This is a genomic window from Micromonospora palomenae (genome assembly GCF_007829925.1).
Classification (GTDB): domain Bacteria; phylum Actinomycetota; class Actinomycetes; order Mycobacteriales; family Micromonosporaceae; genus Micromonospora; species Micromonospora purpureochromogenes.
Genome location: NZ_VIXA01000001.1, coordinates 57,199 through 287,884, shown reverse-complemented (window position 1 = coordinate 287,884; position 230,686 = coordinate 57,199). Strand labels below are relative to the sequence as shown.

Annotated in this window: 195 protein-coding genes, 1 tRNA gene and 8 pseudogenes (2 of these 204 running past the window's edge); 85 read left to right on the top strand and 119 right to left on the bottom strand. The window is 71.9% G+C overall.

Annotated elements, in window-relative coordinates; all coding sequences use genetic code 11:
* The 4 genes from FHX75_RS01265 to FHX75_RS01250 form a co-directional block, all read right to left on the bottom strand.
* Positions 1–825, bottom strand: the 5' portion of a protein-coding gene (locus FHX75_RS01265) for a hypothetical protein (protein ID WP_154936248.1). It extends 114 nt beyond the left edge of the window; only the first 825 of its 939 coding nucleotides appear in the window; it begins with the start codon at positions 823–825; its stop codon lies beyond the left edge, outside the window.
* The gene (locus FHX75_RS01260; RefSeq protein WP_154936247.1) at positions 822–1,313 is read right to left on the bottom strand and encodes a hypothetical protein; all 492 of its coding nucleotides are present in this window, start codon (positions 1,311–1,313) and stop codon (positions 822–824) included. Before FHX75_RS01260 ends, FHX75_RS01265 begins: the two co-directional genes overlap by 4 nt.
* A 3-nt stretch (positions 1,314–1,316) precedes the next feature.
* Positions 1,317–2,534: a macrolide family glycosyltransferase gene (locus FHX75_RS01255; protein ID WP_154936246.1), complete on the bottom strand. Its 1,218-nt coding sequence runs from the start codon at positions 2,532–2,534 to the stop codon at positions 1,317–1,319.
* A gap of 294 nt (positions 2,535–2,828) precedes the next feature.
* Positions 2,829–3,668 carry a helix-turn-helix transcriptional regulator gene (locus tag FHX75_RS01250; RefSeq protein ID WP_154936245.1) on the bottom strand — a complete coding sequence of 280 codons (840 nt, stop codon included), beginning with the start codon at positions 3,666–3,668 and terminating at the stop codon, positions 2,829–2,831.
* Positions 3,669–3,782: 114 nt separating this feature from the next.
* Between FHX75_RS01250 and FHX75_RS01245 the strand changes: the two genes are divergently transcribed.
* Positions 3,783–4,376 (top strand): NADPH-dependent FMN reductase, encoded by a 594-nt coding sequence (locus FHX75_RS01245; RefSeq protein WP_154936244.1) that lies wholly within the window; start codon positions 3,783–3,785, stop codon positions 4,374–4,376.
* A gap of 131 nt (positions 4,377–4,507) precedes the next feature.
* On the opposite strand, the gene katG is transcribed toward FHX75_RS01245, so the two are convergent.
* From katG to FHX75_RS31370, 11 genes and pseudogenes are all read right to left on the bottom strand, one after another.
* Entirely contained in the window at positions 4,508–6,784 is a 2,277-nt protein-coding gene (gene katG / locus FHX75_RS01240) for a catalase/peroxidase HPI (RefSeq protein ID WP_154936243.1), read from the bottom strand.
* A 23-nt stretch (positions 6,785–6,807) separates the two neighbouring features.
* Complete coding sequence (locus tag FHX75_RS01235; protein WP_154938660.1) at positions 6,808–7,236, bottom strand: Fur family transcriptional regulator; 429 nt, start codon at positions 7,234–7,236, stop codon at positions 6,808–6,810.
* Between the two features lie 50 nt (positions 7,237–7,286).
* Complete coding sequence (locus FHX75_RS31085) at positions 7,287–7,439, bottom strand: hypothetical protein (RefSeq protein ID WP_211364283.1); 153 nt, start codon at positions 7,437–7,439, stop codon at positions 7,287–7,289.
* A 77-nt stretch (positions 7,440–7,516) separates the two neighbouring features.
* Positions 7,517–8,206 (bottom strand): response regulator, encoded by a 690-nt coding sequence (locus FHX75_RS01225; RefSeq protein WP_154936242.1) that lies wholly within the window; start codon positions 8,204–8,206, stop codon positions 7,517–7,519.
* Positions 8,203–10,755 (bottom strand): sensor histidine kinase, encoded by a 2,553-nt coding sequence (locus FHX75_RS01220; protein ID WP_154936241.1) that lies wholly within the window; start codon positions 10,753–10,755, stop codon positions 8,203–8,205. Before FHX75_RS01220 ends, FHX75_RS01225 begins: the two co-directional genes overlap by 4 nt.
* 118 nt (positions 10,756–10,873) lie before the next feature.
* Positions 10,874–11,755, bottom strand: coding sequence for a potassium-transporting ATPase subunit C (locus FHX75_RS01215; protein ID WP_154936240.1), 882 nt, complete (start codon positions 11,753–11,755; stop codon positions 10,874–10,876).
* Entirely contained in the window at positions 11,755–13,944 is a 2,190-nt protein-coding gene (gene kdpB / locus FHX75_RS01210) for a potassium-transporting ATPase subunit KdpB (RefSeq protein WP_154936239.1), read from the bottom strand. Before kdpB ends, FHX75_RS01215 begins: the two co-directional genes overlap by 1 nt.
* Positions 13,945–13,964: 20 nt before the next feature.
* The gene (gene kdpA / locus FHX75_RS01205; RefSeq protein ID WP_154936238.1) at positions 13,965–15,620 is read right to left on the bottom strand and encodes a potassium-transporting ATPase subunit KdpA; all 1,656 of its coding nucleotides are present in this window, start codon (positions 15,618–15,620) and stop codon (positions 13,965–13,967) included.
* Positions 15,620–15,709 (bottom strand): K(+)-transporting ATPase subunit F, encoded by a 90-nt coding sequence (kdpF, locus tag FHX75_RS01200; RefSeq protein WP_154936237.1) that lies wholly within the window; start codon positions 15,707–15,709, stop codon positions 15,620–15,622. Before kdpF ends, kdpA begins: the two co-directional genes overlap by 1 nt.
* A gap of 472 nt (positions 15,710–16,181) precedes the next feature.
* Positions 16,182–16,310, bottom strand: a complete 129-nt coding sequence (locus FHX75_RS31895; protein ID WP_281290806.1) for a hypothetical protein — start codon at positions 16,308–16,310, stop codon at positions 16,182–16,184.
* Positions 16,311–16,370: 60 nt separating this feature from the next.
* Positions 16,371–16,706, bottom strand: a pseudogene (locus FHX75_RS31370) (zinc-binding dehydrogenase); the annotation flags it as partial.
* A gap of 204 nt (positions 16,707–16,910) precedes the next feature.
* Here FHX75_RS31370 and FHX75_RS01190 point away from each other — a divergent pair.
* Positions 16,911–17,972 (top strand): long-chain-fatty-acid--CoA ligase, encoded by a 1,062-nt coding sequence (locus FHX75_RS01190; protein ID WP_246157836.1) that lies wholly within the window; start codon positions 16,911–16,913, stop codon positions 17,970–17,972.
* 12 nt (positions 17,973–17,984) lie between these two features.
* Here FHX75_RS01190 and FHX75_RS01185 read toward each other — a convergent pair whose 3' ends face one another.
* Positions 17,985–19,871, bottom strand: coding sequence for a glycoside hydrolase family 15 protein (locus FHX75_RS01185; RefSeq protein WP_154936235.1), 1,887 nt, complete (start codon positions 19,869–19,871; stop codon positions 17,985–17,987).
* A gap of 210 nt (positions 19,872–20,081) precedes the next feature.
* On the opposite strand from FHX75_RS01185, the gene FHX75_RS31365 reads away from it, so the two are divergent.
* The 6 genes from FHX75_RS31365 to FHX75_RS01160 all read left to right on the top strand — a co-directional run bounded on the left by FHX75_RS31365 (position 20,082) and on the right by FHX75_RS01160 (position 26,356).
* Positions 20,082–20,333 (top strand): hypothetical protein, encoded by a 252-nt coding sequence (locus FHX75_RS31365; RefSeq protein WP_246157507.1) that lies wholly within the window; start codon positions 20,082–20,084, stop codon positions 20,331–20,333.
* Positions 20,334–20,335: 2 nt separating this feature from the next.
* A complete protein-coding gene (locus FHX75_RS01180) occupies positions 20,336–21,256 on the top strand; it encodes an AI-2E family transporter (RefSeq protein WP_246157505.1) in 921 nt (306 codons plus the stop codon).
* Positions 21,257–21,343: 87 nt separating this feature from the next.
* Positions 21,344–22,531, top strand: coding sequence for a low temperature requirement protein A (locus tag FHX75_RS01175; protein WP_154936234.1), 1,188 nt, complete (start codon positions 21,344–21,346; stop codon positions 22,529–22,531).
* A gap of 179 nt (positions 22,532–22,710) precedes the next feature.
* Positions 22,711–23,886, top strand: a complete 1,176-nt coding sequence (locus FHX75_RS01170; RefSeq protein ID WP_246157504.1) for an FUSC family protein — start codon at positions 22,711–22,713, stop codon at positions 23,884–23,886.
* Positions 23,887–23,939: 53 nt separating this feature from the next.
* Positions 23,940–25,124 (top strand): low temperature requirement protein A, encoded by a 1,185-nt coding sequence (locus FHX75_RS01165; RefSeq protein ID WP_154936233.1) that lies wholly within the window; start codon positions 23,940–23,942, stop codon positions 25,122–25,124.
* A 68-nt stretch (positions 25,125–25,192) separates the two neighbouring features.
* Complete coding sequence (locus FHX75_RS01160; protein WP_246157502.1) at positions 25,193–26,356, top strand: FUSC family protein; 1,164 nt, start codon at positions 25,193–25,195, stop codon at positions 26,354–26,356.
* Between the two features lie 40 nt (positions 26,357–26,396).
* On the opposite strand, the gene FHX75_RS01155 is transcribed toward FHX75_RS01160, so the two are convergent.
* Positions 26,397–27,044 carry a TetR/AcrR family transcriptional regulator gene (locus FHX75_RS01155; RefSeq protein ID WP_154936232.1) on the bottom strand — a complete coding sequence of 216 codons (648 nt, stop codon included), beginning with the start codon at positions 27,042–27,044 and terminating at the stop codon, positions 26,397–26,399.
* A gap of 143 nt (positions 27,045–27,187) precedes the next feature.
* On the opposite strand from FHX75_RS01155, the gene FHX75_RS01150 reads away from it, so the two are divergent.
* Genes FHX75_RS01150 through mhpA form a run of 5 tightly spaced genes read left to right on the top strand, consistent with a single transcriptional unit; the run spans position 27,188 to position 32,994 of the window.
* Positions 27,188–28,321: a VOC family protein gene (locus tag FHX75_RS01150; protein WP_154936231.1), complete on the top strand. Its 1,134-nt coding sequence runs from the start codon at positions 27,188–27,190 to the stop codon at positions 28,319–28,321.
* Positions 28,318–29,256 (top strand): fumarylacetoacetate hydrolase family protein, encoded by a 939-nt coding sequence (locus FHX75_RS01145; protein WP_154936230.1) that lies wholly within the window; start codon positions 28,318–28,320, stop codon positions 29,254–29,256. The genes FHX75_RS01150 and FHX75_RS01145 overlap by 4 nt, the downstream gene beginning before the upstream one ends.
* Positions 29,253–31,136 (top strand): acyl-CoA synthetase, encoded by a 1,884-nt coding sequence (locus FHX75_RS01140; protein WP_154936229.1) that lies wholly within the window; start codon positions 29,253–29,255, stop codon positions 31,134–31,136. Before FHX75_RS01145 ends, FHX75_RS01140 begins: the two co-directional genes overlap by 4 nt.
* Positions 31,133–31,489: a DoxX family protein gene (locus tag FHX75_RS01135; protein ID WP_154936228.1), complete on the top strand. Its 357-nt coding sequence runs from the start codon at positions 31,133–31,135 to the stop codon at positions 31,487–31,489. Before FHX75_RS01140 ends, FHX75_RS01135 begins: the two co-directional genes overlap by 4 nt.
* Complete coding sequence (gene mhpA / locus FHX75_RS01130; protein WP_154936227.1) at positions 31,486–32,994, top strand: bifunctional 3-(3-hydroxy-phenyl)propionate/3-hydroxycinnamic acid hydroxylase MhpA; 1,509 nt, start codon at positions 31,486–31,488, stop codon at positions 32,992–32,994. Before FHX75_RS01135 ends, mhpA begins: the two co-directional genes overlap by 4 nt.
* A 117-nt stretch (positions 32,995–33,111) precedes the next feature.
* On the opposite strand, the gene FHX75_RS01125 is transcribed toward mhpA, so the two are convergent.
* A complete protein-coding gene (locus FHX75_RS01125) occupies positions 33,112–33,906 on the bottom strand; it encodes a TioE family transcriptional regulator (protein ID WP_246157500.1) in 795 nt (264 codons plus the stop codon).
* Between FHX75_RS01125 and FHX75_RS01120 the strand changes: the two genes are divergently transcribed.
* From FHX75_RS01120 to FHX75_RS01110, 3 genes are all read left to right on the top strand, one after another.
* Entirely contained in the window at positions 33,893–35,095 is a 1,203-nt protein-coding gene (locus FHX75_RS01120) for an erythromycin esterase family protein (RefSeq protein WP_154936226.1), read from the top strand. The two genes, FHX75_RS01125 and FHX75_RS01120, sit on opposite strands and share 14 nt — an antisense overlap.
* A 120-nt stretch (positions 35,096–35,215) precedes the next feature.
* The gene (locus FHX75_RS01115) at positions 35,216–35,623 is read left to right on the top strand and encodes a YciI family protein (protein ID WP_154936225.1); all 408 of its coding nucleotides are present in this window, start codon (positions 35,216–35,218) and stop codon (positions 35,621–35,623) included.
* 8 nt (positions 35,624–35,631) lie between these two features.
* Positions 35,632–36,777 (top strand): RNA polymerase sigma factor, encoded by a 1,146-nt coding sequence (locus FHX75_RS01110; RefSeq protein ID WP_154938652.1) that lies wholly within the window; start codon positions 35,632–35,634, stop codon positions 36,775–36,777.
* An 85-nt stretch (positions 36,778–36,862) separates the two neighbouring features.
* On the opposite strand, the gene FHX75_RS01105 is transcribed toward FHX75_RS01110, so the two are convergent.
* Together FHX75_RS01105 and FHX75_RS32145 are read right to left on the bottom strand one after the other, a co-directional pair.
* Positions 36,863–38,473 (bottom strand): FAD-binding oxidoreductase, encoded by a 1,611-nt coding sequence (locus tag FHX75_RS01105; RefSeq protein ID WP_154936224.1) that lies wholly within the window; start codon positions 38,471–38,473, stop codon positions 36,863–36,865.
* Positions 38,419–38,966 (bottom strand): annotated as a pseudogene (locus FHX75_RS32145) (DUF4184 family protein). Before FHX75_RS32145 ends, FHX75_RS01105 begins: the two are co-directional and overlap by 55 nt.
* Positions 38,967–39,212: 246 nt before the next feature.
* Here FHX75_RS32145 and FHX75_RS01095 point away from each other — a divergent pair.
* Positions 39,213–39,740, top strand: a complete 528-nt coding sequence (locus tag FHX75_RS01095; protein ID WP_154936222.1) for a hypothetical protein — start codon at positions 39,213–39,215, stop codon at positions 39,738–39,740.
* Positions 39,741–39,957: 217 nt separating this feature from the next.
* On the opposite strand, the gene FHX75_RS01090 is transcribed toward FHX75_RS01095, so the two are convergent.
* Entirely contained in the window at positions 39,958–40,575 is a 618-nt protein-coding gene (locus FHX75_RS01090) for a TetR/AcrR family transcriptional regulator (protein WP_170285264.1), read from the bottom strand.
* Here FHX75_RS01090 and FHX75_RS01085 point away from each other — a divergent pair.
* Positions 40,537–41,844 carry a DmpA family aminopeptidase gene (locus FHX75_RS01085; protein WP_154936220.1) on the top strand — a complete coding sequence of 436 codons (1,308 nt, stop codon included), beginning with the start codon at positions 40,537–40,539 and terminating at the stop codon, positions 41,842–41,844. The genes FHX75_RS01090 and FHX75_RS01085 overlap by 39 nt on opposite strands.
* A gap of 30 nt (positions 41,845–41,874) precedes the next feature.
* Here FHX75_RS01085 and FHX75_RS01080 read toward each other — a convergent pair whose 3' ends face one another.
* From FHX75_RS01080 to FHX75_RS30515, 6 genes are all read right to left on the bottom strand, one after another.
* A complete protein-coding gene (locus FHX75_RS01080) occupies positions 41,875–42,390 on the bottom strand; it encodes an NlpC/P60 family protein (RefSeq protein ID WP_170285263.1) in 516 nt (171 codons plus the stop codon).
* A 329-nt stretch (positions 42,391–42,719) separates the two neighbouring features.
* On the bottom strand, positions 42,720–43,988 hold the full coding sequence (locus FHX75_RS01075) for an MFS transporter (RefSeq protein ID WP_154936218.1): 1,269 nt from the start codon (positions 43,986–43,988) through the stop codon (positions 42,720–42,722).
* The gene (locus FHX75_RS01070; protein ID WP_154936217.1) at positions 43,988–45,406 is read right to left on the bottom strand and encodes an FAD-dependent oxidoreductase; all 1,419 of its coding nucleotides are present in this window, start codon (positions 45,404–45,406) and stop codon (positions 43,988–43,990) included. Before FHX75_RS01070 ends, FHX75_RS01075 begins: the two co-directional genes overlap by 1 nt.
* 76 nt (positions 45,407–45,482) lie before the next feature.
* On the bottom strand, positions 45,483–45,980 hold the full coding sequence (locus tag FHX75_RS01065; RefSeq protein ID WP_154936216.1) for a GNAT family N-acetyltransferase: 498 nt from the start codon (positions 45,978–45,980) through the stop codon (positions 45,483–45,485).
* Positions 45,980–46,306 carry an ArsR/SmtB family transcription factor gene (locus FHX75_RS01060; protein ID WP_154936215.1) on the bottom strand — a complete coding sequence of 109 codons (327 nt, stop codon included), beginning with the start codon at positions 46,304–46,306 and terminating at the stop codon, positions 45,980–45,982. The genes FHX75_RS01065 and FHX75_RS01060 overlap by 1 nt, the downstream gene beginning before the upstream one ends.
* Positions 46,307–46,365: 59 nt before the next feature.
* A complete protein-coding gene (locus FHX75_RS30515; protein WP_170285262.1) occupies positions 46,366–46,503 on the bottom strand; it encodes a hypothetical protein in 138 nt (45 codons plus the stop codon).
* Between the two features lie 97 nt (positions 46,504–46,600).
* On the opposite strand from FHX75_RS30515, the gene FHX75_RS01055 reads away from it, so the two are divergent.
* A complete protein-coding gene (locus FHX75_RS01055) occupies positions 46,601–46,978 on the top strand; it encodes an ArsR/SmtB family transcription factor (RefSeq protein WP_154936214.1) in 378 nt (125 codons plus the stop codon).
* Here FHX75_RS01055 and FHX75_RS01050 read toward each other — a convergent pair.
* A complete protein-coding gene (locus tag FHX75_RS01050; protein WP_211364282.1) occupies positions 46,950–48,059 on the bottom strand; it encodes a flavin-containing monooxygenase in 1,110 nt (369 codons plus the stop codon). The two genes, FHX75_RS01055 and FHX75_RS01050, sit on opposite strands and share 29 nt — an antisense overlap.
* Positions 48,060–48,122: 63 nt before the next feature.
* Between FHX75_RS01050 and FHX75_RS01045 the strand changes: the two genes are divergently transcribed.
* From FHX75_RS01045 to FHX75_RS01010, 8 genes are all read left to right on the top strand, one after another.
* Complete coding sequence (locus FHX75_RS01045; RefSeq protein WP_154936213.1) at positions 48,123–48,452, top strand: ArsR/SmtB family transcription factor; 330 nt, start codon at positions 48,123–48,125, stop codon at positions 48,450–48,452.
* Positions 48,453–48,668: 216 nt separating this feature from the next.
* Entirely contained in the window at positions 48,669–49,370 is a 702-nt protein-coding gene (locus FHX75_RS01040) for an arsenate reductase/protein-tyrosine-phosphatase family protein (RefSeq protein WP_154936212.1), read from the top strand.
* Positions 49,363–50,025 carry an arsenate reductase ArsC gene (locus tag FHX75_RS31355; RefSeq protein WP_154936211.1) on the top strand — a complete coding sequence of 221 codons (663 nt, stop codon included), beginning with the start codon at positions 49,363–49,365 and terminating at the stop codon, positions 50,023–50,025. The genes FHX75_RS01040 and FHX75_RS31355 overlap by 8 nt, the downstream gene beginning before the upstream one ends.
* 59 nt (positions 50,026–50,084) lie before the next feature.
* Complete coding sequence (locus FHX75_RS01030; RefSeq protein WP_154936210.1) at positions 50,085–50,831, top strand: aquaporin; 747 nt, start codon at positions 50,085–50,087, stop codon at positions 50,829–50,831.
* Positions 50,828–51,013, top strand: a complete 186-nt coding sequence (locus tag FHX75_RS01025) for a hypothetical protein (RefSeq protein ID WP_154936209.1) — start codon at positions 50,828–50,830, stop codon at positions 51,011–51,013. The genes FHX75_RS01030 and FHX75_RS01025 overlap by 4 nt, the downstream gene beginning before the upstream one ends.
* A complete protein-coding gene (locus FHX75_RS01020) occupies positions 51,013–51,420 on the top strand; it encodes an arsenate reductase ArsC (RefSeq protein ID WP_154936208.1) in 408 nt (135 codons plus the stop codon). Before FHX75_RS01025 ends, FHX75_RS01020 begins: the two co-directional genes overlap by 1 nt.
* 254 nt (positions 51,421–51,674) lie before the next feature.
* Entirely contained in the window at positions 51,675–53,417 is a 1,743-nt protein-coding gene (locus tag FHX75_RS01015) for a peptidoglycan recognition protein family protein (protein WP_154936207.1), read from the top strand.
* A gap of 267 nt (positions 53,418–53,684) precedes the next feature.
* On the top strand, positions 53,685–54,371 hold the full coding sequence (locus FHX75_RS01010) for a DNA alkylation repair protein (protein ID WP_154936206.1): 687 nt from the start codon (positions 53,685–53,687) through the stop codon (positions 54,369–54,371).
* 12 nt (positions 54,372–54,383) lie between these two features.
* Here the strand turns inward: FHX75_RS01010 and FHX75_RS01005 are convergent, their stop codons facing one another.
* From FHX75_RS01005 to FHX75_RS31350, 4 genes and pseudogenes are all read right to left on the bottom strand, one after another.
* Positions 54,384–54,686: a hypothetical protein gene (locus FHX75_RS01005; protein WP_154936205.1), complete on the bottom strand. Its 303-nt coding sequence runs from the start codon at positions 54,684–54,686 to the stop codon at positions 54,384–54,386.
* Between the two features lie 125 nt (positions 54,687–54,811).
* Positions 54,812–56,014, bottom strand: a complete 1,203-nt coding sequence (locus FHX75_RS01000; RefSeq protein ID WP_154936204.1) for a S1 family peptidase — start codon at positions 56,012–56,014, stop codon at positions 54,812–54,814.
* Positions 56,015–56,624: 610 nt separating this feature from the next.
* A complete protein-coding gene (locus FHX75_RS00995; protein ID WP_246157496.1) occupies positions 56,625–57,884 on the bottom strand; it encodes an MFS transporter in 1,260 nt (419 codons plus the stop codon).
* Between the two features lie 667 nt (positions 57,885–58,551).
* Positions 58,552–59,100 (bottom strand): annotated as a pseudogene (locus FHX75_RS31350) (GNAT family N-acetyltransferase); the annotation flags it as partial.
* 47 nt (positions 59,101–59,147) lie between these two features.
* Here FHX75_RS31350 and FHX75_RS00985 point away from each other — a divergent pair.
* A complete protein-coding gene (locus FHX75_RS00985; RefSeq protein ID WP_154936202.1) occupies positions 59,148–59,735 on the top strand; it encodes a TetR/AcrR family transcriptional regulator in 588 nt (195 codons plus the stop codon).
* 87 nt (positions 59,736–59,822) lie between these two features.
* Here the strand turns inward: FHX75_RS00985 and FHX75_RS00980 are convergent, their stop codons facing one another.
* The 4 genes from FHX75_RS00980 to FHX75_RS00965 all read right to left on the bottom strand — a co-directional run bounded on the left by FHX75_RS00980 (position 59,823) and on the right by FHX75_RS00965 (position 63,225).
* Complete coding sequence (locus tag FHX75_RS00980; RefSeq protein ID WP_246157493.1) at positions 59,823–60,056, bottom strand: type 2 periplasmic-binding domain-containing protein; 234 nt, start codon at positions 60,054–60,056, stop codon at positions 59,823–59,825.
* A gap of 19 nt (positions 60,057–60,075) precedes the next feature.
* Positions 60,076–61,068: a DMT family transporter gene (locus tag FHX75_RS00975; protein WP_246157492.1), complete on the bottom strand. Its 993-nt coding sequence runs from the start codon at positions 61,066–61,068 to the stop codon at positions 60,076–60,078.
* Positions 61,069–61,448: 380 nt separating this feature from the next.
* On the bottom strand, positions 61,449–61,841 hold the full coding sequence (locus FHX75_RS00970; protein WP_246157489.1) for an ester cyclase: 393 nt from the start codon (positions 61,839–61,841) through the stop codon (positions 61,449–61,451).
* 283 nt (positions 61,842–62,124) lie between these two features.
* Positions 62,125–63,225, bottom strand: coding sequence for an FUSC family protein (locus FHX75_RS00965; RefSeq protein WP_154936199.1), 1,101 nt, complete (start codon positions 63,223–63,225; stop codon positions 62,125–62,127).
* A gap of 935 nt (positions 63,226–64,160) precedes the next feature.
* Between FHX75_RS00965 and FHX75_RS00960 the strand changes: the two genes are divergently transcribed.
* The gene (locus tag FHX75_RS00960) at positions 64,161–65,126 is read left to right on the top strand and encodes a golvesin C-terminal-like domain-containing protein (protein ID WP_154936198.1); all 966 of its coding nucleotides are present in this window, start codon (positions 64,161–64,163) and stop codon (positions 65,124–65,126) included.
* A gap of 79 nt (positions 65,127–65,205) precedes the next feature.
* Here FHX75_RS00960 and FHX75_RS00955 read toward each other — a convergent pair whose 3' ends face one another.
* Positions 65,206–65,421: a hypothetical protein gene (locus FHX75_RS00955; RefSeq protein ID WP_154936197.1), complete on the bottom strand. Its 216-nt coding sequence runs from the start codon at positions 65,419–65,421 to the stop codon at positions 65,206–65,208.
* Between the two features lie 1,151 nt (positions 65,422–66,572).
* Between FHX75_RS00955 and FHX75_RS00950 the strand changes: the two genes are divergently transcribed.
* Complete coding sequence (locus FHX75_RS00950) at positions 66,573–67,631, top strand: S8 family serine peptidase (RefSeq protein ID WP_154936196.1); 1,059 nt, start codon at positions 66,573–66,575, stop codon at positions 67,629–67,631.
* Between the two features lie 471 nt (positions 67,632–68,102).
* On the opposite strand, the gene FHX75_RS00945 is transcribed toward FHX75_RS00950, so the two are convergent.
* The 7 genes from FHX75_RS00945 to FHX75_RS00910 all read right to left on the bottom strand — a co-directional run bounded on the left by FHX75_RS00945 (position 68,103) and on the right by FHX75_RS00910 (position 75,131).
* Positions 68,103–69,908 (bottom strand): choline/carnitine O-acyltransferase, encoded by a 1,806-nt coding sequence (locus FHX75_RS00945; RefSeq protein ID WP_154936195.1) that lies wholly within the window; start codon positions 69,906–69,908, stop codon positions 68,103–68,105.
* A 22-nt stretch (positions 69,909–69,930) separates the two neighbouring features.
* Positions 69,931–70,782 (bottom strand): class I SAM-dependent methyltransferase, encoded by an 852-nt coding sequence (locus tag FHX75_RS00940; RefSeq protein ID WP_154936194.1) that lies wholly within the window; start codon positions 70,780–70,782, stop codon positions 69,931–69,933.
* 21 nt (positions 70,783–70,803) lie between these two features.
* Positions 70,804–71,646 (bottom strand): HalD/BesD family halogenase, encoded by an 843-nt coding sequence (locus FHX75_RS00935; RefSeq protein ID WP_154936193.1) that lies wholly within the window; start codon positions 71,644–71,646, stop codon positions 70,804–70,806.
* Positions 71,647–72,375: 729 nt separating this feature from the next.
* Positions 72,376–72,561 carry a hypothetical protein gene (locus FHX75_RS00925; protein ID WP_154936192.1) on the bottom strand — a complete coding sequence of 62 codons (186 nt, stop codon included), beginning with the start codon at positions 72,559–72,561 and terminating at the stop codon, positions 72,376–72,378.
* A 64-nt stretch (positions 72,562–72,625) separates the two neighbouring features.
* Positions 72,626–73,411, bottom strand: coding sequence for a SigB/SigF/SigG family RNA polymerase sigma factor (locus FHX75_RS00920; RefSeq protein ID WP_154936191.1), 786 nt, complete (start codon positions 73,409–73,411; stop codon positions 72,626–72,628).
* Between the two features lie 165 nt (positions 73,412–73,576).
* Positions 73,577–74,305 carry a GAF and ANTAR domain-containing protein gene (locus FHX75_RS00915; protein ID WP_154936190.1) on the bottom strand — a complete coding sequence of 243 codons (729 nt, stop codon included), beginning with the start codon at positions 74,303–74,305 and terminating at the stop codon, positions 73,577–73,579.
* A gap of 94 nt (positions 74,306–74,399) precedes the next feature.
* Entirely contained in the window at positions 74,400–75,131 is a 732-nt protein-coding gene (locus FHX75_RS00910; protein WP_154936189.1) for a GAF and ANTAR domain-containing protein, read from the bottom strand.
* 654 nt (positions 75,132–75,785) lie between these two features.
* On the opposite strand from FHX75_RS00910, the gene FHX75_RS00905 reads away from it, so the two are divergent.
* The 3 genes and pseudogenes from FHX75_RS00905 to FHX75_RS00895 all read left to right on the top strand — a co-directional run bounded on the left by FHX75_RS00905 (position 75,786) and on the right by FHX75_RS00895 (position 77,543).
* Positions 75,786–76,097: a lipopolysaccharide assembly protein LapA domain-containing protein gene (locus tag FHX75_RS00905; protein ID WP_211364281.1), complete on the top strand. Its 312-nt coding sequence runs from the start codon at positions 75,786–75,788 to the stop codon at positions 76,095–76,097.
* A 3-nt stretch (positions 76,098–76,100) separates the two neighbouring features.
* Entirely contained in the window at positions 76,101–76,649 is a 549-nt protein-coding gene (locus tag FHX75_RS00900) for a DUF5994 family protein (RefSeq protein WP_281290784.1), read from the top strand.
* 17 nt (positions 76,650–76,666) lie between these two features.
* Positions 76,667–77,543: pseudogene (locus FHX75_RS00895) on the top strand (SPFH domain-containing protein).
* Positions 77,544–77,575: 32 nt separating this feature from the next.
* Here FHX75_RS00895 and FHX75_RS00890 read toward each other — a convergent pair.
* Positions 77,576–77,965, bottom strand: coding sequence for a sigma-70 family RNA polymerase sigma factor (locus tag FHX75_RS00890; RefSeq protein WP_154936186.1), 390 nt, complete (start codon positions 77,963–77,965; stop codon positions 77,576–77,578).
* 1,069 nt (positions 77,966–79,034) lie between these two features.
* On the opposite strand from FHX75_RS00890, the gene FHX75_RS00885 reads away from it, so the two are divergent.
* Positions 79,035–79,484 carry an STAS domain-containing protein gene (locus tag FHX75_RS00885; protein WP_154936185.1) on the top strand — a complete coding sequence of 150 codons (450 nt, stop codon included), beginning with the start codon at positions 79,035–79,037 and terminating at the stop codon, positions 79,482–79,484.
* Positions 79,485–79,821: 337 nt separating this feature from the next.
* Here the strand turns inward: FHX75_RS00885 and FHX75_RS00880 are convergent, their stop codons facing one another.
* The gene (locus tag FHX75_RS00880) at positions 79,822–80,316 is read right to left on the bottom strand and encodes a nitroreductase/quinone reductase family protein (protein WP_154936184.1); all 495 of its coding nucleotides are present in this window, start codon (positions 80,314–80,316) and stop codon (positions 79,822–79,824) included.
* 99 nt (positions 80,317–80,415) lie between these two features.
* Here FHX75_RS00880 and FHX75_RS00875 point away from each other — a divergent pair, with 99 nt between their 5' ends.
* On the top strand, positions 80,416–80,904 hold the full coding sequence (locus FHX75_RS00875) for a hypothetical protein (protein ID WP_154936183.1): 489 nt from the start codon (positions 80,416–80,418) through the stop codon (positions 80,902–80,904).
* A 507-nt stretch (positions 80,905–81,411) separates the two neighbouring features.
* Here the strand turns inward: FHX75_RS00875 and FHX75_RS00865 are convergent.
* The 5 genes from FHX75_RS00865 to FHX75_RS00850 form a co-directional block, all read right to left on the bottom strand.
* Positions 81,412–81,735 (bottom strand): STAS domain-containing protein, encoded by a 324-nt coding sequence (locus FHX75_RS00865; protein WP_154936182.1) that lies wholly within the window; start codon positions 81,733–81,735, stop codon positions 81,412–81,414.
* A 93-nt stretch (positions 81,736–81,828) separates the two neighbouring features.
* The gene (locus FHX75_RS30510; protein ID WP_170285261.1) at positions 81,829–82,005 is read right to left on the bottom strand and encodes a hypothetical protein; all 177 of its coding nucleotides are present in this window, start codon (positions 82,003–82,005) and stop codon (positions 81,829–81,831) included.
* 415 nt (positions 82,006–82,420) lie between these two features.
* Positions 82,421–82,846, bottom strand: coding sequence for a hypothetical protein (locus FHX75_RS00860; protein WP_154936181.1), 426 nt, complete (start codon positions 82,844–82,846; stop codon positions 82,421–82,423).
* Between the two features lie 366 nt (positions 82,847–83,212).
* On the bottom strand, positions 83,213–85,678 hold the full coding sequence (locus tag FHX75_RS30505) for an alkaline phosphatase D family protein (protein ID WP_170285260.1): 2,466 nt from the start codon (positions 85,676–85,678) through the stop codon (positions 83,213–83,215).
* A 772-nt stretch (positions 85,679–86,450) separates the two neighbouring features.
* A complete protein-coding gene (locus FHX75_RS00850) occupies positions 86,451–87,782 on the bottom strand; it encodes a low temperature requirement protein A (RefSeq protein WP_154936180.1) in 1,332 nt (443 codons plus the stop codon).
* 78 nt (positions 87,783–87,860) lie between these two features.
* Between FHX75_RS00850 and FHX75_RS00845 the strand changes: the two genes are divergently transcribed.
* Positions 87,861–88,073 (top strand): hypothetical protein, encoded by a 213-nt coding sequence (locus FHX75_RS00845; protein ID WP_211364280.1) that lies wholly within the window; start codon positions 87,861–87,863, stop codon positions 88,071–88,073.
* Between the two features lie 465 nt (positions 88,074–88,538).
* Here the strand turns inward: FHX75_RS00845 and FHX75_RS00840 are convergent, their stop codons facing one another.
* Together FHX75_RS00840 and FHX75_RS00835 are read right to left on the bottom strand one after the other, a co-directional pair.
* Positions 88,539–88,784 (bottom strand): hypothetical protein, encoded by a 246-nt coding sequence (locus FHX75_RS00840; RefSeq protein ID WP_154936179.1) that lies wholly within the window; start codon positions 88,782–88,784, stop codon positions 88,539–88,541.
* Between the two features lie 503 nt (positions 88,785–89,287).
* On the bottom strand, positions 89,288–89,728 hold the full coding sequence (locus tag FHX75_RS00835; RefSeq protein ID WP_246157485.1) for a MerR family transcriptional regulator: 441 nt from the start codon (positions 89,726–89,728) through the stop codon (positions 89,288–89,290).
* Between the two features lie 134 nt (positions 89,729–89,862).
* On the opposite strand from FHX75_RS00835, the gene FHX75_RS00830 reads away from it, so the two are divergent.
* The 4 genes and pseudogenes from FHX75_RS00830 to FHX75_RS00815 all read left to right on the top strand — a co-directional run.
* Positions 89,863–90,912: an aldo/keto reductase gene (locus FHX75_RS00830; protein ID WP_154936177.1), complete on the top strand. Its 1,050-nt coding sequence runs from the start codon at positions 89,863–89,865 to the stop codon at positions 90,910–90,912.
* 603 nt (positions 90,913–91,515) lie between these two features.
* Positions 91,516–91,857 carry an ArsR/SmtB family transcription factor gene (locus FHX75_RS00825; RefSeq protein WP_154938646.1) on the top strand — a complete coding sequence of 114 codons (342 nt, stop codon included), beginning with the start codon at positions 91,516–91,518 and terminating at the stop codon, positions 91,855–91,857.
* 86 nt (positions 91,858–91,943) lie between these two features.
* Positions 91,944–92,303 carry a hypothetical protein gene (locus FHX75_RS00820; RefSeq protein ID WP_246157483.1) on the top strand — a complete coding sequence of 120 codons (360 nt, stop codon included), beginning with the start codon at positions 91,944–91,946 and terminating at the stop codon, positions 92,301–92,303.
* Positions 92,304–92,317: 14 nt separating this feature from the next.
* Positions 92,318–92,536, top strand: a pseudogene (locus FHX75_RS00815) (hypothetical protein); the annotation flags it as partial.
* A gap of 307 nt (positions 92,537–92,843) precedes the next feature.
* On the opposite strand, the gene FHX75_RS00810 reads toward FHX75_RS00815, so the two are convergent.
* Positions 92,844–93,275, bottom strand: coding sequence for a hypothetical protein (locus tag FHX75_RS00810; RefSeq protein ID WP_246157482.1), 432 nt, complete (start codon positions 93,273–93,275; stop codon positions 92,844–92,846).
* A gap of 41 nt (positions 93,276–93,316) precedes the next feature.
* On the opposite strand from FHX75_RS00810, the pseudogene FHX75_RS31890 reads away from it, so the two are divergent.
* Positions 93,317–93,538, top strand: a pseudogene (locus FHX75_RS31890) (tyrosine-type recombinase/integrase); the annotation flags it as partial.
* Positions 93,539–93,621: 83 nt separating this feature from the next.
* On the opposite strand, the gene FHX75_RS00800 reads toward FHX75_RS31890, so the two are convergent.
* Both FHX75_RS00800 and FHX75_RS00795 read right to left on the bottom strand, forming a co-directional pair.
* A complete protein-coding gene (locus tag FHX75_RS00800) occupies positions 93,622–94,512 on the bottom strand; it encodes a hypothetical protein (RefSeq protein WP_154936176.1) in 891 nt (296 codons plus the stop codon).
* Positions 94,505–95,002, bottom strand: coding sequence for a SigE family RNA polymerase sigma factor (locus FHX75_RS00795; protein ID WP_154936175.1), 498 nt, complete (start codon positions 95,000–95,002; stop codon positions 94,505–94,507). Before FHX75_RS00795 ends, FHX75_RS00800 begins: the two co-directional genes overlap by 8 nt.
* Positions 95,003–95,966: 964 nt before the next feature.
* Here FHX75_RS00795 and FHX75_RS00790 point away from each other — a divergent pair.
* From FHX75_RS00790 to FHX75_RS00775, 4 genes and pseudogenes are all read left to right on the top strand, one after another.
* On the top strand, positions 95,967–97,301 hold the full coding sequence (locus FHX75_RS00790; RefSeq protein ID WP_154936174.1) for an SWIM zinc finger family protein: 1,335 nt from the start codon (positions 95,967–95,969) through the stop codon (positions 97,299–97,301).
* Complete coding sequence (locus FHX75_RS00785; protein ID WP_154936173.1) at positions 97,298–99,835, top strand: DUF6493 family protein; 2,538 nt, start codon at positions 97,298–97,300, stop codon at positions 99,833–99,835. Before FHX75_RS00790 ends, FHX75_RS00785 begins: the two co-directional genes overlap by 4 nt.
* A 262-nt stretch (positions 99,836–100,097) precedes the next feature.
* Positions 100,098–100,267, top strand: a pseudogene (locus FHX75_RS00780) (cupin); the annotation flags it as partial.
* A gap of 76 nt (positions 100,268–100,343) precedes the next feature.
* Positions 100,344–102,179 carry a hypothetical protein gene (locus FHX75_RS00775; protein ID WP_154936172.1) on the top strand — a complete coding sequence of 612 codons (1,836 nt, stop codon included), beginning with the start codon at positions 100,344–100,346 and terminating at the stop codon, positions 102,177–102,179.
* A gap of 88 nt (positions 102,180–102,267) precedes the next feature.
* Here the strand turns inward: FHX75_RS00775 and FHX75_RS31885 are convergent, their stop codons facing one another.
* The 9 genes from FHX75_RS31885 to FHX75_RS00735 form a co-directional block, all read right to left on the bottom strand.
* Complete coding sequence (locus FHX75_RS31885) at positions 102,268–102,396, bottom strand: hypothetical protein (RefSeq protein WP_281290783.1); 129 nt, start codon at positions 102,394–102,396, stop codon at positions 102,268–102,270.
* Between the two features lie 146 nt (positions 102,397–102,542).
* Positions 102,543–103,007: a nuclear transport factor 2 family protein gene (locus FHX75_RS00770; RefSeq protein WP_154936171.1), complete on the bottom strand. Its 465-nt coding sequence runs from the start codon at positions 103,005–103,007 to the stop codon at positions 102,543–102,545.
* Between the two features lie 71 nt (positions 103,008–103,078).
* Positions 103,079–103,747, bottom strand: coding sequence for a 3-oxoacid CoA-transferase subunit B (locus FHX75_RS00765; RefSeq protein ID WP_154936170.1), 669 nt, complete (start codon positions 103,745–103,747; stop codon positions 103,079–103,081).
* Positions 103,744–104,442, bottom strand: coding sequence for a 3-oxoacid CoA-transferase subunit A (locus tag FHX75_RS00760; RefSeq protein WP_154936169.1), 699 nt, complete (start codon positions 104,440–104,442; stop codon positions 103,744–103,746). Before FHX75_RS00760 ends, FHX75_RS00765 begins: the two co-directional genes overlap by 4 nt.
* A 3-nt stretch (positions 104,443–104,445) precedes the next feature.
* The gene (locus FHX75_RS00755; protein WP_154936168.1) at positions 104,446–105,636 is read right to left on the bottom strand and encodes a thiolase family protein; all 1,191 of its coding nucleotides are present in this window, start codon (positions 105,634–105,636) and stop codon (positions 104,446–104,448) included.
* 3 nt (positions 105,637–105,639) lie between these two features.
* The gene (locus FHX75_RS00750) at positions 105,640–106,521 is read right to left on the bottom strand and encodes a dioxygenase family protein (RefSeq protein WP_246157479.1); all 882 of its coding nucleotides are present in this window, start codon (positions 106,519–106,521) and stop codon (positions 105,640–105,642) included.
* Positions 106,522–106,523: 2 nt separating this feature from the next.
* Complete coding sequence (locus tag FHX75_RS00745; protein ID WP_154936166.1) at positions 106,524–107,585, bottom strand: maleylacetate reductase; 1,062 nt, start codon at positions 107,583–107,585, stop codon at positions 106,524–106,526.
* Positions 107,582–109,330: an FAD-dependent oxidoreductase gene (locus tag FHX75_RS00740; RefSeq protein ID WP_425463462.1), complete on the bottom strand. Its 1,749-nt coding sequence runs from the start codon at positions 109,328–109,330 to the stop codon at positions 107,582–107,584. Before FHX75_RS00740 ends, FHX75_RS00745 begins: the two co-directional genes overlap by 4 nt.
* Positions 109,331–109,518: 188 nt before the next feature.
* Positions 109,519–110,481, bottom strand: a complete 963-nt coding sequence (locus FHX75_RS00735; RefSeq protein WP_170285259.1) for a helix-turn-helix domain-containing protein — start codon at positions 110,479–110,481, stop codon at positions 109,519–109,521.
* A 231-nt stretch (positions 110,482–110,712) separates the two neighbouring features.
* Between FHX75_RS00735 and FHX75_RS00730 the strand changes: the two genes are divergently transcribed.
* From FHX75_RS00730 to FHX75_RS00715, 3 genes are all read left to right on the top strand, one after another.
* Positions 110,713–112,170: an SDR family oxidoreductase gene (locus tag FHX75_RS00730; protein ID WP_154936163.1), complete on the top strand. Its 1,458-nt coding sequence runs from the start codon at positions 110,713–110,715 to the stop codon at positions 112,168–112,170.
* 473 nt (positions 112,171–112,643) lie between these two features.
* Positions 112,644–113,060, top strand: coding sequence for a hypothetical protein (locus FHX75_RS00725; protein ID WP_154936162.1), 417 nt, complete (start codon positions 112,644–112,646; stop codon positions 113,058–113,060).
* Between the two features lie 550 nt (positions 113,061–113,610).
* Positions 113,611–113,817: a hypothetical protein gene (locus tag FHX75_RS00715; RefSeq protein WP_154936161.1), complete on the top strand. Its 207-nt coding sequence runs from the start codon at positions 113,611–113,613 to the stop codon at positions 113,815–113,817.
* On the opposite strand, the gene FHX75_RS00710 is transcribed toward FHX75_RS00715, so the two are convergent.
* Positions 113,796–113,882: transfer RNA gene (locus tag FHX75_RS00710), tRNA-Leu, on the bottom strand. The two genes, FHX75_RS00715 and FHX75_RS00710, sit on opposite strands and share 22 nt — an antisense overlap.
* A 234-nt stretch (positions 113,883–114,116) precedes the next feature.
* On the opposite strand from FHX75_RS00710, the gene FHX75_RS32080 reads away from it, so the two are divergent.
* The 5 genes from FHX75_RS32080 (at position 114,117) to FHX75_RS00680 (ending at position 124,766) form a co-directional block, all read left to right on the top strand.
* Entirely contained in the window at positions 114,117–117,398 is a 3,282-nt protein-coding gene (locus FHX75_RS32080) for a fibronectin type III domain-containing protein (protein WP_342797576.1), read from the top strand.
* Between the two features lie 222 nt (positions 117,399–117,620).
* A complete protein-coding gene (locus tag FHX75_RS00695; RefSeq protein ID WP_154938641.1) occupies positions 117,621–120,182 on the top strand; it encodes a fibronectin type III domain-containing protein in 2,562 nt (853 codons plus the stop codon).
* Positions 120,183–120,215: 33 nt separating this feature from the next.
* Complete coding sequence (locus tag FHX75_RS00690; protein WP_154936160.1) at positions 120,216–121,214, top strand: AAA family ATPase; 999 nt, start codon at positions 120,216–120,218, stop codon at positions 121,212–121,214.
* A 13-nt stretch (positions 121,215–121,227) separates the two neighbouring features.
* The gene (locus FHX75_RS00685; protein ID WP_154936159.1) at positions 121,228–122,376 is read left to right on the top strand and encodes a DUF58 domain-containing protein; all 1,149 of its coding nucleotides are present in this window, start codon (positions 121,228–121,230) and stop codon (positions 122,374–122,376) included.
* A complete protein-coding gene (locus FHX75_RS00680; protein WP_425463461.1) occupies positions 122,352–124,766 on the top strand; it encodes a transglutaminase TgpA family protein in 2,415 nt (804 codons plus the stop codon). The genes FHX75_RS00685 and FHX75_RS00680 overlap by 25 nt, the downstream gene beginning before the upstream one ends.
* Before the next feature lie 162 nt (positions 124,767–124,928).
* Here the strand turns inward: FHX75_RS00680 and FHX75_RS00675 are convergent, their stop codons facing one another.
* Both FHX75_RS00675 and FHX75_RS00670 read right to left on the bottom strand, forming a co-directional pair.
* Entirely contained in the window at positions 124,929–125,720 is a 792-nt protein-coding gene (locus FHX75_RS00675; protein ID WP_154936158.1) for an SDR family oxidoreductase, read from the bottom strand.
* Positions 125,717–126,697, bottom strand: coding sequence for an LLM class F420-dependent oxidoreductase (locus FHX75_RS00670; protein ID WP_154938637.1), 981 nt, complete (start codon positions 126,695–126,697; stop codon positions 125,717–125,719). The genes FHX75_RS00675 and FHX75_RS00670 overlap by 4 nt, the downstream gene beginning before the upstream one ends.
* Positions 126,698–126,938: 241 nt before the next feature.
* Between FHX75_RS00670 and FHX75_RS00665 the strand changes: the two genes are divergently transcribed.
* Entirely contained in the window at positions 126,939–127,862 is a 924-nt protein-coding gene (locus FHX75_RS00665; protein WP_154936157.1) for a DUF1028 domain-containing protein, read from the top strand.
* A gap of 93 nt (positions 127,863–127,955) precedes the next feature.
* Here FHX75_RS00665 and FHX75_RS00660 read toward each other — a convergent pair whose 3' ends face one another.
* Complete coding sequence (locus FHX75_RS00660) at positions 127,956–128,627, bottom strand: maleylpyruvate isomerase N-terminal domain-containing protein (RefSeq protein ID WP_154936156.1); 672 nt, start codon at positions 128,625–128,627, stop codon at positions 127,956–127,958.
* Positions 128,628–128,732: 105 nt separating this feature from the next.
* Between FHX75_RS00660 and FHX75_RS00655 the strand changes: the two genes are divergently transcribed.
* Positions 128,733–129,185, top strand: a complete 453-nt coding sequence (locus tag FHX75_RS00655; protein WP_154936155.1) for a YbhB/YbcL family Raf kinase inhibitor-like protein — start codon at positions 128,733–128,735, stop codon at positions 129,183–129,185.
* Here FHX75_RS00655 and FHX75_RS00650 read toward each other — a convergent pair whose 3' ends face one another.
* A complete protein-coding gene (locus FHX75_RS00650) occupies positions 129,186–130,073 on the bottom strand; it encodes a phosphatase PAP2 family protein (protein ID WP_170285336.1) in 888 nt (295 codons plus the stop codon). It lies immediately after the preceding gene.
* Positions 130,074–130,156: 83 nt separating this feature from the next.
* Between FHX75_RS00650 and FHX75_RS00645 the strand changes: the two genes are divergently transcribed.
* Entirely contained in the window at positions 130,157–130,828 is a 672-nt protein-coding gene (locus FHX75_RS00645; RefSeq protein WP_154936153.1) for a DUF3159 domain-containing protein, read from the top strand.
* 302 nt (positions 130,829–131,130) lie between these two features.
* Here the strand turns inward: FHX75_RS00645 and FHX75_RS00640 are convergent, their stop codons facing one another.
* Positions 131,131–134,037, bottom strand: coding sequence for a glycoside hydrolase family 48 protein (locus FHX75_RS00640; RefSeq protein ID WP_154936152.1), 2,907 nt, complete (start codon positions 134,035–134,037; stop codon positions 131,131–131,133).
* A gap of 866 nt (positions 134,038–134,903) precedes the next feature.
* Between FHX75_RS00640 and FHX75_RS00635 the strand changes: the two genes are divergently transcribed.
* Positions 134,904–136,388 carry a GH1 family beta-glucosidase gene (locus FHX75_RS00635; RefSeq protein ID WP_154936151.1) on the top strand — a complete coding sequence of 495 codons (1,485 nt, stop codon included), beginning with the start codon at positions 134,904–134,906 and terminating at the stop codon, positions 136,386–136,388.
* 123 nt (positions 136,389–136,511) lie between these two features.
* Here FHX75_RS00635 and FHX75_RS00630 read toward each other — a convergent pair whose 3' ends face one another.
* The 3 genes from FHX75_RS00630 to FHX75_RS00620 all read right to left on the bottom strand — a co-directional run bounded on the left by FHX75_RS00630 (position 136,512) and on the right by FHX75_RS00620 (position 140,972).
* The gene (locus FHX75_RS00630; RefSeq protein ID WP_154936150.1) at positions 136,512–136,934 is read right to left on the bottom strand and encodes a roadblock/LC7 domain-containing protein; all 423 of its coding nucleotides are present in this window, start codon (positions 136,932–136,934) and stop codon (positions 136,512–136,514) included.
* A complete protein-coding gene (locus FHX75_RS00625; protein WP_246157477.1) occupies positions 136,931–139,474 on the bottom strand; it encodes a sensor histidine kinase in 2,544 nt (847 codons plus the stop codon). The genes FHX75_RS00630 and FHX75_RS00625 overlap by 4 nt, the downstream gene beginning before the upstream one ends.
* 97 nt (positions 139,475–139,571) lie before the next feature.
* A complete protein-coding gene (locus FHX75_RS00620; RefSeq protein ID WP_154936149.1) occupies positions 139,572–140,972 on the bottom strand; it encodes an FGGY family carbohydrate kinase in 1,401 nt (466 codons plus the stop codon).
* A 269-nt stretch (positions 140,973–141,241) separates the two neighbouring features.
* On the opposite strand from FHX75_RS00620, the gene FHX75_RS00615 reads away from it, so the two are divergent.
* A complete protein-coding gene (locus FHX75_RS00615) occupies positions 141,242–143,215 on the top strand; it encodes an anthranilate synthase family protein (RefSeq protein ID WP_154936148.1) in 1,974 nt (657 codons plus the stop codon).
* Positions 143,216–143,283: 68 nt separating this feature from the next.
* Here FHX75_RS00615 and wrbA read toward each other — a convergent pair whose 3' ends face one another.
* On the bottom strand, positions 143,284–143,904 hold the full coding sequence (wrbA, locus tag FHX75_RS00610; protein ID WP_154936147.1) for an NAD(P)H:quinone oxidoreductase: 621 nt from the start codon (positions 143,902–143,904) through the stop codon (positions 143,284–143,286).
* A 209-nt stretch (positions 143,905–144,113) separates the two neighbouring features.
* On the opposite strand from wrbA, the gene FHX75_RS00605 reads away from it, so the two are divergent.
* From FHX75_RS00605 to FHX75_RS00595, 3 genes are all read left to right on the top strand, one after another.
* The gene (locus FHX75_RS00605; protein ID WP_154936146.1) at positions 144,114–145,004 is read left to right on the top strand and encodes an LLM class flavin-dependent oxidoreductase; all 891 of its coding nucleotides are present in this window, start codon (positions 144,114–144,116) and stop codon (positions 145,002–145,004) included.
* A 110-nt stretch (positions 145,005–145,114) separates the two neighbouring features.
* Positions 145,115–145,618 carry a hypothetical protein gene (locus tag FHX75_RS00600; protein WP_154936145.1) on the top strand — a complete coding sequence of 168 codons (504 nt, stop codon included), beginning with the start codon at positions 145,115–145,117 and terminating at the stop codon, positions 145,616–145,618.
* 107 nt (positions 145,619–145,725) lie between these two features.
* Entirely contained in the window at positions 145,726–146,613 is an 888-nt protein-coding gene (locus tag FHX75_RS00595; RefSeq protein WP_154936144.1) for an alpha/beta fold hydrolase, read from the top strand.
* A gap of 213 nt (positions 146,614–146,826) precedes the next feature.
* On the opposite strand, the gene FHX75_RS00590 is transcribed toward FHX75_RS00595, so the two are convergent.
* Complete coding sequence (locus FHX75_RS00590) at positions 146,827–147,201, bottom strand: DUF4190 domain-containing protein (protein WP_154936143.1); 375 nt, start codon at positions 147,199–147,201, stop codon at positions 146,827–146,829.
* 174 nt (positions 147,202–147,375) lie between these two features.
* Between FHX75_RS00590 and FHX75_RS00585 the strand changes: the two genes are divergently transcribed.
* Both FHX75_RS00585 and FHX75_RS00580 read left to right on the top strand, forming a co-directional pair.
* The gene (locus FHX75_RS00585; protein ID WP_154936142.1) at positions 147,376–148,095 is read left to right on the top strand and encodes a YsnF/AvaK domain-containing protein; all 720 of its coding nucleotides are present in this window, start codon (positions 147,376–147,378) and stop codon (positions 148,093–148,095) included.
* A gap of 167 nt (positions 148,096–148,262) precedes the next feature.
* Positions 148,263–149,324: a winged helix DNA-binding domain-containing protein gene (locus tag FHX75_RS00580; protein WP_154936141.1), complete on the top strand. Its 1,062-nt coding sequence runs from the start codon at positions 148,263–148,265 to the stop codon at positions 149,322–149,324.
* A gap of 111 nt (positions 149,325–149,435) precedes the next feature.
* On the opposite strand, the gene FHX75_RS00575 is transcribed toward FHX75_RS00580, so the two are convergent.
* The 4 genes from FHX75_RS00575 to FHX75_RS00560 are packed head-to-tail and all read right to left on the bottom strand — an operon-like array spanning position 149,436 to position 153,835.
* Complete coding sequence (locus FHX75_RS00575) at positions 149,436–150,644, bottom strand: ABC transporter ATP-binding protein (RefSeq protein ID WP_154936140.1); 1,209 nt, start codon at positions 150,642–150,644, stop codon at positions 149,436–149,438.
* Between the two features lie 9 nt (positions 150,645–150,653).
* Entirely contained in the window at positions 150,654–151,487 is an 834-nt protein-coding gene (locus FHX75_RS00570; RefSeq protein WP_154936139.1) for a carbohydrate ABC transporter permease, read from the bottom strand.
* 1 nt (position 151,488) lies between these two features.
* Complete coding sequence (locus FHX75_RS00565; protein WP_154936138.1) at positions 151,489–152,484, bottom strand: carbohydrate ABC transporter permease; 996 nt, start codon at positions 152,482–152,484, stop codon at positions 151,489–151,491.
* A 58-nt stretch (positions 152,485–152,542) separates the two neighbouring features.
* Positions 152,543–153,835, bottom strand: a complete 1,293-nt coding sequence (locus FHX75_RS00560) for an ABC transporter substrate-binding protein (RefSeq protein WP_154936137.1) — start codon at positions 153,833–153,835, stop codon at positions 152,543–152,545.
* Between the two features lie 232 nt (positions 153,836–154,067).
* On the opposite strand from FHX75_RS00560, the gene FHX75_RS00555 reads away from it, so the two are divergent.
* The 4 genes from FHX75_RS00555 (at position 154,068) to FHX75_RS00540 (ending at position 156,487) form a co-directional block, all read left to right on the top strand.
* On the top strand, positions 154,068–154,646 hold the full coding sequence (locus tag FHX75_RS00555; RefSeq protein ID WP_154936136.1) for a mycothiol-dependent nitroreductase Rv2466c family protein: 579 nt from the start codon (positions 154,068–154,070) through the stop codon (positions 154,644–154,646).
* Between the two features lie 169 nt (positions 154,647–154,815).
* Complete coding sequence (locus FHX75_RS30500) at positions 154,816–155,520, top strand: VOC family protein (protein WP_170285258.1); 705 nt, start codon at positions 154,816–154,818, stop codon at positions 155,518–155,520.
* A gap of 212 nt (positions 155,521–155,732) precedes the next feature.
* The gene (locus tag FHX75_RS00545) at positions 155,733–156,164 is read left to right on the top strand and encodes a RusA family crossover junction endodeoxyribonuclease (protein WP_154936135.1); all 432 of its coding nucleotides are present in this window, start codon (positions 155,733–155,735) and stop codon (positions 156,162–156,164) included.
* 47 nt (positions 156,165–156,211) lie between these two features.
* Entirely contained in the window at positions 156,212–156,487 is a 276-nt protein-coding gene (locus FHX75_RS00540) for a hypothetical protein (protein ID WP_154936134.1), read from the top strand.
* Between the two features lie 123 nt (positions 156,488–156,610).
* Here the strand turns inward: FHX75_RS00540 and FHX75_RS00535 are convergent, their stop codons facing one another.
* Positions 156,611–158,491: an AfsR/SARP family transcriptional regulator gene (locus tag FHX75_RS00535; RefSeq protein WP_154936133.1), complete on the bottom strand. Its 1,881-nt coding sequence runs from the start codon at positions 158,489–158,491 to the stop codon at positions 156,611–156,613.
* A gap of 602 nt (positions 158,492–159,093) precedes the next feature.
* Between FHX75_RS00535 and FHX75_RS00530 the strand changes: the two genes are divergently transcribed.
* Positions 159,094–159,753, top strand: coding sequence for a hypothetical protein (locus FHX75_RS00530; RefSeq protein WP_154936132.1), 660 nt, complete (start codon positions 159,094–159,096; stop codon positions 159,751–159,753).
* A gap of 79 nt (positions 159,754–159,832) precedes the next feature.
* On the opposite strand, the gene FHX75_RS00525 is transcribed toward FHX75_RS00530, so the two are convergent.
* From FHX75_RS00525 to FHX75_RS00485, 9 genes are all read right to left on the bottom strand, one after another.
* Positions 159,833–160,468 (bottom strand): hypothetical protein, encoded by a 636-nt coding sequence (locus FHX75_RS00525; protein WP_154936131.1) that lies wholly within the window; start codon positions 160,466–160,468, stop codon positions 159,833–159,835.
* 66 nt (positions 160,469–160,534) lie between these two features.
* Positions 160,535–160,756 carry a hypothetical protein gene (locus FHX75_RS00520; RefSeq protein WP_154936130.1) on the bottom strand — a complete coding sequence of 74 codons (222 nt, stop codon included), beginning with the start codon at positions 160,754–160,756 and terminating at the stop codon, positions 160,535–160,537.
* Between the two features lie 571 nt (positions 160,757–161,327).
* A complete protein-coding gene (locus FHX75_RS00515; protein WP_154936129.1) occupies positions 161,328–161,702 on the bottom strand; it encodes a hypothetical protein in 375 nt (124 codons plus the stop codon).
* 69 nt (positions 161,703–161,771) lie between these two features.
* Positions 161,772–170,825 (bottom strand): golvesin C-terminal-like domain-containing protein, encoded by a 9,054-nt coding sequence (locus FHX75_RS00510; protein ID WP_170285257.1) that lies wholly within the window; start codon positions 170,823–170,825, stop codon positions 161,772–161,774.
* Positions 170,826–171,051: 226 nt separating this feature from the next.
* Positions 171,052–171,753, bottom strand: a complete 702-nt coding sequence (locus tag FHX75_RS00505; protein WP_154936127.1) for a L,D-transpeptidase family protein — start codon at positions 171,751–171,753, stop codon at positions 171,052–171,054.
* Positions 171,754–172,220: 467 nt separating this feature from the next.
* Positions 172,221–173,012 (bottom strand): DUF4184 family protein, encoded by a 792-nt coding sequence (locus FHX75_RS00500; RefSeq protein ID WP_154936126.1) that lies wholly within the window; start codon positions 173,010–173,012, stop codon positions 172,221–172,223.
* 28 nt (positions 173,013–173,040) lie between these two features.
* Positions 173,041–173,739 (bottom strand): HAD family hydrolase, encoded by a 699-nt coding sequence (locus FHX75_RS00495; protein WP_154936125.1) that lies wholly within the window; start codon positions 173,737–173,739, stop codon positions 173,041–173,043.
* Between the two features lie 108 nt (positions 173,740–173,847).
* A complete protein-coding gene (locus FHX75_RS00490; RefSeq protein ID WP_246157475.1) occupies positions 173,848–174,516 on the bottom strand; it encodes a TetR-like C-terminal domain-containing protein in 669 nt (222 codons plus the stop codon).
* A 46-nt stretch (positions 174,517–174,562) separates the two neighbouring features.
* Positions 174,563–177,271, bottom strand: a complete 2,709-nt coding sequence (locus FHX75_RS00485; RefSeq protein WP_154936124.1) for an MGH1-like glycoside hydrolase domain-containing protein — start codon at positions 177,269–177,271, stop codon at positions 174,563–174,565.
* Between the two features lie 45 nt (positions 177,272–177,316).
* Here FHX75_RS00485 and FHX75_RS00480 point away from each other — a divergent pair, with 45 nt between their 5' ends.
* The 6 genes from FHX75_RS00480 to FHX75_RS00455 all read left to right on the top strand — a co-directional run bounded on the left by FHX75_RS00480 (position 177,317) and on the right by FHX75_RS00455 (position 186,517).
* The gene (locus FHX75_RS00480; protein ID WP_154936123.1) at positions 177,317–179,257 is read left to right on the top strand and encodes an amylo-alpha-1,6-glucosidase; all 1,941 of its coding nucleotides are present in this window, start codon (positions 177,317–177,319) and stop codon (positions 179,255–179,257) included.
* Positions 179,258–179,399: 142 nt separating this feature from the next.
* The gene (locus FHX75_RS00475) at positions 179,400–180,731 is read left to right on the top strand and encodes a glycosyltransferase family 4 protein (RefSeq protein ID WP_154936122.1); all 1,332 of its coding nucleotides are present in this window, start codon (positions 179,400–179,402) and stop codon (positions 180,729–180,731) included.
* A 78-nt stretch (positions 180,732–180,809) separates the two neighbouring features.
* Positions 180,810–182,798 carry a serine/threonine-protein kinase gene (locus tag FHX75_RS00470; protein WP_425463460.1) on the top strand — a complete coding sequence of 663 codons (1,989 nt, stop codon included), beginning with the start codon at positions 180,810–180,812 and terminating at the stop codon, positions 182,796–182,798.
* Positions 182,799–182,886: 88 nt separating this feature from the next.
* Positions 182,887–184,683 (top strand): serine/threonine-protein kinase, encoded by a 1,797-nt coding sequence (locus FHX75_RS30495; RefSeq protein WP_246157473.1) that lies wholly within the window; start codon positions 182,887–182,889, stop codon positions 184,681–184,683.
* A 101-nt stretch (positions 184,684–184,784) separates the two neighbouring features.
* Complete coding sequence (locus FHX75_RS00460) at positions 184,785–185,594, top strand: metal-dependent hydrolase (protein ID WP_154936121.1); 810 nt, start codon at positions 184,785–184,787, stop codon at positions 185,592–185,594.
* Complete coding sequence (locus tag FHX75_RS00455) at positions 185,591–186,517, top strand: amidohydrolase family protein (protein WP_154936120.1); 927 nt, start codon at positions 185,591–185,593, stop codon at positions 186,515–186,517. Before FHX75_RS00460 ends, FHX75_RS00455 begins: the two co-directional genes overlap by 4 nt.
* A 212-nt stretch (positions 186,518–186,729) precedes the next feature.
* Here FHX75_RS00455 and FHX75_RS00450 read toward each other — a convergent pair whose 3' ends face one another.
* On the bottom strand, positions 186,730–187,323 hold the full coding sequence (locus tag FHX75_RS00450; protein ID WP_154936119.1) for a nucleotidyltransferase family protein: 594 nt from the start codon (positions 187,321–187,323) through the stop codon (positions 186,730–186,732).
* 133 nt (positions 187,324–187,456) lie between these two features.
* Positions 187,457–189,136, bottom strand: a complete 1,680-nt coding sequence (locus tag FHX75_RS00445) for a bifunctional 3'-5' exonuclease/DNA polymerase (RefSeq protein WP_425463459.1) — start codon at positions 189,134–189,136, stop codon at positions 187,457–187,459.
* 304 nt (positions 189,137–189,440) lie between these two features.
* Here FHX75_RS00445 and FHX75_RS00440 point away from each other — a divergent pair, with 304 nt between their 5' ends.
* Both FHX75_RS00440 and FHX75_RS00435 read left to right on the top strand, forming a co-directional pair.
* The gene (locus tag FHX75_RS00440) at positions 189,441–191,168 is read left to right on the top strand and encodes an ABC transporter ATP-binding protein (RefSeq protein ID WP_211364386.1); all 1,728 of its coding nucleotides are present in this window, start codon (positions 189,441–189,443) and stop codon (positions 191,166–191,168) included.
* Entirely contained in the window at positions 191,165–192,895 is a 1,731-nt protein-coding gene (locus tag FHX75_RS00435; RefSeq protein ID WP_154936116.1) for an ABC transporter ATP-binding protein, read from the top strand. The genes FHX75_RS00440 and FHX75_RS00435 overlap by 4 nt, the downstream gene beginning before the upstream one ends.
* A 108-nt stretch (positions 192,896–193,003) precedes the next feature.
* On the opposite strand, the gene FHX75_RS00430 is transcribed toward FHX75_RS00435, so the two are convergent.
* The 5 genes and pseudogenes from FHX75_RS00430 to FHX75_RS00410 form a co-directional block, all read right to left on the bottom strand.
* The gene (locus FHX75_RS00430; RefSeq protein WP_154936115.1) at positions 193,004–193,960 is read right to left on the bottom strand and encodes a carbohydrate ABC transporter permease; all 957 of its coding nucleotides are present in this window, start codon (positions 193,958–193,960) and stop codon (positions 193,004–193,006) included.
* Between the two features lie 13 nt (positions 193,961–193,973).
* Positions 193,974–194,915, bottom strand: coding sequence for a carbohydrate ABC transporter permease (locus FHX75_RS00425; RefSeq protein WP_154936114.1), 942 nt, complete (start codon positions 194,913–194,915; stop codon positions 193,974–193,976).
* Positions 194,916–194,937: 22 nt separating this feature from the next.
* Entirely contained in the window at positions 194,938–196,350 is a 1,413-nt protein-coding gene (gene ngcE, locus FHX75_RS00420; protein WP_154936113.1) for an N-acetylglucosamine/diacetylchitobiose ABC transporter substrate-binding protein, read from the bottom strand.
* Between the two features lie 24 nt (positions 196,351–196,374).
* Positions 196,375–197,124, bottom strand: a complete 750-nt coding sequence (locus FHX75_RS00415; protein WP_154936112.1) for a sugar isomerase domain-containing protein — start codon at positions 197,122–197,124, stop codon at positions 196,375–196,377.
* 176 nt (positions 197,125–197,300) lie between these two features.
* A pseudogene (locus FHX75_RS00410) lies at positions 197,301–198,233 on the bottom strand (MurR/RpiR family transcriptional regulator); the annotation flags it as partial.
* Positions 198,234–198,433: 200 nt separating this feature from the next.
* Here FHX75_RS00410 and FHX75_RS00405 point away from each other — a divergent pair.
* The gene (locus tag FHX75_RS00405; RefSeq protein WP_154936111.1) at positions 198,434–199,423 is read left to right on the top strand and encodes an N-acetylglucosamine kinase; all 990 of its coding nucleotides are present in this window, start codon (positions 198,434–198,436) and stop codon (positions 199,421–199,423) included.
* 93 nt (positions 199,424–199,516) lie between these two features.
* On the opposite strand, the gene FHX75_RS00400 is transcribed toward FHX75_RS00405, so the two are convergent.
* The 6 genes from FHX75_RS00400 to ngcE (FHX75_RS00375) all read right to left on the bottom strand — a co-directional run bounded on the left by FHX75_RS00400 (position 199,517) and on the right by ngcE (FHX75_RS00375) (position 204,036).
* Entirely contained in the window at positions 199,517–199,948 is a 432-nt protein-coding gene (locus FHX75_RS00400) for an SRPBCC family protein (protein WP_154936110.1), read from the bottom strand.
* Positions 199,941–200,261 (bottom strand): ArsR/SmtB family transcription factor, encoded by a 321-nt coding sequence (locus FHX75_RS00395; RefSeq protein WP_154936109.1) that lies wholly within the window; start codon positions 200,259–200,261, stop codon positions 199,941–199,943. Before FHX75_RS00395 ends, FHX75_RS00400 begins: the two co-directional genes overlap by 8 nt.
* Positions 200,254–200,628, bottom strand: a complete 375-nt coding sequence (locus FHX75_RS00390) for a VOC family protein (RefSeq protein WP_154936108.1) — start codon at positions 200,626–200,628, stop codon at positions 200,254–200,256. The genes FHX75_RS00395 and FHX75_RS00390 overlap by 8 nt, the downstream gene beginning before the upstream one ends.
* Before the next feature lie 124 nt (positions 200,629–200,752).
* Positions 200,753–201,652 carry a carbohydrate ABC transporter permease gene (locus FHX75_RS00385; protein ID WP_154936107.1) on the bottom strand — a complete coding sequence of 300 codons (900 nt, stop codon included), beginning with the start codon at positions 201,650–201,652 and terminating at the stop codon, positions 200,753–200,755.
* Complete coding sequence (locus FHX75_RS00380) at positions 201,649–202,557, bottom strand: carbohydrate ABC transporter permease (RefSeq protein WP_154936106.1); 909 nt, start codon at positions 202,555–202,557, stop codon at positions 201,649–201,651. The genes FHX75_RS00385 and FHX75_RS00380 overlap by 4 nt, the downstream gene beginning before the upstream one ends.
* A 63-nt stretch (positions 202,558–202,620) precedes the next feature.
* Positions 202,621–204,036 carry an N-acetylglucosamine/diacetylchitobiose ABC transporter substrate-binding protein gene (gene ngcE / locus FHX75_RS00375; protein ID WP_154936105.1) on the bottom strand — a complete coding sequence of 472 codons (1,416 nt, stop codon included), beginning with the start codon at positions 204,034–204,036 and terminating at the stop codon, positions 202,621–202,623.
* 192 nt (positions 204,037–204,228) lie between these two features.
* On the opposite strand from ngcE (FHX75_RS00375), the gene FHX75_RS00370 reads away from it, so the two are divergent.
* Positions 204,229–205,674, top strand: coding sequence for an acyltransferase family protein (locus tag FHX75_RS00370; protein ID WP_154936104.1), 1,446 nt, complete (start codon positions 204,229–204,231; stop codon positions 205,672–205,674).
* On the opposite strand, the gene FHX75_RS00365 is transcribed toward FHX75_RS00370, so the two are convergent.
* Positions 205,646–207,136: a CoA-acylating methylmalonate-semialdehyde dehydrogenase gene (locus FHX75_RS00365; RefSeq protein WP_154938631.1), complete on the bottom strand. Its 1,491-nt coding sequence runs from the start codon at positions 207,134–207,136 to the stop codon at positions 205,646–205,648. The two genes, FHX75_RS00370 and FHX75_RS00365, sit on opposite strands and share 29 nt — an antisense overlap.
* A gap of 14 nt (positions 207,137–207,150) precedes the next feature.
* Positions 207,151–208,458, bottom strand: coding sequence for an aspartate aminotransferase family protein (locus FHX75_RS00360; RefSeq protein WP_154936103.1), 1,308 nt, complete (start codon positions 208,456–208,458; stop codon positions 207,151–207,153).
* Positions 208,459–208,720: 262 nt separating this feature from the next.
* Between FHX75_RS00360 and FHX75_RS00355 the strand changes: the two genes are divergently transcribed.
* On the top strand, positions 208,721–209,614 hold the full coding sequence (locus tag FHX75_RS00355; RefSeq protein ID WP_154936102.1) for a glutamate cyclase domain-containing protein: 894 nt from the start codon (positions 208,721–208,723) through the stop codon (positions 209,612–209,614).
* 15 nt (positions 209,615–209,629) lie between these two features.
* Here FHX75_RS00355 and FHX75_RS00350 read toward each other — a convergent pair whose 3' ends face one another.
* Positions 209,630–210,523, bottom strand: a complete 894-nt coding sequence (locus FHX75_RS00350) for a hypothetical protein (RefSeq protein WP_154936101.1) — start codon at positions 210,521–210,523, stop codon at positions 209,630–209,632.
* Between the two features lie 37 nt (positions 210,524–210,560).
* On the bottom strand, positions 210,561–211,421 hold the full coding sequence (locus tag FHX75_RS00345) for a hypothetical protein (RefSeq protein ID WP_154936100.1): 861 nt from the start codon (positions 211,419–211,421) through the stop codon (positions 210,561–210,563).
* A gap of 99 nt (positions 211,422–211,520) precedes the next feature.
* Here FHX75_RS00345 and FHX75_RS00340 point away from each other — a divergent pair, with 99 nt between their 5' ends.
* Positions 211,521–212,489: a hypothetical protein gene (locus tag FHX75_RS00340; protein ID WP_246157471.1), complete on the top strand. Its 969-nt coding sequence runs from the start codon at positions 211,521–211,523 to the stop codon at positions 212,487–212,489.
* A 29-nt stretch (positions 212,490–212,518) separates the two neighbouring features.
* On the opposite strand, the gene FHX75_RS00335 is transcribed toward FHX75_RS00340, so the two are convergent.
* Positions 212,519–213,304, bottom strand: coding sequence for a poly-gamma-glutamate hydrolase family protein (locus FHX75_RS00335; protein ID WP_154936099.1), 786 nt, complete (start codon positions 213,302–213,304; stop codon positions 212,519–212,521).
* Positions 213,301–214,647: a UDP-N-acetylmuramoyl-L-alanine--D-glutamate ligase gene (gene murD / locus FHX75_RS00330; protein WP_154936098.1), complete on the bottom strand. Its 1,347-nt coding sequence runs from the start codon at positions 214,645–214,647 to the stop codon at positions 213,301–213,303. The genes FHX75_RS00335 and murD overlap by 4 nt, the downstream gene beginning before the upstream one ends.
* A 92-nt stretch (positions 214,648–214,739) precedes the next feature.
* Between murD and FHX75_RS00325 the strand changes: the two genes are divergently transcribed.
* The gene (locus FHX75_RS00325; protein WP_154936097.1) at positions 214,740–216,089 is read left to right on the top strand and encodes a MurL-like N-terminal domain-containing; all 1,350 of its coding nucleotides are present in this window, start codon (positions 214,740–214,742) and stop codon (positions 216,087–216,089) included.
* Positions 216,090–216,201: 112 nt separating this feature from the next.
* On the opposite strand, the gene FHX75_RS00320 is transcribed toward FHX75_RS00325, so the two are convergent.
* From FHX75_RS00320 to FHX75_RS00310, 3 genes are all read right to left on the bottom strand, one after another.
* Positions 216,202–217,938: a PucR family transcriptional regulator gene (locus FHX75_RS00320; RefSeq protein ID WP_170285256.1), complete on the bottom strand. Its 1,737-nt coding sequence runs from the start codon at positions 217,936–217,938 to the stop codon at positions 216,202–216,204.
* 51 nt (positions 217,939–217,989) lie between these two features.
* Positions 217,990–218,799 carry a TrmH family RNA methyltransferase gene (locus FHX75_RS00315; protein WP_154936095.1) on the bottom strand — a complete coding sequence of 270 codons (810 nt, stop codon included), beginning with the start codon at positions 218,797–218,799 and terminating at the stop codon, positions 217,990–217,992.
* A gap of 69 nt (positions 218,800–218,868) precedes the next feature.
* Positions 218,869–219,438, bottom strand: a complete 570-nt coding sequence (locus FHX75_RS00310; RefSeq protein WP_154936094.1) for a dihydrofolate reductase family protein — start codon at positions 219,436–219,438, stop codon at positions 218,869–218,871.
* A gap of 121 nt (positions 219,439–219,559) precedes the next feature.
* On the opposite strand from FHX75_RS00310, the gene FHX75_RS00305 reads away from it, so the two are divergent.
* Positions 219,560–220,192 carry a dTMP kinase gene (locus FHX75_RS00305; RefSeq protein ID WP_154936093.1) on the top strand — a complete coding sequence of 211 codons (633 nt, stop codon included), beginning with the start codon at positions 219,560–219,562 and terminating at the stop codon, positions 220,190–220,192.
* 10 nt (positions 220,193–220,202) lie between these two features.
* Positions 220,203–220,622 carry a GNAT family N-acetyltransferase gene (locus FHX75_RS00300; RefSeq protein WP_154936092.1) on the top strand — a complete coding sequence of 140 codons (420 nt, stop codon included), beginning with the start codon at positions 220,203–220,205 and terminating at the stop codon, positions 220,620–220,622.
* A 63-nt stretch (positions 220,623–220,685) separates the two neighbouring features.
* Here FHX75_RS00300 and FHX75_RS00295 read toward each other — a convergent pair whose 3' ends face one another.
* The 4 genes from FHX75_RS00295 to FHX75_RS00280 all read right to left on the bottom strand — a co-directional run bounded on the left by FHX75_RS00295 (position 220,686) and on the right by FHX75_RS00280 (position 225,658).
* Entirely contained in the window at positions 220,686–222,851 is a 2,166-nt protein-coding gene (locus FHX75_RS00295; RefSeq protein WP_154936091.1) for a transglycosylase domain-containing protein, read from the bottom strand.
* 277 nt (positions 222,852–223,128) lie between these two features.
* A complete protein-coding gene (locus tag FHX75_RS00290; RefSeq protein WP_154936090.1) occupies positions 223,129–223,920 on the bottom strand; it encodes a hypothetical protein in 792 nt (263 codons plus the stop codon).
* A 152-nt stretch (positions 223,921–224,072) separates the two neighbouring features.
* Positions 224,073–225,179 (bottom strand): SPFH domain-containing protein, encoded by a 1,107-nt coding sequence (locus tag FHX75_RS00285; protein WP_154936089.1) that lies wholly within the window; start codon positions 225,177–225,179, stop codon positions 224,073–224,075.
* Positions 225,180–225,184: 5 nt separating this feature from the next.
* Positions 225,185–225,658, bottom strand: a complete 474-nt coding sequence (locus tag FHX75_RS00280) for an NfeD family protein (RefSeq protein WP_154936088.1) — start codon at positions 225,656–225,658, stop codon at positions 225,185–225,187.
* 91 nt (positions 225,659–225,749) lie between these two features.
* On the opposite strand from FHX75_RS00280, the gene FHX75_RS00275 reads away from it, so the two are divergent.
* Positions 225,750–227,063 carry a serine hydrolase domain-containing protein gene (locus tag FHX75_RS00275; protein WP_154936087.1) on the top strand — a complete coding sequence of 438 codons (1,314 nt, stop codon included), beginning with the start codon at positions 225,750–225,752 and terminating at the stop codon, positions 227,061–227,063.
* Positions 227,064–227,441: 378 nt separating this feature from the next.
* Here the strand turns inward: FHX75_RS00275 and FHX75_RS00270 are convergent, their stop codons facing one another.
* On the bottom strand, positions 227,442–228,254 hold the full coding sequence (locus tag FHX75_RS00270; protein ID WP_154936086.1) for a DUF3097 domain-containing protein: 813 nt from the start codon (positions 228,252–228,254) through the stop codon (positions 227,442–227,444).
* A 237-nt stretch (positions 228,255–228,491) separates the two neighbouring features.
* Here FHX75_RS00270 and FHX75_RS00265 point away from each other — a divergent pair, with 237 nt between their 5' ends.
* Positions 228,492–229,286, top strand: coding sequence for a hypothetical protein (locus FHX75_RS00265; protein WP_154936085.1), 795 nt, complete (start codon positions 228,492–228,494; stop codon positions 229,284–229,286).
* 73 nt (positions 229,287–229,359) lie between these two features.
* On the opposite strand, the gene FHX75_RS00260 is transcribed toward FHX75_RS00265, so the two are convergent.
* On the bottom strand, positions 229,360–230,139 hold the full coding sequence (locus FHX75_RS00260) for an HAD-IIA family hydrolase (protein ID WP_154936084.1): 780 nt from the start codon (positions 230,137–230,139) through the stop codon (positions 229,360–229,362).
* Positions 230,140–230,173: 34 nt separating this feature from the next.
* Positions 230,174–230,686, bottom strand: the 3' portion of a protein-coding gene (locus FHX75_RS00255; RefSeq protein ID WP_154936083.1) for a ferrochelatase. The gene runs 519 nt beyond the window's last position; only the last 513 of its 1,032 coding nucleotides appear in the window; its start codon lies beyond the right edge, outside the window; it ends in the stop codon at positions 230,174–230,176.

The window sequence follows — 230,686 nt, the reverse complement described above, 5'->3', positions numbered from 1 at the left end:
GATGTAGCTGAGCGGACCGACGTGGGTGGCCGGGTCGAGCCAGTGCACCGTGATCTTCCCTTCCCGGTCAGCCCGGTTCCAACCGCTCCACCGGAACAGCCGCCACCGCTGCGGGAACATCCAGGTGCTGACTCGCTCGATCCGGTCGCCGGCACTGGTGAGCCGGTCGAGGTGCTGGGCGTGACTGATGTCGTTGGCCCCGTTGTGGAACCCGCCCAGAGTGATCAGCCAGAGCGGGGAGCGCAGCTGGGACCACAATTCGTCCACCGCGCCGGTGGCGACCTGGGCGCCGCCGCTGTAACTGAGCATCACCACGGGGATCCCGCTGTCACGCCGGTAACCGGCGAGCCGGAGCTGAGCGGCGATCTGCGAGCCGACGGCACGGTTGTACAGGGGACGGTACCGGCGGTCGGCGGCGACGAAGATCTGCATCACGTTGTGCAGGAACAGCAGCAGCCCGATGTGGCGACGCAGCCATACCCACACCGGCCGGTCGGCCAGCGGAAGGGCCAGCGGGGAGTAGGGCTGCACCTGGCCCAGCACCCTGAGCTCCGGTGCCCCGTCGATCAGGGACTTGACCAGTCGGCCGCCGTCGCGGGTGTCGTGGAAGCGGCGTTTCCCGATACCGTCCAGATAGACCAGGTATGCGTCCGGGGGGCGGTCCGGCTCCGCGCCCCGGGCGGGGGGCATGCCCTTGGGGCGTGCGATGGTGGGATCCCGCCAGCCTGCGGCATAGACCAGCACCTCGTAGCGGGCGAGCAGAGCTTCGGCGATAAGGACCGGTCCGATCGCGCCCAGCAGCAGCAGGAGCGCAAACTCGATCATGTGAGCGGCTCCGGTGCTCTTGGCCTGTTGAGCCGCACGACCAGGCGGCGGACGCCCTCGACCGCGACGCCAAGCCCGAATCCCGCGAGGGCTACGCAACCGGCGGCGTCCCACCAGCCGAGCCCGGCCGCTGTGGCGAGCGCAGTGGCGAGGCCGCTCCCCACTCCCACCATGAGGACCACGTGCAGCAGCGGCCCGAGCAGCGGGAACGCGAGGACTGCGGCAAGCAGCAGCGGGGCGGCCAGGGCTGGCGTCCAGACCAGCGCGGCCTCCTCGGACGGTGCGGTGGACAGCAGCAGCTCGGCGACGGTCCACGCGGACAGTGGCCAGAGCGCGAATACCGCGCCGTCGACCACGGCGCCGGCCAGCATCAACCCGATCACCCTGATGCGCGACACGCCAGACAGGCGTGCCACCACGGGCAGGAGCCGCCCGGCGGCCTCGGACAGCCCGGCGAACAGCAGCAGGATGGCGACGAGGGGGGACATCGCTCAGCCCTGCGGTGGCAGATCGGCAGAGCCCGGCTGAGTGACGGGGCCGGTCTGCTGCACATAGCGCTCGAGTTCGTCGGCGGCGCGCGAATAGCCGCCAGCCTCACGCTGGGCGACCTGCAGGGTGCTCGCGGCGGCCCGGAATCGGGGCTCGTCGAGCAGGCGCTGGGCGAGGACGCGCACGGCCTCCACGTTGACGTCCTCGGTGCGGATCGAGAGGCCGGCACCGAGCTCGACGATGCGGGCAGCCACCAACGGCTGGTCAGCGCCCTGCGGAACCACCAGCATCGGGACGCCGGCGTACAGGGCCTCGTTGACGCTGTTCACCCCGCCGTGGGTGAGGAACAGCGCTGCGCGGGCCAGCACCTTTAGCTGCGGTACGGAGCGGTGGGCGATCACGTTGGCCGGCAGCGGACCGAGCGCGGCGGGATCGGTTGATCCTGTGGAGATGATCACGGTGCCACCCAGCGGAGCGAGCGCGTCGGCAAGGCCGCGCAGCAGCCGCGGGTCGGCCTTGAACAGCGTGCCCAGGGAGGCGTACAGCACCGGGTCCCGCAGTCGATCGACCGGGAACGACGAGTCGGCTGGGCGGGCACCGATGCTCGGTCCGACGAACCGGTAGGACTGGTCGAAACTGTCACCCTCGGGGTGGACCGTCCGCGAGGTGTAGACCAGGTTGAGCGGCTGACGGATGTTCGCCAGGTCGATCAGGGGCACCGCACCCGTGTCGTACCGGCGGCGCAGCTCCCAGCGCGACCTCAGGTACCCCCCGGCGTGGCGGGGCCGGGCCGCCGCCGCGGCGAGCAACTCCCAGGAGCCGCGGGTGGGACTATGCAGGTGCCGGTTGAACGCGAACGTGGTGAACGACGACGCTGCCGGCACGTCGAGTTCCCGGGCGGCCACCGGCCCCCACGGGCAGAGGGAGTCGTGCACGACCAGATCGGGCCGGGCGCCGCGCAGATCGGTGAGGACGGCGGGCAGCACGCGTACGGCGGTGCGTGCAAGCTGCTCCATCAGCGTGACCGGCGTGCTGGCGAGGGGTTGGTCCTCCCCGGGGTAGCGGAGCACTCGCGCGCCGGTGGCCGCGATCTCCTCGGCGAAGGCGGGCGTCGTGTGGTAGGTGACGGAGTGGCCACGACGAACAAGCTCGGCCACGACCGGCAGCGTCGGGTTGATGTGCCCGTGCATGGCGATGTTGAGGAATGCGATTGCGCTCATCGGCCGACCCCGGACAAGGCAGGAGTCAGTGCCCGGCGCCATGTAACGATCATGATCCGCCCTTCTCGGTAACAGCGTAAACGCTGCCAGATGGCACAGGGCCGCAGAAAAGGTACTCGCCTTGTTTCGCGGGCAGGTTCGAGCGGGTCGAGTCGCACCACACCGCGATCGATCTTGAGGTCACGACGTTTCGGCAGCTCGCTCAACAGACCGGACATGCCGCCCGGATGCGCTCACCCTTCGCGGCAAGGGTCAGCCGTAGCGGGTAATGGGCGAAAGGGCCAATGCCATGAGCTAGACAACCGCGCGAAGGATACGGTCGGATTGGTGACGCAGCCGCTCCATGGCCCGCGCCGTCGCGTCATCGGCCGGCAGGAGAACGACCAGCTCCTGTGCGTCGTTTTTCGGCAACTCGAGCTTCTCTCGCTGCCACCGAAGTTCGTGCGCAATGGGGTGATTGACCCGAAGCGGGACGTGCGGTGGGGGCAGGTGGCGGTTGAGTCGTCGGGTGAACTCTTTTCCGGCCAGGGGGGCGAGCTCGGCCCTGAACCATTCGGAGGTCTCCGCAGACGGCCCGAGCCACAGTTCGAACGCTCGTTCGTCGGCCACCTGGTCCCAGTCCGGGAAGAAAATCCGGGCGTGCGGATTGGTGAACACGTAGCGCGTCAGGTTCGGCGTCCCGCTCTCGAGCAGCCCGATCCCACGCATCAGCAGCTCGAACTCACGCGTGTACGCGAGCACGTCTCCCAGACGGTTGGTGACGAACGCGATGCCGGGCTCAAGGAGTCGGAGGGTCTGCAACACGGTGGGCCGGACCTGGCGGTTGGGCGGCACCGGCCGCCCGCGCCCTGCGCACCCTCCGCCGGTGATCTTGGCGAGGTGGCGCAGGTGATTGCGTTCGGCGGCATCGAGGCTCAGTGCGTCCGCAAGAGCATGGATCACCGCAGGGGACGGGTTGCGGTCTCGTCCTTGCTCGATGCGGGTGAGGTACTCGACGCTGATCCTGGCACGCGTGGCGAGGTCTGAGCGTCGTAGCCCAGGGGACCGACGGCGGCCACGACCAGGCAGTCCGAACGATTCCGGCTGGATGGAGTCGCGCTTGGCGCGGATGAAGTCGCCCAGCGGCGTGCTCATGTTCGGGAGCCTAGCGCGGTCTCCCCAGCGCATCGAACCCCGCAGGGTGGCCCCACGAGGGCCAGCCTGCGCCCGGTCTGGTTGCCAGCGTCCGGACGATGGACCGTGGAGCCCATGAGCGAGAAGCACAAGTTGGTCATCATCATCGGGAGCGTTCGAGAGGGCCGGTTCGGGCCTGTCGTCGCCTCCTGGGTCGCCGACCAAGCGCGCGAGCACGGCGGGTTCGACATCGAGGTCGTCGATCTCGCCGACGCCGAGATCCCGCTGTCGTTGCCGGCAGCCTCACCGAAGTTCGCCGGCGACTCGTACCCGCGCCCCGAGGGAATGGCGTCCTTGACGTCCCACCTCAAGGACGCGGACGCATTCATCATGGTCACGCCGGAGTACAACCACAGCTACCCCGCGTCCCTGAAGGCCGCCATCGACTGGCATTTCACCCAGTGGACGGCCAAGCCGGTCGCTTTCGTCAGCTACGGGGGTGCAGCTGGCGGCCGCCACGCTGTCCTCCACCTGGAGAACGTGCTCACCGAACTGCACGCCGTGACAATTCGCGATGGTCTGGCCTTCCCGAACTACCGCACAGCGTGGGAAGACGGTCGGCCGCTGGACCCCCAGGCGCCCGGATATGCCAAAACCCTGCTGGACCAGCTCGCCTGGTGGACCGCCGCTCTCCGTGCGGCACGCAACTCGGTCCCGTACCCGGCCTGAAGGGATCACTCAAGGAGCAGGCCAGGCTCGCCCGGCCAGCTGTGCTACCCGACCCGGATAACCGAATCCCAGGCAGGCGAGCCCCGGTCGATCGCTCGTGGATCGACCGGGGCTCGTCGGCTGGCGCCGGGTCAGGCGAGGTCGAACCGGTCGAGTTCCATGACCTTGGTCCAGGCTGCGACGAAGTCGCCCACGAACTTGTCGCGCGCGTCCTGGCTGGCGTAGACCTCCGCGAGGGCCCGCAGCTGGGAGTTGGAGCCGAAGATGAGGTCCACCGCGGTGGCGGTCCACTTCACCTCATCGGTGGCCAGGTCCCGGATCTCGTACACGTGCTCGTCCGACTCCGACGCCTTCCACCGGGTCCCCGGGGAGAGCAGGTTGGCGAAGAAGTCGTTGGTGAGCACGCCGGGCCGGTCGGTGAGGACGCCGTGCCGCGTGCCGCCGACGTTGGCCCCGAGGGAGCGCAGGCCGCCGACGAGGACGGTCATCTCGGGCGCGGTCAGGTTGAGCAGGTAGGCACGGTCGACGAGCAGCACCTCCGGCTGGGTCTTCTCGCCCGGCCGCAGGTAGTTGCGGAACCCGTCGGCTCGCGGCTCGAGGACCCGGAAGGACTCGACGTCGGTCTGCTCCTGGCTGGCGTCGGTGCGGCCCGGGCGGAACGGCACGGTCACCTCGACGCCGGCGTCGCGCGCCGCCTTCTCCACCGCGGCCGAGCCGGCCAGCACGATCAGGTCGGCGAGGGAGATCTTGGCGCCGCCGGCGGAGTTGAACTCCCGCTGGATGCCCTCGAGGGTCTGCAGGACCGTCGCGAGCTGCTCGGGCTGGTTGACCTCCCAGCTGCGCTGCGGCTCGAGCCGGATCCGCGCGCCGTTGGCGCCGCCGCGCTTGTCGGTGGACCGGTAGCTGGCGGCGGAGGCCCAGGCGGTGGAGACCAGCTGGGCGGTCGTCAGGCCCGATTCCAGGACCTTCGCCTTGAGGGCGGCGACGTCGGCGTCACCCACGAGCTCGTGGTCGACGGCTGGCACCGGGTCCTGCCACAGCTGGGGTTCCGGGACCCACGGCCCGAGAAAGCGGCTGACCGGACCCATGTCCCGATGCAGCAGCTTGTACCAGGCCTTGGCGAACGCCAGCGCGAACTCGTCGGGGTTCTCCAGGAATCGGCGGGAGATCTTCTCGTACGTCGGGTCGAAGCGCAGCGCCAGGTCGGTCGTGAGCATCGTCGGCTTGTGCTTCTTCGACGGGTCGTGGGCGTCCGGGATGATCGCCTCGGCGTCCTTGGCGACCCACTGCTTCGCGCCGCCCGGGCTCCTGGTGAGCTCCCACTCGTGGCCGAAGAGGATCTCGAAGAACCGGTTGCTCCACTGCGTCGGGACGTCGGTCCACGTCACCTCGAGACCGCTGGTGATCGTGTCCCCGCCCTTGCCGCTGCCGTAGGTGCTCAGCCAGCCCAGGCCCTGCGCCTCCAGCGGGGCGGCCTCGGGCTCGGGGCCCACGTGGTCGTCGGCGATGCCGGCGCCGTGGGTCTTGCCGAAGGTGTGGCCGCCGGCGATGAGCGCGACGGTCTCCTCGTCGTTCATCGCCATCCGACCGAAGGTCTCGCGGATGAAGTAGGCCGCCGCCCGCGGGTCCGCGTTGCCGTTGGGGCCCTCGGGGTTGACGTAGATGAGTCCCATCTCGGTCGCGCCGACCTCGGGCGCCATCTCCGCCTCGCCGACGTAGCGCTCGTCACCCAGCCAGGTGTCCTCCGGACCCCAGAAGATCTCCTCGGGCTCCCAGACGTCCTCCCGGCCGAAGCCGAAGCCGAAGGTCTTGAAGCCCATCGACTCCAGGGCCACGTTGCCGGCGAGTACGAGCAGGTCGGCCCACGAGATCTTCTGGCCGTACTTCTGCTTGACGGGCCAGAGCAGCCGGCGGGCCTTGTCGAGGTTGGCGTTGTCCGGCCAGCTGTTGAGCGGGGCGAACCGCTGACCACCGTCGCCGGCGCCGCCGCGACCGTCGTGGATGCGGTAGGTGCCTGCGGCGTGCCAGCTCATCCGGATCATCAGGCCGCCGTAGTGGCCGAAGTCGGCCGGCCACCAGTCCTGTGAGGTGGTGAGGACCGTGGTGATGTCCTGCTTGAGAGCTTCGACGTCAAGCTTGGCGAACTCCTTGGCGTAGCTGAAGCTCTCCCCCAGCGGGTTGGCCTTGGACGAATGGGCATGCAGCACCGAGAGATCGAGCTGGTTGGGCCACCAGTCCCGGTTGGTGCGCGGACGACCACCGGTCTTCGGGGTCGGCGAGTCGATCGCCGGGTTCTCGCTCTCGCTGCCGTGCGCGGTCACGGAGTCGTGCGCGACCGGGCAGCCGGCCGCCTCCTTCTTGTCCACGCCCTGCGCGCTGGAGGGGGTGTAGTCCTGGGTGTCGCTCATCTACTTCCTTCCGAGCTGGCGGATCACTGGGAGGTGCGTTCGGTCGCACAGTCGGGGCAGATGCCCCAATACACAACCTCCGCCTCGTCGACCACGAAACCTTGGTCATCCGAGGCGGTGAGACAGGGAGCATCGCCGACCGCGCAGTCGACGTCGGCGATCGCACCGCACGAGCGGCACACGACGTGGTGGTGGTTGTCCCCCACCCGCGACTCGTACCGGGCGGTCGCACCGGCAGGCTGGATGCGTCGCACCAGGCCGGCGTCGGTGAGCGCGCGGAGCACGTCGTACACCGCCTGGTGGGAGACGGTGGGCTGATCCGCCCGTACCAGCGCGATCACCGTGTCGGTGTCGACGTGCGGATGGTCGCGCAGCGCTGCGAGCACCGCCAACCGGGGCCGGGTCACGCGCAACGAGACCGCCCGCAGCTGGGTCTCGAAGTCGGACGTCATGTGACGACCATAGTCCAGTTTTCTGGAACGAATCAAGTATTCGCCGGACTTCACCCGCACACTTTCGACGCAGACCTGGTCGAGCAGACCCGGGCGGCGCAATGCTGCGTCGGCAGGCCGATCGACACCGAACTCGCCACTCCCGCCTTCCGGCCGCGTTCGGCCCGATCGAGCCAACGGTCGTCGGCGGCGAGATCGCGCACGGACAGCACGTTGCCGCCGGACGGCGGCCGCCGCCAGCTTCCCTCTGAGCTTCAGGGCTAGCGCTCGGCGCGGGTCGTCAGGGGCGGTAGCGGTAACCCATGCCGGGTTCGGTGATGAGGTGGCGGGGGCGGGCGGGGTCGTCCTCGAGCTTGCGCCGCAGTTGGGCCATGTACTGGCGTAGGTAGTTGGTCTCCTGCTGGTACTCCGGGCCCCACACGTCGTGCAGCAGCTGGCGCTGGCTGATGAGCTTGCCCGGGTGGCGGAGCAGTTTTTCCAGCATTGCCCACTGGGTGGGGGTGAGCTTGACCTCGGCGCCGTCGTCGCGGGCGACGGTCCGGTCGGCGAGGTTGATCGTGTGGCGACCGACCCGTGGAGCGACCACGGAGGCGCCGTCGGTCGGCGTGGCGGAGAGGCGACGGGTCACCGCCCGGATGCGGGCGAGGAGCTCGTCGACGCCGAAGGGCTTGGTGACGTAGTCGTCGGCCCCGGCGTCCAGGGCGGCGACCTTGTCCTCGCTGCCCGCTCGGCCGGAGAGCACGATGATCGGCACGGCGGTCCAGCCACGCAGGCCGCGGATGACGTCGATGCCGTCGAGGTCGGGCAGCCCCAGGTCGAGCACCACCAGGTCCGGGGGGTGGGCGGCGGCGGCCTTGAGCGCCGCCGTGCCGGTCTCGGCGACCTGGACGTCGTAGCCGCGGGCGCGCAGGTTGATCCGCAGGGCCCGCAGGATCTGCGGTTCGTCGTCGACGACCAGGATGCGGGTCATTCCTGCGGTCCTTCCGTCGCGGTGTTGGTGGCGGCTGGCAGCCGCAGGACCATGGTGAGGCCGCCACCGGGCGTGGTCTCCGGGGTGATGCTGCCACCCATCGCCTCGGCCAGGCCGCGGGACAGGGCGAGGCCGAGCCCGACGCCGGTCTGGTTGTCCCGGTCGCCGAGGCGCTGGAACGGCAAGAAGACGTGCTCCCACTGGTCCTCGGGGATGCCGGGGCCGGTGTCGATGACCCGCAGCTCGACCTGACCGGCGTGGGCGCTGGCGGTGACGGTGGGCGGCTGCCCGGGCGGGCTGTGCCGCAGCGCGTTCGCGACGAGGTTGACCAGCACCCGCTCCAGCAGGCCCGGATCCGCGGTGGCGGCAGGCAGGTCGGCGGGGATGTCGGTGCTGACGTCGGCCGCCGCCGGGCCGAGTTCGTCCAGGGCACGGGGTACGGCGTCCTCCAGCCCGATCGCGGCGTGGGTGACGCCCAGCGCACCGGCCTGGAGGCGACTCATGTCGAGCAGGTTCGCCACCAGCCGGCCGAGCCGGTCGAGGGACTCGTCGGCGGTGGCCAGCAGTTCCTCCCGGTCGTCTGCGTCGAACTCGATGTCGGGGCTGCGCAGGCTGCTCACCGCGGCCTTCGCCGAGGCCAGGGGCGTACGCAGGTCGTGGCTGACCGCGGCGAGCAGCGCGGTGCGCATCCGGTCGGCCTCGGCGAGCGGGCGGGCGGTGGCGGCTTCCTCGGCGAGGCGCTCCTGCTTGAGGGCGACGGCGGCCTGGGCGGCGAAGGCCTCGACGATGCGCCGGTCGGCGGCCTCCAGCCGCCGGCCGCTGAGCACCACGGTGAGCCGGTCGTCCACCGGTACCGCGGTCTCCCCCGCGCTGGGACTGCACGCCGGCAGGTCACCGACGCTGGCCACCACCCGCCAGGCGCCCTCGTCGCGGGCGCGGTCGGGTCGTCCCTCGGCGTCGGTGGCCAGTTCCAGCACGCTGACCGCGCGCAGTCCGAAGGTCTCCCGGAGCCGGTCGAGCAGGGCGGGCAGCGGCCGTTCGCCGCGCAGCACGCCGCCGGCGACGGTGGCCAGGGTCTGCGCGTCGGCGGACGCGCGCGCGGCCTCCCGGGTCCGCCGCGCGGCGACGTCGACGACCCAGCTGACCGCGACGGCGACACCGACGAAGACGCCGAGGGCGAGGAGGTTGTCCGCCTCGGCGATGGTCAGCGTGTAGAAGGGCGGGGTGAAGAACCAGTTCAGCAGCAGGGAGCCGGCGAGCGCGGCGACCAGCGCGGGCCAGAGCCCGCCGACCAGCGCCACGCCGACGACGCCGGCGAGGAAGAGCAGGATGTCGTTGGTGAGGCTGAGGTCCGGCAGCGCCCGCAGCAGCAGGGTGAGCAGCGGCATGCCGAGCCCGGCCAGCGCGAAGCCGAGCAGCCGGCGTCGCCGGGACAGTGCCGCCGGTACCGCGGCGGCGCGCCGGCCCCGCCCGGCCTCCGGGTGGGTGACCAGGTGGACGTCGATCGGCCCGGACAGCGCGATGGTGGTCACCCCGACGCCGCGCGCGAACAGTTGCGCGAAGCGGCCGCGCCGGCTGGCGCCGAGCACGAGCTGGGTGGCGTTGACGCCGCGGGCGAAGTCGAGCAACGCGGCGGGGATGTCGGTGCCGAGGACCTGGTGGTAGGTGCCGCCGAGGCTTTCCACCAGCACCCGCTGCCGGGCGAGTTGGGCGGGGTCGGCGTCGGCCAGCCCGTCGCTGCGGGCGACGTGCACGGCGAGCAGGTCGGCGCCCTTGCTCCGAGCGGCGATCCGGGCGGCCCGGCGGACCAGCGTCTCGCCCTCCGGCCCGCCGGTGAGCGCGACCACCACCCGCTCGCGCGCCTCCCAGGTGGCGGAGATGCCCTGCTGGGCGCGGTACGCGTCGAGCTGGTCGTCGACCTTGTCGGCGAGCCAGAGCAGGGCCAGCTCGCGCAGGGCGGTGAGGTTGCCGACCCGGAAGTAGTTGCCCAGCGCCGCGTCGATCTTGTCGGGCCGGTAGATGTTGCCGTGGGCCATCCGGCGGCGCAGCGCCTCCGGCGTCATGTCGACCAGTTCCACCTGTTCGGCGGCGCGGACGATCTCGTCGGGGACGGTCTCCCGCTGGGTGGTGCCGGTTATCTGGGCGACGACGTCGTTGACCGATTCCAGGTGTTGGACGTTGACGGTGGAGAGGACGCTGATGCCGGCGTCGAGGAGCTCCTGGATGTCCTGCCAGCGCTTTTCGTGCCGGGAGCCGGGGACGTTGGTGTGGGCCAGTTCGTCGACCACGGCTACCTCGGGCCGGCGGGCCAGCACGGCGTCCAGGTCCATCTCGGTGAATCCGGTGCCGCGGTAGGTGATCTCACGCCGCGGCACGACCTCCAGGTCGCCGATCATCGCGTCGGTGTGCGCGCGGCCGTGGGTCTCGACCAGGCCGACCACCACGTCGGTGCCCCGTGCGGCGCGACGCTGGGCCTCCTCCAGCATCGCGTACGTCTTACCGACGCCGGGGGCGGCCCCCAGGTAGATCCGGAGTTCTCCTCGTGGCACGCAGAACATCCTTCCTGCTCGGGAGGCGCCACGACACCGACCTCGGTCGGTGTCGTGGCGTGGGGGCCGGCGGCACGGGCGAGGCCGGTCAGGTCCGACCTCGCCCGTGATGGGTGTCTCAGCGGGCCGGGAACTGCTGGTCGAGGGCGAGGTTGAGTTCCAGGACGTTGACGCCCGGCGCACCCATGAAGCCCAGCGACCGCCCGGTGGTGTGCTCATCGACCAGGCGGCGGACCGCCGCCGGGTCCGCGCCCCGCTCGCGCGCGACCCGGTTGACCTGCAACTTCGCGTACGCCGGGGAGATCTGCGGGTCGAGGCCGCTGGCGCTGGCGGTGACCGCGTCGGACGGCACCGCCGGGTCGGCGGGAGCGTCACCACGCATCGGGGTGATCACGCCGCCGGCCGCCACGTAGTCCTCGCCCGGCTTGGCCAGCTCGACCGGCACACCCTGGTACGAGGTCACGAACGGCGTGGCCGGGGCGGTCTGGTTGACGCTGACCACCCGGGTGATCCGGCCGGTCAGTCCGTCGGCGCGGAACACCGCGAGCACGGCGCCGACCCCGTCGGACGTGCAGTACGGTCGCCGCCCGTCGACGCCCTCGAGTTCCCCGACCGCCTTGCTGCGGGCGCAGACCTGGGTGAGCAGGCTCTGCGTGGAGTCGTCGGGGTTGGCGGCGATGGTGTCGACGACGCTTTCCGGGCCGAGGTTGCTGGCCGCGGTGGACGTCGGGTCGTAGCCGTCACCGGCGGCGGACGGCCGCGACTGGAAGTAGCGCGGGACGGGTTTGCCGTCGGCGTCGGTGAAGGACTGCCCGATCAGCGCGCTGCCGACGGTCTGCCCGTTCGCGGCGAGCAGCGAGCCGTCCGCCTTGTCGTGGAGGCCGGGCAGCCGGCCGACCGCGACCAGGGCGAGCGGGTACGCCAGCCCCAGCAGGACGGTGAAGACGAGCAGCGCGCGCAGGGCGGCGAGGTGTTGGGCGAGCCAGGTGGGTAGGCGCATCACGAGATCCCTGGGATGAACTGGATGAGCAGGTCGATGAGCTTGATGCCGACGAACGGCACGATGATGCCGCCGAGGCCGTAGACCAGCAGGTTGCGGCTGAGCAGCTTCGACGCGGCGGCGGGCCGGTAGCGGACACCGCGCAGGGCGAGCGGAATGAGCGCAATGATCACCAGGGCGTTGAAGATGACCGCGGAGAGGATCGCCGACTCGGGGCTGGCCAGCCGCATGACGTTCAGGGCGTCCAGGCTCGGGTACAGCCCCGCGAACATGGCCGGGATGATCGCGAAGTACTTGGCGATGTCGTTGGCGATGGAGAATGTCGTCAAGGCGCCCCGGGTGATCAGCAACTGCTTGCCGATCTCCACGATTTCGATCAGCTTGGTCGGGTCGGAGTCGAGGTCGACCATGTTGCCGGCCTCCTTGGCGGCCGATGTGCCGGTGTTCATCGCGACGCCGACGTCGGCCTGGGCCAGGGCGGGGGCGTCGTTGGTGCCGTCGCCGGTCATCGCGACCAGCCGGCCGCCCTCCTGCTCCTTACGGATCAGGGCGAGCTTGTCCTCCGGGGTGGCCTCGGCGAGGAAGTCGTCCACGCCGGCCTCGTCGGCGATCGCCTTCGCGGTACGCGGGTTGTCACCGGTGATCATCACGGTCCGGATGCCCATCCGGCGCATCTCGTCGAACCGCTCCCGCATGCCGGTCTTGACGACGTCCTTGAGATGGATGACGCCCAGGGTGCGCGCCGGCTCCCCGTCGAGGTGCTCGGCCACCACCAGCGGGGTACCGCCGATGCCGCTGATCTCGTCGACGAGTTGGCCGACCTGCTCGGTCGGGTGACCGCCGTTCTCGCGTACCCACTTCATCACCGCGGCGGCGGCGCCCTTGCGGATCCGGCGGACCCCGCCGGCGACGCTCTCCGCGCCGAGGTCCACGCCGCTCATCCGGGTCTGCGCGGTGAACGGCACGAAGGTGGCGTGCGGCATCACGCCGGGCTCGCGCTCCCGCAGCCCGAAGTCGTTCTTCGCGAGCACCACGACGGAGCGCCCCTCCGGGGTCTCGTCGGCGAGGCTGGACAACTGGGCGGCGTCGGCGACCTGCTCGGCGGTCACGCCCTCGACGGGCAGGAACTCGGTGGCCTGCCGGTTGCCCAGGGTGATCGTGCCGGTCTTGTCCAGCAGCAGGGTGTTGACGTCGCCGGCGGCCTCGACTGCGCGGCCGCTCATCGCCAGGACGTTGCGCTGGACCAGGCGGTCCATGCCGGCGATGCCGATGGCGGAGAGCAGCGCGCCGATCGTGGTGGGGATCAGGCAGACCAGCAGCGACACCAGGACGACGCCGGTGACGCCCGCGTCGGTGATCGCGCCGCTGTCCAGCGCGGCCGCCTGGTACCCCTTGGAGAAGATCGCCAGGGGCTGGAGGGTCACCACGGCCAGCAGGAAGATGATGGTGAGCGCGGCGAGCAGGATGTTCAGCGCGATCTCGTTCGGGGTCTTCTGCCGGTTGGCGCCCTCCACCAGGGCGATCATCCGGTCGATGAAGCTCTCCCCCGGCTTCTGGGTGATCTTGACGACGATCCGGTCGGAGAGCACCTTCGTACCGCCGGTGACCGCGCTGCGGTCGCCGCCGGACTCCCGGATCACCGGGGCGGACTCGCCGGTGATGGCGGACTCGTCCACGCTGGCGATGCCCTCGACCACGTCGCCGTCGCCCGGGATGATCCCGCCGGCCTCGACCAGGACGACGTCGCCCTGCTTGAGCGCGGGGGCCGGCACGGCCTCGTCGCGGTAGGTGTTCGCCGCCGCGCCGGGCGTCCAACCGATCAGCCGGGTGGCAATGGTGTCCCTCTTCGCCTGCCGCAGGGCGGCGGCCTGGGCCTTGCCCCGGCCCTCGGCCACCGCCTCGGCCAGGTTGGCGAAGAGCACGGTCAGCCAGAGCCAGACGGTGATCGCCCAGGCGAACACCGACGGTTCGGTCACCGCCAGGACGGTGGTGAACGCGGCGCCGATCTCGACGATCAGCATCACCGGGTTGCGCCACAGCGTGCGCGGGTCGAGCTTGCGCAGCGCGTCCGGCAGCGACCTGATGAGCTGCTCGGGGTCGAGCAGACCACCGCCCCGGTTGCCGTGGGTGGCCGGGGTGCCGGCGGTCGGCTGTTCTTCGGTCCCGGATGTCACTGGCGTGACGGACATGTCCTTGTTCCTCATGGTGGTCACAGCCCTTCGGCCAGCGGGCCGAGAGCGAGTGCGGGCAGGAAGGTCAGCGCGACGAGGATCAGCGTGACGCCGACGACCATCCCGACGAACAGCGGTCGGTGGGTCGGTAGGGTGCCCCCGGAGGCGGGGGTGGGTGCCTGGCGGGCGAGCGAGCCGGCCAGCGCGAGCACGAAGATGATCGGCAGGAACCGGCCCAGCAGCATGCACAACCCGAGCGCCGTGTTCCACCACGGAGTACTCACCGTGATGCCGGCGAAGGCGGAGCCGTTGTTGTTGCTTGCCGAGGTGAACGCGTAGAGCACCTCGGACAGGCCGTGCGGTCCGACGTTGAGCGCGGTCGAGTTGTTGCCGGTCGCGAACGCGGCCGCGGTGCCGACCAGCACCAGCGCCGGGGTGATCAGGAAGTACAGCGAGGCGAACTTGATCTCCCGCGATCCGATCTTCTTGCCCAGGTACTCCGGGGTCCGGCCGACCATCAGGCCGGCGATGAAGACCGTGATCACCGCGAGGATGAGCAGGCCGTAGAGGCCGGAACCGGTGCCGCCGGGCGCGACCTCGCCGAGCATCATGTTGACCATGGTCATCATGCCGCCGAGCGAGGTGAACGAGTCGTGGAACGAGTTCACCGCGCCGGTCGAGGTCAACGTGGTGGCGGCGGCGAAGGTCGCCGAGTTCGACACGTCGAACCGCACCTCCTTGCCCTCGAGCGCCGCACCGACCGCCTGCGGGACCGTGCCGTGCCCGGCGAGTTCGAAGACGTTGGTCAGGGCGATGCTGACGAACGCCAGAATCCCCATCACGGCCGCGATCGCGTAGCCCTGCCGGTTCTGCCCGACCATCCGGCCGAACACCCGGGGCAGGCTGAACGGGATCACCAGGAGCAGGAAGATCTCCAGCCAGTTGGTCCAGGTGGTCGGGTTCTCGAACGGGTGCGCGCTGTTGACGTTGTAGAAGCCGCCGCCGTTGGTACCGAGTTCCTTGATCGCCTCCTGGCTGGCGACCGGGCCGCCGGTGACGGTCTGGCCACCGCCGGTCAGGGTGGTCACGTCGGTGCCGCCCGAAAGGTTCTGCACCGCGCCACCGATCATCAGGGCCAGCGCGGCCAGCACCGCGATCGGCAGCAGGATCCGCAGGACGATCCGGGTCAGGTCGACCCAGAAGTTGCCCAGCTCGCCGGTGCGGCTGCGGGCGAAGCCGCGGACCAGGGCGACCGCGACCGCGATGCCGACGGCGGCGGAGACGAAGTTCTGCACCGCCAGGCCGGCCATCTGCACCAGGTGGCCCATCGTCGCCTCACCCGAGTACCACTGCCAGTTGGTGTTGGTCACGAACGACACCGCGGTGTTCCAGGCGCCGTGCGGCACCACCGGGTCGAAGCCGAGCGACAGCCAGAGGTGGTTCTGCAGGCGCTGGAACGCGTACAGGAACAGGATCGAGACGGCGGAGAAGGCCAGCACGCTGCGGGCGAAGACCCCCCAGGACTGCTCGGCAGCCGGGTTGACCCCGACCAGCCGGTAGATCCCACGCTCGACCCGCGATTCCCGGGTCCCAGAGACCACCCGGTACATGTAGTCGCCGAAGGGTTTGTAGACCGCGACGAGCGCCGCGATCAGGGAGAGGACGAAGATGACGCCGGCTGTTGTCGCGGTCATCAGAAGCGCTCCGGGAACAGCAGGGCGACCACCAGGAACACACCCAGGCCGATCGCCAGCACCAGGCCGACGACGTTGACGGCGCTCACAGCTTCTCCACCGCCCTCACCACCAGGGCGAGCGCTGCGAACAACGCCACCGTCACCAGCACGAACACCACGTCAGACACAGCTGACTCCTCATCGCGGATTCATTCGTCACGACCGCCTCCGGTCGCGCCGGGCAATCAAAACGCCACATCGCCCCGACGGACAGGGGCTATAACGCGACCGTGACGGGGAACCGCCGTTTCTTGACGCGCTTTTGACGCAGGCCCGTGATCGGGTGAAAACGGTCACCGCCCGCCAGCGGTCAGCGGCACGCCGTGACATCTCTTCGACGCCCTGGCGGCAGCCACCGGGACGCTTGCCCGTGGCCGACCGGGCTCACCCACCAACCCGAAACGGAAACGGTGCGCGCTGCAATGGATCTCAGCGCGCACCGTGGGCAACCGTTGGTGTCCGAGGGGCAGGTGGGGCGGGTCGGTTCAAGAGGCGAGAGCCTCACGACCCGCGGTAGATGTCAGGGCTTGAGGATCAGCCGGATCGGGGTGCCTTCCTTCTTCACCAGCCGTTCGACGCCCCGGGGTGCCTCGGACAGCGGGAGCACATCGCTGATCGACCCGGAGAGGTCGAGGCGGTGATGCCCCACCAGGGAGACAAGCTGCTCGACGTGCTCCGGAAGGCTGCCGTAGTGCCCACGGATCTGCTGCTTCAGGTAGCTGAACAGGGTGGTCCGGCGAATGGTCAGCGGTTGGGGTGCCAGTCCGACCAGGACCAGCCGGCCCTCGTTGGCGAGGACGGTCTGGGCCTGGCTCCAGACCGGCGGGGCGCCGGCCAGGTCGAAGGCGACGTCGAGGCCGCGCCCGCCGGTGATCCGGCGTACCTGGTCGTCGAAGTCGGCGGCGCGGGGTCGAGGGCGTGGTCGGCACCCAGGGCGAGGGCCCGGGCCAGGGCATCCGGGATCGGATCCACGGCGACGATCGGAGCGGCCCCGACGAGACGCAGCAACTGCACCGCGTGGGCGCCGAGACCGCCCAACCCCCACACGCCGACGGCCTGGGTGGGACGCACGTCGGCGGTGGCGACGATGGCACCCCAGGGGGTGGAGACCGCGTCGGGGATGATCGCGGCCTGCTCCAGGGGAAGGTCGTCGGGTACGCCGACGAGGGTGAAGTGCTCGGCGAGTCCGATCGAGGGCGCCGCCACGCTGGGATCCGCGCTCGCCGGCCGGGCCACCCGGTTCGAGACGGTGCTCACGGAGGCCACCGGCACCGCGGTGATCCTCTACACCAGCGGGACGACGGGACAGCCCAAGGGCGCCGAACTCAGCCACGCCAACATGGTGATGAACGCACTGACGTGCTGGCGCCTCTTCGGCGCCGTCGATGACGATGTCCACCTGGTGACGCTGCCGCTGTTCCACTCGTTCGGGCAGACCGTGCAGCTGAACGCGGGCCTGTACAGCGGCGCCACGCTGGTTCTCCTGCCGCGGTTCGATGCCGGCACGGCACTGGCGCTGATGGAGCGCGAGCGGGTCACCTTCTTCGCCGGGGTGCCGACGATGTACTGGGGCCTGCTCTCCGCCGGCCGGGAGAAGGTCGACGTCGCCGCGATCACGGCACACCTGCGCATGGCGGTCTCCGGGGGCGCCGCCCTTCCGGTGGAGATCCTGGAGCAGGTGGAGAAGCTGTACGGCGTTCGGATCCGGGAGGGCTACGGCCTCTCCGAGACCAGCCCCGTCGCCTCATTCAACCACCCCGGGCGGGAGGCGAAACCCGGTTCGATCGGGCAGCCGGTCTGGGGCGTACAGATGCGGCTCGTCGACGCCGACTGGAACGAGGCGCCTGAGGGCGAGGCGGGTGAGATCGCGATCCGCGGACACAACGTCATGAAGGGCTACCACGGCCGCCCCGAGGCAACCGCGGACGTGCTCCGGGACGGGTGGTTCCGCACCGGCGACCTCGCCCGCCGTGACGAGGACGGCTACTACTTCATCGTCGACCGGGCCAAGGACATGATCATCCGCGGCGGCTACAACGTGTATCCCCGGGAGCTGGAGGAGATCATGATGACCCACCAGGACGTGAGCCTGGTGGCCGTGGTCGGTGTGCCGCACCCGTCACACGGCGAGGAGGTCAAGGCCTTCGTGATCCGCCAACCGGGATCCCAGCTGACCGAGGACGAGCTGGTGGACTGGTGCAGGGAGCGAATGGCGACCTACAAGTACCCCCGCCTCGTCGAGTTCCGGGACGACCTGCCCATGACCTCCACGGGCAAGATCTTGAAGCGGAGGCTCCGCGACGAGGCGTAAACCGACAAGCCTTCACGAACGCGGTGAATCCCGCTCGACCAGGGTTTCGAACGGAGCGCGGCACGGTCCCGGTGCAGCGTCCATGAGGTGATCGAGGGTCATCGCGGCCTTGATCAGTCCGAGGTGGCTGAAGGCTTGGGGAAAGTTGCCGAGCTGGTCGCCGGCCGGGCCGATCTCCTCTGCGAAGAGACCGAGGTGGGTGCTGTAGGTGAGCATCTTCTCGAAGGTGATCAGCGCGTCGTTCAGCCGTCCCGAGCGGGCCAGGGCTTCGACGTACCAGAAGGTGCACATGTTGAAGGTGCCTTCGGCGCCGGGCAGGCCGTCGGGCGATGAGGTGGGGTTGTATCGGTAGACGAGGCTGTCCGAGACGAGTTCGGCGTCCATCGCCCGCAGTGTGGACTGCCACATCGGATCGTCGGGCGCGATGAACCCCACGCTCGGCATCATCAGCAGCGCCGCGTCCAGGACGTCGCTGTCGTAGTGCTGCACGAACGCCCGGCGTACGGGGTGGTAACCGCGGTTCATGATCTGGTGGTAGATCCGGCCGCGCTCGGTGCTCCAGCGGTCGATCTCGCCGGGTACCCCGTACCGCTGAGCGAGGCGGATGGCCCGGTCGACAGCCACCCAGGACATGAGGCGGCCGAAGGTGAAGTCCTGGCGACCGCCCCGGGTCTCCCAGATCCCTTCATCGGGTCTGTCCCAGTGCTCACAGAGCCAGTCGATGGACTTCACTGTGTTCAGCCACGCCTGATAGGAGCTGCGCAGTCCATACGAGTCGGCGAAGTGGATGGCGCTCAGCGCTTCGCCGTAGATATCAAGCTGGAGCTGCTCGGCAGCGGCGTTGCCGATCCGCACCGGGCGGGAGCGTCGATAGCCCTCAAGGTGATCGAGGAGTTCCTCGTCGAGGTCGGTCGAGCCGTCGACGCGGTACATGTGGTGCAGCGGCGTCATCCGGCCGGCCCCCTCGCAGATGCGATCGTTGAGCCACAGCAGGTATCGGCGCGCTTCCTCGGTGAAGCCGAGACCGAGCAGGGCGTAGACCGAAGCTGAGCCGTCGCGGATCCAGGCGTAGCGGTAGTCCCAGTTCCGCGTCCCGCCGATCTGCTCCGGCAGGCCCGCGGTCGGAGCGGCGATCAGGGCGCCGGTCGGCGCGTATGTGAGCAGTTTCAGCGTCAGGGCGGAGCGCTCCACCGCTTCCCGCCACCGTCCGCGATAGCAGGAGCCGCTGAGCCAGGTCCGCCAATAGTCCCGGGTCTGCTCGTACATGGCCCGTATTTCCTCAGGCCCGATGAGCCGGGGTGGCTCACCCGAGCCGGTTTCGACGAGGAACCCGCCGGTGGCACCCTCGCGAAAGGTGGCGAAGGCGCGCACCCCGTCGCCGTCGCGCTCGATCTCGATTTCGTCCGGGGGCTGGTCGGCGGGGCGGACCCGATGCACCGTCATACTGAGCGTCGGGCTGCGGAAAACGGTGCCGTCGGCAGACATCTCGATCTCGTGCCGGTCGCGCCCATAGTTGAATCGCGGCTGGCAATCGACCCGGAACCGGATGGTGCCCCGCACCACGTTGATGAGCCGAACGAGGCGATGACGATCGGTCGGCGTATCGCCGGCGACCGGCATGAAGTCGATGACCTCACCCACGCCGCCGGACGTCAGGAAACGAGTGATCAGGATCGGTGTCCCCGGCAGGTACAACTGCTCCCTTCTGACGTCCTCGGCGCCATCGGGTGCGATACGGAAATACCCGCCCCTCTTGTGGTCGAGCAGTCCGGCGAACAGGCTGGGCGAGTCGAACCGCGGCGCGCAGAACCAGTCAAGGGTGCCGTCGTCCGCGATCAGCGCCGCTGTCTGCAGGTCCCCGATCAGGCCATGTGACTCGATGATCGGATACGACTCCACTCACCGGCCTCCTGCCAGGACTCTTGCGACTGTTCTCACCGTAAGTGCTGGCCGGAGCTCAGCGGCGCACATTGGTCAGGACCAGCGCGAGGTCGGACGGCGGGCCGCGTTCGACGGCCTCCCGTCGAGCCCGTGCACCTGACGGCACGCACAGAGATCGAAACTGCTCCGATGGTGTTTTGTTCATGTCGCGGAGGGTAGCCGCGCCCGGTGAGCAACGCCGACGACCGGTCCACGGCCCGCCAGGCGCTGATTGTCATCGGTCTGGTCATCGCCACCCTGGTCGGGCTGGCGATGGTGTGGGAGACCCGGCGGGTGTTGATCTGGGTGGTGGTTGCCGCGTTCTTCGCGGTGGCCCTGAATCCCCTGGTGGACCGGGTGCAACGACGGATCGTCCGGCGTCGGGCGGCGGCCACGCTGTTGGTGTTCCTGGCCGCCTTCGTGGCTCTCGCCGCGTACTGATCGTGGTGCCCCTGCTGGACGAGCTGGCGCGGTTCGCGGACCGGGCGCCGGACCTGTTGCGCGAGGCGCGGGCCGGGCGCGGGCCGGTCGGTGAGCTGCTGGAGCGGTTCCACCTGCGGCAGTACGTCGAGGCCCACGCCGATCAGTTCCAGCGCTTCGGCGGCCAGTTCGGCCGGTCAACGGTCGGCCTGGTCCGTGGGACGGTTCAGGGCGTCGCCGGAGTGTTGACCGTGGTGGTGCTGGCGTACCTGATGGTGGTGCAGGGGCCGCGGATCACCGCCGGGACGCTGGCCCTGGCCGGCGGTGCCCGGGCCGAGCGGCTACGCCGCATCGGCCGGGCGTCGGCGCGCACCATCACCGGCTACCTGAGCGGAAACCTCCTGATCAGCCTCATCTGTGGCCTGGCGACCTTCGTGGTGCTCGCGCTCACCGGCGTGCCGTTCGCCGCCGTGATCGCCCTGTTGGTCGCCATCGCGGACCTGATCCCGCTGGTGGGGGCGACCCTCGGCGCCATCGTCGCGGGCGGCGCGGGCTTCCTGCACTCGCCCACCGCCGGGGTCGTCGTGCTGGTCTTCTTCGTGGTCTACCAGCAGGTCGAGAACCACCTGCTGCAACCGGTCATCATGTCCCGCGCCGTCCAGCTGAACCCCCTGACCGTGCTGGTCAGCGTGCTGCTCGCCGCGGAGCTGGGCGGCCTCCTGGGAGCCCTGCTGGCCATCCCGGCCGCAGGCATCGCGCAGATTCTGGTGCGTGAGTTCGTCCCCGCCAACCGGCGAGCCGGCTCCGTGCCGGCAGCGGCCGGCCCCGCGGACCGCGCGGGGGGCGGCGGACCGGATCAGCCGGCGGGCGACCACCCGAGGGACGGTGGGACGGCCGACAGCCGGCACTCCGGTGACCGGGACCGGCCACCGGCCGCCGACTGACCGGGCTGACCGGCGCGTGCCGCCAGCTCAGGCGAGCGCTCGGTCCACGTGCAAGCGCGGGGCAGAAACGGCAGAAACGGGCGACCGATGACGACCGGTAGGGCGGAGCAGCTGCTGCGAAATGCCGAGCAGGGGCGGTCGGCGTTCCTGGAACTGTTCTTCGACCTGGTGTTCGTCCTCGCGTTCTTCCGCCTCTCGCAGGAGCTGCTGGAGCATCTGAGTTGGACCGGCGCGTTCCAGACACTGGTGTTGCTGCTCCCCGTGCTGCATGTCTGGGCCTATACGGCGAGGTTCACCGACCTGTTCGACCCGCGGCACCCGCCGATACAGCTGCTGGTCATGTCGATGATGTTCGGCGTCCTCGTGATGGCGGCCGCGGCGCCTGAGGCCTTCGGCCGCAACGGCCTGGTGTTCGCAGGTGCCTACGTCGCCGTCCGGGTTGGTGTCCTCGCTGTCGGGGTGCTTCTGCTGCGTGACCACGAGGGACAGCGCAACGCCCTGCGGCTACTGTTCTGGGTCGGCGTGGCTGCGGTGCCATGGGTGACGGGTGCGTTCCTACCCGGTGGGGCACGTGGAGCGCTGTGGATGACGGCGGCGGCCGTGGAGTACGCGGGGATCGCACTCGGCTTCCGCACGCCGGGGCTGGGCCGCGCCGGTTCCCGTCGTCGAGCCGACATCGTGGTCGTCGAGGAGCACGTGGCCGAGCGGTACCAGCAGTTCTTCATCATCGCACTGGGTGGGCCGATCCTGGTGACCGGACTGGCGTTCGGAACCGGCGAGTTCACAGCCGACCGCAGCGCCGCGACCCTGGTCGCGTTCGCCACCACGGCACTGCTGTGGCGCATCTACATCCACCGCGCCGGAGCACTGCTGGCCGCCGCCATGGCGGCGGTCCCCGACCCGCGCCGGGTCGCTGTCCTGTCGATCTACTCCCACGTGATCATGGTCGCCGGCATGGTCGTTGTCGCCGTCGGCGACGAGCTTGTCATCACGCACCCGCTCGGTCACCCGGAACCGGCCTGGCTCCCCGTCATCCTCGGCGGACCCGCCCTGTTCCTCGTCGGACGGGCCATCTTCGAGTACGCGGTGTTCGGGCGCGTGTCGCTCCCCCGCGTCGTCGGCGCGCTCGCCCTCGTCGCCCTCATCCCGGCGATGCGGCCGCTGCCGCCGCTCACGGTAGCCACCGCCGCCGCACTCGTCCTGGCCGGCATCGCCGTGGCCGACGCGGCCCGCACTCGAAGACTCCCAGCCGAGCCGCCGTCACCACCCGGCTGAAACGAGCGGTTTCCTGGTGCTGCCGCAACGGCTCGGCCCGGGGTCGTGGATGGGGTCGCTGTCGGCTACCACCCGCCCGGCGTCGCCGAGCCCGTCGCCACGGGAGCGGATGCAGCCGAGTTGCTTCGACAGGAGAACGGGTCGCAGGTTTGCGCGGGCCCGGCGGGGTAACCCCCGCCATGGCCGCTGACCGGAGCCCCCTGCCCCGCCCCGAGGAGGTGGTCGAGCAGGCCAGAGAGTTGGCAACGCAGGCTGCCCGCCGCGGTGGTACGGCCGGCAGGCTGCGGCTGCGGCTGCGGCTGCGTCAAGTCGAGATCATCCTGGTCATCGCGGCCCAGTGCGGGCTGGCCGCCACCCTGGCCTGGGGGCTCGCTCACGAGGTGGCGGGGCGTCCCGCGCCGGTCTTCGCGCCCAGCGCGGCGGTCGGCACGATCGTCGCCGCACTCGGACAGCGCGCCCGGCGTACCGCCGAACTTATGCTCGGCGTCGGGCTGGGCCTGCTCATCAGCGACTTCCTACTCCGTTACGTCGGGTTCGGGGCCTGGCAGATCGGGGTGGTGGTAGCGCTGGCCATCGCCGTCGCCCTGCTGATGACCGGGCACAGCGGCGCGCTGGTCGCTCAGGCCGGCAGCACCGCCGTGCTGCTCGCCACGCTGTCACCGGTCCAGGGCAACCTCGAATGGGAGCGGATCGTCGAAGCCGCGTCGGGCGCGGTCGTCGGGCTGGCGGTGGTCGCGTTGCTGGTGCCCATCGACCCGATGCGCACTCTCCAGCGCGCCGCCGCACCGCTGACCGAGACACTCACATCGCAGCTTCGGGAGGTCGCGCACGCGCTGAGAGAGCGGGACGCGGACCGCGCGGTGCGGGCACTCGACCGGCTTCGCGGTATGGACGGCGACCTCAGCCGGCTGCACGAGGCCCTGGGTGGCGCCGAGGAGGTGACCATGATCTCGCCGGTCCGGTGGCAGCGGCGCCGCGATGTCGCGCGCTACCAGCACGGCATCCAGTACATGGATCGGGTGGCCCTCGAGTGCCGGGGGATAGCCCGCTGGGCGGCGACCTCGTTGCAGTACGACGAGCCGGTGCCGGAGGAACTCATCGCCGCCGTGGAGCGGCTCGCCGAGACGATCGAGGTGCTGCAGCGGGAGGCACGAAAAGCTGGGCCCGCGGAGCAGACCCGCAACGCGGTGCTGGACATCGCGCGGCTGGTCGGCCAGGCATGTCGAAAAGGCCTGAAGTCGTACGGGAGCGCCATGGTGGTCCAGCTCCGCACGGCGGCGAGTGACCTGCTCCGGGCGACCGGGTACGAGCCGGAGACGGGCAACCGGATGGTGCGCGAGGCCGTCAACCTCTAGGCCGCCGAGGCTCTCTCGGCCAGGGCGGGCAGCAACGGCAGAAGCGGGCGACGATGACGACAGGTAGAGCGGGCGTACTGCTGCGAAGACCCGAACAGGCGCGGCCGACATTCCTGGAACTCTTCTTCGACCTGGCGTTCGTCCTCGTGTTCTTTCAGCTCTCGCAGCACCTGCTCGAGCAGCTGACCTGGACTGGCACGCTCCAAACACTGGTGCTGCTGTTCGCCGTGATGCACCTCTGGTCCGCTACGACGAGGTTTCTGGACGCGTTCGATCCGCGACATCCGCTGGTACAACTGCTGATCATGCCGATCATCCTCGGCACCATCGTGCTGGCGGCCGCGGCGCCAGAGGCGTTCGGCCGCAACAGCCTGGTCTTCGCCGGTGTGTACGTCACCATCCGGCTTGTCGGCCTCGCCATGGCCGTCTTCTTTCTGCATGGCCACGAGGCGCAGGCCAGCGCGGTGCGGCTACTGTTCTGGGTCGGCGTGGCCGCGGTGCCCTGGATCGCGGGCGCACTCCTGCCCGTCCCCGCGCGTGCAGCGCTGTGGATGACGGCGACGGTCGGGGAGTACGTGGTGTTCGCCCTCGGCTTCCCCACGCCCTGGCTGGGCCGCCAGGGCAAGCGTCGACAGGAGATCGTGGTTTCCGAGGAGCACACGGCCGAGCGGTACCAGCAGTTCTTCATCATCGCGCTCGGCGAGCCGATTCTGGTGACCGGGCTGACGCTCGGAACCGGCCATTTCACGCCCGACCGCAGCGCCGCGACCCTGGTCGCGTTCGCCACCACGGCACTGCTGTGGCGCATCTACATCCACCGCGCCGGAGCACTGCTGGCCGCCGCCCTGACCGCGGTCCGCGACCCGCGCCGTGTCACTGTCCTGACCGCCTACTCCTACGTGATGATGGTCGCCGGCATCGTCGCCATCGCCGTCGGCGACGAACTCGTCATCCAGCATGCGCTCGGCCACACCGACCCGGCCTGGCTCCCCGTCATCCTCGGCGGACCCGCCCTGTTCCTCGTCGGACGGGCCATCTTCGAGTACGCGGTGTTCGGGCGCGTGTCGCTCCCCCGCGTCGTCGGCGCGCTCGCCCTCGTCGCCCTCATCCCGGCGATGCGGCCGCTGCCGCCGCTCACGGTAGCCACCGCCGCCGCACTCGTCCTGGCCGGCGTCGCCGTGGCCGACGCGGCCCGCACTCGAAGACTCCCAGCCGAGCCGCCGTCACCACCCCGTTAGACGATCGCTGGCGGGCAGCGGCAGGAAGGGCCGGAGGTTTGTGAGGGACGGGTCGGGTAACCCACGCCATGGCAGGTGACCGGCGAGTCGGGTCTCGCCCCAACGTCGCTGCCGGTCGCGCCAGGGAGCTGACGGCGGAGGCCCGGCGTCGCGGTGCCGAGGCAGGCCGGCTGAGGCTGCGGCTGTTCGGGATCATCCTGTTCGTCGCGGCGCAATGTGGGCTTGCGGCGACGTTGTCCTGGGGGCTGGCGCACGACGTCCTGGGTCGCCCCTCCCCGATCTTCGCGCCCAGCGCGGCCGTCGGCACGATCGTCGCCGCCCTCGGGCAGCGCGCCTTGCGTACCGCCGAGCTGATGCTCGGCGTGGGGCTGGGCCTGCTTGTCAGTGATCTTCTCATGCGTTCTCTCGGGTTCGGGCCCTGGCAGATCGGCCTGGTGGTGATGCTGGCCATCGCCGTCGCCCTGTTGATGACCGGGCGCAGCGGTGCGCTGGTCGCTCAGGCGGGCAGTACCGCTGTGCTGATCGCCACGCTCTCGCACGTGGAGCAGGGCCTCGAATGGGCGCGGATCGTCGACGCGGGAGTGGGCGGCGCCATCGGCCTGGCGGTGGTGGCGTTGCTGCTACCGATCAACCCGATGCGCATTCTCGACAGCGCCACCGCTCCGGTCGCCGCGACCCTCCACACGCAGCTTCGAGAGGTTGCCCACGCACTCGCCCGGCGTGACCCGGACCGAGCGATACGGGCGCTGGATCAGCTGAGCGGGATGGAACCCGATCTCGCCCGGATGCACGAGGCCCTGGGTGGCGCCGAGGAGGTGACGACCATTGCGCCGGCGCGCTGGCGACGCCGGGTCGATGTCGAGAACTACCGGCGCGGCATCCAGCACATCGATCGGGTGGTCCTCGGGTGCCGGGCGCTGGCCCGCTGGGCCGCGACCACGCTGCAGTACGACGAGCCGGTGCCGGAGGAACTCCCCGGCGCCGTGGACAGGTTCGCCGAGGCCATCCAGTTGCTGAGGCAGGAGGCGCGGGCGGGTGGGTCGTTCGACCAGACCCGCAACGCGGTGTTGGACGGGGCGTGCCTGGCCGGCCAGGCGTACCACAAGGGCGTCAAGCCCTTCTCGGATGCCGTCGTGATCCAGCTGCGCACCATGGCGAGTGACCTGCTGCGCGCGACCGGATACGAGCCGGAGACGGCCAACCGGATGGTGCGCGAGGCGGCCACCGCCTAGAGCCGGCCGGCGGCTCCGCTCGGGTGGATGGACATCGGTCCTACGGGCGGACACCGTCGAGCGCGGGTAACGGCCGCAGGCAGATCTCGTGCGCGTCGTCGGGCGGAAGGCCGAGCATGCGCAGCACGTCCTCGGTGACCTGGTCGGTGGCTGCGGCGTCGTCGCGCTCGGGGTGATCGTGCAGCAGTTGCCCGAGGACCAACGCGGCCCCGGCGATGATCACCGTCGCGAGTTCGGGGTCGCGTACGTCGAACCGCCCGGCACGGACGCCGTCTTCGATGTCGCGCCGGGCCCGCGGCGCGAGTCCCTTGTCGGAGCCAGCCAGGGCCAGGCCGTTGCTGAGCAGCACCTTGCTCAGCTCGGGACTCCGGCGGTGGAGACGTCCGGTCAGCCGGAAGCTCTGCGCGAAGACATGGGCCGGGTCGTCCAGGCCCACTGTCAGCTCGTCGAGCAGGGCGCCGTAGCGCTCGAGGGCGTCCTCCACCGCGGCCTGGTAGAGCTGCTCCCTGCTGTCGAAGTGGTTGTAGAACGACCCCATCCCCACGTCCGCGGCCTGGGTGAGCTCGAGGATCGGGACGTTCTGCTTGCCGGCCGCGATGAAGGTCTGGGCCGCGCGAACGAGCGCCGATCGGGTGTGCGCCTTCCGCCGTTCCAGGCGGTTGGGGGCATGCCTGGTCTGTTGCGCCATGCCTACTTGTCCACCTCTCCCAGGTCGGTCTGCGCCTACCTTAACCCCGCCGACCCTCAGACATGACGGAATCGTCATCAGCGCTTGACTGACGCTACACTCGTAAGTGACGATTTCGTCAGCGCCTTGGAAGGGAGCGGGACATGATCGAGCGGCACGACCCGCACACGGGTCTGCACAGCGAGCAGGGTGCACTGCCGGGCGAGCACCCGGGGAGGGCGCGCAACCCGCTCATCAAGGTGCACGACCTGGCCTGGCTGGAGTTCGAGAAGCCCGATCTTGAGCGGGCCGAGCTGTTCGCCCGAGCCTTCGGCTTCACGACGTCGTCGCGTACCGCCGAGGAGCTGCACCTGCGGGGCACGGACCCGGGTTCGCCCTGCGTGCTCATCCGCCGGGGCCCCCGGTCACGGTTCATCGGCCCCGCCTTCCGGGCTGCCGACCCGACGGACGTGCTGCGCCTCGCGGACGCGACCGGCACCAAAGTCGCCCCGCTGCCGGAGAGCCTCGGCGGGGTGACGGTGGATCTGGTCGACCCGAGCGGGGCGCGGGTCCGCGTGGTGACGGACACGCACGAACTTCCCGCGCTGCCCACCCAGGTGCCCCTGACGTTCAACGTCGGGCACGACGTGGCGCGGACGAACGCCACCCAGCGGCCCCCACGGGAGCCGGCCAAGGTGCAGCGGCTCGGTCACGTCGTGCTGCAGACGACCCGGTACCTGGAGACGCTCAACTGGTATCTCGAGCACCTGGGTCTGATCGTCAGCGACTTCCTCTACCACCAGGGGCAGCGCGAGCGCGGCCCGACCATGAGCTTCATCCGCTGCGACCGCGGCAGCACGCCCACCGACCATCACACGCTCGCGATGACCCTCGGCCCGGCCAACCGGTACGTGCACTCGGCCTACCAGGTCCCGGGCCTCGACTCGCTGGCCGCTGGTGGGGAGTACCTGCTCGACCGGGGCTACCAGCGGTCCTGGGGAATCGGCCGGCACATCCAGGGCAGCCAGATCTTCGACTACTGGCGCGACCCGGACGACTTCCTGGTCGAGCACTTCACCGACGGCGACCTGTTCGACTGCACGCTCGAGCCCGGCTGGGCCCCGATGAGCGCCTCGGGGCTCGCCCAGTGGGGTCCGCCCGCCACCAAGGACTTTCTCGGCATGAGACCCGGCCGGGAATCGCTTCGCGAGCTGCACGCGGTCATCGGCGCGCTGCGCGAGGACAACGAATTCGACCTCCACCGCCTCCGCGGCCTGATGAAAGCGTTCACCTCATGAGCACCTCCGTCCTGCGCACCGCCGACGCCTGGTGGGTGCTCACCCCCACCGGCGCCGCCAAGGTCCACACCAGCGCCACCACCACCGCCGAACTGCTGGCGGACCGGCCGGCCATCGACGCGGCCACGACGAGCACGGACACCGTCCCGGTCGACGACCTCGCCCTGGTCTCCCCGGTGACCGCGCCCTGCCGCGTCGTCGCCCAGATGACGAACTTCGTCTCGCACGTCAAGGACACCAACGGCAATCCCGACACCGTCCCCCTGACGTTCTTCCGAAAGACCTCGGGCTCGATCAGCGGCCCGTTCGCCGACGTGGTCCGCCCCGGCCACGTCACGTTGCTGGACTACGAGGTCGAGATCGGGCTCGTCTTCGGCCGCGAACTGCCCGTCGGCACCACCGTCACCGCGGACAACCTCGCCGAGTACGTCGCGGGCCTGGTGGTCACCAACGACGTTTCCGCCCGTGACCTCCAGCTCCCCAAGACCCAGTTCTACGAGGCCAAGTCCTACCCGACGTTCACCCCGGTCGGCCCCGCGCTGGTGCTGCTCGACGCCGACGAACTCAAGCGGTTCACCGACCTGCGGCTCAAGCTGTGGGTCAACGGCGAACCCCGGCAGAACATGCTCGCCACCGACATGATCTACACGCCGGTCCAGGCGCTGCAGACGCTGACCCGCTTCCAGCGGATCGACCCGGGTGACCTGCTGCTGACCGGGACGCCCGTCGGGACGGCCCTGAGCGCACCGCCGAAGCCGGTCATGTTCCTCGTCTCGCTGCTGCCGCCCGCCGTCAAGTGGAGGATGTTCTTCAAGGGCCAGGTCCAGAACCCCAAGTACCTCAAGGACGGCGACGTCGTCGAGGCCACCGTCGCCACCGACGACGGCGCGATCGACCTGGGCCGGCAGCGTACGGTCGTGAGGTACGCCGAATGACCGAGCCTCTGCTGTGGCCGGACTACGCCACGCCCACCGACCTTGCCGCGATCGAGGCCGTGCCGCTCGCGGCGCGTGGCCTGCCCGAATCGACGTACGGGCTGCTCGCCCGAGCAGCCACGCGCTGGCCGGACCGCACGGCGCTCACCGTCCTGCCGGACGCCGCCCGCTGGCGGGAGCCGCTGCGCCGTACCTTCGCCGAACTCCTGGCCGACGTCCACCGGGTCGCGAACCTGCTTCACGACCTGGGGGTGCGGCGGGGTGACGCGGTCGCCCTGATGTCGCCCAACTGCGCCGAGCTGATCACCGCGACGCTGGCCGCGCAGCTGGCGGGGATCGCGGCCCCTCTGGGCAGTGGACTGTCGCGGCCGCACCTCACCGAACTCCTCCGCCGCTCCGGCGCGCGCGTGCTGGTCACGGCCGGGCCCGACCTCGCGCCGGAGACGTGGGACACCGCGCAGGCGCTCGCCTGCGACGGCCTGCTCGACGCGATCCTGGTCCTCCGTTCCACCGGGGCGGCGGGCACCCCCGAGCCGCTGCCCCCCATCGACGGCGTTCGCATCGGCTACCTCGACCAGCTCGCCGCCGCCATGGAACCGTCCGCCTTCCACGGTGAGCCGCCCGGGCCGAGCGACCTGGCCGCGATGTTCCACACCGGCGGCACCACCGGCGCCCCGAAACTGGCCGCGCACACGCACGCCAACGAGGTCGCCGACGCGTGGATGCTGTCCGCCAGCAACCTGTTCGACGAACGGACCGTGGTCTTCGCGGCGCTTCCGCTGTTCCACGTGAACGCGCTCGTCGTCACGCTGCTGGCGCCCCTGTTCAAGGGGCAGGCCGTGGTGTGGGCCGGTCCGCTCGGCTACCGCGACCCCGCGCTGTACGGCGCATTCTGGAAGATTGTCGAGCACTACCGGATCGCCGCCATGAGCGCGGTGCCCACCGTGTACGCCACGCTGGCGCAGTGCCCGGTCGACGCCGACATCAGTAGCCTGCGGTTCCCGATGGTGGGCGCCTCACCGCTGCCCGCCGCGGTCCGGGACACCTTCCACGCCCACACCGGGACAGCCCTGATCGAGGGCTACGGGCTGACCGAGGCCACCTGCGCCAGCGCGCGCAGCTTCCCCGACGTGTCGCGGCCGGGCTCGGTCGGGCAGCGCCTGCCCTACCAGCGGGTGCGGGTGGTCAGCACGGACGGCACGTGGGAGGACGTACCCCCGGGTGGAACGGGCCTGCTGGCGATCAGCGGCCCGACCGTCTTCCCCGGCTACGTCACCGACCGCGACGAGAACGGCCCCGTCCTGGACGGCCTCGGCAAGCTCGTCGACGGCTGGCTCGACACCGGCGACCTCGCGCGCATCGACGAGGAGGGCTTCGTCTTCCTCGCCGGCCGGGCCAAGGACCTCATCATCCGCGGCGGGCACAACATCGACCCCGCCGTCATCGAGGACGCCCTGCTGGCCCACCCGCAGGTCACCGGGGTCAGCGCGGTCGGGCGTCCCGACGTCCACGCCGGCGAGGTACCCGTCGCCTACGTCACCCTCGCGCCCGGCGCCACGGTGACCGAGGACGACCTGCGCGACTGGGCGAGCGAACGGGTGCCCGACCGCACCGCCGCGCCCAGGACCGTGACGGTCCTCGACGAACTGCCCGTCACCGCCGTGGGCAAGCTCTACAAGCCCGCACTGCGCACGGACGCCATCCGTCGGGAAGTCCGCGCCGCGCTCGACAAGGTCCCGGAGGTCCACCACATCCGGGCCACGACCGAGGGTAGCTCCATCGTGGCTACCGTCACCGTTTCTCCATCCGCCGACCAGGCGGCCATCAAGGCCGTCCTGGGCCGTTATGCCATCGAATGGCGATTGGTTGTTGTGTCATGACGCTCGCTGCTGCCATCCTCGCGGTGCTGCTCGCCCTGATCTTCCTCACCCTCGGCACGGCCAAGATCCTCGCCCTGCCGCGCATGCGTGAGCTGGCCACCGAGGCCGGTTTCTCCGTCGCCGCCTATCGCCGGATCGGCGTACTCGAGGTCGCCGGGGCGGCCGGGCTGCTCATCGGCCTGGCCGAGCCGCTGATCGGCGCCCTCGCCGGCGCCGGGCTGCTGCTCCTGCTCGCCGGAGCCCTCGTCGCCCACCTGCGCAAGGGAGACGGCCCCCAGAAGTACGCCCCGGCCGTCGTCTGCGGACTCCTCGTCGCCGTCTACCTCGCCCTTCACCTCGTATCGGCCCGATGAGGACGGTTCCCGTGGTGGTCGTCGGCGCGGGCCCCACCGGGCTCACCGCCGCGACGCTGCTCGCTCAGTACGGCGTCGAGTGTCTGGTCCTTGAGCGCTGGGAGTCGATCTATCCCCAGCCCCGCGCCGTCGCCCTCGACGACGAGGTCCACCGCATCCTGGCGCGGCTCGGGCTCCGGGACGAGTTCGCCGCGATCTCCCGGCCGCATCGGGGTCTGCGCCTCCTCGACCGGAACATGCGGGTGCTGGCCGAATTCCGGCGGGACACGGGGCCCGACCGGCACGGCTATCCCCAGGGGAGCATGTTCGACCAACCGGATCTGGAGACGATTCTGCGCCGAAATCTCAAGCGGCACCGCACCGTCACGTTCCGCGGCAACGCCGAGGTCACCGCGCTGACCCAGGACGCCGGCGGGGTGCGGGTCGACGTCACCGACACCGCCACCGGAGAGCACGAGTCCGTCCGGGCGGCGTACGTCCTGGGGTGCGACGGTGCAAACAGCCTGTCCAGGGCCTCGATCGGCGCCGCCATGCAGGGTCTGGGCTTCACGCAACGCTGGCTGGTCATCGACGTGGTGACGGAGGCCGACCTCGGCCAGTGGGAGGGCGTGCACCAGCTCGCCGACCCGGCCCGCGCCGGCACCTACATGCGGGTCGGGAGGACCCGCTACCGCTGGGAGTTCCAGCTGACGCCCGGCGAGACCGCCGACGACTACCGCGACATGGCCCGGCTGCATCCGTTGATCTCGCGGTGGACCGGGGACATCCCCGTCGCGGAGCTGGAGATCATCCGCGTAGCCGAGTACACCTTCCGCGCGCAGGTCGCCGACCGGTGGCGCGACCGGCGGGTGTTCCTGCTCGGCGACGCCGCCCACCTCACCCCACCGTTCATCGGCCAAGGCATGTGTGCCGGGCTGCGCGACGCGATGAACCTGGCCTGGAAGCTCGCCGGCGTGCTCGACGGGGCCCTGGCCGAGAGCGTGCTCGACACGTACGAGATCGAACGCAAGCACCACGCCCGCGCGATGATCAAACTGGCGAAGTTCATCGGTACGGCAATGACGGCCGGCGGCGAGTTCGGCAACGTCATCCGTCGCGCCGTGGCGCCGCGGCTGCACCTCGTGCCGGGCCTCACGGGCCTGGCCACGGACAGCCGGACACCCCCGCTTCACCGCTCCGACCTCGTGATGCGACCACGGCTTCGCCGCGGCCTCGCGGGCCGGCTGTGCCCGAACGCGATCATCGACGGCCAACGACGTTTCGACGACCTGGCCGCTGGCCGGTTCGCGATCGTGACGTCCATCGAGCCGTCCGCCGCGCAACGCGCCGACATCGAACGGCGCGGAGCCGTTCTGATCGTTGCCCACCCGGGCAGCGAACTGCATCGATGGTTGGGGACAGGCGCTGCTCGCGCAGCCGTCGTCCGCCCCGACGGCGCCGTCCTCCATGCCGGCCGCCGGCTGCTTCCCCAGACGCTCGATGCGGTCCGCCCGGGTGGCGGGTGACCGAGGCCGCATCGCTGTTGCTGCCAGGGTCGGCCGCGAGCGGTCCCGCACTGCTCGGACGGCAGTCCGCCACGATCACTGAGACACCCCGGAGCTTCGCGGCCAGCAGGCCGCTCGTCATCCGGGCGGAGCAGGGCGGTGGTCGAGGTAGGCGTCCAATGCGGCGGCGCCGGCGAGCATGGCGCGGCTCCTGGCCGAGAGGCGGGCGCGCCAGTCGCGCAGCATCGACTCCAGCGGTGCGACGCCTCCGGCGGTGCGGACCTGGGCGATCAGCGGGGCGATCTGCTGCAGCAGGTAGCCACCCCGTCTGAGTTGGTGGGCCAGCAGGGCGTCGCGGACGTCCGCCTCGCTGTAGACCCGGTAGCCCGTCCGTGGGTCGCGGCGCGGCTGGACCAGGCCGGCGCGTTCCCATTTGCGTAGGGTGGCCGGTCGGATGCCGAGCCGCCGCGACAGCGGGCCGACGAACGTGTCACCGCGCTCCCGCGGTACAGGATCGAGGTCGCGAAGCGCGGCTTCGACTGCCTGGAGGGTGCGGCGGTCGTCGAGCAGCTGGGCGTGGCTCTCGTCGATGAGCCGGAGCGCGTCCTCGGGCGCGTCCCGGTTGACCGCCTGCATGATCGACGTGGCCGTCTGCTGGCCGTGTCCGGGTACGAGCGCGAGAAACGTGCGGAGGGCCTGCGCGTGCAGCGGCGTGTACGTGCGGTATCCGTGCAGGGTGCGTTCGGCGCCCGGAAGAATGCCGGCCGCCTCGTAGTTCCTGATCGCCTGGGTGGACAGGCCGTGCCCGCGCGCGAGGTCGACCGGCCTGAGCCGTCCACCGTCTTGAAGGTTTCGCCCCACTGTCCTGTCAACATCGCGGAGAAGTTTCAACCGAAGGTTCAACGATAGCGTTGAGGGCATGATTGCTGGCACCGAGGACACCGCCCATGCTGTCGAGGCCGCGACCGTCATGCGGCTGCTCCCGACCCGGCCGCGGCTGCTCGCCCTGGGCGAGCCCACCCACGGCGAGGACGTTCTGCTCGAGGTGCGGAACGAGATCTTCCGGCAGCTCGTCGAGCAGGAGGGCTACCGGACGATCGCCATCGAGAGCGACTGCGTGATGGGCCTGGTCGTGGACGACTACGTCACCTCGGGCACCGGCATCCTCGACGAGGTCATGGAGCGCGGCTTCAGCCACGAGTGGGGCGCCTTCGCGGCCAACCGCGAGCTGGTGCGCTGGATGCGCGCGTACAACGACGGCCGGCCCGGGTCAGAGCAGCTGCGCTTTGCCGGTTTCGACGGCCCGCTGGAGATCACCGGTGCCGCGAGCCCTCGGCAGGCCCTCACCGCACTCCACGGCTACCTCACCGCCTGGGTCGACGCCGACCTGCTTCCCTGCACCGCGGAAACGCTCGACCGCCTGCTCGGCGCTGACGACCGGTGGACCAATCCCGCCGCGATGATGGACCCGGCTGAGTCCGTGGGGCAGACGCCCGACGCCAAACAGTTGCGGCTGCTCGCCGATGATCTGGTGGCCCTGCTCGACGCGCAGACGCCACACCTGATCGCGGCGTCCGCACGGGAGGACTGGCACCGGGCACGCCTGTACGGCCGTACCGCTACCGGGCTGCTGCGCTACCACTTCTGGATGGCCGACACGTCACCCAGCCGCGTGGCGCGGCTGCTCGGCGTGCGGGACTCCATAATGGCCGCCAACCTGCTCGCCATCGCCGAACGAGGGCCGGCGCTGGTGAACGCCCACAACGGCCACCTCCAGCGGCACAAGAGCACGATGCGGATGGGCGACCTGCCGCTGGAATGGTGGAGCGCCGGCGCGATCGTCAGCGCCCACCTGGGCGAGGGATACGCCTTCCTCGCCACAGCCCTCGGCACGATCCGCCACCAGGGGGTGGACGCCCCGCCTCCGGACACCATCGAGGGGCTGCTGTACGCGCTCCCGGAGGAGCGTTACATCGTCAACGCCCGCCGACTGGCCACTGCCCTCGCCAACGTGACGCCTGCTGCCCGGGTGTCCCCCTGGTTCGGTTACTCCCCGCTTGATCCGGCCCACGTGGACAGCATCGACGGGATCGTGTTCGTCAAGGATTCCCGGCGGAGCTAGTCGGCCAGGCTCATCCACGAAAGCAAAAATTTCTGACGGCCATGTCGAGAACTGGTGGCTGGCTCCGTCCCAGCGGTGAAGGTGACCAAGATGGGTCGCAACCAGCAGAGGAGAAACACGATGGCGAAGTACTTGCTGCTCAAGCACTACCGCGGCGCTCCGACTCCGGTCAACGACGTGCCCATGGACCAGTGGACGCCGGAGGAGATCTCGGCGCACATGCAGTACATGCACGACTTCGCGGCCCGACTCGAGGGGACCGGCGAGTTCGTCGACGGTCAGGCTCTCGCCCCCGAGGGGACGTTCGTCCGGTACGACGGCGAGGGGCGCCCGCCGGTCACCGACGGCCCGTTCGCCGAGACCAAGGACCTCATCGCCGGCTGGATGGTGATCGACGTCGACAGCTACGAGCGCGCCGTCGAGCTGGCCGGGGAGCTGTCGGCCGCCCCTGGGGCGGGCGGGAAGCCGATCCACGAGTGGCTCGAGGTGCGCCCGTTCCTCACCGCGCCGCCCACCATCACGGAGTGACCGCTCAGATGAACGAGGCCCTGCTCCGGAGCCTCACGCCGAGCGTGCTCGGGATCCTCGTCCGCCGCGGAGCCGACTTCGCGGCGGCCGAGGACGCCGTGCAGGACGCGCTGGTCGAGGCGGTCCGCGTCTGGCCGGCCGACCCGCCGGCGGACCCGAAGGGCTGGCTGGTCACCGTGGCCTGGCGCCGGTTCCTCGACGCGACCCGCGCGGACGCCGCCCGCCGCCGGCGTGAGGACCTGGTCGACGAGGAGCCGGCACCCGGGCCCGTGCCCGCGGTGGACGACACGCTCCAGCTCTACTTCCTGTGCGCCCACCCGTCGCTGACGCCGTCGTCCGCGGTCGCGCTCACGCTGCGCGCCGTCGGCGGGCTGACCACCCGCCAGATCGCCCACGCCTACCTGGTACCCGAGGCGACCATGGCGCAGCGCATCAGCCGGGCCAAGCGCACCGTCTCCGGAGTGCGGTTCGACCAGCCCGGCGACGTCGCCACCGTGCTGCGCGTCCTCTACCTGGTCTTCAACGAGGGCTACTCCGGCGACGTCGACCTCGCCGCCGAAGCCATCCGACTCACCCGGCAACTCGCGGCCGCGATCGACCACCCCGAGGTGGCGGGGCTGCTCGCCCTCATGCTGCTCCACCACGCCCGGCGCGCCACCCGGACCGCGCCCGACGGCAGCCTCGTGCCGCTCGCCGAGCAGGACCGCGGCCGCTGGGACACCACGTCGATCGCCGAGGGCGTCCAGATCCTCCAGGCGGCCCTCGCCCGCGACCGGCTGGGCGAGTTCCAGGCCCAGGCCGCCATCGCGGCACTTCACGCTGACGCGCCCACCGCCGCGGAGACCGACTGGGTGCAGATCGTCGAGTGGTACGACGAGCTCGCGCGCCTGACCGACAGCCCCGTCGTCCGGCTCAACCGGGCAGTGGCCGTCGGCGAGGCCGACGGACCACGCGCCGGGCTGGCGGCGCTCGCGGCGCTGAACGACTCACTACCCCGCCACGCGGCGGTGGCGGCGTACCTCCACGAGCGCGACGGCGACCTGGCGACGGCGGCACGGCTCTACGCCGAGGCGGCCCACAAGGCCCCCAACCTCGCCGAACGCGACCACCTGACGCGCCAGGCCGCCCGGCTCAACGCCCGCCGGCGTCGCTGACGGGCTGCGTCACGGGACGCTTGCCTCCCCCGCACCCCGCCACCGAAGGTTTGCCGGGAGGTCAGGCGCGCGGAGCCGGCCCACGTCAGCCGGCGGGATCGACGAGGACGCCGGGGTTGAGGATCCAGGACGGGTCGAGCGCGCTCTTGGCGGCGCGCATGGCGAGCGCGACCGGGTCCGGACGCTGCTGGTCGTACCAGGGTCGGTGGTCGCGGCCGACGGCGTGGTGGTGGGTGATCGTGCCGCCGGCGGCGAGCAGCGCGTCGGAGACGGCATGCTTGATCTGGTCCCACTGGTCGACGGTGGCGCCCCAGCGGCCGGTGGCGTACACGCCGAAGTAGGGGGCGGGGCCGTCCGGGTAGACATGGGTGAAGCGGCAGGTGACCACACCGGTCGCGTTGACGGCGCGGAGCGCGTCGCCGGCCGCGTCGAGCACGGCGGCGCGTAAGGCGGGGAATCGGTCCCAGGTGCAGGCGGTCTCGAACGTCTCCACGATCATCGACCGGGCGGCGAGTGCGTCGCGCTGGTACGGCATCCGCAGGAACGCTGACCGCCAGGCGTCGGCGGCGGTCCGCTGCCGTGGGCCGGACGAGTCGTCGCCGCGGGGCGGCTCCGGCAGGGTTCCGCCATGGTCGCGGCACAGCTCGACGGCGCGGTCCAGCCACGGTGTGACCGGATGGTCGGCGGACTCGAATCCGAGGACGAGCACGCCGCCGGTGGTGGCGGCACCGGCGTTGAGGAGCGCCTCGGCGGGGTCGAGCAGCCGGCAGTTGCTCGGGTGCAGCGCGGACTGGGCGATGGCCCGGGTGGCTTCGACCGCCAGGTCGTAGTCGGTGAAGTGCACCGAGGCGCCCGCCCGCCAGCGCGGCCGGTCCTGCAGCCGCACCCATGCCTCGGTGATGACGCCGAGCACGCCCTCCGAGCCGAGGAACAGCCGGTCCGGGGATGGCCCGGCGCCCGAGCCGGGCAGCCGGCGCGACTGGCTAATGCCCGCCGGGGTCACCACCCGCATCGACTCCACCAGGTCGTCGATATGGGTCAGGACGGTGGCGTAGTGACCGCCGGCACGGGTGGCCAACCAGCCGCCCAGGGTGGAGAACTCGAACGACTGCGGAAAGTGCCGCAGCGTGAGGTCGTGCCGCCGGAGCTGGTCCTCCAGCGCCGGGCCGAACACGCCGGCCTGGATGCGGGCCGCCCGGCTGGTCGGGTCCACCTCCAGCACTCGGTCGAGGCGCCCGAGGTCGAGACTGACCGCCGCGGGATACGCGTCGTCCAGCCGCGGCTCCACGCCGCCCACCACTGACGAGCCGCCGCCGTAGGGGATCACCGCGATGTCCCGCCCCGCGCACCAGTCCAGCACGTCGACGACGTCCTGCTCGGTCGCCGGCCGGACCACCAGGTCCGGCGGGTCGTGAACCTCCCCGTGCAGGTTGCGGACGACGTCCCGGAACGCCTTGCCGTGGGTGTGCGCCGCCCGGTCGGCCGGGTCCGTCGAGCACAGCCGGACGAGCGACATCGGCGGATCGACCCGCGGCGGGCGCAGGTCGAGTTCGGCCACCGGCGGCGCGACGTGCTCGGTCAGGTCGGCGTCGGGCAGCAGGGTCCGCACCCGGTCGGCCAACGCGGTGGCCTCCGCGCCGGTCACTGCGTCCTCGACGTGCCCCCAGCCCCACCACGAACGGTGTTTCCCGGCCATGCCGCCTCCCCGCCGTCCACCATCGCCAGGTCTACTCGCCGGTAACGTACTCGACGGCCGGCACCCCGTCGATGCCGTCGTGGTTGGCGTGGACTGCCTGCACCGCTCCTCGAGCGGCTGCGGTCAGCGCGGCGCCGGGTGGTCGCGAGCCAGCCGATGTGCGCGGCGCCCCACATCCCGTCGTGCGTGAACGAGTCCCACAGCATGTGGGTGGCCGCGCCGACCACCGGCGAGACGACCAGCATCGCCGCACGGCCAGCCGGCCGATGAGGCAGACGCGCGGGCGGGCGTAGGCGCTCGCGTAGCCTGCCCGGCGAGATGGCGGTCAGGAAGCGGGCCAGCAGCCCATGCCACAGGCCATCGCCGCCAGACCCAGCACCACGTCGACGCCAAGGACGCCGGCGAGCGAGTGGGTCAGCGTCGCCTCCACCGGCAACGGCAGGTAGTAGGGCAGGTCGGGAACCATGCTCCCGATCACCAGGGCCGACGGCACCAGCCACGCTGACCGCGTCAGCGGCAGCACGGCCGCGACGTGACTACCGGTGAACGGCACCTCGTCTCCCTCGCTCGGATGGATCCTAGCCTGAGTTCACCCCAATTTTGATCTTGGGCACATTCTCGATGGTGTCACTGGATTCCACGGCTGGCTGCGGATCTGCAAGGAGAACGGATCTGGCACGAAGACGCCTTCGCCGTGAGCGAGCTACGAGAGCAGGATGCGCTGTTCTACCCTCGGCGGATGCCCCAGCAGACCGTTGCCCGAATCGCCGTGGTCGGCACGGTGCTGGTCGGTGTTCTGGTGCTGTGTGGCCTCGCCATCCAGCACCTGGGCGAGCCGATCGAGAGCCCGGGCGCGCGGGCGATCGAGTGCACGGATGCCGATCATCGGTTGGCCGAGCAGCTGGCACGAGACCGGGTGCTGACCTCTCCTCCATCCGGCACCACCCTCGACCGTATCGATCAGGCCCCCTGCGGGGATGGTAGCGACGATTGGGGGCGCGTTTCGGCGGACCTCAGCTTGCCGCCAAACACCTCGATGGACCCAGTCATCGACCACTACCGCACCTTGCTGGCGGCCGGTGATTGGCGGATCGTGCCGGGTCCGGAACCGGCAGATCAGTTGTGCGCGGACCGGGCGACGAGCGGGCAAGACGTCCGTCTACTTCTGGTGTTCGGGCGATTTCCTCCAGGCCCACAAACGTACGGCAAGATTGAGATTGAGATCAGTTTTGTGCCAGGCGGGGAGGATCTTCGCTGCTACAGCTGAGGGTTGCCCCAGCTAGGGATCCGGGGCGGCTGGGGCCATCTGCGGGCCGGTAACCGTAGCCCGCAGCGGGCGCGAGCGGGCGCGAGAAGCAACCCGGCGAGCGGCCGGTCTTAGGCGTTTCGGGCATCACGACCAGTTGAGCGCGCGCACACGTCTTGGCGGGGACGGCGCCCCACACCGTGAGCGCCTGTGCTCACGGCACCAGGCGCTCGTCGAGTTACGTGGGGCGGACCGACGGCGCGAGTTGGGTGTTGGTCGCATAGCTGGCATAGCCGATGAGGTACTGGCGCGCCTGGTCACGGGTGACCGTGGTGCCGGCGATGATGTGATAGCCGTAGGCGTCCTGGAGGGCGACGAGGTTTCGGGCCGCCTCCGCCGCGGGCAGCGCGAGCGTGAACTGGCCGTCGCGGCTGCCCTCGGTGAGGATTTGTTCGTAGAGCTGCACCTGCCGGTCGTACAGGGTGCGACGCAGACCGGCGTCGCTGGGTCGCCGGCGCGCCTGGGGTGAGAATTCGTAGAGCAGACAGCACAGCTCATCGTCCGGACCGCTCGGCAGGCCGGTGTCGATTGCAGCCAGCAGTTTCGCCGCGGGGTCCTGCGCCAGTGCGGCGGCCTGCGCCCGTTGGCGGTGGAAACGGTCGACGGCCTCCTCGTAAACCTGCTGGAAGAGGCCGTCGAGCTGCCGGTAGTAGTAGGTCACGGTGCCTGGGGACGTTCCGGCGGCCTCGGCGATGTCGCGGATGCGGACGTTGGCCAGGCCGTGGGTGATGATGGCGCGTCGCGCCGCTGCCGCCAGATGTGCACGCTGCTGGTCCTGCAGCTTCGGGCGGGCCATGGCTCCCCCAGCCTTCATCGAGCGGTCCATGGACGAGCGTCACGCTACCAAGAAGACACCGGGCGGTGTAGGCGACCAGTATTGTTCGTCGTCGCGTACGGAGAATCCCTTGCGACGGAGGTGCCGGTGTCGGAAGACCACCAACGGAGCCGGTCGGTGAAGCCGGGCGCTCGCGAGCTCGGGCTCCCGCTGCCCGGTGTGCCCGGAACGAACAACGCCATCACCGATGTGCCGGGTGTGGAGGTCGGTGCGGTCACTCTGGTCGAGGGCACCGGAGCGCTCACGGTGGGCGTCGGTCCGGTCCGCACCGGCGTGACGGTGATCCTGCCTCGGGGCCGAGCGGGGGTCGGGTCGGCGTGCGCGGCAGGAACGTCGGTGCTCAACGGCAACGGGGAGATGACCGGAGCGGCATTCATCGAGGAAGCGGGCCTGCTGGACCTTCCCGTGGTGCTGACCAACTCACATGCGGTCGGCGCCGGGCACCGCGGTGTCATCGACTGGGTGGTCGCCAACGTCCCGCGGCGGGCCGATCGGTGGATGTTGCCGGTGGTGGCCGAGACTTACGACGGCTATCTCAACGACATCAATGGCGAGCATGTGCGGGCGGCTACGGTCGTGCGAGCGATCGAGGAGGCGGCTGGCGGGCCGGTGGCGCAGGGTTCGGTCGGCGGGGGTACCGGAATGTGCTGCTACGGCTTCAAGGGTGGCACCGGAACGGCCTCGCGGCTGGTCACCCTGGCGGACACGAGCTACACGGTCGGCGTACTGGTGCAGGCCAACTTCGGTGCCCGAGAGGAACTGGTCGTAGTCGGGGTACCGGTGGGCCGGGCGCTGCCGGGCGAGGACCCCCGCGCCGGCGCGTCGGTGCCGGCCGGCGCGGGATCGGTCATCGCCGTGGTGGCGACCGACGCACCACTGCTTCCCGGCCAGTGCAAGGCGCTGTCACGGCGAGTGCCGCTCGGCTTGGCCCGCACCGGCACCAGCGGGTCGCACTTCTCCGGCGACCTCTTCCTCACCTTCTCCACCGGGAACGAAGGTGGGCTGGGCGCGGACTATCCGCAGCCCGGGACGGAACGCCTGGACACACTCACCTACGTGCCCTGGGGGTTCATCGACCGGTTCTTCGACGCGGTGGTGCAGGCCGTCGAGGAGGCGGTGCTCAACGCGTTGTTCGTCAACGACGAGATGAGCGGCCGTGACGGTCACCGGATGCCCGCCCTGCCGGTCGAACAGGTGCTGGACCTGGTGCGGGCCGGCCGGCGACCGTAGTCGATTGCCGGCCCGCACTTCAAGGTTCTGTCAGTAGCCGTTGGGCGTGAGGACGTCGACGAAGATCGGGTCGGGTTCGGTGCCGCCGAGGGTGATGGAGTCGTACTTCACGTAGCCGTAGTAGGCGTTGGCGTCGATGGCCTGGTTGTTGCCGACGTAGACGCCGGTGTGGTCGAGGTCGCCGCCGTAGCGGATGCCGTCGTTGGGGTCGGTGTCCCAGAAGATCAGGTCGCCAGGTCGGGGGGCGGTCGTGCGGCGACCCTGGTTGATCTGTCCCTGTAGCCAGTAGTTGAGCTGCAGGCCACGACCGGTGGCGGCGTAGGTGCCGTCCCAGATGGCATGCCGGTTGAGGCACTCGCAGTCCACCGCTGCCTTTCCGCACGTCCATCCGTAGGCCAGGCGGTAGGGGGTCCCGAGGTACGCCTTTGCTGCGTTGACCACGCTCGCGCGCACTCCCGCCGCCTGTGCCGCGCCTGCGGCGAGGAATGTTGATCCTGCCGTCGCCAGGGTCGCGGTCACGCCCACCGCCACGACGCGACGGGCCAACCGCCTCATGCTCGCACTCATAGCCGTGCCTCTTCCTGTCGCCGAGCACGAACACCGCCGTGCTGGGCGGTAGTTAATCGTCTCGAACAGCAAAGAATAGATGAGTGTAACTGTCAAGGGGATGAGGCCAGGATGGACAGTCGTCGCGCCCGGCTGGCTGGCGAGCCACTACGGCGGCGTGCTACCGCGCTTGTCCTGCCAAGAAGGGTCCCTATTGTGCTCCGAAAGTTGGGATCCTGGCCCCGCCCTGGCCGCGTGCTACTACCCCGACCGCGTCGACTGGGGTGAGGGTCGGGTCGACCCACCCCGAGTGGGTCACACATCCAGCCTCAGGTGTGAGCAGTGGAGGGTTGTGGCGCAGGAATCTTCGCTCGGGTGGTGATGCCGACGGCGGCGAGTACGCAGCTGATGGCGACGGCGGTGAGCAGCGGTAGGTATCCGCCGGCGGTGTGCAGGAGGATCGCGGCCGCGAGGGGCGCGGTGGCTTTGGCGATGGTGACGGGGGCGGCGAGTCGTCCGGCGATGGTGGCGTAGGCGGTGGTGCCGTAGCGGTCGGCGAGCAGGGCGGGGGTGGCGAGGCTGGTGATGCCGAAGCCGAGTCCGAAGCCGACGACGGTGATGACGGCGCCGGCGCGGGTGCCGGCGAGCAGCGGTATCGCGAGGACAGCGCCGGCCTGGGTGGCGAAGACGGCGGCCACGATGGTGGTGATGGGCAGCCGTCGGCGGGCGCCGGTGAGGATGAGTCTGCCGGTGACCGACAGGACGCCGAGCAGGCCGGTGGCGGTGGCGGCGAAGGTGGCGGGGTGGCCGCGGCTGGTCAGGTAGCCGACGAGGTGAACGGTCATGGTGCTTGTCGCCGCACCCTGGGCGATGAAGGTACCGGCCAGGATCCAGAACCTGGCATCGCGCATCGCGGCCTTGATGATCGCACGCCGCTGGGCGGGATCCGGTGGTGTCGGCCCGGCAAGGGCCGTCGTCACCGACGACGGGCGCCGGCGGATGGTGAGCGCGTGCAGGGGCACGGTGATCACGCCGTGGATGACGGCGAGGACGAGCAGCGCACCGCGCCAGCCGAGGTGTTCGGCCAGCAGGCCGGTCAGCGGCATGAAGATGGTGCTGGCGAACCCGGCCACGATCGTGACAGCCAACAGGGCGGTGGCGCGTCGGTCCGGGGTGAACCAGGAAACGATGACGGCGAAGGCGGGCTCGTAGAGCACCATCGCGCCGGTGATCCCGATGCCGATCATGACGGCGTAGAGCTGGGCGATGGTGTGAACCTGCGACCAGGCCACGAGCAGGGCGGTGGCGGTGATCGAACCGGCGGTCATGAGCGCGCGTCCGCCGTGGTGGTCGAGCCACCGTCCCACCGGGATGGCCATGACCGCGCCAGCGAGGACCGAGGCGGTCAGCGCGCCGGTCACGGCGGTGGTGGACACGTCGAGGGCGACGGCCATCGGGCGCAGCAGGACGGCGTAGGCGTAGTAGAGGGTGCCGTAGCCGACGGTGGACGTGATGGCGAGGGCGGCGACGATTCGCCAGCCGTGGGCGTGGTGCCCGCCGACCGTGGGGTCGGCGGGCACCGTCGTGGTGGTGGGCATCAGCTGCCGCAGCAGCCACCGGTCTGGCCGCCTGCGGGGGCAGCGTCGAGGGTGACCAGGTTCAGCGGCGCGGACAGCAGGCCACCGGTGATGCCGGTGGCGAGCCCGCGCGCTGCCGGTTCGCCGGTCGGGGTCGGCCCGCAGCAGCTGTCGCCGGTTGCGGAGTCGGCAGGGTTGCTGTTGCAGACGCCGGTTTCGGGCAGGTCGAGCTGGACGTCGCGGGCGGCCTCCCAGTCGCCGGCGAGGGCGGCGACGACGGAGCGGATCTGCTCGTAGCCGGTGGCCATGAGGAACGTCGGCGCGCGGCCGTAGCTCTTCATACCCACTGCGTAGTAGCCGACCTCCGGGTGGGACAGCTCGTCAACGCCGTGCGGGGGGACGGTGCCGCAGGAGTGCTCGTTGGGGTCGATCAGCGGGGCGAGGGCCCGGGTGGCGTCCATGACGGGGTCGAGGTCCAGGCGCAGCTCGGAGGCGATCGAGTGGTCCGGGCGGAAGCCGGTGGCCGCGACGATGCGGTCCACGGTGATCGACTCCTCGCCGCCGTCGGCGTGGCGCACGAGCACCTCCACCCGGCCGTCGGTCGGGGTGAGGGTGTGCACGGAGAAGCCGGTGAGCAGCCGGATCCGGCCGGCGTCGACGTGCGCGCGCAGTCGGGAGCCGAGCGCGCCGCGCGCCGGAAGGGCGTCGGCGTCTCCGCCGCCGTAGGTGCGCGCCGGGGAGGCGGTCCGGATCGCCCAGGTCACCTGCGTGCCCGCCTCGCCGGCGGCCAGTTCCGCCAGGGACAGCAGGGTGTTGGCCGCCGAGTGGCCGGCGCCCACGACCAGGGTGTGCCGGCCGGCGAACCGGTCCCGGTCGGTGTCGAGCACGTCCGGCAGCGCGTGCTCCAGGAACGCGGCGACGGTGGCCTCGCCGCGGGCGGGCAGGCCGGAGGCGCCGAGAACGTTGGGGGTGCCCCAGGTGCCGGAGGCGTCGATCACCGCCCGGGCCAGGACCTCGTCACCGTCGGCGAGGCGGATCAGGAACGGCGTGTGCTCGCGGCCGGCGGTGCGCAGCCGGTCCAGGCCGAGGCGGCTGATCGCCTCTACCCGCGCGCCGTAGCGCAGGTGTGGCTTGAGCTGCGGCAGTTCGGCCAGGGGCTGGAGGTAGTCGGCGGCGAGTTCCGCGCCGGTGGGCAGTGCCTCGAGGTCGGGGGCGACCCAGCCGGCGTCGTCCAGGAGGCGGCGGGCAGCGGGGTCAATGTTGTATCGCCACGGGGAGAACACCCGCACGTGTCCCCATTGCCGTACGGCGGCGCCGGCGTAGTCGCCGGCTTCCAGGACGGTGAAGGCGATGCCGCGTTCGTGCAGGTTCGCGGCGGCGGCCAGCCCCACCGGGCCGGCGCCGATGACCACAACGGGAAGGTTGTCCAGGGCCCTCATCGGGTGACTCCTCTGTGTAGAGATCTGTCGAATCAAATAGGTGGACGGCGGCCCGCGCCCTCCGGGCCGGTGCCGGTCAGGTGATGGCGGGACTACGGCGCTCCAGCAGGACGACGTCCCGCCAGCGGCCGTGGTGCCGCCCGACCCGCTCACGCACGCCGATGACGCGGAACCCGGCGCGCTCGTGCACGGCGAGGCTGGCGGTGTTCTCCGGGAAGACACCGGACTGGATCGTCCAGATGCCGGCGGCCTCGGTGGAAGCGATCAGGGTCTGCAGCAGCAGCCGGGCGACGCCCCGGCCCTGCGCGGCCGGGGCCACGTAGACGGAGTGCTCCACCACCCCTGCGTAGACCGCCCGATTCGAGGTCGCCGAGACCGCAATCCAGCCGAGCAGGACGTCGCCGCCGTCGACGGCCACGAAGCGGTGCTCGGGCAGCTTCGCGACGTCGAACGCCGCCCAGGTCGGCGCGGTGGTCTCGAAGCTGGCGTTGCCGGCGTCGAGTCCGGCCTGGTAGATCGCCAGGACCCGGTCGGCGTCACCGGCGCCCATGGCACGGACGGTGATGTCGACCATCAGCACATTCCGTTCGGACTGGGGGCGGGCCGGCCCATGACGACATCGGCGGCGGAGGGAAAGCAGCCGACACACGCGTCGTTGATCCGGTAGTGGCGGGCCGTTCCGGCCGGCTCCACCAGCACGAACCGCACCTCGGTGAGGATCTTGAGGTGCTGTGAGACGGTGGACTGTGCCAACCCGACCGCCGCGACGATCTCCCCCACGCTCATCGGCCGGGCATGGCGGGCCAGGTACTCCACGATCTGCACCCGGGTCGGGTCCGCCAGGGCCCGGAACCACGACGCATACGTCTGCGCCGTCGTCCGATCCAGCAGCTCGTCCACCGCCAACCCCTTAATCGTTTATCGCCGATAGGCGATAAAGCGTAACAGCTCCTCGTCGGCTACCGCTGGCACATGGCCGCAAATGCGGCGGTGCGGGCGGCGTCGTAGCGGCGCTGAGCTCGCTGCTCGGTGGTGGTGACCTCGGCGCAGGAGTCGCAGAACCGCACGCCAGCCGCCGGAGACTTCGGCCTGCGCATGAATCCGAACATGGCGTTCCCCTTCCCCAGACGTCTGTCTTGACATCCGTCGAAGTAGAGACTTGCACGTTGATTAGATAGATGTCAACCTAGGAGCATGTCGAAGCAAGCGGCGCCTCTCACCCTCGTCGACCTGACCGCCGACACCCCCTGCTGCCCTCCCCTGGCGGAGCGGCGCGTACCGGCCGAGACCGCCGCGGTGCTTGCGCCCGCGTTCAAAGCCCTCGGCGACCCGGTACGGCTGCGGCTGATGTCGATGATCGCTTCAGCCGAGGGCGGGGAGGCCTGCGTCTGCGACCTCACCCCCGCCTTTGATCTCACCGGCCCGACGATCTCGCATCACCTCAAGACGCTGCGCGAAGCAGGGCTGGTCGACGCCGAGCGTCGGGGCACCTGGGTGTACTACCGGGCCCGGCCGGCCATCCTGCGCCAGCTCGCCGCGCTGCTCACCGTCGAACCGGCAGCCGCTCGGTAAGCCACCGCCGGCGCGGCGTTGCGCCGGACACACGCTCGGCCAAGGCGGCGACGACGCAAGCGGCGTCGCGGCCGACCCCGCGCAGGGTGTTCGACGAGAACGAGCGCTGGAACTCCAACCCCAGGTAGACCAGCCCGGGGTGGGTGGTGGAGACGCCGGCCACCTGCCGCGGCATCCCGCGCTCCAAGGTCCCGAGCGGGGCGAGATAGTCGAGATTCGGGCGGTAGCCGGTAGCGAAGATCACCGCGTCAACCACCTCAGAGCTGCCGTCGGCCCAGACGACCCCGTCAGGAGTGAAGGCGGTGAACATCTCCCGGCGGGCCAAAAGTCCGGAGGCGATGGCCTCGCGGTAGACGCCGGTGTCGAGCAGCGCAGCGTGGCGGACGAGGCGAGTCAGCACCGCCCGTGGGAGCCGGTCCGTGCCGGTGACGTGGAGCCAGTGGTGCAGGTCCCGTCCGCGGATGCGCTGGGGCACGAACTGGATCGGCGCCCTGGTGGCCAGCGTGACGTTCGCGTGCGACGCCAGTTCGTGGGCGACCTGGACGGCCGAGTTGCCGGCGCCGACGACGATGACCCGCTTGCCGGCGTACGGCTCGGGCCGGCGGTAGTGCGCGACGTGGCGCACCTGGCCGGCGTAGTTCTCCCGACCGGGAAGTAGCGGAAGATGCGGGTTGCCGAAGGAGCCACTGGCGGCGATGACACCCGCCGCAGGGATCTCGTCACCGGTGTCCGTGCTAACCATGTACCCGGTGCCTGGGCGCGGGTGCACGGCGGTGACGCGGACGCTGGTGCGGATGTTGGCATCCAGGCTGCCGGCGTAGCGGCGCAGGTAAGCGACAACCTCGTCGCGGGTGGGGTGGCGGTCGGGGTCGGCACCGCCGAACGCCATGCCGGGCAGCGCACTGTATCGGGCCGGGGAGAACAGAGTGAGGCTGTCGTAGTAGTCGGGCCAGGACCCGACCGTGTCGACGCCCGCGTGCAGAACGACGGGGCGCAGGCCAACGGAGAGCGCGGCGCGGGCGGCGGCGAGGCCCGACTGGCCGCCGCCGACGATGATCACGGGTTCGGACGAGGTGGTCACCACACCATCATATTGTCATTTTGTTGAATGACAATATGACGATGCTGCGGAAAGGTGGGAAGCATGGATGAGCCAGAGCCGGCCGCGGTCGCGCCCAGCGCCGGACTGCCCGGGCTGGCGCTGGACACGCAGGAGTTTCTCAAGGCGTTGGGCAGCCCGACGCGACAGCGGATCATGTTGCTGTTCGCGGGAGGTGCCGAGCTGTCGGTCGGGGAAGTGGCCGAACGCGCGGGGATCAGTCAGGCCACGGCGTCACAACAGCTGACCCTGCTGCGCCGCGGGCGCATGGTGACGTCGCGGCGCGACGGGAAGACCGTGTACTACCGGGCCGACCGCGACGGGGCGGTCGCGGCGTTGGCCGAACTGCAGTCGTACCTCAAGACCTGCTGCTGACCGCGGCCCTTTGGGCAGAGCCGGCAACGCAGCCCCCTGCCCACCAACTGGGCGCCTTTTTGGGCGAGTTGGGCGCGCACGAGCTGGCCGACCGGTTTCAGGAGTGGCCCTCACCCGACTGCTCCTTCCGCCCGGCCGGGCGCGCTGTGGGCAACCACCTGGCCGCTGGCTTCTTCCGCTTGACGTTCATCCAGTTACTCAGTAATCATTGAGTCAATGGCTACTGAGCTTGTCTCTCTGCAGGGGCGCGCCCGGATTCACGCCGCGCTCGGCGACCCGGCGCGGCTGGCGATCGTGGACGCGCTCACCCTGGGTGACGCTTCCCCTGGCGAGATCGCCTCGGACCTGGGGATGCCGACGAATCTGGTGGCCCATCACGTCAAGGTCCTCACCGAGGCCGGCCTGGTGGTCCGCGGCCGGTCGGAGGGAGACCGTCGTCGTACCTACCTGCGGTTGCGACCGGCGGCCCTGGCGACACTGACCCCGGCGCCGCTGGCCGGGGTCGGTCGGGTGGTGTTCGTCTGCACCCGCAACTCCGCCCGCTCGCAGCTCGCCGCCGCCATCTGGTCCGACCGCGCCCACACCTCGGCGGCGTCCGCGGGGACGAAGCCCGCAGACCGGGTTCATCCTCGTGCTGTGGCTGTGGCTCAACGACACGGGCTGGAGCTGAACCCGACCGGCACCTCTCACGTCGCGGACATCGTGCGCGATGACGACCTCGTCATCGCCGTTTGCGACAACGCCCACGAGGAACTCACCGGACCGGTCCGGCCTCGGCTGCACTGGTCAGTGCCCGACCCGGTCCGGCTGGACACCGATGCCGCGTTCGAGGCGGCGTTCGCCGACCTGGCCGCACGCGTCGACCGGGTCGCCCCCGTCGTCACCCCCGCCATGAGTTCGGGAGATCGCCATGACTGACACCAGCGCGTATTTGCGCGAGGACCTCTCCGTCGACCAGCAGCTCGCCCTGCGCACCGCCGCCACCCGCCTCGCGGCCGAGTTCGACGGCACCTACGGCACTGAGACGGTGCAACGGTTCCTGCACGCCAGCTACGACCAGTTCGCCACCGTTGGCAGCGTCCCCAACTACCTGCCGCTGCTCGCCGAGCGCTTCGCCCGCCAGCGCCTGCAGGCCCTGGCCCGCGTCGAGGGGCACCACCGTGACGGCCGGCCCGTCGCCCTGTTCCTGTGCACCCACAACGCCGGCCGCTCCCAGATGGCGCTGGGCTTTTTCACCCACCTCGCCGGCGAGCAGGCGGTGGCCTGGTCCGGTGGCAGCGAACCCGGCATCGAGGTCAACCCCGCAGCGGTCGCGGCGATGACCGAACGCGGCATCGACATCTCCGAGGAGTTCCCCAAGCCCTGGACCGACGAGGTCGTCCGCGCCGCGGACGTGGTCGTCACCATGGGCTGCGGCGACGCGTGTCCGGTCTTCCCCGGCACCCGCTACGAGAACTGGGACCTTGACGACCCTGCTGGCCTGAGCCTTGCCGAGGTCCGGCCGATCCGCGACGAGATCGAACGCCGCGTCCGCCGGCTCCTCGACGAGCTGCACGTCCCCGTCAGCCGATAACCCTCATTCCCGGCCGAAAAGCGGCTCGGGACCTCACTGCAACGGGAGAGTACACACTGATGACCATCGCACTTTGGCGGCGCCTGCTGGCAGAGTTCACCGGCACCGCCCTGCTGGTCACCGCCGTGGTCGGCTCCGGCATCATGGCCACCACGCTCTCCCCCGGCGACGTCGGCCTCCAACTGCTGGAGAACTCGATCGCCACCGCCTTCGCCCTCGGCGCGCTGATCCTGATCTTCGGACCGGTTTCCGGGGCCCACTTCAACCCGGTCGTCTCCGCCGCCGACTGGTTCCTCGGCCGCCGCGCCGGCACCGGACTGACCGGCCGGGACCTCGGCGGATACGTCGCCGCCCAGGTCGCCGGAGCGATCGGCGGGTCGATCCTGGCGAACCTGATGTTCGACCTGGCCGCCGTCGACTTCTCCGCCAAGGACCGCACCGCCGGGCACCTCTGGCTCGGCGAGGTCGTCGCCACCACCGGCCTGATCCTGCTGATCTTCGCCCTGGCCCGCTCCGGGCGCGCCCCCGTCGCCCCCGCCGCGGTCGGCGCCTACATCGGCGCCGCGTACTGGTTCACCTCGTCGACCTCGTTCGCCAACCCGGCGGTCACGATCGGGCGCGCCTTCACCGACACCTTCGCCGGCATCGCCCCCGCGTCCGTGCCCGGCTTCATCATCGCCCAGATCGTCGGCCTCGCCGTGGGCATCGGTCTCCTGGCCGCGCTCTACCCCGACGCCGGGCAGGCCGCAGACCAGGTGGTCGTGCCTACCGACGAGCGCGACCGGGCGCTCGACCACCGCCCATGAGCACCAACCCGGCGCACGGTGGCGCGGACAACTCGTATCGCGCCCTGGTCAATCCGCCGCGTCCGGCCGGCCGTTACCGGCTGCCCGACCGCAACAACGACCCTGACCGGTCCCCGCCCACAGCCCACTCGGAGGCGCCGGTGAACCGGCCCTGCGACCCGTACTGCAAGGAAGGCTCCTGATGTCCGACAAGCCCAGCGTCCTGTTCGTGTGCGTGCACAACGCCGGCCGCTCCCAGATGGCCGCCGGCTGGCTGCGCCACCTCGGCGGCGACACCGTCGAGGTTCGCTCCGCCGGCTCCGCTCCCGCCGAGACGGTCAACCCCGCCGCCGTGCAGGCCATGCTGGAGGTCGGCATCGACATCACCGACCAGACCCCCAAGCTCCTCGAGTACGCCACGGCCGAATCCTCGGACGTCATCGTGACCATGGGCTGCGGCGACGCCTGCCCGATCTTCCCCGGCAAGCGGTACGAGGACTGGAAGCTCGAGGACCCGGCCGGCAAGGGCATCGAGGCCGTGCGCCCCATCCGCGACGAGATCCGCAGCCGGGTGGAGCAGCTGCTCACCGAGCTGCGCCGCACCGCCTGATCCCATCCCCCTCGCCGCCCGCCGACCGCGTCGGCGGGCGGCTGCACAGTGAGCAGAAGCCTCTCGTGTCCGACCGTACAGCTTGATCATCATCGGCTCCGGATACACCGCCTGACAGTCCAAAGTGAAGCGAATCCAGGGCAGCCTGACGGGCGAGGAGATGGTTTGCGGTTGCATCGCCAGCTTGAGCGAGTAACGCTCCGGACATTACCGGCGCTGAGCCCTCCGGTAGATCATTACGGAGGGACTCAGCTGTGAGATTAACGGGGATCCGCTGGAGCCGCCGGACGGCCGGCGTCGGGGCCGCGCTGGTGGCCACCGCCGTGGCCGGAACGGCCGGCCTGGTCGCGGTCGGCCTCGACGAGCACGGGGCCGAGTGGGCAGCCGCGGACGGGCCGGTCACCACGGCGCTGCACACCGTGGATTTCCCGGCCGCCGACGACCGGGAGGTGGCCATCCCGCAGCGGAAGACCGACCGCTTCGCCATGGTCGGGGTGACCTGGGCGAACCCGAAGGTCGATTTCGAGGGCAGCATCTCCGTCCGGACCCGGGCGATCGGCGGCGGCTGGTCGGGCTGGCTGCCGCTGGATCTGGACAACCACTTCGGACCGGAACCGGGTGCCGAGGCGACCTCCGGAAAGGCGCGCGGCGGCACGGACCCGCTGTGGGTCGGTCCCTCCGACGCAGTCGAGGTGCGCGCCAGAACCGCTGGCGGCAACGGCAGCAAGGGGCTGCCCGCCGGGCTGCGCCTGGAGCTTGTCGACCCGGGCCAGCCGAAGCGCCGCAAGGCCACCGCAGCCGGCGCCGCGCAGATCCGTCCCGAACGCCTCCAGCCGGTCGCCGCGGTGCAGGCACTCGAACCCACCTCCACCGACCCGGCACCGACCGACACCACGACGACCGAGCCGGCGCCGACCGACACCACGACAACCGCGCCCGCGCCCACCGACACCGCCACCACGACGGCGCCGGCCGAAACCACCGCCCCAGCGCCGGCCGACACCACCGCGCCCGCGCCGACCACCACCTCCGCGCCGGCGCCCACCACCAGCTCACCCACCGTGTCGCCCAGCCCTAGCACGCCCCCGAACCCGATCCCCGCGCCGAAGGTGGTCACCCGCGCGGGGTGGAAGGCCGACGAGTCGATCGTGCTGGACCCACCGTCGTACGGGACCACGGTCAATGCGTTCTTCGTGCACCACACCGCCGGCACCAGCACCTACAGCTGCACCGACTCGGCCGCCATCGTCCGCAGCATCGAGGTCTACCACGTCAAGAGCAACGGCTGGAACGACATCGGCTACAACTTCCTGGTCGACAAGTGCGGCGTGGTCTTCGAGGGCCGCAAGGGCGGCATCGACAAGCCGGTGACCGGGGCGCACACCTACGGCTTCAACACGAACACCGCCGCGATCGCCGTGCTCGGGACGTACATCACCTCCGGCGCGCCCACCGTCGTCCAGGACGCCGTCGCGCACGTCGCGGCATACAAGCTCGGCCAGTACGGCAACGACCCGTACGGCAAGGTGTCCCTGGTGTCCGCGGTCAACGGCAAGTACGACCTCGGTGAGTCCGTGGTGATGAACCGCATCTCCGGTCACCGCGACGCGGTGGCGACGGAGTGCCCGGGTGACTCGCTCTACGCCCAGCTGAGCGGAATCCGGACCAGGGCGGCCAAGGTTTCCGGGCTGGCACTCGCCGGCCTCACCGGTCGCAAGTCCGGCACCACCTACCACACCCGGGGCACGGTTACCGCCTCCTGGTCGGTGGGCACGGCGAGTTACCTCATCAACAGCTTCGAGGTGCTGGTGGACGGGAAGCTGGTGCTCACCACGGCGGGCACCGCCCGCTCCGCCACGGTCACGGTCACGCCCGGCGCACACACGTTGCAGATCCGTGCCGTGCACCGCCTGGGGTGGGCCGACACCACCACCGCACAGTCCGTCATCGGCGACGCCGCCCAGCCGACCATTGGGACGCAAAGGAAGACTCGCTGACCGACGCGTGGGCGACGGTGGCGACGACTCGGCACCGGTACGCCGGCTCAGGCACGCGCGTCGGGCGCGAGAGGTGAGGTGGCCAACTCCCCAAGATCAGGGGGCCGCCCGACACCGCCCCGCTCGCTCCCAGGTGGCGCCAGAGAACTACTGCGAATTGGTGACGACGAGGGATTTCGGGTCGGTGGCTGTCGCCGAACCGGCATGTACGACAGAGGCCGACTTCCGTCGTAGGCTGCATCTCGCACGTGATGGACGGGAGGTCCAGTGGCCGAGACGACGCCGACCGAGGCGATGGTGGCCGAGGTGATGGCCGAGCTGGCCGCGCTCGAGGACCCGAAGATACGCGAGGTGAACGAGAGACACGGTGACGATCACGGTGTGAACCTCAGCAAGCTGCGCGCGGTCGCGAAGCGGCTGAAGACGCAGCAGGAACTCGCGTGCCAGCTCTGGAAGACAGGTGACACCGCGGCGAGACTGCTGGCGACCCTGATCTGCCGCCCAAAGGCGTTCGAGCGTGCCGAGTTGGACGCCATGTTGCGCGAGGCGCGCACACCCAAGGTGCACGACTGGCTCGTGAACTACGTGGTGAAGAAGAACCCGCACGCCGAAGAGCTGCGCCTGGCCTGGTCCGCCGATCCGGATCCAGTGGTCGCGAGTGCCGGCTGGGCGCTGACCACCGAACGCGTGGCGAAGAAGCCCGAGGGCCTCGACCTCGCAGGGCTGCTCGACGTCATCGAAGCGGAGATGAAAGACGCCCCGGATCGCCTGCAGTGGGCGATGAACCACTGCCTGGCTCAGATCGGGATCGAGCACGCCGAGCACCGCGCCCGCGCACTCGAGATCGGTGAGCGCCTGGAGGTGCTCAAGGACTACCCGACTCCCCCGGGCTGCACGTCCCCGTTCGCGCCCATCTGGATCACCGAGATGGTGCGCCGACAGCACGACAAGTAGGAAGGTTCGCGCTCACACTCGTGCCGCTACTTCGGTAACTGCGGGCGCTGTCAGCTCGCCCATGCCGTCGGGATGCAGACCAGTGACCTCGCCCAGGTCGCCTCCCTCGCCGACGTCGCACGCACCGTCGACGAGATGCTCGCCGACCTCGAAGCGCACCCAACCGGCAGTGGGACCGCAACCGTCACGGTCGACCCGCCGCAGGGCCGGGCCCGGTTCCGCTGCCGACGCGCCATCCGTGCTGCCGGCGCGCTGCACCCGGTGGGACGGATCGCGCAGGCGAATGCGCTCGCCGCATTCGCGGCCTTCCTGCATGGGACGACTCCCAACGGTGGAGGCGCTCGGGGCGTCAGCGGCGTGGGCCGGCCCGTACGGACCGGCCCACACTACTTCGATCACTGATTGGCGCCGACCCGTTGTGGCTGGGCGCCGGATACGCGTCAGCCCTGGATGAGCGAGGCGCCGTGGTAGGTGAGCGACCCGATCTGCGCGTCACCCACCGGCCGCAGCAGCGGGGCGTACCAGACGGTGCTGGAGCCGTTGGCGACGACGCCGGGGCAGACCGCCGTGCCGGTCACCCCGGCGGAGACGGTGCCGCGAGCGTCGACCCGCCCATCGGAGCGGTACGAGTACACCGGCCCGCCGCTGTCGCCCGGGGCGGCGGCGCAGGCCCCGGCGGTGACGTGGTTGGCCTGCGTCACGGGCCCGATCACGTAGCCGACGTTGATGAACTGGTTGACGACGCTGACCCGGATGCTGCAGTGCTCACCGCTCGAGGCGCCGCCGGTGCAGACGTAGTTGCCGACGTAGTCCGATACCGCCCCGCCGACCCCGATGCTGGTGGCAGCGTTGTACGGTCCGGTGTAGATCCGGCCGCCGGCCGCGACCCTGATCATCAGGGTGTCCCGCGGGTTGTTGTCGTTGATGATCGGCCCCATGGTGTTGGTGGGGCCACCACCGTCGTACGCGACCTGACCGTTCGACCCGCAGTGCCCGGCGCTGAGGATCTGGCGGGCGTCGTTCCAGTACACCCCGAAGCCGGTGCTGCATCCACCACTGGCGTAGTACCGCGCGCCACCCCAGTACGGGGCGAAGTCGTTCTGGCGATTCAGCAGCGTCGGACGCGATGCGGTGCTCAGGCTGAGCGGCAGCCGCGCGGTACGCAGGACGTCCTGCTTACCCGCCGCCGGCGCCTTGCCGGTGACGGTCACCGCGAGCCCGCTGCCGTCGACCTTGGCCGACACCGAGACAGCACGCGGGTCCGCGGCGAGCCGCTGCGCCTCGGCGACCATCTCGCGCTGGTGGAACCGGGCCGGCTTGAACTTGACCGGTACGGCGAGCCGCTTGGCCAGGTCACGGACGGATCCGGGCACCTGCCCCTTCCAGTAGACGGTGAGCTTGCGGTCTTCCGGCGCGGCGACCACGCCGGCGAAGCCGTCGCCGCGGGCGGCCATGATCTCGTCGGCGGCCGAGTTGAGCCGCTCCTGCACGGAGAACAGCTCACGCCAGCTGGAGAACCCGCCCGGCACGGCCTCGGCCGGCTGGGCCGACGGGGTGACCGGCTTGCCGTCGGCCACTGCCGGGGTTCCGATCGCGCCGGTGGCGACGATCGCGGCGGCCAACGCGAAGATGGTACGGCGCATGACCGTGCCCCCGCGTCCGCCCGATCTCATTCGACTCATGGGGATTTACCTCCTGAAGTGAGAGCCGCCGGGGCAACAATTCCCCGGTCGGATTCAAATTCTGGAGCGATGAATCCCATTCACAAGGCTCCTGCCACCAAGCAGACTCAGCCATTTACCCGAGCGGACCGCCGTGCGAACATTGTCGATTCCGCAGACTCACCAAATGCAAATCCGCACTATTTTCAGGAAATCATCTCGCACCCGGTCGGGCAAGCCACCTGGCCGTCGGCCACCGCAGCTGACCAGGGAAGAGACGTTCATCCGACGGAACCGCCGCCCCCCATGCGAGCATGACTCCGCAAGGCTGAAAACCCCTCGAGTAAGCGTCGAACGACGCACGATTCCTTGCCTCTTCGAGTCGGGCCCCAGATTTCCATCGGCTTTTCGGAGCCGGCGCTCCAACTCTTGCAACGCCGCCTCGATCGACCCCCGGCACCATGTCAAATGCCCGACATTCCGCCACGCCCGCCAACGACGGAAAGAAAGGTTTGATGCTTGAGTTCGTTCGATCCTGCGCACTGCGGGTCAGGCCGGCGACAACCCGCAACTGATGGCCCTGCTGGACGCGTCAACGAGCCTGGACCTGGCCGGCCCGCAAACGCCCGGACGGCTCAGCGCCGTCCGGCACGGCGAAGCGGATCACGAGTGGACCACGGCGTCCCAGCGCCCACACGGTGAGCGCGAAGCAGCAGAGCGCCATTCCCGTGATCGTGACCGCTGTCCAGCCGCCCGCGGACCAGAGCGTGGTCGCGGCGGCGGAGCCGATAGCAGCGCCGATGAAGTTGCCGGTGGCTAGCGCCGTGTTGAGCCGGCTGCGGGCCTCGTGGGAGAGGGCGAACAGCCGCGCCCGGTTGAGGAGGGCCTGCGTCTGGAGGGCAACATCGATCATGACGATCACGATGATGATAAGTACGACGGACCGGCCGGCGAACGCCGCGACGACGAAGGCGCCGAGGGCCAGTACCCAGGCCGCGCCGGTGGCCGGAAGCGACCAACCGCGGTCGTGCAGACGACCGCCGTGCAGGCCGGAAAGGACACCAGCGAGGCCAGCCAACCCGAACAACCCGATCACCGCTACCGGGTACCGGAACGGTGGGCCGCTGAGCAGGAACGTCAGCGCCGTCCAGAACAGCGAGAACGCGGCGAACCCCGTGGCGGCCAGGATCAGCGTCCATCGGGCCGCCCGCTCGCGCATGACCACCGCGCCGACCGAGGCGATGAGCTGCGGGTATGGCATGCGCGTCCGCGGTGCCAGCGGTGGAATCGCGCGGTAGAGCAGGACCGCGAGCAGGACGGCGGCGACCGCGGCGAGGGCGAAGGTCGTACGCCACCCGGCGGCGCCGGCGACGAACCCGCTGATCGTGCGGGAGGCCAAGATACCGGTGAGGGTCCCGGACCCGACGGCGCCGACGATCCGACCGCGGTGGGCGTCGCCGGCCAGGTCCCCGGCGAGCGGTGTGAGGACCTGCCCGGAAATCGTCGTCACGCCGAGCACGCCCAGTGCGAGGAGGAGTACGCCGATCGACGGCGCCAGCGCGCACAGCAGCAGTGCGGCGGCCGAGGTCAGCAGCATCACCGGGACGAACCGGCGGCGGTCCAGGACGTCGCCGAGCGGCACGAGCAGCAGCACGCCGACGGCGTACCCGACCTGCGTCGCGGTGACGAGCCAGCCGGCCGTCGCGGTCGCGGCGCGTAGATCGCCTGCGATGAAGCTGAGCAGCGGCTGCGCCCAGTACAGGTTGGCGATGGCCGCTCCCGCCGCCAACGCGAACAGGAACGTCAGCCGGCGGCTCATCTCCGACGGCGGTGCCATGCGGGGTGCTGCCACCCTGCCACGCTAAGGCGCGGGATCAACGCGTGGAGCCCAGCGAGGGCCTGAGCGTGGCAGGGCCGCATCCGCCGGGATGTCCAGATCTCTCCCGGCACCCTTCAGGCGTGCCCGGACAGGTCGACACGGCGTGTGATGGCGGGGCGGATGGTCCGGCGCTGAAGGAGGTCGTCGTGGCCGCGCTCGGGCCGGCTCAAGCACTTGTCGTGGCGGGCCTGAGGGTGGGCTCGTCGTCCCAGGCCAGCGAGCTCATTTTCCAGCCCGATAGGGTCTTGACGAACTGGGTCGTCTTCATGCCCCGGCCCTCGAACCACTCACCGTTGAGGTAGCCGGACTTGCGGTACTCGCTGAACCGGTGGGCGATCGAGCCGTAGATCTCGGTGGTCTCCGACGTCTCCCACTCCCGGAACTCGGTCAGCGTCCCGTCGGTGAGGATCTTCTCCCGCGGTTCGACGAACTGGCGCAGATCGTAGATGACGGGGGTCCCGCCAACGTTCGTGATGATCATCCCTTCGGGGACGAACACCTCGTAGATCGCCTCGACGTTCGGCCTGGTGCCGCCAGGGTTGGCGAAGGCGCCCAGGAAGGTGGCCATCAGGCCTTCGATTTCGGCCTTCAGGTCAGAGGACTCGATGCTCCTGGGAGTGAGAGGGTCCGGTCGGCCGGCGCGGCGGCCCCGCCACTCGTCGGCCAGCACGGACCAGATGTCGAGGTCGATCCGTCCGCCCGCGTCGTGCCGGAAGACCTGACGTAGTGTTCCGTCGCGGCTCATTCCCAGCCGCTGCGCGACCGCGATGCTGCGCTCGTTGCGCGGGTTGGTGCGCCACTCGACGCGGACGATGCCGCGTTCGTCGACGGCCCAGTCGATGATCTGCTGTGTTGCGCGGGTGATCAGCCCGCGGCCCTGCGCGCCGGGCTCCAGCCAGCAGCCCGCTTCACAGACGCCGAGCGCCGCATCGAAGGAGACGAACATGACGCCGCCGACCAGCACGCCGTCCAGCCAGATGCCCCAGATGCCGCCGCCATCCTGAGCCCGCTTGTCCGCGAAACGCTGCAGGACCTGGCGAGCCTCGCCGAGGTCGCGTGCGACGAACGAGGGCGACACCCACGGCACGATGTGCTCGCGCGCCCGGTCCATGTGGGCGAGGAACTCCTCGGCCTGCCACGGATCCAGCGGGCGCAGCACGGCCGAGTCGGTGAGGGGCAGCGCGAACATCACAACCTCCGTACGTAACAAACGTTTGGCATGTAAGCTAGCAGACCATGAGCCCCGCACGCACCGACCATGACTCCCGCCGCCAGGACGTCTCCGAGGCGGTCTGGCAGGTCCTGGCCGAGCACGGCTTCGGCGGCCTCACCATGCGCGCCGTAGCGGCGGCCCTCGGGTCCTCGACCGGACTGGTCACCCATTACTTCGCCGGCAAGCGCGAACTCATCGCCCACGCCCTGGACATCCTCGAGGCACGCACCGCGCAGCGCCCACGCCAAGCCGCTCCCGCACCCGGACTGGCGGCGCTGCGCACGCAGATGCTCAACATCCTCCCGCTGACCCCCGACGCAGCGGCGATGAACCGGATCTGGGTCGGCTCCTGGGACGTCGCCCTGTCCGAGCCAGACCTGTTCGCCGCCCAGAGCCTCCGCTACGAACGCATCCGCGCAGGCCTGCGCGCCTGCATCGAGGACGCTCAACGGCTGGGCGAACTGCCCGACGGCGACTCAGCCCAGCTCGCGACGACGGTACTCTCGTTCACCCACGGGCTGGTGGTTCAGGCGCTGTTCGACCCCGAGCGGCTACCAGCCGCGACGCAGACCCAACTCGTCGACGACTTCCTCGCAGCGCTCACCCGCTGAACCTCGACGATTCACTGCCCCCGCAACCTGGTCCACTGTGGTCCGCGGACGGGACGCGGGGCCGACGCGCGCCGCATCCGCGTGCCGCTATGTCTTCTCCACACCTGAAGACACGGCCGGGGTCACCGCCCGCCCGGCGGCCATGAGCGCGGTCACCGTGACCGCGACGGCCGGCGAGGCTCCGGTCCGGTAGGCGCGGTGCATCGCCGAGAGGTGCCGGCCGCCAAGCGCGGACAGGCTGGTGGCCGCGACACCGGCAGGCAGGCCGCCGGCGAGCGCGAGCGCCGGTACGAACGCCGCCCCGAGGCCCGCCGTGACCATCTCGCCGAGGCGGGCAAGCTCAGCAAGGTCGAAGCCATGGCGAACCCCGGGGGCCCGGGCAGGCATTCTTGGTAATCCCAACCCGGGCCCCGACGGCTAGCGATGCGAGTGACGGGTGTGGAGCAGGATGGCCGTGGCGAGCAGCCCGGCGCCGATGAAACCGGGCGGGGCTGAGACGGTCGCCGAGGATCCAGGTCGCCAGGACCGTTCCGACGAGTGGTTCCAGCAACGCCATCAGCGCTGCGGTACCAGCCGAGGTGGTACGCAGCCCTCGGAAGTACAGGGTGTACGCCACAGCGGTGGGCGCGGTGCCCAGGAAGAGCAGTAGCCCGACGGAGGCCCAGCCCGGGGTGAAGCTCATGCCTGATGTCTCGGCGGTGAGCGGGGCGAGCGTGGCTGCGCCGATGGTGAAGCCGAACCCGGTCGCGGCGAGGTCGTCGAGGCCGGGAACGGGTCGGGCGCTGACGAAGGTCATGGTGGCGAAGCCGCCTGCCGAGAGCAGCGCCAGTGCGGCTCCGGCCAGCACGCCCGAGGTGCTGTGACCGCTGGACGGTGCGCCGACGAGCAGGGCCAGGCCGGTGACGGCCAGCGCCACTGTCGCGAGGATCGGCAGGCTGATCCGGCGCCGCCCGGTGATCCATTCGGCGATCAGGACCAGGACGGGTGATGCGCCGATGGTGAGCAGGGTGGCGACGCTGACCGTGTTGAGTGATACCGCGGCGAAGAAGCAGGCCTGGAAGACGGCGGCGAGGATGCCGAGCACGGTGATCCGGATCCAGGCGTGCCGGCCGCGCGGCAGCGGCCGTCGGGTCAGCACTAGCGGGACGACGATGAGGGTGCCACCGATGGCAAGCCGGTACGCGGCTACTGCCAGCGGTGACAACCCCGTTTCGAGGGCGAGCAGGCTGCCGGAGGGACCACCGGTGCCCCACAGCACGCCTGCGGATATGAGCAACCACAGGCCGGTGGTGAAGCGTCGAGCGGCGGTCACCGGGTGTTCGGAGACAAGCATGAAGGAATCGCTCCTGCGACGAGAAGGAATGAGGTCGCGGAGCGGGACGTGCCGGACTCAACGATGCGTGAACCGCGCGTTCAGCCCGCACAACGGCTGGACGCGATGAGCAGGGCCGCCCCGCTCAGGAGCGCGGCGGCGCGATGATGTCGAAGGTCCAGCGCATGATCCGATCCTATTGGCCACCCGGCAGCGGCGCCATCTCGTATCGGGCGGTGCCCAGCCTCGCAGCGGCGTCCGACTCGGGATGGACGTGGTACGCCAGCCACCTCGCAGAGCACCCGCAGTGCCGCCCCGATGCAGTTCGGGTAACAGCCTGGCGCACGCTCAGCTCGCCGGTCGACGCCGAGGCGGCGAAGGGGGGTGACCGAGCGGTGCGTTCAGGTCGCCAACTGTGCGTGCAGGCCCCAGCGGTCGATCTGGATCCAGTATTCGCAGATCAGCCCGTCGACGACCCGGTACACGGCGCTGGTCACCTGGACGACCGGTCGCCCGGTGGGCGCGATGCCATTGACCTGCCCGATGTGGTGGCCATGCTGGGTCCAGCGGGCGTACACCTTGTCCCCGGACCCGAACAGCTCGTCCACCCGCAGGTCGAACGTTCCGTAAGCGTCGATCATCTCCTGCACGTGCTCCGCGTACTGCTGTGGGGTTCGGTTCACGACCGCGGGGTCCTCGGCCTGAACCTGATGCGCGGTCACCACAGGCGCCATCAGATGACCAGCCCGGCTGGGATCGGCGCCCGAGCGGACGACACGCAGGAACTCGCTCACCACGGCGACAGGATCATGAGCCACCTCGACAGGTTCCCCGTCCCCGCTGGTCCATGTCCCCGTGGGACGTCAAAATGCGAGGCCGTTCACACTCCGCACGGCGCGCGTAACATCAACTCCGGATCGTGCTCGCTGGGGCGACGGCCTTGCGTGGCATGTCGGGGCCATCATTGACGGCGGAGGAGTTGGTTCAGCAGGAGTAGGCGCGCTGCTCCGCAGCTGCGAGGACTGTGGGATCAATTCCCGCTGACCACAGCTCCCCTGCCGGCCATGCGAGCGGCCTCTACTCATTCGAGCGTCCACCGGGCCGGACAGATTCTTTGCCGTCTTGGACTGCTGTCCGTACTTCTTGATTCGCCGGTGTCGGCTCGCAGCCGGTAGCTCGGAGCAAGTTGCTCGCGATGGCGCGTAGTTGGGCCACCACGGCGTCTCCGAAGTCGTCCACTCCCAGGGCTCGGGCTCGGCCAGCCTGGTGCGCGGCGTCGCGTATCTTCTGGCGGGTTCTCTCGGGCGGGCGCCCGGCACGGTGCTCACGGCGCAGCAGCTCGACCGCGTCGGCGAGGTGGCCGACGCCGACGGACAGGTCGGGAGGGATCGACTCGTTGTACTCCAGCGCCATCGCTGACTGGCGGGCCAGCCCCCGGCTGTGTTCGATGACTCGTTCCAGGTGAACGGTCCCGTGCGCGAAGCGTTCCACGTCCTGGCGGCGCCACCAGCGAGCGGGCGCCAGGCTGACCACCTCTTCGGCGCCGCTGAGCGCTTGGTGCATCCGATCGAGGTCAGGTCCCATGCCGCGTAGCGTTTCCAGCGCTCGGACCGCCCGCTGCTGATCGCGTGTTGCCAGCGCTGCGGAAACCTCCCTCAGCTGACCGGCGAGGCATCGGAAGACCGGGGCTGCATCGCGGTCGAGGATCCGCATCGGGTTTATCGGTAGCAGCAACGCGACCACCAGAAGGCCGACGATGCCGCCGACCATCGCGTCGACGATCCGCGGCCATTCAAGGTCCTGCTGGGCCGGAGACAGGGTCGCGAGTAGCACCGCCGTACCACCGGCCTGCCCCACGGCTGCCCCACTGCGCCCGAACAGCACGAGCGTGGCCAGAATGGCGCAACCGACGACGAACCCAGTCTGCCAGAACCCGGTGCCCAGAAACATCAGCAGGAAGTCAGTGGTGGCGATACCCAGTCCGACTCCAATGAGCAGTTCGACGGTGCGGTGGGCACGCTGGCCGAGCGCGGCGACGATCGTACCCACCGCGGCGGAAGGCGCGAAGACCGGCGAAGGGTTGCCCAGCACATCGTGCCCGATCAACCAGGCCAGAGCGGCGGCGAGTCCAGCCTGCACCGAGATCACCAGGGCGACTTCAAACTGATGCAGCCGCAACCGGCCCGCCTGGCCACCTCGACCTCGAATCCGAGCCGCAGTGCCCTTCACACGCTCAGCACCACGATCTGCCCGCGGCCGGTCAATGCCTGACCGGGGATCATCAGGACTCACTGAACACTCGTACTCCGCACAGGCCGTTGGCCCCAGCTTGCGACCGTTGTCTCACCGCCGACGCGGCCTGACGGGCCTTCCATCGCGGCGCCGGTGGGCGAGAAGGTCTCGCACCACAGGGATCCGCCGAGGAGGGTTCCGTCGGCGCTGAGCAGGTTGCCGAGGGTGCAAGACGCCGCGGGCCCGGCGGCCCGAGCAGCATCATCCGCAACCGCCTCATAGAAGCCCAAAGACCGACCACGCCTCCGATCAGGAGAGCGCCACGCAGCGTCCACCGAGCCAGCCGGCCTGGACACCGAAACAACAGGCACCTCCGATGGAACGCCTTCGTTCACCCCCAAGCCTGTGATTGTCCCCGGAGTGACCGTCCAGGCACCCTCCGACACACCGCGGAGTCGACGTCACCGCCCAGCGCAACCCAGGTGCCGAGGCGACGGGCCGCCGTCGGCGGACACGGCGTCGGCGATCCCGACCGGCACGTTCGGCGGCTGCCGGCCCTGCGGCACCGGGCGGCGGAACTGCCAGCTGGGGTCTGACCCCGATGCCAAATTCTTTCAGCCGCAACGTGGACAGTGAAGGGTATCGACATAGATGGTTGTAACGATATAGCCTGCCCGTCATCGCGATCCTCAGTCGGCCCCCCTCTGCCACACCTCAAGGAGCGCCATGGCAACAGCACGATCAATCCGTCTGCGGCGTCGAGGCGTGCTCGGCATTCCAGCACTGCTGACCGCCTCCGCCCTGACCGCCGCCGTCCGACCGGCCCCGGCGGACGCCGCACCCAAGGTCGAATGCCTCGCCGATCTGCTCGGACGGCCCTGATGGCGACCATCCCCTGGCTGGTGGACGTCCTGCGGGCCGCTGGCGTTCAGGTCGTCGTCGAAGGCGACTGGCTCAACCGAATGCGTCCCGGCTCCTTCGACCCCATCGGCGTCCTGTGGCACCACACCGCGGCAACCTCCAGCGCCAGCAACCCGCACCCGGCACTCAACATCTGCATCAACGGCCGCTCCGACCTGCCCGGGCCGCTCTGCCAGGCCCTCGTCGACTACCACGGGGTCTTCCACGTCATCTCGGCCGGCCGATGCAACCATGCCGGCACCAGCGGCGGCAGCGGGCCGATCCCCGCCGGCGACGGAAACACCCTGATGATCGGTTGGGAGATCGACTACAACGGGGTGAACCAGGAGATGACCGCCGCGCAGTACAACGCGTCGATCGCCGCCACCGCCGCCGTGCTCACCCGGCTCGGCAGGGACGCCAGCTACGCCCGGGGCCACCGGGAGACGAGCACCACCGGCAAGATCGACCCGTCCTTCATCGACCTGAACGTGATGCGGGCCGACGTCGCCGCGAAGATGGCCGGCGGCGGGACGGCATGGAGTTCGGTGGTGGACAACGCCACCGCGGGCCGGTTCACTGCCAGCGCCAACTGGGGTGTCTCCACGTTCTCCGGGCAGCGCTACGGGGCGGACTACCGCTACGCGGACCCCGTCGCCGCCAGCGACGCCGCCTGGTACAAGTTCAACGTCCCGGCGGCAGGCAACTACCGCGTCGACGCCTGGTGGCCGGCCAACTCCGGCTACAACGGCGCGGCCCCGTACATCGTCGCCACCACCACCGGCAACCGGACGGTCTACGTGGACCAGCGGGCAACCGGTGGGCAGTGGCGCTCCCTGGGCACGTTCGCGCTCCCGGCGGGCGATGCCAACCGGGTGGCCGTGAGCCGGTGGAGTTCGGCCAGCGGCCTGATCATCGCCGACGCCGTACGACTAACCCGGATCTGACCCGGCGAGCCCCTGGCTCCACCGCAGGTCGAAAGGGGGCCAGGCCACCCTGGCCGGGCCCCCTTTTCCGATAGGCCCTTCAGGTGCTGCCACCCTTGCTAAGCGCGTCGAGAAGCACCAGCGGACTGGAGTAGGACCCGCCGTCGACCGGAGGTGCGGCAGCGGTAGTCGGCGCGCTGCTGGCTGCCGCGCTCGACGATGACGCGGCGGACTCCGGGTCCTTGTCGCTGGAGCAGCCGGCCAGCACAGCGGTGGCCAGGAGCAAGACGGCGGCGAGGTGGTGGGTGCGAACCATGCCGGGCACCGTACCGGTCACGGGCAGTCAGGCCCGTCGGACGTCGGGTTGCTGACGACGCGGCGTGTAGATGTGACAGGGCGGGCTGCGGTCGACAGGAACGCGCGCCGCCAGCCGCGGCGGGTTCGACGACACCGGCCGCACGCCCACGGCAGCAGCCAGCGCCGGCCGCAGAAGCAGCACTTCACCTTGGTCACCCCCTCGCACCGCAACTACCAGCAGCAACGAGCGAGCCGCGCCAACCGTCCTGGTCGGCGGGCTCCTCGGCTATTCCCGGCTACCATCCCGGCCGTCCACGATGCCCACGTCCGGCTCGGTCGCCTTTCGCGCCGCGCACCACAGGCCGTTCAGCTCATGCGGATCCAACACCCGGTCAGCCCGGAACCGCGTCATCGCCTCCTACGCCGCTCGGATTGGCGGCCGGATGATTGGCGGCCTCGACGTGTCACGCCGTGCTGCGACGCGGCCGCCGCCGTGCTGGAGGTCCGAGGCGCCCGCCGGCCCCGCACCGCCGCGTACCTGCGGCAGTCCCTCTACCCCTGCGGCCACCACGACCTCGTCTGACTTGGAGCAGCCCGGCCGACATATCGGTGGGCTGGCCGGCGGCATCTTCCAGGAGTGCGTTCGGCCGCAGCACCGGGCCGATCCCGTTGCCGGCGGTGACCACCAGGCCCAGCACCGGCGCGGTGACCGCCACAGGCAACCTCCAGGCCCCGGCGCCTGGTCGGGCCAGCGCCAGCCCGACTGCCGAGACGACAAGTCAAGGCGAGTCCCGTTGCCACGATCCGCTGCCCGGACGAAACGTCGAGCGGTGCCATCAGGTACACCGAGACGGCGATCCACAGGGGCAGGAACAGGCACAGGAAGCATCGGAGCGTGCGGGCCACCCGGACCGTGTCGCGGGCGGCCGCCGCAACCGACAGGGCTCGCAGGCGGAACGCATCTGCGGGTCGGCGAAGACGCGCTGCCAGCCAGACTCTGGATCCGCCGCCAGCGCGCCTGCCGGGCGCGCGCGTCGTGCAGCACCTCGAACCAGCGGCCTGTCCGGCTGACGATCCCCGGTTCCGGCGACCTCCACGAGGCGCGTTGTTGCGTCTCGCACGTGATCAACGATTCATAGATGAAGCGTTGTCGCATCCCGAGGAGAGCCCATGTCGATCATCCGGTTACTCGCCAGCACCGCGGTGGCCGCCGCCCTGGTGGCGGTCGCCGCTACGTCCGCTCAGGCGGCTGCCAACGACCCGTTGTACGACAAGCAATGGGGCCTGCGGCAGATCCACGCCGAACAGGCTTGGGCAACCAGCACGGGAGCCGGGGTGGTGATCGCGGTTGTGGACACCGGCGTCGACCTCAGCCACCCGGACCTGGCGCCCAAGCTCGTGCCCGGGGCGACTTTCATCGATTGCGGCTCGGCCTCCTGCGGCAACGGCGACTGGCGGGGCCCCAACGGCAGGCCCGACGCCGGTGACGAGCACGGCACCCACGTTGCGGGCATCGCGGCGGCGGCCACCGGCAACGGCGTCGGCGTCGCGGGGGCCGCCCCCGACGCGAAAATCATGCCGATCAAGGTGCTGGAGGCGGGCAGTGGCAGCTTCGCCGACATCGCCGCGGGCATCCGCTACGCCGCCGATAACGGTGCCCAGGTCGTCAACCTGAGCCTCGGGGCACTGCCGGGCTCCCAGGCCCTCACCCTCACCGGCGTTGAGTCCGCCGCGACCGAGGCGATCGCGTACGCGCAGGCGAAGGGTGTCGCCGTCATCGCCGCCGCCGGCAACGAGACGGCACCGCTCTGCGGCACTCCAGCGTGGGAATCCGGTGCCCTCTGCGTCGCCGCCACCGACCGGAACGAGGTGAAGGCGTGGTACTCCAACCTGGGCGTGAAAGCTGACCTGAAGGCGGTCGCCGCCCCCGGCGGCGCTGGCCTTGTCAACTGCGACGACGACGTGTGGTCCAGCGTCCCGGTAGGCGCCGGCTCAGCCGGCTGCGGACAGAGCAGTTACGACGCCTACGCCGGCACGTCGATGGCCACGCCCTACGTATCGGGAGTCGCGGCCCTGCTGTTCGCCCAACAGCGCAGCCTTGAAAATGTGTACTCGACGCTGATGGGCACGGCCCGCACCCCGGTCCTCGGACTTCGCGGTATCTACACGCCGATGTACGGCTGGGGCATCGTCGACGCCCAGGCCGCCGTGGCCGCACCCCGCACCTGACGCCGACCGGTACGTCCGGACTGAGGCTCTGCCGTAACAGCACCCCGACCACCGACGCCTGTTCCTTCGGAGGTCGGGGTGCGCGACCTCCTCTTCTGGGAAGCCGTGGCCCGGCGGCCCGCTCGACCTGTCGGAAGACAGCCCGCGGGACGGTTTCGACGACGAGGACCAGGGTGTGCCCCATCCCCCGGGTGCCCGATTCTCTACCGGGAACCCCAGGCGCTCCCAACCTGCTCCCACGGCCCGGCGGTCAACTGGGCACGCTCACGGCGTGTGGCGCATCCTCAAGCAGCCGACTTCGTCCTCGACCGCCAGCCAGCCGCGCACCGCCGAGTGCCGGCCGAAGACGCGCGGGCCGATCTGTCGTGGGCTCGCCGCCGAAACCTGGGACGCGCTGCGGGACCGGGTCCGCCGCCACTCGACCACCAGATCGCGGAGATCGAGCGGCCGGCGGCGGACCCGTGACCCGGGCTACCGCTCGTCGAGCAGGTCGCGCAGTTCACGCAACGCTTCGCGGAGCCGGTCGGCAAACGCGTACATCATGCCGGCGACCGGGCGCGGGGTGCTGAGGTACAGGTTGAACCGGTCCGGCAGCAGCACGTACGCGATCCCGATGCAGCGACTGCTGGTGGCCCCGAACCCGAAGTAACGGATGCTGGTCGACGGCGCCGAGCTGGTGCTCAGGTAGTCGTCGCGCATCTTGAGCCACCCCGGCGTCTCGTACAGCCGGGACGACTCGGGCACGCCGAGCGCCGCCCCACGCCGCTTTTGGATCAGCTGCAGCTCCCACAGGTGCTGCTCCGGTGCCGCACCGGCCTGGCACTGCTTCGCCCGTTCGACATGCTTGTCGGCCGCGGCCCGGAACGCCGCGCGCCGCTCGTCGGGTGACGCGGCGGAGTCGTCCATCGTGGACACAAACCGCAGCACCTCGGGCGTGACGACGCGCATCGCCTCGGTCCGCCCCCGCCGGTACTGGCGGGTGGCGATCGACTCGTACGTGGCGCCGATGAAGCCCTTGGCCCGCTTGTGCGCGAGCTGGTATGCCACCTGCACGAACGCGTCCGGCGACATCCGCAGCCGCTTGACCTCGTCCACCCCGAACTCGTCGAAGGACAGGGCGACGGTGGCGGTGTCCGCGCCGTATTGGGCGAACGACCGTGCCGCGGCAGCGATGTCGGCCCGCAGCGCGTCGTCGAGCACGAACGTGACCGGCTCGATCGCCGGCACCCCCTGCGCCGCCGCACCCGACTGCGCGGCGTGCTCCTCGGGCGACGCGGCCAGCATCGTGTCGACGAAGCTGAGGATGGTGGTGCCGTCCAGCCCGCAGTGCTCGACGTTGATGCCGGCCGTGCCGTCGGCGAACACGATGAGCGACACCGCCTTGTCGAACCACCGGTTGCCGCTGTCGCCGTGCAGCAACTGGTCGCAGGCCGCCAGGTCGTCGGCCGGCGTCAGGTCCTCCAGGCACACGCAGAACAGCGCCGTCTCGATGGTGTCCAGCGCCGCGGCGTTACCGGGATCCAGTGCCGCCAGCCGGTCCCTGGCCGCCGCCCACTCGGCCCGGGCCATCGTGGTGAGATGACCGGCCGCGGTGGCCGTCGCTGCCCGCGCGGCACCGGCCTTCTGCACCTCACGCAGGCCGGCCGCCAGGTCGTCGAGGGAGTACGGGCGCCCGTCCGGACCGACCACGTCCATTCGGAAGGCGTTGCCGCGCTGAAACACCACGATGTGCCGCGCCGTCGACGGGCCTGGCATCTCGTCGCTGTACGGCGCTCGGACGGTGTCCTGCACCGGCCCCGGGATGCGGGTGGTCGAGAACAGGAACTTGTTCTGCTCCATCGACAACGGCTGCCCGCGCGTCACGATCGGCGGGATGCGCTCGTCGTCGAGCTGGGTCTTGTAGTTCACGGCGGCGGCGATGAGCCTCGCCGCGCGCTCCACCTGCGGCTCGGCGAGACCGCGCAACGGCGTGTCGCGGAACAGGAAGATGAAGTTGGCGTTCAACGCGATCCGGTCCCGGCGACCGAGATAGCGCGCCGGCCAGAACGTGTCCAACCAGCTGTGCGTGGCCGGATCCGCGTTGTACCGCACCAGATCGGCGTGCAGCTTCGGCCCCGGACCGTCGGCCCGCCCGAACTCCTGCACCGCGGCCTCGGTGTCGGCGAACTCTTCCTCCGTCAGCAGCGGCGCAGACCACTCGAGGAACCGGGCGCAGGTGTCCTCCAGCGCGGGCAACGGCACCCGCGGCAGCGTGTCCTCGTTTTCGAACGTCTTCACTCGGTCTCCTGGAATTCGCTGCTCATCGGGCGGCCTTCTGGGCCAGTGACTGGTCAACGTCAAAGGTCAAGGGGTCGGGAGTGCCGATGGGCCGGGAAACGTAGAGCTGAGCGTACAACCAGCCGTCGGTCTCCAGACCCTCCGGATCAACGCCGGCGGCGGACATCGTCTCCAGCACCTGCCGCTGTTCCCGGTCGGACGCGAAACGGCGCTGCCGGAACGTCCGGTCCACCCGCACCGTGTCGTAACCGAGGGCCGCGAGGCTGTCGGCGATCGGTTCGAACGGGAACATCCGCAGCGCGAAATGCGCCATCCACGGCAGCCGGTCCCGGCGGGAGCCGACCACGCGCACGAGCGTCCGGCCGGTGACGTAGCCGAGGCATCCGGTGGAGATCACGATGTCGGCACCGGCGAACAGGGCGCGCTGCCGCGCCGTGGGTTCGCGCGCCTCCAGGTCGGCCTGCACGGCGTCGTCGAGGAACCCGGCCGCCGATGCGTACCCCAGCGCCGGCCGGGACACGTCCAGCCCCACGAACCGGGCCGGGGACCGGTGCGCCCGGACCAGCTCACGATCGCGCTCGAGCAGTGCTTGCCGGGTGCACTCGGCGCCGGCGTAGCGGTCGTACAGGTCGTCCATGGTGGCGTCGCAGCGCAGCAGCGCCGCGTTGACGCCGTAGGAGCAGCCGACGTCGACGACGGTCGGGACGGCCACCTGCCGCGATTGGCGGTACTGCCCGATGATTTGCTGGAAATAGGGCTTGGCGAGTTGGGGAATGTAATAGTCGAGCTCACGCAGGGTGGTGAAATAGGCGCGGGGATCGGGTTGCGTGTAGATGCCGTCGAGGGAAACTTTTCCGGTCCGGTCGAAACGCACGGGGGCGGCTCCTCGCGATTGCTAATCCAGCAACTGGTCGACTCGCACGGCATTGCGCTCGGCGTCGCGGTGCGCGGGCAGGACCCGGCCGAACAGCTGCCGCGTACGGGCGACGCTGCCCATCACGCCGGGGCGTTCGGAGTAGGCGAAGATCGCCGAGTGCCGGGCGGTGGCGCCGCGCACCGCGCTCACCCGGTGCAGCGCGTAACGGCCCTTGAACAGCTGGAGGTCACCGGGGCGCAGGGTCAGGGCCCGCACCGGCGAGCGGTCGGCGCCGGTGAGCACCGAACGGACGGCGCCGAAGTTCTCCGCGCCCGCCGATCGGATGTTCGGGCAGTACTCGAAGACGCCACCCTCCTCCGGCTCCTGGGTCAGCATGCTGACGGTGAACTCGTTGGTGTCGAAGTGCCACGGGTGCTCCATGCCGGGCTGCACGACGTTGAGCACCAGGCCGGACAGCGGGTCGGCGAGCTCGTGCAGCTCCGGGAGTTCGAAGCAGGCGGCGACGAAGCGCACGAACGACGGGTCGGTGTAGAGCCGGTGGATGACACTGTCGGTGGGGATCCGGTCGCGCGGGACGAACGCGTTGCCGCGCCGCATGACGATGCGGCCCGGGTGCTCGGCCGGCAGGTCGTCGTCGAACGCGATGTTGTAGACGTTGGTCTCCTCAACGTCGTAGTACGCCAGCGGGGCGACCCCGGCGCCTTCCCGCCGCAGCGCCTCCCAGCTGCTCGGCAGAATGAACTCCGGCAGCACGCTGCACCCGAGTTCGCGCAGTTCGGTGCGCGTTCGGGAAACGACGCGTTCCCATGCGTCGCTTCCCGGGTCGGCCAGTGGATAGCGCGCGATGTCCACAATATTCATTCGGACGGATCCCTTCTTCAATGGCGGCGACCTGAAGAAATGCGAAATCCTAACAAGATTCACCGGCGTCTACCCCATGTTGGTTACATTGTTCACAGCGCCGCGGCCGGAGCGCGGCCCGCTGGACCAGCCCAACTACTGGTAGTCCGCCCGGGGTGCCGCCTCGGGACCGGCCGACGGTCATGGCACGTCCCGTCGTGCGGCCGAGGCGCTACGGGCGGCGTCCGAACAGGCCCGGAACGTCGTGCTGAGCCCGCACCGGTACCAGCCATCGAAATCATCGTCGAAGACAGCCGGGCGCCCTCGTACACGGTGATCGCCCACCAGGACGGCAACAAGGCGTGCGTGTGCAAGACGCTGCCTGCGGCGCAAAAGCGGTGACCCGTTAGCGCCGATTCTCGCGTCATGTGTCGCACCAGCTGTCTACGCGGTGTCCGCTCATCGGCACGACCGGACGTCGAGTCCCGCGTCCGCTGCTCACCGCGCGGCGGTCGGCGGCAGATCCGCGCATCTGGTCTTGGCAGCGCACGGTCGGCTCCGGGGTCGCTAGGCCGTCGGGGCGCTGGCCTGATGTGGGTGGTGCGCGCTGCAGTGGATTTCAGCGCGCACCGTGGCGTAATGGTTCGTGTCCGAGGGCGACACGAACCATTGCCCCACCGCTGGCCCTGACCGGGATCCTGCGGCTCCGACAGTTGGCCGATCCGGCCTGGGCATGAGCCGCCGCAGGGGTCAACGGTCACCGAGCACGACGGTGAGCAGCAGCGGCAGGAGCAGGGCGGCCACCAGCAGGAACACTCTCAGCCGGAAGGCGCGCAGTGCGACGCCCCGCTTCACCCACACGCCGAGCCGGGCGGGCGCGGAGCTCCCTGCGAGGATCGTGGAGGGATCGGTCGTAACGACGGGGCCAGCAGCCATGGCGTTCCTCTCTGGATCATTGAGCGCCTGACCCCTGTCTGGGTGTCGCCGGAAGGGCGGCCGGTCAGCCGAGCCGGGTCCTGAGTCGGGTCAGGGACTGCTTCAGCAGCCTGGAGACATGCATCTGCGACAGTCCGACCTCGTTGGCGATCCGCTTCTGGGTCAGGTGGTCGTGGAACCGCATCGTGAGGATCCGACGCTCACGCAGGGGAAGGGCAGCGAGGAGTGGCCGAAGCGCGAGGCGCTCGTCCACCTGGGCGAAACCGGGATCGACGGCCCCGATGAGCGCGAGGGTCTCGAAGTCGTCGGTGCGGTGGTGTGGCGCGTCGAGAGACACCAGCCGGTAGGCCTGCCCTGCGAGGACGGCGGCCAGGATCTCGTCGACGCCCACCTCGAGCTGGTCGGCGAGTTCGGCGGCACTAGGGTGGTGGCCCTGCCGCTGCGTCAATTCTTCCGTGACGGCGCGCATCCTGTTGTTCAGTTCCTGGACCTGGCGGGGTACCCGCATGTCCCATGTCGTATCACGGAAGTGGCGGCGGAGGGCGCCGAGGATGGTCGGGACCGCGTAGCCGGAGAAGGGCAGACCTCGCTCGACGTCGAACCCGTCGACGGCCTTGACCAGGGCCAGCGCGGCGACCTGCGCCAGGTCGTCGTACGGCTCCCCGCGTCCGACGTATCGGCGGGCCAGTCGGCCGGCCATCGGCAGGTCGTTCTCGATGATCCGGGCCCGGAGCCTCGCGCGAGCGGGATCGTCGCGGTCCAGGGCCGCGAGTCGACGCAACAACTGTTCGCGGGTTCCCGGTGCCTGAAGCAGCCGAGTACGGGAAACGGTCGGGAGGGGAATGACCATTGTTGAAGCCCCTTATGGGCTGGTGGCGGCGAGATCGACGGCCACCGGGGACCCGGGCGACAGCCTCACCGTACGCCCGATCGTCCGGGCGGGCACCGCGAAATCCGTACCGTGGGACTGGACCACCGCACGGGGCGCCCGACCGGCGATGTGCTGAGCCGGCACTCAGCCAGGTCGCCCGGCAGGCGGTTCGGGCGGGAGCAGCTCGGACCCGTCGACGATCGCCTGGGCCAGATCGGACAGTCGCCGGTTGTGACTGCGGGCGCCGCTGCGCAGCAGCGCGAAGGCCTCTCCCACGTCCACCTGGAGGCGCTCGGCGAGGACACCCTTGGCCTGCTCGATCAGGACACGGCTGTTGAGCGCGGTCTGCAGCTGTTCGGTGAGGATGTCGCGGCGGTGGATGGCGCGTTGCTGAAGCAGGCCGATGGTGGCCACATCGGCCAGTGCCTGGCCGATCCGGAGCCTGCCTTCGTCAAGTGCGCCCGGCTGGCTGTCGAAGAGGTTCAGCGCGCCGATCACCTCGGAGCGCAGGCGCATGGGCAGGGCGTGTACCGCTGCGAACCCGACCTCGGCCGCGGCGACGGTGAACCGGGGCCACCGACCGGTGGCGGACAGGTCGACCACCGACACGGGTCGGCCGGTGCGGAAGCAGTCCACGCAGGGCCCCTGGTCGGTCTGCAGCTGAAACAGCTCCAGCAGCCTCGTGCGTTCCGAGGACGCGGCCACCACCTGCAGGGTGCCCTGCTGGTCGGTCAGCAGCAGTCCGGCCGCCGAGACACCGAGCAGCTGGACACATCGTTCGGTTAGCACGTGCAGGAACTCAAGCACGTCGAAATCGTCGACGAGTGTGTCGGCCATTTCCACGAACACGTCGGACAACTGGATCTCAGCCATGTCACTCACCCTCGTCCTACGATGGTCCCGCCGGCTCCTTGACGGCCCCGGGTCGTGGTCCCTGCCCCGCCTCACGACGGCCACAGCGCGGGCTTCAGCCCGCCCTGCCAACCGGTGTGTCGTCCGTGGGATCGAAACGCAGCCGGCGGGCGACCACGTCGCCTGCCACATCCCGGAGGCGTCGGTCGTGGGAGTAGGCGAAGGCACGTAACCGAATGAGGGCCACCGCTGCGGTTACCCCCAACTGGACCGTGACCATACCGGTGGCCTGGTGCACCTCGGGATGCTGCGAGCCGACCTGCTCCGGCCGACCCTCGTCCGGGGCCGACCGGTCGCGCTCCCCGCCGTCCAGCAGCACCGCGCAGGCCGTGTCGGCCAAGGCCAGCGCGTCGGCCAACTGTTCGCCGTCGAGGCCGCCGGAGCGCGCGCGGTAGAGGTCGAGCACGCCGAGGCGGATCCCGCCGACCTGCAGCGGCAGGGCGAACACCGCATGGACCCCGGCGAGCACCGCCGCCGGGGCGAACGCCGGCCAGCGGGCCCGACATTGGGGGGCTGCCAGATCGGCGATCAGATCCGGGCCGCCGGTGATCGCGTCCACGCACGGACCCTCACCGAGGGTCAGGGTCAGCTCCTCCAGGTCCGAGGCGGTGCGGTCGCTGGCGTACAGCACCTCGCGTGGGGTGGCGCGCAGCGTCACGGCGACGGCGGCGGCGTCCACGCCGGTGGCCGACACCGACACAGCGCAGACATGGTCAACCCCGACCGTCCCGCCCTGGGCGACGTTGGCGATCAGTGCCCACAGCCGGATCCTACGTTCGGAGTTCATCGGCCGGCCCTGACGGGGACGGCCACGCCCCGGCGACGCCAGCCGGGCGGGCGCCCCGCGTCCACCGGGACGCCGCTCGGAAACGGCGAGGCGTACGGCTCGTCAGATCGTCCACGATTGGCTCCGACCCGTCGTCCTGCGCGGACATTCGTCTTGTGGCCAACCGGCAACCCGGGCGACGGCTCACACGCTACTCCTGGATTGCGCCCTCTGCGCGATGTGGCACCCGCCAGCGCCGAGCCCCGACGGCGACTGCCGGCACGGTCGCCGATGGGCATCCGGAAGCGTACGATGACAGGTGTCGCTCGGGACCCCGGTGGCTGACAGTTCGCCGCCGACGGACGCACCCCACTGATCGAGGTCCCCGTGCTGGCCGCCCGACGCACCAGACCACCTGGTCACCTCGTACGCCCCGACGGTCGCCGGTTTCGTCGCACCGATGCCTCCGGACCGGACGCTGCGTCACCCACCCGCCAGCGCCCATGCCTGCGCTGGCTCCCACCGCATTCAGGCATATCAGCTGCTCCTCGGAGGGTGGCGGTTCGTGATGACCGCACCGCAGCACAATCCTCACCCGGCCCCCCGGCCACCAGCCGTGACAACGCCTCCCCTCCATGGCCCACGCCCGGCCGCCCAACGGTGAAGCGTTCGCGGATGGGCGGCCTGTGGGTCGCCGCCGTGCTGTTCGCGTTCGTGCTCCTGCTGCTCCTGATCTTCGTACTGCAGAACGGCCAGCGCGCCGAGGTGTCGTTCCTCGGTGCGCACGGCCACCTGCCCGTCGGAGTGGCCCTGCTGCTGGCTGCTGTCTTCGGCATCCTGCTCGTCGCCCTCCCCGGCACCGCCCGCATCGTGCAGCTCCGGATGCTGCAGCGCCGTCCCGGCGCCCGGTCCGACCCTGGTCCGCACTCCCGGACGGCGACCGGCACCGGTCGCGCCACGCCGCGCACCTACCGCGAGGACAGGTGAGCCATGCCCACCACTGTGATCCCTCCGCCGCCCGCCCAACCTCGGCTGTCCCTCGCTCCCGTCAAAGGCCGGACGGTCGTGGACGGTGCGTGGTGGCCGCGCTCCTGGAACCTGGCGGCGGAACTCCCCGGTCTCGTCCTCGCCCTGTCTGAACGGTATGGCCGGATCCGGCACATCATGCTCAACATCCACACCTGGGACAGCCGGTTCCGTCGACTGACCGTCCGGTCGGACGTGGTCCGAATCGGCTGGTTCGACACCCTGGATCCCGCCCTGCTGGTAGCCACCACCGGCCGCGACGACCAACTCGACCTGCTCGTCGTCCCACCCGACACGGCACCTGCGACAGCCGAGCGGGCCATGGCCGCCGCCGCCGACCCGGCCAACCTCAGGCGCACACCCGACATCCTCACCGCCGAACCGACCGCGCGGGGCGCGACCACGACGACCGGCTCCGACGTGTACGCGGTGTGGGACAACGAGGGCGGCAGCCCCGCGTCGGGCGGAACCCGCCTGGGCCACACCCCGTCTCCCACCGGAGTGCCCGCATGAACGCTCTACAGACAGCCATGGTGATCGCGATCCTGGCGATCGGCATCGTCGGCCTCATCACCGTCGCCCGCGCGGTGCGCGTCGAGCAGCAGTAAGAACGCGGGGTAGTCTTCCGCTTCGGCCGGGTGCAGGAGAGCAGCCGCACCCCGGGCCTGACCCTCATCGTCCCCCGGCGTCGACCGGCTGGTGAAGGTCAACCTGCAGATCACCACCCTCAGCGATCCCGCCCAGGACGGCATCACCCGCGACAACGTCTCCGTTCGCGTCGACGCGGTCGTCTACTTCCGCGTCGTCGACCCCGTCAAGGCCCTGGTGAACGTGCAGAACTATCGCTACGCCGTCTCCCAGGTCGCCCAGACCTCGCTGCGCGCGGTGATCGGCCACGCCGACTTCGACGAACTGCTCTCCGACCGGGACAAGCTCAACTCCGAACTCACCAACATCATCGACACACCGACCGAAGGACCGTGGGGTGTGAAGGTCGAACGGGTCGAGGTCAAGGACGTCGCCCTGCCCGAATCCATGAAACGGTCCATGTGCAGCCAGGCAGAGGCCGAACGCGAACGCCGCGCCCGGGTCATTGCCGCGGACGGCGGATACCAGGCCACCACCACACTCGCCCAGGCCGCCGCCACCATGGCCGCCGACCCCGCCGCCCTGCAGCTACGACTGCTGCACACAGTCGTGGAGGTCGCCGCCGAGAGGAACAGCACCCTCGTCATGCCCTTCCCCGTCGAACTACTGCGCTTCCTGGACCGAGTCACGCCCGCGGTGAGCGCGCCGGCACCGGCCGTCGCCAACCGCACCCGGGTCTCGGAAACCGCGCCGATGCCAGATGTTCGGCGCGTGACCAGCGAGCCCGAACCCGGGGCCGCGCCGATGCCGGTGAGCTGACCGCGGATGACGCCGGCCCGGCGACCCGCTGGTCATCCGGCCGGCCGCTCCGATTTCAGCATCACGGCGAGTTCGCGGCCCAGGAGATCGTCATAGCCGGTCGGGAGGCAGGACGCCGGACCATTGATCTCGCGGAGCCGGTCCGCCGCGCGGCGGGCGGCGATCGCGGTCACCCAGGCGATGCCGTCGAGTTGGCAGGAGTCGGGCCTGGGCGCGAGCCGCCACACCTCGACGAACACCGCCCGGGTCACCGCCACGGCGAGCGCCGGGCTGCCGAGGCTCTCACAGACCTGAGCGAAGACGACACGGACGAGAAGACGGTAGAAGCGGCGGAAGGCGGCCTGGTCCCGGTCGGCGATCCGTTGGACGAGATCGTTGACGGACTCCGGGCCCGGTACGACGTAGCTGGACGGGACAGGCATCCGATGCTCCTGGTGGTGTGCCTGCGATCAGGGCACCACCAGGGACCAGGGCGGCTACTGCGCTTCTCACCCTACGCCACCCGACACGTCACCGGGCGTGTCGCGCGTCCACTGTTCATCATCGGCATCCCGGCGGGCGAGCGGAGGTCGTCCTCTCCCGGAGCTGACCGGCAGCCCAGCCGGCGGTCCAACGGCCCCGTCCGTGACAGCCCTCGTGGGCCGTCACGGACGGTGTCTATCAAGGCCGGTACCTCCGGCCAGGTCGGAACGCCCCGGGTTACCGCGCCGCGCCCTTAAGCACGGTGCGACCCCGTTCGCCGTAGCCGGCGCCGACGAGAACCTCGAAGCCGCTGGGGACGGGGCGCTCCTGGAGGTGAAGTCGCGACGCCGGCGGGTCAGGTCATGGCCGGCCGCAGCGAACGCCATCCCGAGCAGCGCATGTTGGGCGAGGCCCAGGGCGCGGCTCGGACGGATGTCAGCGGGAGCCGGGCAGGCAGTTCACCCGACCGGCCGATGTGGTCATTCGCAGCCTGACCTTGCACTCCCGGGTTGATGCCGGGCGACGTCCGGCACCAGCGGTGCCAGCCCGGCACTCGGCGCGGAGGTGCGTACTTCGTTGTTGTGGTCCTTGGCGATGTAGGCCATCGCGCTCACATTCCTCTGATGCTCATCGAGCAGTCCCCCGACGCACACGGCCGTGGGTGAGTCGCATGGTCGGGCCGACGAACCGGTGCCACCACCGGTCGGTCGACCGCGCGATGGCGGGGCGACAGCGCTGGCATCTGGTCGGCTCGTGGGCGGACCGACGGTGTGTGCGGTCAGCCACCGGGGGCCCGAGCGACGCCCTCACGCATCGGCGCGTGGCGCCGAGCCGGGTTGGCGGAAACCATGCGGCTCCCAGCAGGACCTTTTGCGAGTAGTCTTCGGGGTAGCTGCGTCGTACCGATTCACGCAGCTCGTCGAGCCTGCAACGCCCCGCTGCATTCGGGTTGTTGCCTCCCCGGCCCCGGGCCCAGCCCCCGCCCGCTCACCAAGCAATCCCTGTAAGCAGTTGGGCCGGAGGAACACAATGTCCACCAAGTTTTCGCCCGTGACTGCGTTGGCGCAGCTACGCATCGCCACGACCTGCCCGTCGCCGACCACGGCCCGGGTCGCCGTGGTCGGAGAGGTCGACCTGGCAACCGCAACAGCCCTACGCGACAGGCTGCTCAGCGTGTTGCATGATCACACTCCCGCTGTACTCGACGTCGACCTCGCCGGGGTTACGTTCCTGGACTGCGCCGGACTCCGCGCGCTCGTCGCCGGGCGCAACGCCGCCGTCCAAGCCGGACGCCAGATCCGGGTCACCCACCCGCAACCCATCGTCCGCCGGGTATTGGAAGTGACCGGGCTGCTCGGCGTCCTCACCGCCCCGATCGACCAGCCGGAGCCCCTGCCCACAAAATCCGAATACCCGTCGCGGACTGGACCCACGCCCGCGACCGTCACGGAACCGCCCGGCGTGATGGTTGCCGCCTGACGGAAGCCGGAAGTGGACGTCGCCGACCTGATCGCCGCCGCCCTGCGACCGGGAGTGGTCGCTCGCCCAGGCGATGGACTCGGCTGTCTCGGCGGGCCGCTAGTCGCGGGCGCGCCAGCCGGCGCAACTGTGATGCGAGCCGCGCCACTTTCACCGCGCCAGGACAGCCAGCGCCGTTCTTTGCGGAGCTACGCAAAATGCCCAGCAGCCACACCTTCACCTTCGAGGACTGACCCGCCGCGAAGATCCGCCGCCCCCGTAACCAGGGCCCCGGACGACCGGCGGAAGCGGTGATCGAATCGGGTTCCCGCTATGACGGGCACCGGTCGCTGGCCGATCAGCTACCTGGCACCGGGTCCGTCGCGCCGGGTCTGGGCTCCAGGACCACCACCGCGGTCTCGGACGTCCGCAGCGCGGCGAAGGCGTCCAGGTTCGTGTCGATCTCCCGCCAGCGGGCCCACAGCCGCAACCGCTCGTCGCCTGTCGCGGCGTGAGCACGCACCAGCCGCCGCCCGTCGACCAGATCGACCGTCGCGTCCGGATGCGTCTGCAGGTTGAGCCACCAGGCGGGCTCACCCTCACCCCACCCGTTCATCGCCAGCGAGACCAGGTTCGGCCCATCTTCGAAGTAGCCGATGATGACGCTGCGCTGCCGGCCGGTGTGGCGCCCGGTCGTAGTCAGCCGCAACGCGCCCCAACCGTTGGTGCGCGGTCGCCACAGTCCGAACCGGCCACGAAAGGTCCGGTACAGGCCTCGGTGCACCGACCAGGCGAGACGAATGAACCAGCGCGGCGGAAGCCGCGGTGCTCTCGGCCGGTGCTCGACCGACATGGCGACCTCCCACGTCTAGCTGGCTGTGGTCACACAACAGGACGCTAGCCGCAGCCGGGGGGCGGCCGGGAGAGCCGAACGGGCAGGCACAATGGCCGAATGCCTGCCGACGACGCCCAGCTCTGGCAGTTGCTGCACTCCCTCGACGACCTCGACCACCTCGAGTTCCCCGCGAACTACGACCACCGCCGAGCCAGGGCACGCTTCGACCAACTGGCTCAGCGACTCGATCACGACTTCAACTGCCGGACCGACGTCGACCGGCACGTGGAAGACGCGAGCTTCCACGGCCGCATCAACATCCCCGCCGCAGCCACCACCACCGGCCACCCGCTCGTCATCGTCATCAGCAACTTCGGCGACCTGGCCGTGCTCGCCGTCGACAACCCCGGAGTCTGGAACGACGAGGACGCCGCCCAACTGCTGCACACAGACGACGCCACCCGAATCCACCGGGCCCTCAACGACCTGGACTACACCCTCATCCCCGAAGAACCCCTCTGGCAGCGCTACGACGGCGCCTGGGATCCCGACACCTTCGCACCCGGCGACGCCACATGGTGGGTCCGCTACTTCGACTACCTTTGACCCGGACCGAGAAGACAGATCCACATGATCGTCCAGCCGACCCAACATCTGACACCGATCCGCTACCCATCAAGTGGAGCCCGACAGTGCCGGCAGCCGGGTGTCCGGTCCCGAGACCTGCGCGACAGGTCCGTAGCAGGACCTGCGTGACCACCTTTGCCGGTGGAGCTACCAGCCAAATTGGCTGCAAGATCGCGACGCAATCCTCGCCGCGCACGACCGCCGCTTGGCTGCCCTAGCCGGTCAGACCCTGCGTCAGGTCTGGCTGGTGTGGGACCTCGACGGTGACGAGTGGTTCCTCGACTGTCCAGTGCTGCTCGCCTTCGACGACGACCAGGTCGAGTCGACCACCAGAAGACCGACGACCTCTCTATCACGTTCAACAGCATCGACCGATGAGTTGCGCCAGCACGGCGAGGCCGTCCATATCCGCGGTGAACACTGGAGCGAACGCCCGCCACCCTTACCGGCACGTGCCGGCGTCGTCGAGGCTACTGGTGCTGGAAGTCAGGTGATATGCCGCAAGCGGTGCCGGGGTACGCCGGCGGCTGCCAGCAGGTCCGCGAGGGACGCGGAGGAGTGATCGAGGAAGACGGCGACTTGGTGGTCGTCGCCGAGGTGGCAGGCGGCCGCAAGAGTGCCGAGGTTGATCGGGTCGAGGTCCTGAACATCGGCGAGGTCCATGACCAGGCGCAGAGGCCGCGTGTGCCGGATGGCCTGGACCAGTGTGCGGCGCAGCCCGACGGCGTCCGCGGCGTCGAGGACGCCGTAGGGGTGGATGACGAGGGTGCCGTCGGGTCGGGTGTTGATGTCGACCGTGGTGGCGGTCATCGCGTTACCTTCCGTTACCCCGTGTTCTCCAGGTCGTCAGATTAGGGTCCGCGCAGCGGAAGGGTCGAGGGTTCGCGGAGAAAGTTCACCTGGTCACCGCCAGGTCACGACCGCCGCGATGAGTGTGATCACCGCGGTGATCAGGCAGAGCAGCAGCCCCGTCGCGGTCAGCCGTCGATTGAGCACAGGGTTGCGAGCAACCGGCTGATTCATGGCAAGCCATGTCGTGCCGCCGAGCAGGGCGAGTGCGGCCACCACAAGAGAGATCATGCTCGAACCTGACTGGTCGGTGCTGTCGAATCCAGTCTTCGCCCGGGCGCTGGTCCCGGCTGGCGCCTGCTGCTGAACACCGGACGACGAGGTCCTGAACATTCCTCCGCGCTCTGTTGGCGGAGGTCATGCCGGACAAGTACGTCACGCCCGGCCGCTGAGAGGGCCCCTGCTCCCGTCAGCCTACTTCCTCAATGTACGGCGTGGACGACGGTTGGGCGACGGCCGCGCTCAAAAGAGCCGAGTCGTCGGCGAACTGGCCGAAATCACCGGCAGTCGCCTGGTACCCCAGGAATCAGCGATACAGCTTGCCGGGACAATGCTCGGCAGAGCATCCGATCATGCTCCCTTCGGTGACCATCGGTTCGCCACCTGCCAGGGGCACCCCCACGTACCAGGCCCAGCAGTTGGAGTCTCACGCCTTACGCAGTTCACGAGCCTTGTAGTCGGCCTCAGTGCCGAAAACCTTGCAGAAGGCCGCCTTTTGCTCCCGCAGGAAGATCTTGACGCACTCGCGGCCGACGCGCTCTAGCGTCTTCAGGTCGTCGCTGCCGGCGACCAACTCGACGTTCGCTTGCCCGCCCTTGTTCTGCTTGTTGACCTCGTTGCTGCGCACCATCGACTCGCTGAAGTGCAGCTCAGTCGGAGCAGTCGTGGGTTGAGCTAGACGAGTTGCCAGCACGCTCACCGACGGCTTCACCCCGTCAACGGTGGGAGGCGTGCGCCCGGGAGGCGAGCCCGAGCCATGCCCGGGCTGTTCACCGCACGCACTGGCCCCAAGCAGCGCCAACATCGGCACCATGAACGCAGCAAGCAGCAACCGGAGAGAGGGATGTCGCATGAGCCGTATGCTGCCGCGATCACGGACCATCGAATAGCAGGCGGCCATGGCGGACCTGGTCGCCGCAACGCGCCGTTTCGACCAGCGGCACAGCCTCAGGCTCGACACCGCGGCCCCGCACAACGGCATATGTCCGCGCGAGGTTTGTGACGAAGCCGCCGCGACATTGGGTTCGCGCGCGCCCCGACTTCGCGGGCCGGCCCTTTCGGGCCACCGTTCGAGACGGTTTGCGATCACGGGCTCGGTCCGGACGCAAGCGGTCCCGCAGGTAGGCCTCACCGACTACGGACAGGTGGTAGAGGCATTCAATGGCGGCGCCGACGAGCACGGGCGGGCAGCTCTCCGCTGCCCGCCCACGTCGAACCCTCAGAGTCGGTCGAGCACCGCGAACGGGTCAGCGCCCTCGCCGCAGTCGACGGCCGCGATGCGGCGCCGCAGCGTGAATGTCTCGCCCGGTGCGAGGGTCACCTGCCGCTGGCTCATCACCCAGTTGTAGGCGGCGTACGCGACGAAGCCCGTGTCCTCGTAGAGCAGTCCGTAGGTCTGCCGGTCCGAGCCGGTCATCCCGACCCAGGGCGCGGTGGGCGGGTAGTCGGCCGGGGTGCCATTGGTGATGGTTCCGTGCCCCGGGACGCCGCTGCGTTGGCCGGCGCCGTCGTGGTCGAGCGCGTCGCCGGTCCAGAAGGTGCGCGGCGCCGTGCCGAGGTTGGTGAAGGTGCTTTCCGCCGTCACCCATGGCTCGTTCGGCCGGATGGTGTAGGTCGTGACGACCCGCAGATCGGGCACGGCGGTGCTGGCGCCCGTGGCTCGTACGGTCGCCGCCGAGCCGCCGGCGGAGAGCACCTCCACGGCGGTGGACCGGACGGTGCGCTGCTGCCAGGCGTTGCCGCCGCGGGGCTGCGTCACCGAGGCGTACGGCAGGTTGATCCAGTCGAGCTGGTCGAGGTGTCCGACCGCAGCCAGGTCCAGTGGCTTGCCGACGGTGACTCCGGACAGTTGCGGGTCGTCGGTCCCGGCCGAGACGGCCAGCGCCATCAGGTCGTTGCCGAGCACCAGGTCGGCCGTGCCGGCTTGGGACTGGGGTCCGGGGATCGTCCGACCGGCGCCGGCCCTGGTCGCGGCCCGGTGCAGCGGCAGGTCGAGCTTTGTCGGCGCGCCTTCGACGACCGTCACGGGATGGCTGACCGGCTCGTAGCCGACCCCGTTCACGGCGACGGTGTACCTGCCCGGCGGGGCGAAGGCGAGCACCTCGCCCGACGGGTCCGTGGTGCTCGCCATCGGCTGGATGCCGTCGGTAGCGGTGACCGTCACCTGCACGTTGGGCAGGGCCGCGCCCGTGGCTGCGTCGGTGACCCGGGCGATGATGCCGTCGCCGGCGTCGATCCGGTGCGCTCCCGGTGCGCCGTCGAGCACCTCGAACGCGGCGATGGTGTAGGCCGGCGAGGCGGCGTCTCGGGCGTTCAACACGATGCGCAGGTCGGTCCGCCAGCGCTGCTCGGTGACGTCGCAGATCACGTAACCGCGATAGCTGCCGTTGTAGAACTTGACGTGCGGGTTGGCCGCGAGGCCGGCCCGGACGTCGGCGTCCCACCCGGCGCCGGAGGAGATCGACGTGCCGACGAACTCGGTGGCGACCGTTTTGGAGCCCGGGTCGGTGAAGTCGGTCTTCAGGTCGTTGACCCAGTGGGTGTGCCAGTCCCCGCTGAGGACGATGGGATTCGAGACCTGCTGCGTGGCGATGAAGTCGAGGATGCGGGACCGCGCGGGCGGGTACCCGTCCCACTGGTCCAGGTTGACGATCTGCCCGGGCCCGAGGTCGTAGTCGAAGGCGGCCATGATGGTCTGCTGGGCGACGACGTTCCAGCGTGCCTTCGACCGGCTCAGCCCGTCGAGCAGCCACCGCTCCTGCTCTGGGCCGGTCATGGTGCGGGTCGGATCGAAGACCTCGCCGGTCGGTTCCTTACGCCCGTCCCCCAGCGCCTGGTCGCTGCGGTACTGCCGGGTGTCGAGCACGCTGAACTGGGCCAGCCGGCCGAAGTTGACCCGGCGGTACATGAGCATGTCAGGCCCGGTAGGGCGCTGCTCGGGGCGGAGCGGCAGGTGCTCGTAGTAGGCCTGGTAGCCGTTGGCGCGCCGCTCCAGGAAGGGCCGGCCGTCGGCCGGGCCGGGCGGAATGGAGCCCGCGTAGTTGTTCTGCACCTCGTGGTCGTCCCAGGTCAGGACGAACGGGAACCGGGCGTGGGCGGCGCGCAGGTCCGGGGAGGTCTTGTATAGCGCGTGCAGCCGGCGGAACTCCGTGAGGCTGCCGTTGGTGGTCTCGTAGATGTAGTCGCCAAGGTGGACGACGAAGTCGAGGTCCTGTGCGGCCAGGTCCCGGTAGGCCGGGTAGGGACCGCCGACCCAGGACTGGCAGGAGACGAAGGCGAACCGCATGTGGTCGGCCTTGGCGCCGGGCGGCGGCATGGTCCGGGTACGCCCGGTGCGGCTGTACACCTCGTCGGCGCGGAAGCGGTACCAGTACCAACGGTCGGGGGCCAGGTCGCCCACGACCACGTGCACGGTGTGCGCCGACCCCGGGGCCGCCGTCACCTCACCCGACTGCACCACGTGACGGAACTGCGGGTCGCGGGCCACCTCCCAGGCGACCTGAACGGGATCCGTCGGCATCCCGCCGTCGACCGCGTTCAGCGGATCCGGCGCCAGCCGCGTCCACAGCACGACGCTCTCGTGGTTCGGCTCGCCGGACGCGACGCCGAGAGCGAACGGCGCCGGGTCCAGTTCGTCCGCGTACGCCGCAGGAAGCTCCGCGACCAGTTGGCTCACGGCAACCATGCCGGCCGTACCGCCCGCGAGGGCCAGAAACCGTCGTCGGCTGATGGAGGATGCGTCCGCCACTGCCACACCTGCCTTGATCGAGACGAAGTAGTCCCGACAGCGTCGACAGTCCGACCGCCCGACTCCTGAAGATCATGTGAAGGTCAGCGGTCCGGCGAGTGAGAATCCGGCTCAGGTAGCAAGAGCAGACGAGGCGCAGGTTGAGGGCCCTCCGCAAGCCTGCACGCTGATGTCTCACGGAAGCTTTTGGGCAAAAGTGACGCGTGGCGGAGCATGGATGGACTGACCCATCTCGTATGTGCCCTGGCTGGGAATTCGACGCGAGGGCACAGCATTGACCGGCTCTACCTCCGGATCAGCGGTCCTGCCCGTCAGAGGGGTTGGGGACTGGTTTGAGGGTGCGGAACATCCCCCACCTGTCCTGTGCATGGGGCCAGGGAGGGGTTCCGCCCGCCGCCGGGCCCGAGGTTGGGGCCGACGCGAGCCGGGCGCCTCGGGTGTCGCGCCGTTCTGGTGCGCTGACATCTCACCGATACCCGCCACACCCGAAGGGGAGAACGCGCTCCCACCGAGGGCCTGTCGCGGCTCGATGACGCGCCCTGCCTCCCGCGCCCGGCCCGTGCTGCCGCACTCGTACTCAACAATCAAGCAACACCTGAGCCCAGTTCCCTACCAGGAACCCCACCAGACCTAGGCTCAAGCGACATGCATTTGCTGGGACGGATCCGTCAACCATGCGGTGGGACTCGGCACGGCGGAACATGGCCCCTCAGCGGGGTTTCTCGTCTGGGGTTCCTTCGTGCCAGCGGGCCCGCCAGTCGGCTTCGTGCTTCTCGTAGGTGGTTTTCTCCTCGAAGACGGCCTTGAGCAGGGCTCGGCGGGCGTCGGCCATGACTGCCACCTCGGTTGCCACCAACCCGATGCAGATGGCCGTCAGCAGGCTGAGCGCCGCCAGTGCGGGGAGGTGTGTGGCGAGGGGGATGGCGACCGCGAGTACGAGCACGGTGCCGACGCGGGTCCAGGAGAGCGTGCCGAGGGTGCGCAGTTGGAACAGCATGCCGCCGCAGAGGTAGCAGATCACTCCGCCGAACAGCAGCGGCACCCCCGGGCCGTGCGTCGGCTCGGTGAGGTTGATCGAGCGGTCCGCGATCTGCCGCACCATCTCCTCTGCTCCGAGGGCGAACAGGATGATCCCACCGATCATGACGAGCTGGGCGTATGCGTAGGCGTCCCGCGCCATGGCGACCCGGGAGCGTCCCTGCGCCGCGTGCTGCGCGATCCGGGCGGCCGGAGCGATCATGTCGAAGTGCGTCCACCACAAAGCGGCGGTGAAGAAGATGCCGAGCACCGCGGCGGTGACGCCCCGCCAGGTGACCGGCTCACCGAGGAGGTTGCCGCCGATACCGACGGAGATGATCGACTCGCCCAGGGCAATGATGAGGATGAAGTCGTACCGTTCGGTCCAGTGCTCGGCGGAGGTCAACACCCAGCCCCACGCGTTGGCAACCAGCCCGGCGCCGTACTGCAACAGGACGACGGCGATCCAGAGTCCGTCGCGCACCATGTCGGCCCGTCCCCGGTCGTCGATCAGCGGCGGGATCAGCGCGGCACCCAGCAGCAGGAGGGTGCTCATCGCCAGTTCGGGTGAGTACTTCAGCAACAGGCGACGCTCGCCGGGTTTCTCCCCGGCGACGTGCCAGTACAGCAGCAGGTGCACGCCGCGGAGCACCAGGTAGCTCACCGCGAGCACCACCGGCCCGACAGCCCACTGCACCGGGTTTCCAAACGCCTGCGGGAGGGACAGCGCGAAGCAGAAGAGTGCGGCCATCCCGACGACCATCAGCGCCGGGACGAATCCCACGCCGAGCCGGACCCGGGTCGCGACCACCGTGTGCACCACCCAGCACCACCAGAGCACGGCGAGGACCAGCATGCCGTGCAGCAGGCTGTGGCCGGTGATGTTCGCTGCGGTGGCCCGGGTGATGATGAAGAACGAGAAGACGAAGACCAGGTCGAAGAAGATCTCGAACCGGTCCACGCGGGTGCCGGGGGCCACCGCGACGGCCGGCCCCAGCCGCTCCACCCACCGCCTGCCGGCCACCGACCGAGTGTCGCAGCGCGCAAGCCCTGTCCGGGCGTGATTGGGCGTCAGCCTGCGAGGCGGACACGGTCGGTCCTCGTGCTGCGCATGGTCGCCGCGCACGCCGACCTGCGGAACATCCCCGGCGGCGACATCGACGACGCCGTCCGCCGCAGCGCACAGCTGGACCACTACTGCGCGGAAATCGGTCGTGACCCCGCCCTGAGCGCCCGAATCATCGTCCTGCAGGTGTCCCAGAAGCAGCCCACGCAGGACGCGATCGGGAAGGCGATCGACGCCAGCCACTCGTAGGCGCAGCCGTCGACGAGCGGCTGGCAGTAGGCGTCCACGGCACGGCGCAGCGCGGTGATCCGCTTGTTGCAGGTGGCGGTGTGGGCGGCACGGATATGCCAAGGTCGATGTGGAGGCGGTAGGTGTGGTGCGGGTGGGTGAGGTAGGTGCTGGGTCTGTCGACCGTTCCGTTCTGACGTGTCTACCTCCAGACAGTTGGCCAGTCCCGGGTATTGCCGACGGTCTGGCGTCAGGTAGGAGGTCGTTCAGGATGGCTTCTGCGGCGTACCTGAAGCTCCTCCCGGGCCAGCTAATCACCCCCTCTGCATACCGCCCATACCTCGCTATCGACCAAGACTCCATGGACTAGGTGAACTACCTGGACGCATCCATGCCGCGACCCGACCAGGAACGGGTTGAATTGACGTGTGCGAGTACGGGAGTCGTGTCAGGCGACTGCCCGACGAGGAGATCCGCCATTGCCAGTCAGCCATCACCGCTGTCACGGGTGCTCGGTCGGTGGCCCGTGCTTCGGATTGCCGACTCTATGCGTAGCAGCAGGCCGCCCACTATGAGTACCGAGCCGATGAAGAATCCGACTTCGTAACCGGGCGTTTGGTAGTTGACCATGATCACGATGGCCCCTGCGGCTGCTGCCAGGCCGCCCAAGAAGCCGGTCAGGGCACCGGGTCTTGTCGACCAGTGGGGCTCGGGATTCCGTTCGGTGTTCATCGCGGCAGTTTAGGCAGGCGGTGATCATGAGGCGGTACGGCGGAGCGGGTTGGTACAGCCATCCGTACAGCCATGCCGACCGATAGGCATGGGTGAGAGCCGGCGGCAGCCAACAGGTCAAACAGGTCATCCGCAGTAGCCGACGCCCGCGGACAGCCGCCTTGATCTTCGCAGGGCAGGGGTGCAACCGCTGCGCGCCATTTAGAGGCGGCGTTCACCCAGCGGCCGGCAGCTCATACCCCGTAGGATCCACGGCATCTCACGCCGGTCCCCAGCCTTCCGTCCTCCTTCTGCGGACTGGATGCGACCGCTCGCCCCCTGATCCATCGCTCGTCAAGGCTGTTCATGACGGTCCATCCCCGGCCTGCCATGGCTGGTTCTGCGGCGTCTCTGTCCGTATCTCCTCGTCCGAAGCTGTTGCTGTCAACGTTTGCTGTGTCACAGCACCGTGAGGAATTACGAGGTTCAAATTGTCTGCTCCAACGACCGAGGCACATCGGGGTCTAGGGGCTGACCGATTTTATCGGCGTCTTCTCTTTGTCTGCCGAAGGGGATGGGGCGTGACATTGGTGGTCCGCGGGGGCGTCCTGGTCGAGGAGGTCTTCATACACTCCGACCTTGAACCTGATCAGGTCCAGGCACTCGGTGAGCCTGCCGATCTGGGTGGTGACGTGCCCTTGGTGCTCGCGCAGGAGCGTGAGTCGTTCTTCCTCGTTTCCGGCTCCTTGTCTGACGAGGTCGGCGTATCGGCGGAGCGCGGGCAGGGGCATGCCTGAGGCGCGGAGAATGATGCAGACGGTCAGCCAGTCCACGTCACCCTGGCTGTAGACGCGACGCCCGCCAGGTCCACGCCGCACGGGGTTGACGAAGAGGCCCTCGTGCTCATAGAAGCGCAGCGCGTGAACGCTCAAGCCGGTGCGTTCGGCGACCTGTCCGATGCTCAAGCTTGTTGTGACTCCAGCCATACCGGTCAGGTTAGCGGGTTGACCTAGAGCCGACTCTAGATCCTAGGGTGCCACGCGTGATCGACGCTTCTGTCGCTCTGTGTGCTCGGTTGAACTGGTAAGGGAGCATCACCATGCGCTATCGCACCCTCGGCGGAACCGGTATCGAGGTCAGTGTCCACTGCCTCGGGACCATGATGTTCCAGGCTGTCGGCAACCCCGACCACGACGATTGCGTCCGTATCATCCATGCGGCCCTCGACCAGGGGATCAACCTCGTCGACACCGCCGACATGTACGGACAGGGGGAGTCCGAGGAAATCGTGGGAAAGGCATTGCGAGGGCGCCGTGACGATGTCGTACTCGCCACCAAGGTGCATTTCAGAATGGGCGAGGGTCGCAACCGCGGTGGCAACTCGCGGCGTTGGATCCTCAAGGCGGTCGAGGACAGCCTCAGGCGCCTGGACACCGACTGGATCGACCTCTACCAGATTCACCGCCCCGACCCCGCGACCGACATCGAGGAGACCCTCTCGGTGCTCAGCGACCTCGTACAGCAGGGAAAGATCCGCGCCTTCGGCTGCTCGACGTTCCCGGCCGAGGAGATCGTCGAGGCGCATCACGTCTCCGAGCGGCGCGGCCTCGGACGCTTCCGCACAGAGCAGCCGCCGTATTCGATCCTGGCCCGCGGGATCGAGGCCTCACTCCTGCCCGTCTGCCAGCGCTACGGGATGGGAGTCCTGGTCTGGAGCCCACTGGCCTTCGGGTTCCTCACCGGCAAGTACCGCAAGAACCAGCCCGTCGACCTGTCAACCGGCCGTCCCACAATCCGGCCGGCGCAATTCGACCCCACGATCGCGGAGACCGCCGCCAAGCTCGACATCGTCGAACAGCTCGTCGAACTCGCGGAAAGCATCGGCTGCACCCTTCCCCAGCTCGCCGTAGCGTTCACCGTGGCCCACCCCGCCGTCACCTCGGCGATCATCGGGCCGCGGACCATGCCGCAGCTGGAGGACCTCCTCAAGGGCGCTTCACTCACCCTGGACGATGCGACACTCGACCGGATCGACGAGATCGTGCCGCCCGGGACCAACATCTACAACCCCAACGCCCCCTTGCCCCCGCGGTCACTGACCGACCCCGCAGTGCGTCGCCGCCCAGTCGCCGAACGCGCCGCCGCCTAATCCGGGTGGCACGTGGATCTCCTCGTCGGGCAGTTGCCAGACCGTCCAGGCTTCCGGGGACGGGGACAAAGTGGAGCGCCCTACGTCCGAACGACCTTGGCCCCGTCCCCGGAAGGCTGGTAGCCCTTGTGGTGCCCGGCGAGGTGATCCGCTCCCGGCTGATCTCTGAGGGTCGGGGTTCGGGGCGGAGCCGCGAGGTCCTCAGGGTCCAGGTTCAGCGTGGCCGGCCGGGGCCGATGCCGGCCGGGCCTCTGCTGGCCGCTGTTGACCGCTACATCGGGCACGGATCGGGGCACGGACCTGTGGCTGAGGCTTCCCCCTGCGGCCCGCCCGGTCCCGAAGATCCGAACATCCGCGCGGGCGTCACGACAGCGTTGGGTAGCCGAAGATCCGCCGTAGCTTTCGTCCGCCGATCATCACCCCGAGCGGCCCAAGATCCCGACACGCTGGGCCGACGCAGACCCTCGCCCGACGGGGCGGACACGGCCGGGACGAGTTAACACTGCTCCCTACCCGCGAACGGACCATGACCGGGTCCTGGTTCCACCGGCCTATTGATGGTGTTGGTGGAACGATGGAGACGTGGGAGCTGCGAAAACCGCTATGCCTGTTACCTCGCCTCTTGCTGGCGAGCCGATCAAGCGTGCCGATGCCGAGCGGCTCGCGGGAGTGCTGAAGGCATTCGCCGACCCGGCCCGGCTGCGACTGCTCAGTCTGATCCAGTCCGCTCCGGAGGGCGAGGCGTCCGTCAGTGACCTCACCGCGCCGCTTGGTCTCTCCCAGCCGACCGTGAGTCATCACCTTCGGATCCTCACCGAGGCCGGCCTGCTCGAGCGCGAGAAGCGGGGCGTCTGGGCGTACTACCGCCTGGTGCCGTCCGCGATCGCGGCGATCGCCGACCTGTTGACGCCGCCGCGCAAGCGGGCGACGAGGAAGGCCCGCTGAGCGGCACTGCCGAAGGCCGGCGCCGGTGCAGGGTTCCCAGCCGTCGGTCGGCAGACTCCGAAGTCGTCGAGGTGGTGGCGACCGCAGTGGGTCTGCTTGAGCGTGAAGTGCTGGTGGGTGCGGAAGGCGGCGCCAGCCGCCACACCGCCCTCGCTGGCCAGACAGCGCCAATCGAACGCTTGCACGAGGCGGTGGTGCGGGAAGTGGCGGGGCGCTGGTGGAACGGCATCTGGGGACGGCTGGGCCGCCGGAACGTGTGGCTGACCCGCGAGGTCCGGTGGAAGGTCATCGCCCGCGCCGGCGACGCGGAGACGGGTCGGGTATTGCGGTGGGAGTTCGACACCGAACCCGAAGCTCTCGCCATGATTCAGCGCCTCCTGGCCGCCGACGGCGGCGGGAGTTGGCGCAAGCAAGACGGTGACGCCGCCTCGTCCCCGCCCCAGTGACGGCTCCAGGGCCGCGCCGGCAGCGCAGCCCGAGAGACGGCGGCCGCCGGCCGGAGCGGTGCGGTCAGGGCCAGCCAACGCCCGCGTCCGCCGCGCTGAAATGTGTCTACCTCGCAGTGATGAGCCTCGACCCCACCGGGCAGGGCCGCCGGCGGTGGACCATGCGCTGGAAACCCGCCCTCAACGCCTTCGACATCGCCTTCGAAGGACGCCTGTCCGCAGGCCGAAAGTAGTCGTCAACAACCCGAGTTACACCGTTCGTTTGACAGACCCGCCCCCGTCAGCACATCACCCGTCGCCACGCGGTGAAGCAGCGGCTGATCGACGTGCTCGAGGACGACGCCAAAAACGTCGGATGAAAACGCGGCGAGATTGGCGCAGGCGATCCAGCGCCACGCGTTTGGGCGCAGGCTGCCAGGCTGCTTTCGGAGCCGGTTCAAGACTTGTGCATGCCCTGCGGGGGTCACTGGTAGGCCCTGATGCGCAGCGCCGGCTGTGAAGGCCGGGTCGGCCTACCCCGAGGTGGTCACAGATTTGGCCTCAGATTTCAGCAGTGAAGGGTTGTGGCGCAGGGATCTTCGCTCGGGTGGTCATGCCGACGGTGGCGAGTGCGCAGCAGATGGCGACGGCGGTGAGCAGCGGTATGTAACCGCCGGCGGTGTGCAGGAGAATCGCGGCCGCGAGGGGCGCGGTGGCTTTGGCGATGGTGACGGGGGCGGCGAGTCCTCCGGCGATGGTGGCGTAGGCGGTGGTGCCGTAGCGGTCGGCGAGCAGGGCGGGGGTGGCGAGGCTGGTGATGCCGAAGCCGAGTCCGAAGCCGACGACGGTGATGACAGCGCCGGTGCGGGTGCCGGCGAGCAGCGGTATCGCGAGGACAGCGCCGGCCTGGGCGGCGAAGACAGCGGCCACGATGGTGGTGATGGGCAGCCGTCGGCGGACGCCGGTGAGGATGAGCCTGCCGGTGACCGTCATCATCTCCGGGATGGTGAAGGGCTCTCCTAAACTTCGCCGGCGAGCGGATCGGCCGCCACGAGGTGGCCAGCTTCATCCGCCGGCTGGCCAAGGCGGCCGGCCTGCCCGGCTGGAAGCAGATCAGCCCGCACTCCTGCCGGCAGGCCTGGAACACCATCGCCCGGAAGAAGGGCGCCGACCTCGAGGACCGGCAGCGCGCCATGGGCCACGCCGACCCGCGCACCGCCCAGCGGTACGACCGGGACAAGGACTCCCTGGACCGTCCTGGTGGCCGCCGCGACCTCCGGCAGCCGGCCGCAGCGCACCCCGCCCGCCCCGAGCTGTCGCCACGCGCGTCCGCCGTCGGCTACCCCGCCGCGAGCCGGCCTGCCGCCGCCGTGGCGACCATCCGGGCGTACGGCTCGTCCCGGTCGGGCGAGAACATCACGGTGCCGACCAGGTCGCCGACCCGGACCACCGCGACGAGCGTCACGATCGGATCGGCTGCAAGCGTCTCACCCTCGTAGTTCCACTGCTCCTCGCGGACGAGCAGCGCCTCGTCCCCAGCGAAGCCGGTGCCCACGACGGTGAACCTGCGGGGCGCCGGACTTCCGGGCGCGGTCGACGGTGTCGCCGTGCCGGCGCAGGTCGCCAGCACGTGACGTACGTCGTCGAGCGCCCGCGGGCCCCACCCGCCCGCATACCGGTGCAGGTGTTCGTAGACGTACCCGGCCGACCCGGTGGCGTACCCGGTGAAGTCGAGGTCCGCCTGCCGGCGCAGCGACGGGTAGTCGGAGCTGCCGTAGGCCGCGCACAGGTCGGCCCAGCGCCACGTGTCGCCGGAGAACGGCTCGCTGGGCAGCTGCTTCCGCCACGCACCCGGCCCGAGATCCGCTGGCCGGAGCATGAGGGTGCTCAGGTCCGCCGTGCCGGGGTCGGGCCTGCCGCTGCCGTTCGGGCTCGGCGGAGCGCTCGTTGCCGGGGTCGTCGGGCTCGGCGCCACGCTCGGCGACCCGGTGCCACTCGGCGCCACGGTCGTCCGGCTGGCGCCGGGGGTTGGCGAGCCGTCGCCCGGCCCGAGGTTCGCAGCCCAACCGACCCCCGCCCCCGCCACGGCGACGACGGCCAGGCCGGCTACGACCGCCTGGCGCTGCGAGCGCTGCCGTCCGCGACGGCGGACCGCCTCGGGGAACGCGAACGGCGCCGGCGGCTGCTGCCCCCGCAGCGGCGCGAACGTGCTCTCGAATCCGTCAGACATTGTGCGCCTCCGAAGGTGTCACCTCGAGCAGGTTGGCGAGCGCTCGCCGGCCGCGGGACAGGCGGGCCTTCACGGTGCCCTCGGGCACGCCGGTCTCCCGCGCCACGTCGGCCACCGGCAGGCCGACCAGGTGGTGCAGCACCAGTGCGGTCCGCTGAGCGGGCGGCAACTGGGCGAGCGCGCCGACCAGCGCGACGCTGTCCGGGTTGGGGCCGGGCACGTCCTGCGGCGGGCCGGCCCGACGGTAGGCATTCAGCGCCGAACGGGCCCGCCGCCAGCGACTCACCGCGACGCGGCGGGCGACCGTCCGTACCCAGGCCTCCGGATCGGCGTACTCGCCGACCGTCGACCACCGTTGCCAGGCCCGGGCGTACGCCTCGTGCACCACGTCCTGCGCCTCGGCGGCGTTGCCCGTGAGGGCGTACAGGCAGTCGTAGAGCCGCTGCCTGCTACCTCGGTAGAACGCGTCAAAGCTCTCCTCGCCTGACATGCGTCCCCTCCCTCCCCGCCTGGTCGTACCCCTAGTCACGCCGCACCCCCGCCGGCGGTTGCCTGCCGGGCGGTGGTTTCGCTCCGGAGCTGGGGCCGGGGGGTACGCAGTGTTCCGGAAGCGCGGACACGGAGCTCATCCGGGGGTGACGCGTCGATGGGCCGCGGCCGCGCGGTAACCGCCACGACCGCGTGGTGATCGAGATTGATCTGTCACGCAGGTCCTGAGATCCGGCAAGCCGGCAGCCGGCCTGCCAGCCGGACTCACCGGCCGCAAGGGCGCCCGGTTCGACGCGATCCGCGCGCTCGCCAGCGACCACGGCGGCTTCCGCCCGCTCGCCACCGCGGCCTTCCCCGGCATCGGCGTCGGCGTCGGCGTCCTGTGGCTGGACAAGCCGCCAGCCGGCGACGACCGGCCGACCTGCTCATGCGTCGCTACACCGGCGACGAGACGCCGGTGCGCGTCGAGCAGCCACAGACCAGCCTGGGCGCCGCCCGCACCATGCCGGTGCACCTGCGCTACGACCCTTGGTGCCGGGCAGACCGGACACTGCGGTTCGCAGGACGGTGCATGCAGTGCCCCCGCCTGGTCTGGGGTTTCGTCGACGGCGACAACGACCCGCGGGGCGTCCTCGGACTGCACACCTACTGCTGGCCGCACTACCCGGAAGCCACGACTTGGAGGGCGCTCCGGCCGTCCTGTGTGCCGAATGCGGCAACGACGGGGATCTGGTCGACAAGGCGCTCACCGTCGCCCGCCGGGCGTGGATCAACCCGGCCGAGGATTCCGACGTCGACGACGAGCTGGTCGACCAATTGCGCGGCAATCCGGAAGGGGTGTCGTGCGCGACCGGGAGGCCAAGGCGGTCCAACTCGACCTGCTCGACCTCATCCCCACCTGACGGCAGTCCACCAACAGTCAAGCGGGCCCGCATTGTCGGGGGTCGGTCGTAAGTTCTGCAGCCGTGAGCGCCCTTCAGACTTACCGCTACCTCCAGCCGTCCACGCTGCACCGGGGTGACCTGGCGCTGCAGACCAGCGGCGGGCCCGCGACCAACCCGCGGTTCTTCTCCGGTTTCCTGACGACTCCGCAGGCGGCGGCCGCCGGGCTGCTGGCGGTCGCCGAAGTCGCCCGGACCCGGTATCACCAGCCGGTCAGCCCGGCGAGCCTCGATCCCGTGGTCACCGGCAGCCGGGACCGGATGCGCTTCGAGTCGTTCTCCGGCTGCTGCGGGGTGTACGCGCGGCTGGACGTCGTGCCGGCCGGGTTCGACGGCGACATCGTCGAGCACGGCACCACCAACGTCGACGTGAACGCGCCGCTGCGGGAGGCGCTGGCCCGGGTGGGCGGCATCGACCCGCTGCACCTGTCGGTGGGGCCGGACGACCTGACCGTGTCCACCCTCGACGGTCCGGTGGTGGAGAAGAAGGTGCCGCTGCCCGGGCGTTGGCTGCGGGGGTTCGCCGAGGTCCATCTGATCGCTGCGGCCATGGAACCGCGGGCGGAGATCCCGGCGGCGGAGGCGGCCGCCTTCCTGCGCCGGCTGCCCGCGGGCAACGACCGGTCGGTGCTCTGGGTGGTGCCGGCCGGGCGCTCGCTGCGGCTGACCTCGCGCCCGGTGCCCGGCGCGGTGTGCCTGGCCGGCGCCGGACGGCTCGCCACGCTGCGTGGGCTGCTCCGGTACGCGAAGACCCTGCGGGTGTACGGGCCACCGGCGGCGGCCGGGTCGCCGCCGCTGCCGAGCGTGTGGGAGCTCGACACCGGCGCGCTGCGGCTGTCGCTGACCCTGTCGCCGGAGCCCTACCGGGGTTTCTCCGGCGAGGGCGGCGCGCTGACCGCGCTCGCCACGGACGACGTCACCGACGACGCCGCGCTGGTCGCCGCGCTGCTGTCCTGGGACCCGACGATCGATGTCCACGCGCTGGCCGCCTCGGCGGGGATCTCGGCGGACCGGGTCCGGGCCGCGCTGGCCCAGCTGGGCACCGCCGGCCGGGTCGGCTTCGACGTGGCCGAGGCGGGCTACTTCCACCGGGTGCTGCCGTACGACGCCGGCCGGGCCGAGCGGGACAATCCCCGGCTGGTCGGGGCGCGGGCGCTGGTCGAGGCGGGTGCGGTCACGCTCGACGGCGAGGCGGCGACCGTACGCCATGGCGACGAGGTCTACCGGGTCCGCCGCCGGACGGACGGCTCGTACACCTGCTCCTGCCCCTGGTGGGCGCGGCACCGCGGTCAGCGCGGGCCCTGCAAGCACGCGCTCGCCACGACGATGGTGGGCGCTCCGGTGGAGGTCGGGGCGTGACCGATCCGTTCGAGTTCCTGGTCCGGGGCGACATCAGCGCGGCCGTCGACGCGGTCACCGGCCTCGACGACCAGGGGCGGCGGTCGTTCGCCGACGGGCTGGTGGCCCACGTGCGCCGACGGCGCGACAACTGGTGGTGGAACAACGAGGCGACGGCCCTGGCGGTGGCCGCGGTCGGGTGCCTGCCCACCGCCGCCACGGCGGCCGAGCTGCTCGGCCGGCGGAACGTGTCGCTGCGGGCCGCCGACGCCGGGCTGGTGGTCCAGGTCGCGCGGACGCGCGGGGTGCCCTGGCTGGCCGAGCTGGCATACCGGCTGGCGGACCGGCTCCGCCGGGACGACCCGATGGACGGCTGGGGATTCGTCGCCGAGCTGCTCACCGCCGAGAAGGCGGCGACACCCACCGGTGACCAGTTCGTGGAGGGGTGGCTCGCCCTGATGGCGTGGCCGCCGGAGTGGCAGCGACCGGTCCCGCTGGTGGACCGGCTCCGGGCGGACGTGTTCCTCGACGCCCTGGTGCCGCGCCTGTTCGAGGTGGACGGCGCCGGGACGCGGATGTCCTTCGACGAGTTCATGACCGACGAGAAGCTCGCCCTGCCGCGCGCGCTGGCGCGACTGGCCGGCGAGGGCCGCCTGGACCGGACGATGCTGCTCGACGGCTGCGTGAGCCGGCTGTTGCGCGGCGACCGGCCGGCCGCGTTGCGCGCGTTCGTCACCCTGCACGCCCTGCTGGAGCCCACCGCCAGCGAGGTCGACCGGCATCGCGGAGACTACCTGCGCCTGCTCGCCGACGCCCCCGGGTCCGTGGCGTCGATGGCGCAGAAGACGCTTCGGGCTCTTGACGGCGTGGAGGTCGAGGGGCTGCTCGACGCGTCGCGGGCCGTCCTCGTCCGGCCCGACAAGGCGGTGGTCCGCGCCCAGCTCGGCTGGCTGGACCAGCTCGCCCGCCGGCACCCCGACCGGGCGACCGAGATCGCCGAGGTCATCGCGACAGCGGTCGACCACCCGGCGGCGGACGTCCGCGACCGGGCCGGCACGCTGGCCGCCCGGCACGGGCACGTGGTCGCCCCGCGGGTCGTGGTCGGTGCGGTGGGCGACGACCTGCCGCCACCGGCCGGCCCGCTGCCCGCGCCCCCGGCCATCACCGACCCGGACGAGCTGGCGGAGGAGGCCGCCTCCCTGCTCGGCGGCCCCACGACGGCGTCCGGTCTGGAACGGGTCCTCGACGCAGTGGTCCGGCTCGCCGGTGGCGACCGGGCCCGGCTGAAAGACGCCCTGCTTCCGGTGCTGCGGCGGCACCGCGCCGGCGCGGAGGAGCACCCGTGGGATCCGTGCTGCCTGTGCGGTCTCCTCGGCGGGGTGCTGCACGCGGCGGCCGACCCGGTCGAGGGGGGCGTACGGCGGGGACGGTGGGCCGCGATGCTGGCGGCGTTGCGGCGCCGCACGCCGGGCGGACCGTCCCTCGATCCACGGGTACCCCCGCCGCACCGGCTGCTGCGCGCCCGGCTGGCCGAGATCGGTGACCGCGTCGGCCCGCCCCAGCACCCCGGTCTGCTCGCGGCCCCGACCACGGCAAACGGCGCCATCGACCCGGAGGTGCTGTACGAGCGCCTGACCCGGCTCGGCGAGCGCGGCGCGTGGGAGATGGACCTGACGCAGGCCCTGCTGCGGCTGCCCGCACGGGTCGACGAGCCCCTCGCGGCCAGGGCTGCGGCGCTCGGCACGCCCGCCGGTAACCGGCTCGCCGGATGGCTGCGTGCCGGCGGCCTGCCGACCCCGGACCAGCGGGTGGTCACGCTGCCGCGTAGCGAGCACCGACAGGGCTACTACTGGGGGTACGAGCACCTGCCCCGGCAGCGGACGCACGTGCTGGTCAGCCCGCCGGAGGGCGTCGACGACCCGTTCGGCCTGCTCACCGTGCCGGCCGGATCCGTGGACAGCTACGTCGGCGGCGCGGCCCTGCTCTGGCCGGCCGTGCTGCCCGGCTACCGGGGACTGGTCGCGGCGTACGCGCTGCCCGACATCGCCAGCGGCGCCGACCAGGACCTGTCCGGCGGCGCCGCGATCCTGCCGCTGCTCGCCGAGTGCGGCGGCGACGGCGGTCCCGCCGTCGACCTCGCCCTCGCGTACGGCCTGGGTGCCCGGCACGAGTCCGACCGGGTCGCCGCCGTTGACGCCCTGCTGATGCTGGCCGCCGCCGGCGACCTGGACGCTCCCGCGGTCGGGGCCCACCTAGGCGCCCTCGCCGCCGTCGGTGACCTCACGCTGACCCGCACCCTGCAGCCGCTGCGTGACGCGGCAGCCGCCGGTGCCCCGCTCAGCACCTGGCGCCTGCTCGCCGCCGCGTTGCCCGCGCTGCTCGCGGCGCCGAAGGCCCCGCGCGGCACCCCGGACCTGTTGACCCTGGCGGCGGAGACGGCGGGCGCGGCCGGCGCCCGGATCGACGTGCCCGGGCTGGCCGAGGTCGCCGCGCGCGGCGGGTCGAGCCGGCTGGTCACCGAGGCGCGGCGCCTGGCCGCCGCGCTCGACCAGTGACCGGGATGCTGGTGGCGAGGCGTGGATGAAAGCCGGCTCACGACCTCCGGCCCTGTCCGGCGGGATCTCCGCGGCGCGGTGCTGCCGCTGTTCCTTCAAGAACAAGCAGGAGGACTGCGTGAAGGTCGTGCTGAGGCCGTAGCGGCGGCGGGCGGGACGGGGCGGAGTGCGGCCGGCGACCCCGCCCCTACCCGTGGCTCGGGACCGCCGGCGACGCCGCGCCAGCGCTGGGGACGAGGCCGGCCGTCAGGTCGGCGACGTGCTGGTGGTGGCGATCCGGGGCGCGAAGAACGTGGTGCAGACCGTGGACGGCACCGTCGACGCCGACGAGCCGACCGGCGGCGTCGTCTACCGTGACCCGAAAACCGTCCACATGCTCACCAATGTGGGCGCCACCACGTACATCGCGCGCGCCTGGTCGAACTGAAATAACCGCTGGCACGGCGGTCGGACGTGGAATCCGGCATTCCGGTGGAAACGGGCGCATCAGGTGCGTAACGTGCCGGACATGGTCTTTCGCACTTGGCGTAACCTGTTGCTCACAGCGCTCGGGATGGGCGTGCTCGCCGGTGCCGGTCAGCTCGGCATCGCGTTCGGCTTCGGCATGGTCCAGCTCACCGGCGCCTCCACCGGCGCCACCGTCAACCAGTGGCCTGCCCAGCTCGTCTGGGTGGGCTGGTTCGCGGCACACGCCGCCGTAGCCGGCACCGTCGTCACCGCACGCCTGGCCCGCCGGTACGGGGTGCTGGGGAGCACGGGCAGATTGGTGGCCGTCGCCGCCGCCGCCGCGCTGGGCGCCACCGTCGTCGCGCCGCTCTGGGTCCGGCCGGCCCAGGCCGCCGAGCGCTTCTCTGTGGACCCGATCTGGGCCGTCGGCATCTGCGCGACCCTCGGCGCGCTGGTCGGCGCGGGTGCCGCGATCGCCGTAGTGGTGAAGCCGCCGCTGGGCTGGAACATGGCGGCGGTGGGCGGCGTGGTCTGGCTGCTGGCGCTCGTCTCGGTCGTCCCGTCGCTCGCCACCGCCGGGCCGTTGCCCGCCGTACGGCTCGGTGTGCTGGAGCCGGCCGGGCTCGACGCCGACATGGCACACCGGCCGGCGTTCCTGATTCTGCCGGCGGTGGCCCTGCTCATCGGCGCGGCGACCGGCGGGCTGGCCCGCTGGCGCGGGCATCCGCCGCTGGTCAACGGCGCGACCGGCACGGCCGGCACGGTGCTGGTCGCGTTCGCCTACCTGACCGCCGGTCCCGGCGACGCCGTCGACCGGTACCAGATCACGCCGTACTACGGCGCGCTGCTCGCCGTCGCCGCCGGTGTGCTCGGTTCGGCCGCCGCCGCGTTGTTCCGCTGGCCGCTCCTGCCGCGCACCGCCGAAGCGCGGGTCGTCGAGCCGACCGACATCCTCGGTCCGCTGTCCGCCGGCCCCGCCGTGCCGCAGGCCATGACGCCGGCCGCTGGTGGTACGACCGACGAGCCGGAGCCCGTCGACCTGGCCGGCACGGGGCCGGTCGCCAGCGCGACCGCAGCGAAGCTCCCGACCGCAGCCGAACCGCTGGGCTTCGGTGCGCCGGCTGGCGACCGGGACGCCAGCGCCGTACCGGCCGACTCCGCGACGCGGACCGCCGCACCGGCCGTTACCGCCGTACCCGCCGACCTCGCCACACCGGCCGACCTCGACGACACCCCGGAGACATCGGAACCGGCCCCCGCGACGGCGGCCCACCTTCCCGCGGGACCCGGCGGGGACGGCTCCGGGACGGCGGAGGCGGAGGCCGACAACACCGAACCCGCCGCCATGCCGCCCGACGGGGCACTCGTCGCCCCGGGAACCCGCCGGATGTACCAGCCGCCGAAGACCGACCGGACGCGGATTCAGGCGACCTGGCCGGTCGTTCCGGCGCGGCGGGTGCCGCCCTCGACCGAGCCCGCTCCGGGCGCCGAGGCGACCCACTCGGCCGGCACGCAAGAGAGGCCCGAACCGGCGCTCCCGCCTCGGCACCGGCCGCCCCTGCCCGACCTGAACCGGGCCGCGAACTGGGACGCCCTCGCGACCGCCCAGCGCGCCGGGCCCCCGCCCACGACCGACGCCGCGCCGGCCGCCCCGGCATCCGTCGTCGAGGCGGGACGGGCCAGCGGGCGGGCCAGCGGCCGGCTGGGCCTGTTCCGGCGCAACAAGTCCCGGGCCGACGGGAACGGCGCGGGCACCCCGGCGGACGGCGAGCCGCTGCCGAGTCAGGACGCGGAGTTCGTCGACTGGGTGACCCAGCTGGGCAAGCCGGTGGCGGACAGCGAGCCGGACAGGCCCCAGCTCGGGCCTATGCCGTTGGGCTCCGTTCGGTCCCGTTGAGTGCAGTTCAAGGCCGTTCAGCGCGCCCGACTGCTCCCAAGCCGCTCCCCCGATCGCGGCCGCACATGGCCCCACACGGTTGGCCGGGTCAGTCTGCCTGACGCGGGGCCTGCGGCACGAAGCGCGCGATCCGACACTTGGTACGGACGGTGCGAACGCCCTCGGGCACCCCGCGGTTGGTCACCGCGATGATGATCGGCAAGACCTTGAAACTCACTAGCGGGATTCGAGCCTCAGCCCGCACACCCCATAACGAGCTGCACCGCAAGAAGGAGGTCGAGCAGTCCCCGGACCCATCACCGTGTGTCGAGCGTGAGGCGCCGAATCGCAAACCGCCGTTAGCTCGCGCCGGGCCGGCTCGGGTTACCCGCGCTGCAACCAGGGGTAGCGAGCGGTGTCCTGCCCGGCGTAGTCGGGATCGAGGTAGATGAAGACGCGCTGGATCTTCCAGTCGCGGATCTCGAACACGTCGCACCAGCGTCCGGCCCCCCACTCGGGAAGCCCTGCCCGCCACGGTCCGTCCCGGTGCTCGCCGTGGCTGGTGCCCTCGCAGACCACGGTGTCGGTTCCCGAGAAGATCCAGTTGAAGTGGGAGTAGTGGTGCTCGATCTGCTTGATCATGCCACCCACCTCGCCGAACAGTCGGCCGATCTGTTCCTTTCCGGTGGCCAGCCCCCACTTCGGGAAGTACACCTGGGCGTCATCGGCAAACAGGTCCAGGATGCTGCCCCCGGTGGAGGTCACACCACCGTTGTCGAAGGCTTTCAGGTATTCCAAGACGACCGACTTGCGCTGTTCATCGGTCATGGTCTGGGTGTTCAAAGCCATGGTCGACTCCTTCTCGATCCGATGGTTTCAGGCCTGTGCAGCGTTGTCCGAGGCTGCGTGTCAGGTGCGGGTCATCGGACTCCCTGGCGGGTCCGGTCCAGCAGCGGCACCTCGAGAAGACGCATCAGCTCGTCGAACGTGCAGTCGAACAGTTCCCGTACTGCCACGCCCTCGTCCTCGATGAGGAACACCGCGAGGTCGGTGTAGACGCGGCTGACGCATCCCACACCGGTCAGTGGGTAGGTGCACTCCGGCACCAGCTTCGGGGCTCCGTCCCGCGACAGCAGATCCATCATCACGAACGTCTCCCTGGCCCCGATGGCGAGGTCCATCGCGCCGCCGACGGCCGGGATGTCGTCGGGCCGGCCGGTGTGCCAGTTCGCGAGATCACCGCGGGCCGACACCTGATAGGCGCCGAGCACGCAGACGTCCAGGTGGCCGCCGCGCATCATGGCGAAGGAGTCGGCGTGGTGGAAGTACGAGGCGCCCGGCAGTTCGGTCACGGGGACCTTGCCGGCGTTGATGAGGTCGAGGTCGACCGCATCCCCCTGCGCCTCGGGCCCCATGCCCAGCATGCCGTTCTCCGTGTGCAGCACGACGCCGCTGGCCGGGGAGAGGTGGTTGCTGATCCGGGTCGGTAGCCCGATGCCGAGGTTCACGAAGGCTCCGTGCGGGATGTCGCGCGCGACCCGGGCGGCAAGTTCGTCCTTGCCGAGCCCGCGCCGGCTCACCCCGCTCACTGACCCGCTCCGACCGGCTCGGGCACCGGCACGGGTGCCGGCACACGGACGATGCGGTCGACGTAGATGCCCGGCGTGACGATGACCTCCGGGTCGAGCGCACCGACCGGCACCACCTCCTCGACCTGCACGACCGTCGTCGTCGCGGCCGCCGCCATGATCGGCCCGAAGTTGCGGGCGGTCTTGCGGTAGACCAGGTTGCCGAGCTCGTCGGCCCGGTGCGCCTTCACCAGGGCGTAGTCCGCTCGCAGCGGGTACTCCAGCACGTAGTGCCTCCCGTCGATCTCACGGACCTCCTTGCCCTCGGCCAGAGAGGTCCCGTAGCCGGTGGGGGTGTAGAAGGCTCCGATGCCGGCGCTGGCGGCGCGAATGCGCTCGGCGAGGTTGCCCTGTGGAACGAGCTCCAGCTCGATCTCACCGGCCCGGTACTTCTCGTCGAAGTGCCAGGAGTCCCGCTGACGGGGGAAGGAGCACACGATCTTGCGGACGCGACCCGCACGGATCAGCGCCGCCAGGCCCACGTCCCCGTTGCCGGCGTTGTTGTTCACCACAGTGAGATTCGTGGCGCCGCACGCGATGAGCGCCTCGATGAGCTCGACCGGCTGACCGGCGGTGCCGAATCCGCCGATCATCACCGTGGCGCCGTCGGGGATCCCCGCGACCGCCGCGGTCGGGTTGTCCAGGATGCCGGCCACGGCTCAGGCGTCCAGGTTCTCGAGAACCATGGCGAGCGCCTGCCCGACCCCGATGCAGATCGCGGCGACCCCCCACCGCTCGCCCGAAGCCCGCAGCGAGTGGGCGAGCGTGCCGAGCACGCGGGTCCCGGAGGCGCCCAACGGGTGACCGATGGCGATGGCGCCGCCGTGCGCGTTGACGATGTCGGGGTCGACGCCCCAGGCGTTGATGCACGCCACGGTCTGGGCGGCGAACGCCTCGTTCAGCTCGACCGCGCCCACCTCACCCCAGCCGATGCCGGCCCGCTTGAGCGCCAGGTTGGCGGCCTCCACCGGCGCGAACCCGAAGTACTGCGGGTCGTTCGCGGCAGCCCCGCGACCGGCGATGCGCGCCAGCGGGCACCGACCGACGATCTCTTCGGCGGACGGGCTGCCCAGCAGCACCGCGGACGCGCCGTCGTTGAGCGGCGAGGAGTTCCCGGCGGTCACCGTGCCGTCCTGCTTGCGGAACACCGGCCTGAGCGCGGCGAGCTTCGCCAGGCTGGTGTCGGACCGGATGGACTCGTCGCGGGCGAGTTCCACCCCGGGCACGCCGACGACGAGGTCGTCGTAGAACCCCGCCTCCCAGGCCCGCGCAGCAGCCTGGTGCGAGCGCAGCGCGATGACGTCCTGCGCCTCGCGGCCGACCTGCTCACGGATCGCGAGCAGCTCGGTGGCCTCGCCGAGAGAGACCGTCCACTCCGGATTCATCCGCGGGTTCACCAGGCGCCAGCCCAGCGTGGTGGAGACCAGCGTCGCATCCCCGGCCGGGTACGCCTTCTCCGGCTTGGGCAGCACCCAGGGCGCCCGGCTCATCGACTCCACACCGCCGACCAGCACCACGTCCGCCTCGTCGAGGGCGATCTGCCGGGAGGCGACGATGGCCGCGTCCAGGCTGGAGCCGCACAGCCGGTTCACCGTGGTGGCCGGTACCGACGTCGGCAGGCCGGCCAGCAGGCCGGCCATCCGGGCGACGTTGCGGTTGTCCTCCCCGGCGCCGTTGGCGTTGCCGAGCACGATCTCGTCGACGCGGTCCGGTTCCAGCGCGGGCGCGCGCTCGACCAACGTCCGCAGCACGTGCGCTGCCAGGTCGTCCGGCCGTACACCGGCCAACGCGCCGCTGTACCTCCCGAAGGGGGTGCGTACGGCGTCGTACAGATACACGTCGGTGGGCATGGGTCAGGCCTCCTCGTGAGCCGCGGGCGCCAGGACGATGTCGAACCGCACGCGTGACCACGCCCGGTCGCCCAGGTCGCGGCCGTCGGGGGTGGGGGAACCGGCCGGCTTCGGCTCGAATTCCTTGACCAGCGAGTCCCGTACTCCGAAAACGCTGTCGCGGTCCAGCAGCTCATCCCCGCGGACGAAGATGTGCGTCACCAGGGTCCGGTATCCCTCCCCCTGGATCATGAAATGCAGGTGCGAGGCCCGCATCGGGGACCGGCCGGTGGCGGCCAGCAGCCGGCCGACCGGGCCGTCGTGCGGGATCGGGTACGGCGTCGGCGTGACCCCCCAGAAGCGGTAGTTCCCGTCCGAGTCGCTGTACACGTGGCCACGGGCGGCGACCCGGTCGTCGCCGTACTGGACGTCGTAGAAGCCGTCCTCGTCGGCCTCCCAGACCTCGATCCGCGCATGCGGCACCAGCTTGCCGTCCGTATCGGTGACCGTGCCCTCGACCCAGCACGGCTGCCCGGACGCTCCGGCCGCGATGTCACCGCCGAGCTCGATCTCCGGTGAGCCGTCGACGAAGAACGGGCCGAACACCGTCGCCTCGGTGGCGTTGCGGTACGCCTCGTTGTTGACGGTGATGGTCTGCATCGAGGCGCCCAGGACGTCGGAGAGCAGGATGAACTCCTGACGCCGGTCGTCGGTGATGTGCCCGGCGGCGGTGAGGAACTCGATGGCCTGCTGCCACTCCTGCTCGGTCAGCCGCACCTCGCGCAGGAAGGCGTGCAGGTGCCGGGTGAGCGCCTGCATCAGCTCCCTGAGCCGCGGGTCCGGCGTGTCGTCGAACGACGCGACCACGCGTTCGACGAGCTGTGACTCGCGGTCTTGCTGCTCCATGTTCATCGTGGCTCCCCTCCGTCCCAGGCTCGGCGTAGCAAATCCTCAAGGTTCTCGCGGGTGACCGGCGTCGGATTGTTCGGCGGCACGGCCGCCAGGACCGCGTCGACGGCAGCCGGGATGTCGGTCTCGCGCAGCCCGTAGTCCCGCAGGGCTCGCGGTGCCGCCACCTGCTCCCGCAGGCGCTGCAACCCGTCCACGGCGGACGTCTCGCCGAAGGCCGCCGCCATCCGCTGCTCGCTGTCGGGGACCGACGGTGCGTTGAGCGCGAGGACGTACGGCAGCACCACGGCGTGGGTCTGCGCGTGCGGGAGGTTGTACATCCCGCCGAGCACGTGGCAGATCTTGTGGTGCAGTCCGGAGCCGGCCGAGGCGAACGCCACGGCGGCCAGGTAGGCCCCGTACAGGGTCTGCTCGCGCCCCGCGATGCCCTGCGGATCGCGCACGACCTCGGGGAGTCCCTGGCGAAGGGCGCGAATGCCCTCCAACGCGAGCGCCTGGTCGATCGGGTCGACCCGCGGCGCCCACATCGAATCGACGCAGTGGGCCAGTGCGTTCAGTCCGGAGGCCACGCTCAGCGGCACCGGCAGGGACAGCATCAGGCTGGCGTCGTAGACGACGGACCGCGGCAGGACGCGGGCGTCGACCCCGGTGGTCTTGCGGCCGTCCTCGGTCAACCCCCAGACGTTGGTGGCCTCGGAGCCGGCGTACGTGGTCGGAACGGCGACGATGGGCAGCCCGGTGGTCAGCGCCACCGCCTTGGCCAGGCCGGTGGTGGAGCCGCCACCGATGCTGACGACGACGTCGACGTCGTGCTTCTCGGCGGCCGTGCGGGCCCGGTCGGCAACGTCGGTGGGCACGTGCATCGCCACCTCGGTATGGCGCACTGCGGCCGGCAGGGCGGCCACCAACGGGTCGGCCAGCGCGCTGTCGGCCTCCGCGGCGATCACCATCGGGCGGACGGCGCCGAGCCGGGCCACCTCGTCGGCGACGTGACCCGCCGCTTCGTACGACGCGAAAACCACCCGCTGCGGCAGCGTCTCATGCCTGAAGCTGACTCTCACGCCGCATCACCCCGGCCGAGGATCGCCGACATCGCCTCGCGCAGCGCCCGCTCCGGATCGGCGGGCAACCGCATCGACCGCCAGCCGATGTGCTTGTCCGGGCGCACCAGCAGCACGCCGTCCTCCTCGACCTCCCGCAACCGCGCCCAGTCGTAGTACAGGTCGGTCACCTCACGCCCGGGGCCGATCACAACGGCCTCCAGCGGCACGCCGAGCTCCTGGCCGACCTTCTCGGCGGCCGCCACCCACGGCTCCCCCGCGATGCCGGTCAACAACGTGAACCGTGTCATCGGCGCCAGATCGAGCGTGGACACCTTGTGCCGGGCATCGCCCACCCAGGCGTGCGGCAGCCGGGATCCCGGGACGGTGGACGGCTCGTAGTACAGCTCCGGGTCCCGGCGCGGTTCCGGCCGGCGGGTGCCGTCGGAGACCGCCGCGTCGGACTCGTAGAACTGCCCCAGCTCGACACCGTGGGCGTTGAACTCGTAATGCTTCAGCTCCATGGCCGACATCAGCGCGGCCCGCTTGGCCGCCCCCTCGGGGGTGTTGGCCTTGCGCTCCTCGATGCGCGCGGCCATCTCGGCCTCGTCGGAGGCGTCGAGCAGGCCCAGCGCCTCGAAGAACTGGACGAACTCGCGGCTCGACTTGTTCGCGCGCTGAACGATCTGCCTGGCCACCGGAGCCCGTTCCACCGAGTAGGTCTCCAGCAGCGAAGGCGCGGCCTGCCCACGGAGGACGGCGGCCATCTTCCAGGCGAGGTTGTAGGAGTCCTGGATCGAGGTGTTCGACCCCAGTCCGTTGCTCGGCGGGTGGCGGTGGACCGCGTCCCCGACACAGAACACCCGACCGGACTGCAGATGCGTCGCGTACATCTCGTTGTTGCCCCACAACGACGTGCCGGTGATCTCCACCTCGATGTCCGGCAGCCCCAGCAGGTTACGCACGATCTGGATGGCGGCGGCCTCGTCGACGACCGGTGGGGGTTGGCTGATGTCGTAGCCCCACACGACGAGCCACTCGTTCCATGGCCGCACCATCCGCACCAGCCCGGCCCCGATTCCGCCGACGTTCGAACCGGGCTGGATCACCCAGTAGAGGACCGACGGCCGGTGCCCGCAGTGCGCCGAGATGTCGGCCTTGAAGGTGATGTTCATCGAGCCCGCGATGTCCATCGCACCCTCCATCGGAAGGTCGAGGTCGGCGGCGACCTTGGACCGGGCGCCGTCGGCACCGATGAGGTACTTGGCCCGGATCGTGTACTCCTCGCCGGTGAGGCGGTCCCGAACCTGGACGTAGACGCCATCGGCGTCCTGCCGGTGCCCCAGGTACTCGGTGGAGAACCGGGCCTGGGTACCCCGCACCACGGCGTTGCGCAGCAGGATCGGCTCCAGGTAGGTCTGGGGAATGTCGACCGGCAGGCACGGTGACGCGAGCTGGTAGTCGGCCCGCCGGGCGGGATGGGTACCCCAGGTGAGGATCCGTCCGATCTCCTCCCCGGCGATCGAGGTGCAGAAGACAGTGTCGCCCATCAGCTCGTGCGGAGTGGCGTCGGCGAGCACCTGGTCCTCGATGCCCAGGTCCCGGAAGACCTCCATCGCGCGCTGGTTCGTGATGTGCGCCCGCGGCGTGTTGGCCGTCCAGCGGTGCTTCGTGATCATGATGTTCGGAATTCCGAGGGTGGACAGGAACAAAGCCGCGCCCGCTCCCGCCGGGCCTGAGCCGATGACGACGACGTCGGTCGTCACCATCGATCCCTGAGGTAGCGGCGTCTCGGCCATCCCGTCGCTGAACACTGCCATCAGATCCCCCACTCCACTGCTCGGCGTGTGGTCCTGGCCACTCGCTCGACAAGTGTGCGGCGGTGCTCCGCAGCCGCAGCAAGGGATGAGGCCGTAACACGGCGGAAAGACGAAGCTGTGGCGGAATTCGAGAACTAACCGAGCCGGCCCGCCCGGGCCTGGCGACGCAGGTCGGTGGCGCGCATGCCGAAACGCGCCCGGAACGCCTGCGAGAAGTGGGTGGCCGACCCGAAGCCACAGCGGGCCGCAACCTCACCGACCGGCGTCTGCGGCGAGGACGCGAGCAGCGCACGTGCGCGTTCCAGCCGCCGCGCCAGTACGAACTGCGGCACAGTGGTGCCGGTGGCGGCGAACGCCCGGGACAGGTGGCGTTCGCTGATGCCGATGCCGGCCGCGACCCGGGCAGCAGTCAGGCCGCTGTCGGTCAGGTGATCCTCGATGAAGGTACGGGCGTTGGCCAGATGCACCGTGCCGAGGTTGATCGGACGGCTGCCGGCCATGCCGGCCAGCAGGTGGAGCGCGATCCGTTCGTCGAGGGGCTCGCCCCCCTCGGGACGCAGGGCACGGTCGATCAGCCTCGCGAACGTCCGTGCCGGCACATCACCTCCGGCGAAATCGCGCACCAGCGGGGTACTGAGCGAGCCGAGGCCGGTCAACTCCCGGAACAGCGGGCGCGGCACCTTGATCGCGAGCTCTTCCAAGCCCCGCGAGAAGCCGCGCATGAACGGACGATCGGCATCGCAGATCAGGGCCTGTCCCGGCCGAAGGGTGAACACCCCGTCGTCGTGGTAGAAGAACGCCTCCCCCACGAGGGTCAGGTAGACCGCGACCGCGTCCGCCGGATGCTTGCGGATCACTTCGGCCGGACGTTCGACCACGTGCGCGTTGCTGCGGACGCGGGCCAGGTGCATCTGCTCGAGCTGCAGGTTGAGCTCGGTCCCGTCGAACGCGGCCGGGCCCAGCGTGTGACACCGCAGGCCGATCAGTGCCTGCGCGTTGTGGTCCTCCCACAACGCGATCCTCTGAGCCTCGGGGAGCCCCGCTGTGCTGAAGCTCACCGGGCGCCGGGCCGTCGCCGAACCCGCCGTCACGGTCACCCCCAACTGTGTGCGGGTTCGAATACTACTGCCACCGCCGTGTGACGGACGACACACGATGTACGGCCAACCCGGTGATCGGTTCACCGCTCTGCTGCCCGCCGCCGGATCTTGGCGCAGGTTGTGCCCAGCCGCTGATCCGGCGAAGGCCGTGCGGTGCGTACAGTTCCGGGTCGGACTTGGGGTGGCCCGGGAAATCCGGCGCAGGGAACGGGATGAGACAGCGGCGGCATGACGGCGGACAACATTACTGAAAACAGTCAACCCGGCATTGACCGCGGCCGACTGGAGACCTGTCTCAGCGTCTTCGAGGCGTTGGAGGACCTGCCTCCCGATCACCCCGACGTGGTGCGGGTGCAACGGGCCACCGCGAAGCTCTACAAGGTGATCAAGCAGCGGCGACGCGAGGAACGGCGGAATGCCATCGCGGCGGCGGACCGCGCGGTGACGGCGGCCACCGCCACCGGTGCCCCTGGCCGGATCGACGACGAGACCCAGGGCATCCCGCTCGCCTCCCCCACCGTCGGTACCACAGCCGGCTTCCTGCACAATCCGCGCGGCTGCTACGTCTGCAAGCAGCGCTACCGCGAGGTGGACGCCTTCTATCATCAGCTCTGCCCGCCCTGCGCCGCACTCAATCGGGAGCGCCGGAACGCCCGCACCGACCTGACCGGCCGGCGCGCGCTGCTCACCGGCGGCCGGGCCAAGATCGGCATGTACATCGCGCTGCGGCTGCTGCGCGACGGCGCGCACACCACGGTGACCACGCGGTTTCCACACGACGCGGTCCGCCGATTCGCCGCGATGCCCGACAGCTCGGACTGGCTGCACCGCCTGCGGATCGTCGGGATCGACCTGCGCGACCCCGCCCAGGTGATCGCCCTCGCTGACTCGGTCAGTGACCAGGGACCACTCGACATCCTGATCAATAACGCGGCGCAGACCGTCCGCCGCACTCCCGGGGCGTACGCGCAGCTCGTCGCCGCGGAGGCGGCGGCCCTGCCGGACGGCCCGCTGCCGGAGATGATCACGTTCGCCAAACCGGCCGGCCGGAGCGACCCGGCGGGCAGCCTGACCGCCCCGCCGCAGCCGGCGATCACCCCGCAAGCGCTCACCGCGCTGGCGCTGACCAGCGGCTCCGCCTCGCCGGAACGGATCGCGGCAGCCACCGCCATCGACGCCGGCGGTCTGGTGCCGGACCTCGACCCCGTCAACAGCTGGGTGCAGCGGGTGCACGAGGTGGACCCGGTCGAACTGCTCGAAGTGCAGCTGTGCAACGTGACCGCGCCGTTCGTGCTGGTCAGCCGGCTGCGACCGGCGATGGCCGCAGCGACCGCCCGCCGCAAGTACGTAGTGAACGTGTCAGCGATGGAGGGCCAGTTCGCCCGCGGCTACAAGGGGCCGGGGCACCCGCACACCAACATGGCCAAGGCCGCGCTGAACATGCTGACCCGCACCAGCGCCCAGGAGATGCTGGCCGACGGCATCCTCATGACCAGCGTCGACACCGGCTGGATCACCGACGAGCGACCCCACCCGACGAAGACGCGGCTGGCGGACGCCGGCTTCCACGCCCCGCTGGACCTGGTCGACGGCGCGGCCCGGGTCTACGACCCGATCGTCCGCGGCGAACAGGGCGAAGACCTGTACGGCTGCTTCCTGAAGGACTACGCGCCCTGCGCCTGGTGATCGGCGCGCCCACCCCGCAGTCGGCCACCCGGACTCAGGCCGGCATCGTCAGCACCGTCGCCCCGTCCACCATCGGTCCAAGCTGCGGTGGCTGCCGCGATGGCGTCATTCTTCGCCCTGGAACGAGCCCTCGGGCGAGTTGGCGATGGTGGGGCCGAAGCGCACGTACGACGGGTGGTAGGGGCTGCTGCCCCCCGGCGACCACACCGGCAGCGGCGAGCGCGGTGACCGCCGTACCCGGGGACAGCCCGGCCAGTTCGCAGCAGACCAGGCCAGCGGACAGGTCGGCGCTCAGCCGGGTGACGCATGGGTGGGTCTCTGAGGTGGAGCCGATCGGCGCGCCGCGACGATCGCGGCTGCGGTGACGCACCCGGAGGCGACGGTAAGCGGCTTGCGGTGAGGATGGGTGTCGTGACCGTCGTTCATGGCCTTGCCTTCGATGCACCCGCGCCCTCAGGGCCATCGGGGCGCTCGTGACCGGACCGATCCCCTCCGCGGGCGATCCCACCCTGATCGACTACGACCCTCACACCGGCGAGTGGCTGGCTACCCGTGCGGCGGGCTTCGTCCTCGCTCCGCTGTGGGAAGGGCCGGACCTCACTGGCCTGCGGGACCCGGAGTGGACCGAGCAGCTGGAAGCCGGCGACCGACACCTGGCCACCTTGGCCGCGACGTTGGACGAACAGTGGGGCCGGCACCGCGTCCTCACCATCGACCACCTCATCCGGAATCCGCAGGCCGACCGTCCGCCGGTCTACGAAGCCCTGCTTCGTCAGGACCTCTACGGCGACCTGCACGTCAGCGGTCACTCGTACACCGTGGCCGTGTGCTCGGTCAACGCGGCCGGGGAAGGACTGCCCGCAGGCGGTCAGTCCGTCACCGTCGGCTAGTGCCTCGTCTTTGAACGTTGATCGTGTAATCCGCCGGTTCTGAGGACTCATCCGGCAGGCTGTCTCTCATCGTTGACGGTGGGAGGTGGTCGCCGGTGGGTAGACGCCCGGAGGTGTTCGTCCGGCAGGTGTCGATGGCCGAGGGTCAGCGGTTGCAGCGGATTACCCGGACCGCGAAGGACCCGGTGAAGCTGCGCCGGGCGATCGTGTTGCTGATGTCCGCCCAGGGACAGCCGGCCCGGACATCGCTCACCTGCTCAAGACCAGCTAGGACTACGTCCGGGACGTGGTCCACGCCCTCAGCGAACGGGGGTTCGACGCACTCGACCCAGAATGGAGCGGGGCGCCCCGAAACGGATCGATGAGCAGACCCCCATGTGCGTCATCGCCCGGGGCGATCCCCGCTTCCTCGGCAAACCGTTCTCCTGCTGGTCACTGTCGAAGCTGCGCGACTACCTGATCGAGGCTGGCTACGTCACGACGATCAGCGTTGAGACCGTCCGACGGATCCTGCACGAGCGCGGGTGTCCTGGCATGCCACCCGCGCTGGATGAGCCGAGCAGAAATCACGACCCTGGTGAACCCGCTCGGCGACATCACCGCCGTGCTCCGCGACGCCGACCCCGCCGATAAGGCCGAGGTCTACCGGCAACTCGGACTCCGGCTCACCTACCGGCCTGAAACGCAAACGGTGCGCGCTGAAGTGGATCTCAGCGCACACCGTCGGATATTTATTGGTGTCCGAGGGGGGACTTGAACCCCCACGCCCTATACGGGCACTAGCACCTCAAGCTAGCGCGTCTGCCATTCCGCCACCCGGACTTACTCGTCCAGCCTACCCTGTCGGCGTCGCCGGCTCTCCCGCCGGTCAGCCGCCCCTGGTGGGCCGCACGGGGCATTACTGTACACGGCCGAGATGGATCATGCACATCGCCGCCGGCACGGTGCAATGTCGCGACATCTGCCCAGGTCAGGGGGCATGGGGCGGGCAGCACCGGCGGGGCGTGCCGTCGTGCGGGTAGCGTCCGGGCACCGTCTACCGGCAGCATGGCTCACGTGTCACAACCCTCCCCCCTCGTCGCTGCCCAGCAGCGGGCGCTCGCCCTCCGTTCCGCCGGTGATCTGCCCGCCGCCCGCCGGCTGCTGGCCGACACGATGGCCTCGGTCCGGCCCGCGTACGGCGAGGATCACCCGGAGGTGCTGGGCACCGCCCACCTGCTGGCGCGGATGCACCGCGAGGCCGACGACCCGACCGCCGCCCGCCGGGTGCTGGAGGAGGCGTACGCGGCGGGCGAGCGCCGGTGGACCGGCACCGAGCCGCTGATGCTGGCCATCTCCTTCGATCTGGGGTCGGTGGCCGAGGAGCTCGGCAACCGGCACGAGGCCCGCCGCAACTACACCCGGGTGGCCACCGCCGGGCCCGCCGTGCTCGGTGAGCACCACCCCGCGGTACGGGCGGCCCGGCAGTACCTCGGCGCTGCGGCACCGGCGACGACCCCGCCCCCGTCCCGGCCGGCCCCGCAGCCCGGGCCGGCTCCGCAGCCCGGACCGGTTCCGCTCCGGCACTCCGGGCCGCCCGCCGTTCGGCAGCCCGGACCGCCGAGCACCGCGCCGAGCACGGGCGGCCCGTTCTCCGCGCCCACGACCGGCATGCCGCAGCAGAGACCGGTCGTACCGCCGGTGCGGCAGCAACCCACGGCGCCGGTGCCCGCCCAGCGGCCCGCGCCGCCGGCGCCGCCCCTCGCTCAACAGGTCTCCGCACCACCGCAGGCCCCGCCCGTACGGCAGGTGCCGCCCGCGCCGGCACCACCCGCGCCACCGCCGCCCGTCGCGGCCTCGCAGCTTCCGCCCGCGCCACACCGGCAGATCTCCGTGCCGCCGGCACCCCAGGCGCCGGTCCCCCGGTCGGCCCCGCCCGCGCCACACCCGCCCGCCCGACCGACCCCGCCGCCGCCCATGGTCCCCGCGCCCACCCCGCCCCGACCCGGGCCACCCGCGCACGTCGACGCCGCCTCCCCCACCACGTCACCGTGGGCACCGCCGCACCTGCGGGCACCGACCGTGCCCCCGACCACGTCGCACCAGGCGACCGCGCCGGCGGATGCGCGGTCCGGAACCGACGCCACGTCGACCCTGCCGCCGGCGCCCGGGCCTGCCGCCGCGACGCCGCCGGCTCCGCGCCCGGCGCCGTCCCAGGCGGCAGTGCCACCGCCCCCCGTCCCCCCACGAGCACAGGTACCGCCCGGCCCGGTGACCACGCCCACGGTCGTCCCACCGGCGCCTCAGGTGCCGAGCCGGAATCCGACCCTCCCAGCGCCGCCGGCCGACGCGGCGCCGGCGCCACTTCCGCCTCCGCCGGACCACCGGCCGACCACGGGTACGCCGGTGACCACCGGAGGCACCATGCCGAGTCCGGTGACCACCGCAGGTACGCCGAGTCCGGTGACCACCGGCGTCACCGTGCCGGGTCCGGTCACCACCGGAGCCACCGCGCCGCATGCTTCGCCGGTCACGCCGCCCGAGAGATCGACCGAGCCGCCCGCCGCGGAGGTCCCGCGGCCGGCGGTCCCGAAGGCGCACGGCTGGGACCGGCCGACCATCCAGGTCCAGCAGATAGATCCGCTCCTGCGCGAGGAGGCACAGCGCCAGGCGGCGACGCCGCGGGCGACGGCCCGACCGACGAGCGCCCCGGTCAGCACGCCACCCGTCAGCGCACCACCGCTCAGCGCACCACCGGTCAGCGCACCACCGGTCAGCGCACCACCGGTCAGCGCAGGCCCGGGCACTACCGGCCCGGTCAGCGCGCCGCCGAACGCCGGGGCATCCCAGCCCGTCAGCGCGCCGCCGGTGAGCGCACCACCGGTGCCCCCGCCGCCCACGACCGCCCGACCGGTACCCGCACCGCCGGTCGTCAACGCACCACCGGCCACCGCGCACCCGGCCACCGCGCACCCGGTCAGTGCTCCCCCAGCCACCGCGCATCAGGTCAGCGCTCCCCCGGTCCCCGTGCGGCCGGTCAGCGCGGCTCCCATCCCGCCGGTCAGCACGCCACCGTTCAACGCCACCCCACCGGTCAGCGCGCCACCCGCACCGCCGATCAGCGCGCCACCGGTCACGCCGCCGCCTACACCGCCGGTCACGCCGGCACCCGCGCCGCCGATCAGCGCGCCGCCGGTCCCGGCACCCGCGCACCTGATCAGCGCCCCGCAACCGCCGCACCGTTCGGTCGCCCCGCCGACCCACCCCGTCAACGCGGCCCCCGCGCCCAGCACGCCGGTGAGCCACCCGCCGACGCCGCACCATGCGGTCACCCCGCCGGCCCACCACCTCAGCGCGCCCCCCGTGACCAGCGCCCCGCCCGCACCCGCCTACCCGGTCAGCACGCCGCCGGCACCAAGCCACCCCGTCAGCACCTCGCCGGCGACCGCCTACCCGGTCAGCACCCCGCCGGCACCGAATCAACCCGTCAGCATCCCGCCGGGACCCAGCTACCCCGTCAGCACCCCGCCGGCCCACCAGGCGCACCGGCCGCCGACGCCGCCCGTGGCCAGCACGCCGCCGGCACCCCAGCACCCGGTGAGCGCCACCCCGGTGAGCACACCGCCGGTCAGCGCGCCACCATGGGGGCTGACCGCGCCCCCGTGGAGCAGCGTCGCGCCGCCGCAGCCGCTGACCACCGCCCCGGTCCGCGACGAGCCGGCCGAGGATGACGACGCCACCGCCCAGGCGGACATCGACGGGCCGTTGGAACTCGTCGACGAGCCGCTGGTCGCGTACGACATGCCGCCGCGGGTGGCGAAGGAGACCGACGCCCCAATCGAGCAGCCGCGCCAGGAAACGGCGTATCCGCCGGTATACCAGCCGCCGCCGGCGTACCCGGTCGAGGCGCCGCCGGAGCGGCGCGGGCGGGGTCGCGTGGTGCTGGCCGTCGTGGCGGGCGTCGTGGTGCTGGGGGCCGCGGGGGTGGTCGGCGCGGTGGCGCTGGACCGCGGCGAGCCGGGGGTGCCGCCGGCGCCGACCGGGGGCACGCCGGGGGCGGCGAAGGCGACCGGCGCGCCGCCCACCGGCCTGAAGCTGCGCGACGACGGGACGAGCGTCACGATCACCTGGTCCGACCCGGCCGGTGGCGGCGTGCCGTTCATGGTCGCCGGCGGGCGCGCCGGCAAGGCGCTCGGCGTGATGGCCACCATCGACCCGGGACAGACGACCTACACCGTGAACGGGCTCAGCTCCACGGTGGACTATTGCTTCACGGTGCTGGCGGTGTACTCCACGGACGCCTTCGCCACGTCGGGACAGGTCTGCACGGACCGGGAGCGGCGGACGCCGGCGGGCTGACCGACCGTCCACGGCGCACACGCTGGGTGTCCACAGGGGGACCCAGCGGGTTCCCCGGTGCCGGCGCGGCCCATATGATGTCCCACGGCTCAGGGCAGGGTCGCCGGGGACACGGCGCGCCACCTGGACAGCCAGACGGGGAGGCAGCCAGACGTGGCCACCATCGACGACTCGGGGCGGAGCACCGTGACCGACACCGCCGCACCGCCACGCCGCTCCCGGATGCGCGGCGGGCTGGTCACCATCGGCACGGTGGGCGCGCTGCTGGCGGCGATGGGGCTGACGGTGCTCGGGCTGGGCGCCGCCGACAACGCGGTGGCCAACTACGACGCGAGCAGCTGGTTGTGGAGCGCGGCGCGCAGCGAGATGGCCCGGGTCAACGGCGTCACCGCGCGGGTCGACACCCGGATGGAGATCCCCGGCGCGCGGCGGCACCCGATGCAGGTCACCCAGACCGACCGGCTGCTCATCCTGCGCGACCTGAACACCGGTCAGGTCAGCTCGCTGGACCTGGCCACCCTCCAGATCACCGCGACCACCCGGACCACCCCCGGCCTCGGGGTCAACGTCGTGCTGCACGAGGACGCGGCGTTCGTCGTCGACGCCGTGCAGGGCATCGTCCGGCAGCTGGACCCGCGCTCGCTCACCCCGGTGGGCGAGCCGGTGCGCTACCCGCCGGGCATCACCGGCGGCGCGTTCGACGGCAAGGGCCGGCTCTGGATCGCGATCCCCAGTGAGGGCACCGTCTCGGCGGTCACCGCGGCGGAGCTGCCCTCCGCCCCGGCCGATGGCGGCGGCCTCAGCCCGAAGCAGGTCGAGACGTACACGGTGGCCGAGCCGAGCCACGAGCTGGTGGTGTCCACGCTGGACGACGGGGTGGCGGTGCTGGACCGCACCTCGGCGTCGCTGGTCACCGTCCGCGCCGGCGAGACGGTCCGCACCCCGCTGGCCATGTCGTCCGCGGGCACGCTGCCGGCCCGGACCAGCGGCCCGGCCGTGCCGGTCACGGTCGGCGGCGAGCGGCGGGTGCACGTCGTGGCCGACGGCAGCGAGGTACGCCAGTTCACCGTGCCGGGCAGCGGTGACCGGCTCAACGCGGCGGTGGCCTGGGCCGGCCGGTTCTACTGCGCCGACGAGGCCAGCGGGACGGTCTACGCCTTCGACGGCGCCGGCAAGCTGGTCGACACCATCCGGGGCAAGGGGATGACCGGCCCGCTGGAGCTGGACGTGCGGGAGAACCACCTGTTCATCAACGCGCCCGACTCGTCGACCGCGCGGGTGGTCGACGACAAGCACCAGGTGCGCGAGGTCAACAAGTACGCCAACGACGTGCTCGGCGGCGATCCGCCGCCGGTCCCCCCGCCGCCGCCTCCGCCGAAGAAGCCGAAGGTGGGCAAGCCGAGCGCGCCGCGCAGCGTCACCGCGTCCGCCGGCAACGCGCGGGCCCGGGTGAGCTGGAAGCCGGCGGCCGCGAACGGCGCCGAGATCACCAGGTACGTGGTGGAGGGCGGCGGCCAGAAGCACGAGGTGGGCGCCAACCAGCGGGCGGTGGAGATCACCGGCCTGACCAACGGCGAGTCGTACACGTTCGCGGTACACGCGGTGAACGCCAAGGGCGCCGGCCCGGCCCGGCGGAGCAACCCGGTCACGCCGACGGCGGCGGTGCCGGACCCGCCGGCCGGCGTGACCGCCGAGGCCCGGCCGGACGGCACGGTGCTGGTGAAGTGGCCGGCCGCGAACGGGCAGGGCAACACCATCGCGAAGTACGCCGTGACCGCGACCTCGGCCGGCACGAACGCCCCGGCCGGGGAGTCGGCGAAGACGGAGCTGGTGGTGCCGGCCGGTGAGCTGGAGTACGGCACCCAGTACGCCTTCACCGTGGTGGCCGTCAACGACAAGGGCGCCGGCTCGGCGGCCTCGCCGGTGAGCAACACGGTGGTGCCGTTCGCCCCGCCGGGGCAGCCGGTGGAGCTGCGGGCGACCACGGTCGCCGACCAGCGGGGCACCGTCGCCGTGCAGTGGTCGCCGGCGCTCGACAACGGCCGCCCGGTGACGAAGTACCTGGTCGACGTCGGGGGCAAGGTCAGCGAGGTGACCGACACGCAGACGACGGTGCGTGGGCTGGACGACGGGCAGAGCGTGACGGTGAAGGTGAAGGCGGTCAACGAGGCCGGTCCCGGCCCGGAGGCCAGCACCACCGCGCGGACGGTCGCGCCGCCCCGGGTGACGGTGACCGGATCGTCGGCGACCGCCACCGCGGCGACCGTCACCTTCACCGTCGACGCGGGCGGCGGGCAGGCCACCTGCTCGCTGAGCACCGCCGGTGAGGCGGCGAGGGCCGGCCCCTGTTCCAGCATCACGATGCCCGGCCTGACGCCGGGGACCGCGTACACGTTCACGGTCACGGCGAGCAACGCCGCCGGCAAGGGCACGGCGAGCCGCGCGCAGACCACCGACCCGCTGTACGGCGTCGCCACCTGCAACAACGGCGCGTCCGGGCCGGAGGCGAGCTACTGCGACAACGACGTGGCCGGCCGCAACGGCAACGAGGTCTTCTCCGTGCCTCGGCAGGACAACAACAGGCAGGTCGGTTGGGCCAAGCCCGGCACCCGACTCAAGGCGTACTGCAAGAAGTCGGGCGAAGAGGTCTACGCCTACATCTACAACGACAACAAGCGCAGCACCTGGTGGGTGCAGGTCGAGTACTCCGGGCGCAACTACATCCCGTGGGCCTGGCTCAACCTGGAGGGCGGCGACAACATCAACGTCCTGCCCACCTGCTGACGCCGCACCAGCCAGTCGAGGAGCACCACCACCGTGAACAGCCCCCAGGAACCGCTCACCCACCCGGAGGTGCAGGGCTTCGCCGCCCTCGCCGCCCGGCTGGCGGAGAACGTCAACGCGGTCGTGCTGGGCAAACCGCAGGTGGTACGGCTGGCGCTGACCGCGCTGTTCGCGCAGGGGCACGTCCTCCTGGAGGACGTGCCCGGCGTGGGCAAGACGACCTTGGCCCGGGCGATCGCCGCGACGGTCAAGGGTGAGTGGCGCCGCATCCAGTTCACCCCGGACCTGCTCCCCTCGGACGTCTCCGGGGTGACCATCTTCAACCAGGCCACCCGGGGCTTCGAGTTCCACCCCGGGCCGGTCTTCGCCAACATCGTCATCGCCGACGAGATCAACCGGGCCTCGCCGAAGACCCAGTCGGCGCTGCTCGAGGTGATGGAGGAGCGCACCGTCACCGTGGACGGCGTCCGGCATCCGGTGCCACAGCCCTTCCTGGTGGTGGCCACGCAGAACCCGGTCGAGATGGACGGCACCTACCGGCTGCCGGAGGCGCAGCTGGACCGCTTCCTGGTGAAGCTGTCGGTGGGCTACCCGGACGAGGCGGTCGAGGTGGAGGTGCTGCGCGGCGCGACGGTCCGCTCCCCCGACTCGCTCAGCGCGGTCACCGACACCGCCACCGTCGGGGAGATGGTCCGGATGGCCCGCCGGGTGCACATCGCCGAGCCGCTCTACGCGTACGCGGTCCGGCTGGCCGCCGCGACCCGCAGCCATCCCCAGGTACGGGTCGGGGTCAGCCCCCGGGGCGTGATCGCGTTGACCCGCGCGGCGTGCGCGTACGCGCTGATCGACGGCCGGGGCTGGATCATGCCGGAGGACCTGAAGACCCTCGCCGAGCCGGTCTTCGCGCACCGGCTGCTGCTCACCCCGGACGCGCAGGTGCGCGGGGTGACCCCCGCCGAGGTGCTGCGCCAGGCGATCGCGTCGGTGCCGGTGCCGCTGCCGTCGGGCCAGCCGGCCCCGGCACACGGCTGACGGCCGTACGCCGATGGGGATCACCGCCCGGGGCGTCGGGCTGCTCGTCGCCGCCGTGCTGCTGCTCGGCGTCGGCTTCCGCTTCGCGTACCCGGAGTTGGCGCTGCTCGGCGCGGCGGCCGCGGTGGCGGTCGGCTACGCCGTGGCGACCGCGGCCTGGCGGCCCCGCCTGGCGGTCGCCCGCAGCGCCGACCCGGACCGGGTGGCCCGGGGCGAGCCGGCCCACATGACGGTCACGGTGCGCAACGCCGGGCGGCTGTTGGCGGCGAACCTGCTGGCCGAGGACCGGTGCGGCGCGGCGACGGTGCCCGTGCCGGTGCTGCGGCTGCGTCCCGGGCGGGACACCACCGTCCGGTACGAGGTGCCGACCCGACGCCGCGGCGTGGTGCCGGTCGGCCCGCTGCGGGTGACCCGGCGCGACCCGCTGGGGCTGGTGGCGCTCTCCCGCCCGTACGGGGGAACGGTGCCGGTCTGGGTGCACCCGCGGATCCACCCGCTGACCGCGGTGCCCACCGGCGCGGGGCGCAGCCTCGACGGCCGGTCGGACAGCGTGCCGCACGGGTCGATCACCTTCGACTCGCTGCGTGAGTACGTGGTCGGCGACGAGCTGCGCCGGGTGCACTGGCGCACCAGCGCCCGGGTCGGCGAGCTGATGGTGCGGGAGAACGTGGACACCAGCCTGCCCCGGATCGTGGTGCTGCTGGACAACCGGGCCGGCGCCCACCCGCAGCGGGTGGACGGGGTGGCCGAGTCCTTCGAAGCCGCCTGTGAGGCGGCCGCCTCGGTGGTCACCGCCGCCGTCCGGGAGGACCTGCCGGTGGCGCTGCTGCTGGTGGCGCCCGGGGAGGACCGGGCCGGCGAGCCGCCGCTGGACCGGCTCGCCGCGGTGGAGCTGACCGACGGCGACGCCGACACGTTGCGCACCTCGGCGAGCCGGCTGCGGCAGGACCGGGCCGGCGACACGCTGGTCTTCCTCACCGGGCCGGGCGGCCGGGGTGACCTGGGGCAGCTCGGCGCGCTGCGCGGGGCGTACCCGTCGGTGGTGGTGGCGGTCTTCGGCGCGGACGGGCCGACGCCGGCCGCCGCGGCGGGCCTGGTGGTGCTGGACGTGGCCGACGGCGCCGGGTTCGCCGCCGAGTGGGACGGGGTCCGCCGGTGGTGACGACGCAGGCGCGCCCGGCCGCACCCGGTCCGGCGACGCCGCCGGGCGACGGTCGGGGCGCGACGGTGCGGCGGGGGCTGCGCGCGGTGCCGGTGCCGGTGGCGCTGGTCGTGCTGACCGCGCTGGCCGGGGTGGTGCTCGGTCGGGTGTACGCGGACGACCTGCTGACCCGGCTGATGCTCGGCGCGGCGGTCGGCTCGGTGCTGGTCAGCGTGGCCGCCCGGCGGCTGCCGTCCTGGCTGGTGGCGCCGGTGTCGGTGGCCGCGATGGCCGGCTGGACGGCGTTCTCGCTGCACCTGGCCGCCCGGCACGCCGACCTGCCGGGCGGCTTCGGGCCGATCGTCGCCGACGCGGCCCGCAACGGCATCCCCCGGCTGCTCACCGCGATGATCCCGGTCGAGCCGGCCCCGGACACCGTGCTGGTGCCGCTGGTGGCGGCCTGGCTGGCCGGGCTGACCGGCGCGGAGGTGGCGCTGCGCGCCGGCCGGACCCTGCTCGGCTTCCTGCCGCCGACGCTGCTCTACGCCGGCGCGCTCTACGTGGTGGGACCGAACGCGGACCCGGCGACCTGGCCGTCGGTGGCCTTCGCCGGCGCGGTCGCGGTGGGGCTGGCCGGGTCCGACCGGCGGGGCGCGCCGGGGGCGGCCGATCCGACCGCCGGGCTGGCCCCGTCGGTCCGGGCGGCCGTGCGGACCCGGCTGGTGGCGGGCACCGCGCTCGGCCTGGCGGTGGTGGTGGGCCTGGCCGCCCTGCTCGGGCCGCTGCTGGCCGCCCGGGTCGACGACCGGCCGGTGGACCCGCGCCGGTACGTGGAGCCGCCACGGGTGGAGTCGCTGGACGAGAACCCGCTGATCCGGATCTCCGGCTGGGCGCTCAACCCGGAGCAGAAGCTGCTGGACGTGACCACGCGGGCGCCGGCGGGGACCGAGAGCCGGATCCGGCTGGCGGTGCTCAGCGACTACGACGGGGTGACCTGGCGGGTCGGCGCGACCTACCGCAACGCGGGGCGGATCCTGCCCGCCACGGCATCCCACGCCGGGCCGGTGGAGGCCGTCCGACAGGAGATCACCGTGGCCGACCTGACCGGACGGCTGCTGCCGGCGGTGGCCACCCCGCGCGAGGTCACCGGGGCGCGGGTGGCGTACGACCCGGCGACCGGGACGCTGATCCGCCCGGAGGGGCTGAGCCCGGGACTGCGCTACACGGTCACCTCGGCGCGGGAGCGGCCGGACACGAACCTGCTCGCCACCGCCGACGTGCCGGCCGGGGCGGAGGTGGCGCGGGTGCTGCGGGTCGCCGACGGGACACCGGAGCCGCTGCGCAAGCTCGCCGGCCAGCTCGCCGAGGACAACGGCGCCCCGTACGCGCGGGCCGCCGCGATCGAGCAGTTCCTCGCCGAGCACTACCGGGTGGTGGCGGACGCGCCGAGCGGGCACGCGTACCCGAATTTGAACTTCTTCCTCTTCGGACCGCGCGGTGGCGGCGGGCAGCGCGGCACGTCGGAGCAGTTCGCGGCGGCGTTCGCGGTGCTGGGCCGGCTCACCGGCCTGCCGACCCGGGTGGTGGTCGGTTTCGAGTCGCGCGGCGACGGTCCGGTCCGGGCCGCCGACGCGTTCGCCTGGCCGGAGGTGCTCTTCTCCGGCGTCGGCTGGGTGCCGTTCGACCCGCTGCCGCGGCCGGACACCGAGCCCCGCCCGGTGGAGGAGGACTTCCGGCCGACGCCGGACGACCCGCCCCCGTCGGAGGTGCCCGAGCCGACCGTGGAGCCGACCGCGACCCCGCCGGCGGTGGCCGCAGCCGACCGTCCCGGCGGTGATCGGGGTCTGCCGACGCCGGTGCTGGTCGCCGTGGCGGTCGCCGGCCTGCTGCTGCTGGTCGGGGCGGGGCTGGCCACGCTGGCCGGGATGCGCCGGGCGCAGGCGCGGGCCCGCCGCGAACGGGGTGACCCCGGTGAGCGGATCGCCGGCGCCTGGCGGGAGGTCACCGACGCGCTGCGCCTGGCGGGCCGGCCGGTCGGCGGCGACCTGGCCGCCACGGAGGTGGCCCGGCACGCCCGACGAACCCTGGCCGACGCCCGCGCCACCACGACCGCCGACCGGACCGCTCCCCCGACCGCCGGCCCGCCTGCTCCCCCGACTGGCGAGACCGACCACGCCGGGTACGGCCTGGCCGTCGCCACCGCACCGGCCATGGTGGACGGCCCTGACGTGGACGAGCTGGCCGTCCTGCTCAACCAGGTCGCCTTCGCCCCCGGTAGCGCCACCCCGGCCCACGCCGACCGGGCGTCGGCACTCGCCGAGCAGTACGTGGCGGCCCTGCGCGCCGCCCGCCCCGGCTGGCGCCGCCTGCTCTGGTCGGTCCACCCCGGCCCCCTCCGCTGGCACCCCTGACCCCCGGCACCCCAGCCGCGCGCCCGGGCACGGCCAGCGCGGCCTCCGTCCACGGTGATCAAGAGGTTTGCGTCGGGAGACCGGCCCGCCGAGACGCAAACTTCTTGATCACCGGGCCGGGCCGGGCCGGCGGGAGGGGGGCGGGAGCGCGGGAGGGAGGGGTCAGGCGCGGAGGCGGCGGACGAGTTTGCGGAGGCCGGCCTGCCAGCCGTCGGGGTCCTGGGCGCGGCGCAGGGCGTACGCGGCGACCTCGGGGTGCGGCAGGATCAGGAAGCGCTCCTCGGCCAGCCCGGCGATGGCCGCGTCAGCCACCTGATCGGGGGTGAGCACCGCGCCGGAGGCCGCGATCACCCGGGCGCCGAGGTGGCCGGCGGCCAGCCCGTCGGCGAGCATCGGCGTGTCCACCCCCTGCGGGCAGAGCGCGCTGACCCGGACGCCCTGGTCGCGGTAGGTGATCGCCAGCCACTCGGCGAAGCCGACCGCCGCGTGCTTGGTGGCGGTGTACGGGGCGTCGCCCACCGCGGTCAGCACCCCGGCCGCCGAGCAGGTGTGCAGCAGGTAGCCCTCACCCCGGGCCAGCATCGCCGGCAGCACCGCGCGGGCGGCGTACACGTGGGACAGCACGTTGACCCGCCAGGACCGGTCCCACTCCGCGTCGGCCGCCTCCACGCCCCCGCCGGTGGCCACGCCCGCGTTGGCGCAGAACAGGTCGATCCGGCCGTACCGCCGCTCGGTGTCGGCGACCAGCTCGCGGACCTGGTCCTCGTCGGTGACGTCCACGGCGACGGCCCGGGCGATCGGGCCGACGCTCTCGGCCACCGCGCCGGTGGCGGTGGCGTCCAGGTCGGCCAGCACCAGCGCCGCCGCGCCCTCGGCGGCGAACCGGCGCGCCAGCGCCGAGCCAATGCCGCCGGCCGCTCCGGTGATCACCGCCACCCGGTCGGTCAGGTTCACGCCCGCTCCTCCCCCGCCGGCCCGAGCCGGGCGATCAGGTCGCCCAGCGCGGCGGCGCCGCCGGACGTCAGCTCCGGGGTGGGCAGCAGCGCGAGCACCGGCACGTCCACCCCCGCCTTGGCGTAGCGGCGCACCTCGGCGCGGCACCGCTCGGGCGAGCCGTGCAGCACCAACGCGTCGACCACCTCGTCGGGCACGGCCGAGCCGGCGCCGCGCCGGTCCCCGGCGGCCCAGGCCGTCCACATCGGGCCGAGCGCGCTCTCCCGGCCCAGCCAGCGGTGGAACTCGGCGTACGCCGGCACGGTCAGGTAGCTGGTGATCAGCCGCCGGCCGAGGGTGCGGGCGTAGCCGGCGTCCTCGGTGGGGCAGACGAAGATCCGGGCGACCACCTCGAAGCCGGGGCCGCGTCCGCCCAGCTCGGCGAGGGCCTTGGACACGTCGTCGGCGGCGAGCCAGTTGAGGATCACCCCGTCGGCCTCCGCGGCGGCCAGCCGGAGCATCCCGGGGCGCAGCGCGGCCAGCAGCACCGGCGGCGGCACCGCCGGTGGGCGTTCGAGGGTGAACCGGCGGACGGCGAAGGTGCCGAACGCCCCGTCCACCGTCTCCCCGCGCAGCGCCGCCTGGAGGAAGCGCAGCACGTCCCGGGTACGCCGGAACGGCTCGGTGAACGGAATCGCGTTCCAGTCGTCGACCAGCACCGGCGAGGAGGCGCCGATGCCCAGCGCGAAACGCCCCGGGGCGGCCTCGGCGAGCGCGGCGGCGCTCATCGCCAGCAGCCCGGGCCCCCGGGTGAAGACCGGGGCGATCGCGGTGCCGAGGCGCAGCCGCGGCTGCCAGGCGGCGGCGAGGGCGAGCGGGGTGAACGCGTCGGCGCCGTTGACCTCCGACGACCAGACGTCGGTGAACCCGGCCCGGTCGAGGGCCGCGTAGACCGCGGCGTGGTCGGCGAGCGGGACGCCGCCCAACGGCACCGTCATGCCCCATCGGTTCGTCATCCGGTCGATCGTGCCCGCTCGCCCGCCCGCGGACAAGGGTCACCGATCGCCGGTCGCCGCCCGACGCGTCCCGACCGCCGGCAGGGACGGACGACGATGTCCGCACGAGACGTCGGCCGGCCGGGCCAGCGCCGGTCGGTGGCGTCGGTCACCCCGGTCGCGGCCGACCGCCGCCCGCCCTCGGGGGCTCCCGGGTGCCCCACGGCGGCGCTAACCTTCACCGGTGACCTTCTCCCTCGTCGCCCGGTCCGCCGACGGCCGCCTGCACGGCGTCGCCGTGGCCAGCAGGTTCCTCGCCGCCGGCGCCCTGGTGCCGGCGGCCGAGGCGGAGGTGGGCGCGGTGGCCAGCCAGGCCCACGCCAACCTCTCCTACCGGCCGAACGGGCTGGCGCTGCTGCGCGCGGGCGTCCCCGCCGCCGACGTGATCGCCCAACTGGTCGCCGCCGATCCGGGCCGGGACGACCGGCAGCTCGGTGTGGTGGGCGCCACCGGCCCCGGCGCCACCTGGACCGGCCCGCGCTGCGGCGGCTGGGCCGGTGGCCTGGCCGGCGACGACTGGGCGGCCCAGGGCAACATCCTGGCCGGCCCGCAGATCGTCGAGGCGGTGCGCGACGGCTGGCTGGCCGGCGAGGCGCTGCCGTTCCCGCAGCGCCTGCTCGCCGCCCTGCGCGCCGGTGAGCAGGCCGGGGGCGACCGGCGCGGTCGCCAGAGCGCGGCCCTCCTGGTGGTCCAGCGCGGCGGTGGGTACGCGGGCACCGGCGACAACCTGGTGGACCTGCGGGTGGACGACCACCCCGACCCGGTCGGGGAGCTGCACCGGCTGCTCGACATCCACACCATGCTCTTCGGCAAGCCCGACCCGGCCACCCTGCTGGAACTGACCGGCCCGCTCGCCGACGAGGTGGCCGGTCTGCTGGCCGCCGCCGGTTACCCCGCCGGCGGCGCCGGGCTGACGGCCGCCGTCCACCCGGCGGGCGCCGCGGCGCCCGCGACGGTGGCCGGGCCCGCGCTGGAGGAGGCGCTCGCTTCCTGGGCGGGCTGGGAGAACCTCGAGGAACGGCTGGTGCCGGGGCACATCGACCCGATCGTCCTGGCGCATCTGCGCCGCACGGTCGCCGCGGTCCCCGCGCCCCGGACCGGCGACTGACCCGGGCTCCGGCGACCCGCCCCTGCCCAGCACGGCGGGCGCGAGCGGGGCCGGCGACCCGGACGGCCGGCACCCGGCGCCGGGCCGGGCACGTCAGCCCGCGAAGGAGAGCCAGCGAAATTCCGCCGTCGCGATCTCGGCGCGCTCGGCCTCGGTGAGCGGCAGCCGGCCGGTGGTCTTGCGGATCAGGGTGAGCGGGTCCCAGCCCAGCCGCGCCGGGACGGGCCGCCCGCCGGTGAGCAGGTCGGCGACCACCCGCGCGGCGGTCGGGGTCAGCCACGGCCGCCGGTCCAGCGCCCGGGCCAGGTCGAGGCCGTGCACGCCGACCTCCACCACCCGGGTGACCAGGAAATCGGACAGGGTCATCGCGTCGCCGTGCCGGGTGCGGACCACCCGGTCGGCGGGCTGCGCCGCGACGGCGGAGTCGGTGCCCCGCCAGGCGGCGGTGAAGGCCTCGGCCGTCGCCGCCGCGTCGGCCGGTCGCCGGGCCGCCCGGCGGGCGCTGTCGACCCGCGCCGCGTCGACCTCCGGGGTGAACTTCGCCGCGCCGAAGTAGCCGGCGGCGTCCACCTCCGCCCGGGGCGGGGCCGGCGCGGCGAGCATGTCGACCAGGCGGCCGGCGCCGGTGCTGACGTGGGCGACGAGGTCGCGGACGGCCCAGGGTGGGCAGGGGGTCGGGCGGTCCAGGTCCGCCTCGGACAGGGTGCGCAGCACTCCGTCGAGCCGGGCGCACTCGTCCCGGAACGCCGTCCGTACCGTCTCCACCGGGCCGGTCCTCCCCCGCCGTCGTCGTGCTCGTACCCTGCCACGTCGGTTTCGGCCGGCCGGTCGCGGGTACGCGCCGGGCCGACGAGAGGGGGCGGGCGACAGATGGCCGGCATCATGCTGCGCAGCACCGCGTTCAACGACCACGACCAGTTGCCGGGGCGGTTCTCGCGAGACGGAGGGAACGCCTCACCGCCGTTGGAGTGGTCCGACGTGCCGGAGTCCGCGACCGAGCTGCTGCTGCTGGTCGAGGACCCGGACGCCGGGCGGAGCCCGTTCCTGCACTGGCTGGTCACCGGGATCTCCCCGACCTCCAGCGGGGTCGGGGAGGGCATGGTCCCCGAGGGCGGCCAGGAGTGGCCCAACGGCTTCGGCACCACCGGGTGGGGTGGACCGCACCCGCCGAAGGGCGACGAGGCGCACCGCTACTTCTTCCGGCTGTACGCCCTGGAACGCCCGGTCGACCTGGCCGACGCCCCGCAGGCCGCCGACGTGCACGCGGCACTGGCCGGCCGGGAACTGGCCAGCGGCACCATGGTCGGGACGTACCGGCGCTGATCAGCCCTTGTAGCGGGGCACCAGGCGGTGCATCGGGAGCAGCACCAGCGCGGCCACCACCGCCATCGTGCCGGCGATGCCGGCGGCGCTGCCCGCGTACCCGATGAAGAGCGGACGGCGGCTCAGCTCGTCGACCGGCACCTGCTGCTGGTCGAGCAGCCAGGACAGGGCCAGGCCGCTGGCGACGACGGCCGCCAGGCCGCCCAGCCCGAGCAGGGCCGCGGCGACCCGGTGCGCGTCCTCGGCGGAGACCTGCGCCTGCTCCCGTTGGAAGACCAGCAGGAGCAGCCCGGCCAGCGCCGCCCAGACGCCGACCACGAGGAACGCCGCCACGGCGTCGCTGGGCCGGTGCCAGCCGGCGGAGAGGGTGGCCACGCCGGCGATGGCGGCGTACGCGACGCCGAGGAACGCCCCGAGCGGGCGCACCTTGGGCGGCAGCACCAGGACCAGCGCCAGCGCCACCGAGGCGGCGATGGTGGCGTGCCCGCTGGGCAGGCTGTTGCCGGCGGCGTCCCGCTCCGGGTCGATGCCCAGCGCCGGCCGGTCGAGGACGTACTTGAGCAGTTGCGTGCTGACGTTCGCGCCCGCGATCAGCAGGGTGGCCGCGACGGCGAGCGCCTTGCGGCCACGGATCAGCGCGATGAAGCCGATCACGGCCGTGGCGGCGAGCAGCGACACCACCGACATCGCGTTGAGGATTTTGTTGACCGGCCCGTCGATGCGGTCCTGGCCGATCTGATTGCCGGTCAACGCGACCGTGTCCAGCCACTGGCCGGTCCCGGTGTGCACGGCGAAGCGCCACAGCACCACGAGAGCGGCCGCCTGGGCCAGAGCCAGTACGACCAACCAGACTGCGGTCCAACCCCTTGCCGTCGCGCGCACCCGCACACCGTAACGGCCCGCCCGGCAGGTCGCTCGGCGGGACACCGGTGCGTCCCGGCTAGGTTGGGGCCGGACCACGGGAGGTGACGGTGGGCGGTACGGCGGAACGGGAGCCGGCGGTCGCGGAGCGGCCGGAGTCGCTGGCGGACCTGCTCGGCGGGCGGCGCGGCGCGGTCGACGCGACCCTGCCACCGGTGGCGTTCACCCTCGGCTGGCTGCTGACCGGGCGGTCCATCGCCGGCGGGGTGGCGGCGGCCGTGCTGGCCGGCACGGCGGTGGCCGGGTGGCGGCTGCGCCGGGGCGACCGGCCGAGGTCGGTGCTGGTCGGGCTGCTCGCCGTCTGCGTCGCCGCGTTGATCGCGCTCTACACCGGACGAGCGGCCGACTTCTTCCTGGTGCAGCTCTTCTCCAACGCGGCCAGCGCGCTGGTCTGGGTGGTCAGCATCGTGGTGCGCTGGCCGCTGCTGGGGGTGGTGGTCGGGGTGGCGCTGCGGCAGCGGGGCCGGTGGCGGCGGGACCGGGCGCTGCTGCGGGCGTACTCGCGGGGCAGCTGGGTCTGGGCGGCGACGTACGCGTTGCGGGTGGCGGTGTTCCTGCCGTTGTACCTCGGCGGTCAGGTGGTCGCGCTGACGGTGGCCCGGGCGGCGCTGACCTGGCCGCTGGTGGCGGCGGCGCTGACGGTGAGCTGGGTGCTGATCCGGCGGTCGCTGCCGGCCGGCCATCCGGGGCTGCGGCACCCGGTCACCCCGGACGGAAGCTGAACCGGGGGGAAAATTAAGGGAGAGGCCGCCACGGGGGGAGCGGCCTCTCCGAGAAACACGGTACTCCGTCGCGCGGCGTCGTGTGATCCCACGACGCCCTCTTTTTTCGCGGCATTTCCCCGACGCACGCCGCGGGCGGGCGGTGGGGTGGGTCGCCCGATCCGCTGCGTCGACCGGATGGTCGACCCACCCCCGGCCCGACCGTGGGAGTCGGGCCGCCCGCCGACCGGGCGGTCCGCTCCCCCGGGCCCGGTCGGCCCCCGGGTGGGTGGCGCCGCGCCACCCACCCGGGAGGGGTCACCTCACCCGTTCGGGAACAGGTTGCCGTAGTCGGCGTACGCCATGGCGACGTCGGCCTGGGCCCAGAACCGGTGGTAGTTGAAGGTCGGCTCGGCGCCACCGTTGAGGTAGGCCTGCACCTTCGGCCAGTCGGGGTCGTTCTTGTAGAACGACCGGATGTCCAGGAAGCTCTTGCCGGCGGCGATGGCGTCGCCGTTGGGCATCTTCCCGGTCCAGCCGGACGGGACGTAGAGGCCCTGTCCGTCGGCGGCGGTGTAGACGTCGTCGAAGCGCCGGTAGTCGCCGCGCTTCTCGGTGGTGGAGACGCCCTTGGCGTCGCTGGCCGCGTGGAGGGCGTCGAGCAGCGCCTTGGCGGTGTTCTTGGCCGACACGTTGCCCGACTTCGCCGCGTACGCGATCAGGGTGCGGGCGTAGGCGGCGGCGACGCCGACGTCCTGGCCCTTCACCGTCACCTCGACGTGCAGGTTGGTGTTCGCCTGCGGGTTGGCCGGGTCCCAGTTGTTGGGCTGGCCGGTCCACTTCATGTCCGACGGGATCGACCAGTTGGTGCCCACCGTGGTGTTGGCGATGGCCCACGGCACCCACTTGTCCAGCAGCGCCTTGGCCTTGGCGTTGCCGGTCTGCAGGTACAGCTCGGCGATCCGCTGCATCGACCAGGCCTGCATGCCGAACCACTGGTTGGACGGCGGGTCGTTGTAGACCGGGTCGACGTCGTAGTACATGCCGTAGAAGGTGGCGGTGCCGGCCGGCGGCTGGGCGTAGCTGCCGTCCCAGCTGTTGGTCGCGCCACCGGCGATACCGCCCTCGGCGGACTGGAGCCAGGTGTAGAACTCCAGCTGCCGATCGAAGCTCTTCTGCCAGTCGGCGACCGCGGTCGGCGACTTGGGCTTCAGCTCCGGCACGTTGGTCAGCGCCCAGGCCGCGAACGGGTTCTGGTAGCCGAAGTGGTTGTGGCTGGAGCCGATCCGCCAGGACCAGTTCTGGCTGGGGTCGTACGCGCCACCCCAGGCGTAGTACCAGGACATCAGGAAGTGCGCCGAGTCCCGGCCGCTGCCGGCCGGGCAGGTGCTGGCGCCGACGCAGTTGCCGATCTTCTTGAAGTACTTGTCGAACATGGCGTAGCGCAGGTAGTCACCCATCTTGGCGGCCTTCGCCACGGTGGCCGCCACGTCGGCCTCCCTGCCCTGGGCCTTGGCCCAGGTCAGCGCCCAGTACGCGGCCTGCACGGCGCGGGCGTCGGCATCCGGGGCGTTGGTGTACTTCCACTGCTTCGCGGGGGCGCTGCCCTCCTTGACGAACAGGTCGAGGTAGCCGTACTGGCCGCCGTGGGCGAAGGTGTCGCAGGAGGGCTGTGGCACGGTCTCCCACACCGACTCCTGGGTGCCCCGCTGGAAGGTGTTGATGTACGCCGGCCGGGTGGTGCCGTCACCGCAGCGGCCGAAGCCGTAGGTGTTGTCGACGTCCAGCAGCCAGTGCATGCCGTAGATGTCACCGGTGCCGTAGGTGCTCTGCAGTTCCGAGCGGAGCGGGTCCTGGCCGACCGGGACGGAGGGCTGCAACTGCGACGGGTACTGGCTGGGCAGGTTGTACTCGGCGGCGTACTGGGCGGTGCCCGCCGCGCCGGCCGTCGGCTGGTCCGAATGATTCGGAATTATATATTTCTCCATCACCGTCCAGGCGTTGTTGAACGGGGCCCAGTTCTGGGTGACCCGGCCGTACTGCGCCTCCAGCCAGAGCCAGAAGCTGAACGCCTCCGAGGTGGTCTCGTGGCCGTGGTCGGGCGCCTCGACGATCAGCGTCTCCACCGAGTGGTACGGCACGCCCTCCGGGCTGAAGTACCCCGAGTTCTTGATCTTGCCGTACTGGTCGAGGAACCGCTTGATGTAGGCGTTGTCCCCGCCCGGGGTGTCGTTGTCGATCTCCGTGACGGCGATCGCCAGCGGCGCGAAGCCGGTGGCCGAGGCCGTGACGGTGGCGGTCCCGCCCAGGGTGTCCGCGTCCTCGGCCGCGGCGACGGTGGCCGTCACCCCGGTGTTCCAGTTGGCCGGGGTGAGCGTGACGGTCGCCGGGGTGACGGTGACGTCGGTGTCGCCGGTGCGGGTGAGGGTCACCGGCACGTTGGCGCTGGGCGCGGCGCTGAGCTTCAGGTTGACCGTGCCGGTGCCGCCCTCGGTCACGCTGACCGCCGACGGGGTGGCCACCAGCACCGGACCGGAGGCGGGGTTGACGGTGAACGCCTTCTCCGCCACCGCGACGCCGTTGGCGTTGTCGTACGCCTTGGCCTGCACGGTGTAGCTGCCGGCCGGCAGGTCCTCCAGCGTGTAGCCGTACGGGGCGGTGGTGTCGGTGTTGACCAGCAGGCCGTTGCGGTAGAACTCGACCTTGGCGATCGTCCCGTCCGGGTCGCTGGCGGTGGCGGTGAGCGGCACGTCGGCCGGTGCCTCGAACGGCCCGGTCGGCAGCCCCAGCGACACCGTCGGCGGCTGGTTGGCCGGGGTGCCGTTGCAGGCGACCCCGTTGAGGGTGAAAGCGGTGGGCTTCGGGTTGCTGCCGGAGTACGCGCCGTTGAACCCGATGGTGGTCGACGCGCCGGTGCCGAGGCTGCCGTTCCACGACTCGTTGGTCGCGGTGACCTCGCTGCCGGTCTGGCTCCACTTCGCCGACCAGCCCTGGGTGACGCGCTGGGAGCTGTTCGGGAAGGAGAACTTGAGCGTCCAGCCGGTGAGCGCGTCGCCCAGGTTCTTGACGGTGACGTTGGCGGTGAAACCGGTGTTCCAGTCGTTGGTCGCGTAGACCACGTCGCAGGCGGGGGCGGCCTGCGCGGCGCCGGCCGGCAGGGTCACCCCGCCGATGGCCAGCGCGGTGGCGGCGAACATCGCCGTCCGGCGGCGTCTTGCCCAGAGTCTCATGTGCGCGGTGTCTCCTCGGAGGAGGGCCGGAGCCTGACGGGGCCGCCGGCGAGGCGCCTCCACGCGAGCAGGGAACGCGGGGGGACGGAGGCGCCCGGGAAGGTGGTCGGTGCGGAACTGCGCCGGTCTGCCGCCCCTGGGGCGGCGGCGGCGGTTCCTCGGGGTGCCGTCCGGAGATCCGGATGCCCTCGGCGACCCACGCTCACGCGAGCTGGCTCCGCTGCGTCGATTCGACAGTCTGCCATGGAAGCGCTCCCACGACAACACCGCAGGGAGAGCACCGATCGATGTTTCGATCTCGTTTTGGGGCTTTCACAAACCCGTGACGGGCGTTACAGTCGCTGCATCGCCGATGGGAGCGCTTCCATCGACGGAGATGCAATTGTTTCGACGACCGTGGTCGCCCGGCCGCGGTGCAAGCCAAGAGGCTGACGACGGGCCAGCCCGGACACCGTCGCCAGCCGACACCCGCCAGTGACGGAGGGAGGTGGAACCAGAGCCACTCGCGTGGCCCGGCTCCCGCGCGACACGCACGGCGGACGCCAATTCGACTCGTGCGTGTGTGCACCAAGGTGGGGACGGGGGTTGCCCTCCCCCGTCCCCACACTAAACCCCCGTAGTCGACGGGAAAAGAGGCCGACGGGACAGGCGCGTACGCCGCCCGGCCGGCCTCGCTCGCTATCTGCGCCCCGCCCGGCGCGTCGGACGACCGACGGCGCCCGTCACATCTCACTTCCCCCATCCCGGCCGCCTCCGCGCGGCCCTCTAGGCTGGCGGTCCGCCCCCGAGGCGGCCGGAACGCCGCATGCCGGTGCTGGGAGCGCTCCCGGCCGTCGGGGTGGCCCGCACCCTGAGGAGAAACACCGATGTCGATACTCACCCGACGGCGACTGCTGCACCGCGCCGCGCTCTCCGCCACCGCCAGCGCCGGGCTCTCCCCGGTCGCCGCCGCCGTGGCCGGCGCGGCCGCCGCCGTGACGGTCGGCTGCGACACCCCGCCGGACGGGGACCCGACCGCCACTCCCGGCGCGGGCACCCTGCGCTTCCCACGCGACTTCGGCTGGGGCGCGGCCACCTCGGCCTACCAGATCGAGGGCGCCGCCAAGGAGGACGGGCGCGGCGAGTCGATCTGGGACACCTTCAGCCGTACCCCGGGGCGGACCCGCAACGGCGACACCGGCGACGTGGCCGCGGACCACTACCACCGCTGGTCCGAGGACCTGGACCTGATGCGCGACCTCGGCCTGCACAGCTACCGGTTCTCCGTCTCCTGGCCCCGCATCCAGGCCGACGGCACCGGCCGACCGAACCAGCGCGGCCTCGACTTCTACCGCCGGCTCGTCGACGGCCTGCACGAGCGCGGCGTCGCGCCCATGGTCACCCTCTTCCACTGGGACCTGCCCCAGTCGTTGCAGGACGCCGGCGGCTGGGAGAACCGGGACACCGCGTACCGCTTCGCCGACTACGCCGACGCCGTGTTCCGGGGCCTGGGCGACCAGGTGCCGGTGTGGCTGACCGTCAACGAGCCGAAGACCGTGGTGCAGAACGGCTACCTCTGGGGCCACCACGCCCCGGGCCGGCAGGATCCGGACGCCGCGTACCTGGTCGCCCACCACCTCCAGCTCGCGCACGGGCTGGCGGTGCGCGCCCTGCGCGCCACCGGCTCCACCGCACGGATCGGGCCGGCGTTCAACCTGCACCCCTGCTACCCGGCCGACGACACCCCGGCCGCGGCGGCCGCGACCCGGCTCTACGACGGGTACGAGAACCGGCTGTACCTGGACTCCGTCCTCACCGGCGCGTACCCGGCCGACGTGCTGGCCGACCTCGGCGAGGACAGCCGGCTGGTCCGGGGCATCGCCGACGGCGACCTGGAGATCATCTCCAGCCCGGTCGACCTGCTGGCCGTGCAGTACTACACGCCGATCTACGTCACCGCGGACGGCGGCACCGTGCGGCGGTGGGCCACCTCCGAGGCGGAGTGGCAGCAGATCTACCCCGAGGGGATGTACGACATCCTGACCCGGGTCACCCGTGACTACGGCCCCGTCCCGATCACCGTCACCGAGAACGGCCTGCCCTGCCCGGACGTCGTGGGCGCCGACGGCACCGTCGACGACGCCGGCCGGATCGCCTTCCTGCGGGACCACTTCGCCGCCGCACACCGCGCGATCGCCGCCGGCGTGCCGCTGGAGAGCTACCACGTCTGGTCGCTGCTGGACAACTTCGAGTGGGCCGAGGGCTACGACCAGCGCTGGGGACTGGTCTACGTGGACTACGCCACCCAGCGCCGCATCCCCAAGCGCAGCGCCCACTGGTACCGGCAGGTGATCAGCGACAACGGCCTCTGAGCGACCTGCCGGCCGGGACCGGCGCACCGGACCGCGTGGGGGCGGTCCGGTGGTCCGACCCGCCGGGGCGGGCGGGCCCGGCCGAGCGGGACCGGCCCGCCGGTACGGCGGGGCCGGTCGTCGTCAGCGGGGCAGCGCCTGCTGCAACTCGGCGCGCAGCGCCGGGGTGAGCATCTCGCCGGCCTGCTTGGCCAGCCGGGCCATCTCGTAGCCCACCACGCCGATGTCGGCGTCCGACGCGGCCAGCGTGGCGAGGATCGAGCCGTCGCGGATCTGCATCACCAGGAAGTAGCCGCGACCCATCTCGACGACCGTCTGCTTGACGATGTCGCCGTCGAACATCTGGGCCGCCCCCGCGGTGATGCTCATCAGGCCGGAGGTCACCGCGGCGAGCTTGTCGGCGTGGTCGCGGGGCAGGTGCGCCGAGATCGCGACCAGCAGCCCGTCGGAGGAGACCACCACGGCGTGGGCCACCCCCGGCACCCGCTCCGCGAACGCGTTGACCAGCCAGCTAAGGTCCCGCGCCTCCTGGCTCAACGTCGTCACTGTCGTCCCCCTTCGCTGTGCCCACCCGACGGCGGCAAGATTATCTCCCGGGTCTCCTCGGCCTCGGCCCGGCGGACCCCGCTGTACAGCCGCGACAGCATCCCCCCGACCGCCTCCGGGTCCGGGTCGTCCCGTGCGGCGGCAACCTCCGGACGGGCCGGCTCGGTGACCGCGGAGAGCTGAGCCATCGGCACCCGCACCGGCAGGCCCCGTTCGTTGGTGCCCCCGATGACTGGCGTCGCGGGCGGCGCGGGCGTCACATCACCGGCCGGCACGGCGGCGGACGGCGCGGGCCCCTGGCGGGACCACCAGCCGCCGCCGGCCGCCGGGGCGCCCGCGGCCGGCGACAGCACGTCCTCGGCGCGGACCGGCACCGGCCGCCCCTGGACGGGCACCACCGGAGCCGGGTCGGGACGACGGCCGGCCACCGGCAGCTCCGTCGGCGCCGGCGCACCGGCCGGGCGTCGCGGCCCGCCGGGGCGGGTGGCGCCGGCGACCGCCGTGGTCAGCATCCGGGGTGAGACCGGCCCGTCCAGCTCCGCCGGGGGCGCGGCGGCCAGCAGCGCGGCGGGCAGGTCGATCCGGGCGAGCAGGCCCTGGGCGCCGCCGCTGAGGCGTACCCGGATGCCGTGCCGGGCGGCGAGGTGGCTGACCACGAACAGACCCATCCGCTCCGAGGCGGCCACGTCGGCGGCCGGCGGGGAGGCCAGCACGGTGTTGGCCTGTTCCAGCGCCGCCGGGCTCATCCCCAGCCCCTGGTCGACGATCTCCACCACCGCGCCGTGGCCCTCGGCCCGGGCGCCCACCCGGACCACGGTGTCGGGCCGGGAGAAGGCGGTGGCGTTCTCCAGCAGCTCGGCCAGCAGGTGCACCAGTTCACCGACGGCGTGCCCGACCACGTACAGGTCGGCCACCGACTCGCGGCGGACCCGCTGGTACTGCTCGATCTCGGCGCTGGCGGCCAGCAGCACCGCCCCGAGACCGACCGGGCGGTTCCACCGCCGGGTGGACTCCGTGCCGGCCAGCACCAGCAGGCTCTCGTCGTTACGGCGCATCCGGGCGGCCAGGTGGTCCAGCTTGAACAGGTTCTCCAGCTGGTCCGGGTCGGCCTCCTCCCGTTCCAGGTCGTCGAGCAGCTCCAGCTGCCGCTCCACCAGCACCTGGCTGCGTCGGGCCAGGTTGACGAACATCGCGTTGACGGTGCGCCGCGTCTCCGCCTGCTCCACCGCGACGCTGACCGCGCTGCGGTGCACCGCGACGAACGCCTCGGCCAGCTCGCCGATCTCGTCGGAGGAACGGACGACCGGGGGCGGCACGTCGATGGTGGGTACGCCGCCCTGCACCGAGCGGAGCCGGTCCAGCGCGTCCGGCAGTTCGACCTGGGCGATCCGCAGGGCCTGCCCGCGCAGGCGCTGCATGGAGTTGGCGATGGACCGGCCGATGAGCAGAGCGAGCAGCACGGCCAGCCCGAGCACCACCACGATGCCGCCGACCACCAGCAGGGTGGTGCGCAGCCGGTCGCCGCTGACCGTGTCGGCCCGGGTCACCGCGTCGTCCAGCACCCGCGCCTCCAGCTGGCGCAGCAGCTCCTGGCGCTGCTCGCTGGCGGCCCACCACTGCGGCGCGGGCAGCACCTCCGCGCGGGCGCCGCCGGTGGGCAGGCTCTTCTCCTCCAGCTTCATCGCCGCGACGAACGCCGGGTCGACCGAGGTCCGGTCGTAGAGCCGGACCTGATCGTTGGTGGCGGCGACCCGGAACGCGCCGAGCGCGGCCAGCTGCTGCGCCCGCAGGTCGGTGAGGGTCACCTGGTCGTCCAGGTCGTAGCGGCCGGCCCGGGCGGCGGCGTAGAGCTGCCCGCGGATCCGCGACGACAGCTCCTTGACCCGGGCGAGCTGCACGTACCGCAGCACGGCGTCGGTGAGCACGGGCTGCTGCTCCCCCGGCGAGGGCTCCGCCAGCAGGTTGAGCAGCGCCTCGATGGCCCGGTGGTAGTTGCTCAGGATGGTGTCGCTGTTGAGCACCGCCGGCGGCACCGCGGCCCGGATGTAGACCACCTGGTCGTACGCCTCCAGCGCCTCGCCGTACGCCACCCGCCAGGACGCGTCGGCGTCGGCCAGCGGCTGCGCGGCCCCGCGCAGCTCGCTGACGGCCTGGTCGGTGGCCGCCTGCAACGGCCGCAGCGCGCTGACCGCCGCGTCCCGGTCGGCCTCGCTCCCGGCCCGCCGCAGCTCGGCCAGCTCCCCCGCGGAGCGGTCCCGCTCCTGCTGGAGCCGGTCGACCACGGTGGTGATCTGCCGGCCGATGCCGACCTGCCGGGCGAAGTCGCTCAGCGCGGTGGTCTGCCCGACCAGCGCCGCGGTCTGCACGCCGGCCAGCACCAGGAAGGCCACGGACGGGATGACCAGCACGGTGGCGAGCTTGGTGCGCATCCGCCAGTCGCGCAGCCGGAACGGCGAGCGCCGCCGGTGGGGTACGACCCGGACGGTCCCCCGGCTCCGACCACCCTGCTCGCCCTGCCTCGGGTCGGGACCTGCGCCCACACCTGCCTCCTCGGTCCCCCGCCTCCCCCGCGTCAGGGAGCGGGGTCCATCCAACCAGGCCCGCGAGCTGTGTCAACGGGCTGTGCCACCGCTCCGGTCAGGAAGCGGCGCCGGAGCGCTCCGGAGCGCGTCCCTCGTCGGGCGGGTCGGTCATCGCCAGCCGCCCCGCCTCGGCCACCCGGCCCAGCGCCACCAGCGCCGCGCCGATCGCCCCGATCTCCGGCTCGGCACGGTGCCGCACCGGGCGGGGCGCCAGCGCCGTGGCGAACGCCGAGCGCCACCAGGCGGAGGCCGCCATCGCTCCCCCACCCAGCACCACCTCCATCGGCGTCTCGACGGTGGACTCCAGCACGGCCAGATCGTCGGCGACCATCCGGCACAGGCCGGCCATCAGTCCGGCCAGGATCTCCACCCCGGTGGTGGCGAAGCTGAGCCCGCGCAGCTCGCCGGCGCCGGCCGGAGCGAAGCCGGGTGGCCGGTCGCCGCCGAGGCGGGGGTCGGCCGTCACCGCGCCGCCGTCCGGCGGCACCCGGGCCAGCGCGGCCGCCAGCTCCGGGCCCTCGGGCAGCCGCAGCTCCCGCTTGGCCCAGGTGTACAGGTTGCCACCGCTGGAGTAGGCCGCCCCGGTCACCACGTACTCGTGGTCCACCCGGTAGCGCCAGAGTTCCTCGGGCAGCGGCGGCAGCGGCTCACCGGCCGGCAGCCGGTGCAGCAGCCGGACCGCCGCGGAGGTGCCCACGGTCACCGCCGCGCGCCGCCCGTCCACGCAACCGGACCCCACGTTGGAGGCGGCCCCGTCACCGACCGGGACGGCCCAGGCCACGCCGGCCAGCTGGGGCCACCGACGGGCGTGCTCCGCGCGCAGTCGCCCGTTCCACCCCGTCGGCGCCAGCTCGGGCAGCTCGCCCGGGCGGACCCCGGCCAGCTCGCAGGCCTCGGCGTCCCAGGTCAGCGTGCGCAGGTCGAGCAGTCCCGTGCCGGAGGCCATGGAGACCGACATCGGCGCGGTGTCGAGCAGCTGGCCGAGGACGTACTCGGCCAGGCCGGCGAACCGGGCGATCCGGCTGCCGCACCGCGCCCGGAGCCAGGGCAGCCGGAGCGGCCAGTAGCCGCGGTGCCACCACCCGCCGGTCCGTTCGTGGTAGGCGTTCGGATCGGCCGGGCCGGCGTTGCCGGGGGCCGGCACGGGGCGGGTGTCCAGCCAGGTCAGGACCGGCCCGAGCGGCGCACCCGCGGGGTCGAGCGGCACCACCGAGTGCCACTGCGCCGAGACCGCGACCAGGTGCACGTCGCGCAGGTGCCCGGCGGCGGCGAGCTCGTCCAGGCACTCGACCAGGCAGGCCAGGTACTGCGCGGGGTCGAGGGTGCCCGAGCCGCGGTCGCCGATGCTCACGTGCACCTTGCGTCGCGCCAGCGCACCCGGCCGCGGATCCGCGTCGGCGTCGAGCACGAGCCCGCGTACCGAGGAGGTGCCGAGGTCGAGAGCGAGAATGTTCATCGCCGGTCACGGTACCCGCCGACCGGCCCGGCAAAGCCTCGATCGCTCGCGGGCGCGCGACGCGTACCTCGGACGGCTTCCGCGCCCGGCGGGGGCCGCGTAGGGTGGTCGACATGCTCGCGCACCTGTCCTGCTGGTGGCCCGCCGACCCGGCGGCCACCTTCCGCGCGTAGCTTTCCACGCGGCCGCCCGACGAGGCGGCCGCCGGTCTCTCCCCGGCTCCCGGGCCGCCCCGACGGGCGGCGCCGACGGCCCGGAGGAGACACCGAATGAACCGCCCGCACGATCTGCTCGCCGCCCTCGCGCACGACGCCGACCCCGGCCCGTTCGCGCTCGTCCGTCGCGAGGGCGCCGCGCACCTCGACCTCTTCACAGGTACGGTCCGCACCGCCGACCGGCTCGCCGACCTGCCGCTGCCGGACGGGGCGGCCGGCCCGCGCACGCTGGCCCTGGTGCCGTACCGGCAGATCGCCGAGCGGGGCTTCCAGTGCGTCGACGACGGCACCCCGCTGGAGTACCTGGAGATAGCCGGGCACACGCGGATCGCCCTGGCCGACGCGCTCGCCGCGCTCCCGCAGGCCCCGGTGGTCACCACGGGCGCCGCGTTCGACGTCGCCGACGAGGAGTACGCCGGCACCGTCGAGCGGGTGCTGGCCGAGGAGATCGGCCGCGGCGAGGGCGCCAACTTCGTCATCCACCGCACCCTGCGGGCGACGGTGCAGGGATCGCCGCTGCGGGCCGGGCTGGCGGCGCTGCGCCGGCTGCTGCTCGGCGAGCGGGGCGCGTACTGGACGTTCCTGGTGCACACCGGGCACCGGATCCTGGTCGGCGCGAGCCCGGAGCGGCACGTCAGCGTTGACGACGGGCTGGTGATGATGAACCCGATCAGCGGCACCTTCCGGCACGCCGGGGCGACCCCGGACCGCGCCGCCCTGCTGCGCTTCCTCCGCGACCCCAAGGAGGTCGAGGAGCTGTACATGGTGCTCGACGAGGAGCTGAAGATGATGGCCACGGTCGCCGAGCACGGCGGCCAGGTGGTCGGGCCGTACCTGAAGGAGATGGCGCACCTCGCGCACACCGAGTACCTGCTCGCCGGGCGCGGCTCGAAGGACGTCCGGGAGGTGCTGCGGGAGACGATGTTCGCCCCGACGGTCACCGGCAGTCCGATGGAGAACGCCTGCCGGGTGATCGCTCGGCACGAGCGCTCCGGGCGGCGCTACTACTCCGGCGTGCTGGCCCTGCTCGGGCGCGACGGCGAGGGCCGGCAGACGCTGGACGCGCCGATCCTGATCCGGACGGCGGAGATCTCCCCCGCCGGTGAGCTGCGGGTGCCGGTCGGGGCGACCCTGGTGCGACACTCCACCGCCGCGGGCGAGGTCGCCGAGACGCACGCCAAGGCGGCCGGAGTGCTCGCCGCGTTGGGGCTGGCTCCGCAGGCGCCGGCCGCCGACCCCGCCCGGCCGGCACGCTACGGCCGTTCCGGCTCGGCGCGTCTGGCGCCGCGCCGCGACCCGGAACAGCCGCTCGCCGAGGACCCCGAGGTGCGGGCGCTGCTCGCCGCGCGGAACACGTCGCTGGCCCGGTTCTGGCTCGAGCAGCGGGTGCCCGGGGCGACCACGCTGGCGGGGCTGGCCGGTCGGCGGGCGCTGATCGTGGACGGCGAGGACACCTTCACCGGGATGCTCACCCACCAGCTCGGCGCCCTGGGTCTCGCCGTGGACGTCCGGCCGTGGCAACGGGCCGCCCCGCTCGACGGGTACGACCTGGTGGTGGTGGGGCCCGGGCCGGGCGACCCGGGCGCGGTCACCGAGCCGAAGATGGCGGCGCTGCGGGCGCTGCTGGCCGACCGGCTCGCCGCCGGCCTGCCCACGCTGGCGGTCTGCCTCGGCCACCAGCTGCTCGCCGGCCTGCTGGGGTTGCCGCTGCACCGGCGGGAGGCGCCGTACCAGGGACTGCAGCGGGACGTCCCGTTCTTCGGCACGTCGCGGCGGGTGGGCTTCTACTCCACCTTCACCGCCCTGGCCGACCGCGACCGGCTCGGCACCCGGTACGGGCCGGTGGAGCTGTCCCGTGACCCGGCCGACGGGGCGGTGCACGCGCTGCGCGGCCCCGGTTTCGCCGGGGTGCAGTTCCACCCGGAGTCGGTGCTCAGCCGGGACGGGCTGGCCGTCCTGGCGGACCTGCTCGGGCACCTGCTGGCTCGTCCGGCGCTGACCGCGCATGGACCGGCCGATCACGGGTAGGGGTTGCGGCGACCGGTGGTCCGGACGGGCCGAGAGCCCCCGCCCGGATCGCCGGTCGCCGGAGTGGGTCAGCCGGCGGCCAGGCCGCGCTTGACCGCGGCGCCGAGGCGTACCGCCCGCTTGGCGGTCAGGGCGGTGGCGCCCAACGCCAGCTGGTCCGGAGCGGTCTCCCCGTTGTTGCTGGTGTGCGAGGCGCCGTACGGGTTGCCCGCGGCGAACTGGCTCGGCTCGGTGTAGCCGGGGGTCACCACGAGGCCGCCCCAGTGGTAGAAGATCGTGAACAGCGACAGCAGGGTGGACTCCTGCCCGCCGTGCGAGGTCGCGGTGGAGGTGAAGGCGCTGTAGACCTTGTCCACCAGGGCGCCCTGCGACCAGAGCGGGCCGGTGGTGTCGATGAACTGCTTGAGCTGGGCGGCAATCATCCCGTAGCGGGTGGGCGAGCCGAAAATGATCACGTCGGCCCAGGACAGGTCGTCGAGCTGGGCCTCGGGGACGTCCTGCGTCTCCAGGTGGTGGGCCTGCCAGCCCGAGTTGGAGCGGATCGCCTCGGCGGGCGCCAGCTCGCGTACCTTGCGCAGGCGCACATCGGCGCCAGCCTCGCCGGCGGCCTCGCAAGCCGCCTGCGCCATCTGGTAGGTGATGCCGGTCGCGCTGTAGTAGACCACCGCTACCTTGACCTGGCCGTCCATCGGCACGTCCCTCCTCGGTTCGAATCAGCTCCCGCGACTACCCGTCAGGTGCCGGGTCAAACGAGCGACCGCGCGGAGCCTGCCCTGGTCGAGGCCGGCATCCCGCACCCGGATCGGTGGACTGCCCGCGGCCGTGACGGGAAGGAGAGGCGGATGAGCATCGGAGCGCGGCGGCCCTCGTGCCCGCCCTACGCAGGGGCTGACCGGCGATGAGCGACTACGGTCACCCGCTGCTCTTCGGATCGTTCACCACCCCGGCGAGCGACGACCCGGCGGGCACCGTCGCCCTGGCCGTGCTGGCCGAGCAGGTCGGGCTGGACCTGGTCACCTTCCAGGACCACCCCTACCAGCCGAAGCTGCTCGACACCTGGACGCTGCTGAGCTACGTCGCCGCGCGGACCAGCACGGTGGGCCTGTCGGCGAACGTGACGAACCTTCCGCTGCGCCCGCCGGCGGTCCTCGCGCGCAGCGTGGCGAGCCTCGACCTGCTCAGCGGCGGCCGGGTCCGGCTGGGCCTGGGGGCGGGCGCGTTCTGGGACGCCATCGAGGCGATGGGTGGCCGCCGGCTCACCCCCGCGCAGGGGGTGCGGGCCTTGGAGGAGGCCATCGACGTCATCCGCCAACTGTGGGACGCCGGCGCGCGCGGCGGCGCGCGGGTCGACGGCGAGTTCCACCGGGTGCACGGCGCCAAGCGCGGCCCGGCCCCCGCCCACCCGGTGCCGATCTGGCTGGGCGCCTACAAGCCCCGGATGCTCGCGCTCACCGGCCGGCGGGCCGACGGTTGGCTCCCGTCGCTGGGCTACCTGCAACCCGGCGACCTGGCCACCGGCAACCGGATCATCGACGACGCCGCCCAGCAGGCCGGCCGGTCGCCCCGGGACGTCCGGCGGCTGCTCAACATCACCGGACGGTTCGGCGCGGTCGGTCGCGGCCCGCTGGACGGACCCGCGGAGCAGTGGGCCGAGGAAATGGCGGACCTGGCCCTCAGCGAGGGCGTCAGCGTCTTCATCCTCGGCAGCGACGATGCCGACGACCTACGCCGATTCGCCGCCGAGGTGGCGCCCGCCGCCCGCGAGCTGGTCGCCGCCGACCGGCGCTGAACCCGCACGGCATTTGGCATCTAGTCAAGACTGTCTATGTCTGGTAGAAATCCTTCAAGGTCGGCCTCCTCCTTCGCAAAATTCCCACCACGCACGGGAACGGGAGAGCCATGACGTCCCACCGATCAACCCTGCGCCGCCGCCTGCTCACCCTGCTGGTCGCCACCGCCGCCACGATCGGCGCCGCGCTCGGGCTGGCCAGCCCGGCATTCGCCATCAGCCACTCCAGCGCCACCTCGCAACTACGCGCCGCCGGCATCTCCTGGACATCCAGCGGCAACTGCAGCGACCGCTACGTCTCGACCTGCACCTCGTTCGACGGCGTCCGCCAGGCCACCATCGACGGGATCATCACCTTCAAGCGCGCCAGCGGCTGCGCCGTCACCATCACCGCCGGCACCGAGGTCGGGCACGCCAGCGGCACCTACAGCCACTGGAACGGCTACAAGCTCGACATCGCCCTGAGCACCTGCATCCAGAACTACATCACGTCCCACTACACGTACGTCGGCTACATCTCCGGCTTCGGCTACCAGTACCGGGCGGCCTCCGGCAACCTCTACACCAAGGAGGGCAGCCACTGGGACATCCTCTTCTACACCTGCGGCTGCTGACCCCGACGTGACAGGAGAGAGCCGTCCCGGCCCACCGGGGCGGCTCTCCTGCGGTCGGCCCGCCGGGGGCGGGGTTTGCCCGGGTCGGGGGCGGGTAGGGCGGGGCCATGGGAGCCGTTCCGGTGGCGCACCGGATTGTCGACGTCGACGGCATCCGCACGTTCTACCGGGACGCCGGGCCGGTGGACGCCCCGCTGGTGCTGCTGCCGCACGGCTACCCGTCCTCGTCGTTCCAGTTCCGCAACCTCATGCCGGCGCTCGGCGACCGCTGGCGGCTGCTCGCCCCGGACCTGCCGGGCTTCGGCTACACCCGGGCCGACGCGGCGCCGTTCGCCTACACCTTCGACGGGTACGCCGACTTCCTGCGCCGGTTCACCGACGTCCTCGGGTTGCGTCGCTACGCCATCTACCTGCAGGACTACGGCTCCCAGTTCGGGCTGCGGCTGGCGATGAGCGCGCCGGAACGGGTCGCGGCACTGGTCATCCAGAACGGCGACATCTACGAGGACCAGCACGGGCCCAAGTACGCGCCGCTGAAGAAGATGTGGGCCGACCCGAGCCCGCAGGCGCTGGCCGACGTGGCCGAACACGTCTCGGAGAGCGGGTTCCGCGCCGAGTTCCTCGGCGAGGTGCCCGGCGAGATCGCCGACCGGATCAGCCCGGACCTGTGGACGCTCTCCTGGGCGCAGGTGGGCCGGCCGCCGGGCCCCGACCACCTCGTGCACCTGCTCGCCGACCAGCGCAGCACCGTCGACTGGTTCCCGCGTCAGCAGGCGTACCTGCGGGAGCACCGGCCACCCACACTGATCGTCTGGGGGCCGCACGACGGGTACATGCCCGAGGGGGCCGCCCGCGCGTACCTGCGCGACCTGCCGGACGCGGAGCTGCACCTGCTCGACGGCGGCCACTGGCTGCTGGAGACCCACCTCGACGAGGTGGTGTCCCTGATGCGCGACTTCCTCGGCCGGGTCCACCCTCCTGGCGCCGGGACGTAGCCGGCTCAAGATTTGCGCAAGTTCCCTGCGGGGCGGGTGCCCGCCGCCCTCGCCGACCGGGATCCTGGTCGCACGGGCGCCGGCGGCCGGGACGCCGCCGACGCACGATGGACCTGAACGGGGGATCGCGCTCCGCCCGCGAAGGCGGGCGCAGCGCGATCAGGGCCCGTGTCAGCTGAGGGCTCCGCCACCGGGTCGGCGGCCCGGTCCGGCTCAGTCGTCGAGCCGGTCGCGCAGGTCGTCGACCTGTTGCTGGAGGCGGTCCACCGCACCCTCGTCGTTGACGAAGGTGCTGATCCCGGCCACGAGGGCCAACCCGAGCAGCACCGCCAGCACGCTGAGCACCAGCCCACCGATCGCCACCCCCCGCCCGGTCACCCCCGGGCGGCGGCTCATCTTCAGCCCGACGATCCCCAGGATCACCCCGATGATCCCGAGCAGCAGACCGATCCAGGCGAGGATGGCGGTCAGCACGCTGAACAGCGCCGCCACGCCGAACACCAGGGCGAAGGTGGCGGCGGCGCTGGTCTTGGCCGGGGTACCTCCGGCGGGGCGGGCGCGCGGGGCGGGCTCACTGGATGCAGTCATCTCATACCTCGCAATCTTCGCTACGGTCCCGGACGGCGCATCCCCGATGTCCCGACACTTATGCGTCGCCTCCGGCACCTGTCCTCCCGCTGCTGCTATCCACGGCCGCCCCGACGAATGTGCTCCGGACGGGCCGGGTAGCCAGGTCGTGACCCACGAGAGGAAGGACGAACGATGCGACTCACCGAACAGCAGGTCCGCTCGCTGTACGGGCAGGACGTCCAGGACCGCTCGGGCGCCAAGATCGGCACTGTGGCCCAGGTCTGGGCCGATCCCGCCGGCGAGGCCACCTGGGTCAGCGTGAAGACCGGCGTGATGGGCCACCACGAGTCCATGGCGCCGCTGGCCGGGGCCGGGATGGCCGAGGGTCGCCTGCGGGTGCCGTACGACAAGGCGACCGTGCGCAGCGCGCCCGCCGTCGAGTCGGGCACCGAGGCGCCGCTCGGCGCGGACCAGCTCGCCCAGCTCTACCGGCACTACCAGCTCCAGCAGCAGGAGCAGCCGCAGCGGCGGCCCGGTGCGCCGGAGATGACCCGGTCCGAGGAGCGGCTGCGGGTCGGCACGCAGAGCGAGCCGGCGGGCAAGGCCCGGCTGAGCAAGCACGTGGTGACCGAGGACGTGCACACCACGGTGCCGGTCGAGCACGACGAGGTACGGGTGGTGCGCGAGCCGATCACCGCGGCGAACCGCGGCGACGCTCGGCCGGACATCCGCGACGAGCAGCGTGAGATGGAGCTGCGCGCCGAGCGGGCGGTGGTCAGCAAGGACCAGGTGCCGGTCGAGCGGGTCCGGCTGAACAAGGACGAGATCGTCGAGAATGAGCCGATCGACGCGCAGGTCCGCCGCGAGCGGGTCGACGCGGACGTGCCGGAGCCGGCACGCCGGCGGCGCTGACCGCGCCCGCCACGGTCGATGATCGTGCACGCCGGGCGGGTGGGCCACGGCCCGCCCGCCCGGTCGCGTGTCCGCGTCGGTGTCGGTGCCGCCGCCTAGGCTGACCGTCGTTCCGGGCGAAGGGCGGCACTGTGCGGTTGACCGGCGGCGAGGCGTTGGCGTTACGGATGACCAGCCTGCTGTTGCGGGAACACCCGCGCGGCCGGCCGCGGGACGTCACCGGCGTGGTCGAGTGGTTCGGCGCGATGCAGGCGCAGGACGCCGCGAGCGGCCTGTGGTCGCTGGGCACCCGGCTGCCCGGGTGGACGGTGGCGGACGTGCGGGCGGCGCTGGAACGCCGGGAGGCGTTGCGGACCTGGCCGATGCGGGGCACCGTGCACCTCGTACCCCCGCGGGACGCCCGCTGGATGCTCGAGGTGACCGGCGTGCGGGCGCTGAGCGGCGCGGCGGCCCGCCGGACCGCGCTCGGCCTCACCGAGGCCGACGCCGACCGGGCGGCCGACGTGCTCGGGGCGGCGCTGGCCGGCGGCGGCCGGCTGACCCGCGCCGAGTGCCTGGCCACCCTGGCCGCCGCCGGCATCGACCCGGCCGGCCAGCGCGGCTACCACCTGCTCTGGTACGCCAGCCAGCGCGGCGTGACCTGCATCGCCCCGCACATCGGGACCGAGCAGACCTTCGCCCTGCTCGACGAGTGGGCGCCCGAGCCGCGCCGTCCCGAACGCGACGAGGCGCTCGGTCTGCTGGCGCTGCGGTACTTCCGGTCCCACGGGCCGACCACCCGACAGGACTTCGCCGGGTGGACGGGGCTGACCGCGGCGGACGCCCGGCGGGGCATCGCGGTGGCCGGCGACGACCTGGCCACGGTGGAGGTGGACGGGGTGCCGGCCGTGCTCGACGCGGCGTTGCTGGACGCGCCCCGCACCGCGCGTGACGACGTGTTGGCGCTGCCGGGGTTCGACGAGTACCTGCTCGGCTACAAGGACCGCACGCTGATGCTCGACCCGGCGCACCGGCAGGCCGTGGTCCCCGGCGGCAACGGCGTCTTCCAGTCCACGATCGTGCGCGGCGGCCGGGTGGTCGGCACCTGGAAGCGCACCATCGGCCGGGCCCGGGTCACCGTGACCGTGCGGCAGCTGACCCCGTTCGACGACTCGACGCGCGGCCGGGTCGAGGCGGCCCTCACCCGGTACGCCGACTTCTTCGGCCTGCCCCTTCATCACTCCTGGTGACCCCGGCTCGGCGGGACACACGTCGCCACGATCCGTAACCGGACTGACCTTCGGCCGGCAATGCGAGAGGGGCCGGGGGTTACACACCCACCGGCCCCTCGGCGACGCCCGTCAGTCGGCCAGCGCGCCTGCGGCCCGGCCCTCGTGCAGGGTCAGGTTGCGCCCGCTGGACGGGTCGAACAGGTGGATCTTCTCCAGGTTGAACCAGACCCGGCGGCTCGTGCCCTCCGTCACCGGGGACTCGGCCGACAGGCGGGTGACCAGGCTGGCGCCGGTGCCGGTGAAGTCGGCGGCGCCGGCGTCGGCGGCCAGTTCCTCCAGCTCGGCGGCGCTGGCCCGCTCCCCCTCGACGGTGAAGTAGACGTACTTGTCCGAGCCCATCGACTCGACGATGTCCACCGGCGCCTCGAACTCCATGCCCCGGCGGCGGGTCTCGTCGTCGACCAGCTCGGCGTCCTCGAAGTGCTCGGGACGGATGCCGAGGATCAGCTCGCGGGGAGCGTCGGCCCCTTCGAGCTGCCGGCGGAGCCGGTCACCGATCGGCACGTCGCCGAGCGCGGTCCGCAGGGTGCCCTCGGAGACCGCCGCGTGCAGGAAGTTCATCGACGGGGAGCCGATGAACCCGGCGACGAAGAGGTTGCGGGGGTGGTCGTAGAGCTCCTGCGGCGGGCCGACCTGCTGCACCGCGCCGCCCCGCATGATCACCACCCGGTCGCCGAGGGTCATCGCCTCGGTCTGGTCGTGGGTGACGTAGACGGTGGTGGTGCCGAGCTGCTTCTGCAGTCGGGACACCACGGTGCGCATCTGCACCCGCAGCTTGGCGTCCAGGTTGGACAGCGGCTCGTCCATCAGGAACGCCTTGGGCTGGCGGACGATGGCCCGACCCATCGCCACTCGCTGGCGCTGGCCACCGGAGAGATTGGCCGGCTTGCGGTCCAGCAGCGTGGTCAGCTCCAGGACCTTGGCCGCCTCGTCCACCTTCTGGTTGATGGTCTCCTTGTCCAGCTTCTGCAGCCGCAGCGGGAAGGCCATGTTCTCCCGGACGGTCATGTTCGGGTAGAGCGCGTACGACTGGAACACCATCGCGATGTCCCGGTCCCGGGGCGCCTTGTCGTTCACCCGCTGCCCGGCGATGCGCAGCTCGCCGGAGCTGATGTCCTCCAACCCGGCGATCATGTTGAGGGTGGTGGACTTCCCGCAGCCGGAGGGGCCGACCAGGATGACGAACTCGCCGTCGGCGATCTCCAGATCGACGTCCTGCACCGCCACGGTCCCGTCCGGGAACCGCTTGCTCACCTTGTCGAGCACGATGTCAGCCACGACTACCACCTATCCCTTGACTGCGCCGGAGGTCAGTCCGGAGACGATGCGGCGCTGGAAGAAGAGCACGAACAGGATGATCGGAATGGTGATCACCACGGCGGCGGCGCAGATCGCCCCGGTGGGATCCTCGAACTGCGACTCGCCGGTGAAGAACGACAGCGCCACCGGCACCGTGCGGGCCCGCTCGGTGGAGGTCAGCGTGATCGCGAAGAGGAAGTCGTTCCAGCAGAAGATGAAGACCAGGATCGCCGTGGTGAACAGGCCCGGCGCGGCCAGCGGGGCGATCACCCGCCGGAACGCCTGGCCCTGGGTGGCGCCGTCCATCTTCGCCGCCTTCTCCAGGTCCCAGGGGATCTGCTTGAAGAACGCCGACAGCGTGTAGATCGCCAGCGGCAGCGCGAAGGTGATGTACGGCAGGATCAGGCCCGGCCAGGTGTCGAAGAGCCCGAGCTGCCGCTCGATCTCGAACAGCGGCGACACCAGCGACACCTGCGGGAACATCGCGATCAGCAGGGAGACGCCGACCAGCAGCTTCTTGCCGGGGAAGTCCAGCCGCGAGATCGCGTACGCGGCCATCGCCCCGAGCACCACCGCGACCAGCGTGGCGATCAGCGCGATGCCGATCGAGTTGACCAGGGCCCGGACGAACTGGTCGGTGTCGAAGATCGTCCGGTAGTTGTCCAGCGTCCACTCGCGGGGAATGAACTTCCCGTCGGTGAGGGTGGCCGGGGTCTTGAACGACAGCGAGGCGATCCAGAGCACCGGGATCAGCGCGAAGACGACGACGATGACGTCCAGCAGTCCCCAGCGCAGCTTCGCCCGGGTGGTGGTTTCGGCCATGTCAGCGCCTCTCCCCGTCGTCGCTGCCCGGAGCAGCGGTACCGAACAGCTTCACGAAGACGAAGGCGATGATCGCCACGGTGAGGAAGATCAGCACCGACATCGTCGAGCCGATGCCGAGGTTGAGGCCCCGGATCAGGTTGTTGTAGGCGAGCATCGACACCGAGGAGGTCTCGTTGCCGCCCGCCGTCAGGACGAAGATGTTGTCGAAGACCCGGAACGCGTCCAGGGTGCGGAACAGCAGCGCGACCAGGATCGCCGGCTTCATCACCGGCAGCATCACCTTGGTGAACCGCTGCCAGGCGGTCGCCCCGTCGGTGGAGGCGGCCTTGAGCAGGTCCTCCGGGACCAGCGCCAGCCCGGCCATCAGCAGCAGGGCCATGAACGGCGTGGTCTTCCAGATCTCGGCCAGCATGATGATCGCCAGCGAGCTGGCCCGCTCGGTCAGCGGCGCGCTGCCGTCGAAGAGGTTGGCCAGGTAGCCGGTGCCGGGCGTCCAGGCGTACCGCCAGGAGAAGGCGGCCACCACCGTGACGATGCCGTACGGGATCAGCGCCGCGGTGCGGACGATGCCCCGGCCGACCAGCGTCCGGTGCATGATCAGCGCCAGCCCCATGCCGAGCACCAGCTCGACGGCGACGGTGACCACCGTGATCAGCATGGTGACGCCGAACGCGGTCCACCAGAACTCGTTGGTCAGCACGGTGACGTAGTTCTCCAGCCCGATGAACTCGCGCTGGTCGGGGAAGCGCAGGTCGAAGCGCTGCAGCGACAGCCAGACCGAGTAGATGATCGGGTAGGCGGTCACCAGCAGCATGACCAGCGCGGCCGGGGCGCAGAGCAGCCAGCCCAGCCGGCGCTCGGCCTTCTTGTTCTCGCTCAGCGGGGTCTTCGCCCGGCGGCCGGCCCGCTGGGCGGGCACCGCCGCGTGCCGGCCGGTGGGCCGCTCGGCCTCGGCCGCGACCTCCGCCCCGGTGGGAGTGGCGTTGATGCTCATGCCGTCACCTCCGGACGGTCGCCGCCACCGGTCGGCCGGCGGCGCTGGGTTCGCTCGGTCACGGCAGGACCCCCTTGGACTGGAGGGCGTCGGAGATCGCGTCGCGCAACTCGTCGGCCGTCCGCTCCGGCTGGATCCCCGACGGCGGCGACAGGATCGCCGACATCACCGTGGAGATGCTCTGGTACGCCGGGGTCAGCGGTCGGACCGCCGGCTCCTTGAGCTCGTCGAGGATGGTCTCCTTCATCGGGTACGCCTCGGCCATCTCCGGGTCGTCGTAGACCTTCTCGATGGTCGGCGGCACGCCGTCGTTGATGGCGGAGAACTTCTGGTTCTTCTCGTTGCGGATGCACCTGGCCGCCTCGAAGGACTCCGTCGGGTGCTTCGAGTAGGCGCTGACCGCCATGTTCACCCCGCCGATGGTGACCTTGCTCGGGGTGTTCGCGTCGATGCCCGGCACCCGGGCCCACTTGACCTTCTTGGCCAGCTCCGGGTCCGCCTCCTGCAACGCCGGGTAGACGAAGGGCCAGTTGACCTGGAAGGCGCCGCCGCCGGCCTGGAACTCCAGCCGTACCGGGTCCTCGGTGGCATTGCTGAACGACGGCGAGGCCACGCCCGACGTGGCGAAGCGCTTGAGCTGGTCCAGCGCCTTGACCGTCCCGTCGTCCATCACGGCCTGCTTGCCGTCGTCGCTGAGGATCTTCCCGCCGGCGCTCTCGGCCAGGGTGTTGTAGAGGACGACCAGTCCCTCGTACTGGGCGCCCATGGTGAGCACCTGGTACGGCTTGCCCTGTCCCTTGAGGTCCTGGGCTGCCTTGATCATGTCGTCCCAGCTGGTCGGGGCCTGCGGCACCAGGTCACTGCGGTACCAGAGCAGCTGCACGTTGGTGTTCTTCGGGGCGGCGTAGAGCTTGCCCTCGTACCGGGCGGTCTCCAGCGGGCCGGTCAGCGTGCCCTGCTCCACCTCGGCCTTGTCCTGGCCGGTCCACTCACGGATCCAGTCGGCGCTGGCGAACTCCTGGGTCCAGGTGACGTCGAGGCCGAGCACGTCCATCCCGGTGTCCTGCGCGGCCAACCGACGGACCATCTGCACCCGCTGGTCGTCGGCCTGCCGCGGCAGCACCCGGTAGGCGATCCGGTAACGCCCCTGTGCCTGGGCGTTGCAGTCGTCGACCACCTTCTGGAGGTTCTGCTCCGGCGGGTAGTACAGGTTGATCGTGGGCGTACCGCCGCTTGCGCCATCGGAGCCGCACGCCGCCAGTGGCGTGACCAGCGCCAGCGCGGCGGCGGCCGCCCCGAGCCGGACGCTCGGACGGCGCCGATGTCGGATCGCTTCGGGGTCTGTCGTCATCGCCCTCCCCCTTTCTTCGGCGAGAGACCGGGGGAAGGCCCGTGCCCCGGCGCACGGCGAGACGGCCCGGGCGGAGGGCGGCGGAATCGCGCCAAGTCCGGGCGTTTCGTGCGCCCACAGTGCCCGACCCGCGACACCGCGAAACCTCAGCGTGACGACGCGCATTGTCCGGGCGGGGTGTGCCGGAGATCACCGCGGTGCGGGTCGATCAGCCCCGCCGTAGGCTCGGCCGATGGATGCGACCTTCTTCTTCGACCCCGCCTGCCCGTGGACCTGGCGCGCCTCGCGCTGGCTGGTGCGGGTCGCCGAGGCCCGAGGGCTCAGCGTCGAGTGGCGGGCGTTCAGCCTGGCGATCCTCAACGAGGGCAACGTCCCGCCGCAGTTCGCCGACGCGCTGACCGCGTCGAGCCGGGCGCTGCGGCTGGTGGAGGCGCTGCGCGCCCAGGGCCGCCCCGAGGACGTCGCCCGCTTCTACGCCGAACTCGGCGCGCGCAGCCACGACGCGGGCAACCCGCTCGCCGCGTCGATCGTGACCGCGGCCGTCGACGCGGCCGGGCTGGGCGAGGCGGCGCCGGCCCTCGACGACGAGCGCTGGGACGAGGCGGTACGCGAGTCGCACGCCCTGGCGTACGCCTCGGCGGGCCCGGACATCGGCGCGCCGGTGCTGATGGTGCCCGGCGCGGAGCGCGGCATCCACGGGCCGATCCTGACTGAGGTGCCCGAGCTCGACGACGCGCTGACCATCTGGGACTCGCTGCTGCCGCTGCTGCGGATACCGGCCTTCCACGAGATCAAGCGCGGCCGCCGCTGACCCTCCCCCGGCCGCGGGTCGCGGCTCGCGGCTCGCGGCTTGCGGCGTGTCGGGGTGTCCTGCCTGCGGGAGACCCCGACACGCCGCAAAGCGCGTGGATCATGGCAGGTGCGCGGGGCGGCCCGTGGCGGGGCGGCGTGGTGTCAGGGCCGACGGGCATGATGGCCGGATGATCGCGCGCTTCAAGGACCTCTGCATGGACGCCGCCGACACCCGCTCGCTGGCCGGGTTCTGGGCCCGGATCCTCGGTGGCGAGGCGGTCGACACCGGCGACGGCGACTTCCGGGTCGACCCACGGCCGGGCGGGGCCGGGCCGGAGTCGATCTGGGTCAACCGGGTGCCCGAGCCGCGTACCGGCAAGACCCGGGTCCACCTGGACCTGCGACTGGCCGACGCCGACCCGGCGGCGCTGCTGGCCGCGGGCGCCCGGCTGGTGCGGGAGCCCGACGCCGAGATCAGCTGGTGGGTGCTCGCCGACCCGGAGGGCAACCAGTTCTGCGCGTTCGCGCCGCGCGAGGGCAGGCGGCCCGGGCCGTTCGAGATGGTGGTGGACAGCGCCGACCCGACCGCCCAGGCCACCTGGTGGGCGGGCGTGGTGGGCGGCCGGGTCAAGACCACGGCGGAGGGCCACGCCTCGGTGGTCGGCGCGGCCGGCTTTCCCTGGGACTACTGGGTCTTTGATCCGGTGCCGGAGCGCAAGCGGGTCAAGAACCGGGTGCACTGGGACGTCGACCTGACCGGCCCGGACGCCACCGCACTGATCGCCGCGGGGGCGACGCTGCTGCGCGAGCCCGACGACACGGTCGGCTGGTGGGTGCTCGCCGACCCGGAGGGCAACGAGTTCTGCGCCTTCGCCCCGCGCCGGCCGGCCTGACCGGCGGTCGTTCCCACCAGGTGGGCACGGTGGGGCTACCCCGCGCCCGCCGGGTCGACTAGCGTCAGGTGAGCTTCACCAGCCAGCGCGTCGCCGTCGAAGTCGATACGCCTCCGGCCGACCCCAGCCCGCCCGAACGGTTGGTTCTCGCGCGAACTTCCCTCCGCCGGTCCACCGGTTGGGCAGGATCGTCCCCACGAGGAGGTGCCGTCGTGCAGGACACCCGCGCTCTCGCCCTGACGTTCGAGGTGAGCGGCCTGCCACCGGTCAAGACCGAGGCGCTGTCCATCTTCGCCGCCGGACACCGGCAGGCGACGAGGGTCCGCGCCCTGCTCCAGGCGGCCTGCGCCGCGGCCCAGCACACCGGCTGGACGCCGCTGGCCGGGCCCGTCGAGGTCGACCTGATCCTGCGCTGCCCGCCGGGGCACCGCACCTCGGACGCCAGCACCCTGCTCGGCGGGGTGTGCGCGGTGCTCCAGGACAAGAAGCGGGTCGCCAACATCGGGCTGGCCCATCTCGGCGTCCTGGTCGACGTCGCGCTCTACGACGACGACCGGCAGATCCGGCGGCTGTCGTACGCGGAGGAGCCCGCGGAGGACTTCTCGTACCAGGTCCGGGTGGCCGCCGTACCGGCCGGGGTTTGACCGACGACCGCGGTGGGGTACCGCGGACGCCGACGAAGGGAGCGCCGATGTCGGAGCCACATGTCACGCTCGATCCGAGCGGGCTCGACCCTGTGCAGCAGAAGCTGCGCGGCCCGCTGGAGGATCAGCTGACCTCGGCCCTGCAGGCGGCCACCGAACGGGTCCGGGCCAGCTACGCGGGCGAGCCGGTCGAGCAGGTCTGCCAGCGGCTGCTCGACGAGACCCGCGCCGGGCTGCACCCGGACATCGCGGCCGGGTTCAACCCGGACATGGACGAGTTCTGCCGGGTGGCGGTGGCGATCGTCCGCAGCGAGGTCTCCTGACCCAGGCGCCGACGGGCCCGGGCCCCGCACCGGGCCAGTCGGTAGTTACGACTCGGCGTCACCGCCCGCTGCGGCCCGGCCAGGGCGAGATCGTCGGTGGCTGGCACTCCGATCGGCAAACTGTCAGGCGGCCAGCGGATCCACCCGCCAGCCGGTCAACGGATGCGCCGCGACGGGCGGCACCGCGGTCAGTTCCGCGGCGTACTCCCGGACCAGCCCCGGCAGCCGGTACCGGCCGGGCTCGTCGCGGTGGACCAGGTGCGCGTCGACCAGATCGTCCAGGGCCCGACGCAGCCGGGAGGCGGAGACGCCGAGCTGCCGGGCCGCCCGATCGAGCTGGAGCGGGGCGTCGGGCGCCGCGCCGAGCAGCACCAGGAGCTGCCCGGCCACCTCGTCCTCGGCGCGCACCGCCGCGACGACGGCCGCGAGGCTGGCCCGCACCGACAGGTCCTCGTAGTCCAGCAGGTCCAACTGCTCCCGCCCGTCGGTGAGCTGGCCGATCAGGGCCTCCACCGACCTGCCCGGCCGAGCCGCCAGGCGCATGCCCGCGATCCGCAGGGCGAGCACCGAACCGGCGCAGAGGCGTACCAGTTCAGCGGTGGCCGTCGCGTCGGCGAGAAGCCGCTGCGGGCCGGCGAGCGTGCCGAGCAGGTCACGCGCCTCGGCGGCGCCCAGCGGGCGCAGCGTCACCCGCTGTACCCCGTCCAGGCTGCTCAGTCGGGTCTGGCCGACCACCAGGAGGGCCGGACCGGGCCCGGCCGGGAGCAGCGGTCGCACCTGGGCGGCCCGGGTGACGCCGTCGACGACCAGCAGCAGCCGGCGACCAGCGACCAGCGACCGGAACCAACCGGCGCGCTCGTCGGTGTTCTCCGGTACGTCGGCGGGGGCGACCCCGAGCGCGCGCAGCACCCGCGCAAGCACCTCACCCGGGGTCACCGCGCGCTGGTGGCCGAGGTCGACGAAGACCTGCCCGTCCGGGAAGTCGCGGGCGAGGGTGTGCGCGGCGCGTACCGCCAGGGCGGTCTTGCCGCTGCCGAAAGCGCCGGTGACGACCACGGTCGCCGGTGCCGTACCGCCGAGGGCCGTGACCACCTCGGCGGTCTCCCGGGCGCGGCCGACGAAGGTGACCAGATCTGCCGGCAGCTCTCGGGGGACGGTCCAGCCGACGCTCCCGGCGGGCCACGGCGCAGGCGTCGGCGCGTCGCCCGGCGGCGCAGCGACCGGCACGGTCGTCGTCGTGACCGGGGCGGCCGGCGGGGTGTACGCCAGCTCCGAAGCCCGGTCCAGCATCGCGCGGTGCAGGTTGGCGAGCTCCTCGCCCGGCTCGATGCCGAGCTCCTCGTCCAGTATGGCCCGGGCGTCCCGATACACCGTCAGTGCCGCCGGGACGTCCCCGCAGCGGTAGAGAGCGAGCATGAGCTGCCCCCAGGCCCGCTCGCGCAGCGGGTGCGCGGCAAGGTGTACGCGTAGCTGGGGCAGGAGCTGTCCGTGCTCGCCGGCGGCGAGCCGCGCCTCGGCGAGTTCCTCGAATACCTGGAGCCGCTGCTCGTCGAGGCTCGCCCACCGGCTGTCCAGCACGGTGCCACGAGGCAGGCCGTCGCCCGAAGCCCCGCGCCAGTACGCGAGCGCGGCGGTGAGAGTCCTGACGGCACCGGCTGGATCGGCCGCAGCGAGCAGTGCCCGCCCTTCTCCCGCCAGCCGGTGGAACTCGGTGACGTCCAGCTCGTGCGGCGACAACCGCAGCTGGTACGCGTTGGGCCGGGCGACCAATCGGTCGCCCAGCTCCCGGCGCAGGCCGGCGGCGTGGGAACGCAGATTCGCCACCGCGGAGGCCGGTGGGATGTCGGCCCACACCATGTCGGCCAGCCGTTGCAACGAGACCGACTGGTTCGCCTCCATCGCCAGGCCGGCGAGGACGGCTTGCCGCTTGGCCGCGCCCGGCGTGACGACCTGGTCGTCCACGCGCAGCTCCATGCTGCCCAGAAGCCGAATCTGCAGTTTCATCGCCGCTCCCCCGTTGAACCTCGAGCGCGCCCAGGTTAGGTGGACGGTTGCGGGTGCAACAAGGCAGAAATCGGGCAATGGAAGGTGACGAATATCAATGACCTGAGACGGTGTGTCGCGGTAACGAGAAGGGGGCCGGAAGCGCTCCCGGCGCGCCGTCACACGGTGTGATCGCCATCGCCGTGGGCTCGCTCGGTCACCGACCAGTGCACTGCCCAAATATTGCCAGCTTGAAACAACGACGGGAGCGATCTACATCAGTCCACACCGGAGAAGGCGGTCCGCCAAGCAGCCGGACGGGCGAGGGGGGTGCGACTCCGGTGTGTCACGATCTACGTCCGGCCGGGCCCGGTGATCCACTCGATGAAGCACCGCTGACCTTTGGTCCGGCCCGCGTCCGCCAATCGGCCGAGCCGAGAGTCCTCGCCACATCCATCGCACCGCCCAGGCGGCTCGGCCGCCAGGTGCATGGCGACGGCCAGCGGGCGCACAGGGGCACCACACCTGTCGCACTCGGCGTCCGGGCCCGTCGATCACCGGCAGGTACTGCTCAGCAACCGAGCACAAACCTCAGGTCCGGCGCCGACTCGTAGGCTTGCCGGGTGACCGTCTACGACACCGCCGCCAAGCTGCCACCCATCGATGTGGTGCGCGACCGCTCCCGAGCCCTGGCGATGCTCGACTCCATAATCGACGGCGTCTACTACGACTACAGCCGCAGACGGGGCGAGAGCGAAGCGGCGTCGATGCGCAACGGCAGCGGCGAGGAGTACGACATCGTCTTCGCCGCCGACGGTGCTTTCATCCGCGGCGTCTACCACGATTCCCCCATGCACAACTACACCGGCGGCCAGCTGTGGCCCGGCCTGTTGGAGGGGTTGCCCCCACAGTTCGCGCCGCTGGTGCACGAGGCCACGTTCTGCCACGAGGACGGCACACTCGACGCCACGTTCGTGCTCTGGCGGCGCTCCGCGGACGACCGGTGGCAGGCCGGCGAGGGGATCGACCTCTCCCCCGCCGACGACGAGGAGACTGATCCCGACGGGGCCTGGCTGCTCGACATCCTGTGCGACGGCGGCGCCGAGGAGTACCTGGAGTACGCCTGGTCGCTCTACGACATCGAGCTGGACAAAGCCGTGGTCGAGCAGATCCTCGCGCTGCAGCCCCTGACCGATGAGGTCATCCAGGCGCTCAGTCCGCAGAAGCGACTGGCGGACCTGTGGGAGCGGGCGGCGGAGCTGGACTATCCGATCGCGGCCTGACCGCCAGAAACGCGGATGCTTGCCCGCGAGGCGGCACCCGTCCCCACCGGGGGACGGGCGCCGCTCAGATCAGTCCTCTTTACGAGCGACCCGCATCTTCATCCGAATAGCATTTCTCGACCACATCAGCGTATTGCCGAGCAAGAGACTCACTGCGGGAAAGCAGGTTGGCAGGGTTCGGATCACGCCCGCCCTGCTGGATGCTCCGCAGTTCGGCGAGATCAGCATGTCTGGCTTCATTCTCCAAGCCGACGAAATCCACGACCTCCCACTCACCACCCGGGAAGTCTCTCTCTCCCATCTCCCTCGCAGCTTCCGCCAACTCCTCGGCACGCTCGAATACCTCCTGCAACTCATCCAACTCATCCGGAGCAGCCACGAAGTCCAGCACCTCGGTAGCCAGGACCAGATGATCAACGACCTCCGTCTCAAAGGGTGGCCCGTCCGGGTCACTTCCGTCGATCACTTCTCCCAAGCTGACTCGGAGGGCAGCCACATCGTCCTCAATCTCGGCAGATCGCTCGGTGCCCTGCCGGCAGATACGCGTGGCGAGGTCGACCGACCTGGACAGGTGCTCTCGATGCTGCTCGAACCAGGGGGAAAACTTCGGATCCTCGTGGAGATTGCAGTACCGCACGAGAACCAACGCTGCCGCGCACTGCCGAGCCCAAGTGTCGAGCCGGGAGGCCTGACGCATATCATCCGTCAGACTCATCTGAACCTTCTCTCACCCATGAAGGCGAACTTACCCCAAGGCCTGCACGAAGCCGAGGAAACGACCTCAGTACCAGACCTGAAAGCGAAGCACGGTCGGCAGCGATTCGTAGTCAGCCGAGATTCGCAAACGAGCCGGACCTGGACGGTCGGTGGTCACCTGCAACTTGACCTCTTCGAGTGGGTCATGGATAACAAATTGCCCCTGCAGAGATGAGATGGCGCCGTCGAACAGTTCAGCGCCTTCGATCGCCAACTCCGAGGGCTCTCCTTCGTGCAGGTCAACCACCACTGGGCCGTCGATGGAGTGCTGAACACACACATGAATTTAATCCGGGGCGGCATGGACGACGGCACTCCAAGCAAAATCGGCATGCGTATCCACAGAGTTACATCTCTAAAGATGAGCAAACCGTTACCGACGAACGCACGAAATGATCCAAGGAAGCCATCAGGCGGCTCGATTGTAATTGATCTTCTACGCAACCCAAACGCCGTGTTGTCGTCAATGTACGTCAGGGCGGTCATCTCGCGTGCCCCGACTCTGGCGTCAACCTCTCCAGCGTCCATCCCATCCATGATGGCCCGCCCTGCCTGCCGGATCGAGGGCCTTCCACTTGCTTGTAGCAGCAGTTGCACGGATTCCCCTTGATCACCACGTAGCTTCAGGAGCCACCGGATGAGTTCCCGAATTAGTGCATTCTCGATTGCGTTGCCACGCACCCAGGACGGGGCACCGACCATCCGGCAGACTCGACTCATATTGTCCGAACGGCCTAGCACCCGCTCTGGGCTGACCTCAAAGGGACGGCGGCCGCTAAGATCAGCCCTCTTTACGAGCAACTTTCATTTGTTACCGCTCAAACTGCTTCCACTTTGAATGCAAATTCATGAACTCCTACCGCTTCCGTATCGATCTTGAAACCTGCTGCAGCAACGATCGCGCGCAATGCGGACTCCATCGCACCCTGGGCAGACTCGATAAAGGAAAGACGGGGGCTACTCAGATCCCCCTCCGCAGCAAACTGCATCATCGCGTGGCGCAGTTCTTCGCTCAAATTCCACTCGACGAAAACGCCGCCTGACTCATCCGTAGATTCATCGACGTAAACATATGCGCCTGGGTCGGAGCGGTCTCGAGCGGTCGGAACGCCGACGAGCCGGAGACTGCGCATGACACTTTCGGCCAGGTCAGCCAGAGAAGCGGGACGGGGGAGGTCGACATTGTCAGGCATGGCGGTCATCGTAACAGGAACGCGGGCTGACCGACCCGATTGTACAACTGGTCGGCCAGCCCGCTTGCACTACTGGAGTCGGGCCCGTTCCCGTTGAAGCAGGCTTACGAGCAATTCCCTCGCCCCCCTGTTCAGGGCTCGACCGCCCTTTGCCTTCTCGCTGTAGTACGGGACCGTATACGTGATCCTCGCGTCACTCGCCATGCGGTCGCTACCGGCCAGCATCGGCCCACACCTATCAGGACACGGCAGCCGCTCGCTGTACAACTCATGGATCATCTCTCCGTCTTTCAACTGATCCATGATGGAATCTTCCGAGTGGTAATCCTTGCGCTTGCTGACGCCAGCGACGAGCCGTTCCCCTTCAGGCCCCTTCACCCTAGCCACCGCAACATTGCGGTCACCGTCCCAGAGCCCTGCTTTCTGGCGCGTCTCAAAGGCCTTCTTGCTCAATTCATCGCTGTTGAGATCGATCTGCTCAGGGCACTCGTTGTGAACCAGGATCGTCTGGCCACCGGCCAAGACGTAATAGTTGTGGTCAGCGTCGACGGTGAGGTTGAAGACACGCTCATGGCGCCGCTCATGGTCCACCAGACTGATCTGGACCCAGACGCCCGACGAGGTCCTTAGCCACATGCCTGGCTTGAGGGTGTCGGCGGTCACCCAACGCCCGACGTCCGGCAGCCAGTAGTGGTGACCCCCGGTGGAGGTGACCTTGCCGGTGGCATCGCCGTTCTGACCATCGAGGTCGATGGTCAGGGTGACCAGCTTCTTGTCGCCCTTGTTGTTACGGGTGTCCGTGACCTGACGGTCCCGGGTGTCACCGGTCTCAACATCCGTGGCCTTGATCCAGTCGCCCTCCCGCAGGTCCTCAATGGCCTTTGTCGAACCGTCGGCCATCAGCACCTTCGTGCCAGGGACGAAACTGTTCACCTTGCAGCTCGGACCGGACTTCGGCGTGCCGGTGGAGGGTTCTCCTGCCTTCGCGGCCTTGCGGGTGTCGTTGGTCGTGTCGATGCCGTCGACGACCTTCTTACCGGTCTTGGCCAGCTTCGCCGCCGCCACCGCGTTACCCGCCAGCGGGATAGCGGAAGCCATCGACATGGCGGCGTCGACGTAGTTGCCCTCGGCGAGGTACCAGATGCCGTTGGCCACATCGGCGACCTCACCGATCACCGGCACCATGCCCGCCACGTCCAGGGCGGCGTGACCGACATCCGACCACGACATCCCGAACAGGTGCCCGTCCAACTCCACGAAGCTGACCGGGTTACCACCAGCGAACGCATACCGGTTACCGGTGAACGGATCCGTCGCCAGACCCATGTCCGCCATGGCGCCGCCGTAGGAGTCCCGCGTCAGGAACCGGTTCAGGCCCGGGTCGTAGTTGCGGAAGCCCATGTCGTACGTGCCGGAGCCGGCGTCCCAGCGGGAGGCGTTGAACCGGAACGCGTTGTACGGCTCCTCACCCTCCGCCTGCGCACCCGGCTTGTCCACACCCGTGAACTGCGACTCGTCGTCCTTGCCGTACGCCGTGTAGCCGTACGTCGCCCGAGTCTTACCGTCCTCCTTCGTGATACCGACGACATCACCACGCGGCCGGTAGATGAACTGCGAGTACTCCCGCGATCCATCGTCCTTGTGCTTGATCTGGGTCAGCTGCTGACCCCACGGCGCGTACTGGTAGGACTTGGTCGCCTTACCCGCGACCTCCTCCCGCAGCACCTGGTTGTCCATCCCCAGGTACGTGAACGCCGTCGTCTTCGAACCCGTTGTCTGCGACACCGTCCGGTCGAACGGGTCGTACACGTAGGTCGTCGACTTCGCCGTCGCACCGATACCCGCGGTGGTCTTCGCCGTGCGGTCGAACCCGTCGTAGTAGTACTTCTGCGCCCGCTGACCACCCATCGACACCGTGTCGAGGCGACCCAACGGGTCGTAGTTGTACGTCGACGTCACCCCACCGGAGGTGGTGGAGTGCAGCCGGTTCCGGTCGTACTTGCTGGTGCTGGTCGCGCCCTCGATCGTCTGCGCCACCGTGTTGCTGTTGGCGTCGTAGGTGTACGACTCCACCGAGCTGCTGTCACCGGTCTTGTCGAGCCGGCTGATGCGGTCCTGCGGGTCGTAGGAGAAGACGTACGTGTTGTCGATGTGGTCCGCCGAGTTGTCGGCGTTCATCAACTTCATGACGTCCCGGGACGGGTGCCCGTTGGCCGAGTACTCCAGGTTGTGCTCGGCGACCGTCGCCCCGCCGGAGGTCTTCTCCAGCTGACGCTTGGTGGCGCCGTCCAGGTAGTACTCGAAGTCCACCGTGTTGCCGTTGGGCTTGACCTGGTTGAGCATCTGCCCGCGGGCGGTGTAGGCGAACGTCGAGATCTGCTGGTTACCCGCAGTCGCCGAGTCGGCGTTGGTCACCTTGGCGACCATGTCCCGCTCGTCGTACTCGATCTTCGACCAGGTCAGGTCGTGGGTCGAGGTGAGCGGGTTGCCGTTCGGGTCGTACGTCAGCGACGTGGTGTTCTTCGGCGTCGTCGCCGTCCCGACGAACTCCTTCACCGAGGCGATCTGGTTGAGGTCGTCGTACCCGATCTCGTACCGGCCGATCTTCGCGCCGGGGCTGAGATCCTTGACCTCGACCATCATCCCGTTCGGGTTGTACTTGTAGGTGAACTCCTTCTTCTCGTTGTCGACGTCGGCGGCGTTGTCCCGCACCAGCTTCACCGCGTCGGCGACCACCTTGCCCGTCGCCTGGTCGGTGAGGGTGATCTTCTGGACACCGTCCTCGACGAACGCGTACTTGCCCAGGTTGATCCAGGTGCCGGCGCCCTGGGTCTGGTTCACCGTCTTGGTGACGCTGGCGCCACCGCTGTAGGTGATGGTGAACTTGGCGTCCGTCGCCGCACCGCTGACCTGCGGATACCGCACGAACACGTCGTAGTTGCCGCCCTGCGGGATGTTCAGCTGCCAGTTGAACTGGGCCGTGCCGCTACCCGCCGGCGCGGTGGCCACGTCGTAGCCGTAGTTGCCCTGGGCAGCGCCGCTCGTCCAGGTGCCCTGGGTGGCGGTGTTGTGGGTGTCGGAGTTGTCGACCAGGACCACGTCCTTGCCGACCGGCAGGCCGTCCTCCGACCGACCCTTCTGGTTGCCCGACGGGAAGTAGTCCCAGGTCATCGTCCGGGACTGCGACCCACCGGCCGAGGTCAGCGTGGTCTTGATCTGCTGACCCAGGTCGTTGTAGTCGTACGACGTGGTGATGTCCCACGGGTCGGACGTGGTCTTGGTCCACCCGTTGTCGTAGTACGTGTACGTGGTGTCGTTGCGGACCGTCTGCCCGTCCGACGGCGGCGCGCTGACCTTCTCCAGGTTGCCCACCGAGTCGTACGTGTAGATGGTCTTGTTGGGCGTGTTGTAGCGGCTGTCGTCCTTGTCGTAGGCCGACCACTCCTCCGCGACGCGGTTGAGCTTGTCGTACACCGTCTGGGTGGCGAAGTCGTCGGCGTCGACGGCTTCGTCGGTGTTCACACCGCGCGGGCTGATCACCTTCGTCTGGTTGCCGACCTGGTCGTACTCGTACTTGGTGGTGCGGTGAGTGATGGTGCCGGCGCCGTCCTTGCTGTGCGGCACCTTCGATTCCACCAGCGCGCCGCGGGCGTCGTACTTCGCCAGCGACTCGTTGCCGTCCGCGTCGGTGCTGCCGACCGTCAGGCCGTCCTTGTCGTAGCGGGCGGTGGTGAACTTGCCGAGCGCGTCCGTGGTCTTGACGACCCGGTGGTTCCAGTCGTAGTCGAACTTCGTGGTGAAGTCGTCCGCGGCGCTGGCGTTCTTCTTGGCGTCGTAGAGGACCTTGACGTTGCCGACGTTGTCGTACTCCGTGCTGACCTTCTGGCCGAGACCGTTGCTGACCTCGATCGGCTGGTAGATCACGTCGTACTTCGTGGTCGTCGTGAAGTCGCCGACCGTCGCGGTCAGGTTGCCCTGCGGCTCCGTGACGGTCAGGACGTTGCCGACCTTGTCGTACGTCGTGGTGGTCTTCCGCTCCGGGTCGGTCGCCTCGTCCTTCGGAGCCAGCGTCTCGAGGACCTGGTCCGCCCGGTCGTAGACCGAGGTCGACGCCGTCCCGTTGGCCGCGAACGCCTTCGTGATGTTGTCGTTCTGGTCGTACTCCGGGGCCGTGGTGGTGATGTAGCGGCCGTTGGCCGCGTCCACCGGCTCGACCTTGGTGGTCGGGCGGCCGAAGGTGTCGTACGCCTGGGTGACCTTGGCGTTCTTGCCGTTCTTGACCTCGGTGACGTTGCCCCGAGCGTCGTACGTGAAGTACGACAACCCGTCGCCGGCGTCCTTGATGGTCGTCGGGTAGCCGCTGACGTGGAAGGGGCCGTACTGGGTGATGTTGCCCCTGGCGTCCTTGGCGGTGAGGAGCTGGCCCCACTCGTCGTAGGTGTTGGTGCTGGTGTAGTCGCCAACGGTCGCCGTGGTGTTGCCAAGCGGGTCGGTGACCGACTCGATGTCACCCTCGGCGGTGTACGCGAAGCTCCACTTGCGACCCTCCGAGCTGGTCTTGGTGAGCACCTCGGCGACGTACCCGTTGAGCTGGCGCTGGTAGGTCAGCACCGTGCCCGGCCAGCCGTTCTTGACCGCCTCGGCGTCCTTCACCACCGTCGGGTAACCGGTCTTGGTGTCGTACTCCCAGGTGGAGACGGCGGTGTTGGCCTCCTCGAGCCGGGTGACGTTGTGATCGTCGTCCCAGCCGAGCTTGGTGACCTCGTTCTTGGCGTTGGTGGTCTGGATGGACCGTCCGTAGCCGTCCATCAGGTAGGTCGTGGCGTGGTTCTCCGCGTCCGTGACCGTCGTCTGGATGTTGTTGGTGGCGTCCGGGTCGACGTAGCCGAACTGGGTCGGGTGACCGAGCCGGTCGGTGTAGGACTTGGTCCGCCAGTGCCACTTCGGGTCGTCGCCGGCCTGCGGGTAGTTGTAGACCAGGTCGGTGGAGTAGGCCTGGCCGGTGGCGCTGGCCCGCGGGTCGGTGACCTTGACCAGTTTGACGTTCTTGTTCCCCTGCGTCATGTCGTAGCGGAACTTGAACGTCTTCGGCGTGCCGTTGGTGGAGCCGGCGCCGTCGATCAGCTCACCCAGCAGACCCTTGTCCGTGTAGGTGAAGGTGAGCTTGCGTCCCGAGATGTCGGTGATCTGCGAGACGTGGTCGATGATCTTCGGGTTGGTCAGGTTGGTCGCACCGGACACCCGGGCCCAGGTGGTGTCGTTGATGTAGTCGTAGGTCTGGCCCTTGGCGTAGTAGTCCAGGGTCAGGGTGATCCGGCCGGTCGGGTCGGTGATGTACCGGAGAAACTTGGTCGGCTTGTTGTTGCTCTTGCGCTCCTCGTAGGTGAAGAGCATCTCGTTGCCGTTGTTGTCGACCGTGCTGGAGAGGAAGCCCTCGCAGTCGTAGAAGAACTGCGTGCGGTCCGGCTTGGTGAGCACCCAGGCCTTGCGCTCCTGCACGTTCGGCTTGCAGTCGACCGGGCTGTTCTTCTGCAGGTAGAGGTTGACCCCCTTGGGGCTCTTCCACTCGGAGGTGGCCGAGTCCCAGGTGAACCAGTGGCTGGTGCCGTCGCCGTCGGTCAGCGTGACCTTCGTCGGGTTCGGATTGGGGTGGAAGTCCAGCGGGGTGCCCAGGCGCATCATCGACGACGCCTGCAGCGACCAGCCGAAACCGGCGACCGAGTCGCTGGTGTCCAGCGAGTTGTACGACATCCGCACGAACGTCGACAGGCCACGCGACGGGTTGTTGATCGGGTTGTACGACCAGACGGTGTTGCCGGCGAACAGGTTGTTCATCAGGGTGCCGCCGGCGCCGGTGTTCTTGCCCGCGTACGAGTAGAACTTCTCCAGACCGAGCTGGTCGGAGGTCGGCTCCTCCACCGCCACGTTCTGTGGCAGCCCCTTGATCGGGCCGGTCGCCGACAGCTTCCGGCCGTCGAGCTTGCTGCGCAGGTCCCAGCTGAGCACGTACTCGCTGCGCTTGTTGCCGTCGGTGGACGACGGCGGGGTCTTCACCTGGGCGGTGATGTCGACCGTGCCGCCGGCCAGCACGTCCTTCGGCAGCGGCGTACGCAACTCGTAGCTCTCGTCCGGGACGTCCTCCAGGACACCCGCCGCGTTGTACCGCTTCCAGTCGTAGGACAGTTCCCAGTCGCTGGTGTTCCAGGGCGCCAGCGTCGGGTTCGACACGGTCACCGGAAGGGTGTACGTGGCATTCGGCGTCAGCGTCTGCGGCGTCGAGGCCGCATAGTAGGTCGACTCGGCGGTCTGCTCGAGGTAGGTCACCTCCAACGTCGGCCGCAGCAGCGGCTCGGCGGCCTCGGAGGACAACAGCATTGCCCGCGCCGTCAGGTTCGTCTCGTCGCGCTGGCGCAGCAGGAAGCCCTTGTTGTTGGCGGGCGTGGTGAGCCAGCCCTTGACCGCGGGCGTGACGTTCCAGTTCTCCCACTCCGGGTCGTTGGTGAACCCGTTGAAGCTCGCCTTCCAGCTGGCGTCGTAGTCACCGCCGCCGCCGGTGGTGAGCCACGCGGTGGTGCCGTTGCTGGTGTTCCAGGTCGCCTTGGTCTCGTCGAACGCTGTCGTCAACTTGTAGACGTCGACGTACTCGTCAGTGTCGTCACCCGGGTAGAGATAGGTGTTGTACATCCGCAGCTGCGCGTCGACCACCTGCGCGCTGCTCGGGATCCCGGCCAGGTCGGGGAACTTGACCAGACCCCGGGTGTCGCCGTAGTAGGACGAGTTGTTGCCCGGGCTGACGTACGGGTCACCGTCGTAGACGTTCACGTTCTCAGTCGCACGGGCCTTGGACAGGGTGGTGTCGACGACCCCGTCAGTGCCGGTCGGGGTGGTGCCGGCGGTCCGGTAGATCCGGGTGATCTGACCAGCCTTCGGCAGCATCGCCTGCTGGGTGGGGCCGGCGATCACCTCACCGTCCTGGGTCTTCACCGCGACCATGTAGTAGTAGAACTTCCGCGCCATCGGGTCGGTGTTGTCCGCCGCCGTCGGCACCGCGGTGGTGTCCTGATACGACCGGGTCGCCGAGGACACCGGCGCGATCAGCGTCGCGGCCGAGGGCTCGAAGTTCTGGTGGATGCTGCGGTGCACCTGGTACTCGACGATGTTGTCGCCGGTCGCCGTCGACGGGTCGACGTACTCGGGCCAGTCCAGCACCGCACCGGTGGAGGTGATCGTCGTCGGCGGGTTCACCGTGACACTCGGCCGGCCGTAGGTGACCACCAGCTTCGGCAGGTTGAAGTCCCGCCGGTCGTTGTTGTAGGCGTACTCGGACGCCTCGTAGATCGGCCCGCCCTTGCCCTTGGTCGCCTCGTCGAGCGCCTTGACCATGAACCCGTAGTTCGCCGTGCCGTTGACCCACTCCTGCACCACGTTGCGCACGGGGAACGAGTTCCAGACGCTGGACTTGGCGTACTTCTTGACCGCGCCGGCCTTGGTGAACCGCACCGCGTCGGCGATCGCCGACGTGCCGGGCACGCCGTTGAGCACCACCTTGCCGGTGGTGCCGGCCACGAACGGATGGGTACCCAGCGTCACCCACTTGCCCTGGCTGTCCGGCGTGGTCTGGTCGACCTCGTACCTCTTCGACCCACCGGAGAAGTAGACGGTGTACGGGGCGTTGTTCGGCCGGTCCAACGGAGAACCCACGTAGTGGACCTCGACCTGGTAGTCACCCGACTCGGTGATGGTCGGCACCCAGGTGTGCGTGTCCGACGAGCTGGAGCTGCCGTGGTACTTGTAGTCGCCGTTGATTCCCTGCGCCTTCAACGTGCTGGTCGAGTACGGCCACGTCCCGACCACCGACGTCCCGGAATCGCCGTCGTCCTTGGTCACCACGTTGGCCGCCGGCGCACCGGCGAACTTGGTGCTCATGGTTCCCCACGTCGCGGATCCCTCGGTCCAGTCCGCGGTCACCCGGTGCGCCTGCATCGGCACGTCGGCCGCATAGGTGGTGTGCGTCTGCGAGTAGTACAGCTGCAACTGCGCGTCGGCGATCGGCGTGTTCGCCGGAATCGAGCCAAGGTTGAACTTGAGCAGCGATCGCCAGGCCTGCGTGTCGGTCGTGCCGACCTTCAGCTGGTACGTGTCGTTGTGGGGCGTGGTGGGGGCGCCCGAGTAGATCTCGACGTCCTGGGCGTCGGTCGGCACCGGCTGGATCTTGATGGTCGGGTCGATCACCACCGGATAGACGCGGGCCGGGTCGGCCAGCCAGCCGGCGTCGGCGGACACCGTGACGCTGGTCTGCCCGTACATCTGCTGCACCCGCTGGGTGACCTTGTCGCTCCACACCTTGCCGTGCGGAGAGGCCTTGTCGTCCTTCGCGTCGTACATGAACGGCGCCGGCATCACGAACGCCGGCTCACCACCGCCGCGCGGTACGAACGCGATCGAGCCGTCCGCCCGCTGCTGCGCGGTCAGGCCGGCGGTGTCCAGGGTGAAGGTGTACGACACCGGCCCGGTCGGGGCGCGGTGCAGGACGATCTTCTCCTTGAGCGCGGTGGAGGTGACGTCGTAGACGACGTCGGCGCCACCGGCGAGCCCCGGATAGGTGACCGTGGAACCGGAGACCTTCGGCGTGACGCTCTTGGCAGCGCCGGCCAGGCCCAGCTCGATGACCCGGCCGTCCTTCTCGAAGCGGGCCAGCTCGTCGGAGCTGTCGCCGAAGAGGCTGGTGAAGGTGTTGGTCCGGTTGCCCTGGACGTACCCCTTGTCCCTGGCCGGGCGGACCGTGGTGTCGATGGTCTGGAACTTGCCCTTGGCGTCCTTGTAGTGCAGCGGCACCATCGAGATCTCGGCCTGCGTCCGACCGTCCGAGAGCTGATAGACCCTGCCGTTGGCGGTCCGCTTGCCGGTCAGCTCCTTGACCCGCTTCTGGGGCGGCCAGTTCTTGGCCGGCGGCGGCTTCTCGTTCACCGCCAGCCCGGCGCTGACCGCCTCCGGCCGGGCCTTGCGCGGCCCACCGTCGACCATGTCGCGTGCCGCGTTACCCAGCTTCGAGAAGAAGCCGTCGTCCTCCTCGGCGTTCGCCACCGGGACGGCAGCGGCGAGCTGGTCGTCTGGCACCTCCATCCAGCCCACCGTGGCCATTAACGCCAGCACCAGTCCCCCGACGAGGGGACCTCGTGATCGTCTCTTCACCGCTACCCTCCGGTCCTCGACAGACACGTCGGGTGGAGGCTAGGAAGCGCCGATATGCGCGCTGCTATCTTGCGGCTACTTCCCGACGACCCTGCACGGAGCACGGAAGGAGCCTCCGGCCGTTCGGCCGGAGGCTCCTGGGTGGACCCGGAACCCGCTAGTAGCGGCCCAGGTTCTGCACCGGGCACATGACGATGCGCGGCGAGCGGGCCGGGTCGAGCCACTTCAGCACCGAGACCAGGTTGGCGTGGGACATGCTCACGCAGCCGGCGGTGGCGTTGCCGCCGGAGGTGCTGTACTCGTGCAGGAAGATCCCGCTGCCCTTCATGGGAACGGGCGCGGCCACGTTCGGCGGCATGTTGTACGTGATCACCGCGAAGTGGGTGTACGCCGGCTTCTCCGTCCACAGCGCCTCGCTCCAACCACCCGGGTTGGTGGTGGTGTGCTGGAACGTGTTGTAGGCGGGCGAGTCGGGGTTCTCGTTCCACCAGTCGTACTGCACGACCTGGTGGTAGGGGTAGCGCACGCCGGGGTTGGCGCCGATGCCGTACATGGTCGGGCCGAACGAGTAGACCCCGGTGGGGGTGTTCGGCACGCCCTCCAGGTGGTTGTCGCTGAAGCCCTTCGAGCCGATCCGGGCCGGCAGCGGCGCCGACACCGCCACCCAGTGGCCGTTGACCTTGTGGAACGTCTCCAGGGTGGCGTAGGTGGTGCTGTAGCTCTCACCGGTCACGACGACCACCTGCGTCGTCGCGGCGGGCAGGGTGGTCAACCGGGAGGCCCGGTTGGGCGGCGGGATCGGTTTCGCCCGGCCCGTCGTCGTCCCGACGGGGCCACCGGCGATAGGAGTTGCTTCCATTCGCCAGATGATCGCATCCCGGCCGTCTTCCCGGTGTCCCGGAAATGGTGACGGATCTCGTCGCACAATTTCGGCGGGTCGATGTAACGCGCAGGACGCGGCCGACGCTTTCACTTTCCGGTCGAGAAGAGGGAGCGGCGCGTAAACAGTTCTGGTGGTGGGTCAGGACCGGGTCCGCAACTCCCCGGCCCTGACCACCAGCCGTCCGGTGTGGTAGCGGAATCGCCGCTGCGAGCACGGCGGGCGTGGCACGCCGCCCACGCCGGGCTCAGCACGGCGAGCCGGCCCGCCTGCACTCAGCTCCACGGTGCCCAACTACCGGACTTCGGTGCGTTCCCGACTCACCCCGAAGAGCCGTGAACGCGCGCCCAGGTTAGGCATCCGGCCGCCGCTCGGACAAGCATTCCGGGGCTCCGCCGAATGTGATTGATGCCAATCCTGAAATGCGGCATGTCCGCGTAACGCGGCTACCCGGGTTGACGCTGTTTCTCCTCGAAGCGACCCGTCCGGCCGGGGGACGTCCGGCCGACCGAGAGCGCTCCCGCCGCGCCGGCGCCGGCGATGAGCGCGAGGGCCGCCAGGTGCAGCAGTCGGACCCCGGCGGGAGCGGGCACGGTGGCGGCCGGCAGCAGCGGCAACACCGTCGCCCCGGCGGCGGTGACCGGCAGGGCCACCGCCCAGAAGACGGCGGGCCGCGCCGGCGGCGGAGGCGGTCGTACCCCTTGGAAGATCTCGCCCCGGCGGGCCGCCCGCAGCGCCAGGGCGACCACCACGACGCCGCCGACGGCGGTGCTGACCAGGTCCGAGAAGAACCACCAGTACATGCCGGTGTGCGCGTGGAAGTCGTCGATCCCGACCAGGCGCAGCCAGCGCTCGGTGTGCGTGGCCCGGTCCCAGAGCACGTGACTGGCCGCGCCGATCAGCGCCGAGCAGACCGTGACCTGCCACGGGTGCCGGACCGCGCCGAGGGCGGCGTGATCCCGCCAGGCGAAGAGCCGGTCGCCGGGCAGGTGCACCGCGATCCCGGCCACCGTGCGGCGGACGATCCAGGCGTAGGCCAACGCGACGGGCAGGCCCCACCAGAGCACCCCGCCCGCGGTGTGGGTGTGCCCGCCCAGCTCGATCCCGGTGCCGGTGAACAGGTAGGCGACGTCCGGCGACACCGCGCCGGTGGCCAGCGCGACCCCGTCGAACCAGCGCGGTCGCCACAGCTTGAGCGGCAGCACCGGCGCCAGGTGCGAGGGGAACGTCAGGGGCACCTACCGGACGTTACCGGCCGCGCTCGCTCTAGAAGTACCGAAGCAGGTCGGTGAACTCCTTCAGGCGCAGCACGCCCTCGTCGGCCGGGTCGAGTTCGTCGTGCTCCAGCACCCAGGTGTTCTCGTTCGGGATGAACACCGCGTTCATGCCCGCGGCCCGGGCGGGCAGGATGTCGGACTTCGGGGAGTTGCCGATCATCCAGGCGCGGGCCGGGTCGAAGCCGTGCTCGCGGGCCAGCCAGCGGTAGGTGTCGACGTCCTTCTCCATCACGATGTGCGCGGCGTCGAAGTGGTGCAGCAGCCCGCAGGCGTCGAGCTTGCGCTGCTGCTCCTCCCGGTCGCCCTTGGTCAGCAGCAGCAGGTCGTACCGGCCGGCGAGGGCGTCCAGGGTGTCGGCGACGCCGGGCATCAGCTCCACCTGGTGGGCGACGAGCGCGGCGGCCAGCTCGTCGATCTCCCGGCGCTCCCGCTCGGTGGCGGGCCGCTCGCGCAGCTTCTCCAGGCACTCGCCGAGGCTGCGCAGGAAGACCTTGCTGCCGTACCCGTGGGCCACCGCGTTGGCGCGTTCGATGTCGTCCAGCACCGCCCGGATCTGCGCCCGGTCCAGCGTCGGGTGCTCCAGCCAGTCCAGGAAGTCGTCGATCACCCGCTCGAAGACGACGTTGTTCTCCCAGAGCGTGTCGTCGGCGTCGAAGACGAGCACCGCCGCGTCCCGGCGCTGTTCCATGGGTCCCCCTCCCGGTCTGGCGTCCGGGACACGCTACTGCGCGCCGCCGGCGAAGGTCATCCGGGTTACGCCGCGGCGTGGCGCCCGACACGAGGTCGACCACGCAGGTCAGGGCGCGGCGAACAGCCCGGCCGCGATCAGCTCCTCCCGCTGCTCCTGGGTCTCCGGTCGCAGCCGGCCGCCCCGGGTCAGCATGACCGTGCCGTGCAGGAGGGCCCAGCCGATCTCGGCGAGCGTGTCGGGGTCGCGGCCGGCGGCCAGCGGCGTCAGCGCGGCGCGCAGTTCGGCGAAAGCGGCGCGGGGCGCGCCGGGCGCCGGGTCGCGGCCGAGGGTGAGGTCCGGGGTGTGGGCGAGCATGGCGTCGTACACCTCCGGGTTGGCGTACGCGAAGTCCAGGTACGTCGTCACCACCGCCGGCCAGGCGCCGTCGTCGCCGACCGCTGCCCGGGCGGCGGCGAGGGCGGCGGCCAGGTCGGCGAAGCCGCGCAGCGCCACGGCGGCCACCAGCGCGGCCGGATCGGGGAAGCGGCGGTACAGGGTCTCGATGTCGATCCCGGTCCGCTCGGCCAGCCGGCGGCGGGTCACCGCCGCCCACCCCTCGGCCTCGGCCAGCCGCCGGGCGGCCGCCACGACCCGGGCCGGCTCGCCCGGCTCGTCCGAACCAGCCGACTCGGCGGGCTCGTCCGAACCAGCCGGCTCGGTTGGCTCGTTCGACTCGGCCGGCTCGGCGTCCGGGCCGTCGGTGGGCGACACCCGGTCGATGCTAGCGACGGTCACCTGTGGTCACCGTCCGGTGACGGATTGGCGACTCTCCCCCGGCAGGTCAGCGCCGCAGGGTGAGGATGAGGTCCGCGACCAGCGCGGTCCACCCGGTCTGGTGCCAGGCCCCCAGGCCGGCGCCGTTGTCGCCGTGGAAGTACTCCGGGAAGCAGATCAGGTCCCGCCAGTCGGGGTGGGTCTGGAAGAGCTGGGCGGCGCCGTAGATCGGCCGTCGCCCCCAGTCGTCCCGGGTGAACAGCGAGATCAGCCGGGCCGACAGGTCGTCGGCGATCTCATCGAGGGTGCACTTGCGCCCGGAGCGGGTCGGGTACTCCACCTGGAGGTCGTCGCCGAAGAACGCCGCGTAGTCGCGCAACGCGCTGATCAGCAGGAAGTTCGTCGGCATCCAGATCGGGCCCCGCCAGTTGGAGTTGCCGCCGAACAGGCCGCTGGTCGACTCGGCCGGCTCGTACCCGACGGCGAACTCCTGCCCGCCCAGGGTCACCGAGAAGGGCTTGTCCAGGTGGGCGCGGCTCAGCGTGCGCAGGCCGTAGTCGGAGAGGAACTCGTCGGGGTCCAGCATCCGGGCGAGCAGCCGGACCACCTGCTCCGGGCCGACCATGGAGAGCAGCCGCTGCTGGCGGCCGTCCGGGCCGAGCCGGCGGGCGCCGATCACGTCGGCGTACTCGGGGCGGTGGGTGAGGAACCAGCGCAGCCGGGCGCCCAGCTCGGGCAGGCGTTGCAGGGTGCGCGCGGTGAGCCGGGTGGTGGCGGCCAGCGGCAGCAGCCCGACCACCGAACGCACCCGCAGCGGCACCTGGCTGCCGTCGGCCAGCCGCAGCACGTCGTAGAAGAAGGCGTCCTCGTCGTCCCAGAGCCCCTGTGAGTACGCGGCCGCCGCGATGTACGCGAAGTGCTCGAAGAACTTGGTGGCGGTGTCGACGTAGGCGTGGTCGTGCTCGGCGAGCACGATGGCCATGTCCAGCAGGTTGAGCGCGTACATCGCCATCCAGCCGGTGCCGTCGGACTGCTCCAGCACCCCGGCCACCGGCAGCGCGGCGGACCGGTCGAACGGGCCGACGTTGTCCAGCCCGAGGAAGCCGCCCTCGAAGACGTTGTTGCCGCCGGTGTCCTTGCGGTTGACCCACCAGGTGAAGTTGAGCAGCAGCTTGTGCATCACCCGGGCCAGGAACTGGTGGTCGCGCCCGCCGTCGATCTCGAACACCTTCAGCGCCGCCCAGGCGTGCACCGGCGGGTTGACGTCGCCGAACGCCCACTCGTACGCCGGGATCTGCCCGTTGGGGTGCAGGTACCACTCGCGGAGTAGGAGCAGCAGCTGGTCCTTGGCGAAGCCCGGGTCGACCCGGGCGATGCTGACGCAGTGGAAGGCCAGGTCCCAGGCGGCGTACCAGGGGTACTCCCAGGGGTCGGGCATCGAGATCACGTCGAAGCTGTTCATGTGCCACCAGGCGCTGTTGCGCCCGTGCCGGCGACCGGCCGGCGGCGGCGCGGAGCCGGGATCGCCTTCCAGCCACCGCTTGACGTCGAAGTGGTAGAACTGCTTGCCCCACATCAGCCCGGCGATGGCCTGCCGGGCGATCAGGGCCTCGTCGGCGCTGGCCGCCGCCGGGATGACCCCGGCGAAGAACCGGTTGGCCTCGGCCCGGCGGGCCCAGAGCACCGCGTCGAAGCCGTCGCACAGGTCCGCCGGGGGCGGCGGGGCGGTGCCGGGCGGCGGGGCCGTGCGGGTCAGCCGCAGCCGGATCTGCCGCTGGCCGCCGGCGGGCACGTCGAGGACGTAGTGCAGCGCCCCCTTGGTCCCCTCCCGCGCCGGGTTGACCGTGGCCGCGCCGGTCACGACGTGGTCGTTGATGCCGTCCTTCGGGTACGGCGACCGCCCCGGCAGCCCCCAGAGCCGCTCGGCGTTGGTGTCGTTGTCGCAGAGCAGCGGGGTCGGCGCGCCGTCGCCCTCCAGCAGGACCTGGCCCAGCACCCAGTGCTCACCGACCAGCCGGGAGCCCTCGCCGACCAGCCGGGGCACGCGGTCGGCGCCGGGCAGCCCCCAGGCCCAGGTGTTGCGGAAGAACAGGTGCGGCAGCACGTGCAGGGTGGCCGCCTCGTCACCCCGGTTGGCGACCGTGACGAGGATGCACATGTCGGTCGGGGACGCCTTGGCGTAGTCGACGGTCACCGCCCAGTACCGGTCGTCGTCGAAGATCCCGGTGTCCACCAGCTCGTACTCGGTCTCGTCCCGCGCGCGCAGCGCGTTGACCGCGACCAGCTCGTCGTACGGGAAGGCGGCCTGCGGGTAGTGGTAGCGCCAGCGCATCCAGGAGTGGGTGGGCGTGGAGTCCTCGTACCACCAGTACTCCTTGACGTCCTCGCCGTGGTTGCCGCCGTCGCCGCCGAGGCCGAACATCCGCTCCTTGAGGATCGGGTCGACGCCGTTCCAGAGCGCGAGGGAGAAGCAGAAGGTCTGCCGGTCGTCGCAGACGCCGGCCATGCCGTCCTCGTTCCACCGGTAGGCTCTGGACCGCGCGTGGTCGTGGGGGAAGTAGTCCCACGCCGTACCGTGCTCGCTGTAGTCCTCCCGTACCGTCCCCCACGCCCGCTCGGACAGATAGGGACCCCATGCGCGCCAGTCCTGCTCCCCGGCGTCGGCCTGGGCCAGCCGGAGCCGCTCAGGGTCGGGGGACGGTGCGTCGGAGGGCGACCTGTCGGTGAACACGTGCACATCTTCGACGCCGCCGGGGTACTTCACCACAAGGGCCATTGTCGTCGTGGCGCGTCACACCTCGCGGCCGCAGGAGGAAAGTAGTTGATCGAGATCGGTTTCGGTCCGCAGGTCTGCGGCGAGCTGGCCGGCGGGGCGACCCGGGAGTGGCTGGTCACCGACGGCCTGGGCGGGTACGCGATGGGCACGGTGAGCGGGTTGCGCACCCGGCGCTACCACGGCCTGCTGGTGGTGGCCGGCGAGACGCCGGCGTCCCGCCGGGTGGGACTGGTGAGCCTGGACCCGGCGGTGACGCTGCCCTCCGGGGCGCGGGTGCGGCTCGGCGCGCACGAGTGGTCCTCGGGCGTGGTCGACCCGCGCGGCTTCGAGCTGCTGGAGCGCTTCGAGCTGGTCGACGGGCTGCCGCGCTGGCGCTGGCGGATCGGCGACGTGGTGATCGAGCGGGAGCTGGCGATGACCCATGGCCGCCCCGGCGTGGCGGTGGTGCACCGGCTGGTCGCCGGCGGCCCGGTCCGGCTGGAGCTCTCGGCGGCCTGCACCTGGCGGGACACGCACGGCGAGCGCCGCGCGGACGGCCCGGCGCCCCGGATGGAGCCGGTCGACGGCGGCGCGGTGGTGGAGGGCTCGTTCCGGCTGGCCGGGCCGGACTGGACGCCCGAGGGGCAGTGGTGGCTCGGCGTGCACCACCGCGAGGAGGCCGCGCGCGGGCTGCACCCGGAGGAGGACCTCTGGTACGCGGGCCGCTTCGCCGGCGCGCTGGACCGCCCCGGCGACACGGTGTCGGTGCTGGCCTGGGCCGGCGACCTCGCCGACGAGCCGCCGCCGGCGACCGAGGTGGTCGCGGCGGCCCGACGGCGGCACCGGGCGGTGGTGGCGGCGGCGAAGCCGGCCGACCCGGTCGAGGCCACCCTCACCCTGGCCGCGGACGCGTTCGTGGTGCGCACCGGCACCGGGCCCGACGTGGTGGCCGGCTACCCCTGGTTCGGGGCCTGGTCGCGGGACACGATGACCTCGTACGAGGGGCTGTTCCTGTGCACCGGGCGGGCCGACGAGGGGCGGGCGCTGCTGCGCTCGTACGCGGCCACGCTGTCGGAGGGGATGCTGTCGAACACGGCCGACACCGGCCGGGTGGAGTACAACACCGTCGACGCGACGCTGTGGTTCCTGCACGCGGTGAGCCGGCACGTCACGCTCACCGGCGACACCGACCTGGCCGACGAGCTGCTGCCGGCGCTGCACGGGGTGGTCGAGGCGCACCTGGCCGGCACCCGGTACGGCATCGCGGTCGACCCGGCCGACGGCCTGCTCACCCAGGGCGGCATCCCGGGCACCGCGCTGACCTGGATGGACGCGCGGGTCTACGGGGTGCCGGTGACGCCGCGCACCGGCAAGCCGGTCGAGGTCAACGCGCTCTGGGTCAACGGCCTGGCCGGCCTGGCCGAGCTGACCGAGCTGGCCGGCCGGGACGCGGCCGAGCTGTGGCGGTTGCACGCGCGGGCCCGGGAGGCGTTCGGCAAGCGGTTCCCGTCGCCGGCGGGCTGGCTGCACGACGTGGTGGACGCGCCGGCGCCGGCCTATCCGCTGGGCGGGGCGGCGTACCACGACGACGACCTGCTGCGCCCCAACCAGCTGCTGGCCTGGTCCCTGCCGTACGCCCCGCTGGAGCCGGACCCGGCGGTGCTGCGCCGGGTGGCGGCCGGGCTGTTCACCCCGCTCGGCCCGCGCAGCCTCTCCCCCGACTCCCCCGACTTCGCCGCCCGGCACCGGGGCGGGCCGGCCGAGCGGGACACCGCCTACCACCAGGGGACCGTCTGGCCGTGGCTGATCGGACCGTTCGTCGACGCGTACCGGAAGGCCGGCCTGGCCACCGATGACCTTTTGGTCGGACTTGAGGGCCATTTGGGGGATTATGGCCTAGGATCGGTGAGCGAGACGGCCGATGGCACCCCGCCGCACGCCGCCACCGGCTGCCCGTTCCAGGCGTGGTCGGTGGCCGAGCTGCTGCGCGTCCGCCGGCCCCGCTAGGCACGCGTTACACACCGGCAACGACGGCGTCTCCGCTGGTTATCCAGCGGTCGGCAGGATGGGCCCCGACCCAGGCGAGACGGCGGGCACCCGGTGGGTGCCTTCCGCCGCACGTACGGGGGACAACTCAAAGGGGGCCTTCATGTCACCTGACGCCGACGTGATCGACATCCACCCCGCCCGGCACCAACGGGTGCTGATCCTCTCCTGGGAATACCCGCCCGTGCTCGTCGGTGGACTCGGCCGGCACGTGCACGCGCTGTCGGTGGCCCTGGCCGCCGCCGGGCATGAGGTCACCGTCGTCACCCGGCACGCCGAAGGCGCGCCCCTCGAGGAGTACGCCGACGGCGTGCGCGTGCTGCGCGCCGCCGAGGACCCGGTGACCTTCCCGCTGGCCACCGGCTCCCTGCTGGCCTGGACGATGGCCTTCAACCACACGCTGACCCGCACCGCGCTGCGCGCCGCCGAGTCCGGCGACTACGACGTGATCCACGCCCACGACTGGCTCGTCGCGCACACCGCGATCACTCTCGCCGAGCACCTCGACCTGCCCCTGGTCACCACCATCCACGCCACCGAGGCCGGCCGGCACCAGGGCTGGCTGCCGGAGGAGATGAACCGCACCATCCACGGCGTCGAGCACTGGCTCAGCAACGCCTCCGCCCGGGTGATCGCCTGCTCGGGTTACATGCGCGACCAGGTCACCCGGCTCTTCGAGGTGCCGGCCGCACGGGTCGACGTGGTGCCCAACGGCGTCGACGACCGGGCCTGGCACGCCCGCCCCCGGGCGGTCGCCTCGGCCCGCGCCCGGTTCGCCGGGGACGGCCCCCTGGTCGGCTACGCCGGCCGGCTGGTCTACGAGAAGGGCGTCCAGCACCTGGTGCACGCGGTGCCGCACCTGCGCCGGCGACACCCGGGGCTGCGGGTGGTGATCGCCGGCGACGGGCCGTACCGGGAGGAGCTGGTGGACCAGACGCGGCGACTCGACCTGGGCGACACCGTCCGCTTCGCCGGCTTCATGGACGCCACCCAGCTCCCGGCGGTGCTGGCCGCCACCGACGCGACCGTGGTGCCGAGCCTCTACGAGCCGTTCGGCATGGTGGCCCTCGAAGCCGCGGCGGCCGGCGCGCCGCTGGCGGTGGCCAGCACCGGCGGGCTGGCCGAGATCGTCGAGCCCGGTGTCACCGGGGTGACCTTTCCGCACAGCGACCCGGACGCCCTCGCCGGCGCGGTGGACCAGCTTCTGCGGGACGAGGTCTTCGCCCGCCGGGTGGCCCGCCGCGCCCGCACCATGGTCAGCCGGCGGTACGGCTGGGCGACCATCGCGGCCCGTACCGCGGGCAGCTACACCGCCGCCCAGCGGGAGCACGGCGCCTTCCAAACGCGGCGGGCCGCCGCGCTGCTGGCCGGCGGGCGAGCGCGGATCGCCATCCCGGAGGGCAACCTGCTGGCGATGGACGGGGCAGCCTGCTGAACCGTCGAATCCCGACGACGGATAGGTCTCCCCCGATCCATTGGCTACGGTGTACGTCGGCCAACGGTGAGGAGAACCGTGCAGCAGGAAGTGATCGCCGGCCGGTACCGCTTGGTGGAACTGGTGGGCCGGGGCGGGATGGGCCGGGTCTGGCGGTCCCGGGACGAGATCCTGCACCGCGAGGTGGCGGTCAAGGAGGTCGTCCCGCCGCACTGGCTGGCCGAGGCGGAGCGCGACGAGCTGCGGCTGCGGACGCTGCGCGAGGCGCGCACCGCGGCCCGGCTCAATCACCCCAACGTCGTCCGCGTCTACGACGTGGTCCAGGTCGACGACCGCCCGTGGATCGTGATGGAGTACGTCCCCTCCCGGACGTTGCAGGCCGTCCTGGAGGACACCGGCCCGGTCGACCCGGTGCGCGCCGCCGGCATCGGGCGGGCACTGCTGGCCGCGCTGCGCGCCGCGCACACCGCCGGGGTGCTGCACCGCGACGTCAAGCCGCAGAACGTCCTGATGGCCGACGACGGGCGGGTGATGCTCACCGACTTCGGGCTGGCCACCTTCGACGGTGGCGACGGGTTGATGACCGGGCCCGGGCTGGTCCTCGGCTCGCCGCAGTTCGTCGCCCCGGAACGCGCCGCCGAGGGGGTGTCCAGCGTGGAGGCCGACCTGTGGTCCCTCGGCGCCACCCTGCACGCCGCCGTCGAGGGGCGCTCGCCGTACGCCCGCAGCACCGCGATGGCGACCCTGGCGGCGCTGGCCACCGAGCCACCCGACCCGGCGCCGCACGCCGGCCCGCTGGGACCGGCGCTGGAGGGGCTGCTGCGCCGGGACCCGCGCCGGCGGATCCGCCACGACGAGGCCGACCGGCTGATCGCGGCCGCCGCGCACCAGCCCGCCACCGAGCCGCCCACCGTGGTGCTCCCCGTCGCCCGCTCGGCGGCCATCGTGACCCCACCGCCGCCCTGGCCCGGCGTGCCGGACCGGTCCGGAGCCGGCAGCGGCGGCACGGGATCGTCCGGCGGACTGTCGTCGCCGTACGCCCCGCCGGGCCGCTCCGGCGCCGCGCGGGCCGCCGCCGATCAGGGTCCGGCCGGGTCCGGCGAAGCGGAGGGCACGGCCACCCGCGCCGCCCGGGAGGCGGCGGCCGCCGACCCGACGGCCTGGGCGACCGACGGGACCGCCACCGGCTCCGGGGAGGCGAAAGGCCCGGGCACCCGCGCCGGCCAGGCCGCCGCCGCGGCCGGTGACCGTCCGGCCGCGCGGGTCGACCTCGGCGCCGTGCTCGCGCGCGTCCTGGGCTGGCTGCGGCTCACCCCGCGCCGGGTGGCGCTGGTGGTGACGGCGCTGGGCGTGGCGGCGGCCACCGGGATCGGCACCGCCTTCGCGATCGTCGACGACGAGTCGGACGGGTCGCCGACCGACTCGTCGTCGACCAGCGGATCCACCTCCACTGCGGACGGCGGGTCGGACCGACCGTACGGCCGGGAACCGGACCGACCGCCGCCGCCGGACGGCGGCCCGCCGCGGAACCCACCGCCCTTCCCCTGCCTGCGGCCCCACCCGGTCGGCGAGCCGATCGTCGCCCGGCCCGGCACCGCCGACGGTGGCTTCCGCCCACCGGCCGGCTGGACCTGGTACGTGCAGGAGGGCTGGCGGGTCACGGTGCCGGTCGGCTGGCTGCGGTTCACCGAGAACGGGGTCGCCTGCTTCCGGGACCCGTCCAGTCGGCGCACCCTCAGCGTCGAGCCGGTCACCGCCGAGCACCCCGACCCGGTCGCCTGGCTGCGGTCGGAGGAGCGCCGGCTGGTCGACGCCGGCACGCTGCCGCACTACGCCAAGGTGCGGATCGGCGCGGCCGCCGGCCGGGGTGCGCAGTGGGAGTGTCGCTGGACGGCCCCGTTCGGCGAACGGCAGCACGCGCTGCGGCTGCTGCCCGGCGACGAGGCCGGCGGGTGGCTGCTCGGCTGGAGCACGGCGGACGAGGACTGGGCCGCGGCGACCGGACAGTTCACCGTGGTGCGGCAGAGCTTCCGCGGCCGGGTCACCGAGGTGGTATCGCCGACCTGACGGCACCTCCGGACCGGACCGCGCTGTGGATGAGAAACCGCAGGCCGCTGGATATCGTGTATCGGGGGGTAGCCGAGGGGGAGGCGTCGTGCAGCAACTGCTGGTCGCCGGGCGGTACCGGTTGCTCGAGCTGGTCGGCAGCGGCGGGATGGGCCGGGTCTGGCTGGCCCGCGACGAGATGCTGCACCGGGACGTCGCGGTCAAGGAGGTCGTCCCGCCCAACTGGCTCGACGAGGCCGAACGGGACGAGCTGCGACTGCGCACGCTGCGCGAGGCGCGCACCGCGGCCCGGCTGAACCACCCCAACGTGGTCCGGCTCTACGACGTGGTGCACGACCGGGACAGCCCGTGGATCGTGATGGAGTACGTGCCGTCCCGCTCGGTGCAGCAGATTCTCACCACCGAGGGACCGCTGGAGCCGGGGCGGGTCGCGGGGATCGGGCTGGCGGTGCTGGCCGCGCTGCGCGCCGCGCACGCTGCCGGGGTGCTGCACCGCGACGTCAAGCCGCACAACGTGCTGGTCGCCGACGACGGGCGGGTGATGCTCACCGACTTCGGGCTGGCCACCTTCGACGGTGGGGACGGCCTGATGACCGGCCCGGGCCTGGTGTTCGGCTCACCGCAGTTCGTCGCCCCGGAACGGGCCCGGGAGGGCGTCTCCGACCCGCGCACCGACCTGTGGTCGCTGGGCGCGACGTTGTACGCGGCCGTGGAGGGCCAGTCCCCGTACGCCCGGTCCACCGCGATGGCGACGCTGAGCGCGCTGGCCACCGAGCCGCCCGACCCGGTCCGCCGGGCCGGGCCGCTCCGGCCGGTGCTGGAGGGGCTGTTGCAGCGCGACCCGTGGCGTCGGCTGACCGCGGTCGAGGCCGAACGGCTGCTGCGGGCGGCGCTCGCCGCCGCCGACGTCGGGTTGCCGCTGGCGGGCCGGCGCCCCGAGGCGATCGACCCGCCGGCGTCCCACCACACCCGTCCCGCCGCTCCGGACGCCGGGACGCGGCCGGGTGGCGTCCCGGCCGCCGCGCTGCCCGCGTCGTGGGAGACCGGCCGACCGGCGGCGGGCGACGCCCCGACACCGACGAACGCCCCGACGCCGACGGACGCGCCGGCCGGGGGCGGCGGCAAGCGGGCGGCGGGCCCGCCGGCACCGGGGGACGCCGTCGTGCCGTGGGCCGCCGCCGCACCCGCCCCGGTCGTCCCGCGACGCCGGGGCGGCACGCGCCGCCGGCGGCAGGGGCTGGTCGCGGTGGCCGTGGCGAGCACGCTGCTGGTCGGCGCCGGGATCGCGGCGGCGCTGCGCGGCGGCGGCGACCGGGCGTCCCCCTCCCCAGGCGGCGGCGGGGGCGCGACCGCCGTCCGGCCCGTCGCCTTTCCCTGCGGCACGCCCGCCCCGGCGGACGCCACCCCGGTCCCCTCCGTGCCACCGCCGACCGGCGAGCCCGCGCTGGTTGCCGGGTGGACCTGGTACGAGGACGCGACCGGCTTCCGGATCGCCGCCCCGGCCCGCTGGCTGCGCTTCACCGACGGCCCGGTGACCTGCTTCCGGGAGCCGGGCGGCGGACGGGTGCTCAGCGTGGCCCCCGGTGTCGCGCCGGCGGACCCGGTCGCCCACTGGCGGGCCGAGGAGCGACGGTTGACCGGCGACGGGGCGCTGCCCGGCTACCGCCGGGTGGACATCTCCCGGCTGGACATGTTCCGGGGCGGGGCGCTGTGGGAGTGCTCCTGGCTCAACGCCGCCGGCGTGCAGGTGCACACCGCCCGGTTGATCGTGGCGGTCGCGGCGGGCCGGGCCTACACCGTCTCATGGTTGACAGAAGAGTTCGACTGGCAGGTCAACGCGACATACTTCCTGATGATCCGGCAGAGCTTCCGACCCGCCGCCTGACGCCCTCCCCTGTGGACCGTCCGGGTGATTGCCCCCTCGGCGGCGGCTCTGACACAGTGGCGTAGCTTTGTCGATCAAGAACCTGGGGAGGGCGACGCGACATGATGGGACCGTCCCACGCGCTGTCCGGCGCGGCGGTGTGGCTGACCGGCTCGTGGGCGCTGGACCAGTTCGCCGACTACCACCAGTCGCCGCTGGCGCTGGCCGTCGGCACCGCGGTCTGCGCCGGCGGGGCGCTCTTCCCCGACCTCGACCTCTCCGGCAAGGTCACCCGCAACCAGGGCGGCGCGACGGTGGCCCGCACCTTCGGGGTCTTCTCGCTCTTCATCGCCGAGGTGATGGAGAAGGTCTCGCTCGGCGTCTACTACGCCACCAAGCTGAGCCGGGACCCGCGCCGCAACAACGGCCACCGGACCCTGACCCACACCCTGCCGTTCACCGTCCTCGTCGGCTGGGGCACCACCGCGCTCTGCGCGGCGTACGGCAAGTGGGCCGTGGTGAGCATCCTGTTCTTCATGATCGGTCTGGCCCTGCGCGGGCTCTTCGACGAGTGGGCCGAGCGGGCCGGCTGGGTCATCGTCACGCTGGCCTCGGCCGCCGCCGCCTGGTTCACCTTCGCCAACCTGCCCGGCGACCGGGGCTATCCGATGATCGGCGTGGCCGTCGGGGTGGGCTGCTTCGTGCACATCCTCGGCGACATGATCACCAAGGCCGGGGTACCGATCCTCTGGCCCATCCCGATCAAACGGCGGATGTGGCTGATGGTCGGCCTGCCGAACGGCATCGCGCTACGGACCGGCAGCAAGGCCGAGGTGATCGTGCTGCGCACCGTGCTGACCGTGCTCTCCGTGCTCGCCGCGGTCGGGCTGGTGGCGCCATCGGTGCTGCACCGGTTCAATATCGAGGTGTGACCACCAGCGGGCCGGTGCCGGCCGACGACGACGACGTTCCGGCGTTCTGCCGGCACCTGGGCATTCCCGGGCTGGCCGACGTGCACGTGCACTTCCTGCCGCCCCGGCTGCTGCGCCGGGTGTGGGCGTACTTCGACGCGGCCGGGCCGCTGGTGGGCACCGAGTGGCCCATCCGGTACCGGTGGAGCGACGACGACCGGGTGGCGCACCTGCGGCGGATGGGCGTACGGGCGTTCAGCGCGCTGGCGTACCCGCACCGGCCCGGGATGGCGGCGGAGCTGAACCGGTGGACGCTGGACTTCGCCCGGGCCACGCCGGAGTGCCTGCCCTCGGCGACCTTCTACCCCGAGCCGGACGCGCCCCGGTACGTCGCCGACGCGCTGGACGGCGGCGCCCGGGTGTTCAAGGTGCACGTCCAGGTCGGCGGGTTCGCACCGACCGACCCGGCGCTGGACAAGGTGTGGGGGCTGCTCGCCGACGCGGCCGTGCCGGTGGTGGTGCACGCCGGGCACGCCCCGGTCGGCACCACGCACACCGGGCCGGCGGGCTTCGCGGCCCTGCTGGCCCGGCACCCGCGGCTGAGCGCGATCGTGGCGCACCTGGGCGCGCCCGACTACGCCGCCTTCCTCGACCTCGCCGAGCGGTACGAGCGGGTGCGGCTCGACACCACCATGGCGTTCACCCCGTTCTTCGACCGGTTCGTGCCCTTCCCCGCCGGTGAGCTGCCCCGGCTGCGCGAGCTGGGGCTGGCCGGCAAGGTGCTGCTGGGCAGCGACTTCCCGAACATCCCCTACCCGTACGCCGAGCAACTGGCCGGGTTGGCCCGGCTCGACCTCGGCGACGACTGGTTGCGCGCGGTGTGCTGGGACAGCGCCGCCGCCCTGTTCGACCTGGAGCGAACGATGGTGCCACCCGTCGTGTGATCCACTCCGGAGCGCCGAGGCGGCGCTGGTCGGGCGGGTGGACCGGCGGGGCGCGGAGGCGTCAGCGAGTGGCGACCGGCGGAGGGTCGCTGCCGGCCGCCCCGGTCCGGCGGAGCCGGGCCAGCAGTCGGGGCACCTCCCGGACGCCCCGCACGATGCCACGCCGCGCGAACCGTAGCGCCGTGGGCGGCGTGCCGGGTGTCGGGGACGGCTCAGACGCCGACGCGCTGCGGCGGGACGGTCAGGCCGTAGAGGGCCATCAGCTCGGGCGTGTCGACCCGGCTGCCGTCGGCCACCGAGTCGCAGGCGATGTCGACGATCTGGTCCTTGTGCGCCAGCAGGTACGGCCGGGCGCCGACATCGGCGCTGGCCAGGGTCGCGATGCCGGACCAGTGCCGGCGGCCGAAGAGCATCGGGTAGCCGCGCAGCCCGTCGTAGGTGGCGCAGACCAGCACGTCCGGGTACGGCAGCGCGGCCACCCGGCGTACCGCGGCGGGCGTGAGGCCCGGCATGTCCACCGGGACGACCACCACCGCCTCGACCCCCTCGTCGGTGAGCGCGGCCAGGCCGGCCCGGATGGAGGAGCCGACCCCGGTGCCCCAGGCGCGGTTGACCACCACCGTGACGCGGCTCAGGTCGGCGGTCTCCCGCACCTGGTCGGCGGCCGCGCCCAGGACCACCACGATCTGCTCGCAGCCCGCCTCGGTCATCGTGTCGATCATCTGGTTCACCAGGGGCGTGCCACCCTGGTGCAGCAGCGCCTCGGGTCCGCCGATCCGGCGTCCCCCGCCCGCTGCGATGATCATCCCTGCGATCCGGTTCAGCTGCGCCACCTCCGTCGTGAAGACGGACCGAGCAGAGCTGCCCGGCCCGTTGCGCACACCGGACCCAACGAGCGCCCCCGGCGCCGGGTAGCGGGGCAAATAGGAAAATTGTGCGCTATGCCGCGTCGGCGTAGCAGTCGACGATGGACAGATCCAGCGGGAACCGGACCGGAGTGTCCCCGAACAGCAGCGCCGAGGCCCGCTCGCCGGACCGGCCGACCGCCGCGGCGACGGCCTCGGCCTGCCCGGCCGGGCAGTGCACCATCACCTCGTCGTGCTGGAAGAACACCAGCTCGGCGGCGGTGCCGGCCAGCTCGCCGCGGAGCGTGGCGAGCAGCGTCGAGGCCCACTCGGCGGCGGTGGCCTGGATGACGAAGTTGCGGGTGAACCGCCCCCGGGACCGGGCCGCCCGGGCCCGCGGGGACTGCGGGTCGGCACCGGCGTCCGGATCGACGCCCGCGTCGTCGCCGTCGACGAACCCGGCCGTGCCGGGCGGGCAGGTGCGCCCGAGCCAGGAGCGGACCAGGCCGCCCGCCTCGCCGGTGCGGGCCGCCGCCTCCACGTAGCCGAACGCGGTCGGGTAGCTGCGCTTGAGCACCGCCAGCGCGGGGACGGCCGACCCGCCGGTCTGGCCGTACATCGCGCCGAGCAGGGCCACCTTGGCCCGGGCCCGGTCACCGGCGAAGGAGTCCTGGGCCAGGGCGGCGTAGAGGTCGCCCGCCCCGCCGGCCGCGGCGAGCCGGGCGTCGCCGGAAACCGCCGCGAGCACCCGGGGCTCCAGCTGGCCGGCGTCGGCGACCACCAACCGCCAGCCCGGATCGGCCACCACCGCCCGCCGGATCACCTTGGGGATCTGCAGCGCGCCACCACCCCGGGTGGCCCACCGGCCGGAGACGACCCCGCCGGGGACGTACTCCGGCTGGAAGCGGCCGTCCCGGACCCAGGCGTCCCGCCAGGCCCGCCCGTGCGCCGTCCAGATCCGGTAGAGCTCCTTGTATTCCAGGACCAGCGGCACCGCCGGGTGGTCGACCCCGCGCAGCACCCAGGCCCGGGTGTTGGGCAGCTCCACCCCGGCCCGGGCGAAGGCCCGCAGCAGCTCCGCCGGGGAGTCGGCGTGCACCTGGCGTACGCCGAAGGCGTCGGCGATCCGGGCGGCCAGCTCGGCGAGCCGGCGGGGCGGCCCGCCGACCGGGGACGCCTCGCCGAGCAGCTCGTCGAGGATCGCGTCGTGCACGTCGACGCGCCAGGGCAGGCCGGCGGCGCCCATCTCCACCGCGATCAGCGCACCGGCCGACTCGGCGGCGACCAGCAGCCGGAACCGGCCCGGGTGCTGCGTGGCCGCGATCCGGGCGAGCTGGTCGGCGTACACCTCGACCAGGGCCTCGATGCCCGGGCCCGGCGGCCCGGGGACGGCGTCGAAGAGCGCGCCCTGGCCGTGCCCGGGAGGCGCGGGCGGCCGGGGCGGCGGGTCGGGCGGCACGGCGGCCCCGGTGAGCCGGGCGTGCGCGGCGGCGAGCGAGCGCGGCTCGCCCCAGCGGCCGGCGTGACCGAGCAGCAGGGCCTCGGTCAGCTCGACGTCGTGGCAGCGCTCCACCCGCACCCCGGCGCGCAGCAGCGCCGGATAGAGCGCGACACCCGAGGCCCAGACCCAGCGCGGGTGCTCGGCGGCCTCCCGCGCGGCGACCGCGGCGGCGAGGTCGACGACCACGTCGGCCGCGCCGGCGGGACGGCCGTCGGCGTCGAGGGGCTGGAGGACTCCCCCGCCCCGCTCGTCCGCCACCACCGCCACCAGCACGGATGCGATTCTGCCTCGTCCCTGTGACACCGGCCGACCCGCACGGCCGGCCCCGGCGCCGGCGAGCCCGGCCTGCCGGCCGCGCCCCGGGTGCCGTCGAGCCCTGTCCGACCGGCCGCCGCTGGGCGGCCGGATCGGGTGACTGTCGCGGGCCGGGCAGCCGACAAACGGGTCGGTGGATCTTCGCACCGGTCGGTAGCGTGGGCGGGTGCCCCCGCAGATCCCCCATGCCCAGCCCGGCACTCCGGACACCAGGGGGCCGTTGCGCTACATGTGGTGGCTGGTCCGCTGCCAGCCCTGGCGGGTGCTGCGCGGCAGCCTGCTCGGCACGGCCTGGATGGTCGGGCTGTCGGTGCGGCCCTGGCTGATCGCCCGCGCCGTCGACGACGGGTTGCGCGCCCACGACAACCGCGCCCTGTGGCTCTGGGTCGCGGCGATCGTCGTCGCGGGGGTGGGCCTGTCCTACCTGGGCATCATGCGGCACCGCACGATGACCTTCATCCGGGAGGACGCCAAGGCCCGCTCGGCCGCCGTCGTGCTGCGGCAGCTGTCCCGGATCGGCGCGGTGCTGCCGCGCCGGGCCGCCGCCGGCGAGGTGGCCACCGTCGGCGGCTCCGACATCGACTGGACGGCGCAGGTGCTGACGCTGACCGGCCCGGGGGTCGGCGCGGTGATCGCCTACGGGGTCATCGCCGTGGTGCTCTGGTCGATCTCCCCCTTCCTCGCCCTCTGCGTGCTGGTGGGCGTGCCGGCGGTCGGGCTGGTGGTCGGGCCGCTGCTGCGTCGCCTCGACCGCGCCGAGTCGGTCTACCGGCAGCAGCAGGGCGCCCTCACCGCCCGCTCCGGCGACATCGTCGCCGGGCTGCGCGTCCTCGCCGGGGTCGGCGGCCGGGACCTGTTCGCCCGCCGCTACGCCGCCCGGTCCCGGGACCTGCTCGCCGAGGGCTACCGGGTCGGCGCCGTCAACAGCTGGATCGACGCGGCCACGGTCGCCATCCCCGGGCTGTTCCTCGCGGCGGTGGTGTGGCTGGCGGCCCGGATGGCGGTCACCGGCGAGATCAGCATCGGCGAACTGGTCGCCGTCTACGGATACGTGGCGACCCTCGTCGTGCCGGTCTGGTTCCTGCTGGAGGGCAGCCACGAACTGATCCGCGGCCGGGTCGCCGCCCGCCGGATCGTCGCCCTGCTCGACCTGGTCCCCGACGACGTCGGCGGTCCCCGGACCGCGCCCGGTGAGCCGGGTCGGGTGCCGGCGGCCCGCCGGTCGGCGGCGCTGCCCGCGCCCGGTGGTCCCGCCGACCTGCACGATCCGGTGACCGGGCTGACCGTGCGCGCCGGGCGGCTGACCGGGGTCGCCGCGGACGACCCGGCCGAGGCGCTGGCGCTCGCCGACCGGCTCGGCCGGTACGTCGCCTCCGACGTCACCTGGGGTGGCGTGCCGCTGACCGGGATCGCGCTGGACGAGGTCCGGGCCCGGATCCTGGTCGCCGACCACGACTCGTACCTGTTCGCCGGGGCGCTGCGCGACGTCCTGCGCCCCCGACCGGGCGGGGACGACCGGGGCGGGCCGGGGACCGACGACGAGCGGCTGGTGGCGGCGCTGCGCGCCGCGTCCGCCGAGGACGTCGCCGAGGCGCTGCCGGACGGGCTCGACACCCCGCTCGACGCCCGGGCCCGTACGCTCTCCGGCGGTCAGCGTCAGCGGGTGCGCCTGGCCCGGGCGCTGCTGGCCGAGCCGGAGGTGCTCATCCTCGTCGACCCGACCTCCGCCGTGGACGCGCACACCGAGGCGCGGATCGCCGAGCGGCTGCGGGCCGCGCGGGCCGGCCGGACCACCCTCGTGCTGGCCACGTCGCCGCTACTGCTCGGCCGGGCCGACACGGTCGCCCACCTGCAGGGCGGCCGGATCGTCGGCACCGGCGGCCACGCCGACCTGCTCGACCGGGATCCCGGCTACCGGCGGCTGGTGGCCCGGGACAGCGCCGACCCGGACGTCGACCGGCCCACCGACGCCGAGGGGGCCCTCCGGTGAGCCGACTGCCGGTGGCTGACCGCGGCGCCGTACACCGGGCGCTGCGCGACCTGCTCGGCCGGCACCGGCGCGCCGTCCTGGGCGTGCTGGCGCTGCACAGCGCCGCCGCGGTCGCCGGGCTCGCCCCGCCGTGGCTGCTGGGCCGCATCGTCGACCGGGTCACCGGGGGTGCCGGGGTGGCCACCGTCGACCGGCTGGCGCTGGCGATCGGCGGAGCGGTCCTGGTGCAGGCGGTGCTCTCCCGGTACGCCCAGTACGCGGGCCACCGGTTCGGGGAGCGGGCCGTGGCGGAGCTGCGCGAGGACTTCGTCCACCGCACGCTCGAGCTGCCCGTCTCCGTCGTCGAGCGGGCCGGCTCCGGGGAACTGGCCACCCGCAGCTCGGTCGACGTGTCCACCGTCGGCACCACCGTCCGCGACGTGGTGCCCACCATGGTGATCGCCTCGGTGCAGCTGGCGCTGCTGTTCGGGGCGGTCTTCCTGCTGCACCCGCTGCTCGGCCTGGCGGCGCTGGCCGGGCTGCCGTCGATCGGCGCGGCGACCCGCTGGTACCTGCGGCGGGCAAGCCCCGCGTACCTGGCCGAGGGTGCGGCCGCCGCGGCGCTGACCGAGACGCTGACCAGCACCGCCGAGGGCGCCCGCACCGTCGAGGCGTTCCGGCTCGCCGACGAGCGGATCGCCCGCGGCACCACGCGGATCGCCCGGCTGTGGGCCGCGCGGCGGGCGACGCTCGGGCTGCGGACGGTCTTCTTCAGCGTGGTGGAGGCCAGCTATCCGCTGCCGGTCGCCGCGGCGCTGCTCGTCGGCGGGTACCTGCTCGCCCGGGGGGACGTCTCGCTGGGCGCGGTGGTCGCCGCCGCGCTCTACCTGCAACAGGCCATCGAACCGCTGGACCGGCTCCTGCTCTGGACGGAGCAGGCGCAGCGCGGCTTCGCCTCGTTCGCCCGGGTGCTCGGTGTCGGCCTGGTGCCGCCGGAGGCGCCCAGCACCGCGCGCACCCCCCGCGACGAGCGACTCGTCGTACGCGGGGCCCGCTTCTCCTACGGCGCCGGCCACGACGTGCTGCACGGCATCGACCTGGAGGTCCGGCCCGGCGAGCGGCTGGCCGTCGTCGGCCCGTCGGGAGCCGGGAAGTCCACCCTGGCCCGGCTGCTGGCCGGGATCGACGCGCCCCGGCAGGGCGTGGTCAGCATCGGCGGCTGCCCGGTCACCGACCTCGACCCGGCCGAGCGCCGCCGCCGGATCGCCCTGGTGACCCAGGAACACCACGTCTTCATCGGCTCGGTACGCGACAACCTGGCCTTCGCCGCGCCGGACGCCACCGACGAGCAGATGCGCTCCGCGCTGCGCACCGTCGGCGCCGACTGGTACGCCGGGCTCCCCGACGGCCTGGACACCCCGCTCGGCGACGGGGCCCGGCAACTCGGCGCGGCCGAGGCCCAGCAGCTCGCCCTCGCGCGGCTGGTGCTCGCCGACCCGCACACGCTGATCCTCGACGAGGCGACCGCCGCCCTCGACCCGACCACCGCCCGGCGTACCGAGCGGGCCCTCGCGGCCGTGCTCACCGGGCGCACCGTCATCGCAATCGCGCACCGGCTCAACACCGCGCACGACGCCGACCGGGTCGCCGTGCTGTCCGACGGTCGGATCACCGAGATCGGCAGCCACCACGACCTGGTCCGCGCCGACGGCGCCTACGCCGCCCTCTGGCGCTCCTGGCACCCCTGACCGCTCACCCCCGGCACCAGCCCCCCCCCTTCACGGAAAGAGTGGCTATCCGCGGCGGGACAGCCACTCTTTCCGGGAAAGTGCGTCGAGACCGGAGGCGGGGCGGGGTTACTTGCTGACGCCGGCGGTGAGGCCGGACTGGACCTGGCGCTGGAAGACGATGTAGACGATGAGCACCGGCAGCATCGCCATGGTGACGCCGGCGAACAGCCCCGACCAGTCGGACTTGTAGCCCTGGTTGACCGAGAGCTCGATCAGCCCCTGGGCGATCACCTGGTGCTTCGGCTCGCCGGCGACCGACTGCATGAGCAGGGTCGGCAGGTACCACTGGTTCCACTGGCCCAGCACGTTGAAGATGCCGATGCTGATCAGGCCCGGCTTGGCCATCGGCAGCATGACGCTGAAGAAGGTCCGGGTGTGCGAGGCCCCGTCGACCTGGGCCGCCTCGGCGATCGAGTCGGGCAGCGTCCGGAAGAACGAATGCATGAAGAAGACGGTGAACGACATCGACCAGGCCACATAGACCAGGATCAGCGTGAGGTGCTTGTTCGGGCCGAGCAGCGGAAACACCACGTTCATGTTGTAGACGCCCTTGAACAGTGGCACCGCGGCGAGGTAGATCGGCAGAGTCAGCCCCGACAGGAACATCCAGTAGATCAGCCGGTTGCCCCGGAACTCGTAACGGGCCAGCGCGTACGCCGCCATCGAGCCCAGCAGCATCGTCAGGGTCACGCTGAAGACGAGCACGAGCAGCGTGTTCAGGAAGAAGCTGTCGATCCCGGCCGTCCAGGCCCGGGCGAAGTTGTCCCACTGCAGCGACTCGGGGATCAGCGACAGCGGCTCGCGGATCACCTCCGAGTCGGTCTTGAGTGCGGACATCACCACCCAGAACAGCGGGTAGATCACCATGATCGCCCACACCGCGAGAAACAGGTGCGAGAAGCCGTTGAAGATCCGGCCGCCGATGCTGCCAGCGGCGGCTTCGGCCCGTCGGCTCGCGGCCGGACCGGCCGGCGGCACCGCATCGGGTCGCCGCTGGCCGGAGGAATGGGTCACCGTGCTCATCGTCCAGGCCTCCTCAGTACTCGATCCGGTCACGACGGGTAATCCTCAACTGGAGGGCGGCCAGCAGGATGGTGAAGATGGCCAGCGCCACGGCGATCGCGCAGGCGTAGCCGAACTGGCCCTTCTGGAACGCGTTGAACTGGATCACCGAGGCGAAGATCTCGCTGGCGTGGTTCGGGCCGCCCTGGCTCGGCGTCATGACGAAGACCAGGGCGTACATGTCCAGGGCGATGAAGCCCAGGTAGACCCAGGCGACCGAGATGGTGTCCCGGAGCAGCGGCAGGGTGACCCGGAAGAAGGTGTGGAACCGGCCGGCCCCGTCGAGGATGGCGGCCTCGTAGATGTCCTTCGGGATCGACTGCATGGCCGCCGAGAAGAGCACCATGTAGAAGCCGGCGCCACTCCACACCGCGATCAGCAGCAGCCACCACAGCACCGCCGGGATGCCGAGGAAGGGCTCCGGGTCGGCGGTGAAGGCGATCGGGTTCTGCGGGTCGACCAGGCCGACCTTGATCAGCAGGCCGTTGATCAGGCCCTGCTGGTCGGTCCGGTAGATCTGCTGCCACATGACGGCGATGACCACCAGCGACAGCACCTGCGGGAAGAAGAAGATGACCTTGTAGAGGCTCGACCCGAACACCCCGCGGATGCCGGCCCTGTCCTCGCGTCCGCCCACGTTGAGCAGGAACGCGAGGAACAGGGCCAGCGCGATGGTGAACAGCGGCACGGTGACCAGGAAGAAGACGTTGTGCCAGAACGCCTTCCTGATCAGCTCGTCGGAGAACAGCCGGACGTAGTTGTCCAGCCCGACGAAGCGCTGGGAATCCGAGTACCCTCCCCAGTCGGTCAGCGAGTATCCCGCCGCCTGCGCGAACGGCCACACCACGTAGAACAGGTACAGCGCGACGGGCAGGGCCAGGAAGCCCGTGACGAAACGCGCGACTCCGTGCCGCATTGGACTCACTCTCTCCGTCGGATCAGGCGGTGCGGGTCTGCTTCTTGATCGACGAGTCCTTGGCGACCTTGTCGGCGGCCGCCTGCATCTTGTCGACGAACTGCTGGGCGGTGAGCCGGCCGGCCATCAGCTCCTCGGAGAGGTTCTGGCTCTCCTTGTCCAGGTCGGCGTAGAAGTCCGGGAACTTGAACGAGATGAGGTCCGAGCTGCCGTTCTTCATCAGGGTGTTCGCGCTGGAGAGCGCGGAGTCCTGCACGTTGTCGCCGGAGCCCTTGGTGGAGGCCAGCGACTTGGTCAGCTCGGCGAACTTCGCCGAACCGGCCTTGGACAGGATCGCCCGCAGGAACTCCTTGGCGGCCTCCTTGTTGGGGGCCTTGCTCGGGACCACGAAGCCCTCACCGGAGGAGGCGAACACGTCCTTCGCCGCCTTGTCGTCGGCGTTGGTCCAGTAGTCGGAGAGCGTCATCTCGAAGCCCGGCGGGATGGTGGCGGCCATCTCGTTCTTCAGCCAGGTGCCGACCTGGATGAACGCCGCCTTGCCGTCGAGGAAGGCCTGCTGCGACTGGGTGTGGTCGAGCTTGCCCGGCAGGAGCAGCCTGTCCTTGACCAGCTTCTCCCACGGCTCGAGCGCCTTGAGGATGCCGTCGGCCTTCCAGGCGCCGTCCTTCAGGTTGTCGATGTCGACGATGACCTGCTTGCCGGCGGACTTCCAGATGCTGGCCATCAGGGCCCAGCGCGGGTAGTAGCCGTGCACGGCGTCGTGGACGTACGGCGCCATGCCCTTGGCCTTGATCTTCGGCGCCAGGGCGAAGAAGTCGTCCCAGGTCTTCGGCGCCTCCCAGCCCTCCTGCTTGAACTTGGCCGCGTTGTACCAGTTGCCCCAGACGGTGAAGGCGATGTTCACCACGTAGAACTTGCCGTTCTGCGTGCCGTCGGAGACGGTGCCGGGCAGCAGCGAGTCGGCCACGGTGCCCTCGCCGTCCCAGGCGGGCGCGGTGAGCAGGTCGTCGAGCGGCTCGATGGCGCCCTCGTTGATCAGCGTGGCGCGGTCCATGCTGTCGGCGCCCGAGTTCATGACGAGGTCGCTGGGCTGCGTCGCCATCTTCGGCTGCTCTTCGGTCTTGATCTTCTGGGTGGAAGACATGTTGACCGTGATGTTCGGGTGCTTGGCGTTGAAGATGGTCTTGTCTTCCTTGGCCCACTGGTCGCCCAGGCCACCGTTGAAGACGACCACCTTGACGGCGCTGCCGTCCTTCACGCCGAACGGGTTGTCCTTGCTCTTCGCCGTGCCGCCGTTGTCGGACTTCTCCGGCTCGCTGCCGGCGCAGGCGCTGAGCAGGCCGGCGGCCGGGGTGACCAGAAGGCCCGCCGCGGCGGCCCGCCGCAGCAGGGTCCGGCGGTTGAGGTCGCCGGGGTTCTCGGGGGTAATCGACATCGTCGTCTCTCCTTGTGTGTCGGGTCAGGCGGTTCGCCGGAGACGCCCGGCGTACCGCGACTCGAGGGCGAGGTTGTGCTCGTCCCCACCGGGGACGTTGGCGGAGAGGTAGATAGGGGGTACCTCTCCGGCCTGGTGGAACCGTCGTACGACCTCCGCGGTCAGCAGCTGCGCCAGCAGCGCGGTGGTGACCGAGGAGACCGCACAGACCGCGCCGCCGCCCTCGAGCGGCAGCAGTGCGTCGCCGTACGGCGCGCCGTTGTCCAGCACGACGTCGGCGAGATCGGCGAGCCGGTGGCCGGACGGGTGGCGCGGGGCCACCCGTGCGGTGTGGGCGACCGAGGTGACCGCGATCAGGGGGTGGCCGCCCGACTTGACCAGCAGCGCCAGCTCGACGACCGAGCCGTTGATGCCGGACTGGGAGGCGACCACGAAGACATCGGCCGGGTGCGGGTCGGCGAGGGCGTACAGCTGGTGGGCGACGGCGGGGTCGCGCTCCAGCTTCGGGTCGGCGAGCAGGTCGCGGGGCGCGTCGCCGTGCAGCACCAGGTCGTGCAGGGAGAGCCGGTTGGTGGGGACCAGCCCGCCGGCCCGGGCGACGAGTTCGGCGGCGAACGCCTCGGAGTGCCCGGCGCCGAAGGCCTGGAGCACCCCGCCGGCCCGCAGGCTGGCCACGATCAGGTCGGCGGCCTGTCCGATCGCCTCGGTCTGCGAGTCGACCACCCGGTCGAGCACCGGGCGGACGGCCTCGGCGTACCCCTGTGCACTGATCATGAGGCGGCCCCCTCAGAGGCTGTCGGGAAACTCCGCGTCGGCTGCGGCGGGACCAGCCGACGACCGGCCGCGTTGGAGATCGGTCCGGATACAACACCGGTATCCGGACCCATCTCCGCCTTGCCGGATCGCCGGCTGGACTCCGCCTCGCTCGCCCCGGGGTTTCCCGACAGCCTCTTGGCGGCCTTGTGCCCGTCGACGGCCTGGGCGGTACGCCGGAAGGCCGCGTGGGCGCGGTCGTGGGTGCGCTGCGCCACGGCGATGTAGAGCAGGTCGAGCACGACGAGCTGCGGGTGCCGGGCGGAGAGCGCGTCCGGGCGGAAGGTGGTGGCCTGGCTGGCGGTGACCAGCACGATGTCGGCCAGCTCGGCCAGCGGCGAGCGCGGGAAGCCGGTCAGCGCCACGGTGGTCGCGCCCCGACTGCCGGCCTCGGCGAGCATCTCGATGGTCTCCCGGGTCTGCCCGGTGTGCGAGATGCCGAGCGCGACGTCGCCGACGCCGAGCAGCGCCGCGCTGGCCAGCCCCTCGTGCACGTCGCTCCAGGCCCAGGCGGCCACGCCGATGCGGTGCAGGCTGAACTGCATCTCCTCGCCGACCAGGGCGCTGCCGCTGGCGCCGAAGATGTTCACCCGGGACGCGCCGGCGATGGCCACCGCGGCCCGTTCCACCTCGGCGAGGTCGAGCAGCGTGGCGGTGTCGTGCATGGCGCGGGTGTCGGCGGCCATGATCTGGTCGAGCACCCGTTCCAGGGGGTCGCTGGGCTGGATCTCGCGTCCGATGTCGACGGTCCACCCGGCCGACCGGGCCCGCCCGGTCTCGGAGGCGATGCCGAGCCGCAGGTCGGCGTAGCCGTCGAAGCCCATGGCGCGGCAGAACCGGGTGATGGTGGCCGGCGAGGTGCCGCTGCGCTCGGCCAGCTCGACGATGGTGGCCCGGGCGGCCGCCTCCGGGTCGCTGAGCACGTGCTCGGCGACCCGGCGCAACGCCCCCGTCAGCTCTCCGGCGCCGGCCCGGACTCTGGCCAGCACCCCGTCGGCGCCCCACCGGTCGACCGTGTCGGCGTCGACCACCGCGGTCCCCGCGGAAGTGTCCACCTCATGATCCACCATCGGAGCGCCTTTCGGAAAGGAGTGTTAACTGTTAGTGGTAAAAGTTCTTACTGAAGGCCCCTCCGTGTCAAGAGCGTGGGCGAAGTTTTCAAACTGTTACCTGGCGCACACCGGCCGCGTCGACCGCCGATCTTGCCTTGCGGGCCCGGGTCGGACCAGCATGAACCCACCCGTACCGCCGCACCGGGAGGCCCGTGAGCATGTCCGACACCGTCGTGGTCGGTCTCGACGTCGGAGGTACGTCCACCCGCGCGACCGCGCTGACCCTGGCCGGCGAACGCCTGGGCACCGGCCGGGGCGGCGGCGGCAACCCGACCAGCCACGGCGCCGACCGCGCCGCAGCCGAACTGCTGACCGCGCTGCGCGGCGCGCTCGCCGGGGTCGACCCGACCCGGGTACGCGCCGGCACGATCGGCCTCGCCGGCGCCGCCCGCCTGCTGGCCGACCCGGCGGGGCGGGCCGCCTTCGACCGGGCCTGGGCCGAGGCCGGCCTGCACTGCCCGTACGCGGTGCACGGCGACGCCCTCGTCGCGTACGCCTCGGGCACCGCCGCCCCGGACGGCACCGTGCTGATCGCCGGCACCGGCGCGATCGCCGCCCAGGTACGCGACCTGCGACTGGACCGGGTCGCCGACGGTCACGGCTGGCTGCTGGGCGACGCCGGCTCCGGCTTCTGGCTGGGCCGCGAGGCGGTCCGCCGGCTGCTGGCGACCCTGGACAGCGCCGGGACGCCCGGCCCGCTGGGCCGCCGGCTGCTCACCGAACTGCTCGGCACCGCCGAGGTGGCGGCCCGCCCCCGGGACACCGTCGACGCGCTCATCCAGGCGGTGACCCGGCGGCCCCCGGTCGAGCTGGCCCGGCTCGCGCCGCTGGTGGTGGCCGCCGCCGTCGAGGGCGAGCCGGAGGCGGTCGCGCTGATCGAACGGGCCGCCGCGCACCTGGTCGACAGCGCCGGGCGGATCCGGCCGGACGGCGCGGTCACGCCGATCGTGCTCGGCGGTGGGCTGCTCACCGGGGACACCCCGCTGGCGGCGGCGGTCCGCGCCGAGGCGCACCGGCACTGGCCGGACGCCCCGGTGTGCCGGGCCGGCGACGGGGCGGCCGGAGCGGCCTGGCTCGCCGCCCGGGAGCTGCCCGAGGTGACCGATCCCGTCGCCCTGCACGCCCTGCTGGTCCCCGCCACCGACTGACCCCGCCCACTCGGATCGACGCGGGCCGGGCCCGCCCGACCGGGCCGGCCACCGAGGGCGGTCCCCCACCCCGCGCGGCCGGAACGACGCCCGTCAGGCGGCGGCCAGGATCTCCTCCAGCCGGCGCCAGACGTGCGAGCGCCAGCCGCCGCCGAGCAGGGTGGCCGTGCGCTGCTGGACCGGGTCGTCGGGATCGAAACCGCTGTGCTCCAGGAAGAGCCGGGTGCCCCGCCCCTCCGGGGCGAGGGTCCAGCTCACCTCGGTGTCGAGCGACCCGCCGCGCCAGGCCCAGCGCAGCCGGCGCGGCGGGTCCACCTCCAGCACCTCGCAGTGCACCACGCCGTCGAAGCCCTGGGCCGGCCGCGGCTCGGTACGGAAGGTGAACCGGTGCCCGACGACCGGCACGACGTCGTTCGGCATCAGCCAGCGGGCGAGCAGGTCGGGCTCGGTCAGCACCCGCCACACCTTCGCCGGCGGGTGCGGCAGGAACTGGTCGACCCGGATCGTCGTGGTGGGCTCAGTCATCGGGCATCCCGTCGAGGACGTCCCGCAGCTCGGCCAGCTTCGCCCGCCAGAACCGCTCGTACGGGGTGAGCCAGTCGGCCACCTCGCGCAGCGGCTCCGGGCGCAGCGCGTAGAGCCGCTGCCGGCCGACGGGGCGTTCGGTCACCAGGCCGGCGTCCTTGAGCACCCGCAGGTGCTCCGACAGGCTGGGCCGGCGCATGTCGAAGTGGGTGGCGAGCCGCTGCACCGGCTGCTCGCCGCGCTCGCGCAGCAGCCGGAGCACCTCGCGGCGGGTGGGGTTGGCCAGCGCCGCGAAGACGTCGGCCTCAGACACGGGTGGACTGGAGCACGATGCCGTTGCCGTCCGGGTCGTCGAAGGTGACGTAGCGCCCCCACGGGGCGACCTGGATGCCGTCCTCGGCGAAGACGACGCCCCGGTCGCGCAGGGCGGCCACGTCGCCGTCGAGGTCGTCGGTCTCCAGCACCAGGCCCTTGAGCGAGCCGGGCGGCATGGTCGGGAACCAGGTGACCAGGGTCAGCGCGGTGGCGGCGCCCTTCGGGGCCACCTGCACCCAGCGCCCACCGGGGCCCATCGGGTTGTCCCGCACCAGGTCGAAGCCGAGGACGTCGACGTAGAAGTCACGGGCCCGGTCCTGGTCGCTGACGGGCACGGAGAGCAGCTGCACATGGGTCACGGTCATGCGCCCACCATAGGTAGGACTTTTCCTACCGGTCAAGCCGGGGGTGAGGAGTGGGCGGCGGCCACCGCGCCGCGCGCCCCCCGCCGAGGGTCGCCCGTTCAGCATGATCGGGATCGGACAGGCGTCACTTGAGCTGACCGGCGGTCAGACCGGACTGGACCTGCCGCTGGAAGGCCACGTAGACGGCGAGCACGGGCAGCACCGCGATGGTGAGGCCGGCGAAGAGCCGGGCGTAGTCGCCGGCGTAACCCTGGCTGACCGAGAGGGCGAAGAGCCCCTGGGCGAGCACCCACTTCGACTCGTCGCCCTGCATCAGCACCTGCGGCAGCAGGAACTGGTTCCAGTGGCTGAGGAAGTTGAAGATCGCCACGCTGATCAGTCCCGGACGGGCCATCGGCAGCATCACCCGGAAGAAGAGCCGGAAGTGGCCGCAGCCGTCGACCAGCGCCGCCTCCGCCACCGAGGTCGGCAGGGTGCGGAAGAACGCGGTCAGGAAGAAGACCGTGAATGGCAGCGAGTACGCCGCGTACACCAGGATCAGGCCGGTCCAGGTGCCGAAGAGCCCGGCGTTGCGGACCACGAAGAAGAGCGGCACCAGGGCGAGGAAGACCGGGAACATCAGGCCGCCGACGAACAGGTAGTAGACGAACTGCCGGCCCCGGAACTCGTAGCGGGCGAAGACGTACGCGGCGGTGGCGCCCATCAGCATGGTCAGGCTGACCGAGCCGGCCACCACCACCAGGCTGTTGAGGAAGTACCGGCCGATGTGCGCGCCGGTCCAGGCCCGGGCCCAGTTGTCGAAGTGCAGCGTCTCGGGCAGCCCCCACGGGTCGGCGAGGATCTCGCCGTTGCTCTTGAACGAGCTGACGAACATCCACAGCAGCGGCAGGACCGTCAGCGCGGTCCAGACCAGCAGGAAGCCGTGCGAGAAGACGTTGGCGACGCCGAGTTCGCGGCGGACCGGGCGGTCGGCCGAGCGCGCGGTCGTCGCGGCGACCGGGGCGGCCTCGTCCAGGGTGGTCACGAGTACTCGATTCGGTCACGTCGGCCGGCGCGCAGGGACAGCACCGCCACCGACAGGGTCAGGAAGAACATCACCACGCCGATCGCCGAGGCGTAGCCGAACTTGGTCTCGCTGCCGAACGCGGTGTCGTACATCCGCACGCCGATCACGTCGGTGGAGAAGTTGGGGCCGCCGTTGGTCATCAGCTGCACCAGGATGAACCCGTCGAGGGCGAAGATGGCCAGGTAGACCCAGGCGACCTGGACGGTGTCCCAGAGCAGCGGCAGGGTGACCCGACGCAGGGTGGTCAGCCGGGACGCCCCGTCGAGCATCACCGCCTCGTAGATCTCCTTCGGCACGGCCGACATCGCGGCGCCGAAGAGCACCACGTAGAAGCCGACGTTGCTCCAGACCATCACGGCCAGCACGCACCAGAAGGCGGTCCGCGGGTCGCCGAGCCAGGTGGGCGAGCCGAGCCCCACCGCGTGCAGCGCGCTGGTGAGCAGGCCCTTGTTGGGGTGGTAGACCTCCTTCCAGAGCAGCGCGATGATCACCACCGAGAGCACCTGGGGGAAGAAGTAGACGGTGCGGTAGAGCGCGCTGCCGCGTACCCCGGTCACCCCGGCCCGGCCCTTGCGCCCGCCCATGTTGAGCATGGTGGCGAAGAAGAGCCCGAGGACGATCGTCAGCACCGGCACCAGGGCCAGCAGGATCGCGTTGTTCTTCAGCGCGTTCCAGACGTAGTCGTCGTGCCAGAGCGCGCGGAAGTTGGCCAGCCCGACGGAGTTGGCGTCGGCGGAGTAGCCGAGCCAGTCGGTGGTGGAGATCTGGAACGCCTGCAGGTACGGCGATACGACGAAGACGACGTAGAGCAGCACCGGCGGCACCAGGAAGGTGACGATCAGCGGGTACTTGCCATGTTTCACGGTGGGCCCCAACTCCCGGCGGTCGGCCGGTGGGGACCTCGGAGGTCCCCACCGGCCGGGTTGTCACGCGGTGCGCTTGTACTTCTTGACCGAGCTGTCCTGGGCGATCGAGTCGGCGCCCTTCTGGCACTGGTCGAGGAACTCCGCCGGGCCGATCCGGCCACTGAAGAACTCGCCGCACGCGGCGTCGACGAGGTTGCGCTCAAGCTTGCGGTAGTAGTTGTTGTAGACCCAGTTGAACCCGTTGGTGCCGGAGGCGTCCAGCGCCTTCACCACGGTGCTCAGCCCGTACGGCAGTTCGACGCCGTCGGTGGCGCCGGCGACCACGGTGAGGCTGGAGACCTTTTTGGTGAAGTCCTGGGCGCCCTTCTTGGACAGCATGGTCCGGAAGTACTCCAGGCCACCGGCGACGTTCTTCGCCTTCGCCGGCACCATGAACGGCTCGCCCGCGGTGCCCCGGATCGCCTCGAACGGCAGCTTGTCGCCACTGCCCAGGCTGGGCGTCGGCTGGACGGTCATGTTGAACCCGGCCGGCGTGACGTCCTTCTGCTCGCTCTCCAGCCAGGATCCGCAGGAGATGAAGGCGGCCTTGCCCTGGCACCAGGCGGTCTGCGACTGCTTGTGGTCCAGGCCGGGCGAGCCCTCCAGGATGTACTTGTCCTTGACGATCTGGTGCCAGGCGTCGGCCGCGGCCTTCATCGCGTCGGACTTCCACGCGTTCGGCTCCAGGTTGTCGATCGCGGTGGCGACCGACGGCCCGCCGAACTTGATCGCGGTGGCGATCAGCGGCCAGCTCATGTAGCGCGGGTGCAGGCCGGCGTACGTCCAGGGGGCGATCCCGGCGGCCTTGATCTGCTTGCAGAGCGCGATGTGGTCGTCCCAGGTCTTCCCGTAGGACCAGTTGCGCTCGCCGAACAGCTTGGTGGAGTGCCAGATGCCGTAGACGGTGTAGGTGTAGTTGAACACCAGGAACTTGCCGTCGTACGAGCCGACCTCGACCGCGCCCGGCAGCAGGGTGTCCTTGACGGTCTTGCCGGGGATGTCGAGGCTCGGGGCGGCGAGCAGCTCACCGAGGTCGGCGAGGGCGTTCTGCGAGACCAGGCCGTTGAAGTCGATCTGGCCGGCGCCGGAGTTGTTGACCACGTCCGGCGGGGTGCCGTCGACGAAGCGCGGCTGGAGGGTCTTGCTGATCTCCTGCGTGGCCGAGTGCTTGATCTCGGCCTTCGGGTACTTCTCCTTGTACATGGCCTCGTGGGCCTTGGCGTACTCCTCGCCGAAGCCGCCGTTGAAGATCACCACCTCGAGTGGCGCGTCCTCCTTGACCCCGAGGGGGTTCTGCTCGCTCTTGGTGCCCTTGTAGGTGCCGCCGTCGGCCTTGTCGTCGCCACCGCCGGTGGCGCAGCCGGCGAGCAGGCCCGCCGCGGGGGTGGCCAGCAGGCCGGCGGCGGCGGTACGCCGCAGGATCTCACGCCTGTTCATCAGCTCTCCTCGGTTCGGGTGGGGCGGATCGCCGATGACATCCGGTGGCGTCCGCCGGTCGAGGCACGTTGATTCTCTTCAGTTTGCCTGTTGTTGCTGAAGAATTTCTACGGCAGGAGCGCGTCGACTTCAAGACCCGGCGGCCGATCCGTTATCACCACCGGCCGCACCGCACTGGCATAGCCTGAGCGCATGCGCCGCCTGGGCCAGCTCGCGGAGCGCACCCCGGCAGGGCGGGAACGCTACGTCGACCTGCTCCGCGCGCTCGCGATCACCATGGTCGTCGCCGGCCACTGGGGCGTCACCGTCATCGGCCGGGACCCGGCCGGCCGGCCGACCGGGCACTCCGCGCTCGCCGACCTGCCGTGGGCGTACCCGCTGACCTGGCTGGCCCAGGTGATGCCGGTCTTCTTCCTGGTCGGCGGCTACGCCAACGCGGCGTCCCTGACCCGCCACCGGGCCCGCGGCGGCGACGCGGCCGGCTGGCTGCTGGACCGCAGCGCCCGGCTGATCCGCCCCACCAGCGCGCTGCTGCTGGTGCTCACCGTCGCCGCGGCGCTGGGCCGGCTGCGCGGCACCGACCCCACCCACCTGCGCACCGTGATCTGGTTCGCCACCATCCCGCTGTGGTTCCTGGTCGCCTACCTGCTGGTCGTGGCCCTCACCCCGCCGATGTACACGCTGCACCGCCGCTACGGGCTGGCCGTGCCGCTGGCGCTCGTCGCCCTGGTGGCGCTGGGTGACCTCGGCCGGCTGACCGGGCCGGCGACGCTGGCCGCCGGCAACTACCTCTTCGGCTGGCTGGCGGTGCACCAGCTCGGCTTCGCCTGGTACGACGCCCGCACCCCGGCGACCGGGCCACCGTCCGGGCCGTCCGGGACCGCACCGCCGCCCGACCGGGCAGAGACGGCCGTGCCGCACCCGCCGTCGGGGTCCGACCGGCCGGGCGTACGCCGGCGACGCCTGCCCACCTCCCGGCCGACGGCGCTGGCGCTGCTGGTCGGCGGCCTGGCCGCGTTGATCCTGCTCACCGTCGTCGGGCCGTGGCCGGTGGCGATGCTGAAGGTGCCCGGCGAGCGGCTGGACAACGCCTCGCCGCCGAGCCTGGCGCTGCTCGCCCTCGCCGCCGCCCAGCTCGGGCTGATCCTGCTGCTGCGCGCTTCGGCGCGGCGCTGGCTGTGCCGGCCCCGACCGTGGCGGGTGGTGATCGCGGTCAACCTGGTGGTGCTGACGGTCTTCCTCTGGCACCTGACCGCCGCCGTGCTGCTGATCGGGCTGCTCGACGCCATCGGCCTGCTGCCCACCCCACGGGTCGGCTCGGCCGCCTGGTGGGGCTGGCGGGTGCCCTGGCTGCTGCTGCTCGCCGTGGTGCTGGCCGTGCTGGTCGCCGTCTTCGGCCCGATCGAAATGCGCAGCGCCCGGCACCGCACCGGACGGCGGAGCGGCCGGGCCGGCCGGGTCCGCGCGGCGCTGACCGTCGCCGGGTACGCCGCCGTCATCGGCGGGCTGCTGGTCAACAGCACCACCCCGAAGGCCGCCCCGGAGCCGCTCGGCACGCCCGTCCCGGCGCTGGTGGCGTACCTGGCCGGGGCGGGCGTACTGCGGTTGCTCAGGTCTGGGTGGGGAAGCCGAGGTTGACCCCGCCGTGGCGCGGGTCGAGCCAGCGGCTGGTGACCACCTTGCCCCGGGTGAAGAAGCGCACCCCGTCCTCGCCGTGCGCGTGCAGGTCGCCGAAGAGGGACGACTTCCACCCGCCGAACGAGTAGTACGCCATCGGCACCGGGATCGGCACGTTGATCCCGACCATGCCGACCTCCACCTCGTGCTGGTACCGGCGGGCGGCGCCGCCGTCGTTGGTGAAGATCGCCGTGCCGTTGCCGTACGGGTTGGCGTTGACCAGCTCGACCGCCTCGTCGTACGAGCCGACCCGGACGACGCCGAGCACCGGGCCGAAGATCTCGTCGGTGTAGATCGACATGTCCGGGGTGACCCGGTCGAACAGGGTCGGGCCGAGCCAGAAACCGCTGGACTCCCCGTCCGGGGTGACCTCCCGGCCGTCCACCACCGGCACCGCGCCGGCCGCCACGCCCGACTCCACGTAGGAGCGGACCCGATCGGCGTGCGCGGCGGTGACCAGCGGACCCATGTCGCAGCCGCGCCGCCCGTCGCCGGTGCGCAGCCCGGACATCCGTTCGGCGATCTTCGCGACCAGGGCGTCGGCGACCGGCTCGACGGCGACCAGCGCCGAGATCGCCATGCACCGCTCCCCCGCCGAGCCGAAGCCGGCGTTGACCGCCGCGTCCGCGGCCAGGCCCAGGTCGGCGTCGGGCAGCACCACCATGTGGTTCTTCGCCCCGCCGAGCGCCTGCACCCGCTTGCCGGCCATCGACCCGCGCTGGTGCACGTACCGGGCGACCGGGGTGGAGCCGACGAACGACACCGCCCGCACCGAGGGATGGTCCAGCAGCGCGTCGACCGCCTCCTTGTCGCCGTTGACCACGTTCAGCACGCCGTCGGGCAGGCCCGCCTCGGCGAACCACTCGGCCAGCAGCAGCGCGGCGCTCGGGTCCTTCTCGCTCGGCTTGAGCACCACCGCGTTGCCGCAGGCCACCGCCACCGGCACGAACCACAGCGGCACCATCACCGGGAAGTTGAACGGCGAGATCACCGCCACCACGCCCAGCGGCTGCCGGAGGCTGTACGAGTCGACCTCGGTGGAGACGTTCTCGCTGAAGCCGCCGCGCAGCGCCGACGGGATGCCGCAGGCGTACTCGATCACCTCCAGGCCGCGCTGCACCTCGCCGGCGGCGTCCGCGAGCACCTTGCCGTGCTCGGCGGTGATCACCTCGGCGAGCCGGTCGCGGCGGGCGTGCACCAGCTCCCGGAAGGCGAACAGCACCGCCGTGCGCTTCGCCAGCGACGCGTCCCGCCAGGTCCGCGCCGCGCGCTCGGCCGCCTCCACCGCGACCGCGACGTCCGCGGCGGAGGCCAGCTCCACCTCCCCGGTACGCCGGCCGGTGGCCGGGTTGAAGACGTCCCCGCGCCGCGGGGAGCCACCGGACACCCGCTTGCCGTCGACGAAGTGCCCGATGACCGTCACGTCGTCCGTCCCGCTCATGCCGCCACCTCCGCCGCGGCGCAGGAACGGATGGCCTCGACGAGAATGGCCAGCCCCTCGCGGGCCTCGTCCTCGGTCAGCGTCAGCGGCGGGCCCATCCGCAGCACGTTGCCGTGCAGGCCGCCCTTGCCGGCGAGCAGCCCACCGGCCCGGCACGCCTCGAAAACGCGGGTGGTCAGCGCCGGGTCCGGCTCGGTGCCGCCCGGCCGGACGAACTCGACGCCGAGCATCAGCCCCTTGCCGCGTACCTCGGCGACGCAGTCGAGACCGGCCACGGCGGCGCGCAGCCCGTCGGCGAGGATCGCGCCGGTGCGGGCCGCGTTGGCCTGCAGGTCGTGGTCGCGCAGGTAGTCCAGGACGGCGTTGCCGGCGGCGGTCGAGACCGGGTTGCCACCGAAGGTGGAGAAACTGATCGCCGGCACCGACTCCAGCACGTCGGCCCGGCCGACCACGCCGGCGAGGGCGAAGCCGTTGCCGACGCCCTTGGCGAAGGTGAGCAGGTCCGGGGTGACGCCGTGCGCCTGGTAGCCCCAGAAGTGCTCGCCGGTACGCCCCCAGCCGGTCTGCACCTCGTCGGAGATCAGCAGGATGCCGTGCTCGTCGAGGACCTTCTTCCAGGCGGCGAAGAGCCCGTCCGGCGGGGCCACGAAGCCGCCCACGCCCTGGATCGGCTCGGCGATCAGGCAGGCCACGTCGCCGGCGGTCTGGGTGGCCAGCACCTCGCGCAGGTCCTCCACCGCCGCGTCGATCCGGTCGCTGGCGTCGAGGCGGGCCAGCAGACCGCGCAGCCGCTCGCCGGAGTGCAGCCAGGCCACCTGGAGCGGGTTGAGCGCGCTCGCCGACCAGCCGCGGTTGCCGGTGACGCCCATCGCCGCGTACGACCGGCCGTGGTAGCTGTTGCGCACCGCCAGGATCTGGTGGGAGCGGCGGTGGTTGGTGGCGACCAGCAGGGCGGCCTCGTTGGCCTCGGTGCCGGAGTTGGTGAAGAAGACCCGGGCGTCCGGGATGCCGGAGAGCTGCGCGATCTTCTCCGCCAGCTCCACCTGCTGGCGGATCAGGTAGAGCGTGGAGCTGTGCACGATGCCGGTGCGCAACTGGCGCTCCACCGCCTCCCGGATCTCCGGGATGTCGTAGCCGATCATGTTGGTCAGCACGCCGCCGAAGAAGTCCAGATAGGTCCGGCCCTGCGCGTCGGTCACCCGGCGACCCGAGCCGGACACCAGCTCGAGCGGTTCGGCGTAGTAGAGCGGCATCCAGGACGGGAGCACGGCCCGGTGTCGGGCCAGCAGGTCGTCGGAGGTCATCGTCGCACCCTTCAGCGGCGGCGGATTCGCGTTCCTCGCACGCTTCCACCAGCCGCCGACAGGGACAACTGTCACTGTGTAGCCCAGCCGGGGTGGCGGCCTGACATCGCGTCAACCCGCTCGGTGCGGTTTCCGGGGCCGACCGCCCCTTTCGCAATCCTTTCGGTGGACAGCCGAGCGATCCGCGACTCATTCCGCAGGGCGGCCGGCTGGACCGCTCGCCCTACGCTGGGCCGGTCCCCCGGGTTGCAGGAGGTCCGACATGCGGCTGGCGCAGACCATCGCGGAGCTGGAGCGGACGGCCGCGCGGGAGGTGGGCCGGGGCAGCGAACGGCTGGCCGTACCGGCGGCCGGTGGCCTGCTCGCCGCCGCCCGCTCGCTGGTCGCGGCGCCCGACGCCGCCGTCCTCACCGGGTTCTACATCCCCGCCGCCGACCCGCCCGCGGCCGAGACCGACGGTCCGATCGGGGCGGTCCAGCTCGCCGCCGCGCTGCGGGCGCTGGGCGGGGAGGTCCGCCTGGTCACCGACGCGCCCTGCGCGCCGGTGGTCGCCGCCGCGCTCGGGGCCGCCGCACCGGACGTGCCGCTGGACGTGGCGCCGGTCCAGGGGTACGACGACTGGGCCGGCACCGTCCTGCCCCGCTACGCCGCGCTGTCGCACCTGATCGCCTGCGAGCGGGTCGGCCCCTGCGTCGACGGCTGCCCGCGCAACATGCGGGGCGAGGACATCGGCGCCCACACCGCCCCGCTGGACCGGCTCTACGCCGCCGGTTCCGCCTATCGGATCGGCATCGGCGACGGCGGCAACGAGCTCGGCATGGGCCGACTGCCGGCGGAGCTGGTGGCTCGGGTCGTGGACCGGGGCGAGCGGATCCACTGCGTGGTCGGCTGCGACGCGCTGCTCGTCGGCGGCACGTCCAACTGGGCCGCCGCGGCGCTGGTGGGTGCGCTGGCGCTGCTGCGCCCCGAGGTGCCCGCCCTGCGCGACCTGCTCCGCCCCGACTGGTCGTACGCCGTGCTGACCGAGATGGTGACCCGGGCGGGCGCGGTGGACGGCGTACGCCGGCGGGCCGAGGTCAGCGTCGACGGCCTGGACTGGCCCGCGTACGCCGAGCCGCTGACCCGGATCGCGGAGCTGGTCGCCGCGGCGGGTTGACCGGCGGCGTCGGTCTCAGGTGGTCGCGCGGCGCTCGGCGGCGGTCGGACGCGGCCGGGGCCGGGCGTGCGGGGTGCCGGCCGCACCGTCCGGCGCGGGCCGGGTCGAGGGGTCCGGCGCGGGCCGGGTCGGCGCTGCCGGAGCGGGGCCGGCCGACGCGTCCGGGAGGGCGTCGGCCGGGGCGGGTTCGGCGCGGCGGCGGCGCGGCAGGTGCAGGGCGGTGGCCAGCAGCGCGAAGGCGGCCCAGCCCCCGGCCAGGGCGACGACCGGCGACCCGTCCTGGAGATGGTGGTAGGCGGTGAGGAACCCGACCAGTGCGAGGCTGTTGCGGGCGAAGTGCCGGCTGAAGTCGACCAGCTGGCGACGGGCCTCGACGGCGACCAGCACGCCGGAGTAGGGGAAGGTCACCACCATCCCGCGCAGCAGCTGGCCGAGCAGGCCGGTGAGCACTGCCCCGGCGAAGATCACCGCCAGCTTGGCCGGGGCGGGGAGGCTGTCCCGGCGGGCGTCGACCGGCCGCTGCGGCGCCGCGGCCACCGCCCGGGCGCGGCGGCGCAGCACCACCATGGCGAGCAGCCAGAGCGCCAGCGTGCCCGCCAGGGCCGGCCCGAACGGCACCGGGACCGCCAGCAGGCCGGCGCTCAACGCCACGTAGGCGGCGATCCCGGCCAGGTCGGCCAGGAGGATCGGCCAGCGCAACCGGTGGTGGGTCAGCGCCACGGTGACGAAGAAGAGGTTGAGGCCGAGCACGCCGAGCAGTTGGGCGCCGTCGACCCGGTGGTCCGTGGTGACCAGGGCCAGCGTCATCGGCAGCGGCAGGCTGTAGACGAACGCCCGCAGCCGGACCGAACGGATCACGCTGACCGCCCAGACCACGGCGGTCACCAGGAGCACGGCACTCCACGTCATGGCTGGCCCATCTCCGCTCCACCGCCCGCCGGCGCGGTCAGTCCTGGAAGGTCGCGACGTTCGCGCACAGGTCGAACACCCGGGTGAGCCGGTCGATGTCGGCGCGGTTGACCGAGAACTGGTTCTCGCTGATCTCCCCGTGCGCGCTCATCCGGGCCTCCCAGCAGCTCGAGCCGTCCCAGAGTGTCAGATTGACGTGCAGGTGCGGGCTGACGACACCCAGTGGCAGCAGGCCCACCCTTACCCCGGCCCGGCGCTGCTTCTCCACCAGCTCGACCAGCTCGTCGGAGAGCGTGGCGTAGGCGAAGACCCGGGTGATCCGCACCCCGCGCGCCAGGGCCGCCAGGTTCGCCTCCCAGTAGCGCCGCCCGATCTCGCTGCGCCACCAGCTCAGCTCGCCGCTGGCCCGCGGCGTCAGGTTGGTCAGCCCCTGCAGGCTTCGGGTGCAGTCCCGGGTGGCGCCGATCAGGTCCTCGTCGTCGTCGCCCCGCCGGACCACCCGCCCCGCGGCGAGCTGCTCGGCCTCGAGCCGGAACTGCTCGTAGCGGCGCTGCGCCTCCTCCGCGACCCGGGTGCCCGGGTGCCGCTCGACCGCCTCCCGGACGGCGACGACGATCTCCGGCGCGCCCTGCACCAGCCAGGGTGGCCCGTCCAGCAGCGTACGCAGGTGGAACCGGCGCTCCGCGCGGGCCAACGAGTCCACCAGCAGCGAGATGGTGATGCCCATCAGCCCGGCCAGCAGCGACTCGACACCGCTGGCGGCGTTGGTGAGGTCGAGCGTGACGGAGAGCGCGATCGACAGGGTGATGCCGACCAGCGCCACCGGGTCGGTGTGTGCCAGCAGCCGGACCAGTCCACTGGCCGATCCGGTACGCCCGGTGGAACGTCGACGGAGCACGTCGCCAGTCATCGGCAGCCCCCGATCTCGTCGGTGCGCCCAGCGTAGTGCCGATCCACAAGGGCCCCTCCTGGCCACGGCCGTCGGTACGATCCGCTGGTGCGGATCGCGGACGTGGCGCTGCCGAACTGCCCGGCGGACGCGTCGCCCGTGCAGCTCGCCCGAGGGGTGCGGGCGTGGGTGGAGTCCCCGCCGCTGCGGGCGCTGGTCGCCCGGTTCGGCGGCGGGTGGCCGACCGGCGACCTGACGGCCGTGCTGGCCGGGCTGGACGACTTCTCCGCCCGGCACTGGGACTTCCGGGGCGGCCGGGAACGCCCCGAGGCGCGGGAACCGACCCTCGACCCGGCCACCGCCGCGCTGGTGCTCACCACCGCCGAGGCGCTCGGCCTGGTCCGCCCCGTGCGACCGGCCCACCCCCGGTACGCCCACCTGGTGGTACTCGGCGGGCTGGCGCACGCCTGCCTGCGGCGCGTCGCGTACGCCGCCCACCTGCTGCGGCACGGGTTGGCGGTGGACGGGGAGGTGGCCGTGCTCGGCAGCTTCCGGCCGCTGTCCGAGGTGGAGCGGGACGTGCTGGCCGGGGCGGGGATCACGGCCGACACCGAGGTGGACGCCCTCGACGCGGCGGTCCGCGCGGTCCTCGGGGTGGCCGCGCCCGACGACGAGGACGGGCACGACGCCGGCCACCCGCACCACTCCTGGTCCGCGCGGACCTACCGGTCGGCCGGGCTCCCGCCGGTCCGGGTGCTCGCCGCCCCGTCCAGCGAGCCGGAGCGGCGGCGCGCGCACACGGCGGACACCCAGCGGTTCTGGGCCGGGCACGTCCGGCTCTCCCCCGGCGACGCGCTGCTGATGGTGACCGCGCCGATCTACGTGCCGTTCCAGCACTGCGACGCGCTGCGCACCCTGGCGGTGCCGTACGGCTGCGCGATCGACACCGTCGGCGTCGACCCGGCCCTGCCCGACCTGGTCCGGCTGCCCGAGCCCTCCCTCACCCCGGGGCGCTACCTCCAGGAGATCCGCTCGGCGATCCGCGCGATGCGGGCCCTGCACGAGGTGCTGGGCTGACCCACCGCCCGTCGCTCGGATCGGGGGCGTCAGGCGTCGGCGTGCAGGGCGAGTGCCGTCCGGGTCGCGGCGACGAAGTCCCAGAACAGCGGCCGGGTGGTGTGCTTGCGTCCGTCCCAGGTGTTGGTGCCGAACATCGCCTCGCGCAGCGGCGTGGTCAGCTCCAGTTGCGCGCCCGCCCTGGACGCCGTCCGGTTGCAGATGTTCCGCGGGCTGGTCCCGTCGATGGCGCGGTTGACCCGCCGGGCGACGGTGATGTCCACCGTCGCCAACTCCCGGCGCAGCAGGTCCCGCAGCCCGGCGTCCAGCCCGCCGATCACCACCGCCGCGGTCCCGTCCGGCTCACCGGCCTGCCGGGTCGTGCAGCCGTGCAGGGCGACGGCGTGGCGGACCCCACCGCAGATCGACTCCGCCCACGGGTCGTCGCAGTTCACCGAGGTCACGTGCAGGGCGGCGTTGCCGGAGTCGAGCAGCCCCTCGAACATCCAGTAGTGGTGCAGGCCCTTGCCGTCGGTGCTGGGCTCCAGGGTCGCCGGGTGGTAGCCGGCGACCGCGAGGCACAACTCCGACGTGCCCACCTCGATGCCGCCACCGTGCGGCGCGAGGACCGCCGTCCGCGTCGTCCCGGTCGCGCAGTCGGGCTGCTCGTCCGGGGCGCATCGATGGCAGCAGCGCAGGGCGTACCCGACGCCCTCGACGAGGCCCGCGGTGGCGTACAGCTCGGTGTTGGAACCGTACCGGTCGGTGGGGTGCGCGTGCGGCCGGCTCGGGCGGGGACCGTCGGGGTCCCCGGCCCGGTCCTCGGCGGAGGTCACCGCGCGGTGTCGGCGACCGCTTGGGCGAAGACCTTGGAGCGGTGCTCGAAGTTGCGGAACCGCCCGTAGCTGGGCGCGGCCGGGGAGAGCAGCACCACCCCGCCGGGCGGGGTGAGCTTGCGGGACAGCCCGACCGCCGCGACCAGGTCCTCGGCGATCTCGGTACGCACCGCCGGCAGCCCGGCCAGCGCCTCGACGATGCGCGGGCCGCTGTCCGGGATGCCGATCACGGTGATCTCCCGCTCGGCCAGGTGCGCGGCGAGCGGGCTGTAGTCCAGCCCCCGGTCGGTGCCGCCGACGATCACCGTCAACGGCCGCCCCTCGTACGCGTCGATCGCGTGCATCGCCGCGTACGGGCTGGTGGCGAGGGTGTCGTCGACGAAGGTGAGGCCGGACGGGTCGGCGATCTCGGTGAGCCGGTGGGCCAGCCCCTGGAACTCGGCGACCGCCACGGCCAGGGTGTCCTTGCGGGCCACCACGTCCACGTCGAGCGCGTCGAGCACGGCCAGCGCCACGCAGAGGTTGCCCTCGTTGTGCCGGCCGACCAGCGGCAGCACGGCGCGCGGGAAGAGCGGCTGCTCGGCCAGGTGGAACCAGGGCGTGCCGTCGGGGCCGGTGGCCACGTTCGCGGTGTCCGGCCGGCCGGCGCGCACGGCGGCCCGGTCGCCCAGTTCCACGGCCAGCCGCGGGTCGGCGCCGTTGACCACCACGGTCCGCGGGCCGTACGCCAGCAGGTTGAGCTTGTCCCGGTAGTACTCCGCCTCGCCGCCGTGCGCGTCGAGGTGCTCGGGGAAGAGCGCGGTGACCACGGCGACCCGGGGCGAGTCGGTCAGGTCGGTGCACTGGTAGCTGGAGAGCTCCAGCACGTACAGGTCCGCCTCGGGCAGGTCCAGGGTGGGCACCCCGATGTTGCCGCCGAAGACGTTCGGCCGGTCCACCGCGGCGAGCAGGTGGCTGATCAGGCTGGACGTGGTGCTCTTGCCCTTGCTGCCGGTGACCCCGACGGTCCGCTCGGCGTGGTCGGCCATCCAGAGCGCGGTGCCCTGGGTGATCGTGGCCGCCCGCGCCCGCAGCTCCACCATCCACGGGTGGGTGTTCGGCACGCCCGGGGAGCGGACCACCACGTCGGCGGCGGCCAGCCGCTCGAAGCCGGCCTCCCCGGTGACCAGGGGCGCGGCCTCGGCGAGCGGACCCTCCCAGGGCAGGGTGAGGAAGTTGGCGCTGTCGTCCACGGCGACCAGGCCGGCGGGGCCGTGCGCGGCGATGGCGGTCACGGCGGCCCGGCCCTCGCGGCCGGCCCCCCAGACGGCGACGGTACGTCCGCGCAGGTCAGACAGGCGCACGGGCTCTCTCCTCGGGGGTCTCGACGGCGTGGCACGGGGCACGGTCCGGCGCAGCCGGACACGGCCGGACGAACCAGGGCCTAGTATGGCGTGTGCCCAACGAGCAGCTCCGGCGGATGGACGCCTTCACCTTCCCGTCCTACTCGATCGACCTCGCCACCGGCGAGGCGTTGTTCGACTACAAGCTGACCGGTCCCGACGGCGAGCAGCGGTTCACCGAGGCGATCACCCTGCCGCTGCCCGCCGACCCGCCGTCGGACGAGACCGTGGCCACCCTGGGCCGGGTCCTGGAGCTGCTGCACGTGGTCGCCGGGGTCAGCTACTACAAGGCCGCCGCGCCGCGCCGGCTGGTGCTGCCGGCGCCGCTGGGCGCGGCCGCCGCCGAGCTGGTCACCGCCGTCTACACCAAGGGCCTGGCCGAGTACGCCTACCGCAACCAGCTGCCGCACGTGCTCGAACTGCGCCCGGAGGTGCCCTCCGGCACGGTCTCCCCGGCCCGCGAGTACGACGACTCCGACCGTCGTCCGCTCTCGGCGGTCGGCGGCGGCAAGGACTCCATCGTCAGCCTGGAGGCGCTGCGCCGGGCCGGCTTCGACCCGGTGCCGTTCTCGGTCAACCCGAACCACGTGATCGTCTCGGTGAACGAGGCGTCCGGGCTCACCCCCCTCGCGGCCCGGCGGCGGATCGACCCGGTGCTGTTCGACCTCAACGCGGCCGGCGCGCTCAACGGCCACATCCCGGTCACCGCGATCAACTCGCTGATCGCGGTCGCGACCGCCGTGCTGCACGGGCTCGGGCCGGTGGTGATGTCCAACGAGCGCTCCGCGTCGGACCCGAACCTGATCTGGAACGGTCACGAGATCAACCACCAGTGGTCCAAGGGCGTCGAGGCGGAGGGGCTGCTGCGGGCGGCGCTGGCCGAGCACGCCGGTCTCACCGAGCCGTACTTCTCGCTGCTGCGCTCGCTGTCGGAGCTGCACATCGCCCGGCTCTTCGCCGCGATCGACCGGTACGACGCGGTGGTGACCAGCTGCAACGCCGCGTTCAAGCTGCGCGACGCGAGCGAGCGCTGGTGCCGCGACTGCCCGAAGTGCCGGTTCGTCTTCCTGGCCATGGCGCCGTTCATGCCGCGCGAGCGGGTGGTGCGCATCTTCGGCGGCGACCTGCTGGCCGACCCGGCGCAGGTCCCCGGCTACCGGGAGCTGCTCGGCGTCGACGGGCACAAGCCGTTCGAGTGCGTCGGCGAGGTGGAGGAGTCGGTGGTGGCGCTGAGCCTGCTCGCCGAGCAGGAGCAGTGGCGCGACGCTCCGGTCGTCCGCGCCCTGGTCGACGCGGTCCCGGAGACCGCCTGGTCGGCGGCGGCAGCCTCGGACGTCTTCACCCCCGGCGGCCCGAACTTCGTCCCCGCCCCCTACGCCAAGGCCCTCACCGCCCTCACCTGACCCCCGTCCCCCGCCCTCTCCCCGTTGATCATGAAGTTATCGCCACGACACGCCGCGGCAGGGGACAACAACTTCATGATCGACAGGACGACGGGCTCGGGAGGGGCGTAGGTCAGGGGGTGCGGATGGCGTCGAGGGCGAGCAGGGCGACGTGCAGGGAGAGGCAGGCCTCGACCGAGTCGAGGTCGACGTCGAGGATGCGGGCGATGCGGGCCAGCCGCTCGTAGAACGCCGGCCGGGACAGGTGCGCCGCCGCGGCCGCCGCCGACTTGTTGCGGCCCTGTTCCAGGTACGCCCGCAGCGTGCCGAGCAGCTGGTCGCGGGGGTGCCGGGCGTCGTGGGCGAGCAGCGCGCCCAGTTCCCGCTCGACGAAAGTCTGCACCCGGGGCTCGTCGCGCAGCAGGTGCAGCAGCCCGGCGAGCCCGACGTGGGGTAGCCGGAAGATGGGCAGGTCGCGACGGTCGCGGCGGGCCGCGTCGGCGATCTGCCGGGCCTCGATCAGCGACCGCCGGGCCTCCCGCAGGCCGCCCACCCCGGAGCCGGCGGCGACGATCACCGCGTCCGGCGGTACGGCGCCGGCCACCGCGGGACGGGCCGGGGCGGCGTCGAGCCGGATCCGGCGCAGGGCGGCGGCGAACGCGGTCAGCGCCCGCTCCTCCGCGGCCGGGTCGGGCAGGGCGAGCAGCGCGCCCACCGCCTGGTCGTCGACGGCGCTGGTCAGCCCGGTGAGCTTCGCCTCCCGCAGCGCCTGCCCCACCGCCTCGGCGAGATCCCGCAGCCGCGCCGGGCCGGCCTCCGGGGACTCGGCCGCCACGGTGCTCTCCCCGGCGGCCTCGGCGGCGGGGTCGTCGAGGCGGTGCCGGACCACCACCCCGACCAGGTGCCGGCGTTCCAGCGTGACGCCGAGCGCCCGCGCCCGCAGCGCGACCTCGTCGACCGGGCGGGAGTGGTCGAGCAGGGCGGTGAGCAGAGTGCGGTGGATCTGCCGTTCCAGGCCCTCGGCGTCGCGCCGGATCAGCCGGCCCAGCGCCAGGGTGGAGGCGGCCCGCTCCACCAGGATCGTCAGCCGGGTCGGCGGGGTGCCCGCCGGCCGGCCGCCCAGCGTGGTCCCGGCGGCCAGGTCACCCCCGCCGGGCCAGCGCAGCAGCAGCCGGCCCCAGTCCTGCCCCCGCGCGCCGACGGTGGTCACCAGCCAGCCGCTGTCGGCGTCGTACGCGGTGCGCCCGGCGGGACGGATCCGTCGGGAGTGCTGCTCCCAGCCGTCCAGCAGCAGCTCGGCGCTCTCCCCCGCCGGGTCGTACGCGAGCACCTGCCGGGACAGGTTCTCCAGCACCACCGGGCAGCCGGCCAGCTCGGCGGCCTGCCGGACCACCTCGGCCGGGCCGGCGCCCTCGACCGACAGCTCGGTGAAGCGCTGGTGGATCTCCTCGGTGGCCCGCAGCTCGGTGAGCTGGGCGTCGACGATCAGCGCGTGCACCGCCTCGGTGATCCGGACGAACGGGGTGGCCCGGCGCAGCTCGACCAGGGGCAGGCCGCGTCGCTCGGCGGCGGCCGCCATCACCCGGGGCACCCCGCTGACGTACCGGCGGCCCAGCTCGACCACCAGCCCGGAGACGCCGACATCGGCCAGGTCGCCGATGAAGGCGCGCAGGCCGGCGTCGTCGGCGGGCAGCCCGATGCCGGTGGTGAGCACCAGTTCGCCGCCGCCGAGCAGGGTGGCGATGTCGGGCACCTCGGCGACGTGCACCCAGCGGACCGGCGCGTCCAGGCCGGCGTCCCCGGCGACCAGGCGCGGCGCGCCGTGGCGGACCGGGTCCAGCGCCAGCACCTCACGCACGGTAGGGAACACGGGCGACACGCTACCGTCCGTGACTCCATCCGACGACAGGCCGCCCCGCCGTCAGAGCGGGTCGTCGCGCCCCAGCTCCCAGCAGGCCACCGCGGTGGCGGCGGCGACGTTGAGCGAGTCGACGCCACGGCGCATCGGAATCACCACCCGGGCGTCGCTGGCCTCCATCGCGGCCCGGGTCAGCCCGGCGCCCTCCGCGCCGAGCAGCAGCGCGGCGCGGGCCCGCTGGGCGGCGTCGAGGCGCTGGATGGGCACCGCGTCCGGGGCCGGGGTCATCGCCAGCACGGTGAAGCCGGCCGCCCGTACCTCGGCGAGCGCGTCGGGCCAGGGCTCCAGCTTCGCGTACGGGACGGCGAAGACCTCGCCCATGCTGACCCGTACGCTGCGCCGGTAGAGCGGGTCGGCGCAGGTCGGCGAGAGCAGCACCGCGTCCACGCCGAGCCCGGCCACCGCCCGGAAGATCGCGCCGAGGTTGGTGTGGTTGTTGACGTCCTCCAGGATCACCACCCGGCGGGCGGTGGCCAGCACCTCGGCGGCGGCCGGCAGCGGCTTGCGGCGGAACGAGGCGAGCACGCCCCGGTGCACGTGGAAGCCGGTGGCCCGCTGCAGCACGTCCGGGGTGGCGGCGTAGACCGGCGCGTCGCCGGTGTCGAGGTCGGCGAGCTGGTCGGCGCGCTTGGCGTCCACCAGGTACGACCGGGCCGGGTAGCCGGCGCGCAGCGCCCGCCGCAGCACCAGCTCCCCCTCGGCGATGAAGAGCCCGTGCGGGGGCTCCCAACGGGTACGCAGCTCGACGTCGGTCAACGCGCGGTAGTCGGCGATCCGGTCGTCGTCGGGGTCGGTGATCTGGTGGACGGGCACGGCGACGATTCTGCCGGGTGCCCGTGGTGCGGTGGCCGGGGCGGGTCGCCGGGGCGACCCGGGCCACCCTCACCCCGCCGCACGCTCATAGCGCAGCAGCACGGTCCGGCCGTCGAAGACGCGTGACCCGGCCAGCCGCAGGTCCAGGCGCTCCGGGCCGCCGGGGAAGACCGGCCGGCCGCCGCCGAGCACGACCGGGTGCACGATCACCTGGTACTCGTCGATCAGGCCGAGCGCGGTCAGCGCGGCGGCGGCGCCGGAGCCGCCGGTGAGCAGCAGGTCCCCGCCGGGCTGCTCCTTGAGCGCGGTGATCTCCTTGGCGAGGTCGGCGCCGCCGACCACCTGCGCGTCCCACTCGGCCCCGGTGAGGGTCCGGGAGACGACCACCTTCGGGGTCCGTCGCCAGATCGGCGCGAAGGCCAGGTCGTGCGGGTCCGTCGACATCGACTCGGCGCGCGGCCAGTACCAGGACATCATCTCCCAGACCTTCCGCCCGTAGGCGAAGGCGCCGGCCCGCTCGGTCAGCTCCAGGGAGTACGCGGACAGCTCCGGCCCCATCGACGGCCAGTCGAACTCGCCGTTCGGGCCCTCGATGAAGCCGTCGAGGGACTGGTGGACCCAGTGCACGAGCTTGCGCATGATCTCTCCTCACGCCCGGGCGCCTCCGGTGGGCGCTCTCACGGATGGGTCGGAGCGGGGCGACGGTTCCCGACAGCTCGGCGGAGATTTCTCTTGCCCGGGTCGGCTAGCGTGCCGGGGCATGACCCGTCCCATGATCATCGCGCTGCTCGGGGTCGACGGCTCGGGCAAGTCGACGCAGGCCCGGGCGCTGGCCCGGCGGCTGTCCGAGCGGGGTGTCCCGGCGACGTACTTCGAGAACGCCGGCGGCCGCCCGCTGTGGAACAGGCTCGCCCACCGGCTCGGGCGGCGCGACGGCGTGCACCTGTTCGGCCGGCGCTTCTACCCGGCGCTGGAGGCGACGGTGCGCTGGCTGGCCGTGGCCCGGGCGGTCGCCGGGGTCCGGCTGACCGGGCGGGTGGGCGTGATGGACCGCTGGACCTGGTGCCAGTACGTGATCATGCGAGCCCGGGGCGACCGGGGCGGCCGGCTGGTCCGGGCGGCGTACGCGCTCTTCCCCCGTCCCGACCTGGTCTGCTTCCTGGCGGTGTCGCCCGCGCTGGCCCAGCGGCGGGTGCAGGAGCGGGGCATCGACACCGAGGAACTGGGCCACCTGGCCGCGCTGGACGCCGCCTACCGGGCGCTGCCGGAGTTCGCCGACTTCCGGGTGCTCGACGGCGAGGCCGACCCGACGGCGGTCGCCGCCGCCCTGGACCGGCTGGTCCGGCCGGCGGTGACCGGCGGGTCCGGGGATCGGGCGCGATCGGGCGGCTAGGGTTTCGATCATGGAGTACCGACTGGTCGACCGGCTGCCCACGGTCGAGGAGTTCGTCGCGGTGACCCGCTCCGTCGGCTGGGCCGACGCGTACGACCCGGCGGCGATCCCCGCCTCGCTGGCCGCGTCGCTGCACGCCGTGGTGGCGGTGGAGGGCGACCGGGTGATCGGGCTGGGCCGGCTGATCGGCGACGGGGCGATCTACTACTACCTGCAGGACCTCGCGGTGGTGCCGGAACGGCAGCGCCGGGGGGTGGGGGCCGCCATCCTCGGTCGGCTGGAGGAGTGGATCGCCGGCCGCGCCTCGGCGCGCACCTTCGTGGGGCTCTTCGCCGCGGGCGAGTCGGTCGCCCTCTACCGGCGCTTCGGCTACGCCGTCCACGACGACATGACCGGCATGTTCCGGGTCGGCCCGCGCCGCACGTCCTGAAACGGCGACAGTCACCGTCCCCGAGCGGGGAACGGTGACCGTCGACGATCGTGCGGCCGGGCGTCAGCCCCGGCGGTTCTGCAGCCAGCGCAGGATGTCGGAGGGGATCTCCTGCTCGCGCCGCGGCTCCTCCGGGCGGGGCGCCGGCTTCGGCTCCGGGCGCTGCGGGTTGCCGGCCAGCTCGCGGCTCGGCGCGGTGAAGTCGCGGACCGGCTGGCCGTCGACCGCGGTGCGGATGATCCGGGCGACCGCGTCGATCACCTTGCTCTGCACCGCGGCGCCGACGGCGTCGCTCGGGTCGTCCGGGTTGGCGGCGATCCCGGCGACCGCCACCTGCGGGGTGAACCCGACGAAGGTCTCGGTGGCGTTCTTCTCCGAGCTGCCGGTCTTGCCGGCGACCGGGCGGCCCACGATCCGGTCCACCCCGCTGGCCGTGCCGCCGTTGCACTGCCCGTACGCGGACTGCTGCCCCACCGGGCAGCGCGCCGCGTCGGTCGCGGCCCGGGCGACGTCGGCCTCCAGCACCCGCTTGCAGGACGGCTGGCCGACCGGCACCGTCGTGCCGTCCGGCGCGGTCACCGACACCACCGGGGTCGGGGCGCAGTACGTCCCCTCGGCGGCCACGGTGGCGTACGCGTTGGCCAGGTCGAGCGGGGTGGTGGCGGCCACGCCGAGGGTGAACGCGCCCCAGTCGGCGGCGTCGTTCGCGGCGAAGGCGGCGTCGGCCTCGGCGCGGAAGGTGATGCCCAGCCGCTGCGCCATCTCCACCACCTTGTCCTCGCCGACCTGCTCGGCCAGCCAGACGAAGTAGGTGTTCACGGAGCGCCCGAAGCCGTCCCACATCATCCGGTAGCCGTCCATCCGCTCCGGGTTCGCGTTGGCCGGGCACCACCTGCCGTCGCAGCTGCCCTCGCCCTCGGCGGCGTACCGGGTGGGCAGGCGGCTGGGGGCGTCGAAGCCGGTGGCGAGGGGCTTGCCGGCCTCCAGCGCGGCGAGCATGGTGAACATCTTGAAGGTCGAGCCGGCCTGGTAGCCCTCGACGCTGCCGCCGCCGGAGATCAGCGGGTTGACCGTCTCGTGCTCCGCCACGCCGTAGCGGCGATTGACCGCCATCGCCAGCACCCGGCCGGTGCCCGGCTCGACCGCCGCGATCGGCACCGCCCGCGCGTCGTCGGCGGCGTACACCTTGCGGGCCTGGCTGGCCGCGGTGGCCTGCACGTCCGGGTCGAGCGAGGTGACCACCCGGTAGCCGCCCCGGCGCAGCGCCTGCTCCCGCTCCTCGGCGGTGGCGCCGAACGCGGGCTGCTCCAGCCACCACCGGCGCAGGTAGTCGCAGAAGAAGCCGGCGTCGTCGGTCCGGGTGGCCACGCAGCCGTTGGGCTGGGCGGTCGGACGCAGGGTGAGCTTCTCAGCCCGGGCCTGCGCCCCCTGGGCCTCGGTGATCGCGCCGGTGGCGACCATCGCGTCGAGCACGTACCCGCGCCGGGTCAGCGCCGCCTCGGCGTCGCCGTCGATCGGGCTGTACTCGTCGGGCGACTGGACCAGGCCGGCGAGCAGGGCGGCCTCGCCGAGGGTCAGGTCCGCCGGGGCCTTGCCGAAGTAGCGCTGGCTGGCCGCCGCGACGCCGTACGCCCCGGAACCGAAGTACGCGATGTTCAGGTAGCGGTTGAGAATCTCGTCCTTGCTGAGGGTGTCCTCCAGCGCGGTGGCGTACCGGATCTCCTGGAGCTTGCGCCCGACGGTCTGCTCGGTGGCGGCATGCCGCTCCTCGGCGGTGCGGCTGGGATCGGTCTTGAGCACGTTGCGGACGTACTGCATGGTCAGCGTCGAGCCGCCCTGCGCCGAACCGCCGGTCAGGTTGGCGACGACGGCGCGGGCCAGGCCGCGCAGGTCGGCTCCGCCGTGCGAGTAGAAGCGCCGGTCCTCGGCGGCGACGATCGCCTGCCGCATCACCGGGGCGATCTCGGCCAGCGGCACGTCCGTGCGGTTCACGTCGTAGAACGTGGTGAGCAGCGTCGTGCCGTCGTTGGCGTAGAGGTAGGACCGCTGCGGGGTGGCCGGCGTGCGCAGGGCGGCCGGCAGCTCGTCGTACGCCCCGAGGGCCGCCTTGGCGGTGGCCCCGGCGAGCAGGTTGCCCGGCAGCGCGGCGACCGCGAGAACGAGGCCGGCCAGCAGGCCGGCGAGCAGCACGGTGAAGAGCCGCGACAGCGGCGACCGGGGTCGGGGCATGGTGTCCAGGATTGCCAGCGATTCGTGAAGCGGGCCACCCCGGCACGCGATTGTCAGCTAACTCACCGTGACCTGCCAGCCATCTCCCCGCCCCACACCCCTCCCGTCCCCAGTCCGCCCTCTCGTCCCCCCTGCACCCCCACACTCCCCGCCTCCCCTTCACGCCCCTCCTGCCCGCTCGGCTGGCGTTGATCAAGAGGTTTGCGTCAGCCGGCGGCCGTTTCCCGACGCAAACCTCTTGATCAACCCGCCGAGGCGCGCGGGCGCGGGCCGGGGGTCAGGCGGCGGGGAGGGGGCCCTGGGGGCCGCCGGTCGAGGTGGGGACGCTGGCGGTGGCGGCGTCGCGGGCGATCGCGGCGGGGACCAGCCGGCCGGAGCGGTAGCCGATGCCGATGCCCGAGATCAGGACGAAGATGGCGCCGAAGGTCTGCAGCGAGCCGATCAGCGCGCCGCCGAGGCCGAGCAGCGGGGCGGCGATCATGAGCATCACGCCGTCCCCCATCGAGAACATCCCGGAGCGGGCCACCGACCAGCCGGTGAACAGCCAGCCGGCGCTGTAGAAGGTGGCACCGACCAGGACCAGCATCCGGGCGGTGGTGCCGAAGACCGGGGTCTGCTCGGCCAGCCCGGCGAAGGGCAGCATCAGCACGGTGCCGGCGATGCTGACCAGCAGCCCGGTGACGGCCACCTTGCGGTCGCGGGTGGCGGCGAGCAGCCCGGTCAACGCCAGCAGGGCGAGCAGGCCCAGCCAGACCGCGGCCACCCAGCCCACCAGGTAGAGCGGCCGGCCGTCGGCCGGGTACGGGTCGTTGCCCACCCCGCCGTCGCTGGCCATCGCCACCACGCCGTACAGCACCGCGTACGCGGGCAGCAGCCACACCGACGCGCGGGCGAAGCGCCGCAGCGACCACGCCCAGCTCGCGTTGGTGGCCGGCGCCGCGGGACCCGGGTCGCCGACGAAGGGCAGCACCCCGAATCCCCCACCGGTACGGCGGGTGCCCAGCGGGCCGGCGGGATCGTGCGCGCCGGGGACGGGGGTGCTGGAGAAGAGCCGCTTCGCCGGGTCCATGGTCACCTCGCTCGCTCCGACGGGCGGCGCGGGGACGCATCCGGCGCCCCGGCTCCTGGCCACCACCCGTCCGTCAGACCGATCGTGGCAGGCGCCGGGACGCCGTATGAGTGTTTCTCGCATTTGCCGTCCGGGGTCGGACGGCGGCCGGTTCAGCCGCGGGCGCGCTGGTCCGACGGGTCGTTCACCAGGCTCTCCGGCGAGACCGGCTCCGGGGCGGGCAGCCCCTGCGGGGCCTTGCCGCCGGTGGCCTGCGCCTCGGCGACGCGTACCTCGTCGTGGATCTCCTGGGCGGCGGAGGCCGCCGCCCGGGCCGCCTCCGCGGCCTCGCGCTCGACCTGGCTCGCGTGGTCGGCCGCCTCCGGCGCGGGCAGGTCGCCCACCATCCCGGCCAGCCCGCCCAGCGCGCCGCCCATCCCTTCCAGGGCCTTGGTCAGCTCGGCCGGGACGATCCAGACCTTGTTGGCGGTGCCGTTGGCGATCTGCGGCAGCGCCTGGAGGTACTGGTAGGCCAGCACCTTCTGGCTCGGGTTGGCCTGGTGGATCGCGTCGAAGACGGTCCGGATCGCCTTGGCCTGACCCTCGGCCTGGAGAATCCGGGCCTGCCGGTCACCGTCGGCGCGCAGCACCGCGGACTGCTTCTCACCCTCGGCGGTGAGGATCTGCGACTGCTTGTGCCCCTCCGCGGTCAGGATCGCCGCCCGGCGGTCCCGCTCGGCGCGCATCTGCTTCTCCATCGAGTCGCGGATGCTCGCCGGCGGCTCGATCGCCTTGATCTCCACCCGGGTGACCTTGATGCCCCAGCGTCCGGTGGTCTCGTCGAGCACCCCGGAGAGGTGCCGGTTGATCTCCTCGCGGCTGGTCAGCGCCCGCTCCAGGTCGAGCGAGCCGATCACGTTGCGCAGCGTGGTCACGGTGAGCTGCTCGATGGCCTGGATGAAGTTGGCGATCTCGTAGGTGGCCCGGACCGCGTCGACCACCTTGTAGTAGAGGACCGTGTCGATCGACACGACCAGGTTGTCCGAGGTGATCACCGGCTGCGGCGGGAAGCTGACCACCTGCTCGCGCATGTCGACCTTGGTACGCACCGCGTCGATGAACGGGACCAGCAGGTTCAGGCCCGGGTTCAAGGTGCGCTTGTACTTTCCGAGCCGCTCCACCACGTCCTGACGCTGCTGCGGCACGATGCGTACCGCCTTGACCAGCGTCACCACGACGATCAGGGCCACGGCCACCAACAGGACCGCTGCAAACTCCATACCGCTCACCTTTTCGCTTCCGGCAGCTCGCCGGGGGAGGAAATGTCGTCCTGCCACACCAGGGCGGTGGCGCCCCGGACCTTGATCACCTGCACCCGCTCACCGGGCTCGAACGACTGCGTCGCGTCGTACGCCCGGGCGCTCCACAGCTCACCGTCGATCTTGACCAGGCCGCGTCCGTCGTCGACCCGCTCCAGCACCAGCGCGGTGACGCCCTCCAGCGCCTCCACCCCGAACGCCTGCTCGCCGGTCTCCAGCGCGCTGCGCGCGTGCCGGGCGATGACCGGCCGGACCAACGCCACCGAGAGCACCGACACGGCGGCGAACACCAGCGCCTGCACCGGGACGGGGGCGCCCAGCGCGGCGGCCCCGGCGGCGGCGAACGCGCCGGCCGCGAACATGATCAGAAGAAGGGTCGTCGTGAAGATCTCGGCGACGCCCAACAGCACACCCAGCACGATCCACACCACGGCGTCCACCAATCAATCGTGACACGCCGACGCACGCCACGCCGTCCCCCATGATCAGTAAGCTCGCCGGGGTAGGCCACGACCGACCGAGGAGAACGCCGTGCCCCTGCTGCCCGAGACCGTCCGCCGGGCCGACGCGCTGGTGGCGCAGGCACAGTCCACCGGCCGCGCGCCGTCGCTGGTGCTGGGTGTCGTCCGCGACGGGACGCTGGCCCACCTCGCCGCCGCCGGGGACCACCCGCGTCCCGACGCCGACCTGCAGTACCGGCTCGGCTCGATCAGCAAGACCATGACGGCCACCCTGGTCATGCAGGAGCGCGACGCCGGCCGGCTCGGCCTGGACGACCCGCTGGAGCGGCACCTGTCCGGCACGCCGGTCGGCGCGCTGACCCTGCGCCAGCTCCTCGGGCACGCCGGCGGGCTGCAACGCGAGCCGGACGGGCAGTGGTGGGAGCGGACCGAGGGCGGCGACCTGGCCACGCTGGTCGCCGGGTTGACCCCCGACAAGATCGCGTACCCGCCGCACCGGGCGTACCACTACTCCAACCTGGCGTACGGGCTGCTCGGCGGGGTGCTGGAACGGATCACCGGCACGCCCTGGGCGGAGCTGACCCGGAAGCGGCTCCTCGTCCCGCTCGGCATGCACCGCACCACCTACGACGCCACCGAGCCGTACGCCCGCGGCTACGTGGTGCACCCCTGGCACGACACGCTGCGGGAGGAGCCGCGTACCGACACCGGGGCGATGGCGCCGGCCGGGCAGCTCTGGTCCACCGTGGCGGACCTGGCCCGCTGGGCGGCGTTCCTCGCCGACCCCACGCCGGCCGTGCTCGCGCCGGAGACGCTGACCGAGATGTGCGCGCCCGTGGTGATCAGCGACCTGGACTCGTGGACCGGCGGGCACGGCCTCGGGGTGGAGCTCTACCGGGAGGGCGACCGGGTCTACGTCGGACACGGCGGCTCGATGCCCGGGTACGTCGCCGCGCTGGCCGTGCACCGCCCGAGCCGGACCGCCGTGGTCGGCTACGCCAACGCGTACGGCCTGCGCTCGGCCCACCTCGGCGGGCTCGCCCGGCAGCTGCTCACCCTGGTGCTCGACACCGAGCCCGAGCCGGTGACGCCGTGGCGGCCGGCCGCCGCGCCGCCGGCCGGGGAACTGGCCGAGCTGACCGGCCGCTGGTGGTGGATGGGCGTCGAGTTCGAGTTCCGCGCCGACCCGGCGGGCGAGCTGTGGGCCGGCCGGGTCGGCGAGCCGGTGCTCCGGTTCACCCCGGAGGCCCCGGACCGCTGGCGGGGCCGCACCGGCGCCCAGGACGGCGAGATTCTCACCGTGGTCCGCGACGAGGCCGGCCGGGCGGTCGCCCTCGACATCGCCACGTTCGTCTTCACCCGCACCCCCGACCAGGAGCCCTGACCGCCGCGCCGGCCCAGTGGCGGAACTGACCGCGCCGGCCCGGTGGCGGGGATCGGCCACGCCGGCCGTGGCCGGTCGAGGCGGGGGGGCGGCCTCTGGCGGGCGCACCGACGAGGCCATCCCCTCGATGGCCCGGGCCGGAGCCTGTCGAGCTGATGACGTGAACGACTCAGGCCGCTGAATCGTCTACGTCATCAGCTCGACAGCGTCGCCAACAGGCCCTCATCGGCTGATCCGGCACCGCTCGCGACGGTCCGGCCAGGCGCCGCGAGCAGGCCGGCCGGAGGAGCGGCGCGCCGTGAGCGTTCCGGCCGGCGCGGCGGGGGAACGCAGCGACGCGGGAAGGGCGGTGGCGCGGGAAGGCGGTGGCGGAGGTGGTCAGCCGGGCTCGGTGACGAAGTCGATCAGGCGTTCCATCGCGTTGATCAGCGGCGTCTCCACGTCGGCGAAGCTGTCGACGCGGGACAGGATGTGCCGCCACATGTCCGCCGGCTCGGCCACCCCGAGCGCCGCGCAGACGCCTTCCTTCCAGGGCCGCCCCGGCGGCACCACCGGCCACGCCGCGATGCCCAGCGCCGCGGGCTTCACGGCCTGCCAGACGTCGACGTACGGGTGGCCGGTGACCAGCACGTGCGGCGAGGTCACCTTCGCCACGATCCGGCTCTCCTTGGAGCCGGGCACCAGGTGGTCGACCAGCACCCCGAGCCGCCGGGTCGGTCCGGGGCCGAAGTCGCGCACCTCGGCGTCGAGGGCGTCGATGCCGTCCAGGGGCTCGACCACCACGCCCTCGATCCGCAGGTCGTCACCCCAGATCCGCTCCACCAGGGCGGCGTCGTGCACGCCCTCCACCCAGATCCGGCTCGCCTTGGCCACCTGCGCCCGGACGTTGTCGAGCGCGATCGACCCGGAGGCGGTCCGCCGGCGGGCCGCCGGCACCGGGGCACGGGTCGGACGGCGCAGCGTCACCGGCCGGCCGTCGAGCAGGAACGCCGCCGGCAGCAGCGGGAAGTTGCGCCGCCGGCCGTGCCGGTCCTCCAGCACCACCGCACCGGACTCGAACCCGACCACCGCGCCACAGAAGCCGGAGTCGGCGTCCTCGACCACCAGGTCCGGCTCGGCGTCGACCTCCGGGGTCACCTTCCGCCGCCGCCAGTCCCCCGCCAGCACGTCCTCGCCGTATCGCCGCGCCATGTCGATCAAACTAACCGCCGCCCCGGCGCGCCGCCCGCCGACGCGCCGCCGCACCCGCTCGGTGGCAACCCGGCCCCGCCTGCCCAGCGCTCCTCATGATCGGGTCCCAGTTTCCGAGGAAGCGCCAGGGCGGGGGCGCAGCCGGGCGGGCGGGGGCGAAGCGGGCAGTTCGGGGCAGGTGACGCGGCCGGAGCGGCAGTCGAGACAGGGCAGGCGGGGACCACGTACCCTTTCGGCATGTCCTCCCCCGCAACGGGCGCGGCCACCCTTGCCCCGCGCCGGTCGAGCCGGTTCGTTGCCTGGGTGCGCGCCTGGCGCGCCGGCCTGGTGCCGTACGACGAGGTCGCCGAATCCATCGCCGGCGACGAGGAGCACCTGGTCGCGGACGCGCCCGGCACCTGGACCGACGTCCCGCTGCGCGACGCGCTGCCCAGCCTGGCCAAGCTCTCGCCCGACGAGATCCGGTTGGTGCTGCCCGCACCCGGCGACCCGCGCGGCCTGCCCGGCCCCGGCGACTTCGCCGGCGCGGCGCTGCTCGCCGGCGAGGCGGTGGTCGCCGGGCCGCTGGGGCTGATCCCCGAGGTGCGCACGCACACGTCCGGTTCCGGGATGACCTGGGAGACCGTGCTCTGGCGGGTGTACCCGCTGCCGGCCGACGCGCCGAAGGCGTCGCTCGCGGCGCCCGGCGCGGCGGAGGCCGAGGCCGAGCTGGCCGCCGCGCTGGCCGAGACGACCGCCGCGCTGACCCGGCTCGACGTGGCCCAGTGGCGGCCCGAGCTGGCCGGGGCCCTCGCGGCGCTGCGCCGTCCGGACGGCGCCACCGACCTGCCGCCCGGCTTCGACCCGCGCGCCCGGCGGCTCTTCGCCCGGGCGGCCGTGCTGGACCGGGTGCTCGCCCTGGCCGGGCACAGCGCGCCGGGCGGGGCGATCAACAACTACGAGGCCCAGCAGCGCGACGCCGCGCTGCGCCCGCTCACCACCGCCTGCCGGCAGGCGCTGGTCGCCGCCTGCAACGCTCCGCTGCGCCCCTGACGGCGTACCCGTGCCGCCCGGCACGGGCGACGGACGCCCGGCCGGCGCGCGGCCGGCCCACGGCGCCGGCCGGTCAGATCTCGTCGATGAGGTCGGCGACCGAGTCGACGATCCGCGACGGCCGGTACGGGTAGCGCTCGGCCTCGACCCGGCTGCTGATCCCGGTGAGCACCAGGATGGTCTCCAGCCCGGCCTCCAGGCCGCAGAGGATGTCGGTGTCCATCCGGTCGCCGATCATCGCGGTGGTCTCCGAGTGCGCGTTGATGGTGTTGAGCGCCGAGCGCATCATCATCGGGTTGGGCTTGCCGACGAAGTACGGCTCCACCCCGGTCGCCTTCGAGATCATCGCGGCCACCGAGCCGGCGGCGGGCAGCGCGCCCTCCACGGACGGGCCGGTGACGTCCGGGTTGGTGCAGATGAACCGGGCCCCGTCGTTGATCAGCCGGACCGCCTTGGTGATCGCCTCGAAGCTGTAGGTGCGGGTCTCCCCCAGCACCACGTAGTCCGGCGCGAAGTCGGTCAGCACGTAGCCGACCGCGTGCAGCGCCGTGGTCAGCCCGGCCTCGCCGATCACGTACGCGGTGCCGCCCGGCCGCTGGTCGGCGAGGAACTGGCCGGTGGCCAGCGCCGACGACCAGATCGCCTCCTCCGGCACGTCGAGTCCCATCCGGACCAGCCGGGCCTGGAGGTCCCGCGGGGTGTAGATCGAGTTGTTGGTCAGCACCAGGAACGGCTTGCCGGAGGCGCGCAGCCGCTTGACGAACTCGGGGGCGCCGGGCACGGGCTGGCCCTCGTGCACCAGTACGCCGTCCATGTCGGTGAGCCAGCTCTGCACCGGCTTGCGGTCCTGCATCGTCTCTTCCCAGGGGGTGTCGGAGTGGGTGGTCTCAGGGGCGGCGGGCGGCCGGCACGCAGCACGGCGTGGGACAGGTGTCCCACATCGGCAGCTCACCGAGGCGGCGGCGCAGCCGCTCCCCGTCGGGCGTGGTGCGCTCGGCCACCAGTTCGCGGACCATCGCCACGAAGCGCGGGTCGGTGCCGGGAGTGCCCGCCCGGACGAAGTCCAGGCCGAGCCGCTTGGCCGTCTCCAGCGCCTCGGTGTCCAGGTCCCAGACCACCTCGAGGTGGTCGGAGACGAAGCCGATCGGGCTGACCACGACGCTGGTCACCCCGGACTCGGCGAGCGCGGTCAGGTGGTCGTTGATGTCCGGCTCCAGCCACGGCACCTGCGGCGGGCCGGACCGGCTCTGCCAGACCAGGTCGTACGGCAGATCGGGCGCGGCGGCGGCGTGCACCAGCCGGGCGACCTCCGCCAGCTGCGCGGTGTACCGGCCGCCGTGCGGGCCGGCGGTGGCCGCCGCCGAGACGGGGATGGAGTGCGCGGTGAAGACCACCCGGGT

What these genes read in the sequence shown, in the direction of transcription:
- FHX75_RS01260 (WP_154936247.1), bottom strand. Translation starts at nt 1,313, where the DNA reads ATGTCCCCCCTCGTCGCCATCCTGCTGCTGTTCGCCGGGCTGTCCGAG.
- FHX75_RS01255 (WP_154936246.1), bottom strand. Translation starts at nt 2,534, where the DNA reads ATGAGCGCAATCGCATTCCTCAACATCGCCATGCACGGGCACATCAAC.
- FHX75_RS01250 (WP_154936245.1), bottom strand. Translation starts at nt 3,668, where the DNA reads ATGAGCACGCCGCTGGGCGACTTCATCCGCGCCAAGCGCGACTCCATC.
- FHX75_RS01245 (WP_154936244.1), top strand. Translation starts at nt 3,783, where the DNA reads ATGAGCGAGAAGCACAAGTTGGTCATCATCATCGGGAGCGTTCGAGAG.
- katG (WP_154936243.1), bottom strand. Translation starts at nt 6,784, where the DNA reads ATGAGCGACACCCAGGACTACACCCCCTCCAGCGCGCAGGGCGTGGAC.
- FHX75_RS01235 (WP_154938660.1), bottom strand. Translation starts at nt 7,236, where the DNA reads ATGACGTCCGACTTCGAGACCCAGCTGCGGGCGGTCTCGTTGCGCGTG.
- FHX75_RS01225 (WP_154936242.1), bottom strand. Translation starts at nt 8,206, where the DNA reads ATGACCCGCATCCTGGTCGTCGACGACGAACCGCAGATCCTGCGGGCC.
- FHX75_RS01215 (WP_154936240.1), bottom strand. Translation starts at nt 11,755, where the DNA reads ATGCGCCTACCCACCTGGCTCGCCCAACACCTCGCCGCCCTGCGCGCG.
- kdpB (WP_154936239.1), bottom strand. Translation starts at nt 13,944, where the DNA reads ATGTCCGTCACGCCAGTGACATCCGGGACCGAAGAACAGCCGACCGCC.
- kdpA (WP_154936238.1), bottom strand. Translation starts at nt 15,620, where the DNA reads ATGACCGCGACAACAGCCGGCGTCATCTTCGTCCTCTCCCTGATCGCG.
- FHX75_RS01175 (WP_154936234.1), top strand. Translation starts at nt 21,344, where the DNA reads ATGACGACCGGTAGGGCGGAGCAGCTGCTGCGAAATGCCGAGCAGGGG.
- FHX75_RS01170 (WP_246157504.1), top strand. Translation starts at nt 22,711, where the DNA reads ATGGCCGCTGACCGGAGCCCCCTGCCCCGCCCCGAGGAGGTGGTCGAG.
- FHX75_RS01165 (WP_154936233.1), top strand. Translation starts at nt 23,940, where the DNA reads ATGACGACAGGTAGAGCGGGCGTACTGCTGCGAAGACCCGAACAGGCG.
- FHX75_RS01160 (WP_246157502.1), top strand. Translation starts at nt 25,193, where the DNA reads ATGGCAGGTGACCGGCGAGTCGGGTCTCGCCCCAACGTCGCTGCCGGT.
- FHX75_RS01155 (WP_154936232.1), bottom strand. Translation starts at nt 27,044, where the DNA reads ATGGCGCAACAGACCAGGCATGCCCCCAACCGCCTGGAACGGCGGAAG.
- FHX75_RS01150 (WP_154936231.1), top strand. Translation starts at nt 27,188, where the DNA reads ATGATCGAGCGGCACGACCCGCACACGGGTCTGCACAGCGAGCAGGGT.
- FHX75_RS01145 (WP_154936230.1), top strand. Translation starts at nt 28,318, where the DNA reads ATGAGCACCTCCGTCCTGCGCACCGCCGACGCCTGGTGGGTGCTCACC.
- FHX75_RS01140 (WP_154936229.1), top strand. Translation starts at nt 29,253, where the DNA reads ATGACCGAGCCTCTGCTGTGGCCGGACTACGCCACGCCCACCGACCTT.
- FHX75_RS01135 (WP_154936228.1), top strand. Translation starts at nt 31,133, where the DNA reads ATGACGCTCGCTGCTGCCATCCTCGCGGTGCTGCTCGCCCTGATCTTC.
- mhpA (WP_154936227.1), top strand. Translation starts at nt 31,486, where the DNA reads ATGAGGACGGTTCCCGTGGTGGTCGTCGGCGCGGGCCCCACCGGGCTC.
- FHX75_RS01120 (WP_154936226.1), top strand. Translation starts at nt 33,893, where the DNA reads ATGATTGCTGGCACCGAGGACACCGCCCATGCTGTCGAGGCCGCGACC.
- FHX75_RS01115 (WP_154936225.1), top strand. Translation starts at nt 35,216, where the DNA reads ATGGCGAAGTACTTGCTGCTCAAGCACTACCGCGGCGCTCCGACTCCG.
- FHX75_RS01110 (WP_154938652.1), top strand. Translation starts at nt 35,632, where the DNA reads ATGAACGAGGCCCTGCTCCGGAGCCTCACGCCGAGCGTGCTCGGGATC.
- FHX75_RS01105 (WP_154936224.1), bottom strand. Translation starts at nt 38,473, where the DNA reads ATGGCCGGGAAACACCGTTCGTGGTGGGGCTGGGGGCACGTCGAGGAC.
- FHX75_RS01095 (WP_154936222.1), top strand. Translation starts at nt 39,213, where the DNA reads ATGCCCCAGCAGACCGTTGCCCGAATCGCCGTGGTCGGCACGGTGCTG.
- FHX75_RS01085 (WP_154936220.1), top strand. Translation starts at nt 40,537, where the DNA reads ATGTGCACGCTGCTGGTCCTGCAGCTTCGGGCGGGCCATGGCTCCCCC.
- FHX75_RS01090 (WP_170285264.1), bottom strand. Translation starts at nt 40,575, where the DNA reads ATGGCCCGCCCGAAGCTGCAGGACCAGCAGCGTGCACATCTGGCGGCA.
- FHX75_RS01075 (WP_154936218.1), bottom strand. Translation starts at nt 43,988, where the DNA reads ATGCCCACCACCACGACGGTGCCCGCCGACCCCACGGTCGGCGGGCAC.
- FHX75_RS01070 (WP_154936217.1), bottom strand. Translation starts at nt 45,406, where the DNA reads ATGAGGGCCCTGGACAACCTTCCCGTTGTGGTCATCGGCGCCGGCCCG.
- FHX75_RS01065 (WP_154936216.1), bottom strand. Translation starts at nt 45,980, where the DNA reads ATGGTCGACATCACCGTCCGTGCCATGGGCGCCGGTGACGCCGACCGG.
- FHX75_RS30515 (WP_170285262.1), bottom strand. Translation starts at nt 46,503, where the DNA reads ATGCGCAGGCCGAAGTCTCCGGCGGCTGGCGTGCGGTTCTGCGACTCC.
- FHX75_RS01055 (WP_154936214.1), top strand. Translation starts at nt 46,601, where the DNA reads ATGTCGAAGCAAGCGGCGCCTCTCACCCTCGTCGACCTGACCGCCGAC.
- FHX75_RS01045 (WP_154936213.1), top strand. Translation starts at nt 48,123, where the DNA reads ATGGATGAGCCAGAGCCGGCCGCGGTCGCGCCCAGCGCCGGACTGCCC.
- FHX75_RS01040 (WP_154936212.1), top strand. Translation starts at nt 48,669, where the DNA reads ATGGCTACTGAGCTTGTCTCTCTGCAGGGGCGCGCCCGGATTCACGCC.
- FHX75_RS31355 (WP_154936211.1), top strand. Translation starts at nt 49,363, where the DNA reads ATGACTGACACCAGCGCGTATTTGCGCGAGGACCTCTCCGTCGACCAG.
- FHX75_RS01030 (WP_154936210.1), top strand. Translation starts at nt 50,085, where the DNA reads ATGACCATCGCACTTTGGCGGCGCCTGCTGGCAGAGTTCACCGGCACC.
- FHX75_RS01025 (WP_154936209.1), top strand. Translation starts at nt 50,828, where the DNA reads ATGAGCACCAACCCGGCGCACGGTGGCGCGGACAACTCGTATCGCGCC.
- FHX75_RS01020 (WP_154936208.1), top strand. Translation starts at nt 51,013, where the DNA reads ATGTCCGACAAGCCCAGCGTCCTGTTCGTGTGCGTGCACAACGCCGGC.
- FHX75_RS01005 (WP_154936205.1), bottom strand. Translation starts at nt 54,686, where the DNA reads ATGCAGGAAGGCCGCGAATGCGGCGAGCGCATTCGCCTGCGCGATCCG.
- FHX75_RS01000 (WP_154936204.1), bottom strand. Translation starts at nt 56,014, where the DNA reads ATGCGCCGTACCATCTTCGCGTTGGCCGCCGCGATCGTCGCCACCGGC.
- FHX75_RS00985 (WP_154936202.1), top strand. Translation starts at nt 59,148, where the DNA reads ATGAGCCCCGCACGCACCGACCATGACTCCCGCCGCCAGGACGTCTCC.
- FHX75_RS00980 (WP_246157493.1), bottom strand. Translation starts at nt 60,056, where the DNA reads ATGGTCACGGCGGGCCTCGGGGCGGCGTTCGTACCGGCGCTCGCGCTC.
- FHX75_RS00975 (WP_246157492.1), bottom strand. Translation starts at nt 61,068, where the DNA reads ATGCTTGTCTCCGAACACCCGGTGACCGCCGCTCGACGCTTCACCACC.
- FHX75_RS00960 (WP_154936198.1), top strand. Translation starts at nt 64,161, where the DNA reads ATGGCGACCATCCCCTGGCTGGTGGACGTCCTGCGGGCCGCTGGCGTT.
- FHX75_RS00955 (WP_154936197.1), bottom strand. Translation starts at nt 65,421, where the DNA reads ATGGTTCGCACCCACCACCTCGCCGCCGTCTTGCTCCTGGCCACCGCT.
- FHX75_RS00950 (WP_154936196.1), top strand. Translation starts at nt 66,573, where the DNA reads ATGTCGATCATCCGGTTACTCGCCAGCACCGCGGTGGCCGCCGCCCTG.
- FHX75_RS00935 (WP_154936193.1), bottom strand. Translation starts at nt 71,646, where the DNA reads ATGAATATTGTGGACATCGCGCGCTATCCACTGGCCGACCCGGGAAGC.
- FHX75_RS00925 (WP_154936192.1), bottom strand. Translation starts at nt 72,561, where the DNA reads ATGGCTGCTGGCCCCGTCGTTACGACCGATCCCTCCACGATCCTCGCA.
- FHX75_RS00920 (WP_154936191.1), bottom strand. Translation starts at nt 73,411, where the DNA reads ATGGTCATTCCCCTCCCGACCGTTTCCCGTACTCGGCTGCTTCAGGCA.
- FHX75_RS00915 (WP_154936190.1), bottom strand. Translation starts at nt 74,305, where the DNA reads ATGGCTGAGATCCAGTTGTCCGACGTGTTCGTGGAAATGGCCGACACA.
- FHX75_RS00910 (WP_154936189.1), bottom strand. Translation starts at nt 75,131, where the DNA reads ATGAACTCCGAACGTAGGATCCGGCTGTGGGCACTGATCGCCAACGTC.
- FHX75_RS00905 (WP_211364281.1), top strand. Translation starts at nt 75,786, where the DNA reads ATGGGCGGCCTGTGGGTCGCCGCCGTGCTGTTCGCGTTCGTGCTCCTG.
- FHX75_RS00900 (WP_281290784.1), top strand. Translation starts at nt 76,101, where the DNA reads ATGCCCACCACTGTGATCCCTCCGCCGCCCGCCCAACCTCGGCTGTCC.
- FHX75_RS00890 (WP_154936186.1), bottom strand. Translation starts at nt 77,965, where the DNA reads ATGCCTGTCCCGTCCAGCTACGTCGTACCGGGCCCGGAGTCCGTCAAC.
- FHX75_RS00885 (WP_154936185.1), top strand. Translation starts at nt 79,035, where the DNA reads ATGTCCACCAAGTTTTCGCCCGTGACTGCGTTGGCGCAGCTACGCATC.
- FHX75_RS00880 (WP_154936184.1), bottom strand. Translation starts at nt 80,316, where the DNA reads ATGTCGGTCGAGCACCGGCCGAGAGCACCGCGGCTTCCGCCGCGCTGG.
- FHX75_RS00875 (WP_154936183.1), top strand. Translation starts at nt 80,416, where the DNA reads ATGCCTGCCGACGACGCCCAGCTCTGGCAGTTGCTGCACTCCCTCGAC.
- FHX75_RS00865 (WP_154936182.1), bottom strand. Translation starts at nt 81,735, where the DNA reads ATGACCGCCACCACGGTCGACATCAACACCCGACCCGACGGCACCCTC.
- FHX75_RS30510 (WP_170285261.1), bottom strand. Translation starts at nt 82,005, where the DNA reads ATGATCTCTCTTGTGGTGGCCGCACTCGCCCTGCTCGGCGGCACGACA.
- FHX75_RS00860 (WP_154936181.1), bottom strand. Translation starts at nt 82,846, where the DNA reads ATGCGACATCCCTCTCTCCGGTTGCTGCTTGCTGCGTTCATGGTGCCG.
- FHX75_RS30505 (WP_170285260.1), bottom strand. Translation starts at nt 85,678, where the DNA reads ATGGTTGCCGTGAGCCAACTGGTCGCGGAGCTTCCTGCGGCGTACGCG.
- FHX75_RS00840 (WP_154936179.1), bottom strand. Translation starts at nt 88,784, where the DNA reads ATGAACACCGAACGGAATCCCGAGCCCCACTGGTCGACAAGACCCGGT.
- FHX75_RS00830 (WP_154936177.1), top strand. Translation starts at nt 89,863, where the DNA reads ATGCGCTATCGCACCCTCGGCGGAACCGGTATCGAGGTCAGTGTCCAC.
- FHX75_RS00825 (WP_154938646.1), top strand. Translation starts at nt 91,516, where the DNA reads ATGCCTGTTACCTCGCCTCTTGCTGGCGAGCCGATCAAGCGTGCCGAT.
- FHX75_RS00810 (WP_246157482.1), bottom strand. Translation starts at nt 93,275, where the DNA reads ATGACGGTCACCGGCAGGCTCATCCTCACCGGCGTCCGCCGACGGCTG.
- FHX75_RS00800 (WP_154936176.1), bottom strand. Translation starts at nt 94,512, where the DNA reads ATGTCTGACGGATTCGAGAGCACGTTCGCGCCGCTGCGGGGGCAGCAG.
- FHX75_RS00795 (WP_154936175.1), bottom strand. Translation starts at nt 95,002, where the DNA reads ATGTCAGGCGAGGAGAGCTTTGACGCGTTCTACCGAGGTAGCAGGCAG.
- FHX75_RS00775 (WP_154936172.1), top strand. Translation starts at nt 100,344, where the DNA reads ATGGTCTTTCGCACTTGGCGTAACCTGTTGCTCACAGCGCTCGGGATG.
- FHX75_RS00770 (WP_154936171.1), bottom strand. Translation starts at nt 103,007, where the DNA reads ATGGCTTTGAACACCCAGACCATGACCGATGAACAGCGCAAGTCGGTC.
- FHX75_RS00755 (WP_154936168.1), bottom strand. Translation starts at nt 105,636, where the DNA reads ATGCCCACCGACGTGTATCTGTACGACGCCGTACGCACCCCCTTCGGG.
- FHX75_RS00750 (WP_246157479.1), bottom strand. Translation starts at nt 106,521, where the DNA reads ATGGAGCAGCAAGACCGCGAGTCACAGCTCGTCGAACGCGTGGTCGCG.
- FHX75_RS00730 (WP_154936163.1), top strand. Translation starts at nt 110,713, where the DNA reads ATGACGGCGGACAACATTACTGAAAACAGTCAACCCGGCATTGACCGC.
- FHX75_RS00715 (WP_154936161.1), top strand. Translation starts at nt 113,611, where the DNA reads ATGAGCCGAGCAGAAATCACGACCCTGGTGAACCCGCTCGGCGACATC.
- FHX75_RS00695 (WP_154938641.1), top strand. Translation starts at nt 117,621, where the DNA reads ATGCGCGGCGGGCTGGTCACCATCGGCACGGTGGGCGCGCTGCTGGCG.
- FHX75_RS00685 (WP_154936159.1), top strand. Translation starts at nt 121,228, where the DNA reads ATGGGGATCACCGCCCGGGGCGTCGGGCTGCTCGTCGCCGCCGTGCTG.
- FHX75_RS00670 (WP_154938637.1), bottom strand. Translation starts at nt 126,697, where the DNA reads ATGACGGTGCCGTTGGGCGGCGTCCCGCTCGCCGACCACGCCGCGGTC.
- FHX75_RS00655 (WP_154936155.1), top strand. Translation starts at nt 128,733, where the DNA reads ATGGCCGGCATCATGCTGCGCAGCACCGCGTTCAACGACCACGACCAG.
- FHX75_RS00640 (WP_154936152.1), bottom strand. Translation starts at nt 134,037, where the DNA reads ATGAGACTCTGGGCAAGACGCCGCCGGACGGCGATGTTCGCCGCCACC.
- FHX75_RS00635 (WP_154936151.1), top strand. Translation starts at nt 134,904, where the DNA reads ATGTCGATACTCACCCGACGGCGACTGCTGCACCGCGCCGCGCTCTCC.
- FHX75_RS00620 (WP_154936149.1), bottom strand. Translation starts at nt 140,972, where the DNA reads ATGAACATTCTCGCTCTCGACCTCGGCACCTCCTCGGTACGCGGGCTC.
- FHX75_RS00615 (WP_154936148.1), top strand. Translation starts at nt 141,242, where the DNA reads ATGAACCGCCCGCACGATCTGCTCGCCGCCCTCGCGCACGACGCCGAC.
- wrbA (WP_154936147.1), bottom strand. Translation starts at nt 143,904, where the DNA reads ATGGACGGCCAGGTCAAGGTAGCGGTGGTCTACTACAGCGCGACCGGC.
- FHX75_RS00605 (WP_154936146.1), top strand. Translation starts at nt 144,114, where the DNA reads ATGAGCGACTACGGTCACCCGCTGCTCTTCGGATCGTTCACCACCCCG.
- FHX75_RS00600 (WP_154936145.1), top strand. Translation starts at nt 145,115, where the DNA reads ATGACGTCCCACCGATCAACCCTGCGCCGCCGCCTGCTCACCCTGCTG.
- FHX75_RS00595 (WP_154936144.1), top strand. Translation starts at nt 145,726, where the DNA reads ATGGGAGCCGTTCCGGTGGCGCACCGGATTGTCGACGTCGACGGCATC.
- FHX75_RS00590 (WP_154936143.1), bottom strand. Translation starts at nt 147,201, where the DNA reads ATGACTGCATCCAGTGAGCCCGCCCCGCGCGCCCGCCCCGCCGGAGGT.
- FHX75_RS00585 (WP_154936142.1), top strand. Translation starts at nt 147,376, where the DNA reads ATGCGACTCACCGAACAGCAGGTCCGCTCGCTGTACGGGCAGGACGTC.
- FHX75_RS00580 (WP_154936141.1), top strand. Translation starts at nt 148,263, where the DNA reads ATGACCAGCCTGCTGTTGCGGGAACACCCGCGCGGCCGGCCGCGGGAC.
- FHX75_RS00570 (WP_154936139.1), bottom strand. Translation starts at nt 151,487, where the DNA reads ATGGCCGAAACCACCACCCGGGCGAAGCTGCGCTGGGGACTGCTGGAC.
- FHX75_RS00565 (WP_154936138.1), bottom strand. Translation starts at nt 152,484, where the DNA reads ATGAGCATCAACGCCACTCCCACCGGGGCGGAGGTCGCGGCCGAGGCC.
- FHX75_RS00560 (WP_154936137.1), bottom strand. Translation starts at nt 153,835, where the DNA reads ATGACGACAGACCCCGAAGCGATCCGACATCGGCGCCGTCCGAGCGTC.
- FHX75_RS00555 (WP_154936136.1), top strand. Translation starts at nt 154,068, where the DNA reads ATGGATGCGACCTTCTTCTTCGACCCCGCCTGCCCGTGGACCTGGCGC.
- FHX75_RS30500 (WP_170285258.1), top strand. Translation starts at nt 154,816, where the DNA reads ATGATCGCGCGCTTCAAGGACCTCTGCATGGACGCCGCCGACACCCGC.
- FHX75_RS00540 (WP_154936134.1), top strand. Translation starts at nt 156,212, where the DNA reads ATGTCGGAGCCACATGTCACGCTCGATCCGAGCGGGCTCGACCCTGTG.
- FHX75_RS00535 (WP_154936133.1), bottom strand. Translation starts at nt 158,491, where the DNA reads ATGAAACTGCAGATTCGGCTTCTGGGCAGCATGGAGCTGCGCGTGGAC.
- FHX75_RS00525 (WP_154936131.1), bottom strand. Translation starts at nt 160,468, where the DNA reads ATGAGTCTGACGGATGATATGCGTCAGGCCTCCCGGCTCGACACTTGG.
- FHX75_RS00515 (WP_154936129.1), bottom strand. Translation starts at nt 161,702, where the DNA reads ATGCCTGACAATGTCGACCTCCCCCGTCCCGCTTCTCTGGCTGACCTG.
- FHX75_RS00510 (WP_170285257.1), bottom strand. Translation starts at nt 170,825, where the DNA reads ATGGAGGTGCCAGACGACCAGCTCGCCGCTGCCGTCCCGGTGGCGAAC.
- FHX75_RS00505 (WP_154936127.1), bottom strand. Translation starts at nt 171,753, where the DNA reads ATGGAAGCAACTCCTATCGCCGGTGGCCCCGTCGGGACGACGACGGGC.
- FHX75_RS00495 (WP_154936125.1), bottom strand. Translation starts at nt 173,739, where the DNA reads ATGGAACAGCGCCGGGACGCGGCGGTGCTCGTCTTCGACGCCGACGAC.
- FHX75_RS00485 (WP_154936124.1), bottom strand. Translation starts at nt 177,271, where the DNA reads ATGGCCCTTGTGGTGAAGTACCCCGGCGGCGTCGAAGATGTGCACGTG.
- FHX75_RS00475 (WP_154936122.1), top strand. Translation starts at nt 179,400, where the DNA reads ATGTCACCTGACGCCGACGTGATCGACATCCACCCCGCCCGGCACCAA.
- FHX75_RS00460 (WP_154936121.1), top strand. Translation starts at nt 184,785, where the DNA reads ATGATGGGACCGTCCCACGCGCTGTCCGGCGCGGCGGTGTGGCTGACC.
- FHX75_RS00450 (WP_154936119.1), bottom strand. Translation starts at nt 187,323, where the DNA reads ATGATCATCGCAGCGGGCGGGGGACGCCGGATCGGCGGACCCGAGGCG.
- FHX75_RS00430 (WP_154936115.1), bottom strand. Translation starts at nt 193,960, where the DNA reads ATGAGCACGGTGACCCATTCCTCCGGCCAGCGGCGACCCGATGCGGTG.
- FHX75_RS00425 (WP_154936114.1), bottom strand. Translation starts at nt 194,915, where the DNA reads ATGCGGCACGGAGTCGCGCGTTTCGTCACGGGCTTCCTGGCCCTGCCC.
- ngcE (WP_154936113.1), bottom strand. Translation starts at nt 196,350, where the DNA reads ATGTCGATTACCCCCGAGAACCCCGGCGACCTCAACCGCCGGACCCTG.
- FHX75_RS00415 (WP_154936112.1), bottom strand. Translation starts at nt 197,124, where the DNA reads ATGATCAGTGCACAGGGGTACGCCGAGGCCGTCCGCCCGGTGCTCGAC.
- FHX75_RS00405 (WP_154936111.1), top strand. Translation starts at nt 198,434, where the DNA reads ATGTCCGACACCGTCGTGGTCGGTCTCGACGTCGGAGGTACGTCCACC.
- FHX75_RS00400 (WP_154936110.1), bottom strand. Translation starts at nt 199,948, where the DNA reads ATGACTGAGCCCACCACGACGATCCGGGTCGACCAGTTCCTGCCGCAC.
- FHX75_RS00390 (WP_154936108.1), bottom strand. Translation starts at nt 200,628, where the DNA reads ATGACCGTGACCCATGTGCAGCTGCTCTCCGTGCCCGTCAGCGACCAG.
- ngcE (WP_154936105.1), bottom strand. Translation starts at nt 204,036, where the DNA reads ATGAACAGGCGTGAGATCCTGCGGCGTACCGCCGCCGCCGGCCTGCTG.
- FHX75_RS00370 (WP_154936104.1), top strand. Translation starts at nt 204,229, where the DNA reads ATGCGCCGCCTGGGCCAGCTCGCGGAGCGCACCCCGGCAGGGCGGGAA.
- FHX75_RS00360 (WP_154936103.1), bottom strand. Translation starts at nt 208,458, where the DNA reads ATGACCTCCGACGACCTGCTGGCCCGACACCGGGCCGTGCTCCCGTCC.
- FHX75_RS00355 (WP_154936102.1), top strand. Translation starts at nt 208,721, where the DNA reads ATGCGGCTGGCGCAGACCATCGCGGAGCTGGAGCGGACGGCCGCGCGG.
- FHX75_RS00350 (WP_154936101.1), bottom strand. Translation starts at nt 210,523, where the DNA reads ATGACGTGGAGTGCCGTGCTCCTGGTGACCGCCGTGGTCTGGGCGGTC.
- FHX75_RS00310 (WP_154936094.1), bottom strand. Translation starts at nt 219,438, where the DNA reads ATGCGCAAGCTCGTGCACTGGGTCCACCAGTCCCTCGACGGCTTCATC.
- FHX75_RS00305 (WP_154936093.1), top strand. Translation starts at nt 219,560, where the DNA reads ATGACCCGTCCCATGATCATCGCGCTGCTCGGGGTCGACGGCTCGGGC.
- FHX75_RS00300 (WP_154936092.1), top strand. Translation starts at nt 220,203, where the DNA reads ATGGAGTACCGACTGGTCGACCGGCTGCCCACGGTCGAGGAGTTCGTC.
- FHX75_RS00295 (WP_154936091.1), bottom strand. Translation starts at nt 222,851, where the DNA reads ATGCCCCGACCCCGGTCGCCGCTGTCGCGGCTCTTCACCGTGCTGCTC.
- FHX75_RS00290 (WP_154936090.1), bottom strand. Translation starts at nt 223,920, where the DNA reads ATGGACCCGGCGAAGCGGCTCTTCTCCAGCACCCCCGTCCCCGGCGCG.
- FHX75_RS00285 (WP_154936089.1), bottom strand. Translation starts at nt 225,179, where the DNA reads ATGGAGTTTGCAGCGGTCCTGTTGGTGGCCGTGGCCCTGATCGTCGTG.
- FHX75_RS00270 (WP_154936086.1), bottom strand. Translation starts at nt 228,254, where the DNA reads ATGGCGCGGCGATACGGCGAGGACGTGCTGGCGGGGGACTGGCGGCGG.
- FHX75_RS00265 (WP_154936085.1), top strand. Translation starts at nt 228,492, where the DNA reads ATGTCCTCCCCCGCAACGGGCGCGGCCACCCTTGCCCCGCGCCGGTCG.
- FHX75_RS00260 (WP_154936084.1), bottom strand. Translation starts at nt 230,139, where the DNA reads ATGCAGGACCGCAAGCCGGTGCAGAGCTGGCTCACCGACATGGACGGC.